Origin of the sequence: Blautia parvula, assembly GCF_020215665.1 — a bacterium.
Classification (GTDB): Bacteria; Bacillota; Clostridia; order Lachnospirales; family Lachnospiraceae; genus Blautia; species Blautia celeris.
Map to the genome: position 1 here is coordinate 3,332,501 of NZ_CP084061.1, position 230,686 is coordinate 3,563,186.

Genomic DNA, 230,686 nt, shown 5'->3' on the forward strand with positions numbered 1-230,686 from the left:
TCTGTCTGTATGGATTACAGATCCATCCCTTATTTTTCAATCACCAAAGCTTCGTAAGGTCTCAGCCTGATGCTGTGGGCAGCTTCCTGCCCCTCATAGTTGCCGATCAGCACCTTTTTGCCTGCAAATTCTTCCGGTACACAGTAAACGGTTTCCTCTTCTGAGAAATTGCAGATAACAAGAAGCTTCTCATTGTCCAGGCTGCGCGTATACACAAAAAGCTTTTCATCTTCCGGCATCAACAATTCATAGTGGCCGTAGACAATGATCTCCTTTTCCCTTCTCAGGCGGATCAATTCCTTATAATAGGAGAATACAGAATCTGCGCGTTTCACCTGCTCCTCCGCATTGATATCCTCATAGTTCGGGTTCACCCTCATCCAGGGAGTACCTGTGGAAAATCCTGCATTCACATCTGCGTTCCACTGCATGGGTGTTCTTGAGTTATCCCTGCTCTTATAACGCAGATACCGCATCATGGTCTCCCCGTCTATTTTACCGCTGTCCACATATTCGTGATATGCATTGATACTCTCAATATCGCAGAAATCCTCTACCGTGTTAAACTCCATATTTGTCATACCCAGTTCTTCGCCCTGGTACACATATGGGGTTCCCTGCATCATGTGCAGACAGGTAGCCAGCATTTTAGCAGAAACCTCGCGGTAACGCACACTGTCATTTCCAAATCTGGAAACGATTCTGGGCTGGTCATGATTGGACCAAAACAGACTGTTCCAGGCTGATCCCTCCAGTTCATTCTGCCATTTCGTTAGGTTTTCTTTCAGTTCTGTGAGCTTTATCTTTCTATCGCTCCATTTGGAAAATTCTCCGCCGTCCAGTCCCATATGTTCAAACTGGAATACCATACTTAACTCTGTACCTTTTTCTGAGGCATATTTCTTTGCTTCCTCAACAGTAACGCCGGCACACTCCCCAACGGTGAGCAGATCATATTTTGACAGTACCTTCCGGTTCATCTCCTGCAGATATTCGTGGACATGAGGACCATTCTGTACATATGGGGACGCGTCTCCGTGGAGGCCGTCACGTACCTCCCCGTCAGGAAGCCCCTCTGCCTTGGAGATCATGCTGATAACATCCATACGGAAACCGTCAATGCCCTTCTGGCACCACCAGTTCATCATGGAAAATACTTCATCGCGCACTTTGGGGTTCTCCCAGTTCAGGTCCGGCTGCTTTTTGGAGAACATATGTAAATAGTACATATCTGTGTTTCCGTCATATTCCCAGGCAGGGCCATTGAAGACAGATCCCCAGTTGTTTGGTTCTTTTCCGTCTTTTCCTTCACGCCAGATATAATAATCACGGTACGGATTATCCTTAGACTTTCTGCTCTCCATAAACCATTCGTGTTCATCCGAAGTATGGTTCACCACCAGGTCCATAACAATCTTGATACCCCTGGCGTGAGCTTCCTCCAGCATCCTGTCGAAATCCTCCATGGTACCGAATTCTTTCATGATTGCCTGATAGTCACTGATATCATAGCCATTGTCATCATTTGGTGACTGGTACACCGGGGAGAGCCAGATCACATTGATCCCCAGCTCCTTCAAATAATCCAGTTTACTTGTAATACCATTGATATCTCCGATTCCGTCTCCATTGCTGTCGCAGAAACTCCTTGGATATACCTGATAAACTACGCTTTCTTTCCACCATGCTTTTTTCATTGTTCAGTCTCCTTTTTCATTTTATGCTTTCACCGCACCGTTGGTAACACCGCTGATAACCTGTTTCTGCGCAAAGAGATAGAAGATCACGATGGGCAGAAGAGCCAACAGGTATGACGCAAAGGCCAGGCTGTAGTCAGTTGCAAATTCACCCTTGAACACATACTGCGCAAGCTGCAGCGTCTGGTTCTTCTGGTCGCTGATGATGACCAGGGGCATGGTAAAGTCATTCCAGCACCACAGGAAGGTAAGGATTGCCACTGTGGCATTCATGGGCTTCAGGGTTGGGAAAATGACCTTGTAAAACATCTGGAAGGTATTGGCACCGTCAATGGTCGCCGCTTCATCAAGCGCCGTTGGAATGGACTTGATATAGCCGGAATACAGGAAAATATTCATGGGAAGGCCCATGACAATGTACAGTATGATCAGCCCCGGCACATTATCCATATGGAAAAAACTCACCTGCTTAACCAGCGGCAGCATGATAATATTAAACGGAATAAACATGGCACTGATCAGGAAATAGTAAATAAAATCATATAACTTCCTGCCCCTGTTCCTTGTAATGGCAAACGCCATAAAGGAGTTTGTCACAATGGTCCCGGCAACTGATACCACTGTAATGATCAGTGTATTTCTAAATGTAACGAAAAAATTTGTCTTCTCAATAGCTGTCAGAAAGTTCTCAAAATGCAGCTTGTTGGGGAATGCCAGCACAGACTGGGCGATCTGCTCCGGTGTTTTCAGAGCGATGACTACTGTGATATAGAGCGGAAACAGAATCGTAACCGCCGCAAGCGCAAACAGAACGATTGTGAGTATGGTACTGCTTTTCTTGTTCTTCAACATATCTTACGCCTCCCTCTTCTCTAAAACTCTTGTCTGGAACAGTGAAATCACAGCTATGACAATGAAGAAAATCACCGCATTGGCTGACTGGTATGCATACTGGGCACCTGAAAATCCCTGCTTGTAAATAAGCACGGAAATGGACTGTGTGGAGGTACCCGGCCCGCCGTTTGTCATGGCGATAATCTGGTCAAATACCATGAGGAAGTTCTTCACACAGAGTACCATGTTGATGGTGAAAAACGGTGCGATCAGCGGGAAAGTCATCTTCCAGAAGGTCGTCCATCTGCCTGCCCCGTCAATGCTGCTGGCCTCATAGATATCCGTGTCGACCGTCTGCAGTCCTGACATATAGATGATGGTATTAAAGGCCACTGCCTGCCATACACCTACCACCAGAATACCGATCCAGGCCAGATTCTCCTGCCCCAGAATATTACTGCTCAAAAATCCAATTCCCATCTTTTGTCCCAGATCCGGCAGAACATTGGAGAAAATAAAGTTAAATACAAAGCTGACGATCAGTGCACTGAGCATATAAGGAAGGAAATATATGGCCTTCAGTGCATTCTTGCATTTAATTTTCGCATTGAGCGCAAGTGCCAGCAAAAGGCTTATGATATTGACCAGGATGGTTGCACAGATGGCGTATTTAAAGGTAAACTTGTAGGCATCTCCGATAGCCTCGTCCCCCCACAGTTTCAGATAGTTGGTAAGACCTACGAAATCCCAGGTTCCGTACCCCTTCCAGTCTGTAAAGCTGTAGAAAATTCCTTTTAAAAAGGAAAATGTGTGAAAGGTGAAAAACAGTACCAGCATTGGTATGATGATCACCATATAAGCTCTGTTCTTTTTCATGATTCATCCCCCTAAAAACTGTTGTATTTGTCGTATTCTTTATCCAGTTTCTTTAAAAATTCTTCCACATCTCCCTGCTTGCTCACAAAGGTCTGCAGTGTCACCGTAAAATCAAAGCCGGTGGGGTAATAATGGTCCGCGAAATCTCCGATATTTCCCTGAGCGAATTTCTCTGCAACACCTGCCACGCTTGCATTATCCTGCACTACCGTGTCCACAGAGGGAAATGCAAACTGATCTTCAATATATGCCTTTACTTTGTCATCCCGGAAGATAAAGCTTATGAAATCTTTCGCCAGCTCTTCCTCCTTGGTTTCCTTATAGATGGTCGGCATTACATCAATACCGGAAATAATGGCGTTTTTGCTCTCATCGTTTGTGACCGGAAGGGCAAACATGTCCAGATTCACATCAGGATTGGCTTTCTGGATATTGGGTATCGCCCAGTTTCCCTGGAACATCATGGCTGCCTTGCCGTTGGCAAAGTCAATATTTCCGTCATCATAGCCCTTACCCAGAAGGTCCTTCTGTCCGTACCCGGTGAGTGTCAGAATCTTCTCAGCCGCCTCCTCGTGAGTACCCAGAAATGTGGTCTTTCCCTCTCTTCTGTCCAGGAAAAAGTCCATTCCCGCCAGGTCATATGTCATGGGAATCCACAGCGGGCCGCCTGTCCAGGAATCCTTTAAAGTGAAATAAAAGGGCTGGATTCCCGCGCTTTCAAGCTTTTCGCACACATCCATCAGCTCATCCCAGGTCTCGGGGATCTCAAGCCCCTGTTCCTTGAAAATATCCACATTGTAGATGATCCCCTCTGCGTTTGTGGCATAGGGCAGACCATAGAGCTTTTCCTCCTGGTCAGGATTCAGGTTATAGACCTGCTCTTTGTAGGCATCCTTGATCCGGTCAGCCTCTTCCATATCACTTAGATCCATGAGGATTTCCGCCTCGGACATATCGCGGAAAGTCATGTCTCCTCCCATGAAAATAATATCCGGCACACGGTTCTTGGTAAGCTTGGTCCTAAGCACAGTGGACGCGTCCGGCGGAGAGTTGAATTCAATGGTCACATCAGGGTGTTCCTGTGTGTATTCATCAATAAAAGACTGCAGAATCGCCTGATTCTCCATCTTGGTAGAGAAAATTTCCAGGTGGTTTTCTTCCTTCTGTCCGCAGCCTGTCATCAGCAGAGCACAGCCCGCAAGAGCGGCGGCGGCTAACAATCTGTTTTTCATATGTTTCTCCTTTCACTCAACAAAAACAAAAGACGTTTTGCGCAAAACCTTTTCTATCTGTCACAAATTATAGCAACAAGACGGAAACAGTACAATAGGTTTTGCGCAAAACGTCTTTTTAGACAACTGGCATATACTTTTTTTGTAGAATTTTACTATAAGGGCTTTTGTTTCACGGAATCCCGGACCACAACCTCCACGGGAAGCCTCTCCTGCCCCTTAAATTCCTCCTCCTGGATCAGGCATATCAGCCTTTTTACAGCCTCCTGGCCCTTCTTCATGATATTCTGCCGGACAGTGGTTATCTCCGGTCTGCAGATCTCCGCATAGGGGCTGTCGTCAAATCCGGCCACAGACACATCCCCCGGAATATCCACACCCTTATCCTGGAGGAAATGAATGGCCTCCAGAGCATAAAAATCAGATGCAAAAAAGAGTACATCACGGCTCTTTAAATCCTCCAGGCTGTCTTCCAGCCACGCTTTCCGCAGTTCCCGGTTCTCCGGCATGATTCTGCGCCCTGCCGCGGCGCCTTCTGCCCCGTGCTCTTCCACTGCCTTTTGAACGCCCAGCCAGCGCTCATGATCCACGCCCACATCATTGTCTGCCAGAAAGAGGATATTCTTATGTCCCTGTTCTGCCAGGAATTTCCCCATGGCATACCCCCCTTCAAAGTCCTGCAGGCCAATGTTGGCAACCTTTTTCTCCCCGTAATAATTGTCAATGCTCACAAGAGGGATCTGGCACTTCTCACTTAACTCCAAGTTCTCCTCTGAGGACAGGCCCAGAGTGATCAGCCCCTCCACTTTCCAGGTGGCAGCCAGTTTCCAGCTTTCCTCCTGGGAATTTGCCAGATGGAAAAGCATATAATAATTCTGTCTGTATATCTCCAGCTCCAGAGAGTTGAGGATAACGCTGGTAAAAGGGTCAGAGGCAATGCTTCTGCGCTTTCCTTCCCGCTCCCCGATCAGCACGCCTATGAGCCTGGAACGGTTCTCCGCCAGCATAAGGGCACTCATACTTGGAATGTACTGGTTTTTTTCCAGAATCCTCTGAATCTTATCAATATTGGCTTTGGAAACTTTTTTTGTATTTCCGTGAATAACATTGGAGACTGTGGTTGGGCTCACCCCGGCCTCTTTTGCAATATCCTTTATCCTGACCATATGTAAAACTCCTTTATATTTTCAAAAATCCTGACACGAATTTGAGAAGCAGATTGGAATCGTAGAGCCATTTTGTAATGGGATTCTCCTTTGCCATCTCCACGGCTGTCCGTCCCCAGTCAGTGCTCCAGAACAGGGTGATCACCAGGAAGAACACCCAGACAATGAGAAGCCCCTGCACACATCCGGCAGCCGCTCCGGCCGTGCGGTTTAACAGGCTCAGCACCGGCAGACTGAAAATGCTGTCAAGAGCTGCCACCGCAAACCGCAGGATCAGGGACACCACAAAAAACGTGACCAGAAAGGACAGGCTGTTGACGATCATATGGGCAATGGAGGCGGAGAGATAACCGGCAAAGGCGTCTGCCAGTGAATCCCCGTAGGATCCCCCGCTCTCCTTTAACATACTTTTTATACTCTCCGGGAGAGGAAGTTCTTCAATGAACGCGGTCTGACTCTGTTCCCCAAGTTCTCCCTCCAGCCCTGCGGCTATGGATTCACTGCATTTTTCCTCGATGGTGTCATAGATCGGTGTCTTCTCTTCCACAAAATCCACCACATAGGGGTTCAGGAAATAAACCAGTACCATGCTCACAAGAATAGAGAACATAGCTGCAATCGTCCTGATAAACCCTCTGCGTATACCATTCATAATACATAGAACAAATACGGCAAGTACAATAATATTAAGCCAATTCATAATTTTCTCCTGTGTAAATCTTTAAGATAAACGATGGTTACTTTTCACTGCATGCCCGGCAACAAACGAAGCTGCCGCGTAACCGCCGGCAGCTCCACATTATTTCTGCTATTTTAATTTAATTGTCTTGATGCCATTCTCAGACACGAGAATGTAGCGGTTGGAGCCGATTTTAAAAATATCTTTGATGACACCCTCATCCATATTTCCATTGAACTTCTCGATTCCGCTGAGGGAATACATGGATACCTGGCTGTCATTGTTCATGATGATCATATCATCGCTGATGCGGATATTCTTATATTCCATATTGAAGCTGCGGCTGAACTTTTCTTTTCCGGTAAGGTCATACAATGTCATAGTGTATTTGTCATCCTTGCCGTCACTTTTGAAAACAAGTCCCACATATTTTTCATTGCAGAATGTGCTGACTATGTCTGTTTTGATCTTCTTATTCGTCTTCTCCCTGGGAACGCTGCTCCCTTCGTATATGGAGAAACCGTCATCCCTGAAAGCTGCTGAAACGCCGCCTTCCAAATATACTACCTGGGGAACCACCACGCCCTCATATGTAAATCCGGCGACTATATTGTCAATCTCACCCTGCCCTTCGTCCCCGAAATTATAAAAGGCCACGTAACTGGTCGTCTGCCCGTTCTCCACATAGAGATAGGAAATCATGATCAGCTTTCCGTCAGGGGAAACTGCCAAATCCACCGGATATCCGGGGCTGTCTATTCTGGTCTGGTTTTCTGCGATCAGGCTGCCGTCCGTGGCATAGAAATCAATCCATGTCTTCTCTCCATCCCGGAGAATAGCTGCCACCACACCGCTCTGGGCCACCCTTGCCTTTAGAATGGGCATGCTGGTCTCCACAGCTCCCACAGGGGCATCCTTCCTGAAAATATACATCAGCGTGCCTTCCTTGTCCGCCACAACCGCTGTCTCATCCCGGACATCCGCCACAGGGTCTGTCATCTCATAGCTCTGCTTCCAGACTGTCTCCTGCTTCTGATTCAGCAGGGACGCACCGTCTGACGCGTACTTGAGAACACAGTCCCCCAGCTTTACATATCCGGCTGACTGCACGTCCTCGTTCTTGGCTGAGGACAGTACGGAATACTTGTGATAAGTCCTGCGCTGTATCACCACTACAGCGATAATAATAACTGCTATGACCACCAGGGCAGCGATCAGTATGCGTTTTAACTGCTGTCGTCTGCGCCTGCGGGATTTCTTTTTTCTTTTTTCGTTTGTCTTATTGTCTTCCATTCACTCTTCCTTATCGAATCTGTAACTGTTTTCGGCTATTATAGCACAAAATTCTACGGGAGTAAAATTTTTTGTCCCGGGAAAATAAAATCTTCCGGTGACAGGCCGTTCAGCGCACAGATTTCCTTGATCTTAGAGCTGTTGCCATAATATCTCATGCTGATACTTGTTATGGTGTCGCCCTCGTGAATGGTGTAGGACTGGTGTGTGGAGCCTGCTGTCTGGCCGGAATCCCCGTCATCGCTGTCCTTCGCATCGGCAGGACTGTTTTTGCTGTCATCCTCTGCATCTGTCCCTGATGCATCGCTGCCGCTGTCCGTCTTTTTCTCTGAAGCTCCGTCATCCGCATCCGGATCCTTTGCATCGTCTTTTTTTCCGTCTGTATCCTTCTGTCCATCAGAAGTTCCATCCGATGATTCGGAGGTGGCTGCCCCGTCTGTGCCGGCATCGGTTTCTTCGGTGTCTGTTCCCGCCGCCTCCCCGTCTGCCGCATCCTGACTGTCCTTTTTCCGGTTCTCGGATACCAGTCCATTGACCGGTTTTGTCTCCACAAGCTCCTTGCCGCTGTTCTTATCATCCAGCTTTGAGATGACTGTCTCTGTCTTTTTCAGCTTGTGATAATCATTTAAGTACAGGACTCCCACAGCCAGCACAGCCACCATCATGCACACGCTGGCAGTCCGGAACACGGAGGTGTTCTTTGTCTGCTTTTTGCCCTCAGACTTTGTCTCCACCTTTTTCCGGAATGTCTTCACCGCCTGGTCACTGACCTGTTCACTTTTCGTCTCGGCCTTGTCATTCTGGGCCACGAGGAAATTCTGCATGGGCTCATTTTTTTCATAATAGATATAAAAGCCCGGCTGTCTGGACAGTTCTCCGTCCTCATATCGGTAAAATGCTTCTTCTTTTTCAAGGGGTTCCATCACCATGAGCACCTTGTCATTGCCGCCGAAATGATCCAGATGGGTCCGGCAGATGACTTCGTGAAGCTCCATGGAGCATCCGGGAATGGACAGATACCATCCCACAATTTCCTGATCCGGAAAATATTCCTTGTTCTTCTCATACACGTGGTTCCAGATTTCCCTGGTAAAGGAAAGGTGTTCTTCAGTAATTTCCATGTCAGGAAGTACAACAGCGCTTTTCACAAAAAGGTAGGAAATACCGTCTTTCCAGTTGGCCTGTCCCAGAAGAATTGCAGCTTTTCCTTTTGAAGAATTCCCGGAAGAGATTCTACAAAGGTAAGTGTACGCATAATCTTCTATATAGATTTTTTGTGTTTCGTTGACTTCTCCTATCTGGCGTATGTTGTTGGGGATGCGGAAGAATCCTTCGTTTCCCTCAGGCTTTTGTTTTTCTTTTTCGTAGACTATTTCTATCATAAAGATTCACCCCTTTGGGCAACAGGATAGCACGGATCTTCTGCGAAATTTAGCGGATTAAGAAAGGTACATGCCTTTTTTTAACGACAAACATCCCGTTAAAAAGACAGGATAAAGAGAGGTAAAAACGGACAAAATAGGGGAAAGAAAGGATGGATAAAAATATGGACACACACCTTGATACGCCCGTTTACTATATTGAAGGCCGCACAGACAGAGCCGGCAACAAGATCGGCTCTCTGCTTACCGAACTATACGCCAAATCCGACAGCAATTTTGAAGAACTTGTCTTCCTCTGTATTGGAAGCGACCGCATCACCGGCGACAGCCTTGGACCTCTCATAGGCCACCGCCTGGCAAAAGAACATCTGAACCGCTGCTGTATATACGGCACCCTTGCCAATCCGGTCCATGCCCTGAACCTCCAGGAGACCGTGGAATCTGTAAAAAAAGAACACCCCAACAGCCTGACCGTGGCCATTGACGCCTCCCTTGGCTCTAAAAAGCACCAGGGCTTTGTCACAGTGGGACAAGGTTCTCTGGAACCGGGCCTGGGCGTAAAAAAGAAACTGCCCCCGGTAGGTGACATATCCATTACGGGCATTGTCAACCTGTCGGGAGCATTTGAGCATTTTCTTCTGCAGACAACACGCCTGTCCACAGTCATGGAGCTGGCGGATGCCATCGTCTCAGGGATTCTGGTCGCACACCGTCAATACTTCGGCACACGCCGCCCTTCTCTTCTCGCCTTCTTCCATCCGGAGGAGGAACGCCGGCGCAGCTTGACGAAATTGACTCCGTTGTCCGCGGAATCCGCTGCTGCCAGACCAAAGGGGAGCTGATAATCCTGGTAATGGTAATCCTCCCCAAACACCTTTTTCATCAGCCGCACTGCCATATAATAAATCCCCCTTGGGAACCAGGCACGGTAGTAATACCTGCCGATCTCACAGGTTCCGCAGTATTTATCCGTCAGGGTAATGATCCATGTCTCTCTGTGCATGGGCGGAACCGGGGTCACCGGAAACATGTGCTTGAGAATCATCTCTTCTTCCAGCTTGTTGAGCCGGAAGTATTTTTTTGCATTATGCAGAGCTGTGTGGGGATGGGTCATGGCGTGGACCGGGTCACCGGTCTTCTTCCTGTGCCCTCTCCAGTCATACAGGAACAGATCGTGCAGCATTCCTGCTCTGGCCGCTGACCTGGCATCCAGGCCGAAGAACTTACAGATACGGAAATTATAGTAGGCCACATTCAGGCAGTGCTGGTAGCAGCTTGTCTCACAGTGATGCGGATACTCCTTCATCCTGAGCACATAAGGATGATGTACCAGATCCTTTATGCACTCATAAAACTCTTCATTCCCCTCATCCTTCACTGTACTCACACGGGAATGCTTTCTTCTGAACAACCCCTTACGCTTCATATCTGTCATGCTCCTTTATGTCCTTAGAAAAAGGGATGCCGCCTGTTGGTGACATCCCTCACTTTAACCAGGTTTCTAACCTGATTTTAAAACATATGTTATTTTTTGTAAAGGCCTATACAAGTACCTGCATATCTCTCTTATACAAATGCTTTTACTTTGGCATAGATACCGTTTGCGTCAATGCCGTATTTTTCCAGCAGCTTCACTGCAGGGCCTGATTCACCGAATACATCATTGATACCGATTCTCAGCATTTTTGTCGGCGCTTTCTCGCTCAGGACTTCTGCAACAGCTCCGCCCAGACCTCCGATCACGGAATGCTCCTCAACGGTAACCACTTTGCCGGTCTCCTTTGCTGCCTTCACAACCAGCTCCTCATCCAGAGGTTTGATGGTGTGGATATTGACCACTTTGGCGTCGATTCCGTCTGCAGCCAGTTTATCTGCGGCAGCCAGAGTCTCACTTACACAGAGACCTGTGGCAAAAATAGTCACATCCTTGCCTTCTCTCAAAACAATACCTTTTCCGATCACAAATTTATAATCCGGTTTGTCATTGATCACCGGAACAGCGAGACGTCCGAATCTGAGGTATACAGGGCCTTCATGCTGGTAAGCAGCTTCAACTGCCGCTTTTGCCTCAACATCATCGGAAGGGTTTAAGATAACCATTCCCGGGATTGTGCGCATCAGAGCCATATCCTCGTTGCACTGATGGGTGGCGCCGTCCTCACCTACGGAAATACCTGCATGGGTCGCGCCGATCTTTACATTCAGATGAGGATATCCGATGGAGTTGCGCACCTGCTCGTAGGCACGTCCGGCAGCAAACATGGCAAATGTGCTGGCAAAAGGAACTTTTCCGGTGGTGGACATACCTGCCGCAATACCCATCATATCACACTCTGCGATACCGCAGTCAATGTGACGTTCCGGAAATGCTTTCTGGAAGGTACCGGTCTTGGTTGCACCTGCCAGGTCCGCGTCCAGAACTACCAGGTTGTCGTATTTCTTTCCTAATTCTACTAATGCATTTCCATAGCTTTCTCTGGTTGCGATCTTCTTTACTTCTGACATAATGCTTCACCTGCCTTTTCCAAATCTGCCATAGCGATTTCATATTCTGCATCATTCGGAGCTTTTCCGTGCCATCCGGCTTCATTTTCCATGAAGGAAACGCCTTTGCCCTTCACTGTTTTCATGATAATGGCAGTGGGCATTCCCTTTGTCTCTCTGGCCTCTTTAAAAGCTGCCTCAAGCTGGTCAAAGTCGTTGCCGTCTGCCACGTTGATCACGTGGAAGTTGAAGGCTTCAAATTTCTTGTCAATGGGGTACGGAGAACAAACATCTTCAATGCTTCCGTCAATCTGAAGTCCGTTGTTGTCCACGATCACTACCAGATTGTCCAGTTTTCTGAATCCGGCAAACATAGATGCCTCCCAGACCTGGCCTTCCTGGATCTCGCCGTCACCCAGCAGGGTGTAAACACGGTAATCCGCGCCGTCCATCTTAGCGGACAATGCCATTCCGACTGCTGCGGAGATACCCTGTCCCAGGGAACCGCTGGACATATCAACGCCCGGGATATGTTTCATATCCGGATGTCCCTGCAGATAAGAGCCGAGATGACGCAGAGTTTTCAAATCCTCTGTGGGGAAATATCCTCTCTGTGCCAGAGTGGAATAAAGGCCCGGTGCTGTATGTCCTTTTGAGAGGACAAAACGGTCACGGTCTGCCTTCTTCGGCTCTTTCGGGTCAATATTCATTTCCTGGAAATACAGATACGTAAATAAATCTGCTGCTGATAATGAGCCGCCCGGATGTCCGGCTTTTGCGGAATGAACAGCAGTCACGATGCCTTTGCGGACTTCGTTAGCTGTCTTCTGAAGTTCTAACTTGTTCATTTCTTCCTCCTGATGGTTTGTTCTGTGAACGGGAGCCTGTCCGGCTTCCCGTCTGCCTCTATACAGTTCTATTATTCGCCGAAAACTGCAATATAATCTTTCTGGAATTTCTCAATACCCTGGTCTGTCAGTGGATGTTTTGTCATCTGCTCCAGAACCTTGTAAGGTACAGTCGCAATATCCGCGCCTGCCAGAGCACACTCTGTCACGTGCATCGGATGGCGTACGCTTGCTGCAATGATCTCTGTGTCAATGCCTGCAACCTGGAAGATCTCTACGATCTCACGGATCAGATCTGTTCCGCATACAGAGATGTCATCCAGTCTGCCCAGGAACGGGGAAACATAGGTTGCGCCTGCTCTTGCTGCCAGCAGTGCCTGGTTGGATGTAAATACCAGTGTAACGTTGGTTTTGATACCTTCTGCGTTCAGAACTTTAACTGCTTTTAATCCCTCTGTTGTCATTGGAATCTTAACGATCATGTTCGGATGGATAGCTGCGATCTCGCGGCCCTCTTTGATCATGCCTTCTGCATCTGTTGTGGTGGCTTTCACCTCACCGCTGATCGGTCCGTCTACGATGGAAGTGATCTCTTTGATAACCTCATTGAAGTCACGTCCCTCTTTTGCGATCAGGGATGGGTTTGTGGTCACTCCACAGATGATTCCCATGTCATTTGCCTTGCGGATGTCTTCTACATTTGCAGTGTCGATAAAAAATCTCATAATTTTTTCCTCCCGTTCAAAACCTTTGCTTTGTCATTTGATACACTCAGTTTACCCCATAAAACATACCTTCGCAAGAGCTATCGATTTTATAAATAATTTAACTTATTAATAAACCGGATTTTTATTAACTATTTTCGGTAGTTTTATAAAATCCCTTTTGCCCAATCCTATAATTTTCAGGATTTTGTCTTTATTTTATTACTAATAATAAAATGGATTTCATTTAATTTATTTTGTTTTTTTCTTCTTTTTCTGCTTTTGTTTTACATAACCTGTGGTCTTGCGTACAATCAGCTTCGGTTCATACTCAATATGATAGATGCTGGTGGGCTCACTGTCAGAATATGTATTCATGAAGGATTCAATCTTGCGCATGATAATATCGCAGGCATCCCGCCCTTTCAGAGGTACAAAGTGCTCTATGGTGGTGAGGGACATATGTGACATACCGGAAAATATGATGTTGTCGCAGCCAAGTACAGACACATCACCGGGAATCTTATATTTTTCTTCCTGGAGGGCATCCATGATGCCAAAGGCCATCATGTCGTTCAGTCCCGCAAACGCGGTCACTTTCCTCGGCCCCGCCAGAATTTCCTTTGTCAGGTTATATCCCATCCGGTATTCCGAGTCAATGCTTGGGAGCTGGTCATCCAGGGCGTCATCCGCCGCTTTGATGATCACATGGCCGCCCAGGCCCTCCTTCTCATACTCCTCCACAAATCCTGCCACACGTTTGGAGCGCTGCTGCTGCCTTTTTGTAAGCGGCGGCGCGATAAACGCTACGTCCCGGTGGCCTAGATCCAGCAGATGCCTGGCCATAAGGCTGCCCACCTTAGTATTGTCCTGGTTGATGGCATCTACTTCCACACGTTCCCTGTTGCTTATGATGACCAGCGGAATCTTCTTCGCCAGCTCCTCCACCTGCTGCATGTACACAGGACTTGGGTTGAAGGTGTAGATGATGCCCGCCGGGATAACCGTGTGCATCATCTTCAGGTACTGCTCCTCCAGCTTCAGCTCCCTCTGTGTGTCACAGGTGAAGACCGCATATCCTTTTTCCTTGGCTACTTTTTCAATTCCCTGCAGAAGCATGACATAATAAGGGTTGGTAAGGGTGGGGCAGAAGACTATGATCAGCCTGCTGTTACCGGCATCCTTTCTCGGACGTCTCTTCGGTATGTTGTATCCCATTTCCCGGGCAGCCTGCTCCACCTTCTGTATCGTCTCTTTCGAGAAGGAAACATTGTACTTTTTATTCAGCACCATGGATACCGTTGCCTGGGATACTCCCGCTGCTTTCGCGATATCCGTGGACGTCACTTTCTTCTTCATGTTAAAGCTCCTATAGTTCTACCCTTCCCTCCAGCGCACGAAGAAGGGTAACTTCATCAATATATTCCAGATCGCCACCCACAGGAACCCCGCTGGCGATACGGCTCACCCGGATACCGGTAGGCTTCACCAGTTTGCTGATGTACATGGCGGTGGTCTCTCCTTCCAGGCTGGAATTGGTGGCGATGATCACCTCCTCAATATCATCCTGGGAAAGGCGCTGCATCAGTTCCTTTAACTTAATGTCATCCGGACCGATGCCCAGCATGGGAGAAATCGCGCCGTGCAGCACGTGATACACACCGTCATATTTTCCGGTCTTCTCGTATGCTGCCAGGTCCCTGGTATTCTCCACCACCATGATGACCTTCCTGTTTCTTCTGGGGTTATTGCAGATCGGGCAGATTTCCTGGTCTGTCAGGGTGTAGCAGTTCTTACAATACTGTACATTGGCCTTGGCATTCACAATGGACGCGGAAAGCTGCTCCACCTGGTCCTTTGGCATATTCAGAATGTGGAATGCCAGGCGCTGGGCAGATTTTGCCCCAATGCCCGGCAGACGGGAAAGCTGCTCAATTAATTTGTTGATATGACTGCTGTAGTATTCCAATATTTTTCACCTCTGCGGTATACGGCCGCTTAGAACGGGAATCCGCCGCCAAGGCCTCCAAGCCCGCCTGTGAGCTTAGACATAAGCGCCGCTGACTCCTCTTCCATCTTGCGGAGCGCCTCATTGGTAGCTGCCATAATAAGGTCCTCCAGCATTTCAATATCATCCGGGTCAACCACTTCCTCAGCCAGCTTCACCTTTGTGATCTCCTTCTTGCCGGAGACGGTCACTTCAACGGCTCCGCCGCCTGCTGTGGCGGTAAATCCCTTCTCCTCCAGTGCCTTCTGGTTTTCCTCTGCCTGACGCTGCATCTTCTGCGCCTGCTTCATCAGATTATTCATGTTTCCGGGCATTCCCATTCCCGGAAATCCTCCTTTTTTAGCCATATTCAAATCCTCCTATTCTTCCTCTTCCATTTCTTCTACTACTACATCCATGCGGATGTTCTGTTCGATCAAATCATCTACGGAAATCGAGGCCAGCCCCGCAGGGCCTTTATGCTCCCCGCCTGCCAGTAAAAGCTCGATCTCCACGCTCTTTCCTGTTTTCTTCCGGATGATTTCTTTAAGCATGGGTATGGTATCCGGATTGTCCATGCAGATTTTCGCCTGAAAATTTCCAAACTCCACATACAGGACAGGTTCTCCTGTACTGCCGTTGTATTTCGGCGTGGAAGTCAGGAGCATCTGCTGCAGAAAGCCTCTTGTCTCCCGCACTATGGAATTCCAGTTCTTCTTAATATACTGCAGATCCTCAGGAGCTGCCTTCTCAGGCTTTGCCTCCGGCTCTGAAGGTTTTTCCTCCGCTGCGGCATCCGGTACCCCGCCGTATGCCGGTGAACCGTATTCACCTGCCTGTGCCGGTCCTGCCATCACGACACCGTTCTCCAGCTTTTCCTCCAGTACCCGGATTCTGTCAAACAGGGAATCCAGGTTGGTCTCCATAACAGGCTGACAGAGTTTTATCAGCGCGATCTCCACCAGCACCCTCTTCTGGGATGCATAGCGGATCTGGTTGGAAAGCTCTGAAAAAATGCGGATGTAGCGCATCAGTGTCTCCGCATCCAGCATACGGCTCTCCTCCCTGAGAAGCGCCATATTCTCCGCAGAGACATCCACAGCCTCCTCCGGTGCATCTGAAGTCTTCACCAGCAGCAGATTGCGCAGATACCAGATAAAATCCGCCACAAACTGCCCCAGTTCCCTTCCCTGGATGATCAGATCCTCCAGGGTCCTGATAGCGCCTGCGGTATCCTGCTTTACGATCAGCCGCAGAAGCCTGCTGAACACCTGTGTATCCACAGCCCCCAGCACCTCAAGGGCCTTTTCATAGGTCAATGTCTCACCCAGATAAAAGGCGATACACTGGTCCAGCAGGGAGAGTGCATCACGCATGGAACCGTCCGCTGCCTTTGCAATGTAGCGGATGGCCTTCTCCTCCACGTCTGTTCCCTCTTTATCCATCAGCTCCGTCAGCCTTGCCGCTATGGTATCCACGGTAATGCGTTTGAAATCGTAGCGCTGACATCTGGACAAAATGGTGATAGGGATCTTGTGGGCCTCCGTGGTGGCAAGAATGAAGATAACATAAGAAGGAGGTTCCTCAAGCGTCTTTAACAGTGCATTAAACGCTCCTGTGGACAGCATATGAACCTCATCTATGATATATACTTTATAACGTCCTTTTGCCGGACGGTAGGCCACTTCCTCGCGGATCTCACGAATGTTATCGACGCCGTTGTTGGAAGCGGCGTCAATCTCTATGACATTCATGGAGGTCCCCGCATTGATCGCCTGGCATGTCTCGCATTCATTGCAGGGGCTTCCGTCTACCGGATGTTCGCAGTTTACCGCCTTTGCCAGAATCTTGGCAATGGTAGTCTTACCTGTACCACGGGTGCCGCAGAAAAGATAGGCATGGCCGATCCTGTCTGCCTTCATCTGGTTCTTCAATGTGGTTACAATGTGTTCCTGCCCCTTTACATCTTCAAAATCCTGAGGGCGGAACTTCCGATATAGAGCAGTATAGCTCATGAAAATTCTCCTTTTTCAGTTAATCCCCGAAGCTGATGCCAATCCTCTTTGCCGCCTTGATCAGCTGGTCGTCCGGAGATACCATCTTCAGTTTGCCGGCGCATTCCTGAAGCGGGACTTTCTTGATCTTGCCGTTGACGATTCCCACCATGTAGCCGTATTCATCTTTTAAGATCAGGCCTGCGGCTGCGGAACCCATATGGGTGGAGAGCACACGGTCATACGGACATGGGCTTCCGCCCCTCTGCATATGTCCCGGAATGGTGATACGGATATCCAGATCCAGTTTCTCCTTCAGCTCTGCCTCCAGCTTATAGGAAACGGATGGATATTTCTTCGCATTTTCTTCCATTTTCTTCTTCAGCTCTTTCTTGGGAAGCGCTGCGTCCTCTTTGGAAACCGCGCCCTCCGCCACGGCCAGGATGGTAAAGCCTTTTCCGGCTCTGTTCCTCTTCCTGACTGCGTCAGCTATCTTATCAATATCATATGGGATTTCAGGAATCAGGATAATGTCCGCGCCGCCTGCAATACCGGCGTGCAGGGTCAGCCATCCCACTTTATGCCCCATGACTTCCACAATAAAGATACGGCTGTGGGATGCTGCCGTTGTATGGATGCAGTCAATCGCTTCTGTGGCAATATTCACCGCACTCTGGAAACCAAATGTCATATCCGTTCCCCAGATATCATTGTCTATGGTCTTGGGAAGGTGGATGATGTTCAGTCCCTCTTCTCTCAGCATATTGGCTGTCTTCTGGGTACCGTTGCCGCCCAGGATCACCAGACAGTCAAGGCGCAGCTTGTAGTACGTCTGCTTCATGGCCTCAACCTTGTCAAGGCCTCTGTCATCCGGCACGCGCATTAATTTGAAGGGCTGGCGTGATGTGCCCAGGATCGTACCGCCTCTTGTGAGGATTCCTGAGAAATCCTTGGCTGAGAGCATTCTGTAGTCTCCGTATATCAATCCTTTATACCCGTCATCAAAGCCATAGACCTCCAGTTCATCCAGATTGGAAGCCAAACCTTTCACAACACCGCGCATGGTGGCATTGAGCGCCTGACAGTCACCGCCGCTTGTTAACAAACCGATTCTCTTCATATATTTCACATCCCATCTTATGATATAGTATTTACTTCAGTCCCCATTCTGGGTTTGGAATACAGACCCAGTCAGTTTCCGCGGTTCTGCTCCCACATATTGCGGCTGGGAGCCTCCACGCATATTTCGGCGAATAAATTTACTCACCTGCATCCATTATAGCTTATTTTATTTTGTACCACAACTTAAAATTTTCTTTTCGGAAAATGCGGGAAAGGCCGAACAGAAGGTATCCCCTGCATTTTTCACTGTAAGCTGAAAAACCATATGTTCGCCCGGCTGCAGCACTCCAAGCTTTAAGGGCGTCCCGGAGGCCCTGCCGCTGTCGTACGGATCACCGGCCTTTGTCAGTTCCCACGTAATCTCCTCCGGTGCCTGTATGGTAAGATAGTATGCCTCTTCCTCCGCCCCGGTATTCCGGATGGAAAACACCTGGCTTCGCTCCTCGTCCGGCTCCATATCTTCAAAAGACAGGAAAGGCCGCTCTGTGATGACAAATTCGGGCTGGGCGGTATCTATCTTTTCTGTTTCATTTTCCATCCGGCCGGTTTCCGGAAGGTTTTCTGCGGCTGTACTGTATGTAAATCGGCTCACAGCGGCGCACAGAAGCCATAAAATCATCATTTTTCTTTTCATATGCTTGTCCTCCTCTTATATTTTATGCATAAGGAGGCACTTTATTGCATAAAAAGAAAACGGACAGGTATGCGGCCTGTCCGTTTTCTTTCGTTGAGGAATTCAAATTACATTAACACATTTATGGTCGATATTTATTATACTATACTCCTCTGCTTTTGTAAAGTACAGAATCATTTTTTTCTCTCTTTTTTATTTCAGCTCTCTTTTTCATTGACAAAACGTCTAAAAACCGATATACTTTTAGATACCGTGCAGCCGGGGAGATAGCGGTGCCCTGTACCTGCAATCCGCTACAGCAGGGGTGATGCCAAATCTGAGGGGCTTTCTTTGCGGAGCTGCCCTTTATAAGTGGCGCTGACGTCTGGGTCTTGCGCAACAGAACTCTATGAACCGTGTCAGGTCAGGAATGAAGCAGCACTAAGTAGAATCTTCTGTGTGCCGCGAGGGTGCCTGGGCCGAGTTAACTGTAGAGGTAACGTCCGTGAAGGGGTTTCGAGGTGCGGCGCACGGTGAAAAAGAATAGAATAACCTCCACTGTATCGTCATAAGATGAAAGAGACGATTGCAGCGGAGGTTTTTTTGATGAGTTATTGGATGATGCATATAATGGATGCCTACGGGTATCTGGGGATAGCCCTCCTCATTCTGGTTGAGAACCTGTTCCCCCCTATTCCCTCCGAAGTCATACTGACCTTCGGCGGCTTTATGACTACATATACGAAGATGAACATTATCGGTGTTGTGCTCTCCTCCACTGTGGGCAGTGTGTTCGGAGCCATCCTTCTATACCAGATCGGCCACCTGGTCCCCCGGGAAAAGCTGGAATCTCTTCTGGAGGGCAGGATTGGGAAAATACTGCATTTTAAACCGGAAGATGTGGGGAGCGCCATGGAATGGTTTGACAGCAAGGGAAACTATACGGTTCTCTTCTGCCGCTTTATTCCCATTGTGCGAAGCCTGATCTCCATTCCCGCCGGAATGGCCCATATGAACCTGGGCACCTTTCTGTCCCTGACCACGATCGGGAGTTTTATCTGGAACCTGGTACTCGTCACCCTGGGAGCCATCGCCGGAACCTCCTGGCAGAAGGCCGCCGAATGTCTCGGCACTTATACCCAGGTGGCCCGTGTCGTTATCCTGGTCTTCGCGCTGGTCGGTATTTTGGTTTACATAAAAAGGCGTTTCCTTCAGAAATGAGGGGAACGTTCTTTTTATGTAACGATTCAGCCAGCTGAATCGTTACGGGTATTCGCCCATTAAAAATCGCTTCGCGATGGGGCAAATACCTGCCGCCACTACTCTTTTGCACGGTCAGCGCAGTAAATGCGCAGACCTGACTGAACAGTTACCTTTTTATTTCAAAATGTCAGCCAATCTCCTGATATATTCCGGTGTCGTTCCGCAGCAGCCGCCCACAATATTCGCGCCGGCTTCCACAAGCACCTTCATGTGCTCTGCAAATTCCCCGGCTCCCATGGAATAGACCGCATTACCTTTATCATCGATCACGGGCATTCCGGCGTTTGGCTTTACAATGACAGGAATGCTGACCTTTTCCCTTATATTTTTCACTACGGAAACCAACTGGTCCGGGCCTGTGGAACAATTGATGCCGACAGCATCTGCGCCCATCTGTTCCAGTGTCTCCACTGCATCATAAATATTTCCGCCAAAGAATAAGCTGCCGTCAGACTCCACGGTCAGAGTGCACATAACCGGCAGTTCGCACACTGCGGCAGCGGCATCTATGACTGCCATCACTTCATCCACACCCAGCATGGTTTCCGCAATGAGCAGATCCACGCCCGCATCCGCCAGGACAGCGATCTGCTCCCTGTACGCCTCAAACAAGATTTCATAGGGCACATCCTGTTTGCCGGTGGTGGTCAGGTCGCCTGCAATGTAACACGCATCCCCGACTGCATCCCTGGAAATGCGCACAAGTCCCCGATTCAATTCCTCAACCTTATCCTCCAGCCCATGATTGGCAAGACTTATTCTGTTCGCTGAAAATGTGGAGGCGTAGACAATTTTGGAACCCGCCTCACAATACTCCTTCTGCAGTTTCTGCAGCACCTGGGGGTTCTCGTAAACCCACTGTTCGGAGCAGACACCTCTGGGCATCCCTTCCTTCATGAGATTTGAGCCTGTGGCCCCGTCTAAAAGCAATGTTTTGGCCTGTACCAGTTCCCTAAATTCCTGTTTTGTCATGACATTTCTCCTTTGCTTTTGCTTTCTCTTTTCTCAATTCCCGGAAGAATCCGCTCAGCATATCACTGCACTCCGCTTCCAGCACGCCGCGTTCCACTTCTGCCTTATGGTTAAACCCCTCCATCTCCAGCAGGTTCAGGACAGAACCTGCACACCCGGCCTTGGGGTTCATACTGCCGATGACCACTTTATCAATTCTGGCCTGTATGATGGCTCCTGCGCACATCTGACAGGGTTCCAGGGTGACATAGAGCGTGCATCCCTCAAGCCTCCAGTCCCCCAGCTTTTTGCTGGCTTTCCGGATGGCATTCATCTCTGCGTGGGAGGTGGTATTTTTATCTGTATTTCTTCGGTTATAGCCTCTGGCTATTATTTTCCCTTCATATACGATCACACAGCCAATGGGAACTTCCCTAAGGGCGTACGCTTTTTTCGCCTGCTTTATGGCTTCCTTCATAAACTTTTCCTGTGTATCCATTTCACGATCCGCCTTCCTGTATGATTCCGTCCGCATTGCGGGCAACGGGCCCTGGCCGTTGTTTCTGAATTATACTACACTCCGCTTTTGTAATGCAATAGCCAAGAACGGCCCAGTATAAAAGTCTTTCCCATTTCTTTCATAAATTCTTCAAAAATTTCAGAAAAGCTTTATTGTGCTGTCATAAATTCCTCACATTTCTTGGATATACTGTAATTGTCAGCAAGGAGGACGGCAGCAGGAGCCGGACCTCACAAAAAAGCCAACTGACTTATTTATATAGATTTTTCTTTTCCCTCCCTCTTTTGCCGGTACTTCGCAGAGTACCGGCTTTTTCCTGTCCGAAAAGAGTCTTTCGTTTCTTCTTCAGATTCTTTTTAAATATTTTTAAAATGCTTCAGAAAAGCTTTATATCCTTGTCACAGAATCCTCACATTTGCAGGTTATACTTTAATTGTTGTTGAAGAAGACAGCAGCTGCATTACAGTGATATATGTGGCTGCCGGGCTTCGCCTAATAAAGCCAACTGACCTATTTACATAGATTTTTCTTTTCCCCCTCTTTTGCCGGTACTCGCCAAGGTACCGGCACTTTTCAGCTGTTGGAAAAGGTAAACAAAAAACCCGCTGGTTATGCGGGTTTAAGACAGCGGAGACGGTGGGATTCGAACCCACGTGCCGGTTACCCGGCAACTTGATTTCGAGTCAAGCTCGTTATGGCCGCTTCGATACGTCTCCATACCTGTTCATTATAAAGCCAGCCTGCTTTCCGGTCAAGTACAAATGTGAGTTTTCCCTGGTAAAAGCCCACTGTGTATAGTAAAATATAAAGTATCAGCAAAGGACTTACGGTCCTGCCCAAACGATACCTAAAGGGGGATTTTTATGCCAATCAATGGTTTCAACAAAACAACGCTTCTGGATTACCCCGGCAAAATAGCTGCCACCATTTTTCTGGGAAGCTGCAATTTCAGGTGTCCCTTCTGCCATAACAGCGGGCTTGTCCTCTCACCCGGAGAACAGCCGGTCATTCCCACGGAGGATGTGCTTAAAGTTCTGAAAAAACGCCAGGGCATTCTGGAGGGGGTCTGCATCACAGGAGGAGAACCCACCCTGGACAAAGATATCTTCTGCCTTATAGACAGGATAAAGGAGCTTGGCTACCCGGTCAAGCTGGATACCAACGGCTCTCATCCCTGGATCCTGAAAAAACTGATCAACAATAAGATGGTAGATATGGTCGCCATGGACATCAAATCCTCCAAAGAATCTTATGCCAGAGTTGCAGGCAGCAAGCATCTGGACTTAAAACCAATCTGTGAATCCGTGGATTTCCTTATGTCCGGCAGTGTCCCCTATGAATTCAGGACAACCGTAGTCAGGGAGCTGCATACCCAGGAAGATTTCCGCTCCATCGGAAACTGGCTTGCCGGGTGCAGCGCCTACTACCTCCAGGCCTATAAGGACTCCCCTGAAGTCATAAGGCCTGGATTCAGCAGTTATTCCAAAAGGGATTTGGATTATTTCTGTCTTATCCTGTCAAGAACGATTCCTGCGGTTTATATCCGGGGTATCGATTAAACGGTACCAGTAGCCAAAGCGCGGCATGGCAGCTTTGCCCTGCGTTTTGGCTGCCTTGAAGTTGGGGAAGCCGAACATACCTGCCATGAGACATTCCTGCCGGTCATAAACACCCGGAACACCCAGTATGTACCGGCCGTCATCTCTTCTTCTGCCCAGGAGCAGGTAATGATAACGGTAATATCCATGTCTCAGAAAATTGTTGTTCATCAGCCCCCTGTCTCTTCTGGCAAGTATCCGCAGCTCCGCAGGTGTTATCTGTCTGCAGTCCACAATCTCCCCGTCTGAAAACGGAGCAAATACGGCAGGCTGTCTGGCGGCCTGTGCGGACTGCCCGTGAAGCTCACCTTCCTCCGGACTCTGTACCGTCTTCTCTGTCACTTCTTTTTCCATCTGCCTCATGTTGCGGATGGCATCCTCATCCTGGTCCAGTTCTTCCAGAAGGTTCACTGCATCCTCCTCACGGTCACCTGCCGGGTTCCACGTAGACTGCTCTGCTGCATCCGTACTGCCGGATGCTTCGATCCGCATTTCACTGTCCGGATACTGGTCCCTTCCGAAGATTTCATGATCAATCGTTTCCCGGTACAATTCTTCTTCTGTGTATGGAGGCCTCTCCATGTCCGGGGCTGTGGTGTCCGGATTCCGGTCTGTGTCCGGCATTGCAGTATTCCGGTTCTGGTTCATATCCGGCATTGTGGTATTCCGGTTCTGGCCCATATTCGGTACTGCTGCGTTCCGGTTCTGGTTCATATCCGGCATTGTGGTATTCCGGTTCTGGTTTATATCCGGCATTGTGGTATTCCGGTCCTGGCCCATATTCGGTACTGCTGCGTTCCGGTTCTGGTTCATATCCGGCATTGTGGTATTCCGGTTCTGGTTTATATCCGGCATTGTGGTATTCCGGTTCTGGTTTATATCCGGCATTGTGGTATTCCGGTTCTGGCCCATATTCGGTACTGCTGCGTTCCGGTTCTGGTTCATATCCGGTATTGCGGCATTCCGGTCCTGGTCCATATTCGGTACTGCTGTGTTCCGGTTCTGGCCCATATTCGGTATTGCTGTGTTCCGGTTCTGGCCCATATCCGACCGTGACGGTTCCATAACCGGCTGTACTGTATTTTCTGTCCGTGAAGGGGCGACCGGCTCCATTCTCTGCTCAGATCGTTCCTCCTGTCCTGTTTCCGGTTCATCCTCCTCATAATGCTGTGGAAAATAAGTTCCCCTCTCATTTATACGAGGCGGCATGTAAGGGTCCCCCTCTGTCCGGGACGGCATTGCCTGCCTTCCTTCCTCTGTTTCAGAAGATTCATTGGAACGGTTCTCCTCCATGCGTCTGCCCGGCGCGGAAGTCTCATTATCCCGTCCTATGACTGGTGGATAGCCCCAATCCCGGTGGCCTGCATTCGAGAAATTACTCCTCTCTTCCCGGTTTCTATCAGGAGTATTCATACCTCCCTGTCTGAATGTATTGGACGGATATCTGCCCTGCCAAGGAGTGTCATCCATGGAATTATTCCTTCCGGCTCGGTTACCATCCACAGCATTATTTCCCGCTTCCCAGTCCGCCTCTATGGCATTCTCCCTCTCTGCGCGGTTTCCTCCCACGGCATTGTTTCCCGCTTCCCAGTCTGCCTCCATGGCATTTTCTCTTTCCGTGCGGTTTCCTCCCATGGCATTGTTCCCGTCTGCACGATTTTCCTCCATGGCATTGCCTGTCTCTGCACGGTTTCTTTCCATGGCATTCCCTGCTTCTGCACGGTTTCTTTCCATGGCATTCCCTGCTTCTGCACGGTTTCCTTCCATGGCGTTCCCTGCCTCTGCACGGTTTCCTTCCATGGCGTTCCCTGCCTCTGCACGGTTTCCTTCCATAGTATTTCCTCTCTCTGCACGGCCAGCATTCGTTGAATCCGTTTCTATTTCCACTGTTGTGTCTGTGCGGTAATCCATTTCCTCCAGATTATCATCCGGGCTCTCCCCGCTGAACAGATTAACTGTCTCTTCAGAATGCTCCGCTAACGGCAGGGAACCCTCTTCATCGTCCAGAGCAACTGGCCCCTCTGCTTCCATGAGCGCCTCCGCTGCTGCAACACCCTCCGGCAGTTCATCCTGCACAGCCTCCGGTCCTGTCTCCAGCTCCTCTTTCTGCATATTATTATTTGTCTCAGTGGCTCTGTCCGCGTTCCGGGATCTGTCCTCCTGCATTCTCGGGAGCCTGATTTCTTCCAGGCGCACAGGACGATCATCCCACCCTGTACCATACATGATTCCATCTCCGGTCAGCATGACCAGACCGCTCAGGTCGTTCAGTCCGTACGCAGTGCCTCCCATTCCCTGATCCGGTACTTCCGTCTGAAACTGGACCGTATCACCTGCCAGGTCACATTCTCCAAGATAAATGCCTTCACATCCGTCGCTTTTTCTCACAAACCCGTAAATTTTACAGGGTGCCTCCTCTTTTCCATAGATCCCTTGAATCCGATAGTTCATGCGGCACTTACCATCCCGGGCCTCTACTTTGATAAATCCCTTCCCATTTCCTTTCTTTCCATCCGGGTACTCATATACATACGCAACAAATCGCCGATATCCAGCCAAATTTTCTTTCTCCAATACCAATTATTCCGTAAAGTATATGAGCAAAAAAAACATTTAGAACTCTGCATAAAACCCGGATGAAAAAGTTTTTGAAAAAAATGCAAAAATATGTTGACATTTCTGCCGCCATTATATATAATAACAAATGCTGAATGACACAGCCGAAACAAAATAACGAAGCGTGGCTCAGTTTGGTAGAGCGCTGCGTTCGGGACGCAGAGGTCGCGTGTTCGAATCACGTCGCTTCGACTTTCAGCAGAAGCATCGGAAACGTAAAGTTTCCGGTGCTTTTTTCTTGCCCAAAAACAAGGACCTCTCAATTGAGAAGCCCCATCTGTCTCAGTATAAATATAGTAACAAACAATGTAAATATAGAAACAGCACTGCTGAAAACCACAAGCTGCCCTGCAAGCTGTTCATCTGCTCCCGCCTGCTGGGCCATGATATAGCTTGACACCGCGACCGGTGTCTGGTAAGCCAGCAGTGCCGCCAGCAGGTCTGAATTACGATATCCCATTGCAACCACCATAGGAATAAAGATAAGTGGCAGAATCACCATCTTGACCGCAACTACCCCTCCGGCAATTTTCAAGTTCCCCCTCACTTTAGAGAAATCAAAGTCTCCTCCCAGGATCAAAAACGCAATGGGTGTCGCCAGTTTTGCCAGATCATTCAGCGTGGTGTCTGCCGCCTTGGGAAGTTTAAAGCCCAGAAGCGAGGCAATGATTCCCAGAACCGATGCAATGATCAGCGGATTTTTCAGAATCCCCACAAGAACCTTCTTAAAGTCCCGCTCCCTCTTTCCTCCGAAAAAGGACAGCGCGATCACTGCCAGAAAATTATACATGGGCACCAGAACCGCGCTTAAAATAGCGGCAGTCACTGTATTGGCCGAACCATACATATTCTCCACCACCGCCACTCCGAATATGACGTAGTTGCTCCTGAAAATCCCCTGGATCACCACGCCCTGCTGGTTTTCCTTTTTCACAACTTTAGGTACAATGAGACATAAAAGAACAAATAAAAGAAGCAGACTACCTGCCGCAAAAAAACAAAGCCCGCCCTGCATCTGCTCCCTGATGTTGCTCTGATATATATTTTTAAACAGCATACAGGGCAGAAATACTTTAAATACAAGGGAATTTGCTTTTTTCAGCAGGTCTTTGTCTGCAAGATCCGTATAATTAGCTATCGCGTAGCCTATCACCATCAGGAAAAATAATGGGGCGATGACATTAAAAGACAATATGATATTTTCCATTTCTGTTCCTCCCGGCGGTTTTATCCGCATGATTGTCTATTATACGCCCTTCTCTCTGCCTGCACAATTCCCTTCCCGCACGGTTTTAAATATTTTTGCTGTCACCCTGTGACCTACTTCCGTGACGATTCATTGCTTCATTATGTCTTACGATCAGTGAGACAGCGCTTTTACTTTCTTTCACCTCTTTTTTACCCATACGGAAAAGGGCTAAAAAACAGAGGCCTGAATAAAATCATTCAAGCCTCTTCACACTTTCCCTTTCACTTAAACTGGAAGGTATGGCGATCTTCATATGCGGCGTTCCGCTCTCCAGCAGTCCCCGCCTCAAAAGTTTCACTGCCTCCTGGGCCATCTCTTCCAGATGAATGCTGATACTGGAAAGCTGTGGCTGCATCAGGGTTGCAAGTACTGTGTCGTTGTAACTCAAAATGCTGAAGTCCTCAGGTACCCGGTACCCCATCTGCTGCACCCCCTGCATTACACCAATAGCTGTGGCCTCATTAAAGGTAAAAAATGCTGTGGCAGGATTTTTTTCTTCTTTCAGGTAAGCACTTGTCTTCTCCAGCACATTGGCTGCCTCCCTGTCAGTGTCCAGATAAACCGCCTTTAAGTCTTTTCTGTAATACTTCATGTACTCCCCGAATATTTTTCTTCGTTTTTCCGGCGCGTCATTGCCCATGGAGTCCGTTGACATCAAAGGACCCACAAATGCAATGGTTTTGTGGCCCATTTCAGCCAAATAGTTCACCCCCTGATGAATCCCCACCTGGAAATTCGGCACCACAGAGCTGAACCGATCCTCATACGGTGAAGAGTCCAGAAAAACGATCTGGTTCGTCCACTGCTCCATGGCATGAACCTGCCTGGCGCCAAACTGCCCCACTGCTATAATTCTGTTCAGCCCTGACTGGCTGTTGCTCTTATAGCATTCCTCCTCCTCATCGTACTGAAGGGTGACCGTCTCAAATCCCTCCTCAAAGCAGCTTTTATCCAGGCTGCTCTTTAGATACAGATAATAAGGGTCCTCCAGCTTCATCTGGGAATCCATCATTTCAATCATTCCGATTCTGAGCTGTGCTGCTTTCTTACGGCTGCTTCTGACACTCTTACTTTCGTAGTCCAGTTTGCCGGCTACCCTCAGGATTTCTTCTCTGGTACTGTCAGTCACACTGAGGGAGACATCATGATTCAGCACTCTGGAAATCGTAGCTATGGAATAACCGGTCAGCTCAGAGATTTCTTTTAGTGTAGCCATATCACTCACTCCGCTTATCTTATGGTAATTTTACTTGTTTTGCCCTTGCCTTTTACTTAATTTAAATCATATCATTTTTACCTTTTATTTACAAGAAAATACGAGCAGACTGGCAGGAATCAGCATATTACACAACAATGCCGTCAGGGATTTTCCAGTGGCGCAATAAAATCCTTCATGCTATAATAAGGCCAAAACCACGCATTCTGCGAAAAAGGAGACAGCTATGATCGAACAGCTCCCAAAAGCTTTCCTCAGCCGCATGGAGGACATGCTTCAGGATGAATATACTGCGTTTATAAAAAGCTATGAAAATCCAAGACATTTCGGCCTCAGAGTCAATACACTGAAAATTTCCGTGGAGGAATTTCTCAAAATAAATCCGTTTCATCTGACACCTGTTCCATGGACAGAAAACGGCTTTTACTATGAGGAGGCAGACCACCCGGCAAAGCATCCCTACTATGCCGCCGGCCTGTACTATCTGCAGGAGCCCAGCGCAATGGCTCCCGCCGCGCTTCTTCCCGTCACGCCGGGGGACTATGTACTGGACCTCTGCGCAGCTCCCGGAGGCAAGGCCACAGAACTGGGCGCAAAGTTAAAGAAGGAGGGTATGCTGGTTGCCAATGATATCAGCAATTCCCGTGCGAAAGCCCTGCAGCGAAATATTGAACTGTGCGGCATCACCAACTCGTTTATCACCAATGAAATACCCGCATCACTGGCTAAAGCCATGCCGGAATTCTTTGATAAGATCCTGGTCGACGCTCCCTGTTCCGGGGAGGGAATGTTCAGAAAAGAACCTGCGGTTGCAAAAACATGGGATGAGGACAGACCCGACTTCTTTGCAAAGCTGCAACGGGAATGTGTCTCTGCCGCCATTTCCATGCTGAAGCCCGGCGGGCTGATGCTCTACTCCACCTGTACCTTTGCACCGGTTGAAAATGAAGGGACGGTTTCCTTTATCCTGGAAGAGTATCCGGAAATGGAACTTTTGGAGATTGACGGATATGAGGGATTTTCCCCCGGCAATCCGGAATGGGGAAATAAAAATCCCGAACTTGCCAAATGCCTTCGTATTTTCCCTCACAAAATGGACGGGGAAGGACATTTTATGGCACTTATGAGAAAGAAAGGCAGCTCCCGGCAGACCATATCCGACTTCGGTACAAAACCGGATAAAGAGGCACAGAAGCTGCTGTCTGAATTTTTCGCGGAGAAAGATATTCCTTTCCCCACCAATCGCATAGAAGTGCGCAGCAGCAATGTATATTGTCTGCCGCCTGCGGATAACCGCTTCAGGGGAATCCGCTTTCTCAGAAACGGACTGTTTCTGGGTGAGTTAAAGAAAAACCGTTTTGAACCATCCCAGCCGCTGGCACTGGCCCTGAAAGCCCATGAATTTCCCTCCTGCCTCAGCCTTTCCCCGCAGGACGACCGCATTGGACGTTATCTGAAGGGAGAAACCCTTCTGGTGGAAAAAGGGGAGTGCACAAAGGAGAAAGGGTGGCAGCTCATCTGTGTGGATGATTTCCCCCTGGGTTTTGGAAAGCTGGTAAACGGCACATTAAAAAATAAATATCCTGCCGGATGGCGTATACATTAATTTTCATGGAGCTGCCTGTCCATGTCCCCGAACATATCCCGGACAAGACTGAGCAGTTCCTCCTCTTTCACAGCAAATACAATGGCAGCCATGTAAAGAATCAGCTCAGGCAGATTGGATTCTTTTTTCATTACGGTCCTGTCTGTCAGGGAATACATTTCCACGTACCTGATTTCCACTGAGGTCTTGATATGCCCGATAATGCCGCCGCGGCTGTCTATCTCACCTGCCAGCGCCTCCATATACTCTGTGAGCAGTTTTCCGGCCCTGCCCCTGTCCGCTGCTGTGTGGTACTCTGCCGAAACCACAACAGCATTGTCCTGCAGAAGGGACGTTACTTTCAGTTTTTCTTTTTTCTGCGTACATGAAGGGCATTGACATGCTTCGTCATGATGATGTTCGTGTACATGATGACCGTCCCCGGCATGATCGTGACCGCACGTTCCGTGACCTTCCGCTGTATGATCATGTCCGCACGTTTCATGACCTTCTGCTATATGGTCATGTCCGCACATTTGGTGACCTTCCGCTGTATGATCATGTCCACACGTTTCATGACCTTCCGCTGTATGATCATGTCCGCACATTTGGTGACCTTCTGCTCCATGGTCATGTCCATGTTCATGCTGCCTCTGCATATTTTTTTCATCTTCAATCATTATCCGTCACTCCCATCACCATATCCCACACATGTTCCTCCACATGGCCGACTGCTGAGGTAGCGATCCGCGCGGCATTCGGGTTCATCTCCGCAATATCCTTCTCCACTGTCCTGAGCACATCCTCGGACACCAGATCTGCCTTATTCATGAGAACTACGTCTGCACGCTCTGTCTGCCCCACAAAAAGTTCCCGCATGGCATTCAGAAGCCGTTTCCATCTGGATACATCCACTACCGTACAGACACGTGATTCCATTCCGATCCCTGCCGCCAGGTTATCCTGTATCAGCCCCGGATATGCCAGACCCGTTGTCTCCACGATCAGCCAGTCAGGAGTATACTGCTTTTCAATCTCATAGGCAGCGGAGACCAGTTCTCCCGCCAGAGTACAGCAGGCACAGCCATTGAAGAGATTCTCCACGTTAAATCCGTTTCCCCGCAGAAGCTTGTCATCTATCCCTTCTCTTCCCACCTCATTTTCCAGGATCACCACTTTATAGGCACTGCCTGACCCGGAACTGTCCACCAGATAGCGGGCAAGCTGGAGGAGGAGCGTTGTCTTACCTGATCCCAGAAAACCGCCTAATATCAATACCTTCATTTATCATCACTTCTTCCTGCATCACTGCCGTATCACTTTTCATGCAATGCATCACTTTTTATAGAACGCATCACCGTAACGGAATACTTCATCAAACAAGATACCATTTTTTCTTATTACTTCGGGATCATCGATTGCCCCCAGATATCCGCCGCACCAGCAGAAACCGCCGCCCGGTGCCAGGCGGTCCATGGTATCCCTTACAGCCTGCCGTATTTCCTCTTCTGTCACATTCGGGTCAGCCAGATGGTCGCGCGGGTCGAATCCACCCATGATCACCAGTTTGTTGCCGTACTTCTCTTTGATTCCCGTCAGGTCATTACAAGTCTGCGCCGGGTCCCAGGCATTGACGCCGATGGAGAGCCAATCCTCAATGAAAGGTTCTGCCTTGCCGCAGTTATGCATGGTAATGGGGATTCCCAGATCACGCCCGAATTTTGCCTGTCTGTTGTGGAAGGGCAGTACCAGGTCATGATACATCTGCTGGGAGATAAAAGGAGCTCTCCAGGCAGCCGTGTCATCCATAAGGGTCAGCACATCAGGCTTCACATAACCGATGATCTGCCGTGTGATCTCCGTATAAAAATCACACATGTAGTCAAAAAGCGCGTATACCTCCTCCGGTTCCTCCGCCATGGCACAGAGACCTTCCGTAAATCCCATGAAAGCCATCAGGTTCTGGAAATATCCCACGTGAAGATTCAGGGCTATGGCTGTATCCTCCCGGTTTACCCCCTGGCGGTAAAAACCCTCCAGTTGTTTTTTCGCCATGGCTTCCCAGTCTACCCCTTCCAGGGAGGGTGCTTTGATCACATCCCGCCACTTCGTAATGTCATCCAGGATAAATTCGCCGGGTTTTGGAAGCAGGGCATTTCCGGTCTCTCTTGTGGGGACATAGGTAACACCCCAGCAGTCCTTGCCGCCTCCCTGAAAACGGAAATACGCCACGATTTCAGGCTCCAGCATACAGGATGTACAGGGTCTGGTCATATTGGGCATAGGGCCGAAACTATAGGTCGGAACCCACTCCGGCTGTTCTCCCCGCAGAGTCATGAGATAATTGGTCTTCTCTGTCATTTTTGCCATATTGTATCCTCCTTCTTGTGATCAGATGCTGCCCGGCATCAAAATCACATATGCGGCCGGACAGAACAATGAACTTTTCTGGTAACTGTTCAGTCAGGTCTGCGCATTTACTGCGCTGACCGTGCAAAAGAGTAGTGGTGGCAGGTATTCGCCCCATCGCGAAGCGATTTTTAATGGGCGAATACCCGTAACGATTCAGCTGGCTGAATAGTTACCTTTTCTGATTCTATTGTATCTTTTCTCCTGACTCTTCACTACGTCTGCGGGGTACAAAAAATGACTTTCTGCTCCTGCCACTTTTGTACTTTTCATTTTCCTTTGCACAGCGCAAAAAAAGCCGCCTGCAGAATGCAAACGGCTTTTTATACTTTCTATGCTTCAGCTTCAGCTTCCACAGGTTCCTCGGCGAGCACCTGTTCGTATTTTTCCAAAATAATGCCCTGGATTCTTTCACGGGTTTCAGAGTTAATCGGATGTGCGATGTCCCTGTACTCACCGTCGGTTGCTTTACGGCTGGGCATGGCAATGAACAAACCTTTCTCCCCTTCGATAACCTTGATGTCATGCACTACAAATTCTTCATCGATTGTAATGGAGACAACAGCTTTCATCTTACCTTCCTTCGCAACTCTTCTTACTCTTACATCTGTGATGTTCATAAAAACCTTCCCCTTTCATATGCCATTCTTAAAAAGTCCTGCTTATGATGTCACTGCACCCTGCACACTTTTTACTTGTGTATTTTCTTATAGTACATAACGCTCGTTCTTCTCCACTACGATCTTAATGCCGTCCTCACCGCAATAGTAGGAATTGGCACGGATCGTATCACGGCTCTCCACGATACAGTTCTCAATGTGGGTATTATCCCCCAGATACACGTCGTTGAGAATAATGGAATTCTTGATCACGCAGTTATTGCCTACAAATACTTTCTTAAACAGAACAGAGTTTTCAACCTGTCCGTTGATGATACATCCGCTGGAAACCAGACTGTTCTTCACATCTGAACCGGGATTATATTTTGCCGGAGGCAGATCATCAATCTTGGACTGTACTCCAGGGTACTGATTGAAGAAGTAATCTCTTACTTTTGGTTTCAGGAAGTCCATATTGGTTCTATAGTAAGATTCCACAGTGGAAATGTTGCTCCAGTAAGTATTGATCTTATAGCCATAGATTCTCTTCAGGTTCTTATAACGGATGAGAATATCTTTTACAAAATCATATCTGTCTTCCTGTGCACATTTTTCCAGAAGCTCAATAAGCTGTCTTCTTCTGATCACATAGATACCGGTGGAGACAGTATTGGTGCGTGTAACCATGGGTTTCTCTTCAAATTCTTCGATTCTGCTGTCCTCATTCATTTTCAGGCAGCCGAATCTGGTAGTGTCATCCCCATACACATCTGTACAGACAACTGTAATGTCCGCGCGCTTTGCAATATGGTACTCCAGAACTTTATTGAAATCCAGCTTGTACACACCGTCGCCGGATGCGATCACCACATAAGGCTCGTGGCTTGATTTGAGGAAATTCAGGTTCTGGATCATGGCATCTGCTGTGCCTCTGTACCAGAAGCTGTTGTCAGCAGTAATGGTCGGTGTGAAGGTGTAGAGACCTCCCTGCTTTCTGCCGAAATCCCACCATTTGGATGAGCTCAGATGCTCATTCAGGGAACGGGCATTATACTGTGTCAGAACCGCAACTTTTTGAATATGGGAATTTGACATGTTGCTAAGCGCAAAGTCTATGCTGCGGTAACTTCCGGCGATGGGCATTGCCGCAATCGCTCTTTTCTGTGATAACTCTCTCATTTTATTGTTATTGCCGCCGGCAAGAATAATACCTATTGCTCTCATGCTGTCTCACCTTCCTTATTCAATGTTTCGCCGCTCTCCAGTATGCCGTCCGGATAGTCTTCGCCGGTTGTCTCGCCAACAATGGCTGTATTCTTGCCGATCTTCACATCAGACGGAATTACTGTGTTCTCTCCCACAGTTACAAGGCCAAAGGAGTAAACGCCCGGTTTTTCCTTGTTCGGAACCTCCTCGCCGATACCCATGACTACATTGTCCCCCACTGTGACATTCTCAGCAATGATGGCCTTGTCTATCACACAGTTTTCACCGATAAAGGACTGTTTCATGATAATGGAATCGCGCACAACTGCGCCCTTTTTAATAACGACGCCTGCACCAATAACGGAATTATGTACCTCGCCGTATATCTCAGTTCCCTCTCCCACTATACTTCTCTCCACCACAGCGTCAGCGGAAATATACTGCGGAGGAATAATATCACTCTTGGTATAAATCTTCCAGAACTCTTCATATAAATTAAATTCAGGAATGATATCGATCAGCTCCATATTGGCTTCCCAATAGGACCCCAGTGTTCCGACATCTTTCCAGTATCCGTTGTACTCATAGGCAAAGAGGCGCTGGCCTTTTTCCTTGCAGTACGGAAGGATATGTTTGCCAAAGTCACATCCGGGCTGGTCTTTCAGTGCGAGAAGGGCTTCCTTCAGTACCGGCCAGCTGAAAATGTAAATACCCATGGATGCCAGATTGCTCTTCGGATGCTCCGGTTTCTCCTCAAAATCCGTAACGCGTCCTGACTCATCTGTGATAGCAAGACCAAAGCGGCTTGCCTCCTCCCACGGAACAGGCATACATGCCAGTGTGACATCAGCTTTGTTTGCTTTGTGGTAATCCAACATTACCTCATAGTCCATTTTATAAATGTGGTCGCCGCCCAGGATCAGCACATAATCGGGATTGAACTCCTCCATATATGCCATGTTCTGGTAGATAGCGTTTGCAGTTCCTGTATACCATTCCGTATCCGTCTTCTTCTCGTATGGCGGAAGAATGGATACGCCCCCAACATTCTTATCGAGATCCCACGGAATACCGATGCCGATATGAGTATTCAGGCGAAGCGGCTGGTACTGCGTCAGTACACCTACGGTATCAACTCCTGAATTAATGCAGTTACTCAGCGGGAAATCAATTATTCTGTATTTTCCCCCGAATGTTACTGCGGGTTTTGCGACTTTTGCAGTCAGTACGCCCAATCTGCTGCCTTGTCCACCTGCGAGCAACATTGCAATCATCTCTTTCTTAATCATGCAATCACCTCTTGTATATTCTATGATTTTTTTATTATACCACATTAAATCATAATTGTGAACAATTTTAACAATTTTTTTTCGACTTTACATTAGTTTTTGTGACATTTTACCTGTCTGTAACCATTTCTATAACTGGGGGTTTCATTTTGTACTCTTTTTAGGTATAATAAACGCAAACAGTGTCCCATTGACACTGCCCCATATAATAATAAAGAAGAGAAAGGAAGCACAACCTTATGTATCAGATAGATTTTAATAAGCCGCTGCACATTCACTTCATCGGCATCGGCGGCATCAGCATGAGTGGCCTGGCTGAAATTCTTTTAAAAGAAGGTTTCCCCATATCAGGTTCAGACTCCAGAAAGTCGGAACTGACTGCCCATCTGGAGAGCCTTGGCGCCACTGTCCGCATTGGCCAGCGCGCTTCCAATATCACAGATGACATTGAACTGGTTGTCTATACAGCCGCCATCCACGAGGACAATCCGGAGTTTGCATGTGCCCGCCAAAAAGGGCTCCCTATGCTCACAAGAGCGGAGCTTCTGGGACAGATTATGAAGAACTATGAAATACCTGTGGCTGTATCAGGCACACACGGCAAAACCACCACCACTTCCATGATTTCACACATCCTTCTGGAGGCTGATGCCGACCCTACGATCTCTGTGGGCGGAATACTGCCTGCCATTCACGGCAATATCCGTGTGGGCCGGTCCGAGACCTTTGTCACAGAGGCCTGTGAGTACACCAACAGCTTTCTGAGCTTTTTCCCCAAGATCAGCATCATCCTGAATATTGACGCGGACCATCTGGATTTCTTCAAGGACCTGGACGATATCCGCCATTCCTTTAAGCTGTTTGCAGAGAAGCTGCCCGCTGACGGAACCCTGATCATCAGCAGCGATATTCCGGATTATGAGGAGATCACCAAAGACCTTTCCTGTGAGATCATCACCTGCGGACTGGAGCACACGGCTGATTACATGGCCAAAAACATTACCTTTGATGAATTTGCCCACGCTTCCTTTGACTGCGTAAAAGGTGATGAGGTGCTTGGCCGGTTCTCTCTGTCTGTTCCCGGAGTCCACAACGCTGCCAATGCCCTGTCTGCCATAGCCCTTGGTGAGAAGCTCGGCCTTTCCATGGAGGATATTCAGAAAGGACTTCTGCACTTCGGCGGTACTGACAGGCGTTTCCAGTACAAGGGCAAAGTGGGCGGCGTCACCATCATCGACGACTATGCCCATCATCCGACAGAAATCGCCGCCACACTGCGCACAGCCAAGAATTATCCGCACAGAACAACCTGGTGTGTCTTCCAGCCGCATACGTATACCAGGACAAAAGCCCTGATGCACGAGTTTGCGGAGGCCCTGACACTGGCCGACAAAGTGGTTCTGGCTGACATATACGCTGCGCGGGAAACCGACAACCTGGGAATCTCATCCCAAAATCTGCGGGATCTGGTGGCCTCCCTTGGTACAGATGCGTATTATTTTTCCACATTTGATGAGATAGAAGAATTTTTATTAAAAAATTGTATCCACGACGATTTGTTGATAACTATGGGTGCCGGAGATGTGTATAAAATCGGCGAAAACCTGTTAGGAATGTAAAGTTATCCACATTATCCACATGCTTATACACATTTACTCCAGAATAAGCATGTGGATTTTTTTGGGTATAAGCCAGTTAACATAATAATGTTACATAATTTGATGTAAACCTTTAAAATCCCTATCTTTTCGACATTTTTCGGTTGCCAATAAAAATACTCCACTTTTTTATCCACATTATCCACATTTCCCACAAAGTTTTCAACACATCTAAGCAGACGCCTCTCCTAAAAAATGCATATTCTCTTTTCAAAAATTATATGTTATACTTACAAAAGACGGGGAAACACTTGCTTGGGCGGACCTTTTTTACATGTCTGCGCTGGGCGTACATGAAAAGTTGTTTTCCTGTTTGTCGTGCCGGAATCTTTTCGGCTAACTGGATTTCAGGATAGAAAAGGATGTTAGACATGGGACAGTTCATCATACATAATGATTTTCCCGGAGACTTTACTTTTGTCTCCAACTATTTTCTGGATACTTATATGCCGCAGGCCAACGGAGAATTTGTCAAAATATATCTCTGGCTTCTGCGCAGTGCTTCTGTATCCGGCACCGCTCTGGAGCTGTCATCTATTGCCGATATCTTTAACTGTACGGAAAATGATGTGCTCCGCGCATTAAAATACTGGAAAAATACAGGCGTCCTTGATGTGACCTTCGACGGACGCGGTAATTTAAAAGAACTCCGGCTGTGTTCCCTCACAGGCGGAGCTAAAGCTGCGCCGGCCAGGCCTAATACGGCTCCAAAGGCCAAAGCTCTGTCTCCGGCTGTGCCCGAGGCGGCAGCCTCCAGGGAAAAAGTACAGCCTTCCGGGCAGAAGGCCCTGTCTCCCGACAAAGTAAAAGAACTGTCCGGCCGGGAAGACGTGATTGAACTTCTGTTTATTGCGGAACAATATCTGGGGAAGACCCTGACTCCCACAGAGATCAACAAGCTCCTGTACTTTTATGAAGAGCTGCATTTCTCAAAGGATCTGATGGAGTATCTGATCGAATACTGTGTCTCCAAGGGAAGCCGCAGTATCCGCTATATCGAAACCGTGGCTCTTGCCTGGGCAGAGCAGAAGATCACTACTGTAGAACAGGCCAAGCAGGAGACCAATACCTATAACAGGAATTTCTTTGCTATCCTCAAGGCTTTCGGCATCAAGAACCGGAACCCCGTGGACGAGGAGATCCGTTATATGAACCTCTGGCTCAATGAGTACGCCTTTACGCTGGATGTCATATCCGCGGCCTGCAGCCGTACTGTCATTGCCACAGGACAGCCCAATTTTGCCTACGCGGATTCCATTCTGCACAACTGGCAGAAAAAAGGCGTCAGACATCTGTCTGATATAGACAAGCTGGACGAGGACCGCCGTCAGCAGAAGGCCGCCAAGGCCGAGAACAGCGCTGCACGTCCGAAACCGGCACCATCCAAAAATAAATTCAACAACTTCCACCAACGCACCTACAATGTGGACGAACTGGAAAAGCAATTACTGAAATAGCGGAGTAACGATTCAGCAGGCAGGTCTGCGCATTTACTACGCTGGCTGTAAGAATACTGAACAGTTACACAACGGAACGCAATTAAGGAGAGTACTGTGTCGCTGAATAATTTCCAATACGATGCGCTGATGCGCGCATACAACGAGAAACAACTGAATCACAAGCATGAGCAGGATGAACACATCCGGCAGGCTTATGATAAGATTCCACGTCTCCAGGAAATCGACGGAGAGATCGCATCCCTGAGTCTGAAAAAGGCAAGGGCTCTGCTGCTCCCCTCACCCAAGGATGACTTTGACCTCTCCGCCGCCATTGCGGAGCTGTCCGAAGAGCGGACCGCCCTTCTGCAGATCCACGGCTATCCGCCTGACTATCTGGAACTGAAGTATGACTGCCCGTTCTGTAAGGACACCGGCTATGTAGAGAATCAGAAATGTTCCTGTTTTAAGAAAGCCGCTGTAGATTTACTGTATATACAGTCCAATATCAGGGAAATACTTGAAACAGAGAACTTTGAGAACTTTTCCTTTGAATATTATCCTCAGGACATCACCAACCCTGCCACCGGCCTCAGTGCACTGGAGACGGCTCAGGACGCAGTGGATAAGGCCTGGGATTTTATTGACCGTTTTCAGGAGCATCCGTGCGGCCTGTTCTTCTACGGCGACACAGGTGTGGGAAAGACCTACCTCTCCCACTGTATTGCCAAGGAACTCATTGACAGGGCGTATTTTGTGCTGTATTTTTCATCCTTTGACCTCTTCGACCTGTTGGCGAAGAATACCTTCCAGAAGGATGCAGCCGCCTCTGATGTGGCCGGGTTCATCTATGACTGCGACCTGCTCATCATTGACGATCTGGGAACCGAGCTTACCAATAATTTCGTGGCAAGCCAGCTTTTCTGCTGCATCAATGAACGCATCATGAACCATAAATCTACTATCATTTCCACCAACCTTGCCATGGATGATTTTCTGGAGACATATTCCGAGCGTATCTTCTCCAGGATTTCCAGCAATTACACCATGCTGAAGCTGGTCGGAAATGATATAAGAATCCAAAAAAAACTTTTAGGAGGAAAGTAAAACATGTCACCAAAAGATGCAACTCCCTTAGATTCCCTTCCCGTAGGCCGCCTTGGCATCATACCGCTGAAAAGCTGTGAAAAACTGGGTTCCAGGGTCGATGACTACATTGTAAAATGGCGCAGGGACCGTGAACATCAGGAGCAAAAGAACCTGGAGTTTGAAGGCTATGAACGGGACTCTTACCTGGTCAAAGCACAGACCCCCCGCTTTGGAAGCGGAGAGGCAAAGGGCATTCTGGGCGAGTCCGTACGCGGCGATGATATCTATGTCATGGTGGATGTGTGCAACCACAGCCTCACCTATTCCCTCTGCGGCCACACAAACCACATGTCACCGGATGATCACTTCCAGGACCTCAAGCGCGTCATTGCTGCCATCGGCGGAAAGGCCAGACGTATCAATGTCATCATGCCCTTTCTCTACGAGAGCCGCCAGCACAAGCGCTCAGGCAGGGAATCCCTGGACTGTGCCATTGCTCTGCAGGAGTTAGTGAACATGGGTGTGGACAATATCATTACCTTTGATGCCCATGACCCCCGCGTGCAGAATTCCATCCCTCTGCACGGCTTTGAGACGGTACAGCCGTCCTACCAGTTTATCAAAGGTCTTTTCAAGGCAGAACCTGACCTTGAGATAACCAGTGACAACACCATGGTGATCAGCCCCGATGCCGGCGGTACCGGACGTGCCATCTATCTGGCCAACGTACTGGGCGTGGATATGGGTATGTTCTACAAACGCCGTGATTACTCCACTATCATTGACGGCCGCAATCCTATCGTTGCCCATGAGTTTCTGGGAACCGATGTTGCGGGCAAGAATATGATCATTATTGATGACATGATCTCCTCCGGCGACAGCATGCTGGAAGTTGCCGCACTTCTGAAGAACAAAGGAGCAGGTAAGATCTTCATGTGCTCCACCTTCGGACTCTTCACAAATGGAATGGAAAAATTCGACAAAGCCTTCGCGAGAGGTGATTTCGACAGACTGCTCACCACCAATCTGGTGTACCAGTCTGATGAGCTTCTGCAGAAAGAATATTATGTAAACTGCGATATGAGCAAATATATTGCTCTGCTCATTGATACCCTGAACCACGATGCCTCTATCAGCAAGCTGCTGAATCCGGTTGAGAGGATCAATAAGCTGATGGTAAAGCATAAAAAACAACTGGAAAACAAAGAAGCATGAAAAGAAACAGGGATGGGGCCGCAAGATGCGGTTTCCATCCCTGTTCTCTTTATCCCTTACTGCTATTACGATAAGGTAATCTTCGTCTCTGCCTCCGAAAAACTTTTCACAGAAGAAGCATACTCCGAGGGAGTCATTCGGGTAAATTTCTTAAATTGTAAAGAAAAATATTGATAGGAAGAGTATCCCAGAATATCAGAAATCTGAGTGTAATTGTATCTTTTTTCCCTAATCAGTTTTCGAGCAGTCTCAATTTTTAGCTGACAGAAATAGTTGATAACACCACAACCCAGTTTTTCGTGAAACAGTTTCTGAAGCTGTGAACGCCCCACAGAATTATCTTTACAGATTTGGACAACTGTTAAATGTTCAAATATATTCCGCTTTAAATATTGAATAATCTCCTGAAACAGTTCGTCTCTGTCCCTATGGAGCATTGGATGGTCTGAGAGCGACTGCAGAGGGATTGGAGGAGCAGTGGGAGTATCGTATCTTCGCCGCAGGCTAATCAACAGAAGTTCCAGAGACAGAGCAATCATCTGTTCGCTACCGAATTCTTGAATGGAGTTCCTCTCTAACAAACAGATATACGGATTATTCAGTGGTGTATAAAAGGTTCGCCGCGTCTCTGAAATAATCTGTCCCAGATAGAAACGTTCGTTCTGATTCAGAGATACGATACGATCTTCAAAAAATCTCATACATGGATCCTTACATTCAAAAGATATGACTATCAAGTTGGGTGAAGATACACCATCCCCACGTAATGCATGAAATTCATTAGGCTTGTGAAAAATCATTTCATTGGGAGCCAGCAACAGCTCTTTATCACCGGCAGTGACATAGATACTTCCGCTGTCTACACAGACCAGTTCCCAGAAATCATGGGATTCTCCTTCAAACACATAATCTTTCATATATTCAAAGTAATGTATGGAATAAATCTTACGGATATGAAGATTCTCTTTTAATGTAATACTTTCATAACTTGCCATAACAAATCACTCCAGATGTCAATTGATTTCATACTTATGGCCGCCGGCGGCCATAACCCTTAAACGGATACGAAACAATCCACATCTATTGTACCATGTTGCTAGCGCGACGGCTAGCCCCAGTTACAATTTTATTTTGCTGCCTTTATTCCCTGATTGTAACAATAGACTATGGAACGCTTTTTTGTGGCGTTCCATAGTCTATGAGGTATTCAACTGAATCAATTGTTTTTATCTGCAGTATTTTGCAATTTCTTGATTGATCCTCTTTCTCATTCCTGTCAGATAGGAGATACTTCTCGGATACGATTTAAATTCAACCTTTTCTCCCCCTTCCGGTTCGATGCATTTCATAACCGCGTCTCTTCCTGCCAGTTCTTCCAAGCATTTCATGGCACATAGATCACTCATGGCCTCATCCATCAGCATCATACGGATAGACTCTTCCGGATTACCATCTTTACCCGGATATACCAGGAATGGATCCCCCGATGGAAATGCTCCTGCTGCATCCGTACAACGATAAGGATCAATGGGGAAAATGGAATGTTCTGCATTATAGAAGTTATATCCCCAATGTAAAAATCCATTCAGCTGATACTTGTACATCTGAGCCCCCAAAATCCTGGTTCGATATCCCGGCTGTACAATAAATCGGTTAGACACATCCAGATACTGTGCCGTGCAGTAATATCCCCATAATTTTTCTGGACGTTTCTCAAGAAATGGCTGAATATGATCCAGTGCACACACCGGCTGAGAAACTACACCTTTCTCATAAAAGCTGTAATCTGACAGAGCATCGATCATCTCATATCCTTCCAAATCTTTCTCCATCAGTTCTTTTGCTGCCTTATAGGATTCAAACTGACTTTCGTTTGGTTCATCTGATACATGGAAATATGTTACCTTGCTGATATCCATTTTTTCCAGTTCTGCTTTAAAAGCAATCAGGAACTGATGCATAAATTCTCCATACTCTGCCCCTATCGCATCGGTATCCCATCCAAACAACTGTATCTGTTTGCCATCTTTATTCCCCATAATCTTAGGTGCCATGGCAGCGCCCCACTGGCTAAACAGGTGAGATATCTCATAATATCGGATTCCGCAACGCCTGCACATCTCAACCCAACGCTCAAATCTGTCAAATCCAAACTGATATCCATCTGTAGTTACAGTCACATCCACTAACTGTACCGTACGGCGCTGGCCTCCTATCTCAGTATCCAGCGGCGGCGTGAACACAGGTGTCAGCAGCATATTACATTTTCTTTTCACTGCAGTACGAACAAAGTTTTCTACAATCTGCCAGTATTTCTCGCTGAACACTTCCACATCATAATAATTGGCCAGACAATCTGTGTGAAGCCACTCTGTATGAGGTACTGGCATTTTGGAAAGCCGCATGGGAAGCACCTGTACAATCACCACTGCAGATCCCTGCACTGTTCCTTCCACTACCATATCCACACGAATCTGATAGTCACCAGCCTCCAGACCATCAGTATCCAGATCTACCCACAGGCTTTTCCACTGACCACTGATCAGTTCCACCCCCCAGGGCTGTACCTCTCTCAGAAGATCCGGATACAGGCCCGGCTCTCTAGTCAAATAGTCATCATCAGCAGCTATATGTGTTGGATATTCACAAGGCACAAGCCCTACACTTCTCACCATCACATGCTCTTTTACTGGAGATGTGGCCTGAATCTGGGCTCTTCCCTTTCTGTTGCCACCCCAATGGTATGCCATCTGGAAAGAAACAGTTTCTCCTTTCAGAGCAGTCAGTACATCTTCCATCCCCTCCCCGGTTGGTTCGCTGAAGGGAAATACTTTCTCCAATGATGTAATCTTCTTTACTTTCAACTTTTCCATAAGACTCCAATTCCGCCGCCCTCCCACCGCGGCCTTCTCATTATTTTCGAATAGATGCTAACCTTTGATTCCGCTGAGTGCAATACCTTCCACAAACTGCTTCTGCAGGAACACATACATAACGAACGGGAACAGGAAAGAAACCGTTGCACCTGCCATGATTAAGCCATAGTTTGTCTGATACTGTGTTTTCAGCAGAGACAGTGCTACAGTCAGTGTATACATACTGGAATCAGAAGTAGATACCAATGGCCACAAAAAATCATTCCAGGATGTTACAAAAGTAAATACAACCAAGGAAATCAGTACCGGCTTAATCAATGGAATAACAATCTGAATAAAAATTCTGTATTCCGGGCATCCATCTACCTTTGCTGCCTCCAACAATTCATCTGGAACACTGTCCATAAACTGACGGATCAGGAACACACCAAACGCATTCAGAATAATTACAATCAGTGCAAAATATGTATTGGTCAATCCTGCTTTGTTCATCATGATAAATACAGGAATCATGGTTACCTGACCCGGAATCATCAGAGTCAGCAGATAGATACGGAAAATCACTTCGCGTCCGGGAAATTTCTTTTTTGTAAATCCATAAGCTGCCATAGATGCAATAATGCAGTTAAAAAGACAGGAACAGAATACTACAATAATGCTGTTAATCAACGCTCTTATAAAACCACTTTTTCCTAATACATACTGAAAGTTTGTAAAATCAGTAAAATTGATGTCTTTCATATGAAGCATCAATGTTGTAGACTTTGTAAAGGACATGATTGCCATGTAAATAAAAGGTGCGATACAGATTGCTGCAAACAGAATCAGAAGCAGCAAACCAAGGATGGAAAATACGGTCCATTTCTGTTTTTTCTCGTTCATCTCTTACTTCGCCTCCCTTTTCTCTTTGAAGAACAGGTCTTCGATTACATTGATGATAATAATCATGATCAACAGGAACATTGCCATTGCGCAGGCATAACCCATCTTGTACTGTTTAAATGCAGCATTATAAATTCCCATAACCAGGGTTACGCTGGAATGCCCGGGACCGCCTCCTGTCATCAGATAAGCAAGGTCAAATACCTGGAAAGACCAGATGATGCCCAATGTTACTACTAAATAAGTGATTGGCTTTAGTATAGGCAATGTAATTTTGGTAAACTGCTGTATGGAAGTTGCTCCGTCTACTTTGGCTGCTTCATACAGTTCTTTCTGAATTCCCATGATACCTGCATAATAGATAACCAGGAAATATCCCACATTTTTCCATACCGCCACGATACAGATACTCAACAGAGAAGTCTGTGTGCTTCCCAGCCAGTTTACGGAACTGATATGGAAGAAATTCAGAATATTATTCAGAAATCCCCCATCTGTATTCAGGATGATTCTCCAGATGGTACCTGCCGTTACTGCGGAAGCAATAACGGGAATAAACATAACGCTTCTCAAAAATCCTCCGGTTTTGTTTCTCATCTTCTCAGCCAGAAATGCTGCCAAAGTCAGTGCCAGGAGGGTCTGGACCGGAACCGTCATTACTACATACAGCAGTGTATTTTTGGCTGCGTCTCTGACATAGGAATCCTGGAACATTTTTTTATAGTTATCAAGCCCTACAAACTCTGGAGCATTCATAATATTATAATCTGTAAAACTGAAAAATCCAGACATGAAAATAGGCACAATACAAAAAATCAGAATCAATACAAAACTGGGAAGAATGTAAATCACTCCCTGTACTGCCTCTTTCGTTTTTCTCGACATATTGTTCTCCTCATTTGAATTACTTCAGATTTGTGTTATAGTAATCGGTGGTGTTCTTCAGAACTTCCTCTGGAGTCAATTCTCCCAGCATCATAGACTGCAGGTTCTTAAACAGGGTATCATACAGAGAACTTGCCCCCTTGAATACAGGCAGTGACTGGAATTCATCTCCATGGTTAGTAAATAAATCTGAGAATCTTTCATCTCCTGTATAAGTATCATCTGAAGTAATCGGTGGCTGCTCAGATACTCTTGTATGGAAATCAGACATTACATCTTTGCTTGTTACATATTTCATCAGTTTTGCAGCAAGCTCTTTATTCTCACACTTCTTAAACATTACCAGACTGTCAGATGCCACAAACGTCTTAGTATTTTCTGGTCCTGAAAGAATGGAATAATCCCAGTTGATATCTGTTACCTGCAGTGCATTACTGGATGCATTAAAAATCATAGCAGCTTCACCATTTTTGAACGGCTCCAGTGCATCATCGTTGGAGGTACTGGAATCCGGCAAAAGCCCCTCTTCTTTCAGGCTGTAAATATATTTGGTAGCTTCCAGACCAGCTTCAGTATCAATGGTAAGATTTCCTTCCTCATCTACGATTTCTCCGCCAGCGCCCCAGAAAATGGGCCAGTAGATTGAATTCAGAGATCCATAATGCGAATTTCCCCAATCTTCCATAAGAGGTGCTACATCCGGTACATTTTTTTTCACTGCCTGACATGCCTCTTTCAGTTCATCCCATGTGGCAGGAACCCTCTCAATGCCAGCCTGCTTCAAAATGTCCATATTGGCAGTCAATATCCTTGGGTTTCCTACTATAACTGGTAGTGCATACTGTTTGCCTTGGATATTTCCCAGATCATAGTATAGATAATTGTCTTTCTCTTCATCTGTGAAATACTTATCTATATCAGACAGTGCTCCCATATCAATGTAATCATAGAACATTTCCATGTACAAATATCCCACATCCGGACTATCGTTGGAATTTACTCCTGTCAGGTATTTCTCTTCGTAATTATCCCACGGAATAATTTCCACTTTTACCTCACAGTTGTTTTCCTCTTCAAATACATCCATTTTTTCGTTCCAGAATTCCTCATCTGTCACTTCACCATCTGCAGCCGCAAAAGTCGGGAACCAGAATGTAAGTTTTTCCTTTCCAGATGCGGATGAACCAGATTTTCCACAACCACTTAACATTCCCATTAACATGGTTGCTGCCAACAGACACATTGTAACTTTCTTTTTCATCATTATTGTTTCCTCCCTTTCTTGTTATATCTCACAAAAAGCAGTGGTTCTGCTCCCGTTTGCTAATGACAATTATACCATTTTTTCTTTTTCCGGATTACATAGAATTGTCCAATTCTCACATAAAATCATCCCTTTTATCCGAAAAGGCCAGCAAAGTGAGGCATTCCCCCTTTATAGGTGCAGATATACTATATGGAAGGGAATGCCTGCTCTTTTCAGAACCTCCGTCTCCCTTCTGTTACAGGTAAAAATAATGACCTGTTCTTTCTCTTTGTACAGCCATCCAAGCGTCTCTTTCATGCGCTCCTCATCGTACATGGCAAATACCTCATCGAGCAGAAGCGGCATAGTCTCCTCACAGCAGAAAATATCTCCCACAGCAATGCGCAGAGCCAGATATACCTGTTCTATGGTTCCCTGGCTTGCCATAAAAAGAGGCACATGGCGCTCTTCTGTAAACAGGTCGATCTTCAGCTCCTCATCTATGGATACCTTCTTATATTTTCCTCCGGTCATGGTGCAGAAAATATCTGAGATGCGGTTCTTCAAAGCTTCCCCCACAGACTCCTGTGCGGATACCGACAGACTCTGTATGGTCTCTGCCGCAAGTTCTAAGCTGCGTATCTCCTCCATCTCCGGCCGGTCAGCGATTCCTGTCATCTGAAGCTCTGAGAGTTCTTCCTGCAGATTGGACAACCTGGTCCTTTTTTCCAGTATCTGGGCCGTAAGCAGGCGGATACTGTCACCGGTGATCTTTCTTTTCGGAAGACTGCCGGAAGTATTGTCCGGCATGGACTGTCCGGCATGTTTTGTTTCCTCTTTTTTCCCTGCTTTCTTTAAGGCAGTTGAGGTATATGCCATGAACAGGAACTCCGCTATGAGTATACATTCAGCGGATATACATGCCGCTTTCCACCCGGCTGTAAAGAAAAGGATTCCCCAGACGATAACATCGCCCACAAGGAGTGCCGAAATCACCTTTTTCCAGTTCAGTGTTCCTCCTGTTCCCGGCATGTTTTCCTGATGCAGTTCTTTTCGTCTCGCTTCTTCCCGTCTCTGTTCTTCCCGCCTCAGCTCTTCCTGTCTCTGTTCTTCCCGCCTCAGTTCTTCCTCTCCTGCCTTCTCCCGCTTTTGCTCCTCCAAAAGCTTTTGATGCAGTTCTTCTGTCTCCCGCTCCAGATAAGCGATTTCAAACTTTATCTTCTTCTCCTCTGCTTCCTGCTGCTGTTCCCTTATCTGCATACGGCTCTGCCACTCTTTCTTTTTCTCCTTCAGAAGCAAAAGCGCCCTGTCAAGATTCAGCTTCCCGTCGCCGCTCTCCTGATAGCTGCTCAGATAATTCCGCAGTTCCAAAAGCAGGGCGTCCCCGGTACGGCTCTTCATCTGTCCTATGGATACTGTATTTTCATATACAGCTTCACTTATGCCGCCCAGCAGCATCTCCAGGTCACCGTCCTTTACAGACAAAAGTTCCCCGTCGCTTTCGCAGACCAGTTTTGTCCCCTCTTCCCCTCTCCTGAAATCCCGCTCCAGCCTGAATTCTTTGCCGCCGCAGGAAAAGCGCAGACTTCCTTCATACCAGGATGGATTGTCCCAGGGAGTATAGCGGGTGTAGGCGTCTGTCCTGGCTGCCCTGCCCCTCATTTTTCTGAGGCCGAATAACATGCCCTGGATAAACGCGTGGAGCGTACTCTTCCCGCTTTCATTTTCCCCGTATATAATATTGATGCCTTCCTCCAGCCGTATGGAACGGTTCCGGAATCTGCCGAAATTTTTTAAAATAAGTTCACGGATGATCATAGAACGCTATTCCTCCCTTGACGCCATCAGAGCCTCCATGCCATACACAAAGGCCTTCTCTTCCGTGGCTGAAAGCTCCCTGCCGTCAAACCGCTTTACATAGGATTCGATCAGGCTGCCGCGGTACTGGCGCATAAGAGATTCCCTGTCATAGACGGTATGGCTTTGGTCCACTGCCTCACGCACATTTCCCAGCTTCATGATCCGAACCATATCAAACTCTGTGCCCATGGCGTGTTCGCCCTTTATCAGGATCCGGTACAGGTTGTTCCTGCCCTTCTCCTCCATGAGTCTGACCAGTGCCTGTTCAAGAGAAAACTGTGTGGTACTCTCCTTTACCTTTACAGGCAGAGGGATATAAGAACGGACGGCTGCGGGGACGAATTCTATTCTGATCCCCCCGTTTCCATATACGCCTTTTATATAGCCATGGGGTCCCAGATCGTTTTTATCTATGGGTTCCAATGCCCCGGCATAGGCTATTTTATCCTTTGCCAGAACCTCCGGTTTGTGTATATGCCCCAGGGCAATGTAAGAAAATCCGGACCGTTCCAGTACGGATCTGTCAAAGGGTATATGTGTCCTGTCCCCCCCATGTGCCAGCAGGATTTCCAGGGGCTGGCGTCTCTGGGGCCTGATATGGTGATATAAGGGGTCAGTGATCTCTTTCCTGTCATAACTTATCCCGTAAACCGCAGCCCCAAGATCCGGAAATTCCACACATGGCTCCTGCTCTCCCCACAGACAGAACACATTCTCTGCCCACGAAAAGCGCCGATAACAGGATTCCCGCTTCAGATAGTCATGGTTTCCCGCTATCAGTACCACCTTGGTATCCGGTATCGTTGAAAACAGATAATTTACTTCCTTTAATTCTTTCATCAGAGGCTGTCTGTGAAACAAGTCCCCTGCAATCAGAAACAGGCCGGCTTTTTCTTCGCCGACCTGTCTTATCAATCTTCGGAAACTGTCCCATATCTCACGGCCTCTTTCTTTACTCCAGGGAAAACCTTTGTCAGGTTCTGCGCCCAGATGTATGTCAGCGGCATGAAAAAATTTCATGGGTTCTCCTTTTTATAAATCACAGTTGTTTACAGTTCTCGGGAACGGAAGGACGTCACGGATGTTCTGCATACCTGTCAGATACATGACGCAGCGCTCAAATCCCAGGCCGAATCCGGAATGACGGGTGGAACCGTATTTGCGCAGGTCCAGATAGAAGTCATAATCCGCCTCATTCAGGTTCAGTTCCGCCATGCGGGCTTTCAGCTTGTCATAGGAATCCTCCCTCTGGCTTCCGCCGATGATCTCGCCGATGCCGGGAACCAGGCAGTCCATAGCTGCCACTGTCTTGTTGTCATCGTTCTGTTTCATATAGAAGGCTTTGATCTCCTTCGGGTAATCTGTAACAAATACAGGGCGTTTGTACACCTGCTCTGTCAGATAACGCTCATGCTCGGTCTGCAGATCACAGCCCCAGAACACTTTGTACTCAAACTTGTCATTTACCTTCTCCAGGATTTCAATTGCCTCTGTATAGGTAACATGTCCGAATTCAGAGTTCAGTACATGTTTCAGGCGGTCCAGCAGTCCTTTGTCGATAAAGGAGTTGAAAAACGCCATCTCCTCGGGAGCATTCTCGAGCACATACTGGATGATATATTTCAGCATGGACTCAGCCAGTGCCATGTTGTCATCCAGGTCAGCAAATGCCATCTCCGGCTCGATCATCCAGAATTCTGCCGCATGGCGTGTGGTGTTGGAATTCTCCGCGCGGAAGGTAGGTCCGAATGTATAAATATTGCGGAATGCCTGGGCATAGGTCTCACCGTTGAGCTGACCGCTTACTGTCAGGCTGGTCTCTTTTTTGAAGAAATCCTTGCTGTAATCCACTTTTCCCTCCGGGGTTCTCGGAAGTTTTTCCATATCCAGAGTGGTGACGCGGAACATTTCACCGGCACCTTCACAGTCGCTGCCTGTGATCAATGGGGTGTGCACATAGACAAAACCCCTCTCCTGGAAGAACTGATGAATGGCATACGCGATCATGGAGCGCACACGGAACACTGCCTGGAAGGTATTGGTTCTCGGACGCAGATGGGAAATGGTGCGCAGGTATTCCATGGAGTGGCGCTTTTTCTGCAGCGGATAGTCTGCAGCGGAATCCCCTTCCACAGTGATCTCCTCTGCCTGGATCTCAAAAGGCTGCTTTGCCTGGGGTGTTGCAACCAGGGTACCTTTTACGATAATGGCAGCGCCTACATTTAACTTGCTGATATCCTGGAAATTATCCATACTGTCATGGTAAACTACCTGAAGTGTCTCGAAAAAGCTTCCGTCATGGAGTACAATAAAGCCGAATGTCTTGGAATCGCGGACACTTCTTACCCATCCGCCCACACTCACCTGTTTGTCCAGGTACTGCTCTTTGTCCCTGTAAATTTCTTTTACTGTTGTAAGCTGCATATTTATTCTCCTTTATTTGCCGGTCCGGTGACCGTAAAGTATCAATTTATAAAAAGCGGAGTGGATTTTTTATCCACTCCACATTAGTATATCTCATTGTTTCCTGCTATGCAAGGGGTATTTGGCGCTCTACCACTCCAGATTTCCGCAGTTTTCGTACTCTTTTTCCCGGTCAAAAGCACTGATTCCGCTGCTGCCGCACAGGTAGAATGTATTGCCGATATAAATACCGCGCACACACGCCAGTTCGTCCCCGGAACTGTCCATCCATTTGCTTATGCTCTGATACAAAAGCTTCTGGAATCCCTCCTCCGGATTATAGGTGAAGACTCCGTAATATCCCTGCAGTTCATAGTAATTTCTGTCATATACTCCCGCACTGAACCCCAGAATATTCTCTTCAGGGTCAATGAGAATTGACCTGTAGTCCTCCATAGCCTGGCAGAAATCCACATTTTTCAGCACCATCTTGTCAATCTCCTTAACGTCTGCCGGATTGGAAATATCGAACATGGAGAGCTTCAGCCCTTTCCGTTCTCCCGTATCCGGGTCCGTCTCCCAGCCGATTCCCAGCAGCTTATTCTCCCCGTAAAAGTGCAGGTATTCGGAGAATCCCGTGATCTTCAGCTCACCCAGGATCTTCGGATCTGCCGGGTCTGAAAGGTCAACGGAAAACAGGGGGTCCATCTGCCGGTATGTGACAAAGTAGCCGGTGTTCCCCATAAACCTGGCAGAATATATCTGCTCCCCTTTTGCCAGGTCTTCCACCTTGCCTGTCATCTTCAGCTTATCATCCAGCACATACAGGCTGTTGCTCATGCTGCCTCCCCACCATCCGTCCTTGTATCTGGTAGCCACCACCCTCAGATAGCCGTCATATTCATCCATAGAAAATGTATCGTTAATACTCCCGTTCACTTCGCCTGCTGCCCTTGCCTGTATCTCACCGTCTTTATAGGAGAACCGCACGATTCGGGTCCGCATCTCCTCACCCCTGTAATCCTCCCCGAAAATGTAAATGCTCTCCCTGCTCACATAACACCTGCCTGATGCCCCGATCAGGGATTTGCTCTCCTGTATCTTATCCGGTTTCTCCAGGTTCACAGAGGAGATCACCAATTGTCCGTTCTCCATCTGCGGCACAGCCGGATAGAGCACATCACTGCTGTCCAGAAGTTCATTATTCACGGAAGGCACATAGAGCCTGGGCTGCGCTTCCTCCGCGTCCTCTCTGTACACAGGATAGAACTGGGAGAGGAGATACACATAATTCCCCACCTTTCTGGTGGAATAATATCCTCCGTCCTGCTCCACCATGCCCTTCAGGGTTATTTTGCTCTTATCCGTGATATCATATGTATACAGACGGATAAAATCCCTGCTGTTCACCATATACGTCTCATCCCCCTGCCATTCCAGGCCCGAATCATATCCGCTGGTGACTACACAGAGGGTATTGCCGTCCACATACATCTCCTGTATGGAATCCGTCAGGTCATCCAGTGATGTCTGGCCTACGACTGACATACTGCCCCCATCGGCAGATACAATGCGAAGGGTACCGGAACCGGTCAGTGTATAGATATAGGAGCCGTCCGTCTTCACAATATCCCCCTCGTCCACGCCTTCTGTGCGGACGTTGGTGGAAGAGAAATCCGTCTCCCCGCCTGCTGCGTAGCCCGCTGCAGTGCCTGCGGTATCCTCCGCGACAGCCGCCTCCGTACTTGCTGCTGCATCATTTTTTGAAGCACTGCTGCCGCCAGACTCTTCCACATAACCTCCGGTGTCTGCCATCCGCTTCTGCTCCCATTCCTTCCTGGCATTTTCTGTCTCCGTATATATTTGTTCATACAGCTCTTCGTAGCTGCTCCCGGCAATATATCCCTCTGCCGTCTCTTTGTCCTCTGATTTCTTCTCCGGAGCCGCCTCATCTGCTTTTGCCATATCTTTGGAGTCTTTTGGTTCTGCTCCCATATCCCCGCCGGAAGCAGCGCTGTCTTCTGCCCCGGTATCTTGTTTCGCCGCCTCAGAAGAAGTATCCATGGACTGGGCACTATCCGCTTTGTTCTCGCTTCTGTAGTTCAGATTCATAAGGGGCATAAGGTTTACCGCGGCGACCACCAGGATCACGCAGGCTGCGGCCACCCCGGCAGTCTTCCAGTAACGGAACGCAAAGTCCGCGGCGGCATCTCTCCATTTCCCGTTTCTGCCCTTCGAGTTTTTCCCCTGCTCCAGCAAGCGGTCCAGGTTCTCAGGGTTCAGGCTCTCGGGGATTTTCTCCTTGTCCGCAGACTCCCTGATCTTCTGTATGATTTCATGCCGGTTATTCTCGTCCTGCATCTGATTGTCATTGAAATTCTCATCCTTCATATTCTTCGCCTCCCTTCTCACTGTAATATCTCTTCCATCTTCTTCAGCGCTCTGTTAAGCCTTGAGCGCACGGTATTGTGGTTTTTATGTAGGATAAGGCCGATCTCCTTACTCTTATACCCTCCGAAGACCTGCATGGCCACAATGAACCGCTCCTCATCGCTGAGGGAGAAAAATGCCTCCCGCACCTGCATGTCCTGGTCCAAATCTCCCCGCACGCTCCCCTCCTGTTCGTACAGCGGCTCCGTCTTCCTGGTATACTCCTTCAATTTCCGTTTGCATTTGTTTGATAGAATCTTAAAGATCCAGCCCTTAAAGGCCTCACTGTCCCTCAGCTTCTTGATCTCCGCATAGGCATCTGCCACTGTCTCGGCCACCGCATCCTGGGCATCCTCCGGGTTCTTAAGTACATATAACGCAAAACGGTACAAATCCTGGTAAACTGCCTGATATAACTGGGCAAACGCTTCTTTGCTTCCCTGCCTTGCCTCATACGCCAACTGCTTACAGTCCGTCATGCCGCCACCTCTCTTTCTCTTTCCTATGTTCCTTCTTATCCGTACACGGCATCCCTCATGCCGGTTGTTCCCTTTTATTATATAAATATTAGTGTTCCCTTTGCACCTTTTTGTTGCATTTTACCGCAAAAAATATTATTCATCTTTTTTGCAAAGTTCACTTGACATTTTATGCAAAGCAAGCTATACTAAAATTGCAAAGTTAACTATGCAAAAGCAATTCCATCCGTTTTGCGCGCCCCTGCGCTGACTGTACACACGTTATGCATTCCAGACAAAGGAGCTGATACAGAAATTGGAGACCAAGATACGTGAACTGCGGAAAGCCCGCAAACTCTCCCAGGAAGAGCTTGCCTTCGCAGTCGGAACCACAAGACAGACTATCACATCCATCGAGGTGGGCAAATATACCGCCTCCCTGGTCCTGGCCTATAAAATAGCACATTACTTCGGCCTGACCATTGAAGAAGTTTTTGACTTTTCAGATGTGGAAGCCGCTGATAAATAAGGAGGAGTAAAGATTATGGAAAAATATAAAAAGACATTAAGAATCAGGATCGCCCTGTTTGGCTCTGTGATTCTCTTAAACGCTGTCCTGTCCATATGCCAGCGTATTATGGATGACAGGGGAAAAATCCCCGCTGATGTAAGCAGTATCATTGACTTCCAGTCCGGCTTCCTGATGGGCCTTGCCATTTTATCTCTGTTCATGCTAATAAAATACCGCAAACTTCTCCGTGACGAGCGAAGTCTGCGGGAATCCTACAACAGGGAAACCGATGAACGGATGGTTCTCATACGCTCCAAGGCCGGGATGCCGGCTCTGCTCATAACATCCATAGTCATGATTTTTGCAGGCATCTTCGGAGGGTATTACAATATCATTATTTTCTATACCCTTTTAGCCGCCGGCTTATGCCAGATCCTTCTCGGTGTCTGCCTGAAGTTTTATTATATGCATAAACTTTAATATACGAAAAGAGGAAGAGTGCGGTCACTCTTCCTCTTTTTCGTCTGCCGCATCGTTCCCGTTGCGGGCACCGGCACTGTTGTCCATAATCCTGACTGCTTTCACTGATGTACCGTCCGCGATGAAATCCCAGGCAATCTGTTCCCCTTCCGAGTAATATGCCTTTATCCCATATTTCTTAAGCCGCCGGGCAGTTTTACTGTTCACAGAATCCGGATTTTCTTCCTCATTTCCTGTTATGATCCCATAGGCAGGCATAACGGCATTTAAAAGAGATTTGGATGTAGCGTCCTTTTCTCCATGATGCCCCAGCTTCAGGACATCTGCCCTGCAGTCCCGAAAGGATTCCAGAAACTGCTTCTCTTCCCCTTTTTCCATGTCCCCTGTCATAAGAAATGAGGTATCTTTCAAGGACCAGCGCGCCACCATGGAGTTGTTGTTCTCATTTTCCGGGTCCTTGTCCGGTGGAATCCATACCTGTACCCTGGCCCCTCCAAGTTCCAGCACTTCACCGCCCTGCATCTTTACAATCTCTGTCTGATATTCCGCGGCGGTCTGCTCCACATCTGTTTTTTTATAGGTAATGTCATCTTTTCCAGAGAGATAGATTTTATCTGTGGGATACTTCTTTAGTATCAGCTTCAGCCCGCCCGCATGGTCCTTATGTCCGTGGGAGAGAAAAATTCCGTCAAGATGCTCCACCTTCTTCATTTCCAGGAAACGGTCCATGACTGCATAGTCCTCTTTTTTTCCCGTATCGCACATATAATATCCGCCTCCGGGCACCCGGATCAGGAAAGCATCTCCTTTTCCAATGTTGATAAAAGACAGCACCATCTGCTCTTTGCTGCCGCAGCCCGCGATCAGAAACAGGGCTGCCATCATCAGGAGCGGTATAAGAAACTTTTTCTTCATCATTCCCTACTGAAGGTTTTCCGGATTCAGCACTTCCAGTTCAGGAACCACGAAGCGCCCGTCTTTCCGTATGAGCACATCGTCAAAATAGATCTCTCCGCCGCCGTACTCCGGTCTCTGGATCAGTACCAGATCCCAGTGGATAGCCGATACATTTCCGTTCCAGGCATCATCATAACAGCTTCCAGGAGTAAAATGAATGGAGCCCTGAATCTTTTCATCAAACAGGATGTCCTTCATGGGGTGCAGGATATAGGGATTCACCCCTATGGCAAATTCCCCCACATAACGGGCTCCCTCATCCATATCAAAAATTCCGTTGATCCTCTCCGTGTCGTTGGCCTCCGCCTTCACGATCTTTCCGTTCTCAAAAGTAAGAGTTACATTCTCAAATACGAATCCCTGGTAGGAGGACGCCGCATTGTAGCGTATGGTTCCATTGACGGAATCCCGGACCGGAGCTGTGAACACTTCACCGTCCGGGATATTGCTCTCACCACTGCAGGGAACCACGGGAATATCCTTGATGGAAAAAGTCAGATCCGTGCCGGGCGCTGTGATCCTGACCCGGTCTGTGCGCTGCATGTACTCCACCAGGCTCTCCATGGCCTTACCCATTTTCCGGTAATCCAGGGTGCATACATCGAAATAAAAGTCCTCAAAAGCTTCTGTGCTGGTGCCGGACAACTGTGCCATGGCATCATTGGGGTAGCGGAGGACTACCCATCTTGTCTTAGCCACCCTCACCTCATGGTGTACCGGGGTGTTATAATATTTATCATAGACAGCCATATTCTCCGCCGGAACATCGGACAGTTCTGTAATGTTGTCCGCACCTCTCACGCCGATATAACAGTCCATGGCCTCCATCTCTTCTCTGTCCACCCTGGCCATAAGCTCAACCTGCTCCCTGGTACAGTGAAGAAGCATTTCCCTCTGCACTCTGGGGTCGGTAAAATGCGGGAAGGGAACTCCCCCTGCCTGATATACCTCCCGGATAAGCTGCTTTGCCAGCTCTGTGGTGGAATATCCTGTGTAATGGATATAGACCTTATCTCCCTTCTGCACATCGCAGGAGTGATTCACAAGCCCGTATGCCAGTTTCCTGATTCTCTCATCCATAAGTTGTCCTGCCTTCCATTCTTATTCCCTGCCGGGCACTGCCGCTTATTCCGGCAGTGTCTCAATATAGCTGATAAATACATTTCCTGCCGCTTCAAAGGCTTTGGTGCTGTCATCAAGCCCCATATACTTTGTCTCACCGCTTGCCGGATCATACAGCAGGGTGTTATAACCGTCATATCCTACAATGACCCTGTTGTCATTTTCCCCCAGTGATACGATCACCGGCCTCTGGGCACTCACCTGATAGAGTACCTCTTCCAGTGTACATCCCGTTAAGTTCAGCACAGTCCCCGTATCCCCAAGACTCTCCTGCAGGGCGGCAGTGTCAAGGGAGGCTGACCGGAAGCCTTCCGGTATGTCATCCAGGTTCAGGGTCACCTTTGTCTTCTGGTTTCCTCTCTCCCACACATACTGCTGGTTACGGTTTAAAACTACCCCCATCATTTCATCCGCTGCTCTGATGGCCTGGGCCGGGCTGCTGTAGATACCCGCCAGGCTGCCTTTTGCATAGACAAAATATCCGTCCAGCGCTTTTTCCTTTATATCCATGTTCAGCACGGTATCGTTCTCATTCACCATGAGCTTTGTCTCCATCCTGAGGGGATTCTTGTTCCTGCTGTCCTCGGAGAAGATCAGTCTTGTGATATTTGCCTGCCGCACGGTTGTGGCGGTGGCAATGGAGATCACTTCATCCTCCGCATTCTTCACATTGTTCATAATGTGCTCACTTGGAATCTCTGTATACCGGTCCACATTCCACTGCGCCTGCTTCAGCTCCAGAAGTCCCTGCTGGATATCCACATCCATAATATATACGCCGTCCTGCTGGTAATCCTTCACAAGCTTGCCTGAGAATTTCTGGATCTTTACTTCATGCATGGCATAGCGCAGGCTTCCTGTGGCATCCACCACAATATCCCCGTCTCTGGCTACGCCGTAGACCAGGTCCTCATTGATGAAGCCGAAGGCCCTTATCTTTGTACCCTCATCCGCGGTAATGCGCTTCTGCTCTCCGGTCTCCAGGTCCATAAAGATAATGTTCATGGTCTGCAGCGGGTCCATTTCCTCCATCCACGCCACATGCCGGTTGGTATTGGACGCCACAAAACAATTCTCCGCGATTTCTTCCTTTACTACCTTGTATGTCTTGTCCTGCATATTGATCTGATACAGGCTGTTGTCCAGCATGAGGTACAGCAGATCATCCGTGCTCACATAAGAAAGGATTTCCACATCCCGCTTCATAAATTCATAAGATTTGGTGGTCGGAAGGAAAAATTTTTCTTCCAGCACATTCTGTTCACTGTAATAGTGGTATACACAGGTCCCGGTGTATCCCTCATGTTCTCCCCGGTTCATATAACCATAGAACACAAAATCCATATCTCCGTTCTCCTCCACACGCACGATCTTAAAGTCATGCATGGAGTAATCGTATCTGTCATCCGTGTCCCGGCCTTCCCGGAAGCTGAAAATCTGCGTCATCTTATTGGTACTGGTATTGTAGGACCACAAGTCCCCCTGCTGTACAAAGGCCAGAACACTTCCCGCCTGGCTGGCTGCAAACTGGACATTCTTCGGTGTGACACCCAGATTGATCTTGCCCGAGGACACTGACATTTCATTTCCCGTAAAAATCTGCTTTGCAGAACGGTTAAAATCCAGAAGCATGACTCTGGTATCCCCATACCGCATGCGGTAGAACTCATCCACCTGATAGTATTCCTCATATCCCTCCTCATCCTTTGCGGTAATGTAGTAGGTTAAGGTCAGGCTTCCTGTAGTCTCGTTGATATCCTTGATGGTCGGAACGCCCTTTCTGCTGATGGCTGGGGCAAGGCTTCCCCAGGTGATCATATCCGCGCTTGAGTGGATGTTCACATTGGTAAAGCTGTTGTTCACAGCGGTATCATCTGACTCCAGATACGTCCTCAGCTCCCCCACGTTGTCTTTGCTGAAGGTTTTGGAGGAAAAACTCTGCACAAACTCCAGGTATTTGTCAACGTTCAGACCTGTACGCTGAATCACCCTGGTGTAATAATGCCAGGAACCCTTGTCCGTATTCAGAGTAAAGACCAGGGTATACTCCTGGTTCATCAAAATGGAATTCTCCAGGGCAAACGTGGCAGTCTGCGCACTGCCGTTCTCCTCAAAGTTCTTGATCTTGGCATTTTCCACCACTTTGCTGCCGTCCGAGGTCCTGACCTCATAGACAAGGTTTTTTATTTTATGGTCGTATGGCAGAATGCTGACAGTCATCTTCTTGTCTGTTCCCACAGGAGTCAGGCTGTCTCTCATGAAATCCACCTGCATTTCCTGTGCGTAACCGTACATACGGTTCATCTCCTGGCCTTCGTACATCATGGAAAGCACGGGAAGGGACGCCTCCTCCATGTCCATCTTGTTCTCTGTTGTCTCCTTATTCATAAAACTGGAGAATCCGATAACACCCAGGATAAATATGAGCAGCAGGACTCCCAGCTTTGTCAATACTTTTTTCATCTATCGTTCCCTTCTAAGAACAACAGTGATGCAAGGGTGGGTTCTGCCTGAAACTCCCGGGCGCATCTTACCCATGCTTCTCTCTGCTGTCTGCTGACTGTTTTGTTTTCATTTTTCACTGCACGTATGAGCAGATTCTTGGGCGTGTGCTCCACATCAATAAACTCCAGGATCTGCGTGTCGTACCCTGCGCTTTCCAGCATCTGCGCCCTGAGCCCGTCTGTGAGGATGGCCGCAAAACGCTCCTTTAATATGCCGTACCCAAGTACAGGGGCCAATGTGTCATTGGAGATCTGTCTGTTCAGCTCATGCTGACAGCAGGGCACAGACAGGATGACAGAGGCACCCCATCTCACTGCTTTTGCCAGGGCATGGTCCGTAGCGGTATCGCAGGCATGAAGCGTCACAACCATATCCACATGGCTGCACCCTTCATAGGATGCGATATCTCCCTGATAAAAATGCAGTTTTTCGTAATGATATTTTTCTGCCAGACGGCTGCATGTCTCAATGACGTCCGCCTTCAGATCCAGACCGATCACCTGGATATCATAGCCTTTCAGCTCATGCAGATAGTGATACATGGCAAATGTGAGATAGGATTTGCCGCACCCGAAGTCAATAATATTCACTTCTCTGTCTTTCGGGAGCCTTGGCAGGATATCCTCAATAAACTCCAGAAAGCGGTTGAGCTGCTTAAATTTATCATAACGGGCATGTTTCACCTTACCCGCCTCATTCATGATTCCCAAATCTATCAGATAGGGCACCGCCACCCCTTCCTGCAGCAGATATTTCTTCTGCCGGTTGTGGGTCAGCATAGGGACAAACTCCTCCCTGCCCTGTATTTTCTTAGTCTTGATGGTCAGTCTGCCCTTCTTGCTGGCAAGCACTGTCCCCTGAACGCCTTTTGCCTCCAGCTGAAGCTGGCGGAACTCCTGCTGCATCCAGTTGTCTGTGAGACAGAGAACTTCATCCCTCTGATGGTTTTCATGAAGCTCCTTCTGTCCCACAGTCCTTGTAACCTGATACATAACCCGGCCCTTTAAAAGCAGAGGGCGTATCTGTATTTTAGACGGCCCCTCTTTTTGGCGGGGGCCGCTGATGATAATTCTGATCAAATCTTCATTTATATATAAATCCAGAAATTTTTCCAGTTCTGTCATATTTTCTCTCCTAAATAAAATGCTTTCCTCAGCATCATTACTATTGTAAAAGTTTTATGACAAAACCGCAAGCCCCAAGTGCAGTTTTCTTGAGACTCTTCTTACTTTTGCTGACACTCAGCGGTATAATCTTCTGCAGCGCCTGCGCCGGCATCTGCGTCTGTACACTTCGTTGAAGAACAGAACCTCTATCAGATCCTGCAGCGCTTCGTCCGGAAGGTTGCCGCATCTTCTGCAGAAACCGGATTCCACTCCCATCCTTCCGCTATCTCTGCGTATCTGGCTGTGGATGGAATCGCAGACTTTGCGCATCATGTATTTGTCCGGATGTTCATCGTACATCCTGCTGCCCTCATAATCCATACGGTCACATGCATCCTCCACATAACACTGGATGTATGCGGCGTTTTCCGGGTAATTGGCGCGCAGGCGCCGCATATCCTGCTGCATCACCCGCTCCTGCCCCAGTATCTCTTCCCTGGGGTCCGCTTTCTTAACTGCCATAAAAAACCTCACTGATTCTTCTCATAGTCAGTATATGCAGAAAAGAAACCCGCGTCACTGTTCCACAGCGGTCCTGGGCGTGTAGGGCGGTACCTGCCCCCCGGGTTCTATGGTGTTGGACACATAGGTGAAGCCATCCCCGTCCTCTGCCCCGCGTATGGTGACCTGATGGGTAAAGAGCCTGTCATTTTTAAGCTGTGGACTGACCGCATCAACTGTCAGGGTCAGGGTTCCATCCCCGTTATCCTGTAAATCCACCACCTCCGGAATCCTCTCTGTCCAGTCAGCAGTGTTGCTGCCCGCGATCTGTATCCAGGGATATGTCCCTGTTCCGCTGTTATATCCTGCCTGCACCCTTAACTGCTCCACAGGTATACTGAAATATTTCTCGATCAGATCTTCAAATTCGCTGCTGCCGATCCCCTCCGGATACTGGGCACTGTCCGGCAGGCTCCCCTGGTCAATTCGGTAGAGCACATCATACAGGTCGTTGAAGTTCACCTGCCGGAAGTTGGACTCATCCCATTCCACAAGGAACAGATTGTTTCCCTCATAACCGATGGGCTCTATGTACTGCTCACACATTTTGCGCAGCTCTTCGTCCAGGGGGAGCACGCGTATGGCATCGGTGCCGTCTGCCTCCATCCCCTCCGGAATATATCTCTCATAGAAAAGGTAGCCTTTCTTTGTATACGCCCATTTCCAGGCTTTGTACCGCACCATATCCACCACATATGGCTCCTGCTTTTTATTCCAGTCCACGATCGTGGAGGTGATGGTCACTGCTCCTGTTTTGTCTGAGGTGAAATCTATCTTTTCCATTCCTCCGTCATCGTGAATGCGGTAGATGGAAACAGCTGCATCCTCTTTTTTCTCCTGACCTGCCAAAAACTTCTCCGCAAGCTGGTAGTTCTCCATGTTCTCCCTGTTCCTGTTATCCAGGGCAGCATACCCCTGGCTTCCCATCTTCTTTACCAGGGCTGCCACAGTGTCCATGGAAAGCACCTCCTCCTTGCCGCTGTTCTTCTTTGCCTGAACTAAAAGGTCCTGATAGCTCTTTGCAGCCTGGACAGCGGCCTCTGTCAGGGTTTCTGACTCATCGGCAGGTATTTCCATCTCATAATAGCTGTTTTCCTCTTTTACAGCCTCCCGGTCCTCCTCTTTGGCGGTATCGGCATTGACAGTCACCTCTTCCTTCTGCTGTACCTTGTCTCCGCATCCGCCCAGGATCAGGCTTACTGCTGTCACACACATCATAACCCCTTTTAATCTCACACCACGTCACTCCTTTGCCAGCATTTCATCCAACAGTGGTCTGTCCAGATCCACCACATAACCGCTTCCTCCGCGGTCTTTCACATCCTCCACCATGTTGAGCATCAGGAAACTGTTTGTCTTGTCCCCATCCGTATTGAATACGGCAAACCATCCAAGCTCCGTACCATTTTCATCATCCTGGGATGCTTTGATCTCTGCGGTTCCCGTCTTGCCGGCCAGGTTCGCTCCTTCTGTATAGGCACCGTGGCCGGTCCCGTTCTCATCCTCGATGACTGCCGTCAGATCCTCTTTTATCACAGCGGCAGCCTCCTTGGAAAAGGCACCTGCGATCCAGTATTCCGGTGTTTTATTGTCTGTCATCTCCAGATATGGCTTTATCATATTTCCGTCGCCTATAAACGCGGAGTAAATACAGGCCAGATGGAGGGGATTCATCAGAATCTGTCCCTGGCCGTATCCGCTGTCCGCAAGCTGGATCTCCGAAGTGATTCCGTCTTCATTGGAATACTGGGATTTGCTCATACCGATCTCAAATGGTATCTCCTGCCCGAATCCCAGTTTTTTCAGTTGTTCCGTCAGTGTATCTGCCCCGATTTTCAGCGCTGCCTTGGCAAAATAAATGTTGTCTGAGTAGACAAGGGCATTCCGCAGAACCGCCTCATCCCCGTACTCATGCAGCGTTGTGATCCGGTAATCCCCCCAGCTCTCATCCTTCTGCCAGGAAAGGCCGCTGGCTCCCAGGTTCTCGTCCGCCGAAAGGGTTCCCGTTGTAAGGCCCACCGCGCCGATGACAGGTTTGAAGGAGGAACCGGGCACCCAGCTTTCCCTTGTCCTGTTGTACAGGGGCTTATCCTCATCGTTGTTCAGGGAATCCCATTTCTCCTGAGACATTCCCAGTACAAAGTCCATGCTGTTGAAGGTGGGTGTGGATACCATTGCCAGCACCTCACCTGTCTTAGGGTTCATGACAATGGAACTGCTCTTGTCGTTCTTATACTGCTCATACACACTCTGCTGCAGGTGGCCGTCAATGGTCAGGGTAATATTCTCCCCGTCCTTCGGGGCTGCCATGGCAAGTGCCTCCTTTTCGCTGCCCTCTGCGTCCACAATGGAAATCTTATAGCCTTTCCGGGCCTTCAGCCTGTTCTCGAATAATTTCTCCAGACCGCTTTTTCCCAGAATGCTCTGTTCGTCATAGCCTTTGTCCCTTAATTCTTCCAGTTCCTCTGCGTTTATCTCCTGGACATAACCCAGAAGATGGGATGTGCACTCCCCATAGGGATAAACCCTGCTTTCCGCATCGGAGATCATCACACCGGGAAGTTCCAGCAGTTTATCCTTCAGGGTGGCCTCCCCCTCACCCACAGGGGTCTCCAGCTGGCTGCTGCTCATCTTCTTCACAGGGACAAAGGAATCATCCTTCACCCAGGAAGCATCCAGCTTTTCGGAAATACTGCCGGCTGTGGTTCCCAGAAGCGCTGCCATGGTTTCCAGCTCCTCCTGGGGCTGGACCGCCATTTTGCCCGGAACAAGCCCTACATTGGCAACCGTCCCCTGGCCTGCCAGAAGCTCACCGTTTCTGTCATATATCTCTCCCCGCTTTGCGTCTATGCTGACAACACTCACTTTGTCCGCAGCCTTCAGATTGGGGAATATCATGGAATCACTCCACTTAATGCGCCATTTTCCGCTCTCCTTCTCAAAAAAAGCGTCATTGTCGAAGGAGATTTCCCCTGCCACGGTATCCATGGTGACTTTATAGGATATGGGCTGGCTTTTCTCCTGCTCCTCGGAAATGTCCAGACGGATATTCTCTGCCTCTATGCCCTCATATATTTTCTGGTTCCTGACGACAAAGTCCTCTGCATTCACGGTATTTCTGCTGGCCTCGTCAAGCAGTGCATACATTTTGTCATATCTCCCCTTCTCGATATAACCCATGTACTCCTTCAGCACATCCTCACGCTTCTCCTCAAACTTTACCTTGTACAGAACCAGGCCCGCCGCACACACGGCGATGGCCGCCGCGATGCCTATCACTGCCGCTGCTTTCTTTCGCTTCATAAAATAACCTCCTTCATGTAAATACACTCCCTATACAAAAATCCTACAAATGTAAGATATAGTTTCACCCAATATATTACACCTGTAGGACTTATTGTCAAGTATTTTCTTTATTCGGTTTTCGCGTCCCCGTCACCGGTGTTCTGCGCATCTGCAGGCACATAGGTCACTTTTGCAGTCTCCTGGAGGATCTCACAGGATTTGCTCCAGAGTACATTGGCCTTCACCATGGTCTCATCGCTGTACGCGCTCTTGAGGGCCTCAGCATCCTTAAAGCCATAGTCTTTGGCAAACTTCTCAAGCTCTGCCTCATAGTCTTCCACAGAGATCTCTACTTTCTCCGCATCGAAGATAGCCTGCACGATCAGAGACTGCTGCAGGATGTTCTGTGCCATCTGTGTCATGGTCTCCTCTGCCTGTTCTGTGGAAATGCTCTGGGATTCCCAGTATTCCTCCAGAGTCATGCCGCTTGGGCTGGCATACTGCTCCTGGATCTTGTTCTTTACATAATCCATGGTCTCGGACATGGGTTTCTCCGGATATTCCGTGATCTCTGAGCTTTCCACAACTTTCTGGAACAGGTCGGATTTAAGCTGACTCATATAGTTCAGGTCAGCATTCTCCTTCAGGGAATTTTTGATCTCCTCTTTATACTCATCCACGGTCTGCTTGTCTGTATTGTTCTTTACCCACTCATCTGTCAGCTCCGGCGCTGCCTTGATGGCATTGATCTTCACCTTGAACTGCACCGGCTTGCCGGCCAGGTCAGGATTGTTGCTGTACGGGTCCGGGAAGGTCAGGTCAAGGGTGACTTCCTCCCCTTTGCTCTTACCGATCAGGCCGCTCTCAAATCCGTCGATAAAGGAATTAGAGCCGATGAGCAGATCTGAATCCGTGGCGGAACCGCCGTCAAATGCCTCTCCGTCCAGGTATCCTGTGTAATCAATATTGACGGTATCGTTCTCCTGTACCGGTCTGTCCTCTGTGATCTCCTCTGCCTTGTAGGTGAGCTGCTGGCTGATGTAATCCTCCACATCAGCATCCGTGATCTCTGTCTTTGTCTCTGTGACTTCCAGGTTCTTATAATCTCCCAGTTTCACATATTTGCTGATATCATCCACATCGACAGCCACCACCTTGCCCTTGCTGTTGGTATCTACTGCCGTATCCTCCGCGGATGTCTCAGTCTTTTTATCATCGTCTTTGCTCTTGTCACTCTTCTTGTCACCGCATCCTGCTGCCATCACTGCAATACTGAGAGCCAATAGCGCCATGATCAGTTTTTTCTTCATATACAATTCCTTTCGTCTGTGGTTTCTGGTTTCCGCATAAGGAAGTTATACCACACATGACCTGAAAAAGGAACCCTTTCTTTCACATTTTTATTGCCTTTTCACAGAAACAATGCTAAAATAATAGTTGCGTTATCAGTCCAGATTTTAGGAGGTCTAACACAAATGGTGTGGAAAGTTCTACTGATTATTTTAATCGTTTTGGTAGTCGTTCTTGCCGTTTTATATTTTCTTGGCAAGAGGGCACAGAAAAAGCAGGAAGCACAGCAGGAGCAGATAGAAGCAGCAAAGCAGTCCGTCTCTATGCTGGTTATCGATAAAAAGAGGCTTCCCATTAAACAGTCCGGTCTTCCCCAGATGGTGATCGACCAGACACCGAAGCTTATGAGACGTTCCAAACTCCCCATCGTAAAGGCAAAAATCGGTCCCAGGATCGTTACCCTGGTGGCGGACGAGCAGGTCTTTGAGATCATCCCCGTAAAGAAGGAAGTCAAAGCAGAAGTAAGCGGTATCTATATCACCGGTGTCCGCGGACTGCGCGGTGCTTTGGAAGCTCCCCAGAAGAAGAAAGGGTTCTTCAAGAGAATGCGCCTCAAAGCGGAAAACATTGCCAAGGGAAACAAAACAGAGAGTAAGGATACGAAAAAGAAAAAGTAAAAAACTGCCGCCCGGGAAACGAAACCCGGACGGCTTTTTTATGATGCCAGGTGGAAATTGCCTGCGGCCTGGGGCTTCACATTTACACAGATCTGGCAGTCCGCTGTATGTATATCGTTGATCTCCAAAGCGTAGTCAATGAGGATATCAATGTTCTCCTCCTGCTCCTGCACATCTATCCTGGTTGCTGAGATTCCCATCTGCATATCTCCGAAAGGAGTTGCATAATAGGTCAGGTTCTTCTTGGCCTCCTCAAAAATCATGTGCGTGTTGGTGAGGCCCTTTTTCTGCACCTCCACATAGCCCTGCATCACTTTGATCATATTTTTTGTGATAGTGTCATATCCTTCCTGCACTTCCTCATAGCAGATGAAATGATGGCCATTCCTGTAGTAATAATCTCCCTTTGCCACCACTTCCACTTCTTCCGGCTTCTCCCCGGCTTCAATCGCCTGCATCCCTTTTACTGTTATCAGTACATCTTTTGTCATGTTCAATACTCCTCAATATTAATCTGCTTGGTCATCCTCACATCGTAGGGCAGGATAGAACCTGCAAACTCCTGGAAACGTTCCTCCGCGTCACTGACATAGAAGCGGTAGGGGAACTCCTCCTCCTCGTGTCCGTCATTCTCAATCCCATGTTCCTTTAACAGCTCCCGAAGTGCCCTGGCAGTCTCATAGGCGGGGTTTACCAGGGTAACGCTTTCCCCTGCCACCTGACGCATCAGGGAACGCAGCAGCGGATAGTGGGTACAGCCCAGGATCAGGGTGTCCACGCCCTGTTCCAGAAGGGGGTCCAGATAGCGTTTTGTCACTTCAACCGTCACTTTATCCTTCAGCCATCCCTCCTCCACCAGGGGGACCAGCAGGGGACAGGCCTGGCCGATTACCTGGATCCGGGGATCATATTCATGTATAATGGCAGGGTACAGCTCGGAATTCACCGTTCCTCTTGTACCGATCAGGCCGATCTTCTTATTTCTGGTAGTCCGGGCAGCCACTTTTGCTCCCGGTTTCACCACACCGATAATGGGAATATCTATCTCCTCCCGTATAGTTTCCAGTGCCATGGCACTGGCAGTGTTGCACGCTACTACAATGGCCTTTACCTCCTGTGTCTGCAGGAAACGTACAATCTGACGGGAATATTTCAACACGATCTCTTTTGACTTGCTTCCATAGGGCACTCTTGCAGTGTCCCCAAAGTATACTATCCTCTCACTGGGCAGATTGCGCATGATCTCTCTGGCAACTGTAAGTCCGCCCACGCCGGAATCGAAAACACCGATCGGTGCCTGTTTATTCTGGTTCATATGAAAACCCTCTTAAAATTTATTTTCTATTTTAACCGTGTTTCCATTTTACCCTCATTGAGGCCAGAATGCAAGCCGCAACCTTTAAAACCACTTAAATCCTATTTTCACCTGATCCCTTTTTTCCGGATCATTCAGAATTGTCAGGAATTCCTCCTCTGTGAGGACTTCTCTCAAATCTTCTTTTTTCTCCTCAGAAACAATTCCGTGGGACTCATCGAGAAAGCACAGGCTCGGATAGAGGACGCACCACCAGTTGTGCCCTTCTGCCTTCCCGATCTTCACATTCAGGGCCTCATACTCTCCTGCAGGAAAGGTACAGTCCCCGTAGGTCTTGTCAGGGAAATACGTCTTTTCCACGGCGGCAGCAACAGGGTAATCATACCCTTCATCCGCGATCACCTCTCCGGCAGCCTCCTCAATCTCATCCAGATGCATTTTGACAGCCTCTCTGGTCGCTTCCAGGGATCTGTCTTCCCCCAAAATTCCTTCCAGATAGTCCACAATCTTGGTCTTAACGTGAAGCTTCAGGTTCTGGTCCTCCTCCGTATCGCTGTTGGCAACCACGTGCAGGCGGAAGATCTCCTTTGCGATCCCCTGCTGTACTTCATTTTCCAGACGTGTCTGAACGGTTTCTTTTTCTCTCTTCAGTGTATGTATACGCACAGCGCCGACCAGCACAGTGGCAAGCAGGCCTATGATCGCAGCGGCGATCCAGATATTTCTCTGTATTCTTCTTCTCACAGCAAATCCCTCCGTCTTATCCGGCATACCGGCGCGGAAAACTTTATGCCTCCGCACCGTATGACCGGTATTTACTTCTCATTTATTGTTACTGTTCACTGCGTGCCCAGCAACACGCTTCGCGATGCACAGATATGGAGCATTCTGCTCCATATCGCGCTGGCTGCCTCGGGATTTTCATGCCTTCAGCCTGAAAACACCTCGCGGGACAGTGGCGTGTGAACAGTAACCATTTATTTTCTATAGACAGAGTATTGCCGCATCTTTACAGGCCTATTCCTGATTCAGCATAATTTTATCATCCAATGCGCTTACCTCTCCGAGAACGGGCCGCTCTTCCCCGTTGTGCCATGCGTTATATAAGTCCTGAAGGTCTGTCTGATCCTGTGCCCGGCTGTCAGGCCGGTTCTCCACAATGCCGGTGAGATAATCCCCAAGGGAATCCATCTGCTGCCCGTCCATGCTCATAACATCCCCCAGCTCACTGCAGGAGAACACGTAAATATTTCCCGCCACCGAAGGTTTTTCCTCCAGATAGTGGAGCAGGTTCTTATATGCCTCCTCATGGTCAAGCAGGCCCTTTCCCAGAAGCAGAACCTTCAGGTGTCCCGTATCCAGGTAGTCCTCCTGGCTGTTCTGAAAGTCTTTTTCCGCGTCCTCCATGGTCTTTCCCTGATAAAAATCCGCCTTTTCCCCGGCTTTCTGGTTCTCCCCGTCCTTATTCTGCCCGGTCACACCGGACAGGTCGGGAAGGCCGTAATAGACCTGGTATGCACCGTCCTTAAAATCCACACCCATGGAGAGGGGAAAGCTGCGGTTCTCCAGGGCCACCCCGCAGGCCGTCAGATTACAGGCCAGGATAACAGCCAGGAGCACTGTCTTACTTTTCTTCCTTATCATGATGTTTCCCCCTTCCGTACGCGATTCCCGCCCAGAGTGCCAGCAGAAGGAACAGGGGCGCGTAAATATTCTGCAGAACCTCCCGGTACCATTCCAGGGAAATACCTGCCTTTTCACATCCCAAAGCACACACCAGAATCCCTGCAGCAAGATAAGGCGCCCCCTTTTCCATATGGCCGCGTTTTAACAGTTCATGGTTATAGAAAAAAATGCTGCCCACAGCAAAAAAGATGCAGAACATAACTGCAGCGATGAAAAAGATGTCCACGCGCTCCAGAAAATCACCGGGCAGGTCCACGCCTGCCATCATATCAAACAGCGGGTAGGATTTCTGCACATAGCCTCCGGCGCCGAATGCCCCCTGCAGAAGTATGAGGGCTGCAGAGAGAATGCCAAGCAGCAGAAACACGGAACCGTTCAGCGCCTTTCCCGCGTTGCCCGCCCGGTCCACATTCCCCAGGGTAAAGGGAAGGAAAAATACAGGCAGGAAGGTACAGAATACCCGGTAACATCCCTGTATAAGCCCCTGCAGTGACAGAGACCCGGTCTTCTCCAGATAGATACCTTCGACTCTTGTCACAGACAGCAGAAACATGGCCGCCAGGACAAATAAAATGATGGGAAAGCATATCTCAGCCATACGCGCCCTGCGCTCCAGCCCCTGGTGGCTTCCCAGATAGCATACCACAGCCGTAACGGTGATGATCACAAAGGGCTTGCTGCTCTCAATGAAAAAACGGCCCGTGATCCTGCTGGTCACAAGAAGCAGGAAAACACCGGTGATAAAGAGATAGGAAAGATGCAGAAGACAGAAAATCTTTCCCGCGTATTTTCCCATATACCGTTCAGGACATAAATAGCAGGGCTTCATGCGGATAAAAAATATGCTGGCTGCAAAGAAGAGAACCCCCATCAAAAGAAGGGAGAGCACCCCCTGCCTGCCCTCCAGATATGAGGTGACAGGGATGGTGACCAGATAGATGCCGAGCTGCCCGAGAACAAGCTGTCTGAAAAGCTGTCTGTGGGAAATCCGTTGATTGTCAGCGAACATGCTTCTGTCCTCCTTTTGTTTTCAGGCGTACCTGTTGTTCCCTTCTGGCATAGAGGGGTCTCCTGGTCATAAACCGGAGCGGCGCCAGGACAATGCCGTCTGACTCTCCCCTGTATCCCGCATTTCTCTGTGCGGCAAATGGGGTCAGATAAGGGATACCAAAACTTTTCAGGCCTGCCAGATGGCTGATGACCAGGTAAAGGCCCAGAAGCATGCCGAAGACGCCCATAGTGCCTCCTAAAAGGATAAAACCGAATTTCAAAAGCCGGAACGGGGCGGTAAACTCCTCATTTGGAATGGCAAGGGTAGCCAGCGCAGTAACTGCCACCACAACCACCACGATAGGACTGACCAGATTGGCTTCCACAGCCGCCTGTCCGATGATCAGGCCTCCCACAATACCGATGGTTCCGCCCAAAGGCCCGGGCGCGCGGACCCCCGCCTCCCGGATACTCTCAAATGCCACTTCCATGAAAAAGACTTCCAGGATTCCCGGAAAAGGAACACCTTTTCTGGCCTCCGCAAAGGAGAGAATCAGGTTTGTGGGCAGTACCTGTGTGTGGAAATTCGTCACCGCCAGATAAGCACCTGAAAAGAGCATGGCAAATGCAGCGGCTATATACCGGATGATTCGCAAAAAGGACGCCAGCTCAAAATGGTTGTACTCATCCTCACTCACCTGCAGAAAATCATTGAAGGCAGCCGGGAGCAGGATACCCATAGGGGAGTTGTCCACCAATACCAGGACTCTGCCGTTTAAGATTTCCATGGCGCACTTGTCAGGGCGCTCAGAGGTCTGGAACTGCGGAAATGGGGAAAGCCAGTTTTCCTCTGCCAGATGCTCCACTATGCCGCTGTCCATGACACCGTCGATCTCAAAGCTCTCCAGCCGTCTGTCCAGTTCATCCAAAAGCTCCGGACGCACCAGCTCTTCCATGTACAGAATCTGCACTAGGGTCTGGCTTCTGACACCCAGGGTCTTTTCCTTTACTTTCAGCTTCGCATTCCTGATCCTTTTCCGCACAAGGGCAGAGTTGGTCTTGACTACATCGGAAAACCCTTCCTTGGAACCGCGCAGCACCTTTTCCCTGGATGCCTCCTGTACGCCCATGTTGGGATACCCCTTGCTGGATACCTTGATGGAATGGGGATAGCCGTCAAAGAAGAAAATAGCATTTCCCGCAAACATGGCTGCCAGGGCTTCTGACATGGTGTCCAGTGTTTTAACGTCGGAGATTCCCAGGCCGTTTTCATCCACGAACTCCAGGATCTCATCCTTCGGCATTTCCCACATATGGTTTACCAGCTTGCCGATGACGGAGTCCTCCAGCATCATATTGCTGACTGCCACCTCAATATAGACTACAAGACAGCGTATCTTCGGTTCCTGTCCCAGAATCATGGGACGGATAATGATGTCAGCACAGTCTTTCAGTGTATTTCTGATGTAGTCTTCATTTTCCTGTATATGAATGGATATCTCGTCATTATTTTTCATTTGAAAGGCCCCTTTCCGCTCTCATAATGCTGTGGTATATGCGGTATCAGACCGCATTTGCAGCACAAAAAAGAGAGACGTAATTTTTACATCTCTCTTAGAATATCCATTTCTTCTATTATTATTCCTGCTCATTCAGGCTTCGGATGATGGCCTTCTGCTGGTTGTCCACATGGACATAGACGTATTTCAGTGCGGACTCCTTGTCCTTCTTGCGCAGTGCCTCGCAGATGGCCCTGTGCTCCTGGGCAAGGGTACGGCGCACGGCAATATCCTTCAGATATTCAATGCGGTAGCGGTACATCTGTTCCCTTAAGTTGCTCAGCAACTGTACCAGCCGTTTGTTATTGGTGGCCTTATAAATGATATCGTGAAACGCCACGTCCATCTCCGCAAGCTCAGTCAGATCCCCGTTCTCGGTCAGGCTCAGGAACCTCTGCTCCACCTTATCAAGCTCCTCCAGCTCCTCAGGGGTGATCCGCTCACAGGCCAGACGGATGGCCAGCTCCTCCATACCTTTTCTGACTTCCAGCACATCATTCAGGTCACGCTCTGTGATAGAAGCCACTTTTGCCCCTTTTCTGGGAGCCATGACTACCAGGCCCTCCAGCTCCAGCTTCCGGATAGCCTCCCGGATGGGGGTTCTGCTCACACCCAGTTTCTCAGCCAGGGCAATCTCCATAAGCCGCTCACCGGGTTTTAAATCACCTTTTAATATTGCCCTCCGCAGAGTATTGAAAACCACATCCCGCAGCGGAAGGTATTCATCCATATGCATTTCCAAATCCGTTGTCATCTGTGTCTTCCTCCATTATTGAATACTGTAGTCAAGAAAACGGTTCTGGCGATCTTGCTCTCGCGCAGTGCCTCACAGGCCTGCTCTGCTGTCGCCTTGTCATCAAAGAGTCCGAAGACCGTAGGACCGCTGCCGCTCATCATGGCATTGACTGCGCCGTGGTCCTTCATATGTCGTTTGATCTCCTCGATCACAGGGTATGCCGGAATTGTCACGCTCTCAAGAACATTTCCCATATGTTCGGCAATCCTGTTCAAATTGTGCCATTGGAGCCCCTCCAGCATTCTGTCTATCTCCGGATGCTGCACGATCTCCGATGCATCCAGCTTCTCATAGACAAATTTCGTGGACACGCTGACAGGCGGCTTCCCAATGAGCACGTAGCAGTCCGGACAGGGCGGCAGAGCACGCAGCTTCTCTCCGATTCCCTCTGCAAGCGCAGTGCCCCGAAGCAGGCAGTACGGAACATCCGCACCGACTTTCACGCTCCGCTCCATAAGCTCCCGCACAGTAAGCCCCAGTCCGAACAGTCGGTTCACTCCGATCATGGCAGCGGCGGCATCCGAACTCCCGCCTGCCATGCCGGCAGCGACCGGTATGAATTTCTGCAGATCCACAGTTATCCCCTTCTTCACTTTGAACTCATCCATCAAAAGCTGCGCTGCTTTATAGACCAGATTGTTCTCGTTCGTGGGAATAAACGGCAGATTTGTAGTAATGGAAATCCCCGGTTCCTCTTTGATATCAATTTCTAACTGGTCATACATGTTGATAGTCTGCATGATCATGCGGACCTCATGATAACCGTCTTCACGTTTTCTGACTACATCCAATCCCAGATTAATTTTCGCCAGTGCCCTTAATCTCATCTTTATCTCCTGTGTTTCCTTCCATGCGCCCAAAGGCGAATCATTAAATGTTTATTGTATATTGTATTCGTTTTTATACACTTTATTCTATACGATATGCCTCCTTTTTTCAACACCTAAAAATATTATGATTGCACTTTCACCTGTTACGATTCCACTTTCTTTGTTAAAATCAAGGTATCATACGGTCTTACCTCATCACTTTCCAGATTATTGAGCTGCACAATGGTTTCGATCGTCGTGTAGAATTTCTTGGCGATGTCCCAGAGTGTATCCTGGGGCTGTACCTGATAGCCCACAATTCCGGGCATGCTCTGGAGCTTCTCCCTGTCCAGCTCCCGCTCTTCTATTTCCCGGATAATGCCTGTGTCTGTCTGCTTTAACACAAGGGCATTTAGATTCATAACGATCTTTACTTCTATCTCATCGCTGTCAATCATGGTGGTTGACAGTTGTTCCAGATCCGTCCGCAGGTGATAGGTGCAGTTTTTCCCTATTCCCGGAGCTTCCACCACATGGGAGAAGGGGATCATGGCATCCATGGAATAGAACGGCATATCATCATCCCCTATAATATAGAGGATTCTCACCTGCACAATGCCCTCCACCTCTATGCCGTTTTCCACAGGATGGGTGTCGTCTACTTTCACATTGCCGTCGCTGTGGCAGATCTGGAGGATCTTTCCCTGGTTCTGTTCCATTTTAATGCGGTCGCCTACCCGGCATTTGGAATTATTTTTTACCAGCAGGCTTTCCAGCTTTCTGTTCTCACGTATGGGGACGCATTCTTTTACCGGGGTGTATACGTCCAGAAGAAGGGACATTTCCTCTTCCTCATAGATCTTCATCTCCAGTTCCAGAACAGCGTCCACGCCTATAAGGCGTTCCTCCCCGTCACTGTCTGTTTTTACCTCCAGCTTGCTCTGAGGCATTGTCACATCTATGTTTGGCACCATATCCACAGTGCAGCCCACGCACTCCAGCTCCTGGTAGAAGGGGACAGAGTGCTCCAGCCACTGCAGGGAATTATTGTCATCGTCACCCCGGTACAGGGCAAATATGAAGAGTTCGCCTTTTACGCCTATCTTATCATTTTCAGCCCGGATATCCATGCCGCGGACCTCCACGGTGTTCCACAGCAGTTCGTGGATATTGGGCTTGTTGGATGCAAGGGCAATGTCCTCTTTTACCCGCATGGTATCCTTTTTATGCACCGCGATCCCCATGACGGAGATGTCCCTTTTTTTCTGGGAAATGCCCTCTGCATCCACACCTGCGGGCAGGTCTGTCTCCTGCATTTCCTCCACAGATGCGGTAAAGGTGACCAGGGCTTTGATGTTCAGCTTTCTGGAATTGATAAGCTGGACACTCAGGTCCTCAATGTCCCACTTTACCCGGACCTTGTCACCGTTTTCCAGGCCCTCCAGATGCATGGTCTCCCCAATGGGCAGAGTGCCCAGGAGACTTTGGATCTTACGCTCCTCGCTGTCACTGACATAGAGGAGATAGACCATCAATGCGCCTGTCAGGAAAGCGTGACCCTCGGATATCTGGACATCATCTATATGGATCTCACCTTTTTTCTGGATCATCCGGCCTACGTCCGGCTTGATATCCGGCACATTTAAATCTTCGTCAAAGGTAATCTGGCTGACAGCTTCACATTTTGTATGCATCATACGCATCTGTTTTGTTATTAATTCCACAATAAGCCCTCTTTTCTATTCAAAGATTACCGGTTCTTCCCGATATTTCATTTTCACCACCAGATATGGATAGGATGGCTCGTCTTTTAGGTCTTTGTCCTCCTCCGGCCCTATTAGGGTGGTCTGTAGATGGATGGCATTGTCCCACAGGGACAAGTCCTCAATTTGGATACTGTATCCTCCTGTCTCTTGTTTGCCATAGCCTTTGAGAAGGTATAGATAGGAACCGTCCTGATATGTAAGCTGGAATTCTGATTCTTTGTTTTCTTCTATCAGTTCCTTGACTTTATCAGGAAAATCCTCTTCCTTCATCACTGTGTACTCTGGCTTGACTCCGTCCTGGGCTTTGACTTTTTCTATGCTGCAGGATGTCAGAGGGAGGGTCAGGAGGCAGATGAAACATAGTGTTAGGATTAATTTTTTCAATGTTGGGGGGACCGCCTTTGGTTTTGGGTGCTCTTAGCAATAGTGTATGTGGAGGAAAAGGGGAATATGACAAGGAATTTTTTCTGTGGACAGCGTAGTGTGATACTGCTTTTATAGAAGATAGAAAAAAAGTATGCCCGGTTTTTGTGGAGATACAGGAAACCGGGCATGCTTTGGTATTTGGAATGATACTTTGTCAGAAGGTTATTGATATACTTTTACGCCGTAGGGCGGAAGCGTTATCGTTCCCTGGGCATACGTTTGAGTGAAAAGGTCTTTCTTTTGGTGAGGAAGGCAGATGACGGCAGGGGTGTTGGAGTAGTTGAGGATGAAGTAGTAGGTTGTACCGTCTTTGGTGCGGGGGGCTATTTCACATTGTGGGGGGAGAGTGAAATGGGCCTCATAGGGAGTCTTCAGGTCTAATTTTTCAAGGAAAACTTCCGCTGCCTGCTCGTTGAAAGCGGCACCATAGTGATATACTGTGCCTTTTTGGATGGTATTCTTTATGAGGGCAGGGGTGCCTTCGTAGTAGCAGTTTTCATAGAGCGCCAGGACCTGGGCGGTGGGGAGGACCGGGGTTAACTGATCGTTGAAAACAGCGGCTTCCAAAAGTTGGCCGTCCCAATTGATAAGAGGCGGTGTATCCTCAGGGGAGACCAGGGTGTACTCCGGGATGTCAGTACCGGTCAGGGGTTTTAAAAGACCCGGAAGACAATCCGTGGTGCACCGGCCATTCATGTCTTTATATGCGCTTCGGCATCCTATGATAAGAGTGCCGCCCTGTGCTGTGTATTGTTCCAGAAGGGATGCTCTTTCGGGGGACATGAGGACCGGGTGGGGATAGAACAGGACTTTGTATTTTTGAAGCTGCTCTATGGTGGTGGTTTCTCTTAAATATACATAATCAAGAGGGGTGTGAGTCTTCTGGGCGGCCCGGAAAATAGACAGCTGACTCTGCCACTCTACAGCATTGTGCCAGGTATCAAGCTGGCTGTCCCATATATTGTCATAGTCACGGATTACAGCTGCTTCAGCTTTATAGACAGAACCGGCCAGTTCACTTAAGCACTGGGTTTTCTTGTGAATCTCTTTTAACTCAGCGATTCTTCTGTTGTCGCGGCCTGAATAGTCCAGAATGCCGTGCCAGTAGATTTCCGTTCCTACGGTGCAGGTACGCCAGCGGAAATAGCTGATGTAGTCAGCTCCGTGAGCTATGCTCTGCATGGTCCACAGGGTCATCTGACCGGGTTTGGGAGTAGGGGCCGCCATACCGGTATTCCAGCCGTTGGCGCCTGACTGCTGCTCCATGATACCAAAATTCGATGAGATGGAGCGGACTTCCATCAGGTTGCGGCTCCACATTCTGTCGCGCAGTGAATCTTCCTTCTGATCAAAGCGGTCACGGCAGTAAGCAAAGTTTGGGTAGGAGTCATAGGTAATGAAATCCAGGCTTTCCTCTCTCATACGGTGATTGTCCAGATTGGAAAAAATTCCGTTTGTAGTAATAAAATCTTCCGGTTTTTTGTATTTTCGGATGACAATGCTTTGGAAGGCAGCAAATCTGCAGGCACTGTCTGAGATGAAGCGGGTATAGTCCAAAACCTGATGAGGGTTGTTGCTGCTGCTGGGAGTTGGACGGGGGACGTAAATCTGGCTCCAATCCGTGTAGGTCTGGTTCCAGAAGACAGTTCCCCAGGCTTCGTTCAGAGTATCCAGAGTATTGTACTTTTCCCGGAGCCAGATGCGGAATGCCGCGGTATCGCTCTCGGAATAAAATTCACTTTTCTCACAATTGATCTCGTTGTCTATCTGCCAGCCGATAATAGCGGGATGCGGACCGTAATGGGATGCGGATTTTTCTACAATCCTCTTGGCCAGTTCCCGGTACTTTGGGGAATTGTAATTGTAATGCCTGCGGCCGCCATGTCGGTAGAGAGTGCCGTCTATGGCTGCATTGAGTGTCTCCGGATATTTTTCCGTGAGCCAGGCAGGGGGTGTTGCTGTCGGGGTGCAGAAAATGACTTTAACGTTCATCTCATATGCCAGGTCCAGAAATTCATTAAAAAATTCATAAGTGAACTCACCTTCACGCGGTTCGATTTTGCTCCAGGCAAATTCTGCTATGCGGATAACTTCAATACCGCATTCTTTCATTCTTTCCAGGTCCTCTCTCCAGAGATTTTTATCCCAGTGCTCCGGATAGTAGCAGGTTCCCAGTGTTATTTTTTGTCCGTTTATCAGTTCCATTATTTATCCTCCAATTTTATATTTGTTATTCTTTCACTGCTCCGGCGGTCAGACCTGACATAAAGAATTTAGATGCGCACAGAAATGCGATGAGCAGGGGAAGTACCGCGCAGGTACTGGCCAGCATCAGGGCGCCGTAGTCTGTGCCTCTGTCTCCCACCATGGTCTTCAGCATCAGGGGAAGTGTCATTTTGGCGGGTTCTCTTAAGATCATGAGAGGCTGCATAAAGTCATTCCATACATTGACAAACTGCATGATTCCCAGAGACGCGTATGCCGGCTTCAGGATGGGGGCTACCACACGGAAAAATATAGTCCACTCGCTGCAGCCGTCTATTCTTGCGGCTTCTGTCAGGGATACAGGTACATTGTTCTGACAATACTGACGCATCCAGAAAATGCCGAAGGCGTTGGCACAGCTGGGGATGATCAATGCCTGAAATGTGTTCAGCCATCCCAGTTTTGACATCATGAGAAACCAGGGAATGATTCCCGCTGTCCAGGGAACCATCATAGTTGCAAGTAAAACAGCAAACAATGCTTTTCTGCCCGGAAAATCATACACAGCAAAAGCGTAGCCTCCCACAGAGCAGAACAACAGTACAAGAATGGTGTTCAGACCGGTTACAATACAGCTATTGAGGAAGGACTTCGGAAAATCCACCAGCAGGTTCATGTTTGCCAGATTCTCTGACAGACTGCCGCCGAACCACATGGCAGGCGGAAAGGAAAAGATTTCACTGGTAGTGTGTGTGGCCATGACAAACATCATGAAGAAAGGAAGAAGCATGATGAGTGCGATCAGACCCAGAACGATATACAGAGATATCTTTTTGCCGGCAGGGTGTACTTTTGCTATTATAATAAGTACAAGTGCAACTGCCATAATAAGAAAAAGCAGCATTTTCATAAGTGTTTCCTCCTTCCGTTTGGTTTGTCTTCTGTCAGTTGGTTGACACCTACAGAAATGATCACAATGATAATGGTGATGACATAAGCACACGCGGAGGCATAGCCATATGAGTTTCCTCCCTGAGGTGCTTTATTCAGCAAATACATCATAAGTGTCAGTCCGCCGTTATTGACACCGCCTGTCCAGCTTGAATTTGTAAGGATGAAGGGTTCTGTGAACAGGTTGAACATACCTATGCTGGACTGAATGATAGTAAAGATGATAATAGGTTTCAGCAGCGGAATGACAATGCTGAACATAACGCGGCTGTTGCTGGCTCCGTCTATTTTTGCCGCCTCGTATATGTCCGCGTTGATGCCCTGCATACCGGCCAGATAGATCACCATGTTCCAGCCCACCCATTTCCATGCAAACATTGCGATGACCGCAACTTTGATCAGGCTGCCGTCTCCCCCCAGCCAGTTGATGGGTACCTGCCCGAAAAGACCTAAAAACCAGTTGATGATTCCGTAGTTGTTGCCAAACAAGTTCTGAAAAATAATGGAAATGGCAACAGAGCTGGTTACCATGGGCATAAAATAGATGGTCTTGAAAATGTTTTCCCCTTTGACCAGTTTGGAATTTAATATGTACGCCAGTGCAAGGCCGCCCAGAAGAATGGGTATGTGGGCAATGATTCCGATAAACAAGGTGTTTCCCATGGCCTTCCAGAATAACGTATCCTTAAAGAGGTTGATATAGTTATCAAGTCCCATAAAATGCATGGCTGAGATACCGTCCCACCTGAAAAAGCTGATGCCGAATCCTGCCACTATGGGGAAGAGGCCAAAGATGGCAAAGAGAATGTAAAAAGGAGCAATATAGGCATAAGCAACCTTATTTTTCTTCAGAGTATAAAGGAAACCAGTCTTTTTTTTCACAGTATTCACAATCGTTCTCCTTTCCTGTCTGTTTAAAGCAGCCGCTGTGCGGCACCGGCCGTACAGCGGCTGACTGGATCTTATTATTTGTCCCAGACACCGGCATCCTTTAACGTCTGTATCTGTTGTTCTTTTACTTCTGCCGTTGCCTTCTCAATATCTGATTTAACCAAATCCCTGATTTCCTCCGCACCAAGTCCTTTTTCCAGTCCTGCATTGACTGAACTGTAAATGCACCCCTCCGCTGTGGTGTCCATCATAGTCGTGGTGACGGGTTTCAGTTCATTTGCCAATTCCACCCACAGTTCTTTTGTCTTCTGGCTGCAGAAATACGGGTCTTCCTTACCGTAAATGTCTGCATCATCATAGGCAGGTTTGTATGCAGGGAAATAGTCCACTGCCTCAAACATTTCATTCTGTGCCTGTGCGGTTGCCAGCATGTATTTTACAAACGCCCATGCTGCTGTTTTATTTTTAGACTGTTCCGGAATCACAAGGAAGGAGCCCCCCCAGTTGGATGCCTTCACGCCGCCCGGCATGGTGGTCACACCCCATTTTCCACTTGCATCAGGTGCATAATCTGTCTTCAGGAATCCGCCGAACCAGCTTCCTGTGCATACTGACGCCAGGGTCCCGTCTCCAAAGGCAGCTGTGGCTTCAGTACCCCACATATCAACATTCATGTCCAATTTTTCTTCACGCATTTTTATTACAGCGTTTAAGCAGTCCAGGTCTCCCTCTCTTTCAATTTTAAGGTTTAAATCTTCATCGTAATAATCCCTGTTGCAGAAAAGTTCAAAGTAGAGATAGGAAGCATCCGGCAAGAGCCAGCGCTCTCCCGGTATGTAAACTTTCCGTGCCACTTCCAGAACGCCGTCCCAGGTACTCATAAGCTCTGCCACTTCTTTTGGATCCGTTGGAAGTCCGCACTCCTCAAAAATATCCGTACGGTAGAAATAGCTGCATGGACCAACATCCCATGGAATCGCGCGGACAGCATTTCCGTCCGCAGAAATGCACTGGTCCCATTTAAACTCTACAAAATCATCCTTTAATTCATCTGCATTGTACGGCTTTTCCTTTAAATTCGTAAGCGCTGCGGAATCCCTGTACTGAGCAACATAAGCTCCTTCTATCATCGCCACATCCGGTGCGCCTGAACCGGCGGAAAGTGCTGTCTGCAGAGCCTGATGATGAGCAGTTGTATCTGTAAACTGGAATTTCACTTCCACGTTGGGGTATTCTTTGTGAAACCCCTCCAGAGCAGCCTTAAATGCATCATCACCGGATGGCCAGCCGCCTACTGTGATGGTTCCTTTTACGGATTCCGGGTCTGAGATATCTCCAGTATCCTCTGCTTCCGCGCCGGAACCTCCGCAGGCGGTAAGCCCTGCTGCCATGGAAGCGGTCAGCATCCAAATGGCTGCTTTTTTCATCATTTTCATTCTCTTCATATCTTTTCCTCCTGATATCATTAACGTCTGCTTCTCAAATCCTTAACACTTTCTCCTTCCAGAAGCCTTACTGATTGATGAACAATATATTTTGTATTCTTCTTTTCAATCATGTCTATAAGAATTTTTGCACACTCGCCGCCCTGCCTCTGTGGATTTGCATCCACGGTTGTCAAAAGAGGTGTAACATATCTCCTTGCTCTTGTGCCGTCTATACCCACTATGGAAATGTCCTGGGGCACTTTCACCCCCATTCTCTGTAACTCCCTCATCATACCCAGAGCAAACTCATCATTGAAACAGATGACCGCCGTGGCATCCATTTTTCTCTCCTGAAAGAGCTGCGCTGCGATCTCGCCTTTTGCAAAAAAGTCCTCCTCCATTTTCAGAGAATTATCCTCCATATCCTCCTTGAAGGCCATAAGCCGGATGTCATCCCGTTTATCCAGCCAATGTACACTGACGACCCAGTCCTGCCATCTTCTGTCAGACTTCAGGCTGATCTGCTCCTTGAATGCAAGAAGCCTGGAGTTAGGGTTTGTAGTGGAATATGGGAACCCAAAGGCGATCCGCTTATGTCCCATATGGAACAGATACTGCATGCCAACCTCCATAGCCCGGTACATGTCTATCTCCACCAAAGGAACTGATTTTGGAAGGTTCACCGGATTGCAATAGGACGCACTCACAACGGGAAGATAATAATTCTTTCCCACCTGTTCCAGATAATATTCCGTCAGGTTCTCATTGGGCATTATGATTCCGTCAATCATTGTGTCACGAATCCTGGCAAAAGACAGAACACCATTCATCACGACCATATACCCCCGCTCATTAGCGGTTTTGCACATACCCCGGTACATTTCCAGATTAAATTCATTATTGAGGTCCTTGCAGTAAAAAAGAATCTGCTTTGTACGTCTCTCCTGCAGGCTCATGGCCACAGGCTGCGGAACATATCCCAGCTCTTCTGCTGTCCTTATGATCTTCTGTCTCTTTTTTTCTTCCACATACCCGCTGTTGTTCAGAGCTCTTGATACAACTGATACAGATACGCCAAGTAATTCTGCTATGTCTTTTCTTGTTATAGGCTTTTCTGTGTTTCTGGACGGCATGTCTTTACTCCTTATTATTGTGATGATAGTTCCATTAACTGAACTTTTGCTTATTGTGCACAATTTTCTCAATAAGGCCTGTAAAAATTCCTATCTTTATGACTTCTGATAGGATAATCATATTTCTTTCACCATGTTTTATCAATATCGCTATATGTGGTCACACGTCCACACAGGATTCCCTGTCATATTTGACGCACATGAAAAAGGAACAGGATATGCCTAGCCGCATTTCCTGTTCCTCTTTTCAGACTGCCTTTTATTCTGCCGGGCAGTCCCTGTATTTAATTTTCTAATCCGCCACAATATTCTGCAGCCATACTCCCTTTTTCACCAATATAAATCCAATGAGACATTTTATCATATCTCCCATCTGCACCAGTATATAAATCGCCACAACGGGCAGCAGGGTAAAATGGCTCAGAGAGAAGGCTATGGTCACACTCACTGCCCAGATGAACACACTGTCAAACAGGAAGGTGACAATTGTCTTTCCTCCTGAACGCAGGGTGAAGTAAGCGGCGTGAAGGAAGGCATTCTGCGGCATGAACACCGCGGTTGCCATGATAAAGTATTTCGCCAGCTCCCTGGCCTCCTGGTTGGTGTTATAAAGCATGGGGAAAAGCGGCGCAAGGAGGAGCATCAGCAGAGCCACACCGGTACAGCAGAATACGGAGAAGGCTATCATCTTCGTATCTGTATCCCGGGCCTCCTTCATCTTGCCCGCACCCAGAAGCTGGCCCACCACAATGGCCACGGAATCTCCCAGAGCTATAAATACTATGTTAAATACATTATTGATGGTATTGGCAATGTTCAGGGCAGCTACCACATTTAATCCCCTGATGGAATAGCACTGGGTCAGCATAGCCATCCCGGCCGCCCAGAGAGCTTCGTTCAGAAGAAGGGGCGTACCCTTGATCAGTATCTTCTTCGTCAGCAGCGCCGGGACCTTCAGCGTGCGGTACAGCCCTTCAATATATTGGTTGACCTCTTTATGCTTGTGTGTCCAGTGAATGACAATGGCAGCCTCCACATATCTGGAAAGAACGGTCGCTATGGCTGCACCCCGCACTCCCAGTACCGGAAATCCGAATTTTCCGTAGATCAATATGTAGTTGAACACCAGATTAATGACAACGGCCGTGATACCGGCCTTCATAGGTGTAACCGTCTCCCCGCACTCACGCAGAGTGCTGGCGTATACCTGAACCATCATAAACGGCGGAAGCCCTATCAGCATAATGTAAAGGTACTGTTTCCCGTAAGCAAGTGTAGCCGCCAGATTCTCCGCGCTGCCCTCCCCGTGAAGGTACATGCTGATAAGCTGTTCCCCTCCAATGAGGAAAACGATGACAGTGCCCACTGTCAGGATCAGAGCCATCCACAATTTATACCGGAAGGTATTGCGGATACCCTCATTATCCTTCTGTCCAAAATACTGTGCCGTAAATATACCGGCACCCGACACACCTCCGAAAATACAGAGGTTATAAACAAAGATAAGCTGGTTTACGATCGCGGCACCTGACATCTGCTCCGTACCGATTCTTCCTACCATGATATTATCCAGAAGACTGACAAAATTGGTGATGCCGTTCTGTATCATAATAGGTATGGCAATAGCCAGGATCATCTTATAAAATTTTTTATCTCCGATGAATTTCTTCATCACTCCGGTCTTTCCCATTTTTCTCTAAGCCCCCCTAAAATCAGCGATATACTACATAACTTACTACAGGAAATCTTCTTTGTAAAGAAAATAATTTGGAATATAATGACGATTTTTCGCGGGGATTTTCGTTAGAATAACAGGATTTGTTAAAAACTTCTGTTTATGGAGAGATGCTTTTGGCCGGAGTTGTGTATTTTCTGTATATTAGGGCTAAATATGGCTTGCATCCCTTTCCTGTTTTCCGTATAATATAAGAAGTTCCAGGTATTGGATACGTCACATCATATATAAAATTTCCGGCCAGGTATGCCTACGGCATATCTGGTTTCTTATCCAATAACATATACCATAAATGGCATCCCGTAATTTATGGCACAGCAAGTGTGCCCCGTAAGGTATACCATAAATGGCATCCCGTAATTTATGGCACAGCAAGTGTGCCTCGTAAGGTATACCAAACGGTATAGAAAGGTGAGTGTTATGTTCCGCTTTATTCTTGTATGCATTGTAGTTGTAGGATTTCTTATTTTATCCATTCCGATCCTGCTGGTTGAATGGGTGATCGGTAAATTTAACCGGAGGGCAAAGGACATCAGCTCCCTGCGCATTGTCCAGGCAGTTTTCAGATGTGTCCTTAAGATTACAGGGTCTGATATCCAAATCATCGGCCATGAAAATGTCCCCCATGACACGGCAGTCCTTTACATAGGAAACCACAGAAGTTTCTTTGACATTCTTCTCACCTATGTCCTGTGCCCGGATCTGACCGGATATGTTGCCAAAAAAGAAATGGAGCCGATTCCCCTTTTGTCCAGCTGGATGAAATACCTGCACTGTCTGTTTCTGGACAGAAAGGATATCAAAGCGGGTATGAAGACCATTCTGACTGCCATTGATGAGGCGAAAAACGGCGTTTCCATCTGCATCTTCCCCGAGGGAACCAGAAATAAAAATGAAAGTGAACTGGATATGCTTCCCTTCCATGAAGGCAGCTTTAAGATAGCCACCAAATCAGGATGTCCTATTATCCCTATGGCGATCACCAATTCCGCTGAAATTTTTGAGGCACATTTTCCTAAGATCAAACCTGCTAAAGTGATCGTGGAGTATGGAAAACCCATTTATCCGGACCAGCTTTCAAAGGAAGATAAAAAACGTCTGGGGGCGTATACACAGGAAACTATTTTGAATATGCTGAAGAAACACAGGGAAGACTTCTGAAGGTAAAATTTTATAGTTTATACTGCAGTTTATCGTAAAAAACGCTGTTTCGGTTATTCTATTATTATAGAAGGAATACCGAGGCAGCGTTTCTGGATTAAACAGAAGAAAAATGCCGCAGAAGAGAGGGACAAAAGAATGATGAAGAAGAAAACATACAATATGCTGACAGACCCACCCGGGCGCTCGCTGCTGTTTTTTGCGCTGCCTATGATTTTAGGGAATCTTTTTCAGCAGTTTTATAATATCGCAGATTCTGTGATCGTTGGAAATTTTGTTGGGGAACGGGCGCTGGCCGCTGTAGGTGCCTCTTATGCGATTACAAATGTATTTATTGCCATTGCTATCGGCGGAGGAATCGGAAGTTCTGTGATCATCTCCCAATGTCTCGGCGCAGGAAAGAAAGGCAAAATGAAGACAGCCGTATTCACCACGCTTATCAACTTCCTTGTGGTGAGTATTTGCCTGGGAGCGCTGGGACTTTTCCTGAATCACCGGATTCTGGGATGGGTGAATACGCCCGGAGAGGTTTTTTCGGACGCAGCGCTTTATCTGGCTGTATATTTTGCCGGGCTGCCGTTTTTGTTTATGTATAATGTGGAGGCGTCCATTTTCAATGCGCTGGGAGATTCCAGGACGCCGCTGTATCTGCTGATATTTTCCTCTCTGCTGAATATTTTCCTGGATATGTTGTTTGTCATACGGTTTCGGGAGGGGGTGAGAGGGGTTGCTGTGGGTACTCTGATTGCTCAGGGAGTGTCTGCTGTAATTTCGTTTGGGCTGCTTCTGCGGAAGCTGAAGGGGTATGAAACAGATGAACACTGGCGTGTATATGATGCCGGGCTTATGTTTTCCATGGTAAGGATTGCGGTTCCCTCTATTATCCAGCAGTCTATTGTGCAGATTGGGATTCTTCTGGTTCAGTCGGTTGTCAACAGCTTCGGAGCTTCTGTGCTGGCCGGTTATTCCGCGGGAATGCGAATCGAGTCTATCAGCATTGTGCCTATGCTGGCTATGGGAAATGCCATGTCCACCTTCACTGCCCAAAATGTGGGTGCCGGACAATTGGAACGGGTGAATAAGGGATATCGGATGTGTTATGCAGCGGTGCTGAGTGCCGGGGCATTTCTGTGTATTCTCTATCAGTTGTTTGGGAATGTGTTCGTCTCAGCGTTTTTGGACGCCGGAAATGGAAGTGCCGCTTTTCAGACGGGACTGGATTATGTGAAGTTTCTTTCGTTCTTTTACGCTTTTATCGGGCTGAAAGCATCCACAGACGGACTGCTGCGCGGGGCCGGGGATGTGAAGGCTTTTACAGTGGCTAATCTTGTGAATCTCTCTATCCGGGTGGTCGTGACAAATGTGTTCGCGCCGGTGTATGGCATTCAAGTGGCATGGATGGCTGTGCCTATGGGGTGGGCCGCCAATTATGTGATATCGTTTGGGTGGTATTTGACGGGAAAATGGAGGAGGAGATGGGAGACTGTTGGGGTAAGATGAAGTTTTGCTGAATGCGGGCATATATGATATAAATGAAAGACCTGGGTTTATGTGGGATTATGTCAGTGGGGATGCAGGTATTTCTCGGGTCTGCACTGCTGTTAAGATTGGTTTGAGGATTCCCTTCCGCTATGGGGGTGAGGGAATCCTCGTTTATTTTGATGGAACTATCTCCAGTGGTTATGGTACTTGATTATCTTTACGTGAGCTTTAAGACAGTCTAAAATATTGATCATTCTTCTATGTTATTCAGAGACAGCATAAATAAAAGTACCGGAGGTTCATTCCACCATAACTTTGCAGCGCTTTTTGCAGCATGCTATTCCAAATTTTAATATGTGATTTAGCCCGAGTGCTTTTAGCTCTTCCGTATAGTTTTTCTCCTCAATTTGCCGCAGTGCCTGTCTGCATCCTGCCTCAAGATTGGAATCCTCAGAATATTTTAACTCTACCACAATGCCTAAATCTTTTTCTTCAATTTCTACAAGTATAACGCTGTAACCATTTCCGGATTCACGATTGGACCATACACCCCAGCTATCCTTAAATCCAAGCAGTCCCAGCAAAATCCCATGATAAAAATTCTCTTTTCTATATTTTCCCACAAAAGTATCTCTGATACGGATAGTTTTTCTAAGATAGGCATTAAAGTACATTTCCACTCCTGCTGCATCACCATTTTCAAATGCATCGCAGAACATATTTAATGTATCTCCATCTCTTTTCGTCATATCCTGGAACCATTCCATAATCTGTCTCGTAAATATCTTTCTCACTTCCTGGTTAGGAATTACCAGGTTAAATATATCATCTTCAGATTTTCCCTGCTGTGTCAGATACCCTGTAGTAAACAGAACACTCCATATATTATCTGTATCGCTGTACAATTCACGATAGGTTAATTCCTGCCGGATTTCTTTTCTAACTGCTTCCCCCTCAACCAGGCGCTCAATCTCACGTTTTGTTGTATTGCTTTCCGCATTTTCTATAAAGCATCTGACAGACTGATTGCTGCTGGTATTGGACCAGTAATCCTTTGGCTGTACTTTGGGATCAAATCTGAGTTCATCACAATAGCATATCACATCCCAGGGACAATAAACATGAACATCACCAAAACGATAACCGTCATACCAATCCTTTATAGTTTCATAGGACGCAGTAAGTCCATAGTATTCCAAAAGTTCTCTTACTTCTTTATCTGTAAATCCAAAGTATTCATCAAACCGGACATCCGTGATGGAAAGCACTTTCATATTATTCAGCCCGGTAAAAATACTTTCCTTTGACACCCGCAGACAGCCTGTTAACACAGCAAACTGCAGGCTGTCGTTAGTTTTTAATACCTGCTCAAACAGATTGCGTATCAACATAATCATCTCTTCATAATAGCCATTATCAAAGGCCTTTGCCAGGGGGACATCATACTCGTCAATCAGTATAATGACTTTTTTGCCATAATGTTTCTGCAGCAGCATGGATAACGTCTTCAGACTTCCCATCAGCAGCGTGTCTGACATAGTAAAACCCTGCCTGTTGCTTTCATCCACTGCAGTCAACTGATTGTACTGCATTTTTTCTTTCTCGTTCAGGTTATTGCTTTCGGATAAAAAATAGAACCTCAGCGCTTCATTCCCAATAATGGAACGCATCATATCCCGCGCAGCTGCAAAATCTATGCCGTTTACGCCTTTCAAGCTAATTGAAATAACTGGAAATGCGCCCATATATTCTTTGCAAAGGCTTGTTTCTTTTGAAATTTCCAATCCATTAAATAACTTTTCTGTATATGTTATGTCACCCTCAATGTCCAAAAAGCTTTTCAACATACTCATGTTAAGGGATTTGCCAAAACGTCTGGGGCGTGTAAAGAGATTTACTTCTCCCCAATTATATAGAAGGTCTTTGATCAGACCTGTTTTATCAATATAATAAAAATCTTCTGTCCGAATTTTTTCAAAGTTCTCTATTCCAATTGGGAGTTTCTTTTTTATTGCTGTATTCATCTTTATGCTCACCTCTTTCTGCAAGGTCTGGTCACTAAATTTGAATTCACGCTATTGCGCAGGTGATGACAAAATTCAAACTTTTCTTTGATAGAGGCAAGACATTTCAATCCACACCACCACGTAGATGGCGACGTAGTAATATATGCCAGAATCATGACCGATTCCTATTTCAATCCACACCACCGCGAAGGTGGTGACTGGGATACGGCAAAATTGGACGAAATTTATGGTATTTCAATCCACACCACCGCGAAGGTGGTGACCCAAGATATTTGATGACTGGCAAATCCCGATGGAATTTCAATCCACACCACCGCGAAGGTGGTGACGCGGTAAGAAAGGAGGGACAAGCCGGTGTGCTATATTTCAATCCACACCACCGCGAAGGTGGTGACACCCTGTTACAGGTAAGCGTATCAAAGTACCCATATTTCAATCCACACCACCGCGAAGGTGGTGACGATAAAAGCAATAACTGGTACTACGGATGCTGTAATTTCAATCCACACCACCGCGAAGGTGGTGACCCATTTCCGTCAAGAAAAACAGGACGTCAAATGATTTCAATCCACACCACCGCGAAGGTGGTGACTGGACCAAACAAGATAAAGCTTATAGCGACGGATATTTCAATCCACACCACCGCGAAGGTGGTGACGAGGGAGCCGGGTGGGCAAATCATCGGTGAACTATTTCAATCCACACCACCGCGAAGGTGGTGACAGTGTATCTTCAAGCTATCATGAGCGTTGCAGTATTTCAATCCACACCACCGCGAAGGTGGTGACTTTTTCCGCTTGTGGACCATGTTGTTATTTACTGATTTCAATCCACACCACCGCGAAGGTGGTGACACTGAAGAACATAGGCTCATAACTGGGATTACTTATTTCAATCCACACCACCGCGAAGGTGGTGACCAAGGCGCTGCGGGCAAAAGGGCGTCTGGAAATATTTCAATCCACACCACCGCGAAGGTGGTGACGCTGATACCTCTATTCCAATCGTGTCAATAACTGATTTCAATCCACACCACCGCGAAGGTGGTGACACAATTCTCCGTTTGTGACTCTTGTTCCTGCCGATTTCAATCCACACCACCGCGAAGGTGGTGACCCAAGATATTTGATGACTGGCAAATCCCGATGGAATTTCAATCCACACCACCGCGAAGGTGGTGACGGTAATCATTGCTATCCTATTGGTTGGATGTGGGATTTCAATCCACACCACCGCGAAGGTGGTGACTTTACCGTTAATTCTTTTAAGCATGAAATGGAAGATTTCAATCCACACCACCGCGAAGGTGGTGACTCCAGTTATCCCTCCTAAGTTTGTAATAAATGTTATTTCAATCCACACCACCGCGAAGGTGGTGACGGAGAAAGTTTTAAGTATATCGGTGCCTTGGCGGATTTCAATCCACACCACCGCGAAGGTGGTGACAAAACAATAGATAATATATCAGGTATGATTTTATTATTTCAATCCACACCACCGCGAAGGTGGTGACAGATAAATTTGCTTTTCTTTTACTCGCCCACGGATTTCAATCCACACCACCGCGAAGGTGGTGACATAAGTAGCTTGGATTGTCGCCGATATATCCACTATTTCAATCCACACCACCGCGAAGGTGGTGACTCTGTATGAGGCGGGAGGATATAAGGACCTTGCCATTTCAATCCACACCACCGCGAAGGTGGTGACCTCGCTACGACTCTTTGCGTCCGTGTCGGCATAAATTTCAATCCACACCACCGCGAAGGTGGTGACGCAGAAGATATAGATGCAATTTTTTTTGATATATTTCAATCCACACCACCGCGAAGGTGGTGACCAGGGTGTCCTGATAGAACTTTTTAAGCGGAGAGTATTTCAATCCACACCACCGCGAAGGTGGTGACGCGGCCTGCTCTTATATCTGAGCAGACCATAGTATTTCAATCCACACCACCGCGAAGGTGGTGACGAAGGCAGATGTTATCTGCTCCTGCATACTCTGCGATTTCAATCCACACCACCGCGAAGGTGGTGACCCGTCATTCCTACTGCATGAGCCTCTGTGTGATATTTCAATCCACACCACCGCGAAGGTGGTGACGCAAACACCTGGCAACTAACAAATTTCAATCCACACCACCGCGAAGGTGGTGACCTGATGAGAAAAAAAGTGGATGGTAAAAACCGGATTTCAATCCACACCACCGCGAAGGTGGTGACCAACTCCCCCCTTCCATCTCTAATTCATTGTATAATTTCAATCCACACCACCGCGAAGGTGGTGACTGTTTGCAAGCACTCATGCACAAAGCGTGATCGATTTCAATCCACACCACCGCGAAGGTGGTGACTAAGATGGACTGGGGCCGCATACGGAATATTACAATTTCAATCCACACCACCGCGAAGGTGGTGACAAACTGGTAGCATTGACCTGCCCCTCTGACATTATTTCAATCCACACCACCGCGAAGGTGGTGACAGCAAAAATGCCCAAATTTCATAGCTATTTTTGTATAAAACTCCTAATTAATAGACTCTTTCACACTAATCTCACCACCCCTTTCCCTTCTATTCCTCCTTTTCCCATCACCCAACACCCCAAAATATGGTGCGAATCTCCCAATGTTTTTCTGTTCACTTCCTATTCGCACTAGAAAATCAAAGTCGAGTCCGCTGCTGTCCCCCTGTCAACTCCCATATGCTCCACTTTAGTCTTATAGTTATTCCCCAAATAATAAAACCTGAGGCTGTCAACTTCCTTATCAATAATATCCCCCAATACAGCCTTCAATGAAACACACTGTGTGTTATCAAGAATGCATTCAAAAACAGAATTCTGCACCCGTCTTCCATAATTAACACATTGTTTTGCAACCTTTCTTAGACGTCTTTTCCCGGCATCTGTCTCGGTATTTACATCATATGTAATCAAAACCAGCATACTCTCACCTACTTCCAGAAAAATGGCGGGTACTCATCTAAATCTTCCCTCAGATAACGAGCCAAAAGCATTGCCTGGGCATATGGTATCATTCCCCACTCCACTTTATCACCCAAATACGGATGTGTGATAACATCTTTCTTTTTATTCTGCCACTCTGTCAGCAGCAGCTTCCTGCATTTATCACTGATCAATACCGCGCCATCTTCCTTAACAGAAAAATCCTTCTTATTCACCATCTTTCTATTGATCATGGTGAGCACAAAACGATCCACTAAGACAGGCCGCAGTTCCTCCATCATATCAAGTGCCAGCGAAACCCTTCCGGGCCTGTCTGTATGCATGAATCCCACATACGGGTCCAATCCCACACATTCCAGTGCCGAAGCGCACATGTTCGTCAGCAAAGTATAAAAGAATGAAAGCATTGCATTTACATTATCTAATGGTGGTCTACGGTTTCTGCCTTCAAACTTAAAGTCTTTTTTCTGCTGTAAAATCAGTTCATTAAACACACCAAAATAAACGCTTCCCGCTTCCCCTTCATATCCTCTCAACTGTTCCATACTTGTACAGCTCTTCACATAATTTAAGGACTGCTGCAAATTGACAGAGGCACGTTTTACCTCCTCAACATCAATCTGAAGTGCGTGATCCCTTATTGCTCTTTCAAGAACCCACCGGGAATTATATATTTTCCCTAAAATGCAATTACGGGCAATCACAAGACTTGCCTCATCTTCTTCGGAAACCTTGTACTGCTTCTTTCTCAAAACAACATTTCCTCTAACATTACCAGTCACTCTTGCCAGGAATCTGCCCTGGGGTGTCATGAAACAAAGTGAAATATTTCTTTCCGCACATCCTCCCATAAGTGCCGGGCTTGCACCTCTGTAGCCAAAAGAAACAATGGCTTCCAGATTATGCAGCGGAACCCTTCCCACTTCCTTTTCCTTATCAAGCACCACTACATTTTCTCCATCCAGGGAAAGGTATCCGTCGGGAGAGGTGATATATAACGTATTCAGCAATTTCTTCATTTGTCATCCTCCCCAATGGCAGATTTTATATATTCTTTTACTGAAGCCGCTTTTCCTAATTTCGGCAGACAGATGTCTTTCAGGGAACATGCGTTACAGCTTTTCGACCATTTAACCTTTGGGGTATATTTTCTGTCAAAATACTGATGCATTTCTGAAAACATGGTTCTCACCTGTTCCTTCAACTCATCGGTAAATTCTATTCTTTCCCGCCTCTTTATCTCTCCATAGAAAACGGCTCCCCCAGCGATCGTACACGACAGCATTTCCTCCAGACACATAGCCTGGGCTGTCAACTGGAGAATATCTATCTGCGTATCTTTCGGTTTCCCCCTTTTATACTCAACGGGATAGACCTGAAAGGTCCCTCGGTGCCCGTGAAGAGTGATTCCCTCCTCAGCCCGGCGAAACTCCACAATATCACATACACCGCTGACCCCCATTTCACTGGAATGTACGGGAAGCCCTCTGCTGATTACCACATCATTCCTTTTCTCTGAAGAATATGTATCGTGTGCTCTCTTATGAAGTAATTCCCCCTCCACAGTCCGGACATTTTCCTGCCACTGCTGCTCAATATGTATTAATGCCCACTGCCTTCTGCAAAAAGCAAAATGCTGGATTCCTGAGAGCATCAGGTAATCCTCTTCTTTATATTCCTTCATATTTTTCTTGAAATCTCCACTGTTTCCGGAATCTGATCTTCATGGATTTCAATGCTGTAATCCTGATATTTTCTGGGATAAATCACATCTTCATGTTTTCTGACCTCAACTGCATCAAATAATTTATATGCCGGACAGTCTCCGAATTCTTTGCTGTGTTTGAAAATAATAAGCTCACGCACCGCCATCTTTCCTCTGGCGGCAGAATGATCGATCTCAAACATATTGATAATGGCCTCCCAGAGAAGTTCCAGATCATCCTCTGTAAATCCGGTCACCTTTCTGGCCAGGTTCGCTGAAATATATCCTTCCATTCTGTAAAGCGCATATGGAATAATATTCTTCCTTCCCATCTCTGTGCTCTTATTTTCTGCATCCTTTTCTGTTGTGATCGCAACGCGGGTTATGGTCACTTCCTGACTCACGACCGGGTCAATACTCCTGGCAAATCCAAGCTGTACAGGGCCTCTGACCTGCCCGCAGTTGAGGGCAGCTTTTACAAATGTGGTCATGACAGCTCCAAACGTACGGATATCAAAGAAGTTGCCGCACATAAAATCGCGTATCTTTTTATCCACATCCGGATCCTTCTTCTTTAACTCCTTGATTTCCTTCTCATTTGTCTTTAAATATTCGTAGGCGGTATTATCACTCCGATTAAGCGGTACATCCTCTTTAATATAAATTTTATACCCTTCCTCTTCTTCCTTTACTGCCTCCACATAATTTCTTATCTTTCTTTTGATACACACATCTGTGACAATCCCATATCCGCTTTCCGGATCGATACGGGGCAGATTACCTGCATCCGGGTCCCCGTTTGGATTTCCGTTTTCCACATCAAATAAAATCACGAACTCATACCTGTTTTTAATTATCTCTGACATCCTGTGCTTCCTCCTTATCCTTTTTCTCATAACGTTTTTGGTTCTGATGATAATATCCCAGTATGAACATTCCCTGTTCTTCCAATGAAAGCCTTCTGGGACAGGGAACCATCTGCTCTTCTGTTACCGGCATTTTATCCTGCAGTTCGCCCAGCAATTTCTCAAAATAAACAACTTTACCATGGTTAGAAATCTTTCTGATATGGCTGTTCTTTAATTTGAACAATACAGGGAAAATGGCTGCCGGTGTGGCACAGGCTGAATTAAAATATTTGTCCTTGATAGTCGCATTGATTCCCGGGTTTGCCTCTTCCTGAATTGCTTCCAGCACCGCAAATTCCCGGCCCAGTGTATAAGCTACATTTTTGCTGTTCTCGTTCAGACTCACAGTTATCTCCTCCTCCTTATCATATCCATTACGGATCAAATACGCCTTGATAATAGATGCCCTGCCCTTTGTGATCTTATGTATATGGCTGTCTTTATCATCCTGCTCTGCCCTGATCCTGCCCATTACGCCCTGGAACAGGGATGCCGGATACTGCCCTCCGGAAATGATTGCCCGGTATACAGCTCCGGCCATATTTGCGGTTGGCTTCTTATCCCTGGATTTTTTATTTACGGTTTCCTGAAGCATACGCCAGACACCCATATAACGCATTTCATCTGCTGCCGGCCGTACAATATCCATCCTGTCATAATGTTCTTTCAAATGTCTGAGGATGTTTCCGAAACTGTCCTGGTAGAAAAAACGCACTGCAATCCTGGCCGCATTCGGAGCAAGTCCCAGGATATAAAAACGCTGGTCCAAGGACAAACTTCCTTCCACTTCCTCCACGACAATAGGCTTACCCATTTCCAGACTATTAAACACACCCGCTACAATCGCCTGATTGTCAACTGTAGGTTCAACCGCTCCGCCGAATATATTTTGATATATTTCTTCACCATCCTCAGCCCAGTATACAACTGTTGTATCACCGATCTGGCTTGTATGGGACTTATCCGCAAGGAGATGATTAAGGGCTGTTGTATATGCATATGCCGCATAGGTCCCCACAGGCGCATTGTAGCCCTGTTCTTTCCCGAAAGACTCAAATGCCGGTGCGTTAAAAGATACAAGTGCCGCACCGCTGGACTGTGCCCCCGGCACTCCTTTGATCAACCCATGAATTCTGGATATTTCTGTCTTCTGCCCGGTCACAAGACAGATTCCTTCATTGTCCGTTTCAGCGCCGTCTCTGTAGATTTCCCAGGCTTCTCTCACATCATAATCATTCTGCACCCAGTCACCATCTACACAGAAGATCAGATTTGCCCCGGCTATCATCTCTTCCAGGCTATCTGCAAGCGCAGGATGTTCTGCGGCACCGCCCGGATTCCAGGTTTCAAAAAAATTCCGAACTGCGGCAGCAGCGTTTCCTTCCACCCCATCCAATATTTCCAAATGTTTTTTCTTTGCCGCAGCGAAACATTCTTCTGAACGCTTTGGTTTCCCTTTATTATCAATTCCCAGGAAATACCCCGAATTATCACACAAAAAGTTAGATGATACCCCGGAAGAACGTGTCACCATCTCGGGCACTCTCAACAGCTGCGGCTCCATTACCGTTTTCTTGCCCTTCTGCTTTTCTAACTTAAGAGGAATCACGCGTAAAAGCTCACCTTTTTCAGAAATATCCAGCGCAAAGGAGACTTTTGCCGTACACCATCCCGGGCTTGTAATTTTCTCTTTCTTTTCCAGTGCCTCATAATATCTAACCAATGACTGCAGGATCATCTGACCACCTCGCAATCCCGTACGTCAAGTACACCATTTTCCATGACTGCCCTAAAAAACATAGGAGTGATATCCTCCGGGTTCGAGTAGTCAAAATCATACAGCATGTACCCTAAATCCTTTACTGTATCCGGATAAGCCGTCTCTACCTCCTCTTCTTCAAAAAGCTCAAAGTTCACCGGAAATTCTCTGCATCCGAAATACGGCATATGATAACATTGCCCTCTGCGCAGACGCCTCATAATAATGTCCTTAAATTTGCCGCAGTTGTCCGTCTGATTTGCCTGGTCAGTCATGTCAAAATGCGCCTCAATCACATATTCCACATCCTGCAGCAGAATGGCAACCCTCTGTACGATCTCTTCCTTAGTGCTCAGGTACAACGGTTTATTTGCCCCATTTATAACACTCAATACATTTCCGGCCTGCACTTTGCTTTTTACTTCATTACGTCGGATACTGGTAAACTGTATGGGTTTTCTGACGTAAATCTTGTCTATCACCCAACGAAGGCCGGGATGCCAGTAGATGGCTTCCAGAATCCCTCTTGCAGCCGACGGTGTAATGACATCGTAACTGCAGCGTTCAACTTTCATTTCCGGCCGGGAAAACAGTGCCCTGTCCCCCCAGACTCTTACGCGCACACCATGGCTCATGTCTCTCCTCCTCCCGTTAATCTATTGGAATCTATATTCTGAGTTCTGCCTGCATACCTGGTATGGATGCTGCCGGGATCACACTGCAGAAATCTATTTTTCTGTCCGTAATCACCCAAACAATGCATCTCCTCTCTCGGCTTTGACAGTCAGACCTCTGTCTTCTGTGTAAAGCTCTTTGCTGCGCAGCACATAGAAATCCGTGTCAATATCTGTGCACAGCGCTTCCAGCATACCCGCCCCGTCCAGATTATTGAAATCATTTTCGTAAACATTTACACAATACTGTCCTGCTGCCCTGAATAATTCCCTGGAATGATCTCCACTTCTCAACCGTTCCGCAATATCTGCGGCTTCCTCCTCCATATCCACCAGAATCGTCTTGGTTTCTGATTCAATAATATGGAATTTACCTGCCACATCTGCAAACGGAAAACTAAAAGACGGGATTCCCTTTTCAAAATCCTCAAGAATACTTTTAGTATCCAGACCTTCTCCCCGGAAACGGTAAAGTCTCTTGAAATATTCGTGGATTGCCTCCGGCGATGTGATGTCTTCATATTTTCCCGTAATTTGTTTCGCTACAGATATGGGCAGCTTCAACTGCGCAGGAATATGAATATCCTCATCCTGCTCCAGGGTGAAAACCATTGTATCACAATCCACTCTGTTCCTGTTCCCTTCCCTATTGCATCGGCCTGCTGCCTGAAGCACAGAATCAATTCCGGCAAGCTCCCTGAAAACAGAGGCGAAGTCAAAATCAACACCGGCTTCTACCAGACTCGTTGCAATCAGCTTACACGCCCTTCCATCCTTCAGCCTCTCTGTTATTTCTTTTAATATCCTTCGTCTGTGCGCGGGATACATATAGGTGGATAGGTGATATACATCTTCTCCCTTCAGGGATTCAAAGACTCTCTGAACACGTTTTCTGCTATTTAGGACGCATAATACCTGATCTTTTTCTTCAAGATATGAAATCAGATCTTCCTCTGATATCTCACCAATGTTTATGACTTCTGTTCTTTTGAAGAACTCATACTGTCCCTTAACATTTGGGCATATCTCCTCTGCTTTCATAAAGTCCGGAAAAAAATCTTTCAGTGCCGGCTGTGTCGCTGTGCACAGAACCGCGGTACAGTGATAATTATAGATCAGTTCACTTATTGCCCGGATGCATGGTTTCAGATAATTCACCGGGAGCATCTGCGCTTCGTCGAAAATGATAACGCTGTTGGAAATATTATGTATTTTACGACATTTAGAAGATTTATTTGCAAAGAGGGATTCAAAAAACTGGACGTTTGTTGTGACTACCACCGGTTTATCCCAATTTTCTGCCGCCAACTGCATGTTTTCCAGTTCCTCGGTATTGTCACAGACTACACTGCAGTGGTTTTCCAGGACATTCCTGCTGCCCAGGATTTCTTTAAAGACCCGGGCGTTTTGTTCTATGATGGACGTATAGGGAATGACGTAAATAATACGTTTCAGATTATGCTCTCCTGCATGCTGCAGGGCAAATGCCAATGACGATATGGTTTTGCCTCCGCCGGTGGGAACTGTCAGCTGATAAAGCCCCTGCTGCTTTTTACCTTTTTCCAGACACGCCCGCAGAATGGCTGAACGTCTTCCATACACTGTATTTTCATCATAATTTGTCAGCCAGGAGGCTATATGCTCATACAGCCTGTCAAACAACTGCTCTATAGAATCATAATTTCCTCTGGTATTGCTCTCCGGCCTCATAAAATGCTCCGTATCCAGATAATCTGCATCTACCAGACAGGAAAAGAGCATACGGATAAAAAAAGCTGCACTAAACCCTCCTCGTCCTATAGGTTTCAGCGGCAGGGCCGGAAATGCCGGTATTTCAATCTCTTCCTTAAAAGCCTGATAATCTTTCAGGTCTTTTTTCATTCTTCCATAAAACGTTGCCGGTTCTGCAGGTGAACCGCCGTCAGGCAGACCGGAATGATGACCGGCTACACAATATGCCTGCATGACATTTTTATTGCGGTATAGTTCCTGAGCACCCGCAGTTGCATGATCGACTTTCGCACCTCCGCGCAGACGCTTCTGAAATTCAGCGGAATATTTTCCGATATCATGAACCAGACCACAGCCGTACCCCCATTCTTCACTGTCAAAAGAAGCTGCAAATTCAGCGCTTAATTTAGCGACTCCCTCCAAGTGTTCTCTGATGGTCTGTTCTCTTAATTTATCATCACTTATATGGGCTAAATACATTTATCTTCCTCTATTTTATCTCTCGGTTACATTTCCATTATACACCATGTATACATTTTGCACAATATTTATTGTATTTCATTGCTGTATTACATCACTTTTACTATATTAATCGTGTACTTATTCAAAATTGAGTGTTTGGTGGTCTTTGATATTTATTATATAAGCAGAATTGAGGAATACGCCCGGAAACAAACAGATAAATGCCCCTTCATAAAGCCAAAGACATTCTGCAGTGCCTATAAAGTCCACTGCTATTCTGAAGAAATGAAAAGATGTGATAAAGAAGTGATGAAATATGCCTGACTCAGAATGCTGTTCCATCATCCTGTTTTTGCCGTCCTGCATGGATATGTAACTTCAAGGCAAAACACAAAGAGTAAAAAACACAAATGCCAACAGATGAACCCGCCTGCAGACCATATACGGCAGATTCATCTTTTTTTACAGACATCCATTATCTTTTTACATATCCAGCATCCTAAGTATACCCCTAAGGTATTATGGATCATGTCATCCCACTCAAAAAGCCCACGTTTTAATACTAACTGTAAAAATTCAATACAAAATGACACTGACAGTCCTGCCGCGGTTATCCTCATCACCCCAACACGTCTGCCAAATGCCGCGTACAGCAGCACTCCCATGGGCATCAGCAGAAGCACATTCAAAAATATTTCCTCTGCCATGGATACGCTGCGATACTGTATGGTAAAAACATAGGACCAAAAAGGCATCAGTTCATATTTCATTTCCGGATAAGGATCCCGTGAGAAAACGGTGGACAAAAAAACAATATACAACCAGACAAATACACCTGCTATACAGACTGCCTGCCCTGTCTTTATTATTTTTCTTTGTACTATGAAGATGAGGACAGCAGCCAGCAGGATACTGAGAATCAGGAACAATATAATCTGCTTCTGCGATATCTTCGGAAAATGATTATTGAATATTTCTATTAAGTCCATATATCTGATAACTGCCTTTCTTCTGCTGCTAATGAGCAGATTTTTTCCTGCTTCATGTAAATAAATCCCTGTGACAGCTTTATTCTTATTTTACTCCTGGTTTTTAGATAATAAACAAAACAACGTGGGAATAATTGCAAATTTTTCAGTTCTGGATTTTACTTTTAACCCCGCCTCTATAAATTATACGCCGGAGTGATATTTAGAAAATCTCTTCCATTTTAACGTCTGGTCATCACGATGTCAACTTTTCATAAAAGCACATCACTTTTCAGCATTGTCCGCATATAACAGTCTATCTCTTCGCACTTACACCAAAATCATATTTTATTCTGCAGTATATAACACAGCAGACAACATTACCCCCAAATGCATGAATATGCAAAAATATTTATAAGCCTTCCTTAATTTCCATCATTACACCTTACTTTTATCCACTAATCTGCAACAACAGTAGCATAAAATAGTAATAAATGGTATACTGAAACAAAATATAAAAGGAAGTGTACTCATGATTTTCCATAAAACACCCCCTATTTTGCCATTCACAGCCCGAATCCGCCAATCATGCCTCCGACAAAATCAATGGCCCCTCCCCAAATGTAAATACCGCAGGGATATTAATACACAGCCGATAATCTACGGCCTATCATACCAAGGAGAATTTCATATGACAGAGAAATTGATCGTAAAAAATCTTGTAAAAGAATACGACGGAGAACAGGTTCTAAAATCCCTTTCCTTCGTAGTAAAGGAAGGGGAATTCCTCAGTGTCCTCGGCCCCAGCGGCTGCGGCAAAACAACACTGTTAAGAATCCTCATCGGTCTGGAATCCCAGACCGCAGGAGAAATACTGCTGGACGGAAAAGACATAAGCAAGCTTCCCGCATCCCAGAGAGGAATGGGAATCATATTCCAAAATTATGCCTTATTCCCCAATATGACAGTTCTGGAAAACGTAGAGTATGCCCTGAAGATCAAACCTGAAACAAAAGCAGACTCAAGAAAACGTGCCGAAAGAACCTTAGACATGATTGGCATGAGTGACCAATTGAACAAAAAGCCCCATCACCTCTCAGGAGGCCAGCAGCAGAGAGTTGCAATTGCCCGCACTCTCGCCTTAAACCCATCCATTGTTCTGCTCGATGAGCCAATCAGCGCACTGGATGTTGAAAATAAGGAGATCATGAAGAGGGAACTGAAAGACATTCAGAAAAAATTCCATTCCACAATGATCTATATCACCCATGACCAGGAGGAGGCCTTCTTCCTGTCCGACAGGATCATGGTAATGAGCAACGGGACGATTGAACAGCTGGACAGCCCTCTGGAAATATACAATAGCCCTGCGAATGAATACATCCGAACATTTGTGGTGAACCATTTAAACCAGAAATTTGATTCTTTATCAAAATGTATCGGCAGATTGTAGGACGGAGGAGATATGAAGAACAGAACCTTTCAGAGCCTGAAACTTTTCATAGGCATATTTTTAATTCTGCATGTTTTATGCCCAATCATCGCCTTAGCTACTCATATTTCCTATGGTGATATCAGTGAAGTCCTGTCAAGCGCACAGTTTGCCCCAATGCTTTGGAATTCATTTCTTTCATCGCTTGTGACTACTATTGTCTCTGTAAGCATTGCCCTGCTTCTGGCATGGTGTGTCAACAGGTCAAATATCCGGCATAAGGGTGTATGGTCCGTGATATTCACGCTGCCAATGCTGATCCCGTCTATTTCCCATGGTATGGGGCTGACACTGTTATTTGGTGACAATGGCTTTTTTACAAATTTAACCGGGATCAACATCCATTTATATGGATTGACCGGAATTGTGATCGGCGCAACTTTGTATTCTTGTCCGATGGCATTTTTAATGCTGACAGATATCTTTCAATATGAGGATTTTACGGTATATGAGATGGCAGATGTGCTGGGGCTTTCTAAGAAACAGCAGCTAAAGGCAATTACACTTTCAAATCTTAAAAAACCGTTAATCTCCGCTTTCTTCGCCGTGTTTACCGTCGTGTTCACGGATTATGGTGTACCGTTAATAGTAGGCGGGAAAATGATGACTCTGCCGGTCTATATGTATCGGGAAGTTATTGGACTGCTTGATTATTCAAAGGGCGGAATCATCGGGGTTATTCTGCTGATTCCGGCAGTGATCGCCTTTATTATTGATCTGTTAAATAAAGATAACGGGACAAACAGTACAATCACGAAACCATATGTGATTGGGAAGAACAGGAAACGAGATATTTTTTCCAGGGTTGTATGTGTTGTAACTCTTGTTTTGATCAGCCTTCCGATTATTACGTTTGTCATTTTGAGTTTTGTGAAACAGTATCCTGTAGACTTTAGTTTTACCTTTGACAATATAACGGAATCTCTGGATCTGGGGATTGGCGGGTATCTGCTGAATTCGCTGTTTATCGGGCTGACGACAGCCCTGGCCGGTACATTGATTACATATTATGCTGCATTTGTGACGGCGCGCTCAGGGAAAAACTTTTCTTCCATGGCTATTCATTTGATTTCTCTGGTTTCCCTGTCATTTCCCGGTATTGTGCTGGGTTTGTCCTATGTACTGTTCTTTCAGGGAAGCTTTGTTTATGGAACGATCGCAATTTTGATTACGGTAAATATCACTCACTTTTTTGCATCGCCGTATCTGCTGGCTTATAATTCGCTTTCTAAGTTTAACAGTAATCTGGAGGATGTCGCGTATTCTCTGGGAATCTCTAAGATGAAAATGCTGGTTGATGTGTATATGCCGTGTACAAGAGGAACGATTCTCGAAATGTTCAGCTATATTTTTGTAAACTGTATGGTGACCATTTCGGCGATTTCCTTCCTGGCAAATTTCAGAAATATGCCGCTGGCACTTCTGATCCCGCAGTTTGATTCTCAGTCACTGATTGAACCTATTGCATTTATTTCCATTATTATTTTGCTGGTCAATGTAATTGCAAAGGGCGTGATCTATTTCCTGAAAATGTATTTTGCAAGGAAGGAGAATTGAGGGATGAAGAAAATATTAGCGGGGTTAGTTGTTGTAATCATGGCTTTATATTTTGCGATAAATAAGCAGGAAAGCAATACTTTAGTGATCTATTCTGCGCTGGAGCAGTACAGGAATGATGATCTGAAGGCTCATCTGGCTGAGAAATTCCCGGATTTGAATGTGCAGATCATGTATATGCCCACTGCTAAGGTTGCTGCTAAGATTCAGACAGAAAAAGAGCACTCCGATGCGGACATTGTGCTGGGGGTTGAGACCGGGTATATGGAGAAAATGAAGGACTCACTGGCTGATGTGGCAGAATATTCACATTTGGATTATATTGACGGTATGCTGCCGGAGCATGGGAAGTATTTGATATGGGAAAGTTATGGGGGCGGATTTGCGGTAAATACGGAGATTTTGAAGAAATATGGGATTGCGGAGCCGAAGACTTACGAGGACTTGCTGAAACCGGAATTTAAGAATAAGATATCTATTCAAAATCCAAAATCCAGTTCTACGGGGTATAATTTTTATCTGAATCTCAGGAATATATGGGGGGAGAAGAAGACGCTGGAGTATTTTGATAAGCTGAATGATAATGTGAAACAGTATTCCGAGTCGGGTTCCGGGCCGGTGAAGCTGCTGATTCAGGGGGAGTGCGCTGTGGGTACAGCGCTTACTTATCAGGTGGTGACGGAAATCAATAATGGCAATCCGCTGAAGATGATCTATCCGGAATCCGGATCGCCGTATTCGCTGGATGGGGTTAGTGTTGTGAAGGGGAAAGATGATAAGGGGGATGTGAGGGATGTGTTTGAGTATTTGGTGAATGAGTATTTGGTTTATGATAAGGACCATTATAATCCGGGGAAAATATTGAAGGGGCAGAAAAGTGAGATGGAGAATTATCCGGATGATATTAAGTATGCAGATATGACGGGGATTGATGATTTAGGGTTGAAGGATGAATTGCTTGGGAAGTGGAAGTATTGAGGGGATTAAAAAATGGGAAGGAGTTCAGCAGGGCGATGGCCCTGCTGAAATTGTTTTTTATGTTATTTTAAGCAACATTTTTTCTAATCTTTAATCAATATTTAATTAGATTTAATTTTCTCATTGCTTTTTTTACATATATTTGTTATTATTTATATGTTTAAAATCAAATATAAAGCCTTAGTTTTTGTTGTTTTAAATAACATATTCATATATAAGAAAGGAATACATTCATATGAGAAAATTATCTCTTGCTCTTCTGGCTAAACAAGTAATAAACTCCAGAAAAGAAAAAAAAATCACGCAACAGCAATTGGCCGACCTTACCGGTATCAATCGCGCTATGCTCAGCCGGTTGGAATCACAGGATTATATGCCGTCCATTCCACAATTAGAAAAGTTGGGGGAAATTCTGGATTTTGAACCATACCTGCTGTTCGTAAACGAGCCTGCCGCTAAAACTCCGGAAACATGTTCTCCATTGAACATAGCTGTTGCGGGTACGGGATACGTTGGATTGTCCATTGCGACTTTATTGGCACAACATAATCATGTAACTGCTGTAGATATTATTCCGGAAAAAGTTGATTTGATCAATAATAAAAAATCTCCTATTCAGGATGATTATATCGAAAAATATCTGGCAGAGAAAGATTTGGATCTGACAGCCACTCTGGATGGAGAAGCTGCCTATAAGGATGCTGATTTTGTAGTTATCGCTGCGCCTACTAACTATGACAGTAAAAAGAATCATTTTGATACATCTGCTGTAGAGGCAGTCATTGAATTAGTTCTCAAAGTAAATCCGGATGCAATTATGGTAATTAAATCTACAATTCCGGTAGGTTATACGGCTAATGTCCGCAAAAAGTATAACACCCGTAATATTATCTTCAGCCCGGAATTTTTAAGAGAATCCAAGGCATTATATGACAATCTGTATCCCAGCCGTATTGTTGTATCTACTGATAAATCAGATGAAAAACTGGTAGAGGCTTCTCATACTTTTGCTGCGCTTCTTCAGGAAGGTGCTATAAAAGAAAATATTGATACTTTATTTATGGGATTTACGGAAGCGGAGGCTGTTAAATTATTTGCCAATACTTATTTGGCTTTGAGGGTATCTTACTTTAATGAATTGGATACTTATGCAGAAATGAAAGGGTTGGATACTAAGGCTATTATTGATGGTGTTTGTCTGGATCCGCGTATTGGAACACATTATAATAATCCGAGTTTTGGGTATGGAGGGTATTGTCTGCCAAAAGATACAAAACAGCTGTTGGCAAATTATGATGAGGTTCCGCAGAATATGATGAGTGCGATTGTGGAAAGTAATCGTACGAGGAAGGATTTTATTGCGGATCGGGTGCTTAATATGGCTGGTTATTATGATTATTATAATAGTGGAGATTTTTCACCTGAACAAGAAAAAGAATGTATCATTGGCGTATATAGGCTGACGATGAAAAGTAATTCTGATAATTTTCGGCAGAGCAGCATTCAGGGTGTTATGAAACGTTTAAAGGCTAAAGGGGCTACTGTTATTGTGTATGAACCTACGCTGGAAAATGGGACTACATTTTTTGGAAGTAGAGTTGTTAATGATTTAGAAACATTTAAAGAAAAGGCACAGGCAATTATTGCCAATAGATATGATATTTGTTTAGATGATGTGAAAGATAAAGTGTATACAAGGGACTTATTTCAAAGAGATTAAGTAAACGCACCATAGTGGGTACTGTCATTTAACTTGCCGCTCAATCGAGCGGCAATGAGTTTTTATTTTTTCTGCAATCCGCTGGCAGATTTTCTGACCAAGGAAGCAGGTTTTCACAAAAGTCATCATTCTTATCATCAAGATGTTTTGGGATTTCTGTCAGAAGATATTTAAAATAATCATAAGGCTTCAGGTTATTCACTTTTGCTGTCTCTGCCAAACTATAGATTATGGCACTGGACTCAGCTCCCGCGATAGTATCGATCATCACCCAGTTCTTCTTTCCGATACAGAATCCCCGGATAGATTGTTCACTGAGTTATTCTCATATGTGGATAAGCTGCGGAGAATGCGATCCGCCCATTCGCAGTTGGCCGTAAGAACTGGCTGTTTAGCAGTTCCGTAGATGGTGCGAATGCCAGTGCAGTCGTTTACACAATGGTTGAGATGGCCAAAGCACACGGATTGAATATTTATGGATATCTTAAATTTCTGTTGGAACACCGGCCAGGTAAAGATATGACCGATGAACAGCTGGCAGAGCTGGCGCCTTGGAGTGAAAAACTTCAATCTATCAAAAATCGCATGTGAATTATAGTGAATTACTCCAACTCGCAAAGGGCTGGAGTAATTTTAAATTTTACCGCGGTATTATTTGGCGGTTACCTTGAGGATGATTGTTATTGGATTAGTTCACTCAATACCGGACGGAAATACTTCTTCCACACCCAGTCACCGTTCTTGTAGTATCCTGTCACAATAGCGGTGATTGAATACTCTGTTGGTAGAGGCCTCATTGCAACTCGATAGTCTTCGAAACCTTCGATCTCGTAATCCTCAAAGGTGAAGCCAAGGTTATCAAACTCGTACTGGATACGGTTTTCCGGTAGGCGGTCTGGTTGTGTTGTCCACAGTTGATACTGAATACATGTCGAACCATCTTCCTCAAAATCGAAGCCAGAATCAGCAATCCAGTAGAGATTACCTTTGTACTGGTATACACTGCAATGGTTTTGAGCAACAAGGAGATGACCATTTTCAGTTATTTCGTTATTTGCTTGTATTCCCGGATTGGTTGTGTACTTTACTTCTCCATCGATGAGATAGCATCCGGTGGAGTATATTCCTATTCCCTTGAAATCTACACAGATTTCATAAGAAGAAGATGGAACAGTTGAGATATCTGCTGAGAAACCGGAAGTTGAATAATCATATTCGCAAGAAAAGTATTCGCTGTCATCTCTAGTTATTCCTGTTTCAGTAGGAAGTATCAATTTTTTGTCATTCTTCAAAACTATCGAATAAACAGTTGGGTAACCTTTTCCGATGATAAAACAATGCCCTTCCAAAGAATTCTCCGTGACCGAAGTGATTTGAAACTCATATTCTTTTTCAAGAATTTGCTCTTGAGGTTTGACTACAAAAATACAGACAAGAATACTTGCAATTGCAAATGCAGGTAGAATAGATTTTTTCATCCATTCTTTGCCATGCCTTTGTATGAACTGATAAAGAAAAATGCCTAAATAACCACCTAAAGTATTATTGATTATATCATCAAATTCAAAAAGTCCTCTATGCGTAATTAACTGGGTGATCTCAATTCCACTTGATATCAAGAAACATACAATAATGGCGTAGCTTTTTTTTCGTAATAAAATACTTAGTATGTATCCTGTCGGGATAAATAATAGTATATTTAAAATAACTTCATTCAAAAGAATGGAATTACCATTAAGTATCATATGATATGACCAAAATGGCAGAATTCCATTTTGTTCTATAATACTTGGTTGCCTTGAATAACATGTAACGTACATAACGGAGAACAAGCAGATTATAATACAACAGATATTGAGTATTAAGATGATTGACTTTCTAATCATCCCTGTCTCTTAACGGATACACCTTGTTAGATCTATTAACTCTGCATATGTAAAATACTCATCTGTTGGATCCATTCCATTGCATGGTGTGAAAGTCATTTCTCCAAATAATATTTTTCCATTGATATTATATAAATCAACTCGAACATAAGGAAAACCTTCGCTAAGAACTTTTGCTATTGATAACATTTTCTCCCAGTTTTCAGGTTTTACAGGTAAACTATCATACTGTTCTCCTGTAACCAAACTTAACCCTTCATTTCTTGTCCAATCTGGTTTTACAACAACAGATTTGAACTGATGAGTTGCAGGTATTCTGTCGCCAATCACCTCAATAAGTTTAGGGTATCCACCAAAGCAATGAAACTTATAATCAAACAGACCACCATCCATCTGTTCAATATAGGTTTCGGCCATTATTTTCGGTTCAATTCTCTCATACTGCATTTCCAAATTTATATAGGCATAGTTTCGTTTCATCCAGAAGTCAAATTTTTGCTTTGCTTCTTTTATATTTAGGTTTTTTTTATCCCTAACTACAGTATTCCATGTTGAACCGTGATTTGCTTTTAGCACAAATCTGTTAGGTAAACTATCAAAATCTATGTCATCAAACGAATCCCATATTCCAAGGATTGGAACTAAGTATTCTTCGCCTATTTTTTCTTTTATCCATTCTCTCACTAATACTTTGTCTGTCAATCTAGTCCGCATGGGATCTTTATCATATATTTTTTGCCATGAAATTTTATCATTAAATGAAACTGGATGATTCAAATTAATTTCTTTTCCTGTTGAACTTTTGTACATCTCCTTTACTATTGTAGGATATCTTTCTTCGCCCACCTTTGAAAAAAACTGATACAATGTGTCATCGTTTTTCGTCGCTGTATCAAATACTCTTTTGAAAATTAACGGTATTCCTCCTAACCTATAATAAAATCGTAAGGTATTCAAAAGACTCATAGGTATATTCTCCTCTCTACACAAGGTTACTCTGAACATGACTTTAGAGCAACACGCATTATCGTTTTATTAGAAGTTTCTTACAATAAATGTAATTGTCAGTTTTTCGATAAAACGTATAGTATAACAGTAATGGAATAACAACACAAACCACTGCACGTATACACAGCACTATTACTTTTCCAGAAAATAAAAAACTAACTCCTTTACAAATAAGTAATGTCACGATACATATTCCTAAGTTCACAAGAGAATACTTTAACTGATATAAATAGAATTCTCCGGCTGATCGCTTAAAGTAATGCTTAAATGTTATTTGCACGCTCCAAATATAATTACAAAAAAATAGTGATATGATTGTTGCAGTAATAATGCCATATATGCCAAACATTTTTCCTAATGAGTAGTTCAGCACAAAGTTACATACGGACTCACCTAGAGCTCTCCACTTTGATACCCAAAACAATCCGCTAGTATCTGCGTACATACTTCTCATGTCACCAAGTTTTAATAAATAGAAATAAACTACAAATAATACAACCGCTACATTAGGAAGCATCATTTGCTCACCCATCCATATTCTCATGAACGGTTGGTATAAACATATGAGACATGTGGAACACCATCCTGCAAGGGAAAGATATAAAAAATCAACGCGTTTTAGTTCATTGAAATTTTCATCTTTACTACGTGTTGCAACATGATTTCCAATTCCACCAATTAGTGAAGCTGACACAACACTAAGCATAGTAATAACAGCAGATAGTATATAATAGTAGTTATTGTATATCGCTGTTAATGAAAGTCCCAAAAAAGCAGAAACGAAAATACTATCGAGTGAATTTCTTGTTACCCCGCATAGTTTACTAATAAACGTGCCCGCCACTTGCTTTTTTAATTCTGCTATCTGTGACGAGGGAACATTTCCAGCGCATTTGCTTAATTCTGGGAAAGCCTTTTTTACAGTATATGCAATCCATATATTATTTGTAATAGTGAGTAACGGTATAAGTGCAATGTAATAAATGTACGATTTTGTCAGGAAAAGCACAGCTACTCGCAACACCGTAAAAAACAATGTAACTAGTGTATTTCGATTACTATTTAAATCATCTCTCTGGTTTGCCGTAACCAAAGGCAACAAATACGCGAACAAAAAATAACTAATTACTGTATTAAAGAGATAGATTAAATACAAAAGCGTAATGTTTATCCCTTCAGGAACACTACCAGTAATTAACCGTGGTAGAAATGGTATAATACATAAACCGAGAAAGAGAACAACTATTCCAATTATTCTATATACTTTTCTGTAGAAGTTAAGTATTGCATTAACTGCTTTGGTATCGCCTTCTGCAACTGGCTTATACATACAGTATACGATTGCACTGCTTATTCCCATTTCCGATAAACTAAGCACGGTAAGAATAGATGAAAAAAGGCTGTCTAATCCTAAATACTGCGCTCCTATTACACGTTGAACTATTGTTCTTGTTATAAATGGGCAAAGCATTACTACAAATTTATTGATTGTTCCCGCTATCATATTACGCTTTGCTTTTTTTACGACTCCAAAGCTATTCGCCATTGTTCTTCCCTTCTTGCTTTCATTGTGAGATTATTACTCCCTGTTGTTATACATCTCTTCGTAGTACTTCATGTAATCACCACTAGAGCATTCCCTCATCCAGTCCATATGATCTTTATACCACTGAACTGTCAGCTTGATACCATCAGCAAACATTGTGGTTGGACCCCAACCAAGTTCTGCATTAGCCTTAGAAGGATCAATAGCATAACGTTTATCATGTCCCTTGCGGTCTGTTACATAGGTAATAAGGCTTTCTGGCTTGTCGAGTTCTTTCAGAATAATCTTTACGATTTCAATATTTGCCTTTTCATTGTGCCCACCGAGGTTATAAACTTCGCCAACTTTACCCTTTTCAAGGACAGCAAGAATGCCGTAGCAGTGATCTTTTACATACAGCCAATCGCGAACGTTCAGTCCTTCGCCGTAAACTGGAAGAGCTTTGTCCTGGGAAGCATTATTGATCATCAGCGGAATCAGCTTTTCCGGGAACTGATAAGGTCCGTAGTTATTGGAACAACGGCTGATAGTTACAGGAAGACCGTAGGTTCTGTGATATGCCATAGTCAGCAAATCTGCAGATGCCTTGGATGTAGAGTAAGGGCTTGATGTATGAATCGGTGTATCCTCATGAAAGAATAAATCAGGTCTATCCAGCGGAAGATCGCCATACACTTCATCCGTACCAACTTGATGGAATCTCTCCACCCCGTACTTACGGCATGCATCCATCATAACCTGAGTACCGAGAATATTTGTTTCAAGGAAAATTCCTGGATTCTCGATAGATCGATCAACATGAGATTCCGCCGCGAAATTTACTACAATATCCGGATGCTCTTTCTCAAAAATGTCAAAAATACCTTCTCTATTTCTGATATCTTCTTTATAAAACACAAAGTTCGGATTCTTCATCGCATCGTTAAGTGTATGGATATTTGCTGCATACGTAAGTGCATCCACACATACTACTTTCCAGTCAGGCCTTTCATCTAATAATAAATACACAAAGTTGGAACCAATAAACCCTGCTCCACCTGTTACAAGTACTGTCTTGTTCATTTATTTTCCTCCAAAAACTAATTAATACTGTGCATCTGTTCTAATTTTTTCGTATATAGATTCTACTATTGCTACTCCAAAGACAAAAAATGCAAAATATGTCTTATTGCCATAGTCTAAAACAGGCTCTAACATCATTTGCAAAACATAAAGTGCTATCCAGCAAATCATAGGGATTGTAAACTGCTTAGGTAAATCATAGTTTTTTATTAGCTTAATACATTTTTTTATTGGTGAAAGCAGAATCGCAATAAGCAATAATGCCAATACCCATCCTCCCAAATCATACGAATCAAATACCACATTGTGAATTTGACCATTCATAACTGTATTTCTGATATTATAGCCGCCAAAGGGATATTTCAGAAATTCATGAAAAAAAAGCTGATATCTGCTGCCTCTTCCCCCACTTACTATTCCAGTAAACTTATCCTCATATAGCAATCTATTTAATAAATTGCTACCAAAAAATTTTGTTTGAACGTCAAACCAGTTAAAATAGAACATCGCCACTACCAAAAGAATAATTGCAATTAAACCAAGTATTGCGCCATGCCCTCTTCGCATCGCATAGAATACCAATACGACTATTAATATTGCGATAAATATCAAGCCTGTTCTAGATGATGCAATTAAGAAGCTTGATAACGAGAGTACCAAACCGGCTATAGATAATACCTTTTCAATCAGTTTTGATTCCTTAAAAATACAAAAATACCAAAAGAACATACCAATTGACAATACTGCCCAAGCGGCAATCTGTGTTGCAGCGACTACTGATCCGTTTCCATACCAATACTCATAAAAACGTCGGCTATCTATCATCACTGAATTGGATACTGTTAAATATGCCTGTAATGAGAATCCGAAACTTCCAGCAAGTAAATATCTCGGGATAATCGATATCACATCTTGAGATGATAGTTTTCTAGTTATTGCTTTTCCAAATAAGTAGCAAATAATCATATGCCTAAATAGACCTATATCGAATGATCCCACCACTATCAAATATGCCAGAGTATATATCAATCCGAATGCAGCTATTGTAATTCCTAATCTTGTATAATGTACAGTAGACTCTTTTGCTACAAACAATAACGCTACGCTATAAGCAAGCATTAAATACGAAATGATACTATGCCGACCTAGGAGGTTTAAGGTATATGAAAATATTATTAAGCATGGAATGATTTCATAAAAAATGACATCCTGTCTTCTCATTTTTGATAAGTCCATAAATCAAATCTCTCCATAGTTTATTCTGTCTTTCTCTTTTAAATTGCTCTCTCGATGGCTTTTCTGAAAGGAAATCATTTTTCTTTAATGTTTGCAACGCATTAAAAACTTCTTCTCCTGTCGTACATGCAAAGCCATTTTTAAATTGTAAAACCATTTTTGACAAATCAGAGTTTTTAGGTCCAACAAATAATATGGGCCTATTTATAAAAATGTAATCATACAGTTTTGTTCCTAACGCATGATTTCGAGAGTCAATTATCAAGCACACATCTGATTCGGCTATCTTTTGAACTCCTACTTTATAATCAACAAACCCTGTTGTCTGTAATACATCTTGAGCAACATTCGCTTTATTCAATAATGAATCCGCTTGGCTCTCTCTGCTTCCAACTTGAAGCAAATTTGCCTTTTTTCCAGCATCCAGATACTTTTTCAATCCTTGTAAAAAGATAAGTGAGTACTTGTCAGAGTAATAAAACATTTTTCCAAATCCCGTAATAACTAATGTATCTTCCATCTTTGTATGAGGATTGTCAAGTTTAATACTCTCAACGATTGCATCGTCATATCCATTTTCGATTTTTACGAATTTAGATCTCTGCAGCGGATAAAATTTTTTAAACAATTTCACCCACCCATCGGTTACTGTCGTAACTCTAGTGGCATTTGCTACCGCTGTTCGTTCATCCAATAAATGAACAATTCGTTCTACCATCGTACTACGACTGTACCAACCTTCACGAATATCAAATATCCACGGATCCCTAAAATCTAATATGCTTGGGACTCCATGTTTTTTTGCAGTTTTGGTACATGCAAATGTAAAAAATGGGCCACCACTGATAATTACTATATCTGGATGGCATTCCTTAATCATACCCTCAACAGCAGATTGATATTTCTTCTGATTTACACGAAACGTGTTTAAATTGTTCTTAAAGCTTCCTGACTCTGTACAAATATCTACGAATGAAGCCTTTTTTATATATGCCGGCAGCTCACCCTTTTTCCGATTAGTTACCAGAAATATATTATCCTTTTTCGACATATATGCAGCTAAGCTTGAGATTCTAAGTGTTCCAACACCTTGATCTGGTGGAAATGCAGCTGCAACTAGTAGTATATTGCTCATTTTCAATGCCCTTCGTTCTATCTCTTTTTCAAAACCGATTGATAAACTTCATTAACGTGTTTGATAAATGAATCCGCACCATACAATTGAATAGTTGTTTCGCTAATAAACTTGCTATCATAATTATCAATAGAGCAATAGACCTGTTCGAGTGCGTTAGCGAGAGCTTCTTCATCACCAACATCTATAATATAGCCGAATCTATTATCTTCATTAAAAATCTCATCGAATCCTCCATTTCTAGTTCCTATCACAGGAAGACCGCAAGCCATTGCTTCGATATATGAAACGCCGAAAGTTTCTTTGAAACTAGGAAGGACAAAAGCATCCGATTCTTGCATAAGTTCAGCAACTTTTTCTCTTGGCAATGTACCGGTTAACTTAATTCTGTTTTCCTCACCAAACTCCTTTATTAGACCTGCTAGTTCGTTTTTATAATTGCCTTGCCCAACAATCATTAGCTCGACTTTTTCATTATGGCAAAATGCCTCATGAAATGCCTTAATTGTTAATTGATGTCCTTTTCCTTCAACTAATGAACCCACAGATACGAATCGAAAAACGCTATGATTTATTCTCGGTTTAAAGGTGAACAATGGAGATAAGATATTACTAACAACCCAAACATCTTCTCTTTTAAAACGTTTGACCATACTATCACGCAAAGAATGCGATACCGCTACAACCGCATTAGAATAATTAATGGTTTCTTCAAGTGCTTTTTTATGGTAGCTGTCTAGTTCACCCAAAACATTACTGTAGTGTTCTGTATAGACAACAGGAATGCCGTATCTATTACGTAATTTGGTAATAGACGTTCCTGCTGGATCATATGAATGGACATGAATAATATCAATTTTATGTTCAGACAATACCCGTTTAAGAAGTCGGTCATAAGCAATGGCTGTACGTTCAAATTTTTTATGGAATCTATCGCATCCGTATGAAGGGACATAATATCTATACGTTAATAATCCATCTTCATCCTGTTTGGTAATCTTATATAAATGGTGTGTTGAAAAGCCTCTTACTCCTACAGTTTCGCAGTAAGCCATTACAACATTATTACCATCATTTTTTAAAGCCAATGCCTGTTCCTTGAAAAAAGAACCCAAAATGATATTGCTTGGTGAATTATACCATGATGGAATTACTAATATATTCATACGGATTCCCCCTGACTTTAAAAGATTATTTGACCACTAGCCACTGCTTTTAGGTGCAGACCATATGGGGATTTTCCATATTTCTCTGCAGATTTTAATAAATATTCTTTATTGATCCATTTCTTACGATATGCTATCTCTTCCGGTGCCGAAATCATTACCCCTTGTCTCTGCTCTGTGATCTGCACAAAATTTGTAGCCTCTACTAGACTGTCCATAGTTCCGGTATCAAGCCACGCAAATCCGCGTCCTAAAACCTGTACCTTTAAAAGCTTTTCATTTAAGTACATTTCATTAAGAGTAGTGATTTCCAGTTCTCCTCTTGCAGATGGCTTAACATTCTTTGCCCACTCACTCACACCTGTTGGATAAAAATATAATCCAGTAATACAATAATTGCTCTTAGGTTTCTGCGGTTTTTCCTCAACTGAGAGGATATTCATTTTTTCATCGAATTCCATAATTCCAAAACGCTCAGGATCATGAACGTAATAACCGAAAATCGTTGCATATCCATTTTCTGCATTGGCAACAGCATTGTTGAGAAATCCTGAGAGTCCCCCGCCATAAAAAATATTGTCACCAAGAACCAACGCACAAGGCTCGTCTCCGATAAATTCTTCTCCAAGGATAAATGCCTGAGCAAGCCCATCTGGACTAGGCTGAACCTTATAAAATAAACTGATACCGAACTGGCTACCGTCCCCAAGTAATCTTTCAAAATTTGGCAAATCAGACGGTGTGGATATTATAAGAATGTCTCTAATCCCAGCAAGCATTAAAGTTGAAAGCGGATAATAAATCATCGGCTTATCGTAAATAGGCAACAGCTGCTTTGAAGTAACCATTGTCAAAGGATAAAGACGGGTTCCTGCACCGCCGGCTAAAATAATACCTTTCATATTCGTCTCCTAAATTAATTATCGATGTATCTCTCTATTGATTCTTAGTTATACTATAGTTTTACCCTCTGTATCTGCCCAGGTTTTACTTCTATCATTTTTTCAGGACATTTATTATTTACATTTGACAAGTCAACCAAAAGTGATAAATCTTGGGTAAAAATATCAAGTTCTAAATTCTTTGGATCAACATAACAAATAACATGCCCATCAAGCCAATAGGCCTTTGCGACACAGGATTGTCTTTCAGCTAGATACTTAATAACCTCTGTAAATTTCGCAATCCATAAATCATTCTCGCAAGATTTCAAATATGCTAAATGCTCGGAAGCTTCAGCAGTAGTAATTGTTTGATAACCTTTGGTTATATCGTCGCTGACATTATGCCACATCTCAATCAGCCACTTATTATTCTCTCTAGCTTTATCGACCCAGCTTTGACGCATTACATTCGGTGATTGCTCAGACTTATCACATATACCCATTCGTTTTAAGTTAAACCATGAACCAGGGTTATTCGCCGTATCGCTCAATATTTCTAAATCATTGTAGCCACGCGAACCTTGTGCAACACCAAGATAACCTGATTCTTTAAGAACCTGATACCCAAGTCTACACATTTGGTTTTCTGGGCAAACATAAGCTATTGTTTTTCTTTTGGTTATTTTCTCAAAGAAAACTTGAGAATGGTATATCTCATGCTTTAGCGCCGTCATATCAGATGAGATATGCGTCCCTTCTTCCATACGTATATGGTTATATGAGTGATTAACAAGTTCAATATAAGGATCGTCGTTTAATTCTTTCCAGAATTTCATATGTGGAGCAACATTTTTTACTGTTCCTGCAACAGTAATAGGTAATGAAAACTTATTTGCTAACGCTTTCAAAGCTTTAGCCGTTTTATAAACTCCATCATCCGATATTATCGTTACAATTCCGCATTTATTCTTATATACCGGTGCAATTCGCACATTTAATTCGACTGCGCCATCAGGAACAATAAATGGTTCTAAACATGGCTTTTTTTTTCGTCTCTTTCCGCCTGGGAAAAGATACACATATTGCACCAAGAAGAAATATACTTTTTTTATTAAATTTTTTATTTTTCCCATACTATTGCCCTTTCACTTCTTGATTGCACTAAGCCTAAATGAGACCCTTACACAATTCGCTTAATTGCTGCATTGACTCTGTAAATAATACCAATAAAGAATCTCTTAACTGCAAGCTTACCCTTATCAGCATCTTTAAGCTGTGCAATCTTTTCTGCATGGCATTCTGTTGCCATTTGGAAATATGGTGATAATCGTTCTTCACTGAATTCATTTGAGTTTCTAAGAAGCATATAGTACAGCGGAATGAACCTAAAATAATTTGATTGTTTGTATTTCCCATACACATATGAAATATATTCATATATGATCAACGTACGCATTAACCCTACTGTACGAGACTGTCCATTCCAGATTCCATTGTCTGTCTCATAATAACTAGCCATCACATCACTCAGAAAATAAATTTTCCCACTGTGTGAAAAAACAAAAGTAATGTAGTTGTCGTTAAACAACGGATTCCTAAAAACTTTTTGTTTTTGATTGATTGAAGAACTTCGGAACATCAATGAGTCTGGATGGAAATAACCTTTCCACCAATAGTACCCAAAATCAACCTTGCCAGATTTCTTAATGTTTGTACGAAGAATACTTGATGTACCATCTAACCGAATAAAACTGACGTTATGTGCACAGCATGAGCAATCTGCATTCTTGGGATCATCTAAAATATCTACTTGCTTCTGAAACTTACTTTCATCACAGTAGCAATCGTCACCATCAAGATACATAAAATACGTCCCAGTGATATATTTCAACAATGAAAGCCTGTTATTTGATGCTCTCTCTCCCGAAAGATATTTCTTTCCAGGCTCGCGTGGCTGAACTACCAATCTTATTTTCCCTGGATATTTTTCCTGCCACTCCTCTATTTTTCTATGTGTTCCATCTGAAGATCCATCGTCACCTATAATAATCTCATAATCAAAATTTGTTTTCTGACTGAATATACTATTCATTGCCCGATCAACATATTCTTCTTGATTATAGAAAGTGACTAAGATACTTAGTTTAACCATAATGTTATTTCCTTCCACTTAAGCCGATTTTTATCTTCTGAATCATTGCCCCCGGTCGAAGAATTCCAAAGAAAAATACAGTATCAATATTCGTGATACATACCATAATTCGTTCTTTCTTGGTTTTTGCAATACTCATTTTGTAACGGAACATTTCAGATTTATACCTATACTTCGTTTTAAAGTGTGGAAAAATCTGAGGTCGAGACAATAACTCGTTTTTGACATAGTTTGCTAAGTCCAGATAATATTGACTTCTCCGCGCTGAGAACAATTCAGTATTTGCAGAAATACCCACATCTGCACGATGCTTTATTACGCAAGCATCTACTGATGATATTGGAATACGATTAATAATTACTCTCTTCTCCATCGGCGGATCTTCAAGCAACTTGTATCTTTCATCGTACAACCCAAATTCATCAAAAAACTTTCTTCTGAAGCATAGTGCCTGTGTGACCATTGGAAACAAATGCTCCGCTCCACATTTTTGAAAATACCCTTTCGGTTCAAGTTCAAAAACCGTACCTAGTACTTTGTTTGTATTCTCAACTTGTTCTTTATAAATAGGCTTCATCTGCTCGTCACATTCACATGCTTTTCCGGTAACAATATAGTATTTGGGATTCTTTTCAAGAAACTCCACTTGGGTGCTGAAAACTTTTCCATCGTAGAACGTATCATCGCCAGCAATGATTTTAATAAATTCACCACTAGAATGCTTAATACCATTATTGATATTCTTAACAGTACCTACATTTACTCCATCATGGAGCAATGTATATCCTTGAATATTATCCCTCTTATTCTTTTCAATGTAGGATACAATTTCATTTTGGGGAAAGTTTGGTGAGCCATCATCTGCAATTACAATCTCTATCGCTGGATAGTCCTGCATTAAAACAGAATCAATTGTTTCATAAATATATGCAAATTGTTTGTATGATAGGATAATAACAGAAACTAATCCGCGTTTTGCTTGCATATTATTCCACCTTATCTAAACTCATTAATAGCATCAATTACATACTGAATCTCTTCATCAGTCATTCCGTAGTACATAGGGATACTCAGCTCGGTTGCACTAATTACTTCGGCAATTGGAAAGTCTCCCTCTTTATATCCCAGATCTTTGTAGCAATCCTGAAGATGCATAGGAATTGGATAATGCTTGTTTGTGACGATACCCTTATCATTCAAGAACTTCTCAAGTTCGGCTCTTCTCTTGCAACGAATACCAAAGATATGCCATACCGGAACTATGTCCTCTGGTACAAAAGGAAGAATCACTTCAGGATTCTTAATACCATCCAAGTATTTCTGTGCAATCCTTCGTCTCTCAACATTCATTCTCTCGAGGTGAGGAAGCTTAGCGGCAAGGAACGCTGCCTGCATTTCATCAAGACGGCTGTTATTTCCCTGATGGATATGATGATACTTATAATCGGATCCATAATTGCCAAGTGCACGTACTTTCTCTGCAAGTTCTTTATTGTTTGTTACAGTCGCGCCCGCATCTCCAAGCGCCCCTAGATTCTTTCCAGGGTAGAAAGAGAAGCCTGAAGCATCACCAAAGGATCCAACTTTCTTTCCCTTATATGTTGCCCCATGTGCCTGAGCACAGTCCTCAATTACATAGAGGTTATACTTCTTTGCAATCTCCATGATAGGATCCATATCGCACGCTTGGCCATACAGATGAACCGGCATTATTGCCTTAGTTTTATCTGTGATTGCTGCTTCAATCTTTGCAGGATCAATATTAAATGTTCTGATATCTGGCTCTACAAATACTAAAGAAGCCCCAACATAAGTAACTGCCAATGCAGTAGCAATATAAGTATTTGAAGGAACAATAACTTCGTCTCCTTCACCAACATTCAATGCTTTCAGTGCGAGCATAAGGGCATCCAGTCCATTGCCAACACCTACACAATAGTTTGTAGTGCAGTATTCAGCAAAGGCTTTTTCAAATGCTTCATCTTCTGCACCTTCGATATACCAAGAACGAGTAAATACTCTATCAAAAGCATCACGCAGTTCCTTGTTCAATTCACGCTCCATGGGTAAAAAGCTTACAAAAGGTACTTTCATTATCTAATCTCCTCCAAATATTTTTTGAAATCATCATAGTTTCTGATATAGTCTTCAACTTTGTAGTAATCCGATGCTGCCACACATAATACCGAATCTTTCTGAAGCCAGAGCATCTCTCTCCAAGTTGGACGGTCTATCATTACTGCAATGGATGGATCTGATAGCTCAATTTCCTCTCTTCCAAGTTCATTTTCCAAAATCAGCTGTATTCTTCCGTATGGACAGAACAACAATTGTTTCAACTCTTTATGTGCATGGAATCCTCTTCTTACGCCTTCCGGAACTTTAGAAATATAATAGATTCGCTTAATATCAAAAGGTATGTCATTATTTGCCTCAAAGAAAGATAGTTCTCCCGCATCCACAGTAGGTATCGTTTTGATATGAGCTACTTTGCAGCCAGCAACAGTATCTCTGTCATCTAGGATATCTCCCTTTAAAACAGAATACCATTTTAAATCTGTCTCGCCTTCATACCTTACCAAGATGTTTTCTGAAATATCTACCGTTTCGTGGAAGTTGTGTTTGTCATAGAATCTCACGGCTCTTTGATTCTTTCTAGAAACGCACCAATACACGCTTTCTAATCCGAACTCAGAAAAGGCTTTCTCAATTATTGCTGTCATACCAAACCACGAATATCCATGGCCCATTGAAGCCTTGCGAACCGTAATAGCAAATTCTGCACTAAGATTATCACGATCAATATGTTTCAAGCTAACTGTGCCCATGTATTCATCTGTATCAGATACAATGGCAAGATTCACATTATCTGTATACTCTTGGTTCGCGAGAATGAAGGCTTTACAGTCATCCAACGTTTTAGAAGCAAAGTTTGTATGTAAATCATGAACAACGCTATCATCATGCATCCACTCAAGCATTAATGGAGCGTCTTTAATCTTTAACTTTCTCAAGTACATGTTCTCACCTTTTTCTTTCAATAATTCTTATTAATTCATTAACCAGCTTCCCGTAGTCATATTCTTCAGCAACTGTTCTAGCATTAGAGCAATACAGTCTGTACTCTTCTTCCGGAAGCTTAGACATTTTAATAATTGCATCTGCTACTGCAGTTGGATTATTCTCCACCGAAATACCGCATTTTCGACTTTCAACCAAATCATAAGCAGGCTTTATCATAGACAGTACGGGTTTTCCACTAGCAAAATACATGAACAGCTTATTGGGACTTACGCCGTATTTCAGTAAAGCTGTATTTGCAAAAGTAAAGATATTGAGATTTCCTCTTGTGAGGAGATTCATTGCATACTTTTTATCTAAGACACCCTTGAATTTAATATTTTGTAAGTTGTAATCCTGTGCCATTTTCTTTAAACGTTCTTCTTGATTGCCATATCCGTAAATCAAAAACACAACATCTTCAACATTACGTTCTTGAAGTTCTTTTGCTGTTTCAACGAGAACATCTAATCCATTGAACGCACTTATTGATCCCAGGTATACTACTTTGAATTTGTTATTATCCAAATCAAGATCTTCGAGAACACATTCATCTTTTTGTTTGTCTACGGTAGCTAAATCTATGCCATTATTCAGATAGCCAATATCACTAGTATCAACATCTCCGCCCTTTTCTTTACTCCATCCCTTATCAACGATGTAGTCTCGACCGCCTTGGAATGAAAAAATGATTCCGTCTGCTTCCCGATAGGATTTATGTTCCATATTGTAGAGAACTTTTGTGATAGGAGAATTCTTTTTGAGGTATCCCATATCAACAAAACCCTCAGGCCACAAATCAAGAATGTCATAAATAACTTTTGTTCCGTATTTCTTTTTCCACTTCAAAAAGACATTCCCGAAGAGACCCGCAAAATCAGAAACGATAACATCAGGATTTGGCAATTCATTTCTCAATTTCCAGATGTTATTCTGAAATTGTAGAGCAACCAATACTCTCTCATAGCTTCTGTGGTAGCTTGCTGTATTAATAAAGTACCCTTTAGCTTCATCTGTTTCGACAAATCGGTACTTTTCGCCTTTGCTAAGCACGTTTTCGCCGCCTTTATTTTTTATACTTCCGCTAATGATGTATGCATCGTAACCATGCAAATTTAACTGTCTGCACAAATTGGTTTGACGCGACTTAAAAGCATCAGGGAAATTATATTCATTTACAATCCAAACTATCTTTTTCTTCATTATCTCTCCGCACCAGATTTCTTAGAATCTTACTTTCGGATCATCAAAAATCTCTTCACCGTCCAGGATGATTGGCTCAACGTCCACATCACGAAGGAAAATGTAAGGCTTCTCGTAATGATGATACTGGTCTCTCTCAACTCTATCAGCGTTACCGTCTTCCATGATCTTGATGGTATCTTCGATGAGGTCAAAACCTACGTGCGCCATAACACCTGCATAAGCCATATGACGAATATTCACTTCAGTAACCTTCATATTGCCCTGGCTATCCTCTTTTAGATCGAATGAAAGAATACCATGAGCCGGTACACCAAGCTTCTTCTCCAAATACTTGATACAGCTATCACAGAATTCATTGATTCTGTTTTCATTCAGGAAACGTCCGAAATGAGTATTGCCAGTTACATGAGAGGGAGCTGTATTGGCCATAACGTACTCAGCACATTCAAGAGAGGCCCCCTTCACATACTCACCATTGTAGTAAAGCATCTCATTCGCAAGATGACGTCCAGTAAGAAACTCACTAACGGTAAACTCCGGAATTTTTGCATTGATGAAAAGCCAACTCTTATAGCTGCTGATATCATCAAGACGAAGCGAACCCAATCCACCAGTTCCTTCAGTGGCACGAATCCAGCAAGGGAAGCCGATTTCGCTTTCAACTTCCTCAAAACGTGGATTCTCCTGTGTTACCTTGATAGTCTTCGGAATGAAATCTGTACCTTCAAGTAAGTCGGCCATAATAGACTTATCTCTCAAAGATTCTGAAAGCAGTTTGCCTCCCATGAACACAGGGCAAGGGAACTCGCCATTTTTCTCGTAATACTCGCCCCATTCAACAATTTCAGATTCTGGCTGTACGAATGCGTAGTCAATCTCCTTCTCTTCCACAAGTCTTTCAATCCATGGGAAGTATTCAGGATCAGTACAACGAGGGCAAATATAGTACTCGTCAACGAGCTTCTTTCCATCCTTCATAGTCATGAAGAAGCCCATAGCTTTTTTCTCAACATCACACCCAATTACTTTATAATCGGGATGGTTTTCTTTAATAATTGTTGTAATAGATCTCGGGGTCAGACCACCGATACCAGTAACTAAAATCGTCTTACTCATACTTACCTCTCTTTTATGAAATCACTTTCAGGATTTCTTCTATTTCATTTTTCATATCATCTTCGGTGTATCGTTGATCACATATCAACGACATTTCTTCATCATGAAATCGAGTTTTCTGATGAGGATACTTTTCATCCACTGGCCAATGACAAGGGCAATAAATACTATTTTTTATCAACGATTTCCTTAATTCGGTTCTCCACTCTTGTTTTAATACAACAGGAACGTGCAGAGGACAGTCTTCATCAGATAAGCTTTTGAATAGCAAATTCAATTTTCCGTGGAGCCCGTCAATCAATTGTGTAGCATTGCTACGTCGATGTTCCCTGATATACTGAGAATCCGCATTTTCAAATCTCTCGATTTCAGAATCACTTGCCTTGAATCCTATATAGTCTTCACCGAGCATATGATTTGCTTTGCCATACAAATCAAGAAACTCTTGTTTATCTCCGTTACCTGTTTCCAAATATGCTTTTTTCTTTTTTGCCGCATTGCGCCATATATCGACATAAACGGTATTCTCTTTTGTATATTCCTGTGTTATAAATCCATTTTGGGAATATACTGCAGCACACAAACAATCTAACCATTTTCTATAGCTGACAACAATATAGTCTGCACTGTCGTAAGATCTCGATCTGCTAAATGCTGTCTGTGTAGCATCAACAATAACTCTCAGTCCTGCTTCACGGCACTGTCCAGCAAATAATGCCGTTTCTTCTTTCAAAAATCCAAAGTAATCCATGATGAGGATTGCTTTAGAGTTTGTAATCTCATACCTTTCATAAAACGAAACTGAAAAACCTGCCTCGATAAATGGTGCTACCATTGAGCCGCAACAATAGGCCGGCAAAGAAACAGAATCGATACCCTCTACCTGCAATTCTTGTGCTATTAAGTACAATCCAGTTCTTCCTGATAAAACATAACGTTTTGGATAATCAGTTAGGTAGCAATATTCATTTTTCCCTCGTTTGAATGAGTCCATCATGAACTCACTACCAATTTCTCTCATAATCAAACTCCGACTGTTATCTGACATTTACCACCAAGATGATACGAGACTATCGTCGACCACATCATATATTAAATTATTCCCACTAGTATCTAGTACTTTGATATAGTCATACAACTTTTGGATATCTTTCGCTAATTCATCAGGACTTTCATTATCAAATTCAAACTGACCGACCTTTGACAAAATAGCTCCATCTCTACATTCATCACCCTCATTAGCTTTTATCAACGCAAGGGAACAGTCCGGCATTGTGCTTATTTCTTCAACACCATCTATACTTGCAATCTTACCTTCTTTAGAAAATACATTGATAATCGCTAGTTTTAATTTTTCATTTCTCAAAGGATTATGAATAAGCTGTTTAAGATTTCCGTATATCGCATGGTTAATAAACACATCTAAAAAATTGATGCCTATACTCTTATATGTATAGTTATACTGATGTGCTCCTTCCAAACGAAATCCGCATTCAAAGAATTTGTAGTTCTGCTTCTTGTCTATGAATCCTGAGAAAAATATACAACCATACGTAATGCCCATCGATTTAATCATTTTTCTCAGCTTTTCATCAACTTTTATCTTAAAGTTTTCAAGCTCTCGATGCGGGTAAAGCCAGCATGATTGAACAACCTTTTGAAAGCCATTATCTTTTGCCATAATTACATCATTTGTCGTTAATATAGAAATCTCCCCATCATTAACCAAATAATAAACATCAATTTTTCTATCTGTAATGTATTCCTCAATAATCACATTCTTGCTATACGATTTTTCAAGAGCCACATCATATGCCACCAGCAATTCGCTATAGTTCTGGGCAATTCCAACACCAATCGATCCTGCCCTATCTGTAGGTTTTACTATAACTGGATAAGAATCAACATCATTAACAGAACTAAACTCTCTGACCGTAGGCACTCTACATTCTCTGCAAAGAGCTTTAAACTTTACTTTGTTCCTAGTCACTTCAAGTTGTTCATTTGTGCAATAACATGGTAGGTTTAGTCTCTTACAAATTTTGATTAAGTATTCAATTTTAACTTCGCTATATCCGGCAGTAATTCCATCTACATGATTATCTGAGCAAAGTTGAGTCATCAAATCTACATCGGTCCAATTTACATTCCACGCTTCGTCTGCAAAAGCTTTTGCCGGACTAAGTTTCAAATCAGTATAATAATCTGCAACAATTACATAGAATCCAAGTTCTTGAGCTCTCTTGACAAGAGTCGTTTCATTAGGTGCTCCGCCTAATATTAGCAATTTTTTCTTTGAATCCTTCATTAGGCATTCTCCTCATCATTCCTTTGAACAACGCCATCATCCCATTGTTTCTGTCTATAAGTTGAAAAATCTCCTTGCTGTCCAGCTTCAACCTGATCACTATGTTTAAGGACTTTTTTCACGGTCAAGAAGATTACTTTTACATCCATTAAAAAGGAAATATTGTTCACGTAATCGATATCATACTTCAAACGTTCATCCCAATTTGCTGCAGTTCGGCCATTAACCTGAGCCCATCCACTCAATCCGGGTCGAACCAAATGCCGTTTTCGTTCCTCTTTTGTAAAATAAGGTATATATGAAACTGCCCAAGGTCTAGGACCAACTACACTCATATCACCGATAAGAATGTTCCACGCTTCTGGCAACTCATCTAGGGAAGTAGCACGCAGAATACGACCAAATTTTGTCAGTCTCACAGAATCAGGAAGCAAGTTACCTTCATCGTCGCGTGCGTTGCTCATAGACCTAAATTTGTACAAAGTAAAGATTTTTTCTTTACCTGTTTCGGGATCAATCCTTCCCGGTCTCTTCTGTTTAAAAATAATGGGAGTTCCAATATTCAAAGCAACTAACACAGCAATTATTAGGTACAACCAACTAAAAACTATAATTGCAAGTAATGCACATATAATATCCAGCATTCGTTTAATTACTCTAGCGTATACGCCATCTATTCTCATATTCTTCTCTCCCCGCCCTTTTTGAAATATATGACATGTGCGACCTTATCAATGAAATAACGAAGTGCAATGTAGGCATCACTATATGGACACTTCTTTTCCCATCGAGCATAATACACAGAATAAAAGTTGTTGGATTTTCCAGCCCCATAGGCAACTTTTTTGAATCCTTTTTTCATAAAAGTATTTTTTACTGCTGCGTTTTGTTCTGCTGAGACTGTAAAAATCAAATCGACACCTTTACCATCTATGTATCTAAATTGTTCATCAAGAATACTTTGGAAAATATGATGACCTTTATAATTTGCATCTACTCCTGCAAGTTCTATATATGCAGCAGAACCTTTATGGAACCATTTATTGCAATCAACAATACTAACAGTACTTGTTCCAACTAATTTGGATTCCAAAGTAGCGATAAATACCTCACGATTATCTTGATTTAATATCTTTTCAATATCTGTAACAGTAGTACTTCGTGTTCCATAAAGTAAATTCTTTTCAATATTTGCACTGTGTGCTCGACGAATAAGTTCTGCAACTTGCTCACATGTTATATTACTGTCTTGTAGTTTGCATATCTTTATCTCCACAATGTCACATCTCCCACACTCGTCTCTTACTCAAAACATCCTCTAATAACTTCAATCACTAACTCCTGCTCCTCAGCAGTCATCTTGTTATCCGACGGTAAACAAACACCTCTCTGGAAGATATCAGCACCAATGTCTTCAACTCCACCAGCGATATAAGCATTTGTGCGACATCTCAAACTACCATCCCTACCAACTACCTCATGCATTCTGTACATAGGCTGCATATGCATCGGCTTCCAGATCGGACGACCTTCAGCGTTGATGGAGCTTATAGATTCCAGAATTTCTGTTGGACAAGTCTTGCCGTGTTCCGGCATGTAACATACGTCCGTTTCCCCTCTAACCTGCTTGCACATAGCACTCTCATCAATAATCAAACTACTTAACCAATAGTTCGGCTCGGTGCCTTCCACAATCGGGTTCATCTTAACCGGCAAGTCTGTCAGTCCAGCTTTATATCTCTCGTATACTGCCTTCTTCTGAGCGATGTGCTCCTCAAGATATTCATACTGTCCACGAACAACACCTGCGATAACATTGCTCATTCTGTAGTTATAGCCGACTTCTTCATGCTGATACCAAGGAGCGTTCTCACGACTCTGAGTAGACCACTTTCTGGCTTTGTTTGCGTCTTCAAGGCTATTTGTTAATAAGCAACCACCGCTACTTCCTGTGATGATTTTATTTCCGTTGTAGCTGATTGCTGCATAATCACCAAAGCTACCACACTGTCTTCCATCAATTGTTGCACCCATGGCTTCGGCTGCATCCTCAATTAGAAGAGCTCCGTGCTTCTCACAGACTCTCTTAATTTCATCCATCCTTCCCGGGAAACCATAAAGCTCTGCACTGATAACTAGTTTTACTTCCGGATACATTTCAAATGCTTTTTCCAGCGCTACAGGATCCATATTCCAGGATTCTCTTTCTGTATCAATGAAAATTGGAATACCGCCTTCATAAACCACTGGATTCAGAGTAGCATCAAATGTCATGTCACTACAGAAGACTTTCTTTCCTTCTACTGCACCATGACTAATTGCAGGTTTTCCATATAATCGTTCACCAGCTAATTTCACACAAAGATGTAAAGCTGCCGTACAGGCTGACAAACCAACTGCATATTTTACTTCTGCTTTTTCTGCAGCAATCTTCTCAACTTCATTTATGTTTTTTCCAACTGTACTCATCCAGTTTGTATCATAGGCCTCTTTCATATACTCGAATTCAGGGCCATGCATTGTCGGACTTGAAAGCCAAATACGTTCAGGATTTTTTTCGATCTTGTGGTTTTCCGGAATAAACATACTATCTCCTCTTGTTTGTTAGATATTATTGTCTTTTTATAGTTTCTGTTGTATTGTTATTTTGGTGGAATTTCACCCTTTATCCATAATTTTCAAAATATATAAAAGGCATTTCAGCCTATTGTCGTCATATCAATTATCATTTAAAATATTCTTACATACACAACAAGTAGCTCTCGACGATCCGTAGATCATCAGAAGGCTACCTGCTCTAATATCTTGCCTTTTCAGTTTTGGGTTTAGTAAAGACAATCCAGCTTACCACCGTGATAAGCGTTTTCTTTACTTCCCTTCTTAGCAAAATCAAAATCTATTAAAACAGGAAAGCCTCAGGATCCACTTATTTCCAGTATCCTTGCTGGTTGTCCCTATTATATAATCTTCCCCAGACTTTGCTGGGAAACGGTTTTATCTCAGTTTCTTTAAACATGGTATTATTCTCCTTCTAAATTTCTATCTCTTCTATACTTCCTTAGTTCCTCACTTAATTACTGATTTTGGACGCAACCTACTACATCTTGCATCTATGTTCTTCTTTCTTATAGAACATTTAGTGTGCTTTATTTCAGTCGTATTAACTCCTTCCTATCAGTCATTCATATATATTATTCCCAAGCTGTATTTAACAGCCTAAGAAGTAACTTTTTTAAAACAATTTCATATCAATATGGCTGTTAATCATGCTCTAATCTCTTGCACTGTGAAGGTCTACTTCATGTGCAGGAGATTATTTGTTATACTGGTTAAAAAACCACCCTTCTAAAAACTATTAATCTGAAGGTCTTTTATCTTGTTCCGTGAAAGACTCTTCAAAATCAAACCTTAAGGAGGTAATCAAATGAAAAATGTAATCATCAACCAGCACAATGTTGTTGCGCTTATCGGCAGAACAAACAACAAGCCAACGGTTGCGCTTCCTTTTTTTCTAAAGGACATTTCACAGTTAGATGTAGATGTTTCTATCCTCTGCCCCATTGACCTTGCAGAATCACTGACCAGTTTACTCAGATTTGTTTTTGAGCCTGGCTACATTCTAAAACACAAGTCCGGAACCTATGAAGTCCACAAGGTGCATCGTCACTTCTTTAACAGCATTCCTTTACTTGTGGCTGTTACGATTTCTCAATATGGGGTATCCCGTAATGAAATCACAACGGCGTGTATCCAGCTTACAGATTTTGACACATGTTCTGTAAAAACAGCGCACAATATGTACCGTGGAATTTCTCTTGGTCACATTATCTGTCCAGGAAAGAAACACTCTCCCATCATTCTGGCGAATGGATTAAAGGAGGTGAACTTTCATGAAAATCACGGATAATCTCCATCCCTCAAAAGCTGCTCCCTTGTAACCATAACCACCGCAAAGCGTAGTCATCAAAAAAGATATGCCTAACAAAGGCACCTTCTATGCTGTTTTCCTCAAACGCACTCATTCCTACGGTATCCAGATTTTTATTCTGGAACCCACTCAGAACGATTTCAGAAATTCGCACTTCGTATTGAACGAGAAGAGGAAACAGAAGATTTGTATCGAAAATTGGATTTATGAATCCTCCCGCATTACATTTACACCAAAGCCATCATATCCTATTTTTTATACAACATTTTTGAATTGTGTGGTTTCGCCAAATCCCTATTCCATTAATTTTAATAATGTTCATATCAAATATCGGAAGAAGTCTGTTGCTAGAAGAACGGGATATAACATAAGCAACAGAATGTTTTACAACTCTCCGATTCTGCACCTTCAAAATAAGTCAAGCTATCTCGTGGGCAAAATCTACAATCCCAAAACCACTGGCAAAATCACATGAGATATTCCACTTCATATGAAGCAACTGGATTTCTACTCCTTCAAGCGAGAACTACGTCCACTTCGGTGGATTATAATCTAGAATCCAATTGCATCCTGGTAGGTATCCTTGGAACTTTTTCCAGGCACAGACTGCCCATTGAATGTGGATTTCACATATTTGACGAACCATACGAGTATGAAGTTCAAGATTACGGATACATAGGCTATCCTTGATTCTCCATTCTGGTTTCTTCTCCAGTACTCAATGCTAATAATGTTATCTGATATTCTATTGTATTAAAGCTTCTTTCAAAGCTCTGATTGGTACTCTGAAATTCAAAATACTCATCACAACCTTGAAATCTATGCCGACACCAAACCATATCAATTTACATAATTTTACGTGGTTTGGTGCTTTTGCATAGTATAAACTCACGAGCTGCAGTGCGTGTTTCCTTTATTTAAACCATTAAACCTAGCTAGATTAGGCACTTAGACACTTATATTCATTTTTCTGTAATAACTGCCTCTAGCTTGTCATAATCCATTGTAATTTTATCTTTCTCACAATCTATGTGCTTTGGTAATTTATCACGCTTGCAGATGTAGTATATTTATTATGAAGAAACTATCACTTCATCCCCAGTATTATGCTCTGCAAATTTGGTCAATGAAACGGGTGCCAGAAGGTTAATGTATATTGATTGAAATTGATAATCCTCCCCATATTGAACAAAAGATTATAAAGATGGGACTCGACTAAGCCCTTAAACACTTGTAAATACTGGTTTTTCTCTGGTTATCCCTATTATATATTTATTGATAGACTTTTTAATTAAATCATGCAAACGCGTTGCCGTCAGAATCAAATAAAACTACGCTAATTTAATCAAAACTTATCGTGAAATAGCCCTATCCTGTTTGTAAGTTGGCACCACGTTTTGCACCAAATCACAAATATCCTCCCGGTTGGAATAACTGGCCTTCGCCAAATTCTCCAAATCCTCCAAAAACTTCTCCAAATCAAACGGAATCGGACTCCCAATATGTATCAACTTATTCGGCGTAGTCTTCATCCCTTCCTCCGCCATAAGTTTCTCTTCATAAAGCTTCTCCCCAGGCCTCAACCCAGTATACACAACCGAAATATCCACATCCGGCTTATACCCCGACAGCTTTATCAAGTTCCTTGCCAACGTATCAATCTTCACCGGTGCACCCATATCCAGCACAAATATCTCTCCACCCTTCGCATACGTTCCCGCCTGCAACACAAGGCTCACCGCTTCAGGTATCGTCATAAAGTACCGAATGATATCCGGATGCGTAACCGTAACCGGCCCGCCAGCCTCAATCTGTTTCTTAAAAAGAGGAATCACAGACCCATTACTTCCTAAAACATTACCAAATCGAACCGCCACAAAATCTGTAGCTTTCCTTTTACCTTCTTTATACTCCCCAAATTGTTCTCTGGTAGCAGCAACCATATCATAATCTGCACCTTCATCATGCCCATTCAAATCCGGCAAAACAATCGGCTTACCCTGTTTACTCAGCCTGTCCATAGTCTGAATCACCATTTCACACAGCCTCTTGCTCGCTCCCATAATATTCGTAGGATTAACCGCCTTATCTGTACTGATCAGCACAAACTTCTCACACCCACTCTGCAGTGCCGCGCTGGCAGTCTTATACGTTCCCAGAACATTATTCTTAATGGCCTCACAAGGACTTGTCTCTATCAACGGCACGTGCTTATGCGCCGCCGCATGATAAACCACATCCGGCCTATACTCCGCGAACACACTGTTAATTCGTCTGCTATCCCTCACAGACCCAATCAAAACAACCAAATCAAGTTTCGGATATTTCCTCCTCAACTCCTGTTCAATGTCATAAGCATTATTCTCATAAATATCAAATATAATTAGCCGTTTCGGACCATGCGCCGCAATCTGCCGACACAACTCGCTGCCAATAGAACCACCGCCACCGGTAACCAGAATCGTCTTATTCCTCAGCGCATTGAAGATTTCCTCCATGTTTACCTTAATCGGATCTCTCCCCAGCAAATCCTCCACAGCCACACTCTTCATCTTACTAATTGACACTTCCCCATTCACCAACTGATAAATCCCCGGAAGTATCTTCATTTCGCACCCAGTCTCCTTACAGATATTGAGAATATCTCTCTTCTCCTCAGCCGTAGCACTGGGAATCGCCAATAAAATCTGATCAATCTTATATTTTTCCGCACTCAGCAGAATATCATCCCTGCCTCCAACAATCGGAATACCTTCTATGTAACGCCCCATCTTATTCGGGTTATCGTCAATAATACAGCAAACCTTTGCCTTCACTTCACTGGCCCGGTTCAAATCCCTGATTATAATCTGTCCTGCAGCTCCCGCACCAATCAGCATCACCCGATGTAGCACGGCATCCTCTTCACTCTGTTTGTTCCTACTGCGTTCCAGCAAAATAAACCGATAAGAAAACCTAACCGCAACCGTAAACACAAACTGTAACATTATCCCAAACAGATAATAAGAAATCGGCATTCTCTTAAAAAACAAAGTTATCCCAACTATCTGCACCAGCCCGGTAATCACATTCGCCGCCCCAACCCGGAACAGCTCACTGAAACTCGCAAACCGCCAAACGCTCTTATACAACCTAAGCGCCCAATACACTCCAATACAAACCACCGTATACCAAGGTGCAAACTTCAAAAACGCCCCCAGATAAACATCCGGAATCATAGAGTATCTGCAGTCAAACCGAACCCACAGAGCCAGCATAAACGCCGCGTTCACAGCCACAACATCATACAGCATCAGCCAAAGCGCAATCGCCTGCCAATGTTCCATGAATTTTCTTTTCTTACCGGCCTTCCGCATCAGCTCTTCCTGAATCTTATCCCTCTCATCATTGGCCTCTGCTACCTTCCATTTTCTCTCCTCGTCACCGGTCATGCCAGAACGGTTTCCCCTGCTCTCGTCATCTCCCGCATCCTTACCGCCTCGAATAAACGCTTCCTGCTCTTTATCCTCTCTCTTCCTGTCTCCGGAGTTAATCTTCGCCAAAGCAAACACCATCACAAACAGAAACAGTACCAGCAGAAGCAGCAGCACAATGATTATCTGCCACATAATATCTCCCCTCGTATTTTCTATTTCTTTTATTTCTGTTATTCTTTTTATTATTACTTTGAATATTCTCTGCCCCCAAAGAGCAATTCTTCGCCGACACCAAAAGGAGCCGACCGGCGATATTCAACCGGAAACCATGCGTCACTGGCGCACAGCCTCTTGCCAGTTTCCCGGCATCTATATAAGAGTGAATATTCACACTTATTTCCGAATTATTTTCGTTTTCGCTCGAAATCTTTCTGGCATTTCACTCCAAGATTTCTGGCGCTGTTCAGGAAACGGCTTCCCTGATGTCCATTTTCGCATTCAAACATGGCCCCGTTCTTCCTGATTTTCCCTCCGCAGACAAAACATCTGCTGCTTGTCCCTTCCGCGCTGAGCTCCAGAACCACAATCCCGGCAATCCATGCCTTGTATTTTAGAAACTCTCTTATCCGGCTTCCCAAATACAGCGGTGAATACATCCCGGAACGATACTGCACCATCTTTGAAAATTCCTTGTCATAAGACGGAATCACAATGACCCTTGCCTCTTCCCTCACACAGAAATCCACGATTTCCCTGCTCACCTGGTGCGCATAGTGATCAGAAAGATTTTTTAACCGCAAATAATATTTGTGGTTGGGCTGCGTCACATTATCTTTGTCCGTATAAACCCTGGACTTCTCAATCTTCTCCAGAAGGACTTTGCATTTGCTCCTGTAAGCATCCCCGCCTCTGCAGGAATACACTGCCTTCTGTTTCCCATCTGCATCCAACACACAGCACATGGCAAAAATGTCTGTGTTCGTAAACTGAACACTGCATACATTCTCCCGGTCCTTCATCCGCTCTTTCGCGTTCCTGGCATCCTCTGTCTGCTGTTTGACGGGCACGTGAAGCCAGAACTCCTTCTCCTTAAAAACAACCGTCGGAGAAAGCATCAGAGCTTCTTCCGGAATCGACTGCCCTTTTAACCTGCAGTCCATCCAATTCCACCTGTTTCCGTCCCATACCTTCAGGGAAATCCTGTTTTCCTTAAAATCCTTATACATCCCCTTAAAGTAGGTAACAGACGCATCAATGGTATCCGGTATAGTGTAGACCAGATCATCGCCGGAATTTTTATACTTTTCTGTATAACTCTTCAAACTGGCAGAGGCTTTGTTAATCGCCGAGCGCCTGAAATAGACAGGAACCCTGCCAAAAGGCAGAGGCTGCTCGGGTATTCTTCCGTCTCTTCCCGCAATCGTCAGGCGCTCTAATGAGCCCTGCATCTGAAGAACGTTCAGTTCCCAGATTTCCTCATGCTCCAGTAGCAGGCGGAAATAAAAATCCAGGACCTGTCTGTAGTATTTCTCAGTCTCTGTCAGCCACTCCGGATGAGAACAGCGAAGTTTGTATTTTATTGTCTTAATGCTGTATCCTGTTTTCATTCGTTTATTCCAATAAATGGGACATATTTTTTTAGAAATGCGACATAAGAGGGAAAAGACAGGTCAGAAGGCGCATTTCGCGGCTTCTGACCACTTTGATGACCATGAATGAGTTGGTTTCACAGATTTGTGAGCTGGTTCATATATCTGCGCTTGGTGTCGGGCTGAATGTGGACGTATAAGTCCAGCGTTGTCTTTACGGAAGTGTGGCCCAGGATTTCGGAGAGGGACTTTGTGTCAAAACCCTGTTCGATCCAGCGGCATGAGAACTGGTGGCGCAGCGCGTGGATCTTGATGTGGGGAATCTCACATTTTTTCAGCAGGGCTGCGTATCGTCGTTGTATGGTTCTTGGCTCCATGCATTTTTCCGTGCCTGTCAGGATAAAAAATCTGCCGTCTTTTTTCAGAGGAGCTGCCAGTTCCAGAAGCCTGTCGGGAAGAGGGATTATGCGGATGGAGGTCGCTGTTTTTGGTGTGCCGATGTTTAAATGGGTGCGGGAACATTCTTTTTTCCCGTCGGTCATGAGCATGTTCAGGTTTTTGACGCGTGTCACTGTGCGGCGGATATGGAGCCTGCACCGGGTGAAATCAATGTCTTCCCATTTGAGCCCGCTCAGTTCTCCGACCCGGATGCCGGTATACATACACAGCAGGATGCCGAAGGAAAAGGAGTCCATATCACTCTGCAGGAAGGTATCCAGCTTTTTGTAATCCTCACTGCTCATGATCTGTATATCGCTGCTGCTTGAGGGAATACGGGGGAACTTAAGAGGTTCAGCCGGGAAAAAGCTGAACTCCTGGGCATACCGGAGGAGATTTTTGAGCACACTTATGATAACATGGATACTGCCGTATGCCATGCCCTGCTCCAGTTCCCTCTGTACAAAGCCTGATATGGTGTGGTTTGTGATTTTTCTGACCTGCATATTGCCCAGAATGGGGAGAATATGGTTGTCCAGGATCTCTTCGTAGTTGGAATATGTGCTCTCCTTTACGGTATAGCGGATATGTGCTTTCCACTGTATACTCACTGTACGGATCCGGTCATCCTGGGGTGGGGCGGAGGACCGGCTGGTGTACATAGGCAAATTAGGAGTTTCAGATATGATTTTGGCTTTCTTGTCTTTTACTTCCATGTAAGATTTGCCGTACAGATATCCGTAATGGATCTTGCCGTCTATGTCACGCCCTTTTATATATCGGGCTTCCCAGCGGCCGTCTTTTCGTTTTCTGATATTTTCGCCTCTTCTTGGCATATTGACCTCCTTAAAATTAAGAATTTCTTAAATGAATTCAGACCATTTTTTTGACCACTAATGATTATCTATTAATAATGAAAAAATACCGTGGTTTTCATTTTATATCCGGTAAAGTTTTCCAGAAGTCCAGAATATACTAAAAATAGCCAAAAAATTGCCATTATTTTTTGGCATATTGACTTTAAAGACTTTTAGCGTTAAACTTAGTTTTGACTAAAGACCGGAATATTATTTTTGTTAATACTTTTTCTTGTCTTTAGATGTCGCATTTCTAAAATAATGCGGTTCAAAAAAGGAGCCCGCCTCCGCGCGAACTCCTGCAAATACCAATTACAACGTTACCAAAGTGAAAGCCCTCGCCGACATCTCTGCCGGCAAGGGCTTCCACTTTTTAAGACTATTCTTATTATCAACTTCAGTATCTCACACACCTGAAGTTCTTGTCAATCATTTTTCCTGTATTTTAAAGCTTCTCCAGGCATTCCACCACTTTTTCAAACTCCATGAAATGTGATGCTTTCACCAAAATGGTATCTCCATCCTGAATGATACCCGGCAGAGCCTCCAGCAGAGTTTCCTTTTCTGCAAAATGAACAATGTCTTTGGCAGGCGCCGCCAGCCTGGCTGCCTCAGCCATATCCCCTGCCAGTTCACCTACACAGATGATCTTATCAATGTCTCTCGCCGCGGCATATACCCCGACTTCCCGGTGCATCTCCACCTCGTCTTTTCCAAGTTCACCCATGTCTCCCAGTATGGCCACTTTTCTTCCCAGCGCATCCTGCAGCACATCCAGGGAAGCCTTCATGGATACCGGATTGGCATTATAGCAGTCATCTACAATGGTCTTTTTTCCGGTCTCTATAATATGGAAGCGGCCGCTCAAAGACTGCAGACTCTCAATCCCTTTTTTTATCCCCTCCAGGTTCATTCCATAGATAAGACCTACGGCAGTTCCGGCCAGTGCATTGTATACCATATGGCGTCCGGGAATAGGTACCAAAACCTGGAAACTCTCATTTCCTGCGTGGATACGGCAGGAAATTCCTTTTAATCCCATGCTCCTGATCTCATCCGCCCAAATCCCCTGATGGTTCATCACGCCGAAGAATACCGGCGCAATTCCGTTAACCTCTTTGACTGTGATCAGCTTATCGTCATCCCCATTCAGGACAACATGACCATCCGGCTCCAGGTAATCGAAGATCTCTGTCTTGGCTTTCAGGATGCCGTCTCTGGATTTCAGAAACTCCAGATGGCACAGGCCGATATTGGTGATCACACAGGTATCCGGCCGCGCGATTTTAGCCAGGCGGTGCATTTCTCCGAAGTCGCTGATTCCCATTTCCAGGACCGCGATCTCATGCTCCGGGCGCAGGCCGAAAACGGTCAGAGGAACTCCCAGTTCATTGTTGAAATTTCCTTTTGTCTTTAACACCTTGTACTTCTGTTCCAGCACAGCGGCGATCATTTCTTTGGTGCTGGTCTTGCCCACACTCCCTGTGATCCCCACCACCGGAATGTCAAGCTGCTTCAGATAGAACTCCGCAATGTCCTTTACAGCCTGAAGAGAAGAATGCACCTTTATATAAGGAAAGCTTTTTTTTCCGATGTCCTTCTCCGTGAGGGTGCACAGGGCTCCATTTGCCATCACACTGTCAATAAAATCATGGGCATCCACACGTGCACCTTTAATAGGAACAAACAGGAACCCCGGCTCTGCTTTTCTGCTGTCCGTTACGATTCCCTGTACTTCCCGGTCCTTCATCTCTTCGCTGCCCACATATATGCCGCCGCAGGCTTTGGCTATATTTTCTAATGTCAGATTTTTCATGGCACACCTCTGGTTATTTATATTTTTTCAGGGAAACCTCGATCAGTTTCTCGCACAGTTCCGGATAATCCATTCCCAGTGCCTTTGCCTCCTGGGGAATCAGGCTTGTGGGCGTCATTCCCGGCAGGGTGTTTGCCTCCAGGCAGTACATGTTTCCGTCTTTGTCCATGATGAAATCCAGTCTGCCGTAGGCCTGCAGTCCCAGTGCCTTGTAGCCCTGCTCCGCGTATCTCTGCATTTCCCTGGTCAGTGACTCGGAAATCTCCGCCGGACAGGTCTCAATGGTGGATCCCGCCTCGTATTTGTTCTTATAATCATAAAATCCCTGCAGCGGAGCGATCTCAATAACCGGATAAGCTTTGCCGTCCACGACAGCCACAGAGAACTCACGCCCCTCGATAAACTGCTCCACAACCGCCTCATTTTCATAGGAAAAGGACTCCTCAAGGGCAGTCTCATATTCTTCCTGATTCTTGGCAATACAGACACCCACGCTGGAACCTCCGCAGCATGGCTTCACGATCACCGGGAAGTCCATGTCATAGTCTGCCAGCTCGCTGCTGCATTTTCCCTTCTGCAGAGTTACGCCTTTTGGAGTGGGCACTCCCTTTGCCTCAAATACCATTTTCGTGATTCCCTTGTCCATGGCCATTCCGCTGCTCAGCGGACCGGAACCGGTGTAGGGGATTCCCATGAGGTCGAATACGGACTGTACCTTGCCGTCCTCCCCGTTGGAGCCGTGCAGAGCCAGGAACACCATGTCTGCCGCTTTGCAGATGTCAAGTACGCCGGGACCGAAGAATTCTTTCCTGCTTTTTACGGTCTCCTCCAGTTCCCTGCTCTTTTCCTGCATGTAAACAACTTCCGCATCTATATCATATGTCTGGGGGAACAATTCCTCTCCCCAGCTTTCTTTTCCAAAATAAGCGTCTACCAGTACCGCTTTGTGATTTCTTCTGCGCAGAGCTGTGCAGATGCCCTGTCCGGACACAATGGAGACTTCCCTCTCTGTACTGCTGCCGCCTGCTAAAACAACTATATTCATACTCTTTCTCCCTTATGCAGCCATTCGGTTTCTTTGCTCTTTTTATACTAATCAATTTAAACTTTTTTGTCAATGATGATGCCGTCTAAGGACATGATCTGCAATAAATATGACACGGCATGTGCGTTACTTTTTTACCTGCAGAAATACTTTTTCACATATTCTCCCCAACATTTCTCCATCATTTTATCTATTATATCTATATTTTCTCCACCACTTTTATCCATATTTACCAACTTTATTACATATTTTTTCTGTCAAAAGTATATTTTGACATATAAACAGGATAAAAAGTCATATATTCTATGCACTTTTTACAGTAAACTATATGGTAGTCCAACAAGTCTGATACTGGTTGGGTCATATTCAGAATGGATACTGAAATGTATCGGGGAATATAAGGACATATGCACAAATGTGCTGTTTCCTTCCTGTCATGCATTTTTGGTATGCGACAAAACAAGGGTAGCTGAGGAATCCCGGAATGCTCTGGGGCTGGTTCCTATTTTCTGCTTAAACGCTTTGGAAAATACCAGCGCGTCTTTATATCCCACCATTTCCGCGATCTGCTTGATCGGCAGCGCGGTGGTCTGCAGGAGCAGGGAGGCTTTATTCATCCTGACACCCAGCAGGTAGTCATAGGGGGAAACGTGATGAACCTGTTTGAATATCTTTGTCAGGTAGCTGCGCGTAATGCCGATATAGCTGCACATGTCATTGACGCTGATATCTTTATGGTAATTTTGCTCAATATAGGCAGCTGCATAGTCCGCATATTCCTGCCGGTGGTAATCATTGAACTGCTGTCTGGTATTATGTGAAGTCTGATATTCCCGGATCATACCTGCCAGAAAAAGGGCAAGCTGGCTCTGGCGCACCAGGTCATTGGCATAGGTAAGCTGATGGGCTGCCAGCATGGCATCCACGCAGGCAGTCAGTGCTTCCTCCTGCTCAAAATGACCGACTCTCTGCTCAGCAGAAAAACCGGCATGTTCCAGGCATTCATACGCCCGGATGCCGTCAAATGCTGCCCAGACATAAGACCAGGGTTCTTTGGCATCCGCCCTGTATACAGTAGTCTCCTCCGGCATGATCAGAAACGCATCATGGGCTCCAAGCTCTGTTGTCTTTCCATCTGCCGTAAAAGTGCCCTTCCCGCTTATAACATAGTGCAGAAGATATTCCTGACGGACAGCCGGTCCGTACGTATGCCCGGCCTCGCAGATTTCCCTGCCGCAGTAAGCCAGATAGAGCTCCACGGAATTCTTTCTGAGAAATTCCAGGCATTGATATTTTGGAGACTCCGTATATTTTACCTCGGTATCCTTATGTCCGCTGTCCATTCTGAATTTCCTCCTTTGCACCTCTGCATTCATAAAATCAGACTATATTTATTATAGCATTATGCATGTCCGGTGAAAAGGGTAATGTAAAGCAGTATTAAGAAAGGAGCGCAAGTATGAAAAGAAACAAGAAAGCCTCTAAAGCCCTGTCGTTCTTCATGGCACTGGCACTGACCGCCGGAAATCTATCACCTGCCGCAGTCAAAGCCGATACCATAACCGTGGATAAAAATATCCTGCAGGGTCTGATTCCCACCACAAATGCTGAGGGAGGCATCACGAATCCCGAAGCTGCCACAGACGGCATCAACTACGACAGTGATGTGGATGCCAACAACACCCGGATCGATGCCGGGGCTGAAATCGGCGGTGATGACAATGGCTATTCCCAGTGGAATCCGGTATACCTTCAGTATGATTTCGGTGATGTATACAGCGTAAAAGCTGTGGATCTGTACCGAAACACTTATCCGGCTGCAACTTCCACCTTCAAGGATGTAAAGGTAGAAGTATCAACCTCTGAGGATTTCTCAGACAGTACCATCCTCTATGGAGATCCTGACGGGGAAGACTTTTTGGAAACCGTTGATACCAAAGGCGAATCTCAGTATCTGGCGCCTGAAACAGAGATTGAAGCCCGCTATCTCCGTGTATGGGGAAAAGGCCACTACATAGAAAACACAAACAGTGCATGGAAAGGCTACAGCAGCGGCGTCCTCTTTACAGAGATCGAAGTCATCGCTTCTGTGGAACAGGAACAGCCTGCCCCTGATCCGGATCCCGGTGATGATGAGGAAATGGTAGACGCCAACATTATGACCGGCCTGATTCCTACCTCCAATACACCTCACCAGATCGTAACCGGAGGTTCTACGGTTCCCCAGGTACAGATCCTGAACCCGGAAGCAGCCACCGACGGTGTGAAATCAGGCAGTGAGGATGATTCCAACAATACCAAGATCATTGCAGGCCAGGAAATCGGCGGTAATGACAACGGCTATTCCGGATGGGACCACGTCTATCTCCAGTATGATTTCGGTAAAGTCCGGGACGTAAAAGAGATCGACCTATACCATAACACTTATCCCAATGCGGTTTCTACCTTCAAGGATGTAAAAGTAGAGCTCTCCTCCACAGAAGATTTTGCAGAGAGCACCATCGTATCCGATACGGCTGATTATGAGGAAACCACCTCCAACAAGGGACAGCCTCAGGTTATCACACTCCCGGAAATCGTATCTGCACAGTATATCCGTATCTGGCAGAGAGGACATTATATCCAGAATACCAACAGCTCATGGAAAGGCTACAGCAATGGCATTCTCTTTAATGAAATAGAAGTCATTGCCAGCATTCCGAAATCCGAAGTTCCCGCTCCGCCTCCCGAAGAAGAAGCGCAGAACATCGCCCTGGGCAAACTTCCATACGTCCGCGGTCTGACCCCTACTAAGATAGAGGCGATCACAGACGGCGCAGTGGATGACAACTATGCAGTTCACAACAGCACCGGTGAACGCTGGCTGCAGTTTGAATACAAAAACGCATATCAGATGAAAGAGATCTGCTTCAAGCTTGAAGAGGGCACCTACCAGTCCGTTAAGGTCTCCGTATCCTCTTCTCCGACAAGCGCAGGCCAGACTGTATTCCAGGAGTATAACTGGACACAGGGTCCTGACATGCAGACCATCACCCTGGACACACCGGTCACGGGAAAATGCGTGCGCTTCACAGTAAACAAAGACAACAACAGCCCCACCAAATATTCCGAAGTGGAAATCTGGGCTACGGGAAAATCCTACGACGAATCCAAACCGGAATACACCGCACCGGATTCCAAATATGATACCCTTGTATGGGCAGATGAGTTTGACGGCGACAGCGTTGATGAATCCAAATGGAATATTATTGACGGCATGGCAAACCATGCAGCCATTTACAACAAAGGCGCAGTCAGCATCGTAAAGGATGGAGACGAAAGCTGCCTGGCTATCAACTCCAAAAACTATGAATCCACAGACGCGCTGATCGACGCTGTAGGCTGGGATCAGTACGGCTCACAGGAACTGGCAGAGAAAGTCACATGGTCATCCGGCCGTCTGGAGTCCAAGAATAAGTTCTCCTTCCAGTTCGGACGCATGGCAGTCCGCGCGAAACCAAACGATTCCAAGGGTATCTGGCCTGCTATCTGGATGTTGTGCCAGGATGAGACAGGACATGACGAAATCGACGTGCTGGAATACCTGGGACAGGATGCATGGTCAGCCTGGACCACCAACCATTTCGGTATTCTGAGCTACAACAAAGGCTCTCACGGTATTGCCACCAACAATTATGAAGCATGGTGCCAGGATTTCCATGTATTTGAAGTAGAATGGGATCCGGAGGCTATCACCTTCTTTATCGACGGCAACCAGGTACACAAAACTACCCAGGCCAGAGATGACGGCAGAGACGGCATGCACACACGCCCCATGTTCCCGATTCTGGAAACACAGGTAGGCGACGGCTGGGTCGGCGATGTAGACTACAGCAAACAGGATACAAAACAGGACAGTGATTTCCTGGTTGACTGGGTACGTGTATACCAGACCGAAGGTCAGGCAGTTGCACGCTTTGACGATCTGACAGATATTTCGGGCGGAACAAATGACGACTACTTTATCAGTGCATCCTCCGCAACAGACGGTCTTATGGCACTCACAAAAGGAGATGCTCCTTATGAGGACAAAGACAACTTCTATTACGGCGGACAGCCAAGATACGAAGACAGCAGAGTTGCCGTAAAAGAGAACGCAGAAGACCAGTCCCTTGTATATAAAATCCCGGGTGTAAAAGACGCGCATCTGACAGCTTACTATCAGACGCTCAGCGACTATGCCGTATGGGACGGAAGCGCATGGACAGACAAAGGCAAATGCATAAGGGAAACACTGCAGAATGGCGCCTCCCTTGATTTCCGGGTATACACTTCTCCGAACGGAAAAGACTGGACTAAGTTTGAAAACGTAACAACTGTAAACAACTTCCCGGAAGCTTATCCGAGCTATGCCCGCATCACATTTGACGCTTACGGACTTCCGGAAGATACTAATTATGTAAAAGTTACCTTCCCGAATTATAAAGGTGTCACATACACTCTGAATTCAGGCGAAGTGAAAGAAGTACAGAACACAGATATCCAGCTTGCAAAGGTAACCTTCCTTCAGGATCAGCAGGAAGCGACTGATAAATCTGCTCTGGAAGCAGTCATCGCAGAAGCTGAGGCATTAAATGCTGAAGATTATACCACAGAAAGCTGGAACAGCTTATCAGATGCCCTGACTGCGGGAAAAGCACTTATGGACGATGCTTCGGCTTTCGCTGAAGAAATAGAGGATGCTGCCGCAGCGATCCGCAGTGCCATCGACGGCCTGGAAGTTAAGCCGGAAGCAGACAAAACCGCACTGAAAACACTTCTGGACAAAGCGGCAAAATTAAAGAAAAGCGATTATACCGCTGCATCCTGGAAGACCCTTACAAACGCTGTCGAAAAAGGCAGACAGGTTCTGGATGATAAGAAAGCTTCTGATAAAGACATTGCTGATGCAGCAACTTCTATCCAGAAAACTATGGACAATCTCAAAAAAGTCACCAAGACAAATACTGCATCCTTAAAAGCCGCACTGGACAAGGCTGCAAAACTGAAACAGAGTGACTACACTGCATCTTCCTGGAAGAATCTCACCAAAGCAGTCGATGCAGGCAAAAAAGTATTAAATAACAAAAAAGCTTCTCAGAAAGATATTGACAAAGCTGCCAACAGCATTCAGAAAGCTATCTCTAATCTGAAAAAAGCCGCAAAAGGTGTTTGGAAACAAAATGCCAAAGGCTGGTGGTATGACTACGGCAACGGAAAATGGCCTGCAGGCAAATGGGAATCCATTGACGGCAAATGGTATGCATTTGACGCAGACGGATACATGCGCACAGGCTGGTTCCGCGAAGGAAATACCTGGTACTATCTGACAAATTCAGGCGCTATGGCTACCGGTTGGGTCAAAGTAGGCTGCTGCTGGTATTATCTCCACAATAACGGCGCTATGGCTACCGGATGGGTCAGCGTAAACGGCACCTGGTATTATCTTACAAATTCAGGCGCTATGGCTACCGGATGGATCAAATCAGGCCAGACCTGGTATTACCTCACATCCTCAGGCGCTATGGCTACCGGATGGATCAAACCGGGAAATGACTGGTATTATCTCACATCATCGGGCGCTATGGCTACCGGATGGGCGAAAGTAGACGGAAGCTGGTATTATCTCACAGGCTCAGGTTCTATGGCCACCGGATGGATCAGACTGGGAAATAACTGGTATTACCTCAACGCATCCGGCCGCATGGCTACCGGATGGGTCAAACTCGGCAGCAGCTGGTACTATCTCACATCCTCAGGTGCTATGGCTACCGGATGGATCAAAGACAGCGGAAAATGGTACTACCTGACATTCTCAGGTGCTATGGCTACCGGATGGATCAAGGTAAACGGAACCTGGTATTACTTAAACGGCTCAGGCGCTATGGCTGAAAACACATGGATTGGCAATTATTATGTCAACTCAAGCGGTGCCTGGACGAAAACCCGATAAATAAATTTTGGCAGCCCCACTCACTTTCCCGGGGGAAACGGAATCCACAAAGTTCCCTTCCTCTGGGGAACATGAAAGCAGGCAGGCAGGTGAAAATTCACCTGCCTGCCTTTCTATCAGTATACCACAACCGGCACACCTTTTTCTATGTTGTTATAAATCTTCTCCGCATTGGACGGCGGCGTATTGACGCAGCCGTGGGAGCCGTTGTTGATGTATTCAGAACCTCCGAAGCTGTCTCTCCAGTCCGCGTCATGGATTCCTGTATTGGCATAGAAGGGCATCCAATATTGAACCGGTGAGGAATAATTTTCGCCTACCAGTGTGGCATTTCTTTCTTTATACATAATGCCGTAGATTCCCGTATGGGTATCCCATCCCTGGTTGTGGTTTCCTGTGACTACATCGGTGCTCACCAGAAGCTGTCCGTCCTTGTAGAACCACATGTGCTGTGCCTGAAGGCTGATCTCCACGTATGTATTTCCAATATCATTGGTATCCCTCACATAGCCTCTGTAGGTATACTCAGGCTCCATGGTCTGGGACTGGCCGCTCTTTATAGCCTCAACCAGTTTGGCAGTGGTGTCATTTCTTGCGATGAGCCAGCCGTAATCACCGCCGCTGACTGTGATGGTCTCCCCTGTGGAGGTCACAAACTGACGGGGATAGCCGAAGGTGTCATATTTCTTTGCCATTTCCACCACATACTCTTTTGCTTTCTCCTCATCCAGAACCACATCACCGTTCTCGTCCGTGGTAAGCCAGTTCTTAATCACATCCTTGTTCACCACTTCCTGCCTGTCAGAGAAATCAAAGGTCACGGTAACGCCCAGATATGCATTGCTCTGGTCCCGCTGTTTGATCAGATTCTCGTCCGTGCTGTATACTGTGGGCTTCAGATAACAGTCCTCAGCCTCCAGATCCAGCTCCGTCTTTCCTCCGTCAATGGCTTTCAGGATCTGTTCTTTTACCTTGTCCTTATCCAGGGCATTTCCCATCACCTCAGGGACGATCTCATATCCCGTATCCGTATCACCCAGGTAAGCATCTGCAGGCTGCGTGATATTCGCCTCTTGGAATGCCTCCAGGGCATCCACTGCCGCGTACAGCATATCTTTGTCATAGGTCGTGGTGGCTGACATATCATAATCGTTCTGATGCGCAAATGACAGGAACCATAGAAACGGATTCTGCTTGTCCTTCAGCTCCTGGATCTTGCCGTCATCTACATACTGCATGTTCATCTGTGACGCCACTATGGATTCTGTCCTGCCGTCCCGCTCCTTTAAATGCAGGGTATAGGATGCAATCTCATCCACAATGCTGTCCTCCACAGCCTCCACGCTCTTGCCGGAGGCATTCATTCCGTTTATCTGGGAACCCAGATAGAAATGTTTGGTAAAGTATACGACACCGGCTATGTATCCAAGCACCATAAGTGCAATATATCCAATCAGTATGCCCAGTACAATTTTCTTTGCCTTCGTGTACTTACCCTTTTTCCCTTTCTTTTTTTTCATAACCTCTACCCCTTATGTTATAACTTTTTCTATCCGTAACGGTTCAGACGTCTGTTCCGCCACGTGTATCCGCCCATTGTAAATTGCTCTGCAACGGGACAAATACCTGTCCTTCGTTTTCTATTCTATTTCATTTTGATTGTCGAAGTAAAGTGTTTTATGCAAAATTCATTAAAATATCACATTTCTGTAAATTATCCGAAATTTACAGATACTTCTGTAACGAAATAGAAATACTGCTTCACACAATAAGGCAGAACCTCTGCTGTTCTGCAAAAGTTCTGCCCTGTTTTATCATACGCTATGTCTGTTCTGCAGGATTTATTCTGCCAGAAGTTTGTCTATGCTGACCAGTTTTACACTGAGTACAAAAATCTCTGTAGCAAGCTGCAGTTCTTCCGGTGTGGGGAAGCTGGGTGCAATACGAATGTTGCTGTCATGAGGGTCAACGCCGTATGGGAAGGTTGCGCCTGCCTCTGTCATCTTCACGCCTGCCTCTGCTGCCTTGGCTACGATATCCTTTGCACAGCCCTCCATGGAGTCAAAGGAGATGAAGTATCCGCCTTTGGGTGTGGTCCATGTTCCGATTCCTGCCCCGCCGATCTCTTTCTCCAGTGTGTTCTCCACTGCCTCGAATTTCGGACGCAGAATCTCCGCGTGTTTTCTCATATGCTCGTGCATGCCCTCAATGTCCTTGAAGAAGCGCACATGTCTTAACTGGTTGATCTTGTCATGGCCGATGGTCTGGATCGCCATATGTTTTCTGAAATCAGCCAGGTTTCTCGGAGAAGACGCAACGGCTGCAATACCGGAGCCAGGGAAGCTGACTTTTGAAGTGGAAATGAATTTGTACGCCAGGTCCGGATTGCCTGCTTTCTCACATTCCTCCAGAATCTCCAAAAGGAAATCCTGCTCCTCATATAAATGATGGATGCAGTAAGCGTTATCCCAGAAAATACGGAAATCTTCCGCTGCCGGTTTCAGTCTGGCAAAGCGTTTTACAGTCTCCTCAGAGTAGGTGATACCCTGCGGATTGGAATATTTCGGCACACACCACACACCCTTGATGGCCGGGTCAGCGCTTACCAGTTCCTCTATCATATCCATGTCCGGGCCTGTGGGAGTCATGGGAACTGTGATCATCTCTATGCCGAAATATTCTGTGATCTTAAAGTGACGGTCATATCCCGGTGCAGGGCACAGGAATTTTACTTTATCTAACTTGCACCACGGAGTGCTGCCGCATACACCGTGAGTCATGGAACGGGAAACGGTGTCGAACATAACGTTTAGACTGGAATTGCCGAAGATCACGATCTGGTCTGCGGAAACCTCAGTCATGGCTCCCAGCAGTCTTCTTGCTTCCGGAATACCATCCAGCAGACCGTAGTTACGGCAGTCAATCCCTGTTTCACATTTCAGTTTATCAGTGCTCTTTAACTCCTCCAGCATATCCATTGCCAGCTCAAGCTGCTTCTTGGACGGTTTTCCTCTGGACATATCCAGATTCAGTCCTTTTGCTTTTACTTCCTCAAATTGTTTTTCCAAATCGGCTTTCATAGCCTGCAGCTGCTCTCTGCTCAGTTCTTTATACGGCGTCATGGCTCTCCTCCTGGTAATCTTCATAATTTTAATCACTGCCCCGGTAAAGTGTTCCGTGCAGCTCTCCTGCAATTATGCTTCGTTATGTGGTATTGTATGATAGAATATGACTTAATGTCAAGAACTTCTTGCATTTTTGGTAATTTTTTCCCCTTTTTATCGGGTTTATGGTTTTTTATATGCAATTTAACAAATGAAATCCTGCATTTTCCTCACTGTCGCTTTCTTCTGCCGCTGATAAGCCCGGGCAGGAGCAGTATCTCGTGCATAAGAAGCGGAATAGCGGAAATGCCCAGCAGCCACTGCCACTCCCCAAAGGAGAGCTGCACCGTCTGAAATGCCTGCACAAAATACGGTACCTCCGTGACCATGACCTGAAGGGCAAGCCCCAGGAAAAACGCCAGTATCATGAATGGATTATCCAGATGGTTCATTCTGAGTACGGACTTATCCCTGTCACGCATTCCTATGGCGTGGAAGAGCTGGGATACCCCCAGTACGGTAAAGGCATAGGTCTGCCCGCCCCTGTGGAAGGCATAAAGAGTAATGGCGCTGATCAGCATACCGTAAAATACAGTGAACAGCCAGCCCCCATGGGCAAACAACCCTTCATTGGGGTCTCTGGGCTTCTTCCTCATGAGAGACGCCGGATCATTTTTATCAACTCCCAGGGCCAGCGCAGGCAGGGAGTCTGTGATCAGGTTCACCCAAAGGATATGACTTGCCTTCAAGGGCGTCTCCAGGGAAAGCAGGACTGCCACAAACATAGTGATGATCTCGCCAAAGTTGGAGGACAAAAGGAACAGAATGGATTTCTTGATGTTCACGTAAATGCCTCTGCCCTCTTCCATGGCCTTCTCAATGGTGGAAAAGTTGTCATCTGTCAGCACCATATCCGCCGCATTTTTCGCCACATCCGTGCCGTTTCTGCCCATGGCAATCCCGATGTCAGCGGCCTGCAGGGACGGCGCGTCGTTGACACCGTCTCCGGTCATGGCTACGATCTGTCCGTTTTTCCGGAAACGGCTGACGATCTTCACCTTATGGGCTGGGGTCACGCGGGCAAATACCCGCAGGTCTTTCATTTTTTTAGCAAAGCGCTCCTCGCTCATATTGTCCAGCTCCGCGCCGGTGACGCACTGGTCCATGGAGTCCGCGATACCGATTTTTTTGGCAACCGCCAGGGCTGTGTCTTTGTAATCCCCTGTGATCATCGCCACCTGTACCCCTGCCTTTTTCAGAGTGCGGATGGACTGGGTGACTTCTTTTCTGGGCGGGTCCATCATGCCGGCCATTCCTGCGAACACCAGGCTGCCTGTGAGGGCTGACTCGCTCTTATCTTTTACATGTTCCTTATAAGCAAGGGCCAGCACGCGCAGTCCGTCCTGGGCCATTCCCTCCATTGCCATGCGGATCTTCATGCGCTGCACTTCTGTCATGGGAACCGCTTTGCCCCGGACTGCCACAAACGCGCAGCGTTCCAAAAGATAATCACAGGCCCCCTTCACATAGACCGTCTCGTTGCTGCCGTCTCTGTGTACGGTTGCCATGTATTTTCGTTCAGAGTCAAAGGGAATTTCATAGGTACGTGGATATTGTTCCTTTAATTTCTCCCGGTTATACCCCATTTCCTCACCCATATGGAGAAGGGCAAGCTCTGTGGAGTCACCGATCTCCTGTTTTCCCAGCATACTGTTGTTGCACAGAAGAAAGCCCTCCATCAGGCGGGGAAATTCCCTGCGGCGGACTTGTGACAGGGGAAGCTTGCGGTCATCGCCGTAGATTTCCACTACCTTCATCTTGTTTTCTGTGAGGGTACCTGTTTTGTCGGAACAGATGATGCCCACTGAGCCAAGAGTCTCCACTGCGGGAAGCTTCCTTATAATGGTGTTGACCTTTACCATGCGGGCAACGCCCAGGGCAAGGACAATGGTAACCACAGCGGGAAGGCCCTCCGGTATGGCTGCAACAGCCAGGGAAATGGCTACCAGAAGCATCTGCAGAATGTTCCTGTGCTGGACAACGCCCAGAAGGAAAAGGGCTGCGCAGAGGACAACTGCCACAATGCTGAGGATTTTCCCCAGGTCACCCAGGCGTTTCTGCAGGGGTGTCAGCTCTGTCGGGGTGTCGTTGATCATGCCGGCTATCTTGCCAAGCTCTGTCTCCATGCCGGTGGCTACCACAATGCCCTCGGCACTTCCCTTCATAGCTTCGGTTGACATAAATGCGATGTTCTTCCACTCTGCCATGGGGATTCCCTGGGACAACACGGTATCTGTCTTTTGGACCGGCATAGATTCTCCGGTGAGTGCGGACTCGTTTGTGTGGAAACCTTGTACTTTTATGAGACGGATATCTGCCGGTACCTGGTCTCCTGCCTCTATCTTGACCAGGTCTCCGGGAACGACAAAGGATGCAGGAATCTTCTTGTAAATACCGTCACGTTTGACGACTGCGGATGGGGCTGTCATTTTCTTTAAGGCATCCATGGCTTTTTTTGCTCTGCCCTCCTGGATGACGCCTACGGTGGTGTTCAGGGCTATGACTACAAAAATAATAGCTGTATCGCTGAACTGGCGGAGGAGCATGGAGATTGCGGCGGCCATGAACAGGATAAATATCATGGGGTCGTTGAGCTGTTCCATGATCATGTCCAGAATTGTCTGGTCTTTGCCTTTTTTGAGTATGTTTTCTCCGGACTGGCGGAGTCTCTCGTCAGCCTCGGTGGAGGAGAGGCCGGTGGATGAGTGGGTGTGGAAGGTTTCTTCTAATTGGGGGGTTGTAAATGATTCGTACATGGGTTCACCTCCTTGGATAATGTATGCTTGACTTTTTTGGGTTAGACTAGGTATAGTTATATAGATAAGGGGGGACGGGAGCTTGCGCGCGGGAGGGAGGGGGATGTCGTTTGCTTTCGTATGAAGCCGATTTCTACACTTTGCGGAGATTGTGCGTCTGTATCGGACTTGAAAGTCCGCTTCAGACGCACAATCTCCGCAAAGTGTAGCCTCGGAATACATACAGCAATGCAAATGACATCCCCCTCCCTCCCGCGCGCAAGCTCCCTGGTTACGATAAACTGGAGGAAAAAGAAAAAGAGAAAAGATTTTTTAGATTCTGGTTTGGCAGAAGATAGGGCGTAGTGGTTGAGGAGCTTAAGGTTTTTGAAAGATGAAAAGGGAATGGAATACTTGTAGGGAAGAGGGCAGTTTGGAGCTGCGGAATAAAGAATAAAGGAAGATTGAGAGGATTATAGTATGTGGATTGCTGATGGATGGAAGGATTATGAGATTATTGATACTTCTGATGGGGAGAAGCTGGAGAGATGGGGGGATTATCTGCTGGTGAGGCCGGATCCGCAGGTGATCTGGGATACGCCTAGGAAGAACAGCGGGTGGAAGAAGATGAACGGACATTATCACCGGAGTAAGAAGGGCGGAGGCGAATGGGAGTTTTTTGATCTGCCGGAACAGTGGTGTATTCGGTATGGGAAGCTTACGTTTAACCTGAAACCTTTCAGTTTTAAGCATACCGGGCTTTTTCCGGAGCAGGCGGTGAACTGGGACTGGTTTTCCAAAAAGATCCGGGAAGCCGGAAGGCCGGTTAAAGTGCTGAATCTCTTTGCCTATACGGGAGGGGCAACTCTGGCTGCCGCTGCCGCCGGGGCTGCGGTCACGCATGTGGATGCCTCTAAGGGGATGGTTTCCTGGGCTAAGGAAAATGCTGTGTCCTCCGGGCTTGGAGATGCGCCGATCCGGTGGCTGGTGGATGACTGTGTGAAATTCGTGGAACGGGAGATACGCAGGGGAAATCATTATGATGCCATTATCATGGACCCGCCGTCTTACGGAAGAGGACCTAAAGGCGAAATTTGGAAGATTGAAGAAGCGATTCATCCGCTGATCAAGCTGTGTGCACAGCTTCTCAGTGACAAACCGCTTTTCTTCCTGGTGAATTCTTATACCACCGGACTTGCGCCGGCAGTGTTGACTTATATGCTGGCTACAGAACTGAAAAAGTTCCATGGCAGGGTGGATTCCCAGGAGATCGGGCTGCCCGTCAGGGAAAGCGGACTGGTGCTGCCCTGCGGCGCTTCCGGTCGCTGGGAATGTGTTGATAAATAAGTGTTATGAGATGAATTTCAGGCCCTGCCTCAGAAAGTCTGTGACTTTTTGACCGCGGAGCAGATACTCATCACCGGCGTTTTCTATATGCCGGTAAAATTCGTTGAACTGATCTATGAGTTTCTTTGAGAAAAAACGGTAGTAGCCGGATATTCCATTCTGGACAGCCATGGCAAATACGGTGTCCCGGCAGAAGTAAATGGTACTCTGCAGGTCATCGTATCCGATATATGGATTGTTGTTTTCCAGAAGGAAAATCCGGATGCTGCTGTTTTTTTCTAACTCTTCTATGAGGTGGGTGATGTGACGAACACGCCATTCCCGCTCCACTTCCGCCTCTTTCCCGAAAATGTTGATCTTGCCGTCAAAGATATAGTCCATGAGTGTGGACTTATATACCACCGCTGTGACCGGTGCCTGGAAGGAGTTCCTATTCATGTTGTACTGAAGAAGGGCACTTTCCTGATCCCCGGTGTATTTCCTGCAGAGCTCCCAGAGCATGTCATCGGGCAGATGGATGATATGCATGGAGCGCAGAAGATAGCGGTATTCGTTCTGCATCATATAGTCAAAGATATATTTTTCCTGGTACATTTTATGTACGGAGTATTCTTCCACCAGAGGTTTCCTGGAGATGAGGCAGGCATATGCCGCTTCGTAGTAGGCATTGACCAGAGGGAGGCTTCTTATGACCGTGGTATATTTTTCCCTGGTGAACGGCTCCTGTATCTCAGTGACAAGAAGGCCGTTCTTTATGACCAGCACGGGAATGTCCGCGTGCTCGTGGGGCAGTTCGTAGAAATCATACCGGACGGAATGGATGGCATTCAGGTACATGGCTATACAGCGGCAGTAGGCGTCTGTCTGTTTTTTGAATTTCTCCATGTCTATAAACTGGTGGATTCGGACTGTGATGCCTCTTTTCTCAAGCGCCTCCAGCTTTTTAAAAAAGTCATTTTCCTTTGTCACGTACTCCTGGAATGGGCAGGTCACTATAATGTCCACGTCCCTCTCCGCACGGCTGCAGAGCTCATAGATCATTCCGCCCACGGCACCGGCCACAGTCTCCTGGTCCTGCCAGAGGGAGTCATAGGAAATCCGCTCCTGCACCTTTCTGTGCTCTTCCTTTTGTTCCTTCTGCTTCAGGAGCGACTGAAGAAGGCATTTTTCCAGGGCCTTTTCCAGTCCTGCTCCGTCATATTCCAGTCCCAGAACTTCTTTTATTTCTTTTTGCTGGGCTGCCTCTGTGTTGACGGCAAAGAAATGAGCCATTTTCCCAAACAGCTCCTCTGCATTTCTGGACGAGGGCAGTTTTGCACCGCTCTGCCATTTGCTGATATAGGAGACATCGTATCCCATTCTGTCTGCCAGGACCTGCGGTTTTACATTCGAGATACGAATCAATTTCTGTAGTAGTGCACTGAATTCCATGGCGTTCCTCCTCCTGATACATCAACCGGCTCTTTAATTGGAATTATATCAAATTCGTGTGATAAAAGCAATTTCACCTGTGAAATTATTGACAATTATTGACTTAAATGAAACTTTGACAATTCATTTTCCTCTGCTTTCCTTCATCCTCAGTCCTTTGTATTTCCGCCGCGCCTGGGATATGCTTGGTACATAGGGAAAATAAAGCAAAATATCTTCCCTGACAATGCTGGACTTCAGCAAACATAAAAAATGAGGAGGTAACTATTATGGGTCGTATGGAAAACAAGGTCGCTGTCATTACAGGTGCCGGCGGGGGACTGTGTGAAGGGATCGCCAGAAGCTTTGCCAGAGAAGGGGCAAAGGTCGTATTGGTGGACAAGAAACCCGTTGTTCTGGAAAAAGCTAAGGAAATCTGTGAAGATGGGGGCGAAGCTCTTGGACTGAACCTGGACATATCCGTGGAAGCGAACTGGAAAATCATTCTGGAAGAGACGCTCAGGAAATTCCAGACCTGCAATGTGCTGGTGAACGGTGCCGCCGAATTCTCACTGACAGGTGATTGGAACAGCGGACATCCCGGATTCCTGGAAAACTGGGATATTGTCTATAAGGCAAATGTTATGGGGCTTGTGTACTCTGTTCAGACCTTTGTGCCGTATTTTATCGAACAGGGAGGCGGAACTGTCATGAACTTCACTTCCTCCACGGGTATCACTTATGTGGGAAGCGGCTGCCAGGCTTACCCGGCTTCCAAAGCTGCCATCAAGATCATCACTCAGGATATGGCTGCACAGCATGCCAAAGACCATGTGCGCTTCAACTGTGTGGCTCCTAATTTCTGCTATACACCGGAAAATGATGAGATCTACACAAAGTTCCACGACTGGTTCCTGAAAGATACCCCTCTGGGATTCCTTGGTTCTGTGGAAGACGTGGCAAACTGCGCCCTTTACCTGTGCTCAGATGAATCCAAATATATCACAGGCGTATGCATTCCCATCGACGGCGGATACACAGCCTGCCATTAGGCGTTCATCACGAGGGAGGATACTTTTATGGCACAGACAAAAACTAAGAATTTCTATGGGTGGAAGATCGTAGTCTGCTGTTTCTTGATTTCCATGTTCGCCATGGGTATCATCAGCAATACCATATCCTTTTATATGAAACCCGTATGTGAGACACTGGGATGCTCTTATGTACAGTTTTCGTTCATCAATGTGGTGAGCTGCATCACCAGTATGCTGGCTGCCATCCTGCTGGCTCCTAAGATCGAAGGCGGAAATGTAAGAATGATCATGCTGGTATCCGCGGCAGCCGCCGGGCTGGGGTTCGGACTGCAGGGCATGGCTACACATATCTGGCACTTTTATGTATTATTCGGTATCACCAATCTGGGAATCGGGGGACTGACCTCCCTTCCTATCAACTACCTGATCACAAACTGGTTCAAGGACAAAAAGGGACTTGCCACTTCCCTGGCCTTCTCCGGAGCCGGCATCGGCGGAATCTTCTGGTCCCCTGCAGTGTCGGCTATGATTGGGAAACTGGGCTGGCGGAATTCCCTCTTCTTGTCAGGTGCGGCTGTTGTGATCGTCAGTGTCCTGGCATGTCTCTTTATCCGGAAGACGCCGGCTGAAATGGGACAGGAACCTTACACCAACCGTGATTCACAGCCGAAGGAAACACAAAAAGCTGCCAGGGCACCCGCATGGGAAGGCGTCACAAGAAAAACAGCAGTGGCCTCCCCGGCATTCTGGGTCTTTGTCCTCTCCCTGATCTGCATGGGAATGCTGGCCGCAGGTGTCATGACCCAGGTTCCCACCTATTTTTCAGAGATTGGCCTCAGTTATGCGGGAATCATGGCCCTGTTCAGCGGAGTCTCTATTCTCGGCAACATACTGGGCGGTATGATCTTTGATAAACTCGGCCTCATGGGGGGCATGGCATTTACCTGTATCTGCAATGCGCTGGCACTTGTATGCCTGCTCATCTCTGGTAAGAACACATTCTTTGCATACCTGTTCGCCGCAGCGATCGGTATGGGCATGGTGATCTCCATGCTGGGGCCGCCGCTTATGACCTCAGGACTTTTCGGTACAAAAGAATACGCCAGGATCTACAGCATCAGCAACGCCTTTTTCCTGGCCGGCTGCATGATCGGCCCCATGCTCTCCAGCGGACTGCGGACAGCTACCGGCTCTTACACTGCAGCATGGAGTGTTTACATAGCTATTTCTATTTGCTGCTTCGTATTTGCGTTCCTTGCGCATGGACTGAGCAGGTCATTTAAAAATAAGGGATATACAGACAACATATAAAACAGTGATTGATTAAGGAGGAAAATATTATGAATATACCGGCTGACGAACAGATCATGAGTTTGGCAAAAGAGGTTCTGGCATTTGCAGGACACGACTACACCCCGGAACAATTAACAGAGATTCCCAAGATTCTGGCTACCAAGAACAAATATTGGTGGTGCGTGGATATGCAGCTCTGGGATATGATGCCTGAGGTTTATGTGGAACCCTTTGAATTTTATTCCAACGGGCATAAGGTTCCCGTCAAAGATATCGCTGACCAGGTAAAACGCGCCAGCACCGTATGCGATGATTCCATGGTCCCCATACATATGGGCCACAATCCCATCGTGCAGTTCACCGGTGAAAAAACAGCCCGCGTACTCACCCGTCTCAATGACTACCACACCTATAAGGATGACGATTCCACTTATGAGGGATGGGCATTTTATGTAGATGATTTTGTAAAATGTGATGACGGCGTATGGCGCATACAGACCCTGCGCCTGACTTACAGAAAGATCCTCGGCGCGCTGAGGACACAGGGATAAAGGAGGAAATCTAATGAAGCTCACACAGCCTGTTTCTATTGGAAACCTGACACTGAAGAACCGCATGGTCATGGCCCCCATGGGGGTTGACCTCGGGAATTATGACGAACGCACCAGGGCTTATTACCTGGCCCGGGCAAAAGGCGGTATCGGCATGATCCTCTGCAACACACTGGCCACACCGGAGATCGAGGGGATGTGCCCCTCTTCCCTTCTCGATGCGGACAGTTATGAAGATTTCCGGGACATGACAGAGAATGCCCATCGTTTTAACTGCCGGGTCTGCGTACAGATCCATCCCGGCAACGGAAGGATCACCACACCGCCGCCGGGAAGAGACAAACCCCTCGGTGCCTCGGCTGTACCCTGGATGGACCCCAGGGTCATCTGCGAGGAGATCACAAGAGATGAGATCCGAATCATTGAAGACGGATTTCGCAGGACTGCCCGCTATGCCAAAAAGGCCGGCGCAGATGCCATTGAAATTCACGCTTACGGCGGATATCTCACTGACCAGTTCCTGACAAAACGCTGGAATGTCCGTACAGATGAGTACGGCGGTAACCTGACCGGAAGAATGCGCTTCCTTACGGATCTGATTGAAATTGTAAAGACCGATCTGGGAGAAGATTTCCCGTTGATCGTAAAATTTACGCCATGTCATTATCTGCCGGCGGAAGCAGGTTACAGGGATATGGACGAGGGTCTTGAGATTGCAAGACGGCTGGAAGCCCTTGGTGTACATGCACTCCATGTGGATGCCGGATGCCATGACAACTGGTTCATGGCTATGCCGCCTGTATACCAGCAGGAACAGGTACTGCAGCTTCGCAGTGCGCACGCTGTCCGAAATGCAGTGGGCATACCGGTCATCTCCCATGGCCGTCTGAACAATATCTCCAAGGCAGAATATGCTCTGGAACATGGAGATCTGGATATCGTAGCCATTGGCCGCGGACTGTTAGCTGACCCGGAACTCCCCAATAAACTGACAGCCCATGAAACGGATAAGATTCGTCCCTGCATCTCCTGCAATGAAGGATGTATTGCCAGAGTCTGCGCAGGACAGAGCGTCCAGTGCGCGGTCAATCCCAATGCCGGACTGGAAGGCGTTAATGATCTGAAGCCTGCCGAGGCACCAAAGAAAGTCCTCGTTGTAGGTGCCGGCCCCGCAGGCTGTACGGCGGCAATCACGGCGGCTCGGGCCGGTCATCAGGTAGAACTCTGGGAAAAGAGGGAGCGTATCGGCGGAAATGTACTTGCCGCATCCCGTCCTTCTTTTAAAGCAGATATGGCAAACCTGCTCTCCTATTACCAGAACGAGCTGACAAGACTGCAGGTTCCGGTGAAATTCTGTATGGAAGCTGACAAGGCTGCTGTGGATACCTTGAAACCCGATGTGGTCATCTGGGCAGCCGGAGGCAGACCAATCGCTCCCGGCTCCATCGAAGGCATTCACGGAGACAATGTGTGCACAGCCATTGACGCCCTGCTCAATAATGCGCTTCTGGGCGAAAATATAGCCGTTATCGGCGGAGGCCTTGTAGGACTGGAGACAGCAGTTGACCTGACCCAGAGAGGCAAGAAGGTGACTGTAGTGGAAATGGCACCCAAACTTTTGCCGGAACCGGTATTTATGCAGAACATGATGATGATCATGGGACTGGTGAAAAAATATCAGATACCTTCACAGGTCAATACAAGGCTGCTGAAAATAGAACCTGACGGTATTGTTGTCCAAAAGGAAAACGGCGAGGAGAAAATCCCCTGTGATACCGTAGTCCTTGCCATGGGCTTCCGGCCGGATGACTCTGTATATGAGGAAATTGCCGGAGACTACAAGACTGTGAAAGTGGGAGACTGCGTATCCGCAAGAAAGGTTTATAATGCGGTACATGAAGCTTATGACGCAGTGAGAGAACTGTAATAATTGACACTTTACATACGACAGGAGAGGACTCCCGTATATGGAGATCCTCCCCTGTTTTTTGCTGTTTAATTCCGCTCCTCGCTCCATTCCAGGAAGTCACCGGTGGAGGCGTCAATCTCGAACTCATATTCCGTACCGTTGTAGTAGATATCACCTTCGTAAATCATCTTTCCGTCATCATCATCCAGCTTTATGCGCAGATCCTTCTCACTGGCTCCCTGCACCTTTGCAAGAGCTGCCGCGGATGCCTCCTCCTGGCTTACTGCCGGGTTCAGGTCTGATGCGCTGTCCTTGTTAAAATCATTTTCAATCTCAAAATCAGAGCTTAATATTTCGCCTGTAGAAGCGTCGATCTCATAATCATATTCCTTATTATCGGAATAAAATTCCACATCGTAGACCTGACGTCCGTCATCATGGTCTTTTTTCACACGGATTCCCGTGATCTGTTCCTCCGTCACACCGGCATCGGAGAGAGCTGTCTTCCTGGCCTCATCCTCGGTGACTGCAGAGGCTGTGCCGCTCTGGGAACCGCTGCCGGCTGCCTGACCTGCTCCATTCTGGGAACCACTGTCGGCTGCCTGGCCTGCTCCATTCTGGGAATCACTGTCGGCTGCCTGGCCTGCTCCATTCTGGGAATCACTGCTGTTTCCTGACTCCTGGCCTGTTTTTTTCCGGGAACTGCTGCTGTTCCCAGACTCCTTGTCCGTTCCATTCTGGGAACCACTGCTTTCGGACGTCTGGCCTGTGCCCTGCGCGGCATTCTGGTTGGTTCCCGTACCGCCGCAGGCTGTCAAAAGCGCTGCGGAAATGACTGCTGCCATCATAAATGTAATATATTTTTTTCTCATACGATAAACTCCTTTCATACTTTGTATATCCAGCGGACACATCCGCTATTCTTTGTATATGGTAAGTTTATCAGAGAAAGATTAAAAACAGATTAAAATCCTTAACTTTTTTTCTCTTTCGGAATTCGGAAGGTAAATCTGCTTCCCCTGCCCGGCTCACTTACAGCCTGTATTGTCCCCTTATGCACACTTATGATCCACTGCACCATGGAGAGCCCCAGCCCTGAGCTGCTGACATTGCCCTGCGAGCTGTCGTTATTGTTCTGTGAACTCCCGTTATTACTCCGCGAGCTGTCGGCCCGGTAAAAACGTTCCCAGATGTGTGGCAGATCCCGGGCACTGATCCCAATTCCGTCATCTTCCACATATCCGGTAACCGTATCCTCATCTTCCCAAAGCCCCATATGGATGCAGCCTCCCTCTTTCCCATATGTGACCGCATTCTGAAGAAGGTTGAGCCAAAGGCGGATCAGCAGGGTTTCATCTCCACGCACCATGATATCGGGGCTGATTGCCGTTTCCAGCCGTATCCCTTTAGCCGCCGCAATACCTTCCATCTCCGCTGCTGCCATCTGGGAAAGCCCGGTAAAGTCCAGTATCTCCATTGTCACCTTCTCACGGCCCTGGTCTGCTCTGGACAGGAGAAGAAGCTGGGAGATCATCCGTGACAGGCTGTCTGCTTTTCTCTGGATAACCGTGATTTCCTCCCGCACCTCCCCGGAAAGCCCGTCACGGGCAAGAAGGGCATCACACTGCATCAGAATAACGGAAAGAGGGGTGCGCAGCTCATGGGAAACATCCGAAGTGAACTGTTTCTCACGTTTCATACTGTCTTCAATCTGCCCAAGCAGACTGTCAAAAGTGGAGGCAAGGCGGTATATTTCATCCCTTCCCTCCCCCAGTCCGATCCTTCTGGACAGATCCTCCTCCTCCCGGATGGCACGGACTGTCTCCGTTATATGGGCCACCGGACGAAGTGTTCTTCTTGTCATAAAGTACCCCAATACGGCAGTGAGCACCACCAGAAGCGGAAGACAGATAAGCGCCAGGCGCAGGGTGATACGGAAACTCTCCTCCGCATCTGTTATGGAAATGATTCCTCTCACCATCAGGTTCACATTCTCTTCCGGCGCATAGGACATATCAAGGACATAATATTCCACGCTCCCGGTCTTCTGTCTCCGCACCTGACCGTCCCGAAAATCCATGGACTGGTCAAATCCGTAAGGGATCTTGCCGTACAGCAGTGTTCCATCCATATCATACACAGAGAGATACACGCCGTTTTCCAGCTCCAGGATATCCGAGTCAAAATCCAGCCTTCCATCCTCCCAGTCAATGTCATCAAAAGCTCCGGTCACACTTTCCCGCAGCCGGTTCTGGACAGAACTTAGTATCTCCCTGTTGCTGAGAGAAAACAGGACCGCCAGTACTGCACAGATATTCACGGTCATCAGAACTGTATAGAGAATCGTCAGTTTTTGTTTCAAAGACAGATTTTTCATATGGGTTCCCTCAGAACATACCCGGCACCCCGTACCGTATGGATGAGTTTTGGCTCAAATCCCTCGTCAATCTTCTTCCGCAGATACCGGATATAGACATCAATTACATTGGATCCCCCCGCGTAATCATAATTCCAGATATGCTGTTCCAGCTTCTCCCTGGACAGAACAATGCCCGCGTTCTGTATCAGATATCTGAGCACGGCAAATTCTCTGGACGAAAGGGTAATCTCCTTCTCTCCTCTGAAAACACGGCGGGTATCCAGATGCACATGCAGGTCCGCCACAGAGCACACGCTGCTCTTTTCCTTCTCAGGCTTCCGCAGCATGACGCGTATCCTGGCGGAAAGCTCCTCAAAGGCAAAGGGTTTTACCAGATAATCATCCGCCCCCAGATCCAGCCCTCTCACCCGGTCCTCCACGCTGTCCCTTGCGGTGAGAAGCAGCACCGGCGTGGTGTCCTTTTTCCTCCGCATGGTTTTCAGAACCTCCAGCCCATCCATCTTCGGCATCATAATATCCAGTATCACCGCATCATAACGGGCACAGGCCAGACAGTCCAGTGCCTCCTCCCCGTTGGTACAGGCGTCCACGCTGTAGCTCTCAGCGGTCAGCTTTTTCACCAGCAGGCGGTTCAGATCACGTTCATCCTCAGCGATCAATATACGCATCCTGTCACCTCTACTTTCCTATGATGTACCCTGCCGCTGCCCGGAGAACTTTCCTTTCATCTCCGTGTCATCTGCTGTACCACATCCATCCCGCCGCAAGCAGGACCTGGACAGCCAGGATAAGGGGCAGTCCCAGCCTGAATTTTTTGTGCAGGGTCTTATGCCGGAAGAAATCCATGCCGCAGACAGCTCCCACAGAACCGCCAAGTACGGCCAAAAGCAGGAGCGTGGACTCGGGTATCCGGTACTTTTTATGTTTTGCCTTCCACTTGTCCATACCAAACATGGCAAAAGACACCACGTTTATGACAAGCAGCCAGGCGGCTATGAATTTTATCATTCCATCTCTTTCTCAGGTATTTTGATCTCACCTGCCAGATTTTTATAGAACATCTCCTCGATTTTCTTTCTTTCCCAGTGTTTGCCCAGTATCCACATAACCTTGGTGACAATGGCCTCTGTGCTCATATCATATCCCTGGAAAGCACCGGCCTTGAGAGCCGCTTTGCCGGTCTCATATACGGAAAGGTTGCTGCCCTCATAAGGACACTGGCTTTTCACTACAACAATCATTCCCTTGTCGATCACCAGGCGCAGCTCGTCCAGCACCTCGGAGGACAGAGTGGGAATCCCTCCCATTCCAAATGCCTCTATGATCAGTCCCCGGTACCCCTGTTCATACAGAAACTGAAATATCTTACCGTCAAATCCCGGTACCAGCTTGATGAGAAAGACCTTCTTCTCCAGCCTCCGCTCCAGAACGCAGGGGCCTGACGGGGCCGGAATGATATTTTTATAGATTTCCAGTCCCCTGGAATCCACCTCACCCACATAGGGATAATTGATACTCTCAAAAGCGTGGAAACTTCTCGTGCGCATCTTGCTGGCCCTGGTCCCCAGCATGATTTTTCTGTCAAATGCCAAAAATACGCCGGGCATGCCGCTGCCTGCCATATGGATAGCACATCTGCAGTTCTCCACCGCATCCGCCAGAGGATTTGTAATGGAGAGCTGGCTTCCGGTGATAACTACCGGAATAGGGATATTCAGCAGCATAAAGGACAGCACAGAGGAGGTGTAAGCCATGGTGTCCGTGCCGTGGAAGATGACGATCCCATCGTATTCCTTATATTTTTCATAGACAGCCTCTGCCATGGCCTGCCAGTTCTCCGGCTGGATGTTGGCGCTGTCAAGCTGGAACAGTTCGTAGAAATCCACCTCATAAAGGCTTGTGATATCAGAGATATAGGACAGGATATCTTTGCTGTTCAATCCGGGCAGCAGGCCGTTTTCGCTGCTGACACAGGCCAGAGTTCCGCCTGTTGTTATTATCAGTATTTTCTTTTTCATTCGTCTTTTCCTCTTATTTTTTACTGTCCCCCCAGCCACGGGGATATATACATCCCAAAGCAGGATGGAAACCCGGCGGCCAAGGGGAATACTGCCTCAGGAATTTCATGTCTTCGGCCTGAAAACACCCCGCGGGGCAGTGATGTGGATAGCGGTCAATATATTTCAGTGTAACGTAACAACAAGCAGTTTTCAATGGATTTTATATAAAAACCATGCTAATATAGGAAAATAAAGATAAACTTATTACATTCACAACAGGAAATATCAGAAAGAATTCAGAAAACGAGGTGTATAGTATGTATGGTTCCACATTCGGAAATATATTGAAAATATCGACCTGGGGAGAATCCCATGGTGCGGGGATCGGCGTTGTCATTGACGGCTGTCCCGCAGGACTTCTGCTCTCCGCGGAAGACATTCAGGCTTACCTGGACCGCAGAAAACCGGGCCAGTCACGTTTTACCACCCAGAGAAAGGAAGCGGACGAGGTAGAAATCCTCTCAGGCATTTTTGAGGGGAAGACCACAGGCACCCCCATCTCTCTCATGGTCCGCAACACAGATCAGCGCTCCCACGATTACAGTGAGATCGCCAACTATTACCGCCCCGGACATGCGGACAGAAATTATGATATCAAATACGGATTCCGGGACTACCGGGGCGGCGGACGCTCCTCCGGGCGTGAGACCATCGGACGTGTGGCGGCAGGTGCCGTGGCCGCCAAAATACTTGCAGAGCTGGGCGTGGAGATCACCGCCTACACCCTCTCCATCGGCCCTGTCACCATTGACAAGAGCAGATTCGACAAGGAGGAGATGGGACGCAATGCCCTCTATATGCCGGACGCAGAAGCCGCGAAGAAAGCCCAGGCATATCTGGAAGGCTGTATGAAGGAAAAAAATTCCTCCGGCGGTATGGTGGAATGTGTCATTAAAGGTGTCCCCGCAGGTATCGGAGAGCCTGCCTTTGAAAAGCTGGACGCCAATCTGGCGAAAGCCGTCTTTTCCATCGGTGCGGTAAAATCTTTTGAAGTGGGCGCCGGCATCGCTGCCGCCTCCTCAGATGGTTTACATAATAACGATGCATACCGCATGGACGAAGAGGGAAATGTAAAGAAAAAGACAAATCATTCCGGCGGTATCACCGGAGGGATCAGTGACGGCGCGCCAATCCTTATACGCGCTGCCTTCAAGCCCACCCCTTCCGTGGCTGCGGTCCAGGAGACTGTGAACCGCCAGGGGGAGAATATTGAAATATCCATCAAGGGCCGCCATGATCCCATTATTGTACCGAGGGCTGTTGTAGTGGTGGAATCCATGGCTGCCCTTGTGGTGCTGGATGCCATGCTGGGCAGTATGACCACACGCATGGATGCGGTCAAAGGTTTCTTTAAAAATCTTTAGAATTTTTTTCGATTTATACCACGTCACTTTTTAATTTTGATTCCTATACTCAGTATAGTAACAGCAGGAGGACCGCAGCGTAAGCGGCCTTCTGAACACAGGAGAAGAGATACCATGGAAATGAATCACATTTTAATCGTAGAAGACGACAAGGACATCCGGGAGGCAGTTGCCATTTATCTGAAAAGCCAGGGATATGAAGTATTTCAGGCAGGCGACGGCGTAGAAGGGCTGGAGATGCTGGAGCGGGAAGAGATCCATCTCGCAATTGTGGATATCATGATGCCCCGCATGGACGGTATCACCATGACCATGAAACTCAGGGAAAAACACGATTTCCCGGTTATCATGCTCTCAGCCAAATCCGAGGAGGTGGATAAGGTTATGGGGCTGAACATCGGCGCCGATGACTATGTCACCAAACCATTTACCCCAATGGAGCTTATGGCAAGGGTGAACTCTCAAATGCGTCGGTACAAAAGATTCATGGAAAAACTGCAGCAGAAAGAACAGGAAAACACAGATACCATTTACACCATGGGCGGGCTCGAGCTGAACGAGAGTACCTTCGAGGTGCGGGTAGACGGAGCCCCTGTAAAAATGACCCCCATGGAATTCAAAATTCTCCTTCTGTTAATCAAAAATCCTGGAAGGGTATTCTCCGCGGATGAAATTTATGAACGTGTGTGGAATGAACGTGCTGTGAACACAGAGACGGTCATGGTGCATGTCCGCAACATCCGTGAAAAGATTGAGATCAACCCTAAGGAGCCAAAATATTTAAAGGTGGTGTGGGGAGTTGGATATAAAATTGAAAAATTCTCGTAAACTTGCAGTCGTGCTGGTGATCCTCGTCATATTGCTGCCTTCACTGGCTATGATGATCATCCGCCCGCACTATATCAAAGGCCAGGGTAATTCTGAGCCGAATTTCAACACTTCCAGCTTCATGAGCACACTTGTGCAATCCAATTATGTGCTCTATGCGGAAGAAAAACAGAGGGAAAACCAGGCGGCTATGATCCCGTTTGACATCTTTTTCCCTTCTGCAATAAACGACAAACAGACAAAAGAGAACGAAGAGGACAAAAATTCAGGTTCCAAGTCCAATACTTCCTCCCGGGAAATATCAAAGGAATCCCTGGACGAAGAGAATTTCCCCTCTTCCAAATACAAGAACAGCTACGGAGATGAATACGGAGGATACTCTTCAGAGGAAGCCATCATCGCATCCGCCAATGAGATTTCCAACTACTTCTCCAGATGGGAGCATAACTTCTCCACCCTGCGCTCTTATCTTCAGTATGAAGTGAGGGATGAAAACGGAAAAGTGATAGACTCCAACGCAACAGAGGAACTGGATCCGCTTCTCTCCCAGACAAAGCCCGAGGCGCTGGATAAGAAATACGCTTTCGGCGCTATTGTCAAATATGATGAGAGCGGAAATGTATCGCAGGCAGAGTTTTTCTACGGAAAACCCGGCAATGCCACACAGCTTCTCAACGAACAGGTCCGTCAGAACCCATGTTCCAGCTTTGACGACCAATACGGCATGGATGCGCCTTTCCAGAAACCACAGGGCCGCACCTATATCTATCTGATGACAGCAGAAAATCTGGCATCCTTTATGGAAAGCTCAAACGGATATATGGAATACCTGGGCGTTGACACTTACCGCTCAACCGCCGATCTGTCCATTGTCTTCATTACTCTGCTGGGTCTGGTAGCCGCTGCAGCACTGCTTCTGCCGTTTATCAAACCGCTGCAGCTGGGAGACGAGAAAATATTCCAGGTACCTTTTGAACTGGTCTTCATAACAGCCAGCTTTGTTCTGGGATTTTCCCTTTCCATGTCCGTGAACGGCAATACCATGAGCAATGAACCGATTTACAATGTACTGCACAGCATCGGTGTACCCAAAGGGCTGGCCTCTGTGCTTCAGTATTTCTGGGGATTCATCGGATGGGCGTTTATCTTTGCAGTGTGCTACTGGGCGGCAGGATGTATCAGAACCGTCTTTGTCATAGGACCGAAACGATACATCCAGGAACGGGTGATCATTTACCGCATCTGGCCCTGGGCAAAAGGCACGGTCAAAAACATTTACAACAGTATGCTCCATATCAATCTGAAAGATGATACCACAAAAGTTCTGATCAAAGTGGTACTGATCAACTTTATCATACTGGGATTTATCAGTCTGATGTGGGTCTGGGGCATCGGAGCACTGATCATTTACTCCCTTGCACTGTTCTTCCTTCTGAGGAAATACTGCAATGACCTGCAGAAACAGTATCACAGACTGCTGGACGCAACCAACCAGCTTGCCGAGGGCAACTTGAACGGTACGATTCCTGAGGAACTGGGCGTATTTGAACCGTTCCGCGGCGAGATCACCAAGATACAGAGCGGCTTCAAGAAGGCTGTGGACGAAGAGGTCAAGAGCCAGAAAATGAAAACGGACCTGATCACCAACGTATCGCATGACCTGAAGACGCCTTTGACAGCCATCATCACTTATGTGGACCTTCTGAAGGATGAGAATCTGCCGGCCGAGGAGAGACGTCATTATATTGACGTTCTGGAACAAAAATCCACACGGCTGAAGCTGCTGATCGAGGATCTCTTTGAGATCAGCAAAGCGACCAGCAGAAATGTAACACTGAACATTATGGATGTGGACATTGTAAGTCTGATGCAGCAGGCAAAACTGGAGCTTCATGATAAGATCGAGGCATCCAACCTGTACTTCCGCTGGCGTCTGCCCGAGGATAAAGTAGTCCTCCCTCTTGACAGCCAGAAGACCTACCGTGTATTCGAGAACCTGCTGGTGAACATCACCAAGTACGCCATGCCGCGGACCCGGGTGTATGTGGATATGGAGAATGACGAGAAACGGGTACGCATTTCTATGAAGAATATCTCAGCCTCAGAGCTGACCTTCAACCCGTCGGAGATCACCGAACGGTTCGTCCGGGGTGACGCCTCCAGAAATACGGAGGGAAGCGGGCTGGGCCTGGCGATCGCCAAGAGCTTTGTGGAACTTCAGGGCGGAAGCCTGCAGATTATGGTGGATGCGGATTTGTTTACTGTGGAGATCGTGTTCCCGAAACCTTGATACAAATCACCCCGGTACTGCTCATAGACTGCAGTACCGGGGTTTCTTTTTTCCTTATGCCCAGTAGATTCTCATTCCTGTCTCATGGCTCATGCGCTCCGGATGCCCTTTGACCCTGGAGGATAATGCAAAGATATCTCTGTAGGAATTCTGCGCAATACAGTTTCCTTCATGATCCGTCATGCTGACATACAGATTCCACCTCTGCCCTTCCCCATATCCTTCCGGAAAATGGATGATTTCTCTAACGGAATCCGGCTCCATATGGATTTTTCCGTTATTGTGCTCCACCACATTCCCGCTTTCCGTCTCTGTTATCACCCAGAAAACTTCACAGTCCTCGTATTTTTTATCTGTATCATTTACAGCATAGAGTCCATCCAGTACATCTCTGTATTTAGCAAAAACCCCCACCGGGCTGTTGCTTTCCAGCATGGCCTGAAGTCCTTTTTTCGGAATCCCCCACCAGTCGTACAGGCCATAAAAGCTTTGGGGACACAAATCAATGAACATGAACTGCACATACCCGGAACACGGCGCATATTTCTGGATTCTGTAGTGCTCTGTATAGTATTTCAGCAGTTTATACTGATAATCCTGGATGGCAGGGATCTCCTTTTCGATACCTGCGAGACGTCTGTATACAGCCGAGACTTTTTTCAGGCTTTCTGCACAGGCAGGCGCATCAAATCCATACTCTGTATTCAGCTTCTCCGTTGTCCCATAGATTTCCCTGTACTCGCCCCCGCTGAGTGATCCCAGATAATTGTGGCTGTCCCCGCTGAAAATGTCCTCATCGCAGAAAGAACCCTTGATGATGGGACGGTCAGGGTCCATCTCCTGCAGTTCCCGGTAAAGCCTCGGCCCCGGATTTTCCTCCATGAATCTTCTCCTGGTGTCCCCATCCGGGTCCACACAGCCGGGTTCATTCATGCCGATCCAGCAGATAATGGAGGGATGGCGCATCAGCATCCTGACATTTTCCTTGTAAATGCCGATGAATTTCTCTGCCCACTCATCTGTAGATGGGTGCGTCCAGTTATACTCTGAATCCTGGATGACCGCAATGCCCATTTTGTCGCACAGGTCATAAAACATATCCTGTTCCACATGGACATGAACCCTCACAAGATTAAAGCCTGCTGCCCTAATGTTAAGCAGGTCCCGGTAATACCGCTCCTCTGTCATGGCAGAAATATAGCAGTCAGGAAAATAAGAGGTTCCACGGATAAAAAAATCCCTGCCGTTCAGACGGAAACGTGTGATCTCTTTCGTTCGCACGATCACTGTTTTCCGGAATGCAAAAACAGACTCTTTTCCGCATACCCTGCTGCCGTCTCTCTCAATCCAAACTTCCGCGGTATACATCCACGGCTGGCCGTGATCCCAGGTGTTCCAGAGAAGAATATCCTCCATATTGACGGAACACGTCCTCTCCTCCTCACCGGCCTCTGCTGTAAAATCCAAAACCGCTTCACTCTTACAGATTCCGGATCTCTCATCCCTTATCTTCAGTACCATCCTGTACTTGGCACCGGGTGTAAGTCCTGCAAGTGCCGCCTTTGCCTTTACCCGTGCGCTGTCCATGTCTTCGGAAAGCTCATAGTATATCTCCGGCCGATGCTCCATGAACTCCTGTTCGGTCATTATGAGTTCCACCCTGCCGTAAATCCCCACAGGGTTCACATCGCGCTGTATGAATGTATCTGAATGCTCATAGGTTCCCTTCACCATTCTGCGCTTCACAAGAATGGTCCTGGAATCCTCTCTCTTCTTCTCCACTTCATCGTCCCAGGGAGAACTCACCTTAACGATGAGAAGATTCTTCTCTCCCGGTTTTACAATGTCTGTGATATCAAAGGAAAACGGCGCGGAATATCCCTCATGTTCCCCTGCAAACTGTCCGTTCACCCACACTTTGCAGTAGTAATCCACGTTGGTAAACCTCAGCCGAATCCTCTGCTGATCTCCTTTTGGTAAGTCAAATTCATGCCGGTACCACCAGGGAGCCTGGTTAAAATATCTGAGTTCCCTTCCGAAATAAGGCTGGCCGGCAAACAAAAGCTGCAGATGTTTTAACCCGCTTAGTTTTTCCCATTCCGAGATCTGGGGGCCCATCTCCGTAAAAGCTTCTCTGTCTGTATACAGGCCCAGCTCTTCCCCCGTATCATGTACATCCTGGAGAATATACCAGCCATCCTCCAGATTCTTTACTGTCTCCATATCCTGCATCCTCCTTTGTATCAGCTCTTCACTGCGCCTGCAGCCATACCCTCTATGATATTTTTATTCAATATAAAATAAACAATCAGTGTCGGAAGAATAGAAATGACAATGGCGGCAAATGTGCTGCCCCAGTCCACTCGTCCGAACTGCCCCACAAAATCGTTCAAACCGATGGGAAGTGTCTTCATCTCCGACGAAGATATGAATGTATTGGCATATGTAAATTCATTCCACACAAAAACAAAATTGTAAGTGAGCACCGTCATGGTGGTATTCTTCGCCATGGGAACTACGATCTTCCAGAAAACAGTACCCATCCCTGCGCCGTCGATCACTGCTGCCTCCAGCAGGGAATCCGGCAGGAACTTAAAAAATCCCGTGTAGAGATAAATACACATAGGAAGCCCAAATCCCACCTGCGGCAGTACCAATGCCCAGTATGTATTCCTCAGCCCCAACGCATTGTAGATCTGGAACATGGGGATCAGACAGGCGAATATGGGAATCATCATTCCAAAAAGGAAAAATCCCATCAGCGCATCCGCATGTTTTATTTTCACCTTGCTGATCACAAAGGCCACAGGACAGCCCAGGACTACAATACCCAGCAGGGTCAGTACAGCAACGATGGTACTGTTTAAAAAGTATCTTGGGATTGCGGAGATTGTCAGAGCGCTTATATAGTTCCCCAGATAGAAGCTTGATGGGAGGGCGTATTGAGCGGTGTATGTCATCTCCTCCGATGTTTTCAGGCTGGAACAGATCACCCAGAAAATAGGATATATCTGTATCATTACTATGATAAGCACTATAAAATAAAAAATACCTCTTACAGCCTTGCTTTTCCCTGCATGTGTCATTCTGATTCCTCCCCCTTCGCAGTCCCCAGCAGTCTCTGGATAACGAATACCGCCGCCAGACATTCCACCACAAGAAATACCGCCAGGGTACTGCCATATCCAAAGTCAGCAGAGTTAAACGCTGTTTTGTACATATAGGTCGCTACCATTTCCGTCGATTTTGATTTATTATCCAGTATATAGAAGACATCAAAGGTCTTCAAACATCCATTGATCAGCATCACCACTACAATACTGAAAATATTCTTTATCAAAGGCAGTTTGATATATCTGTACTGCTGGATGAGACTGCACCCGTCCATAATGGATGCTTCCAGTACATCCTTGGAAATGGATACAAAGGCAGAATAAAATATGATCATATACAAACCGCAGTATTTGTACCCGTCAATCAGTGTTATAGTGACAAGGGCAGTCTTTGAATTTGCCAGAAGGGCAATGGGGTCCATTCCCATTTTCTCCATCAGATAACAGACCAGGCCCTGTGGCTGTGCGGAAAGCATCTTGGAAAATATCTGACAGATTGCCATGGACGATATGATACAGGGTATAAAATAAATGACACGCAGCACATTGGACCCCTTGATGATATGGGATAACAAAATTGCCAGGAACAGACCCGCAAGAAGCTGGAACGAACTTCCCAATAGTACAAATTTCAGGTTATTCACTACAGCCGATTTAAACGTCCCATCAGAAAACATCCTTACATAATTGGCAAGACCTACAAATTCCATATCTTTAATGCCGTTCCAGGAAAAAAAACTATAACCCACAGACCACAGAATAGGAATGATCACCGTAAGAAAATATACGAAAAAAGCCGGAAGTACAAAAAGCGCAGGCTGTATTTTATTTCTGGGTTTCATCTATACTCCTCTCCTTCCTGAGTGATAAGGGTCCGGTCTCCCCTACAGGTTCCGGACCCTCCCTTTTTATTCCACATCAAAATAGTCCGGCGCATACTGCGCTACCGCTTCATCCATTCTCTGACAAAATTCTTCTGGAGTGGATTCGCCCATACCCAGATTAGCCAGTTCTTTTCTGTAAACTTCGTTTGTGGATGGGTCCAGACGGACATCCCAGCACTGAGCAAAGGTGCCGCAGTTTTCCAGATCCTTCAGAATCTGCTGTGTCAGTTCCGGAAGTTTATCCGGGTCACTAGGCATCATGGACGGCAGCATATCAAATTCATACATAGCCATATCCGCGAAATTGTCCCATACAAATTTAATGAAATCCTTCATAGCCGGAGTCATGGAATCTTTCAATACCGCAGTTCCGATGCCGCAGTTGGCATAATAGTCATTCTCTGTTGTCGCATCTTTATCACTGTCTATTGGAAGCTTGAATGTAGAAATATCATCTTTTAATTCTTTATTCTCATCCACAAGATCCGGAGTATCCCACGTCCCTGTGTATAACATGGCAGCACCTTTATTCAAAAACAGGTCCATCTGTGCTGTGGCATCCGAATTTGTCCAGCCTTCGCTGAAATACTGCGAGATCTGCTGTGTATATTCTGCTGTGGCGATACCCACCTCTGAATCAAACTTTTCTTTACCCATTCTGGCATTATCAATAAATTCATTCCCTGCCATACGGAATGCCTTAAATGCCGGATATCGCATGATCATATCATAGTTGCCGGCTGAGATTGGTGTGTACCCGGCTGCTTTCAGCTTTTCACATGCTTCAAGCAGTTCTGTCAGGGTCTTGGGCGTCTCTGTGATTCCGGCATCCTCGAACATTTCGGTATGATACCAGAAATACTCCACATTTCCCTGCCAGGTCATCAGATAATTACTTCCGTCGCTCAGTTTCGGATAATCCAGTGCAATGTCAAAGAACTTATCCTTTAATCCCAGTTCGTCATATAGGTCATCTATGCTGTAGATAATTCCCTTTTTGCAGATACCTTCAAAAAAGGCCTCCGGGTCCGCATCAAACCAATCCGGCAGTTCGTTGCTGGATGCCAGAATTTTTATTTTCTGGAGATAGGTTGCCCTGTCCGCTATGGATTCTACATTAAATTCAAAACCGGGATGATCCTCCTTATACATCTCCGCAATCTTCTTCAGTGTCTTAAGAGCTGCATCTGTCTCACCTCTTGCACTGACGTAATTGATCACCAGATCTTCTGAGTCAGTATTATCACCGGATTCCTTTTCCTGCGTCTTCTGTGTATTTTCTTCCTTTTTATCACCGGTTCCCCCATTGCCTCCGCATCCGACTGCCGTTACACACATGACTGCAGCTAAACCTGCAGCTGCCAGCTTCTTCAGTTTCATCCTTTTTTCCTCCTTTAAATTTGCCTTATCATCATGACGTCCTGAGATTCGGTTTTTTCTGTTTTTTGTTTGTAGATTCATTATAGAAAATTTTTTCGACAAAATATATGGAAAATTTTAAGTACACTTGGAATATTTTCCTATAGTTCTCAGATTGCTTGTGACATAAATCCGATTATTGTATAATAACTTTTAGCCATACAGCAATTCTACGCATCTAATGTGCTGGCTGTAAGAAAAGATTCTGAAGCCAGGTAGAAATCCTATTGCCAAAGTGGCTGTGAAAATATTCATATGAAACCAATGGAGAAAAAAAGGAGCTTTCTATGAACAGGATAAAACACTCTGTATTCTACATTTTTTCAACTTTTCCTATTAAACACCGGCTGCTGATCACCTACCTTTTTCTGAGTGGTTTTATATTAGTCATCACAGCAGTCGCATTTTATAACACTGCTAAAAATGCGCTGGTTGAACACGCTACCTTATCCAGCCAACAGCAGCTTACGATCATCACCAACAATCTAAGTGAAAAAATAGGCCATATTTCCGACTATGCCATTACCCTGTCCATCAACAGTGATATTGGTGAAACCCTGAAGGAAAACCCCACGGTACCTGAAAACGCACTGTCACGCTTTTTTGTAAATTCCACGCTCACCAAACAGGCACAAAGAATTATTGGTTTACATAAAAATATATCTAATTGGGATATTCTTGACACAGAAAACAATTGGTATCACAGCAGCACGGATATCACAGAAGAATTGACCCCTTGCCTGTCACCGGAATTTCTGCAGGTATTGCAGACGGATCCTTCCTTCCACTTTTTAGGTCCTTATACGATTGACGGCACACCAACATTCGCCGCCTTAAAACCAGTTACGGACATTGACACCACAAAGTATCTGGGCACCGTCGCCCTTCTGATCCAGGAACCCAGCATATCCTCCGCCTTCCGGGACCTGCCGGACAGTGATCTGCGGAATTTTTACATAACGGACTCTGATAACAGGATATTGTCCTCCTCAACATCCGAGGGAATCTATGAATCTTTTGCCTCCTATACGGGAATCAGCACCAAAGAGATGAAGAAACTGGAGGATACGAATATGGCAACCGCCTATATCCACGGAACAGAGACACTGCTCATCAGAAAGGAATATCCCGGGCTGGACTGGTATGTGGTGAACCTGATACCTCTGCAGAATCTTACCATGGAGCACAGGACTGTGCTGCAGACCATTGTTCTCATATGCGTACTACTGTTCATCCTCTCCCTGTTCTTCTCCATGCTCTGCACAAGGACTGTGACAGCCCCCATCCAGCGCCTGGCCTCCAAGATGGAGACAGCTTCCATGGGCAACCTGGATATATCCGCAAGCTATCACTCCAACGATGAACTGGCAGTTCTGTACAAGCAGTTCAACCTTATGATGCAGCGCATACAGACTCTGATCGATCATGTATATGAAGAACAGAGCGCAAAACAGGAGATGGAGATCCGGCTGCTCCAATCCCAGATAAATCCCCATTTCCTGTACAATACACTGAGTACTATCAAATCCCTGATTGAACTGGAGATGAATGAGACCGCCGTAAAAGCAGTGGCCGCAATGTCTGTCTTCTACCGGAATTCCCTTTCAAAAGGACGGTTCATCATTCCTCTGAAGCAGGAACTGGAATTGACAGAGCAATACCTGTACATACAGAGCCTCCGCTATATGGAATATGTAGATTATGAGTTCAACCTGACAGCCACATTTCCCATGGACCAGATCGACATACCTAAGCTTACGCTCCAGCCTATTGTAGAAAATATATTTGTCCATGCCCTATCCACAGAAAAATGTCATATCTGCGTCAATATAACCGAGGATGACGCAAACGTAGCAATAACCATAACCGACAACGGAACCGGTATTCCCCCAGAAAAGCTGAAAGAGCTGCAGACATCCATTTATTCCGGCAGTGTGGATGGCAGATCCTTTGGCCTTCCCAACATTCACCACAGGATCATACTGTTGTACGGAATGAACTATGGCCTTACTATAACCAGCCGGGAGAAAGAATTTACCGCAGTCACAGTAACTCTGCCCAAAGGAGGAGCAAAAGATGAAGACCCTGATAATTGTTGATGATGAGCTGTTTTTCCGCAAATCCATCTGCAGCCTCATCAAAAAACAGGAAAACTATGAGATTATCGGCGAAGCCAACAACGGAGCTTCCGGTGCTGAAATCATCCGGGAACTGAAGCCTGATATTGCCCTGGTGGACATTTCCATGCCTGTCATGGACGGCCTGGAGATGATCCGTTCCCTTGTTCCGGACTGCCGGACAAAATTCATCCTCTCCACAGGTTACAGCGACTTCGCCTATGCGAAGCAGGCCATCACTCTGGGGGTAAAGGAGTATCTTCTGAAGCCGGTGGACAACCGGGAACTTCTCGACTGTCTTGATAAACTGAGTCTGGAAATTGACAGCGAACGCCACAGACAGGATGTAATATCCGACTACTATCAGTCACGGAGCATCTACCAAAAACACATGGCTCTTAACTTCTTTAGCAAAGCCATATCAGGCGACTGCCAACCGGAGGAATTCGCCGTGCTGAAAAAGCAGGCAGAGCTGGAAGGCACAGACTGGTTCCTGGTACTCTCCCTGAAACTGAACAGCACCAATACCTCTGTGTGGAACTGGGAAACCGACCTGGCACTCTGTCATTCCATTATGGAAAATATCTGTACGGAAGTCCTTCACGGAACATATGAGCATCTTCTTTATGTGGATTACTCCCTTTCCCACCAGTATATTATCCTGGGGCTGAAGGATGGCTCCTGCCAGGTTCCCCGTCTGGAAGAACTGTGCGAACACCTGATAAAGCTGCTGAAGGATACGGTCCATATACCTGTGAGCATTTTCAGCGGAACACCGCAGCATGGTGCCCAGGGAATCAAAGCTTCCTATGAGGAGGCGCTTTCTGTCCAGCATAACAGCAGCTATAAGAATCTCACGGTATTTAAGTATTACAGCCGGGAAGTCCTTTCCCAGAATATGGATATCACATCCGATATCTGCCGTGAACTTCTGCTTCTGCTGCGCAGAAAACAGGGGGAACAGGTGATCCAATACATCTGCAGCACCTTTGACAGAATGCAGGAGACGAACTGCCATATCCGCAAGACCCGGCTTACGGCTGCCTTATTTATCACAGTGCTGGATGATTTCATTACGGAATGCGGCTGTTCGGACATGGAATTTACAGAACTGCAGAATGCCCTGGATTCCTACCGTAACTGCGAAAATATTGACCAGCTCAAAAAGCTGATCACAGACACCTACATCTCCGCTTTAGAACGTTTCGGAAAAAATACGGAGTCCGGCAAGACTCACCTGATATCGGATATCCAGGATTATATTGGTCAGCACTACATGGACCCTGAATTAAGACTGGAAACCATTGCCGCCCATTTTTTCGTCAGTCCCCAGTACCTGAGCACACTGTTCAGCCAGGAAAGCCACAGTACACTGAGCAGCTACATCAATACTTTCCGAATGCACAGGGCCAAGGAATTTCTGCTGCAGCAGTCTCCTTCCATACAGAATACAGCGGCACTGTGTGGTTTTACGGATGCAGGGTATTTCAGCAAGTGTTTTAAAAAATTTTACGGGATATCACCTAAGAACTTTTTGGCACTCCGGTCCTCCTGAACATGCAGGGGAACTTCCGGCTGCCGGGCGCGGAGCAAACAGCGGCTATTTCTGTGTGAAAAACGGTTGGATATTGCCAAACCCTTTCTTTTGTGCTAATTTAAGTAGTATTGAAAAAGAAAAAGCAGCTTTTTTATGTACGGCCAGCGCAGCAAATGTGCAGGCCTGACCAAATAGCTGCGGGAAAGGACCCAAAAATGGCAGACATACTAACCAGGGCCGCTGCACTTATCTGCATGATTGCCCTGGCGTTTACATTGAAAAAGATACATATTTTGAAAAAAGAGGACTTCCGTGTGGTGTCCGCACTGGTGGTTAAGATCACACTGCCTTGTGCCATCATCAATAATTTCAGCCAGATGGATTTTGACACCTCTCTCTTTTTTCTGGTTCCCATTGGATTTTGCGGAACCCTCTTTCTGATCGGAACGGGATATTTTATGGCGAGAAAGAAAAGCCCGGATGAGAAGGCTTTTCAGATGATCAACCACTCAGGGTTCAACATCGGCACCTTTGCCATTCCCTATCTGCACAGCTTTGTAGGTCCCTCCGGGGTGATCGCCGCTTCCATGTTTGACATCGGCAATTCCCTGCTGTGCACAGGCGGAACCTATGCCTTGGCCTCCAGTGTGCAGAACCCGGATAACAGAACCACCATAGGCTCCCTGTTAAAAAAGACCTTTTCCTCCGTACCCACCCTGACCTACCTGCTCATGACACTTTTAAGCCTGCTGCATCTCAGGCTGCCGGGGGGCATACTCACCTTTGCGGGAATCGGGGCGGAGGCAAACGCATTCATGGCTATGACAATGCTGGGAATCGGCATGGAACTCACCTTAAACCGCAGACATTTTTCATCCATAACCCGTATCTTAAGTGTCCGCTACCTGGTGGCCCTCATATTCTCCCTTGCCGCCTGGTTTCTGCTTCCCTTTGACAGAGCCCTGAAAAAAACACTGGTCATCCTGCTCTTCTCACCGCTGGCATCCTTTGATCCGATCTTTACGGAAAAATGCGGGGGTGATGTGGGACTTTCCAGTGAGATCAATTCCATCAGTATTATTATCAGCATTGTGTGTATGACACTGCTTTTGATCATTTTGTAAAAAATAACGGTGAACATAGCTGCCTTCCGGGTACGCTGTGTTCACCGTTTTCATTTTCTCTATCCAACCTGAATCTGGCAGACCTTCATGGCCTCCAGTGCATTCTCATGGCTCTCTTTTGTAACTCCCGCGCAGCAGGACGCATCCACAGAGATCACTGCCTCGGGGAGCGCGGCTTTCAATATCATGGCATTTGAGATAATGCAGATATCTGTGCACAGACCCACAAGTTCAATCTCATCATACCCTTCCTTTCCTGCCAGATGCGCAAGAACCGTACTTCCAAATGTAGGCTTCTCCACCAGTCTGCATCCGGCTGCAAGCCTTCTCAGCTCCGGTATCAGCTCCCACCCTTCTGTATCCCTGATGCAGTGCGGAACGGGCAGATTCTTTCCCTCCTGGGTGTCCATGTAATTCTTCTCATGTGTATCAAGGGTGAACACCACTGTTTTCCCCATCGCCTTAGCTTCTTTGACCTTTTTAACCACATTTTCCACAATGGCTTTGGCTTCCGTTGTGCCCAGAGCACCGGTCACGAAATCAACCTGCATGTCAACCACCACTAATAACTGCTTCATTGTCCTCATCCTCCATTTCTCATATGATACCACAGAATATCCGGCTTTACCCATAAAGGGCATCCCTGTAAATATTGGCTTTCTCCTGTCCCTGCAGGATCCGAAGGGCGCCGTAGGCCAATGCCTCCAGTTCCATCTCACCGGGCATGATCCTGACCGGTCCCAGGAAATCAATATAATCGGTGATCCAGTCTGTCAGCATTTTGGAGTGTGCCATACCGCCTGTGAGAATTATGGCATCCACATTCCCCTTCAGTGCAGGGGCAAGCTGTCCGATCCCTTTTGCCACCTGATAGGCCTGCGCCTCATACAGAAGCTCAGCCTTTTCATTTCCCTGACGTATCATTTTCTCGATTTCCCGGCAGTCATAGGTTCCCAGATACGCTTTCAGTCCCCCGTCTCCGCGGATTTTCCGCATCAGCTCTGCCTTGGTATATTTCCCGCTGTAACACATGTCTACAATATAAATAATGGGCACACTCCCGGAACGCTGCGGGGAAAAGGCTCCGCCGTCGTCACTGAGGGCATCCACTATTTTCCCGTGTCTGTGTGCTGAGAAAGAGATCCCGCCGCCCATATGCGCCACCAAAAAATTCATCTCCTCATAGGACTTCCCCGCTTCCTCCGCTGCCTTTCGTGCCATTGCCTTACTGTTTAACACATGGCAGAAGCTCTGCCGCACCACCTCCGGAATGCCGGTGATACGCGAAATTTCCATAAATTCATCCGAAGACACCGCATCATAAATGTAGGCGGGAATCCCAAGCGGTGTAGCCACCGCATCTGCGATCAGTGCGCCCATATTTGATGCATGGGGACTGATGGGGCCTTTTAAGATTCTGTCTTTCATTGCCTGATTCACGGTATATCCGCCTGCTTTTACAGGAGGAAGAAGTCCGCCCCGGCCAACAACAGCGCTTAACTGTTCCACCTGATAGGAATGTACCTCCAGACAGGCCAGAACCATATCTCTTCTAAAAGGGAACTGTTCTTCTATATCCGGATGGCTGTCCAGAAACACAGAATCATGCTCAATGTCTTCCCGGAACATTTCCTGCCGGTTTCTGAATACAGCTATTTTCGTAGATGTGGAGCCCGGATTTACTGCAAGTATATCGTATACCATTTCCTTACCTTCCTTTACAAATGCGTCTTTTTCCTCAGCTCCTCGCCCAGGGCCCTGCCCTTAAATATAGCCAGCGCGGACAACATGAGCACCGCCCCTGCCACACACAGCACCGACGGAAGCCTCACGCCGACTGCGCCGCACAGAAGAAGAATCAGGGGAATCAGACTTCCCACGGACACTATGACCATGTAAATCATATAATGTGAGACCGGCGCCCTGGTCACGAACACCACCACCCACAAGATCACATAGACAGCCAGCAGCACAATAGGTATCCCGAAATCCACAGACCATCCTCTCCACCCTGTAATAAAATCCCAGAACAAAAAGACTGCCCACAAAAGCACTGCCTCCCAGACTGCATTCTTGAACAGATTCCTGCGCTTTACGATAGCGACCGCTGACAGGATCCACATGCAGCCCACACCGGCCAGCACATAGCCTGACCAGAAACTGTGAAAACCCATGGTCCAGTTCACAGAAACCGCAGCAACACATACCGCAATGCAAACAAAAGAAAATATGCGGAATCCCATGGCCATGCGGGAGTTTTCCCTGGTGAAATCCGGGAACATCTGATTCTCTTCCTCCGGGATTCCCTCCAGATTCCCCTGGCAGAGAGGGCATTTTCTGTGGGGATTCCTGACTGTAATTTTGCAACGTTTACAATACTGCATCCTCAATCCCCTCCTTTTTCCCCGCCCAGTGCTATGATCTCCACCGGGATACCCTGTCCGGTCAGCATCCGGAAGAAATTCCGTTCAATCCTTGTATTGGCATAACCGGATGTGAAGCTGACAGTCAGCCTGTCTTTCCAGGAACACATACACAGCTCCATTTTAGGTGTGCTGGTGTAAAAGTCAAACCAGTCGATATAGGGTTCACACTCCCGGGGCATCTGTATTTTTCCGATATTGGAGAAAACGGCTGTGTCCGCGGAGGTGGAAAAGGCAGCTCCGGCCTGCATGCCCCACAGTTTGAGGGGAAGGGGCAGAATGCGCATAAAAGGATTTTTCTCCATCCGCATAAACCCGTTCATCCGGGCTGCGATGCGCTCCGGCGTCAGCTCCCTTTTGAAAAAATCCGAGGTGAACGCAATGACATCCTCCAGCTTTTCACTCTGTTCGGAAAAATTATATCCGATATCGATCCATCCAAAGAAATTCCGCACAGAGGAGGAGGGAAAGTAACTCCTGAGATTCACAGGTATCATGAGCGCCACCGGGCGTTTTTTCTGTCTAGGACTCATATCCATGGCAACCGCGCAGAGAAAAACAGCGGTAAGGTATACGGTTATGGTAGTCTGAAAACTGCGCGCAGCCCGGATCAGGGCATCTGTGGGCACAATTCCCTCCACAAGTCTCATCTGGCCGTATTCCAGGCGGTGATATTTAAGCTGATGGGATTTGTATTTCGGAATGTCCTTCACCAGCGCCTTGTCGGAATAGTATTTGTCAAAGCTGTCCTCTGCCATCTCCTCATCCGTGGCATCTGCCTGTACCTGGGAGACAGGGCCTGTGACCATATCCGGATATGCCTCCATCAGATAATAGTACACAAGGGTTCTGAGAAACTGAAGGGCCCCGGTGCCGTCCGTGAGGGCATGGTATGTCTCGAAATTTATGCGTTTTTTATAATACGTGACCTCAAACAAAAGATTTTTCTGGTCCCTCACATAGATCTGGCTGCAGGGCGGGCGGTATTCCTCCCTGACAACAGGCTTAAGCTCCGACTCCTCCAGATAATTCCAGAAAATGCCGCAGCGAAGGACACAGAGAAAAAGGCTGTAGTCCTCCATACACAGATCAAGGGCTTTCTGCAGCTTTACCTGGTCGATCTCTTCGGTGAGCTGACAGGAAAGCCGGAAGACGCGCTCATCCTTCTTCCCGCTGGTAGCAGGAAATATCTTTGCTGTATTCTCCAGGGTTCTCCACTTTTTTCTGCTGAAATGGGCCATTCTCTCACTTCACTTTCCATAACCTAACTTTTTAAAAATGCATTGATGTAATCATACGTCTCCCGCACAGCGGAATACACGGGTTCCAACAGGAAAAATCCATGGATACCGTCCGCGATCCGGTGCAGTGTCACATCCACGCCTGCTGCCTTCATCCGCCGTGCATAATCCTCCCCCTCATCCCGCAGCGGGTCCAGTTCCCCTGTGATCACCAGGGCTCTTGGAAGGTTTGAAAAATCCTCAGCCAGAAGAGGCGCAAAATAAGGGTTCTGCCTGTCCGCCTCACAGCTCTGGTAAAAATCCAGATAATCTGCCATGTTCTGTCTGGTCAGAAGATAATCCCTGCCGTTTTCCAGAACGGACGGATACGCATTTTCCTCACTATAATCATTATTGACACAGGGATAGATCAATATTTGTCTTTTCGGAATAAATTCTCCTCTGTCCCTGGCCATCTGGCAGACAGCCGCAACAATATTTCCTCCGGCGCTGTCCCCCATCAGGGTGATCTGGTCAGGTTCCGCATTTAAAATCGTCCTGTCTCCAAACACAGCCTTTGCCGCAGCATAACAGTCCTCTATCTGGGTGGGAAATCTATGCTCAGGTGCCAGAGGATAGTCTATGGACACTACCACATGGGCCGTGTTTTTCGCCAGGTTCCAACACACCCGGTTATAAGATTCCACGCTCTCTGTCACAAATCCGCCTCCGTGTATGTAGAGGATGACCGGATAGATATTGTCTGACATTTTGCCTGTATCAAGGGATTTATTCTTTTCCTGGAAGGCTTCGATATCCACGGTGTCGTAGGATTCCTCATTGGGAAAATAGATGCGCACAGGCACTTCCCTTCCTTCATTGTAGATCTTCGTGTCCAGTGTCCGGTAAAAGGGCTTGAAGGGATCCAGGATCTTCAGATTCATGATCCGTCTGGATTTCTGCAGGTCCAGTTTCGTCTCAGGGTCAGACAGCGCTTTCAATACCAGGTGCATTGCTTTATTCATAAATTTTCCTCTATTCTACTAATATACATCCAACCAGTGTCAGTGTCCCCGGACCGTAATAATAAAGAATATCATTTTTCTGGCACACCTCACTGACAAGCATGCCGTAGGCCTCCATTGCGGATGACTGGCGCTCCGGAAACCGGCACGGCGCATCGGGGTAAGTGCACTCCTTACAGTTTTCACAGGCCCCGTCTCCCAGAACAAGAGCACCGGGATATTCCTCACGGACCATCGCAGCAAACTTGTGAAATGCCTCCTTGTGGCGCTCTCCAAGCTCCTGCATTCCCTCTATATCAAAGCTGTCCTCCAGTTCCCCTGTTGTCTGTACGATCAGTCCTCCCGCATATTTGTGGATCTGCTCGCTGCACTCTTCCAGTGTACCGCATCCGGGAGGACAGACCCAGTTCTTATTGTAATGCTGACATTTGTTCTCCGCACATGCGCTGCGGACCTCACTTCTCACCTGGATTGTGGATGCATCCAGATCTCCTACGTGTGAAAAACCGCAGGAAAGCGCTTTTTGTTTTAATTCCTCATACTTTTCCGGCATTGTTTGCCCTCCTTTATCTGTGGTAATTTCAGACAACTGTAATGAGCAGGTTTGACCTGTATTCTTATATTGATTGTTGCAGATAATCGGGCTGGTGTCAATGTGAAATACAAAGGAAAGGGACTGCTGTGTTTTTATAACACACAACAGCCCCTCTCCGGAAACTCATATTTAACTCATTGAGAACATATTACCACTTCTAAGGGAGGATATTTCTAAGTAAAGTCTATTTTTTAACTACTTCATAGCCCTGAAAATCTGCTGCCTTCTGCAGGTATTCCGGATCCAATCTCGGCATAAGTTTACCAATCTCCCATGGAAATACGGTATAGAACCATCTGTTAATACGGTCCACATAGTTGAACCAGCTCCACAGCAGGCTCTTCAGCTCTTCTTTTGTCTGGATCGTATCATAGGAATCCTCGATATCCAGCGTAAACTGCCACATCAGTTTCAGGTTCAGCCATGGTGCGGGGCATCCCTCGCCAAACTGTCCGCCCATAAGATTTGCCATCTCGTGGTTCAGATATACAAACATCTGCTTGCAGTGTTCCAGTGAAAATCTTTCATCTCCTAAGATGCAATACATTGCCGGTTCAATCGTCCACCATCCCATAGCCTGTGTATCACCTGTCAGGAAAAAGAGATTACCTAATGTCTGCCCCTGTGTACCTGCACCACTGGGGTAAACTCCCATCTTTGACATAGTTATATATTCCGGCTCATCAAACCAAATTCGGTCATTTTCGGCTTCGATTTCTGCCTTAACGTCTTTCCAATGTTTTCCCATTTTTTAACCCTCCATTCTACTGATTGTGATAGTTCCCAGTTTATGATACAGGAAGCTGTGATTCCACAGGTCCTCCCGTGCTTTTTCCAGGTCATCCATGCATTCTTTATCAACCTGGAGCACATATGCCCCGCCTGATCTAAGCGGCTCTGTACAACTCGGACCATAACAAAACAGGATATTCCATCCGCACCAGATCAGTTCACCTGCCTGAACTTCAAGTTTTCCCGGTCCTGATACCAGATAGGGGCTGTCCTCAACAAGAGGGCTTGTCTGGTCACCGATATATTTCGGCGGATCAATTGGGGGTCTTGGGAATAATACGGTCAAATCCCCCGTAGACAAAGTTGGATGTGAAAAGAATTTCACCGGTTTTTCGAGGAATTCCCAGAAATTCTCAGCCATCACAGGTTCTTCCTTGTCCCTAAGTGTTCCCGTGAACTTGATTCCACAGCTGGGAACCTCAAACAATACTTTTCTCATAGTTTTTACCTCCATTTTTTTGTATATGTAAATCCTTTGCAGACCTACATTCAGATTAAATTTTTTCCGGCGTCCACAGGTATAACCGCGCCGTTTATATAATTACTGCAGGCTGACAGAAATAGTATCAGTTCCGCCACCTCTTCCTTACTTCCCCTGTGCAGCGGTATGCCTCCTATTGTTATGACACGTTTCTCTTCATCAACGATTTCTCCTCTGGATGAAAGAATATCATTACCCTCAGCAGAATCCAAAAAGGATGCCGGGCACACTGCATTGCACTGAATGCGTGGAGAATATGTAACTGCTAACATCTGCATAAGTTTTGCAAGTCCGATCTTTGCTATGGAATGGGGAATAAAATCCGGCCAGTTCTCATAATATGAGTTCCCTATGATAGCCAGCATCCTGCCCCCGCCGTTTTTCAGCATTAAGGGCGCTGCTGCCTGGCTGAGAAAAAAGGCCCCTTTCAAAATGATTTCCATAGAACTGTCCCACACAGCTTCTGTCACCTGATCTATTGGCTGTTCATTAAAATTACTGGCATTGTGCAGAAGGATATCCAAACGTCCATAATATTCTTCCACCCTTTTGACTGCCCTTCTAAGCTGCGGTATATTTCTGTTGTCCGCATCCACAGCCAGGCACCTGCGTCCCAGCTTTTCAATTTCTTTCTCTGTCTCTTCCGCTTCTTTCGGCATATGGCAGTGCGTTATCACGATATCTGCACCTGCCTCTGCATAACTGCGCGCAAAATATCTACCCGCCTTCTCTGCCCCGCCGGTGACCAGCGCTACTTTTCCTTCTAATTGAAAATCCATCTGCACCTCCTATGGCATGGGCATGATTTCTCCTCCTGCCGCGAATATAGTCTGTCCTGTCAGATATCCATTTTCGGGAATAAGGAATACCATAATGGCATATGCAATATCCTCCGGGGATGCAAATCTTCCGAGAGGATTGGCTTCCATCTGCTTTTTTTCAATTCCGTCCCAATCCCCGCCCCGGTTCTGACCGGACGCGGCAATCTTTCCCGGAGCCACTGTATTCACAGTTATATTATATTTTCCTTCTTCCAAAGCCACCGTTTTACTAAATGCATTCATTCCCGCTTTTACTGCCGAGAATGGTGCGCACCCTTCAAAGAAGCGGCATGACAGACCGCCCGATAAGTATACAATCCTTCCATACTGCTGTTTTCTCATATACGGGATCACTGCCTTACAGACATGAAAATGTGCCTGCATTGCTTCCACATGGGGTTCCCAGTTCTTCCAGCTCATGTCTGCTGCCCTGCATGGTTCAAATTCTTTATCTCTGTGGATAAGATTCACGACCCCATCCACACGTCCCAGAAAACCGCATGCCTCCCCCACACATCTGTGCATATCCGCTTCGGCTGCCGCATTCCCCTGGATCACAACAGCTCTGCCTCCCAGCGCCCTTACACACTCCGCTGCATTCTCTGCCTTTTCTCTTCCGCGGTTACAGTGGACCGCAATATCTGCCCCCTGCTCCGCCAATATCCGGCAGACCGTTATACCCACTCTTCCTGTGGCACCAAACACTATGATTTTTCTGCCGTCCAGAGCACTTTTCATCTCCATCCCTCCAGTTTACTGATACATATTGCTCAAACCAAAGATTCGCTCAATAACATAGATAACAACAAACGATATCAGTATAAAAACTGCTGAAAACGCGGATACCATGGGTGAAAACTGTTCCGTTATATGTGTATACAGCCTGAGCGGATATGTTACAGTCGAAGCATTTCTTAAAAACATGATAATGACAGCTTCATCAAAGGAAACAACAAAAGCGAATATGATTCCCGATATGATTCCTCTTTTTATACATGGAAGTGTAACCTTATACAGCGTCTTCATGGGCCTCGCCCCCAGCACCAGGGATGCCTCCTCAAAACTGACATCCAGCCCGTAAAGTGCCGCTGTCACACTTCTGATCACATACGGAATCTGTATAGCACAGTAGGATAAGACAAGTTTCCAATACGGCACCACGAACTTCCAGGAGGAAAATGCCAGCAGAAAGGCCACTGCGTATACTACAGTCGGCACCACCATAGGGGCCATAAAAACCAGTTCAAATATCTCCTTTAACCTTCCCTTTGTCTTCCAAAAATAAAGGCTGACCATTGTTCCCAGAACAGCAGAGATCAATGTGCTGACTACAGCTATCTTTAAGCTGATGAATACGGATTCAAAAAAATCCACATTATGCAGTGCTTCTGAATACCATTTTAGTGTAAACCCATGGGTGGGAAATACTGCCCGGTTTCCCTCTCCAAAGGATGTAATGATCACTACGATCAGGGGCAGGAGGAGAAACAGATAAACAACGGAGTTGAAGATCGTCCCTGCCACTTTATATTTACGCATAATTCCACCTCTCCCTCCGGCTATTCCTGTATCCTCATCTTATTTGAGAGGAAACTGGATAATGTAACAATAAACATTGAGACAAACAATAATACCACTGACAGTGCCGCTGCAAAATTCCAGTCAAAGATAAACATAGTCTGTTGATAAATCATATTTGTCATGACCATTACCTTTCCGCCGCCAAGCATCACCGGCACCATAAAAGCTGCTGTATTCAGTGCAAACACTAAGAGTGCGCCGGATACAATACCCGGGGATGTAAGAGGGAGTGTCACCTTGAAAAAGGTCTTTACAAAGCCTGCACCAAATACATAAGATGCCTCCTCCACATACGGGTCCACATTTTCAATCGGGCTTATCATGATCATAGCAAAGTATGGAAGTCCACAATGGATCAATCCCATGATCACACCAACATTACTTCCCAGAAAGTTCTGTGGTTCGGAAATAATATGCAGTGCCTGCAGGATGATGCTGAACACACCGCTCTTCGGCAGAATCGCCATCCATCCAAACATACGAATGGTTATGGATACCCAAAGAGGAAGCACCAGAAATGTTGTTGCAATACTCCTCTTCCAGCCTTTCATATGGGCAACCTTATAGGCAACCGGATATCCCATAATAATACAAAACACGACTGACCACAGGCTCAGTATAAGTGTCCTTGACAAAACCCCTATATAATACCCATCCTTAAAAAAGGCCATAAAATACTCTGCTGTATACTCTCCTGTCTCTTTGTCACAGATACTCAGCCACAGCATCCTGCCAAGCGGTATCAGATAAATCACCATCAAAAAGGCCAGGGGAAGAATAATGTACCACTTATTTACATAGGTCCACTTTTTTTCTTTTTGTTTCATACACACCCTCCTGTTCTGGTTTCCACCCGCCCGTCTGATATACAGACGGGAATCGGGCGGAGGGCTGAGTCTTAATTCTTAAACACCTTATTCCAGCGGTCAACAAACTCTGCTCTGTCTTCTTCTGTTATCATCTCCTGGTCAAAGAATATCAGTTTCTGTATCGCCTCTTCACCATATGGCATGAATGGCTGCAGTTCCTCGGGAACTTCGCATTTCCTGTTGGATGGTGCATAGAAGTTATTTGTGGCATAAGCGTATTCTGCTTCCACTCCAATCAATTCATTGACCAGTTCATTGGCCAGTTCAGGCACCTTTGTGTTTTTGGCTACCGCCACATATGTTGGCATTCCCGGAAGACCTTCTTCCAGATCTGCATAAGAGATCTCGTCATGTCCGTCATTGGACAGCATAGCTGTTCGTCCGTTGGTATGAATAGCGATCACTGCGTCTCCATTGATAAGAGCCGTATCCGTGTCACTATGCTGGGTGGATACCATATATACATTGGGTGCCAGCTCTTCCAGCTTTTCAAAAACACCGTCCCAGCACGATTTGTCTGTAAGGCTGGTATCAAAAAATGCATGTGCTGCCATTTCCGCCAGTTCGTAGCCGCCGCCAAAAGTCACGTCGCTGACAATTACTTTACCGGCATACTCCGGATTCCAGAGATCCTTCCAGCTTGTGGGCGCATCGATCAGGTCATTGCGGTAAGCAAAACCCCTTGTTCCCCAGTTTGTGATAACGCCATATTCATTTTCCTTTGCCTCATCATATAAATCCGGTGCATTAGACATGGCATCATAATCCAGCTCTTTCGTCACACCCAGTAATTTTCCGTTCATCATCTCATAATAGTTCACATGCAGGACATCCACAGAAGGGTCATCGCCTTCCGCTTTCAGTTGGGCAAGGGGCGCTGAGCCAAGCACGATTTCCATGGTGGCTCCGGTCCTCTCCTCAAACGCAGGTTTCACAATATTCCTCAATGTCTCTTCATATGTGCCGCCCCAGGATGTGACTCTTACCGTCTGACCTGCAAAAGGTTTTTCGGATGTGGTGTCATCTGCATTGCCGTCTGTTTTTTCACTGCTTTCTGTCGGTTCCTTCGTCTCTGTCTCTGCCGGTTTCTGTTCATCTTTCCCGGAATTGCCGCCGCACCCTATACATCCCAGGGCCACAGCCGCACTAAGAGCCAGCATTGCCATTTCTCTTTTCATTTGTGTACCTCCTTTGTGGAATTTTATATTTAAAAACTGTATCCTTACAGCTTTTAACCGCATCTCATCAACCCACAAGTACCATTTTCTCCTTATTAAACTGAACCTTGACAGCATCCCGGACTTCAGCAAATGCATAATCCGGATGAATTTCGCATTCAAGCGCAATACCACTTGCCAATCTGACTTTATACCTGACTACAGACCCGAGGAAATTTCGTTCTTCCACTACGGCATCAAACAGATTCTCTTCTGTGGATTCAACGGGAAAGAGATTGATATTTTCAGGACGGACCAGAATAAACCTTTTATCCCCCACATGAATCTTCGCAGGTGATATACAGTGCACCAATATACCGTTATGGAGCATAACCTCCACATGCCCCTCTGAAATCTTTTCTACTACCCCTTCAAGAAGATTAGCATGACCGATAAAGTCTGCTACAAACTTTGTTTTCGGCATACTGTAAAGCTCTGTCGGAGATGCAAGCTGCTCAATCCTGCCTTTATTCATAACCGCGATCCAATCTGAGATGGTCAGAGCCTCCTCCTGATCATGAGTCACATAAATGGCAGTGATATTTAACTGTTTTAAAAGATTACGAATCTCAATTCGTGTCTGGACTCTCAGTTTTGCATCCAAGTTGGAAAGAGGCTCATCGAACAGCATGATTTTAGGTTCTACCACCATAGCCCTTGCCAGTGACACTCTCTGCTGCTGCCCTCCTGATAACTGTCTCGGAAAGCGGTCCTCCACTCCTTCCAGCTGCACAATGGAAAGAACCTCTTCTGCCTTCTTTCTGAGAATTTTCTTGTCCTTGATTCCCCTGTTTTTCAAGCCATATACCACATTGCCGTAGACTCTCATGTGGGGAAACAAGGCGTAGTTTTGGAAAACCATGGCTATATCCCGCTTATATGGCGGTTTTTCTGTAATTTTCTCCCCGGCTAAAAATACATCGCCTTCTGTGGGTGTAAGCAGACCGGCAATCATACGCAGGGTTGTTGTCTTTCCGCACCCACTTGGTCCCAGCAGGGAAAGAATATCTCCTTTTTGTATCTGGATATTGATTTTGTCTACTGCCCGGAAGCCTTTATACTCTTTTACCAGCTCTTTGAGTTCCAGTTGACTGCTCATTTTATCCCTCCTTTATTGGATTATATATGTATATATTTATGTATAGTCCAAATTGTAAGTAATTTCTGTTGTTATCTTTTTTCGTCCGTTCACAATTACCTTTGATGGTTTTGATTATAGTCACGCCATATGAATTTGTCAATCATTTTTTCATATTTTTTGCAATTTGTCTACTTATTATCCAACTATTACCTATTTAATGCTGTTTTTTTAGTTTATTTATACGCTCTTTTTCAGTCATATTGATATATACAATTTCATTTTATTTTATATTCCTATTGTTTTATCAAATCTATTATGCTATAATACCCCCAAAAGATATACATATATACATTTGATTAAATTTGTATACTTCTATGAAAGGAGACGGTCTTATGAAAAAAATCATTAACGATCCATTTAACTTCGTCGACGAGTCAATGGAGGGAATCCTTGCAGCCCACAGCAATCTTTTGAAGGCAGCAGAAGGAAATGTAAGGGCGATTGTCCGGGCTGACGCACCTGCAGCCCATAAAGTAGCTGTTGCCACAGGGGGCGGATCAGGCCACCTGCCTGTATTTCTGGGTTATGTAGGAAGAGGCATGGCAGATGGATGCGCCGTGGGCAATGTCTTTTCTTCTCCCACCTCATCACAGATGAAACAGGTAACAAAAGCAGTGGACAGCGGCAGAGGGGTTCTCTACATCTACGGACGATATCAGGGCGACATGATGAACTTCGATATGGCTGCAGAGGACTGTGCGGAGGACGGCATTGAGGTCCAAACGGTTCTGGTCACTGATGATGTAGCCTCTGCCCCCCGGGAAGAATGGCAAAAGAGGCGAGGCGTGGCCGGTTTGTTTTTTGCTTACAAAATAGCCGGTGCGAAAGCGGAAACCGGATCCGATCTGTCATCTGTCAGGACTGCTGCGGAAAAAGCCGTCTCCAATATGAGAAGTATGGGAGTTGCACTTGGTTCCTGTACACTTCCCACAGTAGGCAGACCTACCTTTTCCGTCTCAGATGATGAAATGGAAATTGGTATGGGTATCCACGGAGAGGCAGGCGTACAACGCTGTAAACTTGAAAACGCTGATCAGATTGCAGCGACTCTGGTTGATTATGTGGCAGAGGATCTGCCTTTTTGCAAAGGAGACGAAGTGGCTGTATTGGTAAACAGTTTAGGCGGCACCCCTCTGGAGGAGCTTTATATACTGTATCGGGAAATCAACCGGTTACTCACTGAAAGAGGCATTCAGATATACCGCCCTTATGTCGGACGATATGCTTGCTCAATGGAAATGCCCGGTGCGTCCCTGACCCTTATGAAACTTGATGACGAGCTGAAGGAACTGTTGGATGCCCCTGCCGAGACACCTTTTTTTGTACAGAATTGAAAGGAGATACCCATGAAAAACCAATTATCCACAGAAGATATCCGTCAGATGATGCTTCAACTCAGCGATCATATGATATCCGCGGAAACCATGCTCACAAATTTGGATTCTGCCATCGGAGACGGCGACCTGGGCATGACCATGGTAATAGGCTTCACGGAAATCAAACAGAGAATACTTGGAGAGAGCTTCGGGTCTATTTCAGAGCTCCTGCTCTCCTGCGCAGATGCCTTTTCCCAAAAAGCAGCATCTACATTTGCCACCCTTTTGATCTCCATGATGAAGGCAGCTGGAAAAGAGGCAGAGGCCCTGACCTTTGTCGACACTCCAAAAGCCGCACAGTTGTTTGATGCGGCAGTTGCCAGTGTACAAAAAAGAGGAAAAGCGCAGCTTGGCGACAAGACCCTTCTGGATGCACTGATACCGGCCGCTGATTCCCTGCGCTGCTCATCCGAATCAGGGCTGCTCCTTCCGGAAGCTGCCCTGCGTGCTCAGGAGGCTGCCTCTGCCGGGGCAGAAAAAACAATAAACATGAAAGCCAGAACCGGGCGCTCCGGGTATCTAGGGGACAGAACAATCGGGCAGAAAGACCCCGGTGCCGCTGCAATCGTTTTAATTCTTCAATCCTTTACGTCATACATCGTATAAGCAGAAGAAAATACAGAAAGGTTCCGTTTATGCGGAACCTTTCCCGAAGACGGAGGTAATGAATATGAGACAGGTTTCTGCAGAGAGTATGGGAACCCGGCCTTTACTGCCGCTTATTCTGACACTGTCATCTCCCATTATGCTCTCTTTACTCGTGCAGTCCTTATATAACATCATTGACAGTGTATATATATCTCACTATGACAGCAACGGCCTGACAGCCTTATCTCTGGCGTTTCCTGTGCAGACCCTGATTACCGCTGTGGCATCAGGAACCGGTGCCGGCACTAATATAATAATTGCAAAAGCATTAGGTGCAAATGATAAAAAAAATGCATCCTCCACTGCATTTAACGGGTTTGTTTTGTCATTGATTAATTGGAGCTTTTTTGTTATAATAGGCATACTGATTTTAGAACCATATTTTTCCATTTTTACAGCCAACACAGAAGTGGCTTCTTTGGGGCTTAAATATTTAAACATTATACTTCTCTTCTCAATTGCTCCATTCACTGAAAATGTCGCTGTCAGAATTCTGCAGGCAACAGGCAATACTATCCTGCCTATGATATTTCAATCGACTGCTGCCCTGCTGAATCTGATATTAGACCCTGTTTTTATATGGGGATTCGGAGTCATCCCTGCAATGGGTATTTCTGGGGCTGCAATTGCAACTGTATTATCGCAGTTTCTCTCGGCAACTCTGGCAGTGATTACAGTTTTTTTTAAACAGACTGTTCTGACTGTATCATTCCGTATTCCCAGTTTTGATTTGATAAAGGAAATCTTTGTCACGGGGCTTCCTTCTGTATTGGGAATGGCTCTTGTCTCGGCTTATATCTCAGGGCTCAATGCTGTCCTTGCACGTTTTTCCGAGGATGCGGTATCCTCCCTTGGTATATACTATAAGCTGCAGACCTTTCTGCTCATTCCCACTTATGGCTTAAATCAGGGAGTAACTCCCATTATGGGATTTAATTATGGTGCGAAAAAATACAAACGCATGTGGTATACTTTATGGTACAGCCTTGCCATATCAACAGTCACACTTGTTGCAGGTACTCTGTGTTTTTGTCTGTTCACACGGGAAATACTGCTTCTCTTTCACGCTTCGGACAGCCTGATGTACACCGGGATACCTGCATTGAGAATCATAAGTACAAGTTTTCCGTTTTTCGGACTGACAATTTTAATGCCTACCCTGTTCCAAAGCACTGGCTATATTCGACAGAATATAATCATAACCCTGTTAAGAGAAGTTTTTCTGCTTGTGCCGATCGCCTGGGCATTCTCGCATTTTGGGCTGATATACACATGGCTGACATTTCCCATATCAGAAAGTATTGCAGCTTTTCTAACCTGCTATTATACTTATGTGTTGTTCCGGGGACCACTGGCTTACCGGCGTCTGTCCCCCGAATAATTATGCTGTATTTCATTACAATGAAGTGGAGGATTTTTCTTGAAATCAACAGATATCGTCATCGATAAATCATCTGACCAGCCTATCTATCAACAGATAGCAGACAGGATCACCCAGTCGGTGCAAAAAGGATTTTTAAATCCAGGGGACAGACTTCCCACCAGCCAGGATTTCTTCGATAATTACGGCATTGCGCGCGGAACCGTAAAACACGCCTACAATATTCTTGAAAAGAACGGAATCGTAACGGTAATTCAGGGCAAAGGCTCTTTTATAAAGGACAAAAACAGCTCTGTTCAAACCATTGACGCAGTAGACCAGTATCTGGATGAACTGCTGACACTGGGCTTTTCCCTGGATGATATTGAAGGGCTTATCAGCCAAAGATTAAAAGCACTTCAGGACGAACAAAATGTCTTTAAAATCGCAGTAATGGAAAGCTGTCCGGAACTGCTTGACTGCCTGATCACAGATTTAGAACAGTTTCCCAATACAAAGGTTTATCCTTTCCTGGTAAATGATATGGGTGGTAAGCATGCCTTTACACTCCGGGAATATGATTTGATCGTGATAATGGAAAAAAACATACCTCTGTTTCTGGGAACTGAGATTGAACATGAAATAAAAAATAAGATTCTGCCCATCTCCACGATCCTGTCTTCGGACACACTTAAACTTCTGGCAAAAATAATCCCCGGAGAGTCAGTAGGAATCTTATGCCAGACAAAACGTTTCGCAGGGATTTTAAAATGGGAGCTCTCCTCACTGAATGCAATGCTGTCCCCAAAAGAAGTGCTGCTGTACAGTACCTGCTCCGCAGACGCTCTGCTTTCCTTTTTAAAAACCAAACGTCATTTGCTCATATCTTCAAGCTATGAACAAAACTGTTCTTCGGAGCAGAAAAAAATACTCCAGGCATATGAAGAGAACGGCGGCAGACTTTTACCGGTTCAATATACAATAGACAACGGTTCCGCGCTCTATATTGAGGAGTTTATAAGAAACTATCATTTCTCACATTATAATACTTCACGTTGAACAGGGGTATCATTATGAATATCAGTATAGATAAAAACAGTTCTGTACCAACCTATTTACAGATAACAGAACAGATCAAAGAAAAAATAAGCAGCCGGGAACTAACCCCGGGAGACAGACTGCCCACAGAACGGGAACTGTCCGAGGCGATCCATATTTCAAGAGGTACCATTAAAAGAGCTTATGATGAGTTGGGTGATGTAGGGATTCTGGAAAGAGTTCAGGGAAGCGGGACATTCGTTGCCCAACTGCAGGATTTATCCATTTTAGATAACAGTGACAAAGCAGCCCGGGTAATTGATAAGATGATCACTACCCTTTCCCACATGCATCTTTCCTATAATGAGATGGAGGACCTTATCAACTCAAAGCTTCAGTGGAAACGCCAGGAATCCCGTAATATACGGGTAGCTGTCGTGGATTGTAATATGGAGACACTGAGCCTTATCAGCAGCCAGCTCTATAACATCTCCGATGTGGATGTCACCGAACTGATACTCAGCGACATTGTAAAATCACCGCAGAAGCTTACTTACGGCTATGACCTGATACTCACAACAAAAAACCATTATCTGCAGGTAATCGATCTGGCACCTAGCCTCGCCAGCCATGTTATGAAAGTCGCCATTGTACCTTCACAAAAAGTCCAGTATGAGCTGGCCGGTATCCACGAAAATATGTCTGTCGGAATCTGGTGCATGAGCCAGGAATTTGCCAGTGCAGTCTACGATAATACCATGAGACTTGGCCAGGGAACACCGCGGATTGACTTTCAGCTTGACAATGCGCCATACTCTCTGTCCGATTTCCTTGAGGGTAAAGATGTGCTGATCCTTCCATATGATTATCTAAGCGGAAGCAGAACAGATGAACCGGAGGTCATCCAAAAATTTATGCAAAGCGGAAAACAGGTGATTTTCTTTGAGTATCACATCGATCAGGGTTCCCTGATCCATATTACACATGAACTGGAATTGTGCCGTGAAAACAAAAAACCTGTTTCACTGTAGTTCTGCAGTTCTCATCACCGAAAGGCGGCTCCTGCCGCCTTTCTCTCACTCTCTTTGACATCTCCTCATTATTTTCCCCATTTCCGGCAACACTATAAAATAAATCGTAACTTTTCAGCCATCTGAACAGTTCCGATCAATCAAACCATTGGAGGCCAGAAATGAAATTATGTAAACTTATCCCAGTATCCCTTGCCGCCTTTCTTCTGCTGACCGGATGCGGCTCCGGCAAATCCAACATCGAAGATTACCTGAAGGAGGAAAATGCCATCATGGGCAGGATGATGGAGGAAATGGACAGTGCCCGGAACACCGGCAGCGCTGAGCTTGACTTTCTGCACGGCATGATTCCCCACCACCAGTCAGCCGTGGAAATGTCCAAAAGTTATCTGGAATACGCCGGAAAAGGCGGAGAGTTCAAAGGCCTGGCAGAAAACATTATAAGTGCCCAGAATAAAGAGATTGATCAGATGAACACCATGATAGAACGCTTTGAGAAAGCGGAAAGCCCTGATTCCGACAAGGAGGAGGCCTATCTGGAAGAATACCGCGCCATGATGGATACACACCACAGTTCCCACACAGCAGCTAAGACCACTGACCTGGAGGCAGCATTTGCCCAGGGCATGTCCATGCATCACCAGATGGCAGTGGATATGGCAGAGATCATCCTTAAATACACGGATGACGAGGAGCTGACCCGGTTTGCCGACAATATTGTCACACAGCAGGAAAAAGAAATTGACGAAATGCAGTCCTATCTGGATAAAAATACAGACAGCGGCAGACATGAGCACTGATTTGCTCCTGTAAAATAAGATAATCACTTATCTGTTATTGATTTTTGATATCTCTGTGTTTGATTTTTTTGTATTATTATAAGTAATGTTACGGAATATAGAAATGGAGACAGTCTGTTTGGGAGTTAAAAAAACAATATGTAATAAGATTTCAAATAAATATGGATTATCGGGATCTTTAAATCCAAGAAAAACAATTGATTTTCCGTTGTTTTTTCTTATAACCTATGCTATATTATGTATAGAGAAAGGTTTAGCCATATCCATTTAGGTGGCAGCCTTATTGGATGATTGGAGTCCTTTGGACTTCCGCCTACCTTGTTTTTGGGAACAGGGTAGGCTTTTTTATTTCCGCTTGTTTCTACTCTCTATGTAGGCAAGCAGTGCTACGACAAACAAAGCAAAAGATATCATTAATGATATAGCTTCAAAAACTGTCATTTTCACACCACCTCCCTTCTTTTCAGTCAGGGAGGCTGCAACCCTGTATATGGCTAAACCGTATTAACAGTCTATCATGGGTACCGCAAACATTGCAATCTCTTTTTACACAGACAGCGCTACTGCCTCTCCTTATACTGCGTAGGCGTCATCCCCTTATTCTTCTTAAAAGCAATGCAAAAGCTGTTCACACTCTGGAACCCACAGGCATATGCTATCTCCTTTACGGGCCTGTCCGTTGTCTTAAGATAATATCCGGCCTGCTGCAGGCGCACTGACACAAGGTAGGCATGGGGAGTCAGACCAGTCTCCCGTTTGAACAGTCTGAGAAAATAGGAGGCATCCAGGGATACATGATCTGCCAGCTCTTGAAGCGTAATATTGGACCGGAATCTTTGCCGTATATAGGATACTGCCCGCTCACACGGGGTCATTGACTCTGTATACGGCAAAGTATAATCAGGCATTCCCAAAAGAAAGGACAGCATATCCGTAATATATTTTGCCATCCATATTTCCTTGTAGGTTATCTTACTTTCCAGAAGCTCCAGCATATACCTGAGCGGCCGCAGCACCTGCGCCGCCTGCCTTCCTGTAAGCGAAAAAACATTGCCGCTCTGTTTTACTATCATATCATAATAGCTTCCGGCGCATCTGCCGTCAAAATGGATCCACTCTATCTCCCATCCGCTGTCCGAGCCGTAGGCGTGGGGCTGATAACAGTCTATCAGACATGCCTGCCCCTTGCTTAAATGATACTTCCTGCCGTCAAATTCCAAATATCCTTTCCCCTCCCGCACGTAAAAAAACAGGTAGCTGTCGTATGCATTTCTGGCAATATGGTAATCCCTTTCATATGTAAAATCCCCCAGACACAGCGGATACAGCACTTCTCTGCAGGCCGCTGTGGTGGGAACACAGAAGTATATTTTCTCTATCATCTTTCTCCTCCTAAATGTCAATTTTTTTATATAGAAAGTCAACTGCCGCTGATGAAATTCTCCCTTGTTTTTTATAGAATAACTATAAGAATACACCAGGCAAAGGAGAATGTAAATGAAATATGAAATAAGCGCCGAGGACAGAAAGATCCTCCGGGAGACAGCAAAAAAGCAGATGGATTTCGCCTGTCAGGAGCGCAACAAAATCCTGAAAGAAAAATGGTACCTCCACAATGCCCTCCGGGGCGAAACACCCATGGTTGTTCTGGAGTCATGGGGATTTAATGATGAGGTCATCACTCCACGCTTAAAATGTACCGGAGAATTTGCCAGAAAAACCGAGTTTGAGCTGTACCAGAACTTTGTAAACCAGGAGCTCTTTGACGATGACCGGGTAACGCCTGACCGCTTTGAGATGGGATACCATACGGAATTCAAGCTGTATGACCTGGACATGCACAAAGAATTCGCAACCGGCAGAGAGGAGGAAGACACCTCTGGTGTCAGCATGCGTTTTCTGCCTGTGATCGAAGACCTGGAAGATGACTTCCATAAAATCAAGCCCAGCATATTTTCTGTAGATATTGAGGGCACCGAACAGGAATTTCAGCTTCTCACAGATACGTTTGGCGATATCCTGCCGGTAAAAATGAAAATGGACTGCCTCTACAGTGTCCCCACACAGTTGATCATCCATCTCATGGGAATGGAAAATATGATGCTGAATCTGGCACAGTATCCCGATCTCTTTAAAAAACTCATGGACCAGGCCGCTGATGACACGCTTGCATACTACGATATGCTGGAAGAAAACCATCTGATCCTGCCCACCACAGAGTACGAAAGCGTGGGACAGGGAACCTTCGCATTCAACCATGAACTGCCGGACACGCCCACTGTGGACGGAAGATACCTGACACGCCGCGATGTATGGGGCTACATGGACTCCCAGGAGACACTGAGTATCTCCCCTAAAATGTTTGAGGAGATCATCTTCCCGTGCTACGAAAAAATCGGTTCCCAGTTCGGCCTTCTGTCCTATGGCTGCTGTGAACCCGTGGACAGGGTCTGGGATAACTGCATCAGCAAATTCAAAAATCTCCGCAAAGTTTCCATCTCCCCATGGTGCAATGAAGAGTTCATGGGCGAACGCCTCCGGGGAAGCAGTATCATCTACCACAGAAAACCTGCAGCTACCTTCCTCGGTGTCAGCGGCAGGGATCTGGACGAGGAGGCTTTCCGCAAATATATCCGCAGAAGCCTTACCGCCGCCAGGGGCTGTAAGATGGAAATCACGCAGAGGGATATCTATACGATTGACAATAATGTACAGAAAGCCCGGAGATATATTCAGATCATCCGGGAAGAAATTGAAAATAACTGGAAATAGATATCTGCCCGGCCAGCGCAGCCGGGCAGATATCTTTTTGCTGTATCAGTTGATTTTATAAGTACCGCACCTGTCACCATTTCCTCTGTAAACAGAAACACTGCTGCAGTCTACATCTATTATCCATTCATCTCCTGGTTTCAGATTCGGAATATTGCTTCTGCCGCACATCTCTTTATCGGCATTCATCCATTCCACATAATATCCTCTTATCTCGTAACAGGGCAGATCCTTTCTGCATATGATGGCAGCCCTCCCTGCCTTCCATTCTATAGCAAATGAAGCGCACTCCTTTTGCTATGATTTGTGGGAAATTTCTTCCAAAATCTGAGCATTGCTGTAATCCGGATGTCTTTCCTGCAGTTCTGCAATTCTCATTACAAATCCCTCTTCCGCATCAAGCCAATGACAGATCGTTATTGCCGTAAGTCTTTTATTCAGCATTTTACGAATGATATTGACTTCTTCCTCCCTCTTTCCTTCTATCTTACCTTCTGTCTTTCCTTCCTCTTTTAACTCTTCTAATGCCCTGCACACTGTGATTCCCTCCTTCCCCTCATTTGCATCAATATCCTGCCCCAGCATTGTAAGTAACGCTCTGCTGGCCTCTGCAGACAATTCCTCCAGTTCCTTTCTATGGTTTTCTACATATCTTTGAAGATCTTTTTTATGGTTTCCGCACTTTAAAGTTTCCAATATCAATCTCCAATCACCCGGAAATTTACTCGGATCTATAATCCTGGGATCTATCAGATGTACTTTATATTGGGGGAAATACTCCTTTAACTCTGCCGCACCATCCGGCAGCCGGATCATCTCCTCCACTGTGAGCGGACCATCCCAAGGCCTGTCCCCATAATAGAAAACAATACTTACCACCGGCATGAGCTGTTCCCCTTTATGAAGTCCTGACAAAAACTCCGCCGGTGTTTTCAGATTTCCCGCTTTCCTGTTTTCTTTTTGTATTTTCTTCATCTGGTCTCCGTACTGAACGGAATCATATAAAAGCATGCGCACCGGCATCCCATAATGTATCTCACTCTGGTTTTCACAGATAAAGATCACATACATCGTGTGAAAATATGCCTGTTTAACCGTATCTCTTATCAAGGTTTTTTTATTGGATCTGCCATCGGCTTCCCAGGGAAGCTGATGAATCATTTCTCTCGGAAGCCGCTCTGCATACTCCGGCCTCAATACCTGTTTCCCTCCGAAAACCGCACCGTTCATAAAATCACAGAACACCTGGGGGTTATCAAAATACGGCGTAATATTATCATCCTTTACTCCCATTTTTCCTCCTTATATAATTTTCATTTCCCGGAAATCAACTGGCCGAATGGCCGGAATAGATAAATATACATGCTGCCTGTCGCGGCGATTTGCTGATTCCAGAATATCACAAAGAGGGTAACAGGGCAAATGAACTTTTTATAAATTCAATAAAAATACACGAAAACATTTTTTCGTTATTATCAGTATATAATGCAACCAGACATTTTGCAATACCATATTCACATATTAAACATTCCCCAAAGTTATACACCAAATGATCCTTAACAGCTCAAAATCACTGCTTTCTCGCATATATCACTGTAATATTGTCCATCAATAACCAGAATATGATATTCCTATTCAACAGGCAGGATAGTAAAATAATGGCAGAACAAATGGAACGGCGGATACCTTTCAGCCCCTCCGCCTTATCAAAAATAAAGAATCAAACATATGTCACAAAAATCACAAGTAAAAATCTGGGAAGCCCCCTGCGTTATCCCCGCCAATAAAGTCTATCCCCCCGAAAAAAGCCCTCTTTTCATTGAAAAACGAGCCTACCAGGGCAACACCGGAAAGGTCTACCCCCTTGCGGGGCTGACAGGCCCCTGGATCTCCGGTGGGATCGAGTTCAACCGGCCCCAGCACAGAAGACACTGGTGGAGTACAAAATATACCCAAAAGAACTGATGCCCCCCAGCCAGCCGAACCGCTGAAAGCGCCAAAGGACATGAACTCCCTGGAGGAACTGTATCTGGCCGCCTCTCATCTGGATTAATACCGCCATGCCACCTGTGACCCTGCGGATTACTATCAGGAGGGACTGCGGCGTGACGCTGCAGATATCCACCTGAACAACAGCTATAACCTGCTTCTCTACCGCAGGGCCACATTCATGAGAACATTGCCCACTTCCAGGCTGCCGTAGACAAACAGACCTGGAAAAATCCCAATCCCTATTCCGGAGAATATTATTTCAACTTTTGCCTGGCTCTGGAGGCGGACGGGCAGGATGAAAAGGCCTTTGATTCCTAGATCCGCACCTTAAAAGCCGCTGCTGCCGGTACCGGGAAGGCGCTTGAGGAATGGAAACGGCAAATGCGCAGAAAATACGAAAGCTGCCTCCTGTGATTATTGTTTTCCGAACAAAACCGAAGAGATTCGTGTTCTGGAGACGGCCATTCAAATGCTGAACTCTGCACCGATGGCAAAATATTACCTTGGAAATCTGCTCTACGATAAAAAACAGTATGACAGGGCAGCCTCCCTGCGGGAGGGCTGGAATATGACTAACTGGCAGAAAAGCTGAACCAACCTGTAGAGCAGCGGCTTGCCGTATCTGAACAGACAGGCTGATTATCAGGAAGCTATTATGCTCCTGGATAAATAAACAGAACACAAAAACCGGAAAACCACATTCTCTATATGGTTTTCCGGTTTTTTACATCCATTTCTTATGCCGTTTTAACGCTCTTTCCAAAAAGTGTTCTGATTCCATCAATAGCCATAATCACTGCCAGAACCACAATGGGCACAATCAGCACACATTGCAGGCCTTCCACCAGCGCCTGCCCTGTTCCGCCTGCCAGTTTCAGCACATTATTCTTAAATGTGAGTACCAGCGTGCTCAGGGTAGCTGCCAGCATAAAGAACATGGGGAAGTAGAACATCCTGTTGTTCTTCCCGATTCTCTTTAACCAGCATGACACAGCCAGGAATGCGGGCACAGATACAAGCTGATTGCAGGCTCCGAACAATGCCCATATCTTCTGATATCCCGCGATCGTCAGAAGGGCTGCGCAGGCAATTGTGATAACAGTCGCCACATACATATTGCTGAGAATATTCTTCTCCCCGTTCTTCTTTGAAGCAAACAGCTCCTGGAACAGGAAACGACCCAGACGTGTTGCCGTATCCAGGGATGTGAGGGCAAATGCGGAGATCGCCAGAAGAATGATCGTCTTCATGGTAGTCACAGCCATATCCCCCATTCCCATGTTTGCGAAAAAGGTACTGATTGCTGTCGCAAAGACAACAGGCGGCGTGCCAATCTCCGCATAGGCACCGTCGGAAGTCAGATAGCCCACTGCAATTAAAGCAATTACAGCGAGGACACACTCGATCAGCATGGAGCCATATCCGATCATTTTGGCATCCTTCTCACTGTTGAGCTGTTTTGATGTGGTGCCGGAACCAATCAGGCTGTGGAACCCTGACACTGCACCGCAGGCAACTGTGATAAACAGGAAGGGGAACAAGGTCTGTCCTCCGATATTCCATCCGGTAAATGCCTTGAGCTGTACATTCGGATTGGTGAAGAAAATACCAATGGCAGCGGCGATCATCATAAAGTACAGCAGAAAACTGTTCAGATAATCGCGAGGCTGCAGCAAAATCCACACAGGTGCCACTGAAGCGATAAATATGTAAATAAAGATGACCACGAGCCATGCTGTCTTGGAAAAGTAGATTGGGCTTTTCAATCCCACAAAGATGCACAGCGCCAGAAGAAGGACACCCACAATTGTGGAGACACCCAGATTTACATTCTTCCGGTTCAGGAATCCGAATCCCACAGCCAGAGGAATGAACAGCATGGATGCCATCGCAACAGAACCGTTAGCTGCATTCTTCACCATCTCCCCGTCCGTATTTGCTGTAAATCCGGCAAATGTTCCTGCCACAATATCCGCAAACGCCGCAACGACCAGTATCAGCACCAGCCAGGCAAACACAGTAAAGCAGACTTTGGACTTGTAAGAAATATTTTCCTCTATCACCTCTCCCAGTGATTTTCCTTTGTGGCGGATGGATGCAAACAATGCGGAAAAGTCCTGCACTGCTCCAAAGAAAATACCGCCGATAACAATCCACAGAAGCACAGGCACCCAGCCAAAAATAGCTGCCTGAATGGGCCCGTTAATAGGACCTGCCCCTGCAATCGATGAAAAATGATGGCCCAGCAGCACAGGCGCTTTTGCTGGAACAAAGTCCACGCCGTCCTCCTCTGTGTGGGCCGGTGTCTCCCGTTTCGGATCCACGCCCCACTGCTTTGCCAGCCAGGAACCGTAGGTCACATAGGCAATCAGAAAAATCACAATTGCCGCACCCAGAATGATTACTCCACTCATAACTCTTTGCCTCCTCTTTTTTGATGAATATTTGATAATGAAAAAATAGCAACATCTTTTGTACCTATTCAGCAGGCCTGCGCATTTACTGCACTGGCCGTAAGAAAAAGTTCAGCAGCGGGCAAAATTCCTATCACCAAAGGCGATTCTGCATGGATTTTGCTCCTAACTGTGAGGGTACTGAAAAGTTACCATCTTTTTATATCCTTTAATCAAATCCTTTGCCGCTGGATTACCGTATATCCTCCTGTTTTCCATATCAAGAAGCACAAGCCGCTCCTCTGAGAATCCTCTCACGGCAAAACGATAGTTTTTCCGGAACTTTAATTTTTTCAGTGTCTGTAATGTCTCAGGAGATACCGCTTTTTCTGAGACGAACACACCTGTCAGATATGTATACATGTGGTCCTTAACAGGCTCTGCCTCCCCTCCCCTGACCAGCTCCGGCTCCATATGCTCCAGGAGCTGCTCCTGGAAACGCAGAAGATCTCCAGCGTGTATCTCCTCCCTGCACTGAAAAAATGCATGTTCAAAGCAGTGGGCACGCCACAGCTCCGCGCGTTTCACCAGCACATATTTGGCGCTGGTCATGCTAAACCCGGCATAGGCATCATAGACTTCACCGTGAAACTCATACGGCTCTTCCACATCAAAATTCGGCCGGTAAGTATCCATTATTTTATCAAGTACCATCTGTCCATTCATTTTATTCTCCACATGAAATCAGTATACGATTTAAAGTAATAACCTATTAACTTTATAAAGTAATTATAAAATTTGTATAAAAATATAACATTATATTCTCTTTTTTACAACCCCTTTGTTTCATTTTTCATATCTGCCATAACTTATGGTTATATCTTTTCAGCACACAATAAGCACCGAAAAAAACCGGGAAACCACACTTTTCTATGCGGTATCCCGGTTTTATGCGGTATTTCTGAAGGCTGACGCCTGTCCCCAAACGGCGGTTACATAATCTGCTGTACATACTTTGAACCCTTAACGGACTTCAGCCTACTCTGCTGGAAACAGGGAAGGATTATGCCGGAAACAGTGCTGTCTCACTTGGCCTTCCCGGTTATTTCTTCTATATGAATCTTCCATACTCCCGTTATCTTAAGGCTCCTCGCCACTTCCTTGTCAAATTGTCCCATATTTGCAGGCGTATGCCGTTCACAGAGGATTCTGAGTGCATGGATTTTTTCTTCATCCTCCGTCACCTCACAGATGGTTCCGTTTATGACTGCCGATTCATACAATGTGGTAAAGCTGTCCGTCTGCCTTTCCGTATCACCTACACAGACAAGGCATACCTGCGGATGCCTGTTTAAAATATCTATTTTTTTACCTGCCTTTGCCGTATGGAAATAGACGAAGTCTCCGTCTCTTACAATGGTCACGGGAACTGCATAGGGCATTCCCTCCTGATCTGTCATGGACAATACCGCCCATTCACATTTGTCTGTTACCTCCAAAGCAAATTCCCGTGATTTCTCCCTGTCTTTCCTTCTCATGTGAATCCTCCTTATCTTTTTGTACACAGTTTATAATTGTTCAGCCTTTGGCTGCCCCGCCGGATGCTGCCCTGAGATTTCAAGGCAATTGCAAGACAGATGTGCACAGACCACATAAAATGCAGTCTGTGCACATGCCTTTTTGCTGTAAAATTTTATAACCGGATAGCAGCCTGGCTTTTGTTAGGATGATTCTATCATATTCTCACAAAAATGTGTGATTTTTTTATAGGGAGTCCACCCCTAAACGGATATACTGCTCCTGCGGTGCCTCAGCCTCCTTCATTCCTCTCACCAATTTTTTGCACATTATCATCTCCAGTTTTTCATCCTTCAAAGGATGCATTTGATAGTAGTCCTTCTCCTGGTCAAATAGCTGCGATTCTGAAACAAATGCGATATCTCCCGAATAATCCTCCGGTTTCTTGATTGGTATCTTATAGACCGGATATCTTGTATATGAGAGATATCTCCCCATCTCAATCTCTTCCGCATACTCCTCCCCAAAATAACGCCATACCGTACTTGGAATTCCGCAATACTGGTGAAGAGGCTGGTTCTCCAAGCTCTTAGGTGCCCGGAAATATACATATTTTCCGTCACAGACGTTTACCGCACGTCCGAACCATCCATATATCACCTGTTCTCTGGCTTCTGCTCTGCCATCCATAGTTTTTACCAGAGAAATGCCTTTTACCCGTTCAGGTATCCTGCAGTTGTGATGTTCTAAAATTGTTGGCATCAAGTCTATATTCTGTGTCAGCTGTGTCACCCTTTTCCCCCTGTTCTCTTTTCCGGGCCTCTTCATCATCAGAGGAATATGGGCCATCTCATTATAAGCATGCATAAAATTTTTTCCTGTAAATCCGTGTTCCCCAAGCATATGCCCATGGTCCGTGGTGAGTATGATCAGAGTATCTTCATACAGGCCATTTTTCTTCAGAGAGTCTATGAATCTGCCAAACCATCTGTCCGTCATGGTAAGTGTAGCAAGGTAACATTTTTCAAGATGCGCTACAGCATCAGGCGGTTCTGTAACCGGCGCATAGGAAGACCAGTTAAACTCCCTGCCTTCATAAGTATCGTGGTACATCCTGAGATATTCTTCCGGACAGTCAAAGGGTTCATGTGGGTCAAAGCTTTCCACCATCAAAAAGAAGTCATCACACCCCCTGTTGTCCTCCGCCCAATCACAAGCTGACCGGAAAGTCTTGGGCGTAGGAAATTCTTCCTCTGTCAGGAAACGACTCCGGTTCAACAGATACTGCGGCGATTTCCTCCCATATCCCTCCGGGTCCACCCACGGCTGCCTGACACTGGATACCCAGGCATCAAACTCCTGACCTCTGTGATAGTCCCATGTGTTGAACAGATCACAATAATTTTCTCCCCCTATCTCAAAATAGTGAGTATGGTCTGTTGTAATATGTGTGTAGACACCATTCTCCCTGAGGACCTGGGGAAGCGTGATATCAAAAGGTTCAATACCTCCCCATCCTCTCTCCAAAAACTGCATTCTGCCTGTAAAAATATCACGCCTTGCCGGCATACACGGTGCGGAACCGATATAATGGCTGTCATATATCACGCAGTCTCGGGAGAATCTGTCTATATTCGGTGTGATTCCCACCGCATTTTCATCGTAAGTCTTCAGATACCGCCTGTTCAGTGTATCCATCAAAACAAGAACTGTCCTCAAATCCTTTTCCTCCTATCCTTTGATTCCTGTGGTCACGATGCCCTCCACAAAATATTTCTGCATAAAGATATAGAGCACCAGAAGCGGCAGCATGATGAGTGTCGTAGCTGCCATCAGATAATTCCACTGGGTCACAAATTCCTCCTTGAACACGCTGAGCGCAAGTTGGACTGTCCACATATCCTTTTTAGCTGTTATGATCAGCGGCCATGTATATTCATTCCATGTACTCGTGGTCTTAAAAACGATCAATGTGGCAAATATCGCCTTGCTGAGTGGAATATAGACTCTGACAAAAGTACCGAATCTGGTCAGTCCGTCTATCTTTGCCGCTTCATCGAGCGCCTTTGGAAAATTGAGGAAAAACTGACGGAACAGGAACACACCGAAAGCCCCAGCAATATACGGGGCGACCACTCCCGCATATGTATTGATGAGTCCTGTTCCTCCCTGCCCCAGGATATTGTTGCCGCCTGCCAGCGGAAAGTATTTCATAGCTACAAAATTCGGAAGCATTGTAACCTGCTGCGGAATCATCATTCCCACAAGTGCCAGCATAAAAAGCATATCCCTGCCCTTAAAATTTAATCTGGCAAAAGCATAACCCGCCATAGAATTGATGACAAGGCTGATGCCCGTTGCCACTACAGTGACAAAAAACGTGTTATAGAAGAATCTTCCCCAATCCGACGACTTCATGGCGTCTGCATAATTGGAGAACAGCCATTTCTCGGGCAGCAGACGGAATACAGGAGCTGCAATCTCCGAGGAGGTCTTCAGGGAAGTAAAAAACATGATCAAAAACGGCAGCATGATGACTGCACAGAAAAATACCATCAGCAGGAGCAGCAGCCCCTGTCTCACTCTACTTTTTTTCATTTACCACCCTCCTGTCAAATATCCAGATCCTGGCCCTGGTTGCCGTATTTAAAATTCAGTATTGTGAATACAAACACGATCAGCAGTAAAAATACCGCCTCAGCAGCTCCATAACCCATCTTATATTCTGTAAATGCCCTTGTATAAATCTGATGCACAATTGTCGTCGTTGAGTTCATAGGGCCTCCTGATGTCATTACATTCACCTGCTCAAATACATTAAAGGCACTGATCACTCCTGTGATCATTATAAAAAAGGTCACAGGTTTCAGCATCGGCAGTGTGATATGCTTAAAACACTGAATGGCATTGGCCCCATCTATCTTGGCAGCTTCATATAAATACGCCGGGATATTATTCAGCCCTGCCAGGAATAAGGTCATGTAATAACCAATCCCCTTCCAGATGCCCATGACAATCACAGCACCGAGAGCCAGCTTTTCGTCATACAGCCACTGCTGTGCCGAAATTCCCAGCATCTCTGTCAGTACATTGATGACTCCGTGGGTCGGGTCATACATCCACAGCCAGACCATGGACATAGCCACCATGGATGTCACATATGGCATATATATGATCCCTCTGAAGAACTTTGTCCCCCACAGCGCCGCACTTCTCAGCGCAAGTGCCAGCAGAAGCCCCAGTACCATGGTAAAAAACACAGTAAACACCACATATATCAGCGTATTCTTCACTGAAATCCAAAATAAACTGTCTGATATCATAGTCACATAATTCTCCACCCCCACAAAAGAGATGGATTTAAGATTAAAATCCGTAAAACTAAGCCCGATATTCACCAAAATCGGAAACAGCACGAACATCACAAAAAATATATAATAAGGTGCAATGAACACATATCCGCAGCGGTCATCACCAATCCTCTTTGTCCTCCTCATAATCCGTCCTCCCATCCAAAAAAGCGTAAAAATAGACTGCGGACAAGCATCCGCAGCCCGTTTCACATGATTTATTTTGATATCTCTTTCGTAAGCAGATCATTTGCGTCATTGAGTGCTTCCTGTGCTGTCTTCTTTCCGTTGATGACTTCCTCATATGCCACAGATACGTATTTGTTCAGCTCGCTTACCCACGGTACCGTTGCCTTTCCCTTTCCGTTCTCCACATAATTCAAAATAGCGCTCTTCAGCTCCTTATCACCGGATTCCATATATTTGTCCTCCAGGGATTTCTTGACAATAGGAGTATTGAATGTCTCGGTCCTGTCCCACACTACATCATTTGACATCATATGCTCCATAAATAGCCATGCCTCATCTTTATGCTTGGAACTTCCGCTCATGGCTATGAGCTGATATCCGCAGAAACAGACGCCGTCACCGGAATTCTCATCCTTTTTCAGAATCGGCAGGTATCCCAGTTCCGCGTCAGGATAATTTGCACGGAATGCCTGGATATTGGCAGTGGAGAGATTACTGATCGCTGCGTTTCCGTTTACAAAAGGATGCTCCTCCCCTTTCTGCTGGTCGTGTGGTATAAAGATGTTCATCTGTGCCATTTCCCCAAGGAAATTCAGAGCTTCCACAGCCGCCTCATCTGTAAATGCCGGCTCCCCCTTTTCCTCATCCACCACCTTGGAGCCTGCGGTACGCATATAAGGTTCTATGAATACAAGAGAACTGTCTATGGATGGGATGTCCAGCCCCGCGAATACAACCTTATCCCCTTCGCGTTTTGTCAGCTTTTCCGCAGTGTCCTTCAGTTCTGCCCAGGTTGACGGCGGATCTTCCGGGTCCAGACCTGCCTCCTTAAAGACATCTTTGCGGTAAGTATAGATCTGCGGATTCGGCAGCACACCCAGTGCCACCTGAGTCCCCTGGTATTTCCCCATCTCGTATGCACTGTCGAACAAATCCTCTTTTTCTTTCCATTTTTCTATATATGGCTCCAACGGCTCAAAGTCTCCAAGAGACCCTCTTGATCCCACCTCCGCCAGGACCACTGCTATCACGTCAGGATAGGTGTCACTGAGCGTCGCTGCATTCAGCTTTGTCTCCTGGTCTGAAATAGTGGTAGACATCCCCGTGGCCTCCACCTTGATATCCGGATATTTTTCGTTAAAAGATTCCACACAACGCTGGGCAAATTCTGTGCTCAGCTGGTCTGTACCCTGATACCAATACTGCAGTGTAACCTGTTCTTTCTCATCTCCCGTCTTTTCCTCCTGGCTCTGTCCGCACGAGCTCAGAAGTCCGGATACGACGATTGCTGCCATAGCAACGCTTATTGTTCTTTTTCCTTTCATAACTTACGCTCCTTTTCATCAACTTGATGATAATATCTTACCAGATGTGATACGGGAATCACGTGAATTTTTTCGGCAGATTTATTCTTATTTTTTGATTGTGCCGTTTTTTCCTACGCAGAAACAACTGTTTCGGTAAAATCTTCAGGTTCATTTATAATTTTTTTGGTTTTGTGCATTTTACACAATTTAACAGCTATTTTCATTTGATTTTCGTATATTTATATTATATAATGAATTCGGTTCCTGAAAAGTCGTATTTTGTCGAAAGGGGGAGAAAAATGAAAAACAGCCGCCGGATTTCTTCACAAATTCTATGTATTGTAATCATTGCTTTTCTTCTCTTCTTTCTGTTCACCACCTCCATCATTTCCTATCAATACCGGAAGAATACGTCTGAACTGATCACGCTTTCAAGCCAGCATTCTGTCCAGCAGCTGAATGAGGGTTTTAATACCTTTTATCAGCAGCTCATATATATCATGGTACAGCTCTCTTCCGACAGCACGATAAAATCCTATCTCGAGGAGACACCGGAAGATACTTTCTGTTACTATCAAATGCAGAGATATGTCAATACCTATCTGCAGAGTTATAACGGTTTCTTCAGCTATTCCAATGTAAATATCATCCTATACGGAAAAAACAACTGTACTTACACTACATATAATGAAACCGTGGCCCTGGAGGATACTGGTATTATGGATGAAGATTTCATGCAGAAGGTACAGAAGAATCCTAAAAGAATGGGAATAGACTACTATCACAGGGGCATCACCAGAGAGACCCGGGATAAGTATTATACGTTTACCGCCTGCTCCCTTTTTGATCCGTATTCCCAGTCTCCCTATGGATATATCCTGATTGCCATTGATGAATCCTGTTTTTCCAGCTTATATTTCAATCTAAGGCAGGATGACAACCGCTTTTCTGTGATGACGCATGACGGACTGATCCTGTCCGACTCCGACCCCAGACAGATTGGAAGGACGGACAGAGAACTCCTTGACATCTCCGGTTCAAAAACAGCCGGCATTGCAGTAGATTATCAAGACAAGAAATACATTCCTGTCTCCGCTGAAAATGCTTTTTTCGATGTCAGGATCGTGCAGCTCACAGACTATTCCACTATAACATCAAAAGTATTTTCCAACACCTTGATCGTTGTCTGCATTACCGGACTGATTCTGGCTGCGGCACTGCTCTTTTTAGTCTTTGCCGTGCGGCGTATCACCCGGCCCATACAGAATCTGACAATGGCCATGTACAACATTGACTGGGACAGAGCCTCAAAACGACCTGCTGCTGTAAACTGCGGCGGATGTCTGGAAGCGGAACAGCTTGGTGCCGCATTTGACAAGATGTTCCTGGAACTGGACACATATCTGGATAATCTGGCCCGGGAACAGAACGCCAGAAGACTGGCGGAACAGAATGCCCTCCAGAGCCAGATCAATCCTCACTTCATTTATAACACTCTGGCCTCCATAAAGTATCTGTCAGCAGCCGGCCGCAGCCAGGATGTCATAAGCGGTATCACTGCCCTCATAGATATTCTCAGAAAAACCATTGGAGATACCAGAGAGACGATACCGCTGGAGGAGGAATGTGCCCTGTTGGAGAGCTACTTCAAGATACAGCAGCTCCGATACGGAAACGGCATACGGCTGATGCTTCAGATATCTGAAGACTGCCGTAACTTCCTGGTCCCCAAATTATTCCTGCAGCCCCTGGCCGAAAATGCTATTTTCCACGGATTCACCGATAATAATCCGCTGGGGGATATCAGTATCTATGCAGCCAAGATGGAGGACACACTGATCATAGAGGTCATCGATAACGGACAGGGTATCCCCTCCCATATCCTTGCTACCATACTATCCGATGATGCAGCCCTAATCCGTAATAAAGGGTTCACAGGCATCGGTGTAAAGAATGTAAATGACAGAATAAAACTGATTTACGGCGCTGCCTATGGCCTGCATATTGCCAGCCTGGAAGGCTATGGCACACAGATTACTATAAAACTGCCTCTGATTGAACCCGGTACAACCCACTGTATATAAACTGCCGTTTGGTCACTGCTTTAAAGGGAGGAAACTGGAAATGGAACAGAATCTGACTAAAATATTGATCATCGACGATGAACTGCTATTGAGAAATGGAATTAAATACCTTTGCAACTGGGAAGAAAATGGATTTACCATCGCCGGCGAAGCCTCCAACGGTCTGGAGGCCCTGCACATGATAGAGGAAATACAGCCCGACATCATTTTGACAGATATCATCATGTCTGTCATGGACGGAATTGAATTCACAAAGAAGCTGAAAGAACAATATCCATGGATACATATTATCGTTCTGAGCAGCTACGATGACTTTGAGTATGTGAAATCCCTGTTTAAACTCGGAGTTGCCGACTATCTTTTAAAACCTGCTCTCGATAAGGATGAACTGCTTGCCCTTATGAACAGGCTCAGGTCCGCCTCACCCGGTATCAGAAGCCATGCATCTGCCGCCCAGACATTAAAAGAACTGCTCCATGGCGGTACTCTGTGCTGTCCTGATGCCCTGCAGCGTTTCCGTGATGCGCATACGGATTTCCTGGAAACAGAACCCTATCTTCTTCTAACCGGAAAAATCCTGAGCGATATCTCTTTCTACACTTTGGAAAAAAAGATAGCCCCTGAAATTGCCGGACAGTTTGCCCCTCATTCCCACGCTTTCTGTATTTCCGACGAGGGGTATCTCTGCATCCTTTTGCAGACAGTTCCGGAAAACAAAGACCTGGTGCCCGCTCTGTCAACTGCACTCGTGACAATGCTTGAACGGAAGACAGGCAGAAAAATGATTTTTACCCTGTCCGAACCGTACAATGACCTGTCCTGCACACTCACCAGATATAAGGATTGTATCAGGCTTTTGGAATACAGCTTTTATTTTCCGGAAAGAGAATTACTATACCCTGAGGATATAAAGGCTTCTGCACTTCCATTCCCTCAACAGGAGTATCAGAAAAATCTTGATCCCCTGTATCTCCCCGGGGTCCGCCACCTGCTCAGACAATATGTACGCCGTACTGTAGAAAGCCCCTCCACAGAGGTATTTGTATTTAAAAAACAGATTGAAAGTGCTCTATACTCTCTGATTCTGGCGCTGACTATGGCCGGTTTTGACACTTCCGGCATTAATATGGAAAAAGTGAAATATTTCAAGATGATAGACAAAGCCCCTGACTATGCTGTCCTTGACAAGATACTGGATGACTTCTTCCTGCTTGTGAACAATCTGGTGCAGCGTGAAACTGCCAGACGTGACCTTGACCTTTTTTATCAGATCAAAAGTTATATAGCTGATAACTGCAATCAGGACCTGAAGCTGTCTGATATCGCCCAGGCATTTCATCTGAACTATACCTATCTGTCCACCCTGTTCTATCAGAAGACCAACGAGCATTTTTCGGATTATTTGAACAAGGTGCGTATAGAAAAAGCCAGGCACTTGCTGCAGACACAAAAATTGTCCATCGCTCAGGTCAGCGAACAGGCGGGTTTCATAAATCAGGGATATTTTTCTAAGATTTTCAAAAAATATACAGAAATGTCACCAAGAGAATATCAGAAAATATACCAGCGGGGCAAATGAATGCTCCGCTGGCCCTTATCTGCAGTAAGACTATCCTAAAATCTTCTTCAGATCTTCCTCCGGCGTACTAACAGGCGAAATCTGAAAATTCTCCACCAGATAATTTAACACATTCTCAGAAACAAAAGCAGGTAATGTCGGCCCCAGATAGATATTCTTGATTCCCAGGTGCAGAAGTGTCAGCAGAATGCTCACGGCCTTCTGTTCATACCAGGAGAGCACCAGAGTCAGAGGCAGTTCGTTGACGCTGCAGTGAAAAGCTTCTGCAAGGGCGACTGCCACCTTGATAGCGCCGAATGCGTCGTTGCACTGGCCCATATCCATAAGTCTTGGCAGACCGCCGATCTCACCCAGGTCCAGATCATTAAAGCGGTATTTTCCGCATGCCAGTGTGAGGATAATGGAATCCTTCGGCGCCTTCTGTACAAACTCTGTATAGTAATTCCTTCCTGTTCTGGCGCCGTCACATCCTCCTACCAGGAAGAAATGGCTGATCTGTCCTGCTTTGACAGCCTCCACAACCTGACCTGCAGCACTTAAAATGGTATCGTGTCCGAAACCTGTAGTCAATGTGCTGCCCCCGTTGATGCCTGTGAACGTTTTCTCCTCTGTAAAACCGCCCAGCGCAGCAGCCTTCTCAATGACCGGTGTAAAGTCCCGGTCCTCGCCTATATGCACCATACCCGGATAGCTGACAACACCTGTGGTAAATACCCGGTCCCTGTAGCTGTCCTTAGGCGGCATAATGCAGTTGGTGGTAAAAAGCACCGGGGCCGGAAGTCCGGCAAACTCTTTCTGCTGGTTCTGCCATGCAGTGCCGAAGTTTCCTTTCAGATGCGCATATTTTCTAAGCTCCGGATAAGCATGGGCAGGAAGCATCTCTCCATGTGTATAGATGTTGACGCCTTTACCCTCTGTCTGCTCAAGAAGCAGTTTCAGATCCCTCAGGTCATGACCTGAAATGACGATAAACGGGCCTTTCTCCACTTTCATCTCCACTTTAGCCGGCGCAGGAATTCCGTAAGTCTCTGTGTTTGCCCTGTCAAGCAGCTCCATGCATCGGAAATTCACTGCGCCTGCCTCCATAACAAGAGGGAGCAGATTGTCCATATCCCTGTCCTCCCCAATGGCAGCCATCCCCTTGTAGAAAAATGCATTTACCTGTTCATCCGTATAACCCAGTACCATAGCGTGATAAGCATAAGCCGCTGTTCCTCTGAGTCCGAAAAGCAGGAGAGATTTCAGGGAACGGATATCCTCCTGGTCTTTCCAGAGCATCTCCATGGGATAGTCTGATGTGCGGCCGCAGGGTTCCTGGCAGGAATTACAGCCGGGTACATATTTTTCCTTCTCCTGATGCACGGAAGCGATCTGTTTTTTCAGGGATTCATCATCAAAATTAACATTTGTAAGGGTTGCAAAAAGTCCTTCCATCATCAGACGGTCTGTCTCCGGTTCTGCCTTATCCTCTCTCACGGCATGTGCAAGTCCAATCAGGGCGCCTGTCAGCTCGTCCTGAAGCTTTGCAGTGGTATCCTGCTTGCCGCACACTCCTCTGTTTCCTTTACATCCGCTGCATCCTGCAGTCTGCTCACACTGAAAACAAAACATTTTTTCTTCCATAATTGATTTCCTCTCTTTTCTTAACTTTTTTATTTGTACAGCACTTTTTCCATTCAATACCGCATAACTGCTATATCAAATCTCCCTGTGTCGTTACCGTTACCACCTGAAATGGTATTTCCTTTTCTGATCTTGAAAGGGCATTTTTCACTGCGCGCTCGATTCCGCCGCAGCATGGAACCTCCATACGCACCACTGTTACACTTTTTATATCATTTATCCCCAGGATCTCCCCCAGTTTTTCGGAGTAATCCACACTGTCCAGCTTCGGGCACCCGATCAGAACCACTCTGTCTTTCATAAACTCCCGGTGGAATCCCGCATAGGCATAAGCCGTACAGTCAGCCGCGATCAGCAGGTCGGCCCCTTTAAAAAAGGACGCTGCCGGAGATACCAGTTTTATCTGTACGGGCCAGGGGCGGGAGCCGCTCTCCTCAAAGGCTATGGCCCCTGTGGGACATACCGGAAGGCAATCTCCGATGCCGTCGCATAATTCTTTTTTCAAAAGCTTTGCCTTTCCGTTCACCATACCGATGGCACCCTCATGACAGGCACTTGCGCACAGCCCGCAGCCGTTGCATTTGCTCTCATCTATCTGAACCAGTTTTCTTGCCATTGCAATTCCTCCTCTGTTCTTGTCTTTTCATGGATAATATACTATAATTAAAAAAATCATTCTGTTGTAGGTACAACAAATAAGAAAGGATTCTAACATTTATGAGTGAATTTCCCGTAAAAGAATTAAAACACTCCCCATTATTCAGAGGAATCACTGAGGATGAACTCACCGCCATGCTGGACTGCCTGTCGGGAAGTATCCGCCAATATAAAAAGGACGCCTCCATCTTCCGGTGGGGTGACCGAATCTCACAGATTGGACTTATCCTGAAAGGTAATGTACACATAGTCAGGGAAAGCTACTGGGGAAAGGAATCTCTTCTGGCCAGACTCGGCCCGGGGGACCTGTTCGGTGAAACCTATGCCTGTGTTCCTCAGGCAACCTTTGACGGGACAGCGCTTGCCGCTGCTGATACGGAGATCCTGTTTCTGGATCTGAAGCGCGTGCTGACCACCTGTTCCTCTGCATGCCGCTTTCATACCAAACTTATTCAGAATCTGCTGGGCGTTCTGGCGGAAAAAAATCTGCATTTCTCCCGGAAAATAGACTGCCTGACGCCGCACACCATCCGTGCCAAACTGCTGGAGTATTTTTCCCAGCAGATGAGGCTTCAGAGCTCCAAAAAATTTACCATTCCCTTTAACAGACAGCAGCTCGCTGACTATCTGTCCGTTGACAGAAGCTCCATGACCGTTGAATTATATAAAATGAAGGATGAGGGGCTGATTGACTTTGATAAAAATAATTTTACGGTCTGCTGAGATTCCCTTTTGCGGCACAGGTACAAAAAAACTGCCATAAAATGAAAAATAAACTTTCACATTTTATGGCAGCTTTACTGCTGTACGTTTCCGTTTTTTCTTTTTTAATCCAGCCAGCACTGTCCCTCACCGATTTTGCTGGTGAAGATACGTCCTCTGTCCTTCTCGTACTTTGCCTGATGATACTTGAACAGCATATTGCCGTCCCCTGTCTCACCCAGAATCTCAATCTTGCCCGTCACATGGGAAAGGACATAGCGGAAGCATTTTCCCTGGCCGCTCTGCATCTGTTTTGCATCTTCCACTACACGGTAAGCTTCATGGAGAGGTACCTGGAACTGGCTGTGTACGCCTGTTACCGGCCTGCACTGGAATACGTAGTAGGGAATAATCCCCATGGCTGTAGTTTCCTGCAGAAGTTTTCCCAGAACCTCCGGCCTGTCATTCACCCCTTTTAACAGCACGGTCTGGTTTTTCACCACGATCCCCGCACGCATCAGTGTATGTACTGCTTCCCTGGCCTCAGAGGTCAGTTCATTGGGATGATTGAACTGGGTCACAACGTAGATCTGTATTTTCTTTCCATACTCTGTCAGCATGTCCACCAGTTCAGGGTCTGTTGTAATCCTTTGGGGAAGCACTACCGGTGTCCTGCTGCCGAAGCGGAGCAGGTTCAGATGTTCAATCCCTGAAAACTCCTCCAGATACTTTCTGATGGTCCCGTTGCTGTTGAGGAATGCATCACCGCCGGACACAAGTACATTGTTGATCTCCTTGTGCTCCCGCACATACTGTGCCATATCACTGATATACTCCGCGATCTCATCCCCTGACAGGCCCACAAGACGCTTGCGGAAACAGTGGCGGCAGTACATGGCGCACTGGTTTGTGGAGAGTATCAGCACTGTGGCATCGTACTTATGCTGCATTCCTGTCATGACAGTGTTGTCGTGTTCACCGCTGGTATCCATTTCACCCCCTGCTTTCAGCTCCGCGTCCGCCGGGATGCAGAGTTTCCTCACAGGGTCCTCCGGGTCATTTTCATCCACCAGAGACAGGTAATAAGGATTCACAAACATGGGAAACATATCCTGAATCTTACAAAGCGCAGGGAGTTCCTCCTCCGTTATATGCAGGCGTCCTGCAAGCTCCCTGACATCATCGTATCCGTTTTCCAATAACTCTTTCCAATCTGTCATAATCATGTCTCCCCTTTCATCTTCCTGACAGCCGAATGCTGCCTTTTATCACATCGTAAACACTGTATAAAAGTATTGTACTAAATTTCTTAAAAGATTTCATCTATTTTCCTTTAATTTTTATGCAATATTTACAAAATGTTTATATTTTCCTGCATGATTATGGCAAAAGTACCGTTTTTCAACGGCCTGTTACGCCCGCCGGACCATGATTCCTCCCCCGTAAATGTCCCGCGCCCGGTAAACTGAAAGCCGGCCTAAAAGTTATATTCATATAAATACATCTCCAGTCGGAACCTCTGTCCGCCCGGGCTTACCAGCAGTTCTCGGCAGTCCAGGCGCTCAAATTCCTGACTTTCATAGAATTTATAGTTACAGGTATTATCCGTATAGACATAAATGCTCTCCGCGCTTTTTGCCCGGAAGTAGCCTCTTAACTGTCCCCACAGTTCTTTTCCCACACCGCAGCCCCTGACGGCCTTTGACACGGCAAAGAACACCACCTCACCGTCAAATTTCTTTCCGCAGCTCTCCAGCATATCCCTGTCCGTTTTCTCAAATCCCCGGAACTGCTTTGCCACTTTCCTTCCGTCTCCGGCCATCATCAGCCTCAGGCCGCTGAAAAAACTGCTTAAATGCATTCCCGGATTCATTTTCCTGTCCTTCCCGTATTGTCCCACAATGATTCCCACGACCCTGTCCCTGCAGACTGCCACCCTGGCATAGGTTTTCTGTGCCAGACAGCCCCGCAGATATACCTTTGCCATCTGTTTTGCCGTGGACGGCCTGTCGCAGATACTGTCATAGTTCCATGTGTCCCTGATAATCTTCTCGATATAGGGATAATCCTTTCTCTCCAGATCCCTGTATGTTACATTCAGCTTTCTCTGTTTCATCTTTCCACCTCATTAAGTGCCGCACCCGTTTTTTCCGGTACCCGGCTTTTTTGCTGTTATATGACATTCTAAATGATACAGCTACTGTAAGGTCAAGAAAAAAACTATGAAAAATGCATGAACGTAACGTAAAAAGGCATGGAACCCGGCTGTACCGCCGGGCCCATACCCTTATCCCACTTTCTCTCAGGAACAGTAAATGTTCAGCGCATCTCTGAGAAATTCCGCCGCCCCGTCCTGAACCTTGTCATAATATGCCTTAAACCTCTCATCCGCGGCGTACATCTCACCCATCTCTCTGTGGGCCTCCCTGGAATACGCGCCGTCTCCCCAGAACATGCAGAGCCACTGTCTGTGCAGGTCGCAGGCCTTCTGCGCAGTCTCTCCTGCGGGACTGCCGTCCTCCATGGCTGCCTTCAGGGTTTCCAGGATCTCCTTACTCAGCTCCTCCTGTCTGTTCCACTCTTCCCGGCTCATACCTGCAAGCCTTTCGTTGGATGCATCAACAGCATCCTCCCCATAGGCCTTCCGCACCTCCCTGCCGTATTTTTCTTCATTTTCCTTTATCAGATCACGTTTAAATCCTTCAAATTTTTCTTCGTCACTCATCATCGCTCTTCCTTTCATAGAATCCAGAGTCTTCTTTACATTTGATATGAGAATCTCTGTCTGCCTTTTTTTCTGCAGAAGGGCTGTAAGATGGTCCTCCAGAGCCTTTTCCCTGTCAAATCCGGGATTTTTTATGATCTCCCTGATTTCCTCCAGCGGCAGGCCCAGCTCCCGGTAGAACAGAATCTGCTGCAGCAGATCCACCTGCATCTGCCCGTAGATGCGGTAGCCGTTTGGATTTACCCGTTCGGGCCTGAGTAATCCAATCTCGTCGTAATACCTGAGCGTACGCTTGCTGACTCCGGATATCTGTGCCAGCCGGTTCACTGTATATTCCATCTTTCCACCTCCTTCACCTGAAAGGATAAGGGTTTACGCAGCGTAAATGTCGATACTTTTTTTCAGGAAATTTTATTTCTTCTGTTTTCCAGAGCGTTTACCATGGTTCCATGCTTCTTATCCAGGTCAAAGAACAGGGCTGCCAGTATCCCCAGGCCGGAGAGGAGCACGGGGATCCAGAAAACATTTCCCTTGATGGCTGCCAGCGCTCCTGCTGACTGCACACCGCCCGCCGCATAACCTCCCGCCCCCAAAACAATGGAAGAGATAATGGGCGCAAAGGCGATTCCCAGCTTATTGGTGCACATCATCACAGATGTCATGATTCCCTGGGGACGTTCCCCTGTCAGGTACTCCACCTCATCCATGGTGTCAGAGCACGCAGAGTACAGCGGCCCTGTACAGAGATTGGAGGCCACGCCGCAGAGGAAGTTAAACACGACCTGTCCCGCTACATTGCTGCCGGAAGCAGCCATGCCCAGTATGGAAAGTATCATACCCAGACTTCCAAGCACCATGCATTTCCGGTTTCCCACCCGGTCCAGCACCTGTCCGATGAACGGCGAGCTGACCAGCATGGAAATAGGTGACATGGCAAGAAGCAGGGTTGCCAGGTCTTCATTTTCCAGCACATATCTGGCATAGTAGACGATTCCGGAAGTCCGCAGCGTAAGCGCGCAGGTGATGAGAAGTGCGACCACACACAGAGCCATCCAGGAACGGCTTCTGACCGCATAGCGCAGCTCGTCCGTAATCTTCACCTTGTCACTCTGCACGGCAATCCTCTCCCGGCATTGTACAGTACAGTTCATAAGAAACACTGCACTGATCACCGCAAATACAAGTCCCGTAAAAATATACCCTTTTCTGCCGCCCCCCAGAAACGCTACAAGGGGAAGGGTACAGGCATTGGATATCATGGTTCCCACCCCGATCCCCATAAGCTTGTAATTATTGATGCTTCTCCTCTGCTTCACATTTCCGGTCATCATGGACAGAAGTGTCCCGTAAGCCGTGTTGTTCACCGCATACAGCACACAGAATGTCAGATAGGTAAAAAAAGCGAACGCCGTCTTTCCCGCTGCCGATACATCCGGTACCGCGAACATCAGAAAGAAAAACAGCATGAGCGGTATGGTCGTTGCATACAGAAAAGGCTTTGTCCTGCCCAGCCGCGAGTGTACTTTGTCAATCGCCACGCCGGTAGCAAGATTGGCAAATGCCTCTATGATTCTGGCCGCACCCAGAATAAGCCCCACTGCAGCCACAGAGATGCCCACTGTGTCTGTGTAATAATAGGACAGGTACGCCGATGTAACCCCAAAAGTAACGCAGTTGGCAACATCGCCGCCGCCGAAACTCAGCTTCTCCATTGTTGTAAGCTGTCTCATTGTCATGGTTGAATCCCCCGTATCATTTCCTGTTTTGCCTGCGCATTCCTGATAAAAGCAAAGGCCTCCTCCTCCGGAAGCGGTTTTGCAAAATAAAAACCCTGGATGTAATCAATCCCGCAGCTTTTTACAAACGCCTCCTGCTGGGCATTCTCCACTCCCTCCGCAAGAACCTGGAGCCCCATCTCGTGAAAAACAGTTGACAGGCTCTTAACCATGGCTGCCGTCTCCTTTTTCTCCATGGCAGACCAGACAAGGCTCTTGTCCAGCTTGACGGTATCCAGGGGAGTGTTCATCACGGATACGATGTTGGAGTAACCTGTTCCGAAATCATCCAGCTCGATCAGAATGCCCCTCTGCTGCATTTCCAGGGCGAACTCTTCTACTGTCTCCGCATTGTCGGCAAGTATGCTCTCGGTTATCTCAATCTTGATCTTGGAAAAAGGTGTATGGTTTGCCTCAATGATCCCCTCCACCTTTTCCGCCAGCCCAATCTGGGAAAACTGCTGTCCGGAAAAGTTCACATGCACTCCGTCAAACTCAATGCCGTTCTCAGACAGCCGGTTCACAAATTTGCATACCTTATCAAGTATCTGGTAGGTGATCTCCACGATCATCCCTGTCTCCTCCGCAACAGGAATAAACTCATTGGGAAAGAGAGGGCCAAGGGGGGAATCCGGTATGCGCAGCAGAGACTCTGCAACCGTATATTTACCTGTGGCTGTGGAAATGATAGGCTGATAATAGACAGAAAAGCTGTTGTTCTTCAGGTTTTCCTCCAGTATCTCCACTATTTTCCGGCGCCTTCTCAGGGAGGCAAGCATCTCGTGGCCACAGTAATAGACATTCGTGTCAGATGCCGCCTTTGCCATGGAGACAGCGTATTCAATCCCGCTGATCAAATCCTCCGCTGTGTTGGCGCATTCCGGATATCCCACAACACCGATGACCGCCGGAATGACACAACTGTTTTCCCCTGATATCCAGGGCTGCTGCATTCTCTGCTCCAGTTTCTTCACATTATGACTCATACTGGCATCAAACGGCCCATAAGACAAAATGACAAACTCATCGCCGCCGAAACGGTACAGACAGTGAGGTTCTGAAATGCTTTTAAGGTAAGATGCAATCTCCTGCAGAAACAGATCCCCGTTATGCTGCCCATAGGTATCATTGATCCGCTTAAATCCTCTTAAGGAGAGGACCGTGATATTAAAATATTTGGACTTTCTGATCAGCAGCTCTATCATTTTAAGGAACTCCTGCCGGTTGGGCAGCCCCGTGAGATAGTCTACGGAATTTTGTTTGTTCTGGAGATAGAGATAAATGATCAGCAGCGCGCAGGTCGCCGCCGAGCCGGAGAGGATCACAGTGGGATAAAGCTGCTGTACAATGATGACCAGCAGCGCGATCATGGGAAATATGACAAGTATCCTTCTGATCGCCGGTTCCATATATTTTCTCCATATCACAACCACCGCCATGGCTGCCACACCATACAGATAAAAGATAATATATGTAACGGAGATCAGAGGTCCCCGTGTATATGTGCCGTCGGGGCAGATGCTGAATAATACATTTGAAAACAGATTCATGATCACCAGCAGGAAATACACTGTCCCGGGCAGAGATGTCCATATAATGATCTTCATGGTATTTCCTTTATTTTCAAACACAGCAGCCAGAGTGTAGAAAAAATAAGCCATGCCCATGAGAGGGGTGGCAACAAAATAAACCGTTGTGACCAGCCAGGTCAGAAAACAGGGGAATTTCTCAGGATAGGCGATCATGACTGTTGACGCAATGTTGAAGGACATGGCGCAAAAAGTCACAAAAAAGCAGAACTGAAACAGACGGTTCCTGAGTGAAGGAACCAGATTACTTTTCCTTGAATAAAACCAGATGATGATAAGGTTGATTTCGGAAATACACTCCGCCACTATATTCCAATGCATAACTTTTCCTCGATTATGTGCGACTTATAAAGTTATTTTATAATTATTCCTTTACTTAATCAACCTATAAATAAAAAATCGTACACGGAAACAAACCGATGGTTCCGGCTGAGATCCGTCTAAACCATCGGTTTGTTTCGTTCAGGTCAGGCCTTGTGGTCACTGCCCAGAACATTCACTATCTTATGTGCCACCAGTTCTTTGACATTGGCTCTTCCGGCTTTCAGATATTCCCTGGGGTCAAAGGCTGAGGGCTTCTGCACCAGTACCTGCCGGACGCCTGCTGTCATGGCAAGGCGCAGGTCTGAATCAATGTTTATCTTGCACACAGCGGATTTTGCAGCACGACGCAGCATATCCTCCGGGATACCTATGGCGTCAGCAAGTTCTCCTCCGTTTTCCTGTATGATCTTCACATACTCCCGGGACACACTGGAGGCTCCGTGGAGGACAATGGGGAAATCGGGAAGGCGTTTTGTGATCTCCTCCAATATATCAAACCGGAGCTGAGGTTTCTGGCCCGGCTTGAACTTGAAGGCGCCGTGGCTGGTGCCTATGGCGATGGCCAGGGAGTCCACGCCTGTGCGCTCCACGAACTCCTGCACCTCATCGGGATGCGTGTACATGGCGTCAGAGGCGTCCACTTTTACATCGTCCTCCACACCTGCCAGTTTTCCCAGTTCCCCCTCTACCACTACACCTTTTTCGTGGGCATATTCCACTACCTGTCTGGTGATCTCCACATTCTTTTCAAAATCGTACTGTGAGCCATCGATCATGACGGATGTAAAACCGCCGTCGATACAAGCCTTACAGGTTGCAAAATCCGGGCCGTGGTCCAGATGGAGGGCCATGGGGATATCATTTTCTATGAGGGCAGCCTCCACCAGTTTCACAAGATAGGTGTGGTTGGCGTATGCCCTTGCGCCTTTGGACACCTGGAGGATGACCGGAGACTTCAGCTCTCCTGCCGCCTCTGTGATACCCTGTACGATCTCCATATTATTTACATTGAAGGCTCCGATGGCATAGCCGCCCTCATAAGCTTTCTGAAACATATCCTTTGTTGTCACTAATCCCATGATAAACTTCTCCTTCTCCTATTTTCTGCAGACAAACAGCGGCAGGCCGTCCTCATCCACAGGGACCTGCACATTTCCTTTTACAAGCGGTTTTGCATATGTCAAAAATTCCTCTCCCAAATCTGACCCGTCACCTGTGATCCAGGACAGGGGAACCGTTTTTTCCCGGTTGCAGATATGATCCACATCCTCCAGACCACAGGACAGGCTGTAGGGTGCATCGCTTTTTCTGATGAAGGAGATCATTTTGCCTGTTTCCCCCTCAAGAGCTGCCTGCACACCGTATCTGCCTGCCATGACAGCCTCCTGCTGGTCCGCGGCTGACAGCATGGAGACAGAGCAGCGCTGGCTTACATTTAATTCCACGGAGCGGGCCTTCACACCCAGTCTTCCCCGCACCAGACGCTCCAGGTATTTCCCGCAGCCTGCCAGCATCTTGTGGCCAAAACTGTCCAGTCCGGCCTCGCTGTCGTATTCGCATACAAATACACCGTCTTTGTCACGGATTCCCTCTGAGACGCACACGACCACCGCATTGTTCACGGAAAAGCACTCCTCCACCTTTTTCAGGAACGCCTCCTGGTCAAAGGGCACCTCCGGCAGATATACAAGCAGAGGGTTGTCTCCCCTGAATTTCCTTGCCAGCACCCCTGCGGCTGTCAGCCAGCCTGCATGACGGCCCATGATCTCCACGATCGTGACGGACCTGGTGTCATATACGCCTGCGTCAACGCAGATCTCCCGCACTGTGGATGCCACATATCTGGCAGCGCTGCCAAAACCCGGCGTATGGTCTGTGAGGACAAGGTCATTGTCAATGGTCTTCGGTTCCCCAAGCACTACAATACTGCTGCCCATCTTTCTCCCGTACCGCGACAGCTTGCTCACGGTATCCATGGAATCATTTCCGCCGATATAGAGGAAATATCCGATGCCCATGTCCTCAAACTTTTCAAACAGTGTCCTGTACACCGGGTCCTCCAGATCCTCCGGCAGCTTATATCTGCAGGAACCAAGATAGGCTCCGGGGGTGGTCAGAAGCCCTTTCAGCTCATCGCCGGGAAGCGCCTCGTCAAGATCCAGGACTTTTCCCTTTAAAAATCCTTCAATTCCGTTCACCATGCCGAAGCATTTTCCTATCTTTTCCGGGTGCAGCCTCGCCTGGGCCGCAGCACCGTATAGGCTGCTGTTGATGACAGCCGTCGGCCCTCCGGACTGGCCGACCAGTATATTCTTTAACTCCATGATCAAAATACCTCCGTTTTTCACAGCCTGTCTGTTCAGGCTTTGTCCCCTTCTATCAGATCAATTCTCCTCTGGTGCCGTTCGGCCCCTGAAAATTCCGTGTGGAGGAACGTATCCGCGATCTTCACCGCCAGGCCGGGCCCCACCACTCTGCCGCCCAGGGCCAGGACATTGGCATTGTTGTGCTGCCTGGTGGCCTCCGCGCAGAAACAGTCCGTACACAGGGCTGCCCGGATACCCGGCACCTTATTGGCAGCTATGGAGATTCCGATGCCGGTTCCGCAGATCAGGATTCCTTTCTCACAGGTGCCGCTCTTTATGGCGTCTGTCACTTTTCTGGCATAGACAGGATAATCCACTGCATCCCTGCCCTCACATCCCAGATCTGTATATTCTATATTTTCATCTTTCAGGTAACGGATGATCTCCAGTTTCAAATCATATCCGCCATGGTCACATGCGATGGCTATCATGGGTCTCCTCCTTCTCTCGTTACATATTAATGTAAAAATACCCCGTCCACTCACCGGATTGTGTTTGCATACAAACATACTCCGGGCAATGAATGGACAGGGCATCAATCAAATGGCTGTAAGCGGAAATTGTTTTGAACGAGGGCTATTTCTCTGTATCCGTAAATGGAATATCAGCAAAATATGTTTTTCTTACAGCCGTATTCAGATTGTCTGTTACTTTGTTTGCCATCATCTCATAGATTTTCTGGTGCGCCTCAAATAATTCCCGGCCTCTTCCAGTCTTGATCATTGTCTCCACTGTCTTCATCCTCATGGAATATGTCAGCACCCGCACCACCTGGTTGATCTTATTCACCAGGGGATTCTTTCCCATATCTGATATGGTATTATGGAATTCATTGTCAGCCAGGAAAGCATTCTCTACGTTCTCCGGCCCTTTTTCTATCTCTTTCTCCATGCGGTTCAGCTTCTCTTTCAGTATATGTAAATCGGCCTCCTGAATCTTCTGCATGGCGAGCTGCATCACACCAACTTCTATCAGTTCACGCAGTTCCATAAGATTTTCATATGAATCCTCTTTGTCTAAAATAATACCGTAAATCATAGGGTCTATCATGCTCTCAGAAAATCCCTCACAGACAAAGGTTCCCTCTGCCCGCCTGATTTCAAGCACTCCCAGATATACCAGGATCTTAATGGCCTCCCGGATGGAATTTCTTCCCACACCCATGCTCTCAGCCAGTTCCGCCTCTGTGGGGATCTTATCCCCGGGGCGCAGTTCCCTGTTGAGCATGGCCTCCGTCAGCGCATTGATCACCTGCTGCACTACCGATTCACTGTTTACTTTCTTTAAATAACTGATGTTCTGCATTCTACTCACCCCTTTATCGGTTTATCCTACAACCAACATACTACCATAAAAATCAGATTTTGTCTATTACAGCCGGATAAAATAAGGGGGTGTCTGCATTTGGTTAATCCATATGGGAACCGCCGTTGATGTCGATCTCTTCGCCTGTAATATAGGACGCTTCTCTGGATGCCAGGAATACAATGGCATTTGCCACTTCCTGTGTCTCACCGGGGCGGCCCATGGGGATTCCGTCAATGATCTTATCTGCATCTTCTTTGGGAAGTGATTTCCAGATCTCTGTGTTGATCAGTCCCGGGCAGACACTGTTCACGGTGATGCCTTCTGCAGAGATCTCTCTGGAAAGGTTTTTGGAAAATGCAAGTACAGCCGCTTTGGATGCTGAGTAGTGTGCTCCGCCGAATACGCCGCCGCCTCTTTTGGCAGATACAGAGGACAGGTTAACGATCCTTCCGCATTTCTGGTCACGCATTACCTTCATGCACTTCTGTGTGCAGAGGAACAGGCCGAACATGTTGACTTCAAAAATCTTTCTCATATCTGCCAGTGTCATGTCCGCAACCGTCACCTTCTGGGAAATACCTGCGTTGTTTACCAGCACGTCGATTCTGCCATAGGCGTCCATGATGTCATCCACCATTTTCTGTACGGATGCTTCATCTGTGACATTTACGGTCACTCCCATAGCCTCTCCGCCCTCTGCCCTGATCTCATTTACGGTGTCCTGTACACCGGCCTCATTCATATCCGCGATCACTACGGCTGCTTTCTGTTTTGCAAAGGTTTTTGCAATGGTCCTGCCGATTCCTTTCGGTGAGCCGCTTCCTGTTACGATTACTACCTGTCCGTCAAAATCAAACATTTTCTTATCCTCCTGATAATTCTTCTCATACTTATTTCACTAATTCTTTTGCTGTCTCCACAATATTTTCCACTGTGATTCCGTTCATTTCCAGCAGTCTCTCATAAGGAGCAGACTGTCCGAACTGATCCCGGATACCGATGCGTTTTACCATGCATCTGCCTGTCTCTGCTGCCACTTCGCTGACTGCACTGCCCAGGCCGTTCATGATGTTGTGGTCTTCCACTGTGATGATCTTACCGGTCTCATTTACACACTCCATAACCGCATCTGTGTCCAGAGGTTTGATGGTGTGCATATCCAGCAGTTTCACGGATACACCCTGTGCCTCTAACTGCTCTGCCGCTTTCAATGCGATGGAAACAGTATCGCCGTTGGCAATGATAGAAATATTTTTTCCTTCTTTTAATTTGTTGGCTTTTCCAATCTCAAACTCCGCGTCTTCCGGGTAGATGACCGGGATCGCGTCCCTTGTAAAACGCAGATACACAGGCCCTTCATATTCTGCCGCTGCTTTTACCAGTTTTTTTGCTGCATGATAATCTGCAGGCATGAGCACGGTCATGTTGGGTATGGTGCGCAGAACACCCATGTCCTCAATGCTCTGATGGCTTGCGCCGTCATTGGCAGGGGTAACGCCGCCATGGGAGCAGGCGATCTTCACATTCAGTTTCGGGTAACAGATTTCCTGGCGGATCATCTCGCACATCCTCAGGGAACCGAATACCGCGTAGGTCACTACAAACGGGACTTTTCCGCAGGTCGCAAGACCTGCCGCAACACCGGCTGCGTTCTGCTCCGCTATGCCCACATTCAGATACTGCTTGGGAAGCTGTTTGCGGAACTCTCCTGTCTTGCAGGATTTGCCTATATCTACGTCCACTACATATATATCATTGTCCAGTTTGCCCAGCTTTACAATCTCTTCACCAAAGCCATCTCTGGTCGCTTTCTTTACTTCGCTCATATTCTTATCCTCCATCCGCTTATGCTGATTTTCTGACTTCCAGTTTTTTAAGCTGCGCGTCCAGCTCCTTCATTGCCTGCGCATACTGCTCATCATTTGGTGCCACTCCGTGCCATCCGCACTGGTTCTCCATAAAGGAAACGCCTTTTCCTTTTACTGTGTTGGCAAAGATGCATTTTGGTTTTCCGTTCTTTCTCATGCGGATTCTGTCCAGAGTGTCCACGATCTGCTTCATATCGTGTCCGTCAATCTCATAGGTATCGAATCCGAATGCCTTGAATTTATCACCCAGGTTGATGTTGGGCATGACTTCATCTGTGGTGCCGTCAAGCTGCAGATTATTGTTGTCTACGAATACTACCAGGTTATCCAGCTCGTATTTGTGCGCAGTCTGGGCTGCCTCCCAGATTTCACCTTCCTGGCATTCGCCGTCACCCACGACTACGAATACGCGGTAGTCCCTGTTGTCCTTTTTCGCTGCGATTCCCATTCCTACGCCGCAGGCAAGTCCCTGGCCGAGAGAACCTGTGGAGATATCAATGCCGGGACATTTTTTCATATCCGGATGGCCCTGCAGAATGGAACCTTCCTGGCGGAGGGTGCCAAGCACGGATTCATCGAAGAATCCAAGCGTTGCCAGAGCCGCATACTGTACAGGGCATACATGGCCTTTTGACAATACAAAGCGGTCTCTGTCTTCCCATTTCGGGTTCTTCGGGTCCAGATTCATCTCCCTGAAATACAGGGCTGTCACAAAGTCAGCAGCGGAGAGGGAGCCGCCGGGATGTCCGGATTTTGCTTTGTGGATCATGGTGATCACCTTTTTCCTCAGTTCAATACTCTGTCTCTCCAGTTCTTCAACACTTACATTTTTCATATTCCTCGCTCCTTTTTATAAGAATAATAATGAGATTTTAGGTATATAGGTTACTAACAGCAGTACGATCAATGCCGCTATGATCAGTGATACAACTGCTTTTGATATCTGCTTCAGATTTACATTTCCCACACCGCAGGCCACATAGAGGTTTACACCTACCGGAGGTGTGAAAAGTCCGATTGCCAGGTTGACGATCATCACAACGCCCAGGTGGATCAGATTCACGCCCAGCGCCTGTGCCACCGGTACGAACAGCGGGGTAAAGATATATAACGCTGAGGTCGAATCCAGGAAGCATCCTGCGATCAACAGGATAATATTTACTATAATAAAGAAAACAATTACATTTCCGCCTGTGGCATTCTGAAGTGCGGAACTGATTGCCACGTCGAGTCTTGCCCTTGTGAGCACATAGGCAAACAGGCTGGCTGCCGCTGTGATGAACATAACGGTGGCTGTTGTGGATGTGGTATCAAGAAGCAGGGCATAGAATTCTTTCAGCCTTATTTTCTTGTAAATAAAGATTCCTACAAACAGACCGTATACCACAGATACCGCCGCGGCCTCTGTGGGGGTAAAGATACCGCCGTAGATACCGCCCAGGATGATGACCGGCATCATGAGTCCCCAGAAAGCATCCTTGAATGCCAGCCAGCGCTCTTTCCTGCTGGCCTTCGGCAGTGTCTTCAGATCGGATTTTCTTCCTACCAGAAGCGCCACTACCATGAGTGCGAATCCCATCAGGAGACCCGGTACCAGTCCTGCGATAAACAGGTCCCCGATGGATGTATCGGCGATGGAGCCATATACCACAAAGGTTATGGAGGGAGGAATGATGACCCCTATGGCTCCGGCCGCTGCCATTAACGCTGCGGAAAACGCAGGTTTATAGCCTGATTTGATCATGGCCGGCACGATGATAACTCCCAGTGCCGCCACGGTTGCCGGGCCTGAACCGGAAATTGCCGCGAAGAAGCAGGCAACGATGACACATACAATGGCAAGTCCGCCTCTGATATGTCCTACACAGGCCTCGGCCAGTTTGATGAGTTTCTCAGATATTCCCGCTTTCTCCATGATGTTTCCTGCCAGGATGAAGAAAGGAATTGCCAGTAATACGAATTTGCTGGTTGACGCCGACACGATCATGGGAAGACTGCTCATTACCGTGTCAAGCGGTCTTCCTGCCCCCTGGGCAATCATAGCTACCACGCTGGAGGTACCGAGGCACACAGCTATGGGCGCTCCCATGAGAAGCAGTACGGCGAAGCTGATAAATAGAATTGCTGCTACCACTATTTGCTTACCTCCTCTTCCGGATTTCTCTTAATCTCTTCTATCAGAACCTGTATAAACCGTATTGTCGCAAAGAATGCACCGATCGGTACAAAGGAACCGAAGATCCATTCCGGCCACTGCATGCCTGCTGTGACCTGTCCCAGAATCCTCTGATTCCTCACCATAAGGATTCCATAGTAGAAAATAGCTCCGGTAAACAAAACTGCCACAAAGTAACCGATGATCTTCAGCACCTTCTCTGCCTTCGGCCCGACCGCGTCGGTCACAATGCTCAGTCCCAGGTGCGCTCTCCGCTTTGCCGCTATGGCTGTACCCAGCATACTCAGCAGTACGAAGAGATATGTGGTGATCTCCTCCGAGAAAGAAAAGGATGCACTGAACAGGTATCTGGCAACCACGTTCGCAAATGTGAGGATCGTCATAACGATCAGGCAGGCCGCCGCCAGTATCTCCTCTATCTTGTCAAATATCCGCATTTTATTTCCTCCCTCTCCTATTTGCTCTCTATCCGGAAAGCTTCGCAGGCTTTCTCGCCGTATTTTTCAATAAATTCCTGTTTCACGCCGCTGATCTCTTCCTTGAAAGCATCCAGTTCTTCCTCCGTCAGTTCTGTCACGGTCATACCCTCGGATCTGAACTCCTCCACAATGTCAGCCTCCTCCTGCTCCACAGTATCCCTTCCCCACTCACAGGCTTCCTTTGCCTTCTCCTGGAGAAGGTCCCTTGTTTTTTGCTCCAGGGATTCCCAGATCTCTGTGTTGGCTACAAACAGGTCGTTCTCATATGTATAGTTCCATAAAGTGAGGTAGTCCTGGATCTCATCCATCTTGGCGGACTCTGTAATGCAGATACCGTTCTCCTGTCCGTCGATGGTTCCCTGCTGGATGGCTGTGAAGACTTCGCTCCAGCTCATGGCTACCGGATCTGCCCCTAAGGTCTTAAAGAATTTCATATAGACTTCACTGCCCGGCACACGGATCTTCAGTCTCTTCACATCCTCC

The 230,686-nt window shown here is 46.2% G+C and carries 196 protein-coding genes, 2 tRNA genes, 1 other RNA gene, 3 pseudogenes and 1 CRISPR repeat array (1 of these 203 only partly in view); of the genes and pseudogenes, 45 read left to right on the forward strand and 157 right to left on the reverse strand.

The window, feature by feature from the left end:
• Nucleotides 1–29: 29 nt before the first annotated feature.
• The 8 genes from LC508_RS15385 to LC508_RS15420 all read right to left on the reverse strand — a co-directional run bounded on the left by LC508_RS15385 (nucleotide 30) and on the right by LC508_RS15420 (nucleotide 9,159).
• Nucleotides 30–1,697: a glycoside hydrolase family 13 protein gene (locus tag LC508_RS15385; protein WP_033143827.1), complete on the reverse strand. Its 1,668-nt coding sequence runs from the start codon at nucleotides 1,695–1,697 to the stop codon at nucleotides 30–32.
• Nucleotides 1,698–1,718: 21 nt separating this feature from the next.
• Nucleotides 1,719–2,549 (reverse strand): carbohydrate ABC transporter permease, encoded by an 831-nt coding sequence (locus LC508_RS15390; protein ID WP_181014557.1) that lies wholly within the window; start codon nucleotides 2,547–2,549, stop codon nucleotides 1,719–1,721.
• A 3-nt stretch (nucleotides 2,550–2,552) separates the two neighbouring features.
• Entirely contained in the window at nucleotides 2,553–3,407 is an 855-nt protein-coding gene (locus LC508_RS15395; RefSeq protein ID WP_033143828.1) for a carbohydrate ABC transporter permease, read from the reverse strand.
• An 11-nt stretch (nucleotides 3,408–3,418) separates the two neighbouring features.
• Nucleotides 3,419–4,639, reverse strand: coding sequence for an ABC transporter substrate-binding protein (locus LC508_RS15400; protein ID WP_033143829.1), 1,221 nt, complete (start codon nucleotides 4,637–4,639; stop codon nucleotides 3,419–3,421).
• A 155-nt stretch (nucleotides 4,640–4,794) separates the two neighbouring features.
• Entirely contained in the window at nucleotides 4,795–5,805 is a 1,011-nt protein-coding gene (locus LC508_RS15405) for a LacI family DNA-binding transcriptional regulator (protein WP_033143830.1), read from the reverse strand.
• A 13-nt stretch (nucleotides 5,806–5,818) separates the two neighbouring features.
• The gene (locus tag LC508_RS15410; RefSeq protein WP_054353077.1) at nucleotides 5,819–6,505 is read right to left on the reverse strand and encodes a CvpA family protein; all 687 of its coding nucleotides are present in this window, start codon (nucleotides 6,503–6,505) and stop codon (nucleotides 5,819–5,821) included.
• Between the two features lie 108 nt (nucleotides 6,506–6,613).
• Complete coding sequence (locus LC508_RS15415) at nucleotides 6,614–7,777, reverse strand: DUF5711 family protein (protein WP_118594099.1); 1,164 nt, start codon at nucleotides 7,775–7,777, stop codon at nucleotides 6,614–6,616.
• A gap of 53 nt (nucleotides 7,778–7,830) precedes the next feature.
• Nucleotides 7,831–9,159, reverse strand: coding sequence for a LysM peptidoglycan-binding domain-containing protein (locus tag LC508_RS15420; protein WP_054353079.1), 1,329 nt, complete (start codon nucleotides 9,157–9,159; stop codon nucleotides 7,831–7,833).
• Between the two features lie 164 nt (nucleotides 9,160–9,323).
• Between LC508_RS15420 and yyaC the strand changes: the two are divergent.
• Nucleotides 9,324–9,845: pseudogene (gene yyaC, locus LC508_RS15425) on the forward strand (spore protease YyaC); the annotation flags it as partial.
• 26 nt (nucleotides 9,846–9,871) lie between these two features.
• Here the strand turns inward: yyaC and LC508_RS28605 are convergent.
• The 10 genes from LC508_RS28605 to LC508_RS15475 all read right to left on the reverse strand — a co-directional run bounded on the left by LC508_RS28605 (nucleotide 9,872) and on the right by LC508_RS15475 (nucleotide 18,932).
• A complete protein-coding gene (locus LC508_RS28605; protein WP_225305191.1) occupies nucleotides 9,872–10,585 on the reverse strand; it encodes an HD domain-containing protein in 714 nt (237 codons plus the stop codon).
• Nucleotides 10,586–10,725: 140 nt separating this feature from the next.
• On the reverse strand, nucleotides 10,726–11,664 hold the full coding sequence (locus tag LC508_RS15435; RefSeq protein WP_054353081.1) for a transketolase family protein: 939 nt from the start codon (nucleotides 11,662–11,664) through the stop codon (nucleotides 10,726–10,728).
• Nucleotides 11,652–12,491: a transketolase gene (locus LC508_RS15440; protein WP_033143837.1), complete on the reverse strand. Its 840-nt coding sequence runs from the start codon at nucleotides 12,489–12,491 to the stop codon at nucleotides 11,652–11,654. Before LC508_RS15440 ends, LC508_RS15435 begins: the two co-directional genes overlap by 13 nt.
• A gap of 71 nt (nucleotides 12,492–12,562) precedes the next feature.
• Nucleotides 12,563–13,216 carry a fructose-6-phosphate aldolase gene (fsa, locus tag LC508_RS15445; protein WP_033143838.1) on the reverse strand — a complete coding sequence of 218 codons (654 nt, stop codon included), beginning with the start codon at nucleotides 13,214–13,216 and terminating at the stop codon, nucleotides 12,563–12,565.
• 231 nt (nucleotides 13,217–13,447) lie between these two features.
• A complete protein-coding gene (locus LC508_RS15450) occupies nucleotides 13,448–14,554 on the reverse strand; it encodes a LacI family DNA-binding transcriptional regulator (RefSeq protein ID WP_033143839.1) in 1,107 nt (368 codons plus the stop codon).
• 10 nt (nucleotides 14,555–14,564) lie between these two features.
• Nucleotides 14,565–15,164, reverse strand: a complete 600-nt coding sequence (gene recR, locus LC508_RS15455; protein WP_033143840.1) for a recombination mediator RecR — start codon at nucleotides 15,162–15,164, stop codon at nucleotides 14,565–14,567.
• Nucleotides 15,165–15,193: 29 nt separating this feature from the next.
• Nucleotides 15,194–15,550 carry a YbaB/EbfC family nucleoid-associated protein gene (locus LC508_RS15460; RefSeq protein ID WP_225305192.1) on the reverse strand — a complete coding sequence of 119 codons (357 nt, stop codon included), beginning with the start codon at nucleotides 15,548–15,550 and terminating at the stop codon, nucleotides 15,194–15,196.
• A gap of 12 nt (nucleotides 15,551–15,562) precedes the next feature.
• Nucleotides 15,563–17,197, reverse strand: coding sequence for a DNA polymerase III subunit gamma/tau (gene dnaX, locus LC508_RS15465; protein ID WP_033143842.1), 1,635 nt, complete (start codon nucleotides 17,195–17,197; stop codon nucleotides 15,563–15,565).
• 19 nt (nucleotides 17,198–17,216) lie between these two features.
• Nucleotides 17,217–18,296: a 6-phosphofructokinase gene (locus LC508_RS15470; RefSeq protein ID WP_033143843.1), complete on the reverse strand. Its 1,080-nt coding sequence runs from the start codon at nucleotides 18,294–18,296 to the stop codon at nucleotides 17,217–17,219.
• 168 nt (nucleotides 18,297–18,464) lie between these two features.
• Nucleotides 18,465–18,932 carry a hypothetical protein gene (locus LC508_RS15475; RefSeq protein ID WP_103733245.1) on the reverse strand — a complete coding sequence of 156 codons (468 nt, stop codon included), beginning with the start codon at nucleotides 18,930–18,932 and terminating at the stop codon, nucleotides 18,465–18,467.
• A gap of 250 nt (nucleotides 18,933–19,182) precedes the next feature.
• Between LC508_RS15475 and ffs the strand changes: the two genes are divergently transcribed.
• Nucleotides 19,183–19,445, forward strand: an RNA gene (gene ffs / locus LC508_RS15480) — signal recognition particle sRNA large type.
• A 72-nt stretch (nucleotides 19,446–19,517) separates the two neighbouring features.
• Nucleotides 19,518–20,132 (forward strand): DedA family protein, encoded by a 615-nt coding sequence (locus LC508_RS15485; protein WP_033143845.1) that lies wholly within the window; start codon nucleotides 19,518–19,520, stop codon nucleotides 20,130–20,132.
• A gap of 156 nt (nucleotides 20,133–20,288) precedes the next feature.
• On the opposite strand, the gene LC508_RS15490 is transcribed toward LC508_RS15485, so the two are convergent.
• The 3 genes from LC508_RS15490 to LC508_RS15500 form a co-directional block, all read right to left on the reverse strand.
• The gene (locus LC508_RS15490) at nucleotides 20,289–21,146 is read right to left on the reverse strand and encodes a homocysteine S-methyltransferase family protein (protein ID WP_054353084.1); all 858 of its coding nucleotides are present in this window, start codon (nucleotides 21,144–21,146) and stop codon (nucleotides 20,289–20,291) included.
• Nucleotides 21,127–21,624 carry a tRNA adenosine(34) deaminase TadA gene (tadA, locus tag LC508_RS15495; RefSeq protein WP_033143847.1) on the reverse strand — a complete coding sequence of 166 codons (498 nt, stop codon included), beginning with the start codon at nucleotides 21,622–21,624 and terminating at the stop codon, nucleotides 21,127–21,129. The genes LC508_RS15490 and tadA overlap by 20 nt, the downstream gene beginning before the upstream one ends.
• Before the next feature lie 649 nt (nucleotides 21,625–22,273).
• Nucleotides 22,274–22,361: transfer RNA gene (locus tag LC508_RS15500), tRNA-Ser, on the reverse strand.
• A gap of 147 nt (nucleotides 22,362–22,508) precedes the next feature.
• On the opposite strand from LC508_RS15500, the gene LC508_RS15505 reads away from it, so the two are divergent.
• Entirely contained in the window at nucleotides 22,509–23,204 is a 696-nt protein-coding gene (locus LC508_RS15505) for an anaerobic ribonucleoside-triphosphate reductase activating protein (RefSeq protein ID WP_054353085.1), read from the forward strand.
• On the opposite strand, the gene LC508_RS15510 is transcribed toward LC508_RS15505, so the two are convergent.
• Entirely contained in the window at nucleotides 23,163–25,802 is a 2,640-nt protein-coding gene (locus LC508_RS15510) for a hypothetical protein (RefSeq protein ID WP_186971048.1), read from the reverse strand. The two genes, LC508_RS15505 and LC508_RS15510, sit on opposite strands and share 42 nt — an antisense overlap.
• A gap of 175 nt (nucleotides 25,803–25,977) precedes the next feature.
• Here LC508_RS15510 and LC508_RS15515 point away from each other — a divergent pair.
• Nucleotides 25,978–26,051 (forward strand) — tRNA-Pro (locus LC508_RS15515).
• A gap of 67 nt (nucleotides 26,052–26,118) precedes the next feature.
• Here the strand turns inward: LC508_RS15515 and LC508_RS15520 are convergent.
• Together LC508_RS15520 and LC508_RS15525 are read right to left on the reverse strand one after the other, a co-directional pair.
• Nucleotides 26,119–27,066, reverse strand: coding sequence for an AEC family transporter (locus tag LC508_RS15520; protein ID WP_033143850.1), 948 nt, complete (start codon nucleotides 27,064–27,066; stop codon nucleotides 26,119–26,121).
• A gap of 235 nt (nucleotides 27,067–27,301) precedes the next feature.
• Nucleotides 27,302–28,324, reverse strand: coding sequence for a LacI family DNA-binding transcriptional regulator (locus LC508_RS15525; protein WP_103732724.1), 1,023 nt, complete (start codon nucleotides 28,322–28,324; stop codon nucleotides 27,302–27,304).
• Between the two features lie 226 nt (nucleotides 28,325–28,550).
• On the opposite strand from LC508_RS15525, the gene LC508_RS15530 reads away from it, so the two are divergent.
• Entirely contained in the window at nucleotides 28,551–29,930 is a 1,380-nt protein-coding gene (locus LC508_RS15530; protein ID WP_181014522.1) for an RsmF rRNA methyltransferase first C-terminal domain-containing protein, read from the forward strand.
• Here LC508_RS15530 and LC508_RS15535 read toward each other — a convergent pair.
• From LC508_RS15535 to LC508_RS15570, 8 genes are all read right to left on the reverse strand, one after another.
• Nucleotides 29,927–30,238, reverse strand: coding sequence for a hypothetical protein (locus tag LC508_RS15535; protein ID WP_054353090.1), 312 nt, complete (start codon nucleotides 30,236–30,238; stop codon nucleotides 29,927–29,929). The two genes, LC508_RS15530 and LC508_RS15535, sit on opposite strands and share 4 nt — an antisense overlap.
• Before the next feature lie 32 nt (nucleotides 30,239–30,270).
• Complete coding sequence (locus LC508_RS15540) at nucleotides 30,271–30,414, reverse strand: hypothetical protein (protein WP_158587332.1); 144 nt, start codon at nucleotides 30,412–30,414, stop codon at nucleotides 30,271–30,273.
• A 9-nt stretch (nucleotides 30,415–30,423) separates the two neighbouring features.
• Nucleotides 30,424–30,579, reverse strand: a complete 156-nt coding sequence (locus LC508_RS15545; RefSeq protein ID WP_158588590.1) for a hypothetical protein — start codon at nucleotides 30,577–30,579, stop codon at nucleotides 30,424–30,426.
• Between the two features lie 2 nt (nucleotides 30,580–30,581).
• Nucleotides 30,582–31,193 (reverse strand): GTP-binding protein, encoded by a 612-nt coding sequence (locus tag LC508_RS15550; protein ID WP_033143853.1) that lies wholly within the window; start codon nucleotides 31,191–31,193, stop codon nucleotides 30,582–30,584.
• Nucleotides 31,194–31,244: 51 nt separating this feature from the next.
• Entirely contained in the window at nucleotides 31,245–32,279 is a 1,035-nt protein-coding gene (locus LC508_RS15555) for a veratrol--corrinoid protein metyltransferase (protein WP_033143854.1), read from the reverse strand.
• Nucleotides 32,280–32,650: 371 nt separating this feature from the next.
• Nucleotides 32,651–32,938 (reverse strand): septation regulator SpoVG, encoded by a 288-nt coding sequence (gene spoVG / locus LC508_RS15560; protein ID WP_033142017.1) that lies wholly within the window; start codon nucleotides 32,936–32,938, stop codon nucleotides 32,651–32,653.
• An 87-nt stretch (nucleotides 32,939–33,025) separates the two neighbouring features.
• Nucleotides 33,026–34,141: a glucose-1-phosphate adenylyltransferase subunit GlgD gene (gene glgD / locus LC508_RS15565; RefSeq protein WP_033142016.1), complete on the reverse strand. Its 1,116-nt coding sequence runs from the start codon at nucleotides 34,139–34,141 to the stop codon at nucleotides 33,026–33,028.
• Nucleotides 34,138–35,412, reverse strand: a complete 1,275-nt coding sequence (locus LC508_RS15570; RefSeq protein WP_033142015.1) for a glucose-1-phosphate adenylyltransferase — start codon at nucleotides 35,410–35,412, stop codon at nucleotides 34,138–34,140. The genes glgD and LC508_RS15570 overlap by 4 nt, the downstream gene beginning before the upstream one ends.
• A gap of 239 nt (nucleotides 35,413–35,651) precedes the next feature.
• Between LC508_RS15570 and murC the strand changes: the two genes are divergently transcribed.
• From murC to LC508_RS15590, 4 genes are all read left to right on the forward strand, one after another.
• Nucleotides 35,652–37,031: a UDP-N-acetylmuramate--L-alanine ligase gene (gene murC, locus LC508_RS15575; RefSeq protein ID WP_103731065.1), complete on the forward strand. Its 1,380-nt coding sequence runs from the start codon at nucleotides 35,652–35,654 to the stop codon at nucleotides 37,029–37,031.
• Nucleotides 37,032–37,432: 401 nt separating this feature from the next.
• The gene (locus LC508_RS15580; RefSeq protein ID WP_306799930.1) at nucleotides 37,433–38,527 is read left to right on the forward strand and encodes a DnaD domain protein; all 1,095 of its coding nucleotides are present in this window, start codon (nucleotides 37,433–37,435) and stop codon (nucleotides 38,525–38,527) included.
• Between the two features lie 96 nt (nucleotides 38,528–38,623).
• A complete protein-coding gene (locus LC508_RS15585; RefSeq protein ID WP_054353095.1) occupies nucleotides 38,624–39,613 on the forward strand; it encodes an ATP-binding protein in 990 nt (329 codons plus the stop codon).
• 3 nt (nucleotides 39,614–39,616) lie between these two features.
• On the forward strand, nucleotides 39,617–40,810 hold the full coding sequence (locus LC508_RS15590) for a ribose-phosphate pyrophosphokinase (RefSeq protein WP_103731066.1): 1,194 nt from the start codon (nucleotides 39,617–39,619) through the stop codon (nucleotides 40,808–40,810).
• Nucleotides 40,811–40,875: 65 nt separating this feature from the next.
• On the opposite strand, the gene LC508_RS15595 is transcribed toward LC508_RS15590, so the two are convergent.
• From LC508_RS15595 to LC508_RS15640, 10 genes are all read right to left on the reverse strand, one after another.
• A complete protein-coding gene (locus LC508_RS15595) occupies nucleotides 40,876–41,805 on the reverse strand; it encodes a helix-turn-helix domain-containing protein (RefSeq protein WP_103731067.1) in 930 nt (309 codons plus the stop codon).
• 231 nt (nucleotides 41,806–42,036) lie between these two features.
• Nucleotides 42,037–43,683 carry a DUF4091 domain-containing protein gene (locus tag LC508_RS15600; RefSeq protein WP_103731068.1) on the reverse strand — a complete coding sequence of 549 codons (1,647 nt, stop codon included), beginning with the start codon at nucleotides 43,681–43,683 and terminating at the stop codon, nucleotides 42,037–42,039.
• Between the two features lie 57 nt (nucleotides 43,684–43,740).
• On the reverse strand, nucleotides 43,741–44,568 hold the full coding sequence (locus LC508_RS15605; protein ID WP_103731069.1) for a carbohydrate ABC transporter permease: 828 nt from the start codon (nucleotides 44,566–44,568) through the stop codon (nucleotides 43,741–43,743).
• 3 nt (nucleotides 44,569–44,571) lie between these two features.
• Complete coding sequence (locus tag LC508_RS15610) at nucleotides 44,572–45,453, reverse strand: carbohydrate ABC transporter permease (RefSeq protein WP_103731070.1); 882 nt, start codon at nucleotides 45,451–45,453, stop codon at nucleotides 44,572–44,574.
• 19 nt (nucleotides 45,454–45,472) lie between these two features.
• Nucleotides 45,473–46,717, reverse strand: a complete 1,245-nt coding sequence (locus tag LC508_RS15615) for an ABC transporter substrate-binding protein (RefSeq protein WP_103731071.1) — start codon at nucleotides 46,715–46,717, stop codon at nucleotides 45,473–45,475.
• A gap of 171 nt (nucleotides 46,718–46,888) precedes the next feature.
• A complete protein-coding gene (locus LC508_RS15620) occupies nucleotides 46,889–48,517 on the reverse strand; it encodes an ATP-binding protein (protein ID WP_103731072.1) in 1,629 nt (542 codons plus the stop codon).
• A 6-nt stretch (nucleotides 48,518–48,523) separates the two neighbouring features.
• Nucleotides 48,524–49,579, reverse strand: a complete 1,056-nt coding sequence (locus LC508_RS15625; RefSeq protein WP_103731073.1) for a metallophosphoesterase family protein — start codon at nucleotides 49,577–49,579, stop codon at nucleotides 48,524–48,526.
• Nucleotides 49,580–49,591: 12 nt separating this feature from the next.
• On the reverse strand, nucleotides 49,592–50,983 hold the full coding sequence (gene asnS, locus LC508_RS15630) for an asparagine--tRNA ligase (protein ID WP_054353100.1): 1,392 nt from the start codon (nucleotides 50,981–50,983) through the stop codon (nucleotides 49,592–49,594).
• A 129-nt stretch (nucleotides 50,984–51,112) separates the two neighbouring features.
• The gene (locus LC508_RS15635; protein ID WP_052099542.1) at nucleotides 51,113–53,353 is read right to left on the reverse strand and encodes a beta-propeller domain-containing protein; all 2,241 of its coding nucleotides are present in this window, start codon (nucleotides 53,351–53,353) and stop codon (nucleotides 51,113–51,115) included.
• A gap of 17 nt (nucleotides 53,354–53,370) precedes the next feature.
• Entirely contained in the window at nucleotides 53,371–53,871 is a 501-nt protein-coding gene (locus tag LC508_RS15640) for an RNA polymerase sigma factor (protein ID WP_033142002.1), read from the reverse strand.
• A gap of 295 nt (nucleotides 53,872–54,166) precedes the next feature.
• Between LC508_RS15640 and LC508_RS15645 the strand changes: the two genes are divergently transcribed.
• Nucleotides 54,167–54,379 carry a helix-turn-helix transcriptional regulator gene (locus LC508_RS15645; protein WP_033142001.1) on the forward strand — a complete coding sequence of 71 codons (213 nt, stop codon included), beginning with the start codon at nucleotides 54,167–54,169 and terminating at the stop codon, nucleotides 54,377–54,379.
• 15 nt (nucleotides 54,380–54,394) lie between these two features.
• Nucleotides 54,395–54,841 carry a hypothetical protein gene (locus LC508_RS15650; RefSeq protein ID WP_033142000.1) on the forward strand — a complete coding sequence of 149 codons (447 nt, stop codon included), beginning with the start codon at nucleotides 54,395–54,397 and terminating at the stop codon, nucleotides 54,839–54,841.
• A gap of 24 nt (nucleotides 54,842–54,865) precedes the next feature.
• On the opposite strand, the gene LC508_RS15655 is transcribed toward LC508_RS15650, so the two are convergent.
• The 8 genes from LC508_RS15655 to tig form a co-directional block, all read right to left on the reverse strand.
• Nucleotides 54,866–55,759: an MBL fold metallo-hydrolase gene (locus LC508_RS15655; RefSeq protein ID WP_052099541.1), complete on the reverse strand. Its 894-nt coding sequence runs from the start codon at nucleotides 55,757–55,759 to the stop codon at nucleotides 54,866–54,868.
• A gap of 3 nt (nucleotides 55,760–55,762) precedes the next feature.
• Nucleotides 55,763–56,878, reverse strand: coding sequence for an aminopeptidase (locus LC508_RS15660; RefSeq protein WP_054353106.1), 1,116 nt, complete (start codon nucleotides 56,876–56,878; stop codon nucleotides 55,763–55,765).
• Nucleotides 56,879–56,923: 45 nt separating this feature from the next.
• A complete protein-coding gene (locus LC508_RS15665; protein ID WP_033141998.1) occupies nucleotides 56,924–59,383 on the reverse strand; it encodes a cysteine peptidase family C39 domain-containing protein in 2,460 nt (819 codons plus the stop codon).
• Nucleotides 59,380–60,549: a class I SAM-dependent methyltransferase gene (locus LC508_RS15670; protein WP_054353107.1), complete on the reverse strand. Its 1,170-nt coding sequence runs from the start codon at nucleotides 60,547–60,549 to the stop codon at nucleotides 59,380–59,382. The genes LC508_RS15665 and LC508_RS15670 overlap by 4 nt, the downstream gene beginning before the upstream one ends.
• Before the next feature lie 117 nt (nucleotides 60,550–60,666).
• Complete coding sequence (locus LC508_RS15675) at nucleotides 60,667–61,053, reverse strand: hypothetical protein (protein WP_052099540.1); 387 nt, start codon at nucleotides 61,051–61,053, stop codon at nucleotides 60,667–60,669.
• A 54-nt stretch (nucleotides 61,054–61,107) separates the two neighbouring features.
• A complete protein-coding gene (locus LC508_RS15680; RefSeq protein WP_054353109.1) occupies nucleotides 61,108–62,328 on the reverse strand; it encodes a DUF6070 family protein in 1,221 nt (406 codons plus the stop codon).
• 6 nt (nucleotides 62,329–62,334) lie between these two features.
• Nucleotides 62,335–64,395, reverse strand: a complete 2,061-nt coding sequence (locus tag LC508_RS15685; protein ID WP_103731075.1) for a penicillin-binding transpeptidase domain-containing protein — start codon at nucleotides 64,393–64,395, stop codon at nucleotides 62,335–62,337.
• A gap of 110 nt (nucleotides 64,396–64,505) precedes the next feature.
• Complete coding sequence (gene tig, locus LC508_RS15690; RefSeq protein ID WP_103731076.1) at nucleotides 64,506–65,687, reverse strand: trigger factor; 1,182 nt, start codon at nucleotides 65,685–65,687, stop codon at nucleotides 64,506–64,508.
• Between the two features lie 165 nt (nucleotides 65,688–65,852).
• Between tig and LC508_RS15695 the strand changes: the two genes are divergently transcribed.
• Nucleotides 65,853–66,344 (forward strand): hypothetical protein, encoded by a 492-nt coding sequence (locus LC508_RS15695; protein ID WP_033141995.1) that lies wholly within the window; start codon nucleotides 65,853–65,855, stop codon nucleotides 66,342–66,344.
• A gap of 38 nt (nucleotides 66,345–66,382) precedes the next feature.
• On the opposite strand, the gene LC508_RS15700 is transcribed toward LC508_RS15695, so the two are convergent.
• From LC508_RS15700 to LC508_RS15775, 16 genes are all read right to left on the reverse strand, one after another.
• A complete protein-coding gene (locus LC508_RS15700; protein WP_033141994.1) occupies nucleotides 66,383–66,835 on the reverse strand; it encodes a DUF1934 domain-containing protein in 453 nt (150 codons plus the stop codon).
• A gap of 2 nt (nucleotides 66,836–66,837) precedes the next feature.
• Nucleotides 66,838–67,659: a glutamate racemase gene (murI, locus tag LC508_RS15705; RefSeq protein WP_033141993.1), complete on the reverse strand. Its 822-nt coding sequence runs from the start codon at nucleotides 67,657–67,659 to the stop codon at nucleotides 66,838–66,840.
• Between the two features lie 84 nt (nucleotides 67,660–67,743).
• A complete protein-coding gene (spoIIR, locus tag LC508_RS15710; protein ID WP_225305193.1) occupies nucleotides 67,744–68,403 on the reverse strand; it encodes a stage II sporulation protein R in 660 nt (219 codons plus the stop codon).
• A 273-nt stretch (nucleotides 68,404–68,676) separates the two neighbouring features.
• Entirely contained in the window at nucleotides 68,677–69,303 is a 627-nt protein-coding gene (locus tag LC508_RS15715) for a Ger(x)C family spore germination protein (RefSeq protein WP_225305194.1), read from the reverse strand.
• Nucleotides 69,284–70,354, reverse strand: a complete 1,071-nt coding sequence (locus LC508_RS15720; protein WP_225305195.1) for a GerAB/ArcD/ProY family transporter — start codon at nucleotides 70,352–70,354, stop codon at nucleotides 69,284–69,286. Before LC508_RS15720 ends, LC508_RS15715 begins: the two co-directional genes overlap by 20 nt.
• A complete protein-coding gene (locus LC508_RS15725) occupies nucleotides 70,344–71,852 on the reverse strand; it encodes a spore germination protein (protein ID WP_033141992.1) in 1,509 nt (502 codons plus the stop codon). Before LC508_RS15725 ends, LC508_RS15720 begins: the two co-directional genes overlap by 11 nt.
• A gap of 121 nt (nucleotides 71,853–71,973) precedes the next feature.
• Nucleotides 71,974–72,648: a GntR family transcriptional regulator gene (locus tag LC508_RS15730; protein ID WP_033141991.1), complete on the reverse strand. Its 675-nt coding sequence runs from the start codon at nucleotides 72,646–72,648 to the stop codon at nucleotides 71,974–71,976.
• Nucleotides 72,645–73,550, reverse strand: coding sequence for a 4-(cytidine 5'-diphospho)-2-C-methyl-D-erythritol kinase (gene ispE, locus LC508_RS15735; RefSeq protein WP_255625470.1), 906 nt, complete (start codon nucleotides 73,548–73,550; stop codon nucleotides 72,645–72,647). Before ispE ends, LC508_RS15730 begins: the two co-directional genes overlap by 4 nt.
• A gap of 113 nt (nucleotides 73,551–73,663) precedes the next feature.
• A complete protein-coding gene (locus LC508_RS15740; protein WP_033141989.1) occupies nucleotides 73,664–75,223 on the reverse strand; it encodes a DUF3794 and LysM peptidoglycan-binding domain-containing protein in 1,560 nt (519 codons plus the stop codon).
• 15 nt (nucleotides 75,224–75,238) lie between these two features.
• Nucleotides 75,239–75,649, reverse strand: a complete 411-nt coding sequence (locus LC508_RS15745) for a protease complex subunit PrcB family protein (protein WP_018595706.1) — start codon at nucleotides 75,647–75,649, stop codon at nucleotides 75,239–75,241.
• Nucleotides 75,650–75,853: 204 nt separating this feature from the next.
• The gene (locus LC508_RS15750) at nucleotides 75,854–77,896 is read right to left on the reverse strand and encodes a beta-galactosidase (protein ID WP_181014414.1); all 2,043 of its coding nucleotides are present in this window, start codon (nucleotides 77,894–77,896) and stop codon (nucleotides 75,854–75,856) included.
• A gap of 25 nt (nucleotides 77,897–77,921) precedes the next feature.
• Nucleotides 77,922–78,806: a carbohydrate ABC transporter permease gene (locus tag LC508_RS15755; RefSeq protein WP_103731460.1), complete on the reverse strand. Its 885-nt coding sequence runs from the start codon at nucleotides 78,804–78,806 to the stop codon at nucleotides 77,922–77,924.
• A complete protein-coding gene (locus LC508_RS15760) occupies nucleotides 78,803–79,738 on the reverse strand; it encodes a carbohydrate ABC transporter permease (protein WP_225305196.1) in 936 nt (311 codons plus the stop codon). Before LC508_RS15760 ends, LC508_RS15755 begins: the two co-directional genes overlap by 4 nt.
• A gap of 74 nt (nucleotides 79,739–79,812) precedes the next feature.
• Nucleotides 79,813–81,183: an ABC transporter substrate-binding protein gene (locus LC508_RS15765; RefSeq protein WP_103731464.1), complete on the reverse strand. Its 1,371-nt coding sequence runs from the start codon at nucleotides 81,181–81,183 to the stop codon at nucleotides 79,813–79,815.
• A gap of 20 nt (nucleotides 81,184–81,203) precedes the next feature.
• Entirely contained in the window at nucleotides 81,204–82,298 is a 1,095-nt protein-coding gene (locus LC508_RS15770) for a LacI family DNA-binding transcriptional regulator (RefSeq protein WP_033141986.1), read from the reverse strand.
• A 292-nt stretch (nucleotides 82,299–82,590) separates the two neighbouring features.
• On the reverse strand, nucleotides 82,591–83,988 hold the full coding sequence (locus tag LC508_RS15775) for an MATE family efflux transporter (RefSeq protein WP_081960410.1): 1,398 nt from the start codon (nucleotides 83,986–83,988) through the stop codon (nucleotides 82,591–82,593).
• A 465-nt stretch (nucleotides 83,989–84,453) separates the two neighbouring features.
• On the opposite strand from LC508_RS15775, the gene LC508_RS15780 reads away from it, so the two are divergent.
• Both LC508_RS15780 and LC508_RS15785 read left to right on the forward strand, forming a co-directional pair.
• The gene (locus LC508_RS15780; protein WP_103731459.1) at nucleotides 84,454–85,194 is read left to right on the forward strand and encodes a lysophospholipid acyltransferase family protein; all 741 of its coding nucleotides are present in this window, start codon (nucleotides 84,454–84,456) and stop codon (nucleotides 85,192–85,194) included.
• A gap of 141 nt (nucleotides 85,195–85,335) precedes the next feature.
• Nucleotides 85,336–86,694 carry an MATE family efflux transporter gene (locus LC508_RS15785; RefSeq protein WP_103731463.1) on the forward strand — a complete coding sequence of 453 codons (1,359 nt, stop codon included), beginning with the start codon at nucleotides 85,336–85,338 and terminating at the stop codon, nucleotides 86,692–86,694.
• A 281-nt stretch (nucleotides 86,695–86,975) separates the two neighbouring features.
• Here LC508_RS15785 and LC508_RS15790 read toward each other — a convergent pair whose 3' ends face one another.
• The 8 genes from LC508_RS15790 to LC508_RS15825 form a co-directional block, all read right to left on the reverse strand.
• A complete protein-coding gene (locus LC508_RS15790; protein WP_103731458.1) occupies nucleotides 86,976–88,700 on the reverse strand; it encodes an AAA family ATPase in 1,725 nt (574 codons plus the stop codon).
• Nucleotides 88,701–88,803: 103 nt separating this feature from the next.
• A CRISPR array of direct repeats spans nucleotides 88,804–91,188; the repeat unit is 32 nt; unit sequence ATTTCAATCCACACCACCGCGAAGGTGGTGAC.
• A gap of 171 nt (nucleotides 91,189–91,359) precedes the next feature.
• Complete coding sequence (gene cas2, locus LC508_RS15795; RefSeq protein ID WP_018596854.1) at nucleotides 91,360–91,650, reverse strand: CRISPR-associated endonuclease Cas2; 291 nt, start codon at nucleotides 91,648–91,650, stop codon at nucleotides 91,360–91,362.
• Between the two features lie 8 nt (nucleotides 91,651–91,658).
• Nucleotides 91,659–92,690 carry a type I-C CRISPR-associated endonuclease Cas1c gene (cas1c, locus tag LC508_RS15800; RefSeq protein WP_118594100.1) on the reverse strand — a complete coding sequence of 344 codons (1,032 nt, stop codon included), beginning with the start codon at nucleotides 92,688–92,690 and terminating at the stop codon, nucleotides 91,659–91,661.
• Nucleotides 92,687–93,355 (reverse strand): CRISPR-associated protein Cas4, encoded by a 669-nt coding sequence (cas4, locus tag LC508_RS15805; protein ID WP_103732079.1) that lies wholly within the window; start codon nucleotides 93,353–93,355, stop codon nucleotides 92,687–92,689. Before cas4 ends, cas1c begins: the two co-directional genes overlap by 4 nt.
• The gene (cas7c, locus tag LC508_RS15810; protein WP_054353595.1) at nucleotides 93,352–94,242 is read right to left on the reverse strand and encodes a type I-C CRISPR-associated protein Cas7/Csd2; all 891 of its coding nucleotides are present in this window, start codon (nucleotides 94,240–94,242) and stop codon (nucleotides 93,352–93,354) included. Before cas7c ends, cas4 begins: the two co-directional genes overlap by 4 nt.
• Nucleotides 94,226–96,022 carry a type I-C CRISPR-associated protein Cas8c/Csd1 gene (gene cas8c / locus LC508_RS15815; RefSeq protein WP_103732078.1) on the reverse strand — a complete coding sequence of 599 codons (1,797 nt, stop codon included), beginning with the start codon at nucleotides 96,020–96,022 and terminating at the stop codon, nucleotides 94,226–94,228. Before cas8c ends, cas7c begins: the two co-directional genes overlap by 17 nt.
• Nucleotides 96,019–96,678, reverse strand: a complete 660-nt coding sequence (gene cas5c / locus LC508_RS15820) for a type I-C CRISPR-associated protein Cas5c (RefSeq protein WP_103732077.1) — start codon at nucleotides 96,676–96,678, stop codon at nucleotides 96,019–96,021. Before cas5c ends, cas8c begins: the two co-directional genes overlap by 4 nt.
• Nucleotides 96,679–96,789: 111 nt before the next feature.
• Nucleotides 96,790–98,928: a CRISPR-associated helicase/endonuclease Cas3 gene (locus LC508_RS15825; RefSeq protein WP_103732076.1), complete on the reverse strand. Its 2,139-nt coding sequence runs from the start codon at nucleotides 98,926–98,928 to the stop codon at nucleotides 96,790–96,792.
• Between the two features lie 141 nt (nucleotides 98,929–99,069).
• Here LC508_RS15825 and LC508_RS28750 point away from each other — a divergent pair, with 141 nt between their 5' ends.
• The gene (locus tag LC508_RS28750) at nucleotides 99,070–99,234 is read left to right on the forward strand and encodes a nitrous oxide-stimulated promoter family protein (RefSeq protein WP_158587334.1); all 165 of its coding nucleotides are present in this window, start codon (nucleotides 99,070–99,072) and stop codon (nucleotides 99,232–99,234) included.
• A gap of 128 nt (nucleotides 99,235–99,362) precedes the next feature.
• On the opposite strand, the gene LC508_RS15835 is transcribed toward LC508_RS28750, so the two are convergent.
• Entirely contained in the window at nucleotides 99,363–99,899 is a 537-nt protein-coding gene (locus tag LC508_RS15835) for a VanZ family protein (RefSeq protein WP_103732075.1), read from the reverse strand.
• 670 nt (nucleotides 99,900–100,569) lie between these two features.
• Here LC508_RS15835 and LC508_RS15840 point away from each other — a divergent pair.
• The 4 genes from LC508_RS15840 (at nucleotide 100,570) to LC508_RS15855 (ending at nucleotide 105,625) form a co-directional block, all read left to right on the forward strand.
• Nucleotides 100,570–101,331, forward strand: a complete 762-nt coding sequence (locus tag LC508_RS15840; protein WP_054353592.1) for an ABC transporter ATP-binding protein — start codon at nucleotides 100,570–100,572, stop codon at nucleotides 101,329–101,331.
• A 12-nt stretch (nucleotides 101,332–101,343) separates the two neighbouring features.
• Nucleotides 101,344–102,927: an ABC transporter permease subunit gene (locus LC508_RS15845; RefSeq protein WP_033141974.1), complete on the forward strand. Its 1,584-nt coding sequence runs from the start codon at nucleotides 101,344–101,346 to the stop codon at nucleotides 102,925–102,927.
• Nucleotides 102,928–102,930: 3 nt separating this feature from the next.
• On the forward strand, nucleotides 102,931–103,905 hold the full coding sequence (locus LC508_RS15850) for an extracellular solute-binding protein (RefSeq protein ID WP_103732074.1): 975 nt from the start codon (nucleotides 102,931–102,933) through the stop codon (nucleotides 103,903–103,905).
• Between the two features lie 235 nt (nucleotides 103,906–104,140).
• Complete coding sequence (locus tag LC508_RS15855; protein ID WP_118594102.1) at nucleotides 104,141–105,625, forward strand: nucleotide sugar dehydrogenase; 1,485 nt, start codon at nucleotides 104,141–104,143, stop codon at nucleotides 105,623–105,625.
• Nucleotides 105,626–105,665: 40 nt separating this feature from the next.
• On the opposite strand, the pseudogene LC508_RS15860 reads toward LC508_RS15855, so the two are convergent.
• Nucleotides 105,666–105,941 (reverse strand): annotated as a pseudogene (locus tag LC508_RS15860) (transposase domain-containing protein); the annotation flags it as partial.
• Nucleotides 105,942–105,967: 26 nt separating this feature from the next.
• Between LC508_RS15860 and LC508_RS15865 the strand changes: the two are divergent.
• Nucleotides 105,968–106,216: pseudogene (locus tag LC508_RS15865) on the forward strand (transposase domain-containing protein); the annotation flags it as partial.
• Between the two features lie 89 nt (nucleotides 106,217–106,305).
• On the opposite strand, the gene LC508_RS15870 reads toward LC508_RS15865, so the two are convergent.
• From LC508_RS15870 to LC508_RS15965, 20 genes are read right to left on the reverse strand one after another with little or no spacing between them, the layout of a single operon-like run.
• Nucleotides 106,306–107,511, reverse strand: coding sequence for a VanZ family protein (locus tag LC508_RS15870; protein WP_054353591.1), 1,206 nt, complete (start codon nucleotides 107,509–107,511; stop codon nucleotides 106,306–106,308).
• Between the two features lie 9 nt (nucleotides 107,512–107,520).
• On the reverse strand, nucleotides 107,521–108,477 hold the full coding sequence (locus tag LC508_RS15875) for an ATP-grasp fold amidoligase family protein (RefSeq protein ID WP_158587335.1): 957 nt from the start codon (nucleotides 108,475–108,477) through the stop codon (nucleotides 107,521–107,523).
• Between the two features lie 58 nt (nucleotides 108,478–108,535).
• Complete coding sequence (locus tag LC508_RS15880; RefSeq protein WP_054353588.1) at nucleotides 108,536–110,065, reverse strand: lipopolysaccharide biosynthesis protein; 1,530 nt, start codon at nucleotides 110,063–110,065, stop codon at nucleotides 108,536–108,538.
• 33 nt (nucleotides 110,066–110,098) lie between these two features.
• Entirely contained in the window at nucleotides 110,099–111,127 is a 1,029-nt protein-coding gene (gene rfbB / locus LC508_RS15885; protein WP_054353587.1) for a dTDP-glucose 4,6-dehydratase, read from the reverse strand.
• A gap of 21 nt (nucleotides 111,128–111,148) precedes the next feature.
• The gene (locus tag LC508_RS15890) at nucleotides 111,149–112,363 is read right to left on the reverse strand and encodes an O-antigen ligase family protein (protein ID WP_103732094.1); all 1,215 of its coding nucleotides are present in this window, start codon (nucleotides 112,361–112,363) and stop codon (nucleotides 111,149–111,151) included.
• Nucleotides 112,320–113,498 (reverse strand): glycosyltransferase, encoded by a 1,179-nt coding sequence (locus LC508_RS15895; protein WP_103732093.1) that lies wholly within the window; start codon nucleotides 113,496–113,498, stop codon nucleotides 112,320–112,322. The genes LC508_RS15890 and LC508_RS15895 overlap by 44 nt, the downstream gene beginning before the upstream one ends.
• Before the next feature lie 17 nt (nucleotides 113,499–113,515).
• Nucleotides 113,516–114,664 carry a glycosyltransferase gene (locus LC508_RS15900; protein ID WP_054353583.1) on the reverse strand — a complete coding sequence of 383 codons (1,149 nt, stop codon included), beginning with the start codon at nucleotides 114,662–114,664 and terminating at the stop codon, nucleotides 113,516–113,518.
• Between the two features lie 17 nt (nucleotides 114,665–114,681).
• Nucleotides 114,682–115,566, reverse strand: a complete 885-nt coding sequence (gene rfbA / locus LC508_RS15905) for a glucose-1-phosphate thymidylyltransferase RfbA (RefSeq protein WP_103732092.1) — start codon at nucleotides 115,564–115,566, stop codon at nucleotides 114,682–114,684.
• A gap of 53 nt (nucleotides 115,567–115,619) precedes the next feature.
• Nucleotides 115,620–116,681, reverse strand: coding sequence for a polysaccharide deacetylase family protein (locus LC508_RS15910; RefSeq protein WP_186971050.1), 1,062 nt, complete (start codon nucleotides 116,679–116,681; stop codon nucleotides 115,620–115,622).
• Between the two features lie 47 nt (nucleotides 116,682–116,728).
• A complete protein-coding gene (locus tag LC508_RS15915; RefSeq protein WP_103731996.1) occupies nucleotides 116,729–117,700 on the reverse strand; it encodes a glycosyltransferase family 2 protein in 972 nt (323 codons plus the stop codon).
• Between the two features lie 4 nt (nucleotides 117,701–117,704).
• Nucleotides 117,705–118,685, reverse strand: a complete 981-nt coding sequence (locus LC508_RS15920) for a glycosyltransferase family 2 protein (RefSeq protein ID WP_054353578.1) — start codon at nucleotides 118,683–118,685, stop codon at nucleotides 117,705–117,707.
• An 11-nt stretch (nucleotides 118,686–118,696) separates the two neighbouring features.
• The gene (locus tag LC508_RS15925) at nucleotides 118,697–119,794 is read right to left on the reverse strand and encodes a DegT/DnrJ/EryC1/StrS family aminotransferase (protein WP_103731995.1); all 1,098 of its coding nucleotides are present in this window, start codon (nucleotides 119,792–119,794) and stop codon (nucleotides 118,697–118,699) included.
• The gene (locus LC508_RS15930) at nucleotides 119,794–120,714 is read right to left on the reverse strand and encodes a GNAT family N-acetyltransferase (protein WP_243108092.1); all 921 of its coding nucleotides are present in this window, start codon (nucleotides 120,712–120,714) and stop codon (nucleotides 119,794–119,796) included. Before LC508_RS15930 ends, LC508_RS15925 begins: the two co-directional genes overlap by 1 nt.
• Before the next feature lie 10 nt (nucleotides 120,715–120,724).
• Nucleotides 120,725–121,963, reverse strand: coding sequence for a glycosyltransferase family 4 protein (locus LC508_RS15935; RefSeq protein WP_054353577.1), 1,239 nt, complete (start codon nucleotides 121,961–121,963; stop codon nucleotides 120,725–120,727).
• Nucleotides 121,964–121,984: 21 nt separating this feature from the next.
• Nucleotides 121,985–123,082, reverse strand: a complete 1,098-nt coding sequence (locus tag LC508_RS15940; protein WP_054353576.1) for an ATP-grasp domain-containing protein — start codon at nucleotides 123,080–123,082, stop codon at nucleotides 121,985–121,987.
• Between the two features lie 13 nt (nucleotides 123,083–123,095).
• Entirely contained in the window at nucleotides 123,096–124,103 is a 1,008-nt protein-coding gene (locus LC508_RS15945; RefSeq protein ID WP_054353575.1) for a hypothetical protein, read from the reverse strand.
• Nucleotides 124,104–124,130: 27 nt separating this feature from the next.
• Nucleotides 124,131–125,390: an ATP-grasp domain-containing protein gene (locus LC508_RS15950; RefSeq protein WP_103731994.1), complete on the reverse strand. Its 1,260-nt coding sequence runs from the start codon at nucleotides 125,388–125,390 to the stop codon at nucleotides 124,131–124,133.
• Nucleotides 125,390–126,073 carry a sugar transferase gene (locus LC508_RS15955; protein ID WP_103731993.1) on the reverse strand — a complete coding sequence of 228 codons (684 nt, stop codon included), beginning with the start codon at nucleotides 126,071–126,073 and terminating at the stop codon, nucleotides 125,390–125,392. Before LC508_RS15955 ends, LC508_RS15950 begins: the two co-directional genes overlap by 1 nt.
• Nucleotides 126,070–126,666 (reverse strand): GNAT family protein, encoded by a 597-nt coding sequence (locus tag LC508_RS15960; RefSeq protein WP_103731992.1) that lies wholly within the window; start codon nucleotides 126,664–126,666, stop codon nucleotides 126,070–126,072. Before LC508_RS15960 ends, LC508_RS15955 begins: the two co-directional genes overlap by 4 nt.
• A 26-nt stretch (nucleotides 126,667–126,692) precedes the next feature.
• Nucleotides 126,693–127,976, reverse strand: a complete 1,284-nt coding sequence (locus LC508_RS15965) for a DegT/DnrJ/EryC1/StrS family aminotransferase (protein ID WP_181014447.1) — start codon at nucleotides 127,974–127,976, stop codon at nucleotides 126,693–126,695.
• A gap of 838 nt (nucleotides 127,977–128,814) precedes the next feature.
• Here LC508_RS15965 and LC508_RS15970 point away from each other — a divergent pair.
• Nucleotides 128,815–129,297, forward strand: a complete 483-nt coding sequence (locus LC508_RS15970; protein WP_054353571.1) for a hypothetical protein — start codon at nucleotides 128,815–128,817, stop codon at nucleotides 129,295–129,297.
• Between the two features lie 1,373 nt (nucleotides 129,298–130,670).
• Here LC508_RS15970 and LC508_RS15975 read toward each other — a convergent pair.
• The 6 genes from LC508_RS15975 to LC508_RS16000 form a co-directional block, all read right to left on the reverse strand.
• On the reverse strand, nucleotides 130,671–132,674 hold the full coding sequence (locus LC508_RS15975) for a polysaccharide biosynthesis protein (RefSeq protein WP_408612336.1): 2,004 nt from the start codon (nucleotides 132,672–132,674) through the stop codon (nucleotides 130,671–130,673).
• 464 nt (nucleotides 132,675–133,138) lie between these two features.
• Complete coding sequence (locus LC508_RS15980; RefSeq protein WP_103731227.1) at nucleotides 133,139–134,341, reverse strand: zinc ribbon domain-containing protein; 1,203 nt, start codon at nucleotides 134,339–134,341, stop codon at nucleotides 133,139–133,141.
• A 119-nt stretch (nucleotides 134,342–134,460) separates the two neighbouring features.
• A complete protein-coding gene (locus tag LC508_RS15985) occupies nucleotides 134,461–135,597 on the reverse strand; it encodes a tyrosine-type recombinase/integrase (protein ID WP_052099653.1) in 1,137 nt (378 codons plus the stop codon).
• A gap of 466 nt (nucleotides 135,598–136,063) precedes the next feature.
• Nucleotides 136,064–137,434, reverse strand: a complete 1,371-nt coding sequence (locus tag LC508_RS15990) for a UDP-N-acetylmuramoyl-tripeptide--D-alanyl-D-alanine ligase (RefSeq protein WP_103731226.1) — start codon at nucleotides 137,432–137,434, stop codon at nucleotides 136,064–136,066.
• A 13-nt stretch (nucleotides 137,435–137,447) separates the two neighbouring features.
• On the reverse strand, nucleotides 137,448–138,479 hold the full coding sequence (locus tag LC508_RS15995) for a D-alanine--D-alanine ligase family protein (protein ID WP_103731225.1): 1,032 nt from the start codon (nucleotides 138,477–138,479) through the stop codon (nucleotides 137,448–137,450).
• Between the two features lie 434 nt (nucleotides 138,480–138,913).
• Nucleotides 138,914–139,822: an AraC family transcriptional regulator gene (locus LC508_RS16000; protein WP_158587271.1), complete on the reverse strand. Its 909-nt coding sequence runs from the start codon at nucleotides 139,820–139,822 to the stop codon at nucleotides 138,914–138,916.
• 116 nt (nucleotides 139,823–139,938) lie between these two features.
• Here LC508_RS16000 and LC508_RS16005 point away from each other — a divergent pair, with 116 nt between their 5' ends.
• The gene (locus LC508_RS16005; protein ID WP_103731223.1) at nucleotides 139,939–144,450 is read left to right on the forward strand and encodes a family 16 glycosylhydrolase; all 4,512 of its coding nucleotides are present in this window, start codon (nucleotides 139,939–139,941) and stop codon (nucleotides 144,448–144,450) included.
• A gap of 116 nt (nucleotides 144,451–144,566) precedes the next feature.
• Here the strand turns inward: LC508_RS16005 and LC508_RS16015 are convergent, their stop codons facing one another.
• The 3 genes from LC508_RS16015 to LC508_RS16025 form a co-directional block, all read right to left on the reverse strand.
• On the reverse strand, nucleotides 144,567–145,970 hold the full coding sequence (locus LC508_RS16015; protein WP_033139810.1) for a L,D-transpeptidase family protein: 1,404 nt from the start codon (nucleotides 145,968–145,970) through the stop codon (nucleotides 144,567–144,569).
• Between the two features lie 321 nt (nucleotides 145,971–146,291).
• Nucleotides 146,292–147,572: an aminotransferase class I/II-fold pyridoxal phosphate-dependent enzyme gene (locus LC508_RS16020; RefSeq protein WP_033139811.1), complete on the reverse strand. Its 1,281-nt coding sequence runs from the start codon at nucleotides 147,570–147,572 to the stop codon at nucleotides 146,292–146,294.
• A gap of 212 nt (nucleotides 147,573–147,784) precedes the next feature.
• On the reverse strand, nucleotides 147,785–150,370 hold the full coding sequence (locus tag LC508_RS16025; RefSeq protein ID WP_103731222.1) for a cation-translocating P-type ATPase: 2,586 nt from the start codon (nucleotides 150,368–150,370) through the stop codon (nucleotides 147,785–147,787).
• A gap of 459 nt (nucleotides 150,371–150,829) precedes the next feature.
• Here LC508_RS16025 and LC508_RS16030 point away from each other — a divergent pair, with 459 nt between their 5' ends.
• A complete protein-coding gene (locus tag LC508_RS16030) occupies nucleotides 150,830–151,696 on the forward strand; it encodes a class I SAM-dependent methyltransferase (protein WP_033139813.1) in 867 nt (288 codons plus the stop codon).
• Nucleotides 151,697–151,699: 3 nt separating this feature from the next.
• On the opposite strand, the gene LC508_RS16035 is transcribed toward LC508_RS16030, so the two are convergent.
• On the reverse strand, nucleotides 151,700–153,127 hold the full coding sequence (locus LC508_RS16035; RefSeq protein WP_103731005.1) for a hypothetical protein: 1,428 nt from the start codon (nucleotides 153,125–153,127) through the stop codon (nucleotides 151,700–151,702).
• 269 nt (nucleotides 153,128–153,396) lie between these two features.
• Here LC508_RS16035 and LC508_RS16040 point away from each other — a divergent pair, with 269 nt between their 5' ends.
• From LC508_RS16040 to LC508_RS16055, 4 genes are read left to right on the forward strand one after another with little or no spacing between them, the layout of a single operon-like run.
• On the forward strand, nucleotides 153,397–154,158 hold the full coding sequence (locus tag LC508_RS16040) for an SDR family NAD(P)-dependent oxidoreductase (protein WP_054351520.1): 762 nt from the start codon (nucleotides 153,397–153,399) through the stop codon (nucleotides 154,156–154,158).
• 27 nt (nucleotides 154,159–154,185) lie between these two features.
• Nucleotides 154,186–155,451 (forward strand): MFS transporter, encoded by a 1,266-nt coding sequence (locus tag LC508_RS16045; RefSeq protein ID WP_103731006.1) that lies wholly within the window; start codon nucleotides 154,186–154,188, stop codon nucleotides 155,449–155,451.
• 29 nt (nucleotides 155,452–155,480) lie between these two features.
• Entirely contained in the window at nucleotides 155,481–155,984 is a 504-nt protein-coding gene (locus tag LC508_RS16050; protein ID WP_033139817.1) for a nuclear transport factor 2 family protein, read from the forward strand.
• 13 nt (nucleotides 155,985–155,997) lie between these two features.
• Complete coding sequence (locus tag LC508_RS16055; RefSeq protein WP_103731007.1) at nucleotides 155,998–157,911, forward strand: NAD(P)/FAD-dependent oxidoreductase; 1,914 nt, start codon at nucleotides 155,998–156,000, stop codon at nucleotides 157,909–157,911.
• Nucleotides 157,912–157,979: 68 nt separating this feature from the next.
• Here the strand turns inward: LC508_RS16055 and LC508_RS16060 are convergent, their stop codons facing one another.
• From LC508_RS16060 to LC508_RS16080, 5 genes are all read right to left on the reverse strand, one after another.
• The gene (locus LC508_RS16060) at nucleotides 157,980–158,765 is read right to left on the reverse strand and encodes a PepSY domain-containing protein (protein WP_158587272.1); all 786 of its coding nucleotides are present in this window, start codon (nucleotides 158,763–158,765) and stop codon (nucleotides 157,980–157,982) included.
• 101 nt (nucleotides 158,766–158,866) lie between these two features.
• On the reverse strand, nucleotides 158,867–160,270 hold the full coding sequence (locus LC508_RS16065) for a sensor histidine kinase (RefSeq protein WP_103731009.1): 1,404 nt from the start codon (nucleotides 160,268–160,270) through the stop codon (nucleotides 158,867–158,869).
• Complete coding sequence (locus tag LC508_RS16070; RefSeq protein WP_054351515.1) at nucleotides 160,267–160,941, reverse strand: response regulator transcription factor; 675 nt, start codon at nucleotides 160,939–160,941, stop codon at nucleotides 160,267–160,269. Before LC508_RS16070 ends, LC508_RS16065 begins: the two co-directional genes overlap by 4 nt.
• A 67-nt stretch (nucleotides 160,942–161,008) precedes the next feature.
• Nucleotides 161,009–161,281 (reverse strand): DUF1294 domain-containing protein, encoded by a 273-nt coding sequence (locus LC508_RS16075; RefSeq protein ID WP_033139821.1) that lies wholly within the window; start codon nucleotides 161,279–161,281, stop codon nucleotides 161,009–161,011.
• Entirely contained in the window at nucleotides 161,278–162,291 is a 1,014-nt protein-coding gene (locus LC508_RS16080) for an asparaginase (protein WP_054351514.1), read from the reverse strand. Before LC508_RS16080 ends, LC508_RS16075 begins: the two co-directional genes overlap by 4 nt.
• Nucleotides 162,292–162,590: 299 nt before the next feature.
• Here LC508_RS16080 and aroC point away from each other — a divergent pair, with 299 nt between their 5' ends.
• From aroC to LC508_RS16095, 3 genes are all read left to right on the forward strand, one after another.
• A complete protein-coding gene (gene aroC / locus LC508_RS16085; protein ID WP_033139823.1) occupies nucleotides 162,591–163,697 on the forward strand; it encodes a chorismate synthase in 1,107 nt (368 codons plus the stop codon).
• 114 nt (nucleotides 163,698–163,811) lie between these two features.
• Nucleotides 163,812–164,525 carry a response regulator transcription factor gene (locus LC508_RS16090; RefSeq protein ID WP_033139824.1) on the forward strand — a complete coding sequence of 238 codons (714 nt, stop codon included), beginning with the start codon at nucleotides 163,812–163,814 and terminating at the stop codon, nucleotides 164,523–164,525.
• Nucleotides 164,497–166,815: a sensor histidine kinase gene (locus LC508_RS16095; protein WP_054351513.1), complete on the forward strand. Its 2,319-nt coding sequence runs from the start codon at nucleotides 164,497–164,499 to the stop codon at nucleotides 166,813–166,815. Before LC508_RS16090 ends, LC508_RS16095 begins: the two co-directional genes overlap by 29 nt.
• 54 nt (nucleotides 166,816–166,869) lie before the next feature.
• On the opposite strand, the gene LC508_RS16100 is transcribed toward LC508_RS16095, so the two are convergent.
• The 4 genes from LC508_RS16100 to LC508_RS16115 form a co-directional block, all read right to left on the reverse strand.
• The gene (locus LC508_RS16100) at nucleotides 166,870–169,038 is read right to left on the reverse strand and encodes a glycoside hydrolase family 2 protein (protein WP_103731010.1); all 2,169 of its coding nucleotides are present in this window, start codon (nucleotides 169,036–169,038) and stop codon (nucleotides 166,870–166,872) included.
• A gap of 20 nt (nucleotides 169,039–169,058) precedes the next feature.
• On the reverse strand, nucleotides 169,059–169,901 hold the full coding sequence (locus LC508_RS16105; protein WP_103731011.1) for a carbohydrate ABC transporter permease: 843 nt from the start codon (nucleotides 169,899–169,901) through the stop codon (nucleotides 169,059–169,061).
• Nucleotides 169,898–170,770 carry a carbohydrate ABC transporter permease gene (locus LC508_RS16110; protein WP_033139828.1) on the reverse strand — a complete coding sequence of 291 codons (873 nt, stop codon included), beginning with the start codon at nucleotides 170,768–170,770 and terminating at the stop codon, nucleotides 169,898–169,900. Before LC508_RS16110 ends, LC508_RS16105 begins: the two co-directional genes overlap by 4 nt.
• Before the next feature lie 66 nt (nucleotides 170,771–170,836).
• Nucleotides 170,837–172,192 (reverse strand): ABC transporter substrate-binding protein, encoded by a 1,356-nt coding sequence (locus LC508_RS16115; protein ID WP_054351509.1) that lies wholly within the window; start codon nucleotides 172,190–172,192, stop codon nucleotides 170,837–170,839.
• A 326-nt stretch (nucleotides 172,193–172,518) separates the two neighbouring features.
• On the opposite strand from LC508_RS16115, the gene LC508_RS16120 reads away from it, so the two are divergent.
• The 3 genes from LC508_RS16120 to LC508_RS16130 all read left to right on the forward strand — a co-directional run bounded on the left by LC508_RS16120 (nucleotide 172,519) and on the right by LC508_RS16130 (nucleotide 177,009).
• Nucleotides 172,519–174,330 carry a cache domain-containing sensor histidine kinase gene (locus LC508_RS16120; protein WP_033139830.1) on the forward strand — a complete coding sequence of 604 codons (1,812 nt, stop codon included), beginning with the start codon at nucleotides 172,519–172,521 and terminating at the stop codon, nucleotides 174,328–174,330.
• Nucleotides 174,308–175,903, forward strand: a complete 1,596-nt coding sequence (locus tag LC508_RS16125) for a response regulator transcription factor (RefSeq protein ID WP_033139831.1) — start codon at nucleotides 174,308–174,310, stop codon at nucleotides 175,901–175,903. Before LC508_RS16120 ends, LC508_RS16125 begins: the two co-directional genes overlap by 23 nt.
• Nucleotides 175,904–176,100: 197 nt before the next feature.
• Nucleotides 176,101–177,009: an AEC family transporter gene (locus LC508_RS16130; protein WP_033139832.1), complete on the forward strand. Its 909-nt coding sequence runs from the start codon at nucleotides 176,101–176,103 to the stop codon at nucleotides 177,007–177,009.
• A gap of 59 nt (nucleotides 177,010–177,068) precedes the next feature.
• Here the strand turns inward: LC508_RS16130 and LC508_RS16135 are convergent, their stop codons facing one another.
• The 14 genes from LC508_RS16135 to LC508_RS16200 form a co-directional block, all read right to left on the reverse strand.
• Nucleotides 177,069–177,587, reverse strand: coding sequence for a cysteine hydrolase family protein (locus tag LC508_RS16135; protein WP_103731021.1), 519 nt, complete (start codon nucleotides 177,585–177,587; stop codon nucleotides 177,069–177,071).
• 46 nt (nucleotides 177,588–177,633) lie between these two features.
• On the reverse strand, nucleotides 177,634–178,713 hold the full coding sequence (gene buk, locus LC508_RS16140) for a butyrate kinase (protein WP_103731013.1): 1,080 nt from the start codon (nucleotides 178,711–178,713) through the stop codon (nucleotides 177,634–177,636).
• A 14-nt stretch (nucleotides 178,714–178,727) separates the two neighbouring features.
• The gene (locus LC508_RS16145) at nucleotides 178,728–179,393 is read right to left on the reverse strand and encodes a DUF6320 domain-containing protein (RefSeq protein WP_103731014.1); all 666 of its coding nucleotides are present in this window, start codon (nucleotides 179,391–179,393) and stop codon (nucleotides 178,728–178,730) included.
• A gap of 2 nt (nucleotides 179,394–179,395) precedes the next feature.
• Nucleotides 179,396–180,673: a hypothetical protein gene (locus LC508_RS16150; protein ID WP_103731015.1), complete on the reverse strand. Its 1,278-nt coding sequence runs from the start codon at nucleotides 180,671–180,673 to the stop codon at nucleotides 179,396–179,398.
• A 23-nt stretch (nucleotides 180,674–180,696) separates the two neighbouring features.
• Nucleotides 180,697–181,677, reverse strand: a complete 981-nt coding sequence (locus LC508_RS16155) for an alpha/beta hydrolase (RefSeq protein WP_033139836.1) — start codon at nucleotides 181,675–181,677, stop codon at nucleotides 180,697–180,699.
• A gap of 10 nt (nucleotides 181,678–181,687) precedes the next feature.
• On the reverse strand, nucleotides 181,688–182,230 hold the full coding sequence (locus tag LC508_RS16160) for a DUF2284 domain-containing protein (protein ID WP_054351500.1): 543 nt from the start codon (nucleotides 182,228–182,230) through the stop codon (nucleotides 181,688–181,690).
• Nucleotides 182,231–182,456: 226 nt separating this feature from the next.
• Nucleotides 182,457–183,020, reverse strand: coding sequence for a cucumopine synthase-related protein (locus LC508_RS16165; RefSeq protein WP_033139838.1), 564 nt, complete (start codon nucleotides 183,018–183,020; stop codon nucleotides 182,457–182,459).
• Nucleotides 183,021–183,023: 3 nt separating this feature from the next.
• Complete coding sequence (locus tag LC508_RS16170) at nucleotides 183,024–183,503, reverse strand: hypothetical protein (protein ID WP_033139839.1); 480 nt, start codon at nucleotides 183,501–183,503, stop codon at nucleotides 183,024–183,026.
• Between the two features lie 50 nt (nucleotides 183,504–183,553).
• Nucleotides 183,554–184,324, reverse strand: coding sequence for an SDR family NAD(P)-dependent oxidoreductase (locus LC508_RS16175; RefSeq protein ID WP_103731016.1), 771 nt, complete (start codon nucleotides 184,322–184,324; stop codon nucleotides 183,554–183,556).
• A 9-nt stretch (nucleotides 184,325–184,333) separates the two neighbouring features.
• Nucleotides 184,334–185,104 (reverse strand): SDR family NAD(P)-dependent oxidoreductase, encoded by a 771-nt coding sequence (locus tag LC508_RS16180; protein ID WP_054351497.1) that lies wholly within the window; start codon nucleotides 185,102–185,104, stop codon nucleotides 184,334–184,336.
• Nucleotides 185,105–185,119: 15 nt separating this feature from the next.
• Nucleotides 185,120–185,905 (reverse strand): ABC transporter permease, encoded by a 786-nt coding sequence (locus LC508_RS16185; RefSeq protein ID WP_103731018.1) that lies wholly within the window; start codon nucleotides 185,903–185,905, stop codon nucleotides 185,120–185,122.
• A 20-nt stretch (nucleotides 185,906–185,925) separates the two neighbouring features.
• Entirely contained in the window at nucleotides 185,926–186,774 is an 849-nt protein-coding gene (locus tag LC508_RS16190) for an ABC transporter permease (RefSeq protein ID WP_054351496.1), read from the reverse strand.
• A 71-nt stretch (nucleotides 186,775–186,845) separates the two neighbouring features.
• On the reverse strand, nucleotides 186,846–187,994 hold the full coding sequence (locus LC508_RS16195; RefSeq protein WP_033139843.1) for an ABC transporter substrate-binding protein: 1,149 nt from the start codon (nucleotides 187,992–187,994) through the stop codon (nucleotides 186,846–186,848).
• Nucleotides 187,995–188,061: 67 nt separating this feature from the next.
• Nucleotides 188,062–189,132: an ABC transporter ATP-binding protein gene (locus tag LC508_RS16200; RefSeq protein WP_103731020.1), complete on the reverse strand. Its 1,071-nt coding sequence runs from the start codon at nucleotides 189,130–189,132 to the stop codon at nucleotides 188,062–188,064.
• A gap of 374 nt (nucleotides 189,133–189,506) precedes the next feature.
• Here LC508_RS16200 and LC508_RS16205 point away from each other — a divergent pair, with 374 nt between their 5' ends.
• From LC508_RS16205 to LC508_RS16230, 6 genes are all read left to right on the forward strand, one after another.
• Complete coding sequence (locus LC508_RS16205) at nucleotides 189,507–190,508, forward strand: dihydroxyacetone kinase subunit DhaK (protein WP_054351494.1); 1,002 nt, start codon at nucleotides 189,507–189,509, stop codon at nucleotides 190,506–190,508.
• 12 nt (nucleotides 190,509–190,520) lie between these two features.
• Nucleotides 190,521–191,156, forward strand: a complete 636-nt coding sequence (locus tag LC508_RS16210; RefSeq protein WP_103732773.1) for a DAK2 domain-containing protein — start codon at nucleotides 190,521–190,523, stop codon at nucleotides 191,154–191,156.
• A 139-nt stretch (nucleotides 191,157–191,295) separates the two neighbouring features.
• Nucleotides 191,296–192,579, forward strand: a complete 1,284-nt coding sequence (locus LC508_RS16215; protein ID WP_225305397.1) for an MATE family efflux transporter — start codon at nucleotides 191,296–191,298, stop codon at nucleotides 192,577–192,579.
• A gap of 39 nt (nucleotides 192,580–192,618) precedes the next feature.
• Nucleotides 192,619–193,617, forward strand: a complete 999-nt coding sequence (locus tag LC508_RS16220; RefSeq protein ID WP_054351489.1) for a GntR family transcriptional regulator — start codon at nucleotides 192,619–192,621, stop codon at nucleotides 193,615–193,617.
• Nucleotides 193,618–193,631: 14 nt separating this feature from the next.
• Entirely contained in the window at nucleotides 193,632–194,627 is a 996-nt protein-coding gene (locus LC508_RS16225) for a GntR family transcriptional regulator (RefSeq protein WP_033139847.1), read from the forward strand.
• A gap of 161 nt (nucleotides 194,628–194,788) precedes the next feature.
• Nucleotides 194,789–195,427, forward strand: coding sequence for a DUF305 domain-containing protein (locus tag LC508_RS16230; RefSeq protein ID WP_103732772.1), 639 nt, complete (start codon nucleotides 194,789–194,791; stop codon nucleotides 195,425–195,427).
• 345 nt (nucleotides 195,428–195,772) lie between these two features.
• Here the strand turns inward: LC508_RS16230 and LC508_RS28610 are convergent, their stop codons facing one another.
• Together LC508_RS28610 and LC508_RS16240 are read right to left on the reverse strand one after the other, a co-directional pair.
• Nucleotides 195,773–195,868 (reverse strand): putative holin-like toxin, encoded by a 96-nt coding sequence (locus LC508_RS28610; protein WP_225305198.1) that lies wholly within the window; start codon nucleotides 195,866–195,868, stop codon nucleotides 195,773–195,775.
• Between the two features lie 119 nt (nucleotides 195,869–195,987).
• Entirely contained in the window at nucleotides 195,988–196,809 is an 822-nt protein-coding gene (locus LC508_RS16240) for a helix-turn-helix domain-containing protein (RefSeq protein ID WP_033139849.1), read from the reverse strand.
• Nucleotides 196,810–196,924: 115 nt separating this feature from the next.
• Here LC508_RS16240 and LC508_RS16245 point away from each other — a divergent pair, with 115 nt between their 5' ends.
• Nucleotides 196,925–198,199, forward strand: coding sequence for a uroporphyrinogen decarboxylase/cobalamine-independent methonine synthase family protein (locus LC508_RS16245; RefSeq protein ID WP_103733046.1), 1,275 nt, complete (start codon nucleotides 196,925–196,927; stop codon nucleotides 198,197–198,199).
• A 45-nt stretch (nucleotides 198,200–198,244) separates the two neighbouring features.
• Here the strand turns inward: LC508_RS16245 and LC508_RS16250 are convergent, their stop codons facing one another.
• Nucleotides 198,245–198,397 (reverse strand): hypothetical protein, encoded by a 153-nt coding sequence (locus LC508_RS16250; RefSeq protein WP_158587273.1) that lies wholly within the window; start codon nucleotides 198,395–198,397, stop codon nucleotides 198,245–198,247.
• A gap of 99 nt (nucleotides 198,398–198,496) precedes the next feature.
• Nucleotides 198,497–199,492, reverse strand: coding sequence for an Rpn family recombination-promoting nuclease/putative transposase (locus tag LC508_RS16255; RefSeq protein WP_118593906.1), 996 nt, complete (start codon nucleotides 199,490–199,492; stop codon nucleotides 198,497–198,499).
• Between the two features lie 1,060 nt (nucleotides 199,493–200,552).
• Between LC508_RS16255 and LC508_RS16260 the strand changes: the two genes are divergently transcribed.
• Nucleotides 200,553–200,783 (forward strand): hypothetical protein, encoded by a 231-nt coding sequence (locus tag LC508_RS16260; RefSeq protein WP_054351482.1) that lies wholly within the window; start codon nucleotides 200,553–200,555, stop codon nucleotides 200,781–200,783.
• Nucleotides 200,784–200,928: 145 nt separating this feature from the next.
• On the opposite strand, the gene LC508_RS16265 is transcribed toward LC508_RS16260, so the two are convergent.
• The 7 genes from LC508_RS16265 to LC508_RS16295 form a co-directional block, all read right to left on the reverse strand.
• Nucleotides 200,929–202,605 carry a carbon starvation CstA family protein gene (locus LC508_RS16265; protein ID WP_054351481.1) on the reverse strand — a complete coding sequence of 559 codons (1,677 nt, stop codon included), beginning with the start codon at nucleotides 202,603–202,605 and terminating at the stop codon, nucleotides 200,929–200,931.
• A gap of 165 nt (nucleotides 202,606–202,770) precedes the next feature.
• Nucleotides 202,771–203,310 (reverse strand): hypothetical protein, encoded by a 540-nt coding sequence (locus tag LC508_RS16270; protein WP_033139853.1) that lies wholly within the window; start codon nucleotides 203,308–203,310, stop codon nucleotides 202,771–202,773.
• 359 nt (nucleotides 203,311–203,669) lie between these two features.
• Nucleotides 203,670–204,122 (reverse strand): pyridoxamine 5'-phosphate oxidase family protein, encoded by a 453-nt coding sequence (locus LC508_RS16275; RefSeq protein WP_052099008.1) that lies wholly within the window; start codon nucleotides 204,120–204,122, stop codon nucleotides 203,670–203,672.
• Between the two features lie 226 nt (nucleotides 204,123–204,348).
• Entirely contained in the window at nucleotides 204,349–205,821 is a 1,473-nt protein-coding gene (locus LC508_RS16280) for a sulfatase (RefSeq protein ID WP_103732440.1), read from the reverse strand.
• 12 nt (nucleotides 205,822–205,833) lie between these two features.
• Nucleotides 205,834–206,700, reverse strand: a complete 867-nt coding sequence (locus LC508_RS16285) for a carbohydrate ABC transporter permease (protein WP_033139855.1) — start codon at nucleotides 206,698–206,700, stop codon at nucleotides 205,834–205,836.
• A 14-nt stretch (nucleotides 206,701–206,714) separates the two neighbouring features.
• Nucleotides 206,715–207,599 (reverse strand): carbohydrate ABC transporter permease, encoded by an 885-nt coding sequence (locus LC508_RS16290; RefSeq protein ID WP_052099012.1) that lies wholly within the window; start codon nucleotides 207,597–207,599, stop codon nucleotides 206,715–206,717.
• A 71-nt stretch (nucleotides 207,600–207,670) separates the two neighbouring features.
• The gene (locus LC508_RS16295) at nucleotides 207,671–208,966 is read right to left on the reverse strand and encodes an ABC transporter substrate-binding protein (RefSeq protein WP_054351480.1); all 1,296 of its coding nucleotides are present in this window, start codon (nucleotides 208,964–208,966) and stop codon (nucleotides 207,671–207,673) included.
• Nucleotides 208,967–209,247: 281 nt separating this feature from the next.
• Here LC508_RS16295 and LC508_RS16300 point away from each other — a divergent pair, with 281 nt between their 5' ends.
• Both LC508_RS16300 and LC508_RS16305 read left to right on the forward strand, forming a co-directional pair.
• Nucleotides 209,248–211,032, forward strand: coding sequence for a sensor histidine kinase (locus tag LC508_RS16300; protein WP_052099014.1), 1,785 nt, complete (start codon nucleotides 209,248–209,250; stop codon nucleotides 211,030–211,032).
• A 40-nt stretch (nucleotides 211,033–211,072) separates the two neighbouring features.
• Complete coding sequence (locus LC508_RS16305) at nucleotides 211,073–212,611, forward strand: response regulator (RefSeq protein WP_033139857.1); 1,539 nt, start codon at nucleotides 211,073–211,075, stop codon at nucleotides 212,609–212,611.
• Between the two features lie 30 nt (nucleotides 212,612–212,641).
• On the opposite strand, the gene hcp is transcribed toward LC508_RS16305, so the two are convergent.
• Entirely contained in the window at nucleotides 212,642–214,234 is a 1,593-nt protein-coding gene (gene hcp / locus LC508_RS16310) for a hydroxylamine reductase (RefSeq protein WP_181014508.1), read from the reverse strand.
• Nucleotides 214,235–214,304: 70 nt separating this feature from the next.
• Nucleotides 214,305–214,850, reverse strand: a complete 546-nt coding sequence (locus tag LC508_RS16315) for an ATP-binding protein (protein WP_033139858.1) — start codon at nucleotides 214,848–214,850, stop codon at nucleotides 214,305–214,307.
• A 101-nt stretch (nucleotides 214,851–214,951) separates the two neighbouring features.
• On the opposite strand from LC508_RS16315, the gene LC508_RS16320 reads away from it, so the two are divergent.
• Nucleotides 214,952–215,614 (forward strand): Crp/Fnr family transcriptional regulator, encoded by a 663-nt coding sequence (locus tag LC508_RS16320; protein ID WP_033139859.1) that lies wholly within the window; start codon nucleotides 214,952–214,954, stop codon nucleotides 215,612–215,614.
• Between the two features lie 104 nt (nucleotides 215,615–215,718).
• Here the strand turns inward: LC508_RS16320 and LC508_RS16325 are convergent, their stop codons facing one another.
• The 15 genes from LC508_RS16325 to LC508_RS16395 form a co-directional block, all read right to left on the reverse strand.
• On the reverse strand, nucleotides 215,719–216,813 hold the full coding sequence (locus LC508_RS16325) for a KamA family radical SAM protein (RefSeq protein ID WP_054351474.1): 1,095 nt from the start codon (nucleotides 216,811–216,813) through the stop codon (nucleotides 215,719–215,721).
• A 257-nt stretch (nucleotides 216,814–217,070) separates the two neighbouring features.
• Nucleotides 217,071–217,709 carry a GNAT family N-acetyltransferase gene (locus LC508_RS16330; protein ID WP_103732561.1) on the reverse strand — a complete coding sequence of 213 codons (639 nt, stop codon included), beginning with the start codon at nucleotides 217,707–217,709 and terminating at the stop codon, nucleotides 217,071–217,073.
• A 186-nt stretch (nucleotides 217,710–217,895) separates the two neighbouring features.
• Nucleotides 217,896–218,657, reverse strand: coding sequence for a MerR family transcriptional regulator (locus LC508_RS16335; protein ID WP_033139861.1), 762 nt, complete (start codon nucleotides 218,655–218,657; stop codon nucleotides 217,896–217,898).
• 62 nt (nucleotides 218,658–218,719) lie between these two features.
• On the reverse strand, nucleotides 218,720–220,054 hold the full coding sequence (locus tag LC508_RS16340) for an MFS transporter (protein WP_033139862.1): 1,335 nt from the start codon (nucleotides 220,052–220,054) through the stop codon (nucleotides 218,720–218,722).
• Complete coding sequence (locus tag LC508_RS16345; RefSeq protein WP_103732560.1) at nucleotides 220,051–222,003, reverse strand: putative bifunctional diguanylate cyclase/phosphodiesterase; 1,953 nt, start codon at nucleotides 222,001–222,003, stop codon at nucleotides 220,051–220,053. The genes LC508_RS16340 and LC508_RS16345 overlap by 4 nt, the downstream gene beginning before the upstream one ends.
• Nucleotides 222,004–222,149: 146 nt before the next feature.
• Entirely contained in the window at nucleotides 222,150–223,085 is a 936-nt protein-coding gene (fba, locus tag LC508_RS16350; protein ID WP_103732559.1) for a class II fructose-1,6-bisphosphate aldolase, read from the reverse strand.
• Between the two features lie 18 nt (nucleotides 223,086–223,103).
• Nucleotides 223,104–224,330, reverse strand: a complete 1,227-nt coding sequence (locus LC508_RS16355) for a 6-phosphofructokinase (protein WP_103732558.1) — start codon at nucleotides 224,328–224,330, stop codon at nucleotides 223,104–223,106.
• A 35-nt stretch (nucleotides 224,331–224,365) separates the two neighbouring features.
• Nucleotides 224,366–224,803, reverse strand: a complete 438-nt coding sequence (gene rpiB / locus LC508_RS16360) for a ribose 5-phosphate isomerase B (protein ID WP_054351469.1) — start codon at nucleotides 224,801–224,803, stop codon at nucleotides 224,366–224,368.
• Nucleotides 224,804–224,948: 145 nt separating this feature from the next.
• Nucleotides 224,949–225,677 carry a FadR/GntR family transcriptional regulator gene (locus LC508_RS16365; protein WP_033139866.1) on the reverse strand — a complete coding sequence of 243 codons (729 nt, stop codon included), beginning with the start codon at nucleotides 225,675–225,677 and terminating at the stop codon, nucleotides 224,949–224,951.
• Between the two features lie 103 nt (nucleotides 225,678–225,780).
• Nucleotides 225,781–226,539 (reverse strand): SDR family NAD(P)-dependent oxidoreductase, encoded by a 759-nt coding sequence (locus LC508_RS16370; protein ID WP_103732610.1) that lies wholly within the window; start codon nucleotides 226,537–226,539, stop codon nucleotides 225,781–225,783.
• 31 nt (nucleotides 226,540–226,570) lie between these two features.
• Entirely contained in the window at nucleotides 226,571–227,506 is a 936-nt protein-coding gene (locus LC508_RS16375; protein WP_103732611.1) for a transketolase family protein, read from the reverse strand.
• A 19-nt stretch (nucleotides 227,507–227,525) separates the two neighbouring features.
• Nucleotides 227,526–228,383 (reverse strand): transketolase, encoded by an 858-nt coding sequence (locus LC508_RS16380; protein ID WP_103732612.1) that lies wholly within the window; start codon nucleotides 228,381–228,383, stop codon nucleotides 227,526–227,528.
• A 15-nt stretch (nucleotides 228,384–228,398) separates the two neighbouring features.
• Entirely contained in the window at nucleotides 228,399–229,682 is a 1,284-nt protein-coding gene (locus LC508_RS16385; protein WP_054351468.1) for a TRAP transporter large permease, read from the reverse strand.
• The gene (locus LC508_RS16390) at nucleotides 229,682–230,161 is read right to left on the reverse strand and encodes a TRAP transporter small permease (RefSeq protein WP_033139871.1); all 480 of its coding nucleotides are present in this window, start codon (nucleotides 230,159–230,161) and stop codon (nucleotides 229,682–229,684) included. Before LC508_RS16390 ends, LC508_RS16385 begins: the two co-directional genes overlap by 1 nt.
• A 17-nt stretch (nucleotides 230,162–230,178) precedes the next feature.
• Nucleotides 230,179–230,686, reverse strand: partial view of a DctP family TRAP transporter solute-binding subunit gene (locus LC508_RS16395; RefSeq protein ID WP_103732613.1) — the final stretch only. It continues 533 nt past the right edge of the window; the window shows 508 of its 1,041 coding nt (coding positions 534–1,041); its start codon lies off the right edge, out of view; it ends in the stop codon at nucleotides 230,179–230,181.

Excerpts from the sequence above, each read along its gene's own strand:
- LC508_RS15530 (WP_181014522.1), top strand. The coding sequence starts at position 28,551 with ATGATCGAACAGCTCCCAAAAGCTTTCCTCAGCCGCATGGAGGACATG.
- LC508_RS16030 (WP_033139813.1), top strand. The coding sequence starts at position 150,830 with ATGTGGATTGCTGATGGATGGAAGGATTATGAGATTATTGATACTTCT.
- LC508_RS16025 (WP_103731222.1), bottom strand. The coding sequence starts at position 150,370 with ATGTACGAATCATTTACAACCCCCCAATTAGAAGAAACCTTCCACACC.
- LC508_RS15590 (WP_103731066.1), top strand. The coding sequence starts at position 39,617 with ATGTCACCAAAAGATGCAACTCCCTTAGATTCCCTTCCCGTAGGCCGC.
- LC508_RS15775 (WP_081960410.1), bottom strand. The coding sequence starts at position 83,988 with ATGGGAAAGACCGGAGTGATGAAGAAATTCATCGGAGATAAAAAATTT.
- LC508_RS15540 (WP_158587332.1), bottom strand. The coding sequence starts at position 30,414 with ATGAAACGTGCGGACATGATCATACAGCGGAAGGTCACGGAACGTGCG.
- LC508_RS28605 (WP_225305191.1), bottom strand. The coding sequence starts at position 10,585 with ATGAAGCGTAAGGGGTTGTTCAGAAGAAAGCATTCCCGTGTGAGTACA.
- LC508_RS15550 (WP_033143853.1), bottom strand. The coding sequence starts at position 31,193 with ATGAAGGTATTGATATTAGGCGGTTTTCTGGGATCAGGTAAGACAACG.
- LC508_RS15770 (WP_033141986.1), bottom strand. The coding sequence starts at position 82,298 with ATGCCGTCCAGAAACACAGAAAAGCCTATAACAAGAAAAGACATAGCA.
- LC508_RS16115 (WP_054351509.1), bottom strand. The coding sequence starts at position 172,192 with ATGAAACTGAAGAAGCTGGCAGCTGCAGGTTTAGCTGCAGTCATGTGT.
- glgD (WP_033142016.1), bottom strand. The coding sequence starts at position 34,141 with ATGAGAGCAATAGGTATTATTCTTGCCGGCGGCAATAACAATAAAATG.
- LC508_RS15475 (WP_103733245.1), bottom strand. The coding sequence starts at position 18,932 with ATGAAAAGAAAAATGATGATTTTATGGCTTCTGTGCGCCGCTGTGAGC.
- LC508_RS16375 (WP_103732611.1), bottom strand. The coding sequence starts at position 227,506 with ATGAGCGAAGTAAAGAAAGCGACCAGAGATGGCTTTGGTGAAGAGATT.
- LC508_RS16285 (WP_033139855.1), bottom strand. The coding sequence starts at position 206,700 with ATGAAAAAAAGTAGAGTGAGACAGGGGCTGCTGCTCCTGCTGATGGTA.
- rfbB (WP_054353587.1), bottom strand. The coding sequence starts at position 111,127 with ATGAACAAGACAGTACTTGTAACAGGTGGAGCAGGGTTTATTGGTTCC.
- LC508_RS16185 (WP_103731018.1), bottom strand. The coding sequence starts at position 185,905 with ATGCGTAAATATAAAGTGGCAGGGACGATCTTCAACTCCGTTGTTTAT.
- LC508_RS16175 (WP_103731016.1), bottom strand. The coding sequence starts at position 184,324 with ATGGATTTTCAATTAGAAGGAAAAGTAGCGCTGGTCACCGGCGGGGCA.
- LC508_RS16320 (WP_033139859.1), top strand. The coding sequence starts at position 214,952 with ATGAGTGAATTTCCCGTAAAAGAATTAAAACACTCCCCATTATTCAGA.
- LC508_RS16305 (WP_033139857.1), top strand. The coding sequence starts at position 211,073 with ATGGAACAGAATCTGACTAAAATATTGATCATCGACGATGAACTGCTA.
- LC508_RS15855 (WP_118594102.1), top strand. The coding sequence starts at position 104,141 with ATGAGAAAATTATCTCTTGCTCTTCTGGCTAAACAAGTAATAAACTCC.
- LC508_RS15440 (WP_033143837.1), bottom strand. The coding sequence starts at position 12,491 with ATGAACAAGTTAGAACTTCAGAAGACAGCTAACGAAGTCCGCAAAGGC.
- LC508_RS15665 (WP_033141998.1), bottom strand. The coding sequence starts at position 59,383 with ATGAAAAAAGTATTGACAAAGCTGGGAGTCCTGCTGCTCATATTTATC.
- LC508_RS15600 (WP_103731068.1), bottom strand. The coding sequence starts at position 43,683 with ATGGAAAAGTTGAAAGTAAAGAAGATTACATCATTGGAGAAAGTATTT.
- LC508_RS16225 (WP_033139847.1), top strand. The coding sequence starts at position 193,632 with ATGAATATCAGTATAGATAAAAACAGTTCTGTACCAACCTATTTACAG.
- LC508_RS16135 (WP_103731021.1), bottom strand. The coding sequence starts at position 177,587 with ATGAAGCAGTTATTAGTGGTGGTTGACATGCAGGTTGATTTCGTGACC.
- asnS (WP_054353100.1), bottom strand. The coding sequence starts at position 50,983 with ATGCAGCTTACAACAGTAAAAGAAATTTACAGGGACAAAGAGCAGTAC.
- rpiB (WP_054351469.1), bottom strand. The coding sequence starts at position 224,803 with ATGATAGCCATCGCATGTGACCATGGCGGATATGATTTGAAACTGGAG.
- LC508_RS15650 (WP_033142000.1), top strand. The coding sequence starts at position 54,395 with ATGGAAAAATATAAAAAGACATTAAGAATCAGGATCGCCCTGTTTGGC.
- LC508_RS15605 (WP_103731069.1), bottom strand. The coding sequence starts at position 44,568 with ATGAACGAGAAAAAACAGAAATGGACCGTATTTTCCATCCTTGGTTTG.
- LC508_RS15785 (WP_103731463.1), top strand. The coding sequence starts at position 85,336 with ATGAAGAAGAAAACATACAATATGCTGACAGACCCACCCGGGCGCTCG.
- LC508_RS16205 (WP_054351494.1), top strand. The coding sequence starts at position 189,507 with ATGAAAAAAATCATTAACGATCCATTTAACTTCGTCGACGAGTCAATG.
- LC508_RS15410 (WP_054353077.1), bottom strand. The coding sequence starts at position 6,505 with ATGAATTGGCTTAATATTATTGTACTTGCCGTATTTGTTCTATGTATT.
- LC508_RS15385 (WP_033143827.1), bottom strand. The coding sequence starts at position 1,697 with ATGAAAAAAGCATGGTGGAAAGAAAGCGTAGTTTATCAGGTATATCCA.
- LC508_RS16190 (WP_054351496.1), bottom strand. The coding sequence starts at position 186,774 with ATGAAACAAAAAGAAAAAAAGTGGACCTATGTAAATAAGTGGTACATT.
- cas1c (WP_118594100.1), bottom strand. The coding sequence starts at position 92,690 with ATGAAGAAATTGCTGAATACGTTATATATCACCTCTCCCGACGGATAC.
- buk (WP_103731013.1), bottom strand. The coding sequence starts at position 178,713 with ATGGTATACGATATACTTGCAGTAAATCCGGGCTCCACATCTACGAAA.
- LC508_RS15610 (WP_103731070.1), bottom strand. The coding sequence starts at position 45,453 with ATGTCGAGAAAAACGAAAGAGGCAGTACAGGGAGTGATTTACATTCTT.
- murI (WP_033141993.1), bottom strand. The coding sequence starts at position 67,659 with ATGAACCAGAATAAACAGGCACCGATCGGTGTTTTCGATTCCGGCGTG.
- LC508_RS15900 (WP_054353583.1), bottom strand. The coding sequence starts at position 114,664 with ATGAATATATTAGTAATTCCATCATGGTATAATTCACCAAGCAATATC.
- LC508_RS16365 (WP_033139866.1), bottom strand. The coding sequence starts at position 225,677 with ATGCAGAACATCAGTTATTTAAAGAAAGTAAACAGTGAATCGGTAGTG.
- LC508_RS16045 (WP_103731006.1), top strand. The coding sequence starts at position 154,186 with ATGGCACAGACAAAAACTAAGAATTTCTATGGGTGGAAGATCGTAGTC.
- LC508_RS15945 (WP_054353575.1), bottom strand. The coding sequence starts at position 124,103 with ATGAGAGAAATTGGTAGTGAGTTCATGATGGACTCATTCAAACGAGGG.
- LC508_RS15395 (WP_033143828.1), bottom strand. The coding sequence starts at position 3,407 with ATGAAAAAGAACAGAGCTTATATGGTGATCATCATACCAATGCTGGTA.
- LC508_RS16110 (WP_033139828.1), bottom strand. The coding sequence starts at position 170,770 with ATGAAACCCAGAAATAAAATACAGCCTGCGCTTTTTGTACTTCCGGCT.
- LC508_RS16160 (WP_054351500.1), bottom strand. The coding sequence starts at position 182,230 with ATGCCGGAAAAGTATGAGGAATTAAAACAAAAAGCGCTTTCCTGCGGT.
- LC508_RS16200 (WP_103731020.1), bottom strand. The coding sequence starts at position 189,132 with ATGAGCAGTCAACTGGAACTCAAAGAGCTGGTAAAAGAGTATAAAGGC.
- LC508_RS15940 (WP_054353576.1), bottom strand. The coding sequence starts at position 123,082 with ATGAGTAAGACGATTTTAGTTACTGGTATCGGTGGTCTGACCCCGAGA.
- LC508_RS16070 (WP_054351515.1), bottom strand. The coding sequence starts at position 160,941 with ATGCGTATATTGATCGCTGAGGATGAACGTGATCTGAACCGCCTGCTG.
- LC508_RS15520 (WP_033143850.1), bottom strand. The coding sequence starts at position 27,066 with ATGGAAAATATCATATTGTCTTTTAATGTCATCGCCCCATTATTTTTC.
- LC508_RS15625 (WP_103731073.1), bottom strand. The coding sequence starts at position 49,579 with ATGAAATTTTTTCATGCCGCTGACATACATCTGGGCGCAGAACCTGAC.
- LC508_RS16180 (WP_054351497.1), bottom strand. The coding sequence starts at position 185,104 with ATGAAAAGTGCTCTGGACGGCAGAAAAATCATAGTGTTTGGTGCCACA.
- LC508_RS16315 (WP_033139858.1), bottom strand. The coding sequence starts at position 214,850 with ATGGCAAGAAAACTGGTTCAGATAGATGAGAGCAAATGCAACGGCTGC.
- LC508_RS15715 (WP_225305194.1), bottom strand. The coding sequence starts at position 69,303 with ATGATAAGGAAGAAAAGTAAGACAGTGCTCCTGGCTGTTATCCTGGCC.
- LC508_RS15405 (WP_033143830.1), bottom strand. The coding sequence starts at position 5,805 with ATGGTCAGGATAAAGGATATTGCAAAAGAGGCCGGGGTGAGCCCAACC.
- LC508_RS16170 (WP_033139839.1), bottom strand. The coding sequence starts at position 183,503 with ATGAGAAAAGTATTGTTTGAGGTTCCCAGCTGTGGAATCAAGTTCACG.
- LC508_RS16075 (WP_033139821.1), bottom strand. The coding sequence starts at position 161,281 with ATGATAAAATTCATAGCCGCCTGGCTGCTTGTCATAAACGTGGTGTCT.
- LC508_RS16150 (WP_103731015.1), bottom strand. The coding sequence starts at position 180,673 with ATGGCCCATTTCAGCAGAAAAAAGTGGAGAACCCTGGAGAATACAGCA.
- LC508_RS16000 (WP_158587271.1), bottom strand. The coding sequence starts at position 139,822 with ATGGACAGCGGACATAAGGATACCGAGGTAAAATATACGGAGTCTCCA.
- LC508_RS15980 (WP_103731227.1), bottom strand. The coding sequence starts at position 134,341 with ATGAAAACAGGATACAGCATTAAGACAATAAAATACAAACTTCGCTGT.
- LC508_RS15460 (WP_225305192.1), bottom strand. The coding sequence starts at position 15,550 with ATGGCTAAAAAAGGAGGATTTCCGGGAATGGGAATGCCCGGAAACATG.
- LC508_RS16390 (WP_033139871.1), bottom strand. The coding sequence starts at position 230,161 with ATGCGGATATTTGACAAGATAGAGGAGATACTGGCGGCGGCCTGCCTG.
- LC508_RS15490 (WP_054353084.1), bottom strand. The coding sequence starts at position 21,146 with ATGACAAAACAGGAATTTAGGGAACTGGTACAGGCCAAAACATTGCTT.
- LC508_RS16105 (WP_103731011.1), bottom strand. The coding sequence starts at position 169,901 with ATGACACATGCAGGGAAAAGCAAGGCTGTAAGAGGTATTTTTTATTTT.
- LC508_RS15675 (WP_052099540.1), bottom strand. The coding sequence starts at position 61,053 with ATGGCAGTTAAGAAAGCGGACCCCAGGGAAGAGATACTGGGGCAGGAG.
- tadA (WP_033143847.1), bottom strand. The coding sequence starts at position 21,624 with ATGGATACACAGGAAAAGTTTATGAAGGAAGCCATAAAGCAGGCGAAA.
- LC508_RS15920 (WP_054353578.1), bottom strand. The coding sequence starts at position 118,685 with ATGCAAGCAAAACGCGGATTAGTTTCTGTTATTATCCTATCATACAAA.
- LC508_RS15975 (WP_408612336.1), bottom strand. The coding sequence starts at position 132,674 with ATGCGGAAGGCCGGTAAGAAAAGAAAATTCATGGAACATTGGCAGGCG.
- LC508_RS16240 (WP_033139849.1), bottom strand. The coding sequence starts at position 196,809 with ATGATAGAGAAAATATACTTCTGTGTTCCCACCACAGCGGCCTGCAGA.
- LC508_RS15505 (WP_054353085.1), top strand. The coding sequence starts at position 22,509 with ATGCCAATCAATGGTTTCAACAAAACAACGCTTCTGGATTACCCCGGC.
- LC508_RS16355 (WP_103732558.1), bottom strand. The coding sequence starts at position 224,330 with ATGGAGTTAAAGAATATACTGGTCGGCCAGTCCGGAGGGCCGACGGCT.
- fsa (WP_033143838.1), bottom strand. The coding sequence starts at position 13,216 with ATGAGATTTTTTATCGACACTGCAAATGTAGAAGACATCCGCAAGGCA.
- LC508_RS16195 (WP_033139843.1), bottom strand. The coding sequence starts at position 187,994 with ATGAAAAGAGAAATGGCAATGCTGGCTCTTAGTGCGGCTGTGGCCCTG.
- LC508_RS15730 (WP_033141991.1), bottom strand. The coding sequence starts at position 72,648 with ATGACAACGGATTTGGAAATGCATATGGATGAATACCTTCCGCTGCGG.
- LC508_RS15615 (WP_103731071.1), bottom strand. The coding sequence starts at position 46,717 with ATGATGAAAAAGAAAGTTACAATGTGTCTGTTGGCAGCAACCATGTTA.
- LC508_RS16165 (WP_033139838.1), bottom strand. The coding sequence starts at position 183,020 with ATGGGAAAACATTGGAAAGACGTTAAGGCAGAAATCGAAGCCGAAAAT.
- LC508_RS15755 (WP_103731460.1), bottom strand. The coding sequence starts at position 78,806 with ATGAAAATGCTGCTTTTTCTTATTATGGCAGTTGCACTTGTACTTATT.
- LC508_RS15720 (WP_225305195.1), bottom strand. The coding sequence starts at position 70,354 with ATGTTCGCTGACAATCAACGGATTTCCCACAGACAGCTTTTCAGACAG.
- LC508_RS16040 (WP_054351520.1), top strand. The coding sequence starts at position 153,397 with ATGGGTCGTATGGAAAACAAGGTCGCTGTCATTACAGGTGCCGGCGGG.
- LC508_RS16120 (WP_033139830.1), top strand. The coding sequence starts at position 172,519 with ATGAACAGGATAAAACACTCTGTATTCTACATTTTTTCAACTTTTCCT.
- LC508_RS15765 (WP_103731464.1), bottom strand. The coding sequence starts at position 81,183 with ATGAAGAGAATGAAAATGATGAAAAAAGCAGCCATTTGGATGCTGACC.
- LC508_RS15915 (WP_103731996.1), bottom strand. The coding sequence starts at position 117,700 with ATGGTTAAACTAAGTATCTTAGTCACTTTCTATAATCAAGAAGAATAT.
- LC508_RS15935 (WP_054353577.1), bottom strand. The coding sequence starts at position 121,963 with ATGAAGAAAAAGATAGTTTGGATTGTAAATGAATATAATTTCCCTGAT.
- LC508_RS15670 (WP_054353107.1), bottom strand. The coding sequence starts at position 60,549 with ATGACAGAACTGGAAAAATTTCTGGATTTATATATAAATGAAGATTTG.
- LC508_RS15950 (WP_103731994.1), bottom strand. The coding sequence starts at position 125,390 with ATGAAGGATTCAAAGAAAAAATTGCTAATATTAGGCGGAGCACCTAAT.
- LC508_RS15635 (WP_052099542.1), bottom strand. The coding sequence starts at position 53,353 with ATGAAGGATGAGAATTTCAATGACAATCAGATGCAGGACGAGAATAAC.
- LC508_RS15695 (WP_033141995.1), top strand. The coding sequence starts at position 65,853 with ATGGTGTGGAAAGTTCTACTGATTATTTTAATCGTTTTGGTAGTCGTT.
- LC508_RS16080 (WP_054351514.1), bottom strand. The coding sequence starts at position 162,291 with ATGAAAAAGAAAATACTGATAATAACAACAGGCGGAACTCTGGCCTGT.
- LC508_RS16245 (WP_103733046.1), top strand. The coding sequence starts at position 196,925 with ATGAAATATGAAATAAGCGCCGAGGACAGAAAGATCCTCCGGGAGACA.
- LC508_RS15655 (WP_052099541.1), bottom strand. The coding sequence starts at position 55,759 with ATGATGAAGAAAAAGTTTCTTATACCGCTCCTGATGATGGCAGCCCTG.
- LC508_RS16290 (WP_052099012.1), bottom strand. The coding sequence starts at position 207,599 with ATGAGGAGGACAAAGAGGATTGGTGATGACCGCTGCGGATATGTGTTC.
- LC508_RS15390 (WP_181014557.1), bottom strand. The coding sequence starts at position 2,549 with ATGTTGAAGAACAAGAAAAGCAGTACCATACTCACAATCGTTCTGTTT.
- LC508_RS15925 (WP_103731995.1), bottom strand. The coding sequence starts at position 119,794 with ATGAAAGTACCTTTTGTAAGCTTTTTACCCATGGAGCGTGAATTGAAC.
- LC508_RS15420 (WP_054353079.1), bottom strand. The coding sequence starts at position 9,159 with ATGATAGAAATAGTCTACGAAAAAGAAAAACAAAAGCCTGAGGGAAAC.
- LC508_RS15580 (WP_306799930.1), top strand. The coding sequence starts at position 37,433 with ATGTTAGACATGGGACAGTTCATCATACATAATGATTTTCCCGGAGAC.
- LC508_RS15965 (WP_181014447.1), bottom strand. The coding sequence starts at position 127,976 with ATGTTTATTCCGGAAAACCACAAGATCGAAAAAAATCCTGAACGTATT.
- LC508_RS15835 (WP_103732075.1), bottom strand. The coding sequence starts at position 99,899 with ATGGACTTAATAGAAATATTCAATAATCATTTTCCGAAGATATCGCAG.
- LC508_RS15890 (WP_103732094.1), bottom strand. The coding sequence starts at position 112,363 with ATGGACTTATCAAAAATGAGAAGACAGGATGTCATTTTTTATGAAATC.
- LC508_RS16345 (WP_103732560.1), bottom strand. The coding sequence starts at position 222,003 with ATGCATTGGAATATAGTGGCGGAGTGTATTTCCGAAATCAACCTTATC.
- LC508_RS15400 (WP_033143829.1), bottom strand. The coding sequence starts at position 4,639 with ATGAAAAACAGATTGTTAGCCGCCGCCGCTCTTGCGGGCTGTGCTCTG.
- cas8c (WP_103732078.1), bottom strand. The coding sequence starts at position 96,022 with ATGATCCTGCAGTCATTGGTTAGATATTATGAGGCACTGGAAAAGAAA.
- LC508_RS15485 (WP_033143845.1), top strand. The coding sequence starts at position 19,518 with ATGAGTTATTGGATGATGCATATAATGGATGCCTACGGGTATCTGGGG.
- LC508_RS15570 (WP_033142015.1), bottom strand. The coding sequence starts at position 35,412 with ATGATTAAGAAAGAGATGATTGCAATGTTGCTCGCAGGTGGACAAGGC.
- LC508_RS16090 (WP_033139824.1), top strand. The coding sequence starts at position 163,812 with ATGGAAATGAATCACATTTTAATCGTAGAAGACGACAAGGACATCCGG.
- LC508_RS16210 (WP_103732773.1), top strand. The coding sequence starts at position 190,521 with ATGAAAAACCAATTATCCACAGAAGATATCCGTCAGATGATGCTTCAA.
- LC508_RS15470 (WP_033143843.1), bottom strand. The coding sequence starts at position 18,296 with ATGAAGAGAATCGGTTTGTTAACAAGCGGCGGTGACTGTCAGGCGCTC.
- LC508_RS15415 (WP_118594099.1), bottom strand. The coding sequence starts at position 7,777 with ATGGAAGACAATAAGACAAACGAAAAAAGAAAAAAGAAATCCCGCAGG.
- LC508_RS16065 (WP_103731009.1), bottom strand. The coding sequence starts at position 160,270 with ATGAAAAATCTGTCTTTGAAACAAAAACTGACGATTCTCTATACAGTT.
- cas5c (WP_103732077.1), bottom strand. The coding sequence starts at position 96,678 with ATGAGCCATGGTGTGCGCGTAAGAGTCTGGGGGGACAGGGCACTGTTT.
- murC (WP_103731065.1), top strand. The coding sequence starts at position 35,652 with ATGTATCAGATAGATTTTAATAAGCCGCTGCACATTCACTTCATCGGC.
- LC508_RS16215 (WP_225305397.1), top strand. The coding sequence starts at position 191,296 with ATGCTCTCTTTACTCGTGCAGTCCTTATATAACATCATTGACAGTGTA.
- LC508_RS16300 (WP_052099014.1), top strand. The coding sequence starts at position 209,248 with ATGAAAAACAGCCGCCGGATTTCTTCACAAATTCTATGTATTGTAATC.
- dnaX (WP_033143842.1), bottom strand. The coding sequence starts at position 17,197 with ATGAGCTATACTGCTCTATATCGGAAGTTCCGCCCTCAGGATTTTGAA.
- LC508_RS15995 (WP_103731225.1), bottom strand. The coding sequence starts at position 138,479 with ATGAATATAGTTGTTTTAGCAGGCGGCAGCAGTACAGAGAGGGAAGTC.
- LC508_RS15850 (WP_103732074.1), top strand. The coding sequence starts at position 102,931 with ATGAAGAAAATATTAGCGGGGTTAGTTGTTGTAATCATGGCTTTATAT.
- LC508_RS28610 (WP_225305198.1), bottom strand. The coding sequence starts at position 195,868 with ATGACAGTTTTTGAAGCTATATCATTAATGATATCTTTTGCTTTGTTT.
- tig (WP_103731076.1), bottom strand. The coding sequence starts at position 65,687 with ATGAAGAAAAAACTGATCATGGCGCTATTGGCTCTCAGTATTGCAGTG.
- LC508_RS16020 (WP_033139811.1), bottom strand. The coding sequence starts at position 147,572 with ATGACGCCGTATAAAGAACTGAGCAGAGAGCAGCTGCAGGCTATGAAA.
- LC508_RS16005 (WP_103731223.1), top strand. The coding sequence starts at position 139,939 with ATGAAAAGAAACAAGAAAGCCTCTAAAGCCCTGTCGTTCTTCATGGCA.
- LC508_RS16055 (WP_103731007.1), top strand. The coding sequence starts at position 155,998 with ATGAAGCTCACACAGCCTGTTTCTATTGGAAACCTGACACTGAAGAAC.
- LC508_RS16370 (WP_103732610.1), bottom strand. The coding sequence starts at position 226,539 with ATGTTTGATTTTGACGGACAGGTAGTAATCGTAACAGGAAGCGGCTCA.
- LC508_RS16035 (WP_103731005.1), bottom strand. The coding sequence starts at position 153,127 with ATGGAATTCAGTGCACTACTACAGAAATTGATTCGTATCTCGAATGTA.
- LC508_RS15545 (WP_158588590.1), bottom strand. The coding sequence starts at position 30,579 with ATGAAAAAAATATGCAGAGGCAGCATGAACATGGACATGACCATGGAG.
- LC508_RS15910 (WP_186971050.1), bottom strand. The coding sequence starts at position 116,681 with ATGGGAAAAATAAAAAATTTAATAAAAAAAGTATATTTCTTCTTGGTG.
- LC508_RS16125 (WP_033139831.1), top strand. The coding sequence starts at position 174,308 with ATGAAGACCCTGATAATTGTTGATGATGAGCTGTTTTTCCGCAAATCC.
- LC508_RS15450 (WP_033143839.1), bottom strand. The coding sequence starts at position 14,554 with ATGAAGAAGAAAGTGACGTCCACGGATATCGCGAAAGCAGCGGGAGTA.
- cas4 (WP_103732079.1), bottom strand. The coding sequence starts at position 93,355 with ATGAAGGAATATAAAGAAGAGGATTACCTGATGCTCTCAGGAATCCAG.
- rfbA (WP_103732092.1), bottom strand. The coding sequence starts at position 115,566 with ATGAAAGGTATTATTTTAGCCGGCGGTGCAGGAACCCGTCTTTATCCT.
- LC508_RS16265 (WP_054351481.1), bottom strand. The coding sequence starts at position 202,605 with ATGAGTGGAGTAATCATTCTGGGTGCGGCAATTGTGATTTTTCTGATT.
- LC508_RS15620 (WP_103731072.1), bottom strand. The coding sequence starts at position 48,517 with ATGATCATCCGTGAACTTATTTTAAAAAATTTCGGCAGATTCCGGAAC.
- LC508_RS15750 (WP_181014414.1), bottom strand. The coding sequence starts at position 77,896 with ATGGAACTGATAAACGGACAAAAAATAACACTGGGAACCTGCTACTAT.
- cas7c (WP_054353595.1), bottom strand. The coding sequence starts at position 94,242 with ATGTCAGAGATAATTAAAAACAGGTATGAGTTCGTGATTTTATTTGAT.
- hcp (WP_181014508.1), bottom strand. The coding sequence starts at position 214,234 with ATGGAAGAAAAAATGTTTTGTTTTCAGTGTGAGCAGACTGCAGGATGC.
- cas2 (WP_018596854.1), bottom strand. The coding sequence starts at position 91,650 with ATGCTGGTTTTGATTACATATGATGTAAATACCGAGACAGATGCCGGG.
- LC508_RS16340 (WP_033139862.1), bottom strand. The coding sequence starts at position 220,054 with ATGACAATGAGACAGCTTACAACAATGGAGAAGCTGAGTTTCGGCGGC.
- LC508_RS15870 (WP_054353591.1), bottom strand. The coding sequence starts at position 107,511 with ATGATTAGAAAGTCAATCATCTTAATACTCAATATCTGTTGTATTATA.
- LC508_RS15780 (WP_103731459.1), top strand. The coding sequence starts at position 84,454 with ATGTTCCGCTTTATTCTTGTATGCATTGTAGTTGTAGGATTTCTTATT.
- LC508_RS15725 (WP_033141992.1), bottom strand. The coding sequence starts at position 71,852 with ATGAAAAATAATGACGAGATATCCATTCATATACAGGAAAATGAAGAC.
- LC508_RS16060 (WP_158587272.1), bottom strand. The coding sequence starts at position 158,765 with ATGAGAAAAAAATATATTACATTTATGATGGCAGCAGTCATTTCCGCA.
- LC508_RS16230 (WP_103732772.1), top strand. The coding sequence starts at position 194,789 with ATGAAATTATGTAAACTTATCCCAGTATCCCTTGCCGCCTTTCTTCTG.
- LC508_RS16130 (WP_033139832.1), top strand. The coding sequence starts at position 176,101 with ATGGCAGACATACTAACCAGGGCCGCTGCACTTATCTGCATGATTGCC.
- aroC (WP_033139823.1), top strand. The coding sequence starts at position 162,591 with ATGTATGGTTCCACATTCGGAAATATATTGAAAATATCGACCTGGGGA.
- LC508_RS15525 (WP_103732724.1), bottom strand. The coding sequence starts at position 28,324 with ATGGCTACACTAAAAGAAATCTCTGAGCTGACCGGTTATTCCATAGCT.
- LC508_RS16275 (WP_052099008.1), bottom strand. The coding sequence starts at position 204,122 with ATGAGAAGGAAAGACAGGGAGAAATCACGGGAATTTGCTTTGGAGGTA.
- LC508_RS16295 (WP_054351480.1), bottom strand. The coding sequence starts at position 208,966 with ATGAAAGGAAAAAGAACAATAAGCGTTGCTATGGCAGCAATCGTCGTA.
- LC508_RS15555 (WP_033143854.1), bottom strand. The coding sequence starts at position 32,279 with ATGGCAAAAATGACAGAGAAGACCAATTATCTCATGACTCTGCGGGGA.
- LC508_RS15985 (WP_052099653.1), bottom strand. The coding sequence starts at position 135,597 with ATGCCAAGAAGAGGCGAAAATATCAGAAAACGAAAAGACGGCCGCTGG.
- LC508_RS15790 (WP_103731458.1), bottom strand. The coding sequence starts at position 88,700 with ATGAATACAGCAATAAAAAAGAAACTCCCAATTGGAATAGAGAACTTT.
- LC508_RS16255 (WP_118593906.1), bottom strand. The coding sequence starts at position 199,492 with ATGGGAGTAAAGGATGATAATATTACGCCGTATTTTGATAACCCCCAG.
- LC508_RS15640 (WP_033142002.1), bottom strand. The coding sequence starts at position 53,871 with ATGACGGACTGTAAGCAGTTGGCGTATGAGGCAAGGCAGGGAAGCAAA.
- LC508_RS15660 (WP_054353106.1), bottom strand. The coding sequence starts at position 56,878 with ATGGATGAGAGAATCAGGAAACTGGCATACGGGCTTGTGAATCACTCC.
- spoVG (WP_033142017.1), bottom strand. The coding sequence starts at position 32,938 with ATGAACATCACAGATGTAAGAGTAAGAAGAGTTGCGAAGGAAGGTAAG.
- LC508_RS15990 (WP_103731226.1), bottom strand. The coding sequence starts at position 137,434 with ATGAAAAATCTGACATTAGAAAATATAGCCAAAGCCTGCGGCGGCATA.
- LC508_RS16325 (WP_054351474.1), bottom strand. The coding sequence starts at position 216,813 with ATGACAGATTGGAAAGAGTTATTGGAAAACGGATACGATGATGTCAGG.
- LC508_RS16380 (WP_103732612.1), bottom strand. The coding sequence starts at position 228,383 with ATGAAAAATGTAAGTGTTGAAGAACTGGAGAGACAGAGTATTGAACTG.
- LC508_RS15700 (WP_033141994.1), bottom strand. The coding sequence starts at position 66,835 with ATGACAAAAGATGTACTGATAACAGTAAAAGGGATGCAGGCGATTGAA.
- fba (WP_103732559.1), bottom strand. The coding sequence starts at position 223,085 with ATGGGATTAGTGACAACAAAGGATATGTTTCAGAAAGCTTATGAGGGC.
- LC508_RS16270 (WP_033139853.1), bottom strand. The coding sequence starts at position 203,310 with ATGAATGGACAGATGGTACTTGATAAAATAATGGATACTTACCGGCCG.
- LC508_RS16015 (WP_033139810.1), bottom strand. The coding sequence starts at position 145,970 with ATGAAAAAAAAGAAAGGGAAAAAGGGTAAGTACACGAAGGCAAAGAAA.
- LC508_RS15880 (WP_054353588.1), bottom strand. The coding sequence starts at position 110,065 with ATGGCGAATAGCTTTGGAGTCGTAAAAAAAGCAAAGCGTAATATGATA.
- LC508_RS15435 (WP_054353081.1), bottom strand. The coding sequence starts at position 11,664 with ATGTCAGAAGTAAAGAAGATCGCAACCAGAGAAAGCTATGGAAATGCA.
- LC508_RS15595 (WP_103731067.1), bottom strand. The coding sequence starts at position 41,805 with ATGGCAAGTTATGAAAGTATTACATTAAAAGAGAATCTTCATATCCGT.
- LC508_RS16145 (WP_103731014.1), bottom strand. The coding sequence starts at position 179,393 with ATGCAGTATTGTAAACGTTGCAAAATTACAGTCAGGAATCCCCACAGA.
- LC508_RS15875 (WP_158587335.1), bottom strand. The coding sequence starts at position 108,477 with ATGAGTCTTTTGAATACCTTACGATTTTATTATAGGTTAGGAGGAATA.
- LC508_RS16330 (WP_103732561.1), bottom strand. The coding sequence starts at position 217,709 with ATGAAACAGAGAAAGCTGAATGTAACATACAGGGATCTGGAGAGAAAG.
- LC508_RS16335 (WP_033139861.1), bottom strand. The coding sequence starts at position 218,657 with ATGGAATATACAGTGAACCGGCTGGCACAGATATCCGGAGTCAGCAAG.
- LC508_RS15955 (WP_103731993.1), bottom strand. The coding sequence starts at position 126,073 with ATGAGAATAGATGGCGTATACGCTAGAGTAATTAAACGAATGCTGGAT.
- LC508_RS15895 (WP_103732093.1), bottom strand. The coding sequence starts at position 113,498 with ATGAGCAATATACTACTAGTTGCAGCTGCATTTCCACCAGATCAAGGT.
- LC508_RS15685 (WP_103731075.1), bottom strand. The coding sequence starts at position 64,395 with ATGAAGCGAAAGAAAGCAGCGGCAGTGATAGGCATCGCGGCGGCCATC.
- LC508_RS15970 (WP_054353571.1), top strand. The coding sequence starts at position 128,815 with ATGAAAAATGTAATCATCAACCAGCACAATGTTGTTGCGCTTATCGGC.
- LC508_RS15845 (WP_033141974.1), top strand. The coding sequence starts at position 101,344 with ATGAAGAACAGAACCTTTCAGAGCCTGAAACTTTTCATAGGCATATTT.
- LC508_RS15825 (WP_103732076.1), bottom strand. The coding sequence starts at position 98,928 with ATGTATTTAGCCCATATAAGTGATGATAAATTAAGAGAACAGACCATC.
- LC508_RS16100 (WP_103731010.1), bottom strand. The coding sequence starts at position 169,038 with ATGGAGACAGTAAAGAATCTGGAGGATGGCTGGTATATTCTCCAGGAT.
- LC508_RS15840 (WP_054353592.1), top strand. The coding sequence starts at position 100,570 with ATGACAGAGAAATTGATCGTAAAAAATCTTGTAAAAGAATACGACGGA.
- LC508_RS16050 (WP_033139817.1), top strand. The coding sequence starts at position 155,481 with ATGAATATACCGGCTGACGAACAGATCATGAGTTTGGCAAAAGAGGTT.
- LC508_RS16155 (WP_033139836.1), bottom strand. The coding sequence starts at position 181,677 with ATGAATAAAGCAATGCACCTGGTATTGAAAGCGCTGTCTGACCCTGAG.